We start from the raw sequence: 217,007 nt of genomic DNA on the forward strand, positions 1-217,007 counted from the left end.
CCGGCGTCGGTCAGGCTGACGCTGCGGCCGCTGCGATGGAACAGCGGCTGTTCCAGATAGCCTTCCAGGCTGCGGATCTGCTGGCTGATGGCCGACTGGGTGAGGTGCAGTTCTTCGGCGGCCTTGTGGAAGCTGCCCAGGCGGGCGGCGGCTTCGAAGCCGCGCAGGGCGTTCAGCGGCGGCCAGTGCTTGAGCATGTTTGATAAGTCCTGCTAATCATTTGTGGGCAAAATCCATCGTTTGTTCTGTGATTTTTAGAGGCCTAGCATGGGTGTCATGGCCGCTTTGGCGGTTTTCAGTGATAACAACTACTTAACTGAAAGGCACTCGTCATGCAACAGAACGACACGCAGCAGAACGCCTGGTACATGCCGGCCGAATGGGTTCGGCACGCCGCTACCTGGATGGTCTGGCCGCATAACCAGGCGCTCTGGGAGAACACCTGGGGGGTGACCCTGGCCCAGGTGCAGGCCGACTTCGCCCGGGTGGCCAACGCCATCGCCCGCTTCGAGCCGGTCAGGCTGGTGGTCGACCCCAGCGCCCTGGCGTCCGCCCGGACGCTGTGCGGGCCGGGCGTCGAACTGGTCGAGCTGGCGGTCAACGACAGCTGGTGCCGCGACAGCGGGCCGAGCTTCGTCTGCCACCCGCAGCTGGGCCTGGCCGGGGTCAGCTGGCGTTTCAATGCCTGGGGCGGCAAGTCGGCCCATGACCTGGACGAGAGCCTGGCCCGGCGCGTGCTCAACGGCCTGGGGCTGGAGTGCTTCGGCACGCCGCTGGCCAACGAGGGCGGCGCCATCCACGTGGACGGCGAGGGCACCCTGATCACCACCGAGTCGGTGCTGCTCAATCCCAACCGCAACCCGGGCCTGAGCAAGGCCGAGATGGAGGCCATCTTCGCCCGCCTGCTCGGGGTGAAGAAGACCATCTGGCTGCCGGGCGATCCCGACCATGTCACCGGCGACATGACCGACGGCCACGTCGACGGCGTCTGCGCCTTCGCCCGCCCCGGTGCGCTGTTGGTGGATGCCACCCATGACCAGTCCTCGACCTATGCCGAGGTGGTGCGCGAGAATCGCCGCGCCCTGGAGCTGGCCAGCGATGCCCGCGGTCGCCGGTTCGAGCTGCTCGAGCTGTTTGAGGCCAGCGATGCGGTGGACAGCGCGGCCGAGGTGTTCTGCGCCTCCTACACCAACTTCTACATCGCCAACGGCGCCGTGATCATGCCGGCCTACGGCATCGCCGCCGATCGGGTGGCCGCCGAGACGCTGGCCATGGCCTTCCCGGGCCGCGAAGTGGTGCCGGTGCGGATCGACCACCTGGCCCATGGCGGCGGCGGGGTGCACTGCATCACCCAGCAACAGCCGGCCTGGCCGCTGAAGGGGTGAGGGGCATGAGCAAGCTGTGCATCGCCACCACCCAGTTCGCCTGCAGCTGGGAGCTCGGGCGCAATCTCGACCAGGCCGAGCAGCTGGTGCGCCAGGCGGCCGCCCAGGGCGCCCAGGTGATCCTGCTGCAGGAGCTGTTCGCCACGCCCTATTTCTGCATCGAGCAGGACCACAAGCACCTGGCGCTGGCCGAGGAGTACGGCAACAGCCGGGTGCTCAAACGCTTCGCCGCCCTGGCCAGGGAGCTGGGCGTGGTCTTGCCGCTGTCCTGGTTCGAGAAGGCCGGCAATGCCTATTTCAATTCGCTGAGCGTGGCCGACGCCGACGGTCGCTTGCTCGGTGTCTACCGCAAGACCCACATTCCCAACGCCATCGGCTATCAGGAGAAGGAGTATTTCAGCCCCGGCGACACCGGTTTCCGGGTCTGGGACACCGCCTTCGGTTGCCTCGGGGTGGGCATCTGCTGGGACCAGTGGTTCCCCGAGACCGCCCGTTGCCTGGCCCTGCAGGGCGCCGAGGTGCTGCTGTTCCCCACCGCCATCGGCTCCGAACCGGGCGTCGCTACGTCGGGCGTCGGTACGCTGGACTCGCGCGATCACTGGCAGATGTGCATGCGCGGCCATGCCGCCGCCAACATCCTGCCGGTGGTCGCCGCCAACCGCGTCGGCCGCGAGGTGGCGAGCAACGACCCCGAGCTGGCGATGAGTTTCTACGGCTCGTCGTTCATCACCGATCACAAGGGCAAGAAGCTGGTCGAGGCCGACCGCGATTCGACCGGCGTGCTGGTGCAGACCCTGGATCTGCCGGCCATGCGCGAAGAGCGCCTGACCTGGGGCATCTACCGCGATCGCCGCCCGGAAATGTACGGGCCCCTGCTGGGCCTGGACGGTCGTCAAACCCATGTGCGCTGGACGGCGCGAGGAGTTCTGGATGAATAAGCACAGCACACCACTGGCCGCGTTGGCCTTGGGCCTGGGGCTGCTGACCCAGCCGCTGCTGGCCGAGGAGAAGGTGCTGCACCTGTACAACTGGGCGGACTACTTCGCCGAGGACACCCTGACCACGTTCACCGCCGAGACCGGTATTCGCGTGGTCTACGACGTGATGGACAGCAGCGAAACGCTGGAAGCCAAGATGATGTCCGGCGGCAGCGGCTACGACCTGATCTTCCCCGGCGACACAGTGGCCGAACGCCTGATGCGCGCCGGCGCCCTGCAGTCGCTGGACAAGGCCAAGCTGACCGAACTGGACGACATCGAGCCGGGCCTGCGGGCGCTGCACGCGCAGTACCCCAACTCCCGCGAGGCCACGGTGCCTTACACCTGGGGCACGGTCGGCCTGACCTACAACGCCGAGATGATCCGCCAGCGGGCGCCGGGCGCGCCGGTGAACAGTCTGGATATGTTGTTCAAGCCGGAGCTGGCGGCCAGGTTCGCCGACTGCGGGATCTCCCTGATCGACTCCCCCGACGAAGTGCTGGCGGTGGCGCTGCACTACCTGGGGCGCGACCCGCGCAGCGCCAAGCCTGAGGACCTGGAGGCGGCGCAAGCCCTGCTGATGCAGCTGCGCCCCTATGTGACCAAGCTGCAGTCGCAGCCGGTCACCGATCTGGTCAACGGCAACCTCTGTCTGTCGCTCGGCTACAGCGGCGACATGACCCAGGCCCAACGCACGGCAGACGCCGCCGGCAAGCAGGTGGACTTCCAGTACCGCATCCCCAGCGAGGGCTCCGCGGTATGGATGGACACCATGGCGATCCCCGTGGACGCCAAGCATCCGGAGTACGCCTACGCCTTCATCAACTTCGTCATGCGCCCGGAGAACATGGCGGCCATCTCCAACTTCACCGGCTACCCCACCTCCAACGCCAAGGCGCGTGCCGCCGTCGATCCGCAGATGCGCGACAACCCGGACATCTACCCGAGCGAGGCCAGTTACGCGCGGCTGTTCCCCGGCAAGGACATCCCGCAGCGCGACATGCGTGCGCGCATGCGCACCTGGACCAACTTCAAGACCGCCACCGGCACCACCGCGGCTGCCCAGTGACGCCCGGCCGGTCGCCCCGTGCTCATGCAGGCGCCGCGCTGGCCAGAAACGGGCCTGGGCCAGCGCGGGACAACCCACGTACTACTCGCGAGAGGGATAAACGCATGTCGACACGTCGTGACTTCATCAAGCAGTTTTCCGTCGTGGCCGGGCTCGGCGCGGTGACCAGCCTGGGCCTGGGGCTGAATGCCGCGCGGGCACGGGCGGCCCTGGACGGCAGCTGGTACATGCCGGACGAGAACGGCCCGCAGGCCCGGGCCTTCGTCGCCTTCGGCGCCCAGTCGGCGATCTACCAGGATTTCACCGGCGATGTGCAGAACTGCATCGGTCTGATCGCCAGGACCATCGCCCGCTATCAGCCGGTCACGGTGCTCTGCCGCGCCAACCAGCTGAGTCTGGCCCAGCGCAAGTGCGGTACCCATAACACCCGTTTCAAGGTCGTGCCGCTGGACGACATCTGGATGCGCGACACCGGCGGCTGCTTCGTGGTCGACGGCCAGGGCGGCCTGGGCCTGGTGGACTTCAACTTCAACGGCTGGGGCAACAAGCAGCGGCACGCCAACGATGCCTACGTCGCCAGCGAACTCAGCTACGAGGCCGGCGCCAGCTATATCCGCAGCCAGCTGACCGGGGAGGACGGCGGCATCGAGGTGGACGGCCGGGGCACCGGGATCATGACCGAGAGCAGCTGGATCAACGCCAACCGCAACCCGGGCATGAGCAAGGGCGAGGTCGAGGCCGAGCTCAAGGCCATGCTCGGCCTGCGCAAGATCATCTGGCTGCCGGGCATCAAGGGCAAGGACATCACCGATGGCCACGTCGACTTCTATGCACGCTTCGCCGAGCCGGGGGTGGTGGTCGCGCAGCTGGACAACGATCCGAGTTCCTACGAGTACCCGATAACCCGCCGGCACCTGGAAATCCTGCGCAGCGCCACCGATGCCGACGGCAACAAGCTGCAGGTCCATACCCTGCCGCCACCGCGGAAATGGCGGCGCAACAAGTTCACCCAGAACAACCCGAGCTTCGCCCCGGGCTATATCAACTACTTCCCCATCAACGGCGCGGTGCTGGTGCCGCAGTTCGGCGATGCCGCCGCCGACGCCTACGCCCGCGACTTGCTCGCGCGGCTCTACCCGCAGCGCGAGATCGTGCAGCTGAACATCGATGCGGTGGCGGCGGGCGGTGGCGGCATCCACTGCGTGACCGGGCATCAACCGGCGCTGTGAGGGGGGCACCATGAGGGTGACAGTCTGTCAGTGGGACAGCCGTCCCGAGGCCTTGGCCGCGCAGCTGCAGGCGCTGCTCGAGCATTGCCGCCTGGCCGGCAGCGAGCTGCTGTTGCTGCCGGAAATGCCCTTCGATGACTGGCTGGCGGCTGCGCCGCAGGTCGACGCCGAACGCTGGGCGCTGTCGGTGCGGCGGCATCTGGATGCGTTGCAGCGCCTGGCCGAGTTGCCAGGGTTGACGTTGTTCGCCACTCGCCCGTTCGTCGACAAGCAAGGTGCTCGGCTGAACCGCGCCTTTCACTGGAGTGCCGAGGCGGGGCTGGTGGATGACCGCGACAAGTTTCACCTGCCCGCCGAGGAGGGCTATTGGGAGTCCAGTTGGTACAGCCCCGGCAAGGGCGACTTCGCCTGCGTCGGGCCGGCGAGCTGCCGGGTCGGCAGCCTGATCTGTTCGGAGTTGTGGTTTCTCGAGCATGCCCGCGACTATGGCCGGCAGCAGGCCCATGTGCTCTGTATGCCCCGTGCCACGCCGGCCTTGGGTAACGATGCCTGGCTGGCGGCGGGGCGCACCGCGGCGATAGTCGCCGGCGCCTATTGCTTGTCGTCCAACCAGTATCGTCCCGAGGGGGCGACCCCGGGCATGGCGGGCATGGGCTGGGTGATCGACCCGGACGGCACGGTGCTGGCCACCACCAGCGCCAACACCCCCTTCGTCACCCTGGATGTCGACCTGGCCTATGCCGAGGCGGCCAAACACAGTTACCCACGTTACCTGGAGTAAGCGGCGGGGCCGGAGGTCCCGCTGGAATCGATAGATGAGGTTTATATGAGAGTTGCCCTGAGTCTTACCGGCCTGCTGATGCTGGCCAGTTCCGCCCTGCAGGCCGCCGCGCCGGCGGCCACGCTGTTGCACAACGGCAAGATCTACACGGTGAACGAGCAGCAGCCCTGGGCCAGCGCCCTGGCCATCGCCGAGGACGGGCGGATTCTCGCCGTGGGCGATGGCCAGGCGCTGCAGGCCTATGTCGACGCGCAGACCGAGCGGGTCGACCTGCAGGGACGCCTGGTGCTGCCGGGTTTCCAGGATACCCACGCTCATGTGCTGGATGCCTCCTCGGAGGCCCAGGGCGATTGCACCCTCAGCCCCGGGGATGGGGTGGAGCAGTGGCTGGAGCAGCTGGAGGGCTGCAATGCCGAGGACGAGGGCGACTGGCTGGTGGGTTGGGGCTTCGCCCTGCATACCCTGCTGGAGGAGGACGAAGCCCCGCGCGACCTGCTCGACGCCGTGGTGGCGGACCGTCCGGTGACTCTGATGGAGGAGACCTCGCACTCCTACTGGCTCAACTCCAAGGGCCTGGAGCTGGCCGGCATCGATGCCGACACCCCCGATCCGGTCGGCGGCGTGATCATGCGCGACGAGGACGGCCGGCCCACCGGGTTGGTGCTGGACAATGCCGGCGACCTGGCGCTGGACCAGGCCCTGCCGCCGTCCAGGGCGCTCGCAGAGGTCTATTACCAGGCGGTGCTGGCCGGCCAGGACGAACTGGCGAAGAACGGCATCACCTCGGTGGCCGATGCCCGGGTGTTCTGGCGCCGGGGCCATCTCGAGGCCTGGCAGAAGGCCGCCGAACGCGACGAACTGAAGGCGCGCACCGCCCTGGGCCTGTGGGCCTACCCGTCGCTGGACGACGAGCAGCAGCTGGCCGAACTCAAGTCCCTGTATCGACCCGGCGACGAGCACAGCCTGCTGCGGGTCAACCAGATCAAGTTCTATGTCGACGGCATCATCCACAACACCACCGCACGGCTGCAGCAGCCCTACCGCGAGAGCCTGCCGGGGGTCGACCGCAAGGGGCTGTACTACTTCGGTCCCGAGCGGCTGCGCCGCTATGTCGGCGAGCTGTCCGAGGCAGGCTTCGATATGCATATCCATGCCATCGGCGACCAGGCGGTGGGCGATGCCCTGGACGCCATCGAGGCCGGCGGCGGCCAGGGGCGGCACCGCCTGACCCACGTCGAGCTGGTGGATCAGGCCGACCTGCCGCGTTTCCGGCAGCTGAACGTCACCGCCGATTTCCAGCCGAGCCGTTACTTCGCGCCGTCTTTGCTCAAGGACAACGAGCCGCTGATCGGTCAGCGCGCCTATCGACTGCTGCCGCTGGGCCAGCTGCATGACAGCGGCGCGCGGGTCACCCTGAGCTCCGACTGGGACGTCAACCCGCTGTCGCCCCTGGGCATCATGCACAATGCCCTGAGCCTGGGCGAGCGCAGCCTGCCCAGCCTGGAGGCGGCTGTGCGCGCCTACACCCTGGATGCCGCCTACAGCCTGCGCCAGGAGCAGGACACCGGCTCTCTGGAGGTGGGCAAGCAGGCCGACCTGGTGGTGCTGGACCGTGACATCTTCCAGCTGCCGCTCGCGCAACTCGGCAAGACCCGGGTGCTCTGGACCCTGCTCGGTGGCGAGGAGGTGTATCGCGCCGACGACTTCTAGCTGACGGTTGCGCGCGGTGCTAGCGGCTGCGCGGCATCGGGCGCAAGCCCTGGGGAAATCTGCGACAATCCCCGCCTTTCGAATCTCGCCTCTATTGCCCGATGACCGACTCGCTACCCGCCTTCGACCAGCTGCTGCACAACCTCGATCAGACCCTGATCGTCGACCGCCACCGCCTGCGCCGCCAGCTGCACGAGCTGCGCAAGCAGGCGGGGGCGCCTCAGCCGGCGCCGGATGCGGCCAAGCTGGCGCAGTGGCTGGAGCGCTTCCAGGCCTCCGCCGCCAAGGTCGAGGCGCGCCGGCTCAGCGTGCCGGCCATGCGCTACGACGAGGCGCTGCCCATCGCCGCCAAACGCGAGGAGATCAAGGCCGCCATCAGCAAGCACCAGGTGGTGGTGATCGCCGGCGAGACCGGCTCGGGTAAGACCACCCAGCTGCCGAAGATCTGCCTGGAGCTGGGCCGCGGCCTGCACGGCCTGATCGGCCACACCCAGCCCCGGCGTCTGGCGGCGCGCAGCGTGGCCACCCGGGTGGCCGAGGAGATCGGCACGCCCCTGGGCGAACTGGTCGGCTACCAGGTGCGCTTCGAGGACCAGAGCAACGAGCGCAGCCTGATCAAGCTGATGACCGATGGCATCCTGCTGGCCGAGACCCAGCACGACCGCTTCCTCGACAAGTACGACACCCTGATCGTCGACGAGGCCCACGAGCGCAGCCTGAACATCGACTTCCTGCTGGGTTACCTGAAGACCCTGCTGGCCCGCCGGCCGGATCTGAAGCTGATCATCACCTCGGCCACCATCGACCTGGAGCGTTTCTCCCGGCATTTCGGCGGGGCGCCGGTGGTGGAGGTGTCGGGACGCACCTACCCGGTGGAGACCTGGTACCGGCCGCTGGCCGCCGAGCAGGACGAGGAGGGCAACCGGGTCGAGGAGGATCTCTCGGTCGACCAGGCGATACTCGCCAGCCTCGACGAGCTGGTCGCCTTCGAGCGCAGCGAGGGCAAGCGCCCCGGCGACGTGCTGGTGTTCCTGCCCGGCGAGCGGGAGATCCGCGACTGCGCCGAGGTGCTGCGCAAGGCCCAGCTCAAGCACACCGAGGTGTTGCCGCTGTACGCCCGCCTGACCCCGGCCGAGCAGCAGAAGATCTTCCAGCCCATGCCCGGGCGCAAGATCGTCCTGGCCACCAACGTCGCCGAGACCTCGCTGACCGTGCCGGGCATCCGCTACGTGATCGATTCCGGCACCGCGCGCATCAGCCGCTACAGCTACCGCGCCAAGGTCCAGCGCCTGCCCATCGAGGCCGTCAGCCAGGCCAGCGCCAACCAGCGCAAGGGCCGCTGCGGGCGGGTCGAGCCGGGTATCTGCATCCGCCTGTACAGCGAGGAGGATTTCCTCGGCCGGCCCGAGTTCACCGACCCGGAGATCCTGCGCACCAACCTGGCGGCGGTGATCCTGCAGATGCTGCACCTGCGCCTCGGCGAGATCGACGCCTTCCCCTTCATCGAGCCGCCGGACGGCAAGGCCATCAGCGACGGCTTCAACCTCTTGCAGGAACTCTCTGCGGTCAGCCGCGAGGGCCAGCTGACCCCCCTGGGGCGCCAGCTGGCACGCCTGCCGGTGGACCCGCGCCTGGGCCGCATGGTGCTCGAAGGCGCCAGGCAGGGCAGCCTGGACGAGGTGCTGATCATCGCCAGCGCGCTGTCGGTGCAGGACGTGCGCGAACGCCCGGCCGACCGCCAGCAGGCCGCCGACCAGGCCCACGCCCAGTGGAAGGACGTCGACTCGGACTTCGCCGCGCTGATCAATCTGTGGCGCGGCTTCGAGGAGCAGCGCCAGGCCCTGGGCTCCAACGCCCTGCGCAACTGGTGCCGGAAGAACTTCCTCAACTACCTGCGCCTGCGCGAGTGGCGCGACGCCCATCGCCAGCTGGTGCTGATCGCCCGCGAGCTGAACCTCGCCGACAGCCGCAGGGCGCAGGGTTCCGGCCAGCGTAGGGCGGAAGACGCGCGCAGCAAGGGCAGGGTGGACAACGCCGCAGGCTTGTCCACCAAGGCTGACGGCGCCAACCGTGCGCCCGCGCAGGCGGCCAAGGACGAGGCTCAACAGCGCGCGGCCGACTACGCCAAGGTGCACAAGGCCATCCTCAGCGGCCTGCTCAGCCAGATCGGCCAGAAGACCGAGGAGGGCGACTACCTCGGCGCGCGCCAGCGGCGCTTCTGGGTGCATCCCTCCTCGAGCCTGGGGCGCAAACGCCCGCAGTGGCTTATGGCCGCCGAGCTGGTGGAAACGACCAAGCTGTTCGCCCGCATGGTGGCCAGGATCGAGCCGGACTGGCTCGAGCCGCTGGCGCCGCACCTGGTCAAGAAGAACCATCTGGAGCCGCACTGGGAGAAGAAGCGCGGCCAGGTGGTGGCCTACGAGCAGATCAGCCTCTATGGCCTGATCGTGGTCGGCCGCCGCCCGGTGCACTACGGCCCGATCGATCCGCCGGTGTCGCGGGAGCTGTTCATCCGCGAGGGCCTGGTCGGCGGCGATATCCACAGCCGGGCCAAGTGCCTCTCCGCCAACCGCCAACTGCTCGAGCAGCTCGACGCGCTGGAGGCCAAGGCGCGCCGGCGCGACATCCTCGCCGACGAGGAAACCCTGTTCGCCTTCTACGAGGCACGCCTGCCGGCGGACATCTACCAGACCGCCAGCTTCGACAGCTGGTACAAGCGCGAGAGCGCCCAGGACCCGCAGCTGCTGATCATGCGCGAGGAGGATGTGCTCGCGCGCGACGCCAAGGAAGTCACCGCGGCGCAGTACCCCGACAACCTGCAGCTGGGCGAGCTGAGCCTGCCGCTGGCCTACCACTTCGAGCCCAACCACCCGCGCGACGGCGTCACCCTGCGGGTGCCGGCGCCGCTGTTGCCGCAACTGCCGGCCGAGCGCCTGCAGTGGCTGGTGCCCGGTCTGCTGGAGGCCAAGTGCGTGGCCCTGGTGCGCAACCTGCCCAAGGCCCTGCGCAAGAACTTCGTGCCGGTGCCGGACTTCGTCGGCGCGGCGCTGGCCAAGATCGCCTTCGCCCAGGGCTCGCTGCCCGAGGCCCTGGGCCGCGAGCTGCTGCGCATGACCGGCGTGCGCATCGGCGAGGAGGCCTGGAGCGAGGCCGAGGCGCAACTGGAGGATCACCTGCGGATGAACATCGAGGTGGTCGACAGCCGTGGCAAGTCGCTGGGCGAGGGCCGCCTGCTTGCCGAGCTGTGCGCGCGCTTCGCCGAGGCCAGCCAGGCCGCCCTGGCCATCCCCCGGGCCGACCAGGCGCCGAAGGCGGTGGAGGCCAAGGCCTTCGCCCAGGTCGCCGAGAAGACCCAGCAGAAGATCGCCGGTCTGTCGATGACCGTGTTCCCGGCCCTGGTGGAGGAGGGCGGGGTGGTCAAGGAGGGGCGCTTCCCGACCCAGGCCGAGGCCGACTACCAGCATCGCCGCGCCCTGCAGCGCCTGTTGCTGCAGCAGCTGGCCGAGCAGGGCAAGTTCCTGCGCGGCAAGCTGCCGGGGCTGACCGAACTGGGCCTGCTGCACCGCGAGCTGGGGCGTATCGAGGCGCTGGTCGAGGACATCCTCCTGGCCAGCCTGGACGCCTGCATCCTCGAGGGCGAGGCCAGCCTGCCGCGCGACGGCGCCGCCCTGGCGGCCCTGGCCGAGCGCAAGCGCGGTGACTGGACCGCCCACGCCGAGCGCCTGGCCAGGCTCGCCCTGGAGATCCTCAAGCTCTGGCACGGCCTGCAGAAGCGCTTCAAGGGCAAGATCGACCTGGCCCAGGCCATGACTCTGAACGACATCAAGCAGCAGCTGGCCAATCTGGTCTACCCGGGCTTCGTGCGCGAGACCCCGGGCGAATGGCTCAAGGAGCTGCCGCGCTACCTCAAGGCCATCGAACAGCGCCTGGACAAGGTCGGCAGCCAGGTGCAGCGCGACCGGGTGTGGACCGGCGAACTCACCGCCTGCTGGGAGCAATACCAGGCCCGTTTAGCCAAGCACGGCCAGGAGGGCAAGCGCGATCCGAACCTGCAGCTGTACCGCTGGATGCTCGAGGAGTACCGCGTCTCGCTGTTCGCCCAGCAGTTGGGCACCAGGATGGCGGTGTCGGACAAGCGCCTGAGCAAACAGTGGAGCGCGGTCGAAGCCTGACCGCGCCGGGAGTCCAACATGTTCGAAATCCAGCCCATGAACCCCGAGCACTACCGCCGGCAGACCCGCCGCAGCACCCTGCTGATCGCGGCGCTGTTCCTGCTGTTGGCGATGCTCTGCGCCACCGCCAGCACCCAGCTGCTGGGCACACCCGGCGGCGACAACTTCAGGTGGAACCTGGCCGGCGTGCTCGTCGGCTTGCTCCTGACCCTCGCCTTGGTGCGCCTGCACCTGTGGTCGCGGCCGTTTATGGCGGCGGCGGTGTATGGCTGGCATCTGAAGCGCAGCCTGATGCGCATCACCAACCAGATGCACCAGGTCAAGGCCGGGGTGGCGGCCGGCGATGAGCATGCGCTCAAGCTCTTGCGCTTCTACCACCTGGGCCTGATCCAGATGCACCAGCTGGACGGCAACAGCGGCGAGCTGAGCCAGATGGTGCGCGAGATCGACAGCCACCGCGAGGCCATGCAACAGCGCGGCCTGGAGCCGCAGCAGAGCCGACTCGATCCGGCCTGGCTGGAGGCGGTCAAGCGCTATTCATAAGCGGCGGACCTCCGCGATTGCAGTGAGCGGGCGCGCTCCCGTCGCGCTATAGGGCAGGCCGCGCCTCGATGCCATCAGTCGCAGCGGAAGGCCGGCAGCCGGTTGTGACAGGCGGCCAGCGACCCTTAGCATGCCTCATGCGACTGGCTCAAACCGGCCAGCCATCCCAATAAATCTATCCCCCTTTTCTTTGGGCCGACTGGAACTGGTGGCCCGTGAGCAGATTCCCTTAGGTATTCCGGCCTGCGCGACGCCACCACCCTGCCCAGCTCCGTCGTCATCTATGCGCCGGACGACTACAGCCAGTCACTCGCCTCGGCGCCGAAGCCAGACAACAGGACTGCCCCAGTCTGCGCTACCGCTCGGTACGCGCCCCCGGCAATCTATGCTGGGCATTGCTGACACCACGCGAGGTCACCTCGATCATGCAGACGGTGCACTTCGAAATGATCTGGAATGGGCGGGTTGTGGGGGGAATCAGGCGGAGAGTATTAGTAGTGTGTAGCTGGTAGACTGGTTAAATATAGGCGTAAGCAGAACTATTTGGGATTAGAAAAAACCCAAAGCTAGCATTAAACACCCTACGCATCACTAACGGGAAAGCTTTTAGAAAGAAAAACATCCATGATTGCGCACCTGGCATCCCATTAAATACAAGGACGAGAAGCTTGGCTTATGGCCTTCATTAAAGACATTCGAATAGAAGACAATGCAACCCCTGCTGCTGCCACTTCGAAAATTGTCGCCCAGCGACTGGGTAAAACACTTCGCGAACGTTTTCAGGACTACATACATAAACGTGAATGCACCCCAGAAATGTCCGACTACGAGGTTAAAATGGCTAGTAGAGCCATTGCAGCCTTTTCAATTTACAGTTTAGCATCCGTCGATGAAACTATTGCAGGTCAAAGTGTTTGCGATAGCTCAAAAGATGGCGGAATTGATGCGGTATGTGTAAACCATAACGAAAAAGTAGTTGTCATTGTACAGTCCAAGTTCAACCAGGCGGGCAATGGGACATGGACAAAAGACGATTTTGTTGCATTTAAATTTGCTTGCGAGAAGCTGCAACTTGAGGAGTACTACAGATTCGATGAAGTCCTTCAAGTAATGTCACCTGACATTGACATAGGTCTAAGCTCGCAGGATTACAAATTCCTCTTCGTCATGGCTCACACTGGGAAAAGAGGAGCTGCAGAAGCCATTCTTAGCGATATGCAACTCTGGCAGGATGAGCTTAACTCTGCAGCACTTGCATCCGATACACTCTCACAAGATGAACTGCCATTCCAAGTCCACTTAGTATCTGCCGAAGACCTAACTGAATGGCTGCAGGCAGGAACACATGTGAGTATCGACCTAGACGACGTTGAGATAGAGGACTATGGTCAAAAAAAAGAACCGTACCTGTCATTCTATGGGCAGGTTAGTGGTGACCAAATTCTTGAGTGGTGGGAATCTCATGGCACTCGACTGTTCTCAAAAAACATACGAAATCTACTAGGTGACACCGAAGTCAATGCTTCAATTAAGGAAACAGCCAACAGCGCCCCAGAGATGTTCTGGTATTACAATAACGGCATAACACTGCTAGTGTCCGACATACAGCCTCATCGCAGGAATGCTGGCAGAGACACGGCCAGGGGAACCTTTAAGTTTTCAAATGTCAGCATTATCAATGGCGCTCAAACGGTAAGTACCATTGGGCAAATATTCAAAGGAAGTGTCGAAGGGCGAGATGTCACTCTATCCCAAATAAGAGTCTCTGCGCGATTTATAAAAGTCAACGACACTGAAAATGCTGAAATTGCAACGGCAATCACAAAAGCCAACAATCACCAGAACAGAGTATTAGGTCGAGACTTCGCCTCTCAGCACCCAGAGCAGATAAGGCTATCAAAGGAGCTTGCCGTAGAAGGTTACCAATATCAACTACTTAGAACAACAGCCCAAACTGGGTCGCGTGAGCCAATTGTAATTGATCTTGATGAAGCCCTTGACGGACTTGCCTGTCTAACCAAGTCCTCATCCATACTTACCACGCTTAAAGGGAAGCGAGGACGTTTCTTCGAAAGCCTTGACGGAAATTTTTACAAGACCATATTCAATCCTACAGTATCCGGGATCAAAGTTATAAACTCCGTCACGCACTTACGCGTTATTGAGAGACTGATCTCCGAAAAACTTGAAGGAATTGACAGGGCCGCGAAAAGGAAACAACACTTAATCGTCACTCACGCAAATAGAGTGTTGACTTCTCTTCTGCTTAGAGAGGCATGTGGAATTTACAGCGCAACAGAAATTGTGCAACCAAAAGAACCGCAATTATCTGAAAGACTCGACTTCTTGTGCGAAGAGATTGAGCAGTACATAGAGTTTGGATATACAAATGCGTATCCTGCAAGATTCTTTGCAAACGCCGAAAAGGTTGACGAGATAATTGATTGTCTGACAACTAGACTCAGAGCCTACTCGTCTACCAACGGACCTATTTCACCCCAATGAAACGCCGCGTAACAATTGGGGAAAGATCACGATACTGATGCTGTCGGGGGAAACCTAGGGCTGACTCTGCTGGCAACAAGTGACAGCTTTTGCCCGGTTGTAGCCAGCCCAAAGCGGGGCGGAGTCGATCCTTGCGGTCAATCTCAGAATGGTCTGTCCCGGAACTGGTGGACAGGTAAAGGTTGTCCTCCCTACGCAAATCCCGACCGGCCAGCCGGTTGATATCCGCCAGGAGGCGTTCGTGCGGGTAGGGTCGTTCCAGACCGTGGAACAGGTCGATCTGCAACTCGTCGATCACGTTCGCCGGGCTGGTTGGGCATGATGGGTCCGTCAGGACGGAGAAACGAACAGGCCTCGTCCATTGCAGGCGGGGCCTGGATTGAGCAGCATGATACCCGGGCCAGGTGACGGGCATCGCTGCCTTCAAGCCCGGGCCGGCTCGAGCGGGTGGAGGGGGCTCGGGCGGTGCCGCTGTGCAGGTGGCGTTATGGCCTGACTGCCCCTGCCTGGATGGACTCGGCAGGCGGCGCGAGATTCTCGACCCTGCACTGCGCGGTTATCCGGCCAGCACGGCGCGCTCGTGATACCAGGGCTGCTGCGTGCGTTGCACCAGGCGGTCGATCTGCGGCACCAGCAGGTTGGCGGCCAGGACGGCGAAGCACAGGCCGTCGGCGTACAGGCCGAACTCGCGAATCAGTTCGGTCAGCACGCCGATGGTGGCGCCGAACAGGATGCGCCCGCCACGGGTGTCGGGGCTGGTGACCGGATCGGTGGCGATGAAGAAGGCGGTGAACAGGCAGCCGCCGAGGCTCAGGCTGTACAGGCTTTCCTGCAGGCTGTGGCCGGCGGCCAGGGCCAGCAGGGCCGTGCTGGCGAGCATCGCCAGGGGAATCTCGATGCGGATCACCCGCAGGGCCGCCAGGATCAAACCGCCCGCCACATAGCCGTATCCCGACAGGTTGGGGGTGATCGGGTTGTATTCCCCGAGGGCCAGCTGGGTGGCGCCGGCGAAGGCGTCCAGGCTCAGGCGCGGCGCCAGTTGCAACTGCTGCAGCAGCACCTCTCCGGCGTCCAGATCGAGGGTCCAGGGTGCCTGGTTGGCGGGCGCCGGGTAGAGTTGCTGGTAGAAGCAGATGGCGATGATCCCCAGGCCCACCATGGCGGGGTTGAGGCGATTGCGGCCCAGGCCGCCGCTGCCGTGCTTGCAGAGGGCGAGGGCGGCCAGGCTGGCCACCGCCATCATCCACAGCGGCACCAGCAGCGGCAGGGCGCGGGCCAGGATCAGGCCGAACACCAGCCAGCTCAGGTCGCTCAAGCCCTCGCGCACAGCCTGCCCGCGCAGGTGCAGCAGGCCGGCTTCGAAGCCCAGGGCCAGCAGCACGCACCAGAAGGTCTGCAGCCAGACCACGGGGCCGAACTGCCAGGCATAGAGGACGGTGCCCGGCAGCAGGCACAGGCTGACCAGCAGCATCAGGGTGCGGAGTCGGTGCGGGGTGGGGCGCTGGACCAGGCTCATCGGCGCATCTCCCTCTTGCTCTGGCGGAAGCTGTCGCGCAGCGGCAGGTTGCTCGGGCAGGTGCTGCTGCAGCTGCCGCATTCGATGCAGTCGTCCAGGCGCAGTGCCTGCAGGCCGGGCTGGTCCTGGTTCTGGGCGGCGCTGTAGAGATCCAGCGGTCGGAGCGACATCGGGCAGACATCCACGCAACGGTTGCAGCGAATGCAGCTGGCCGCGGGCTCGGCGGCCGGCAGGTAGCGCTCGGCGCCGAAGATCAGGCAGCTGCTGGTCTTGCTGATGGCGGCGGCGGGGTCCGGCAGGGGCTGGCCCATCATCGGGCCGCCGACCTGGATCATCTGGCCCTCGGCAAAGGCCCCGGCCACCGCGCGCAGGGCGCTGACCGGGTAGCCGATCGGCACCTCGACGTTACCGGGGTATTCGCAGCCCCCGGTCAGCGTCAGCACGCGGGAGATCAGCGGCTCGCCGTGGAACACCGCGCGGCCCAATGCATACAGCGTCGCGACATTGAGCGCCAGCACGCCGATATCGGCCGGCCGGGCGCCAGGCGCCAGGTTGCGGCCGCTCAGGCTCTTGATCATCAGCGGTTGGCCGCCGGCCGGGTAGCGGGTCGGCAGCGGACGGATCTCGACCGGGGTGCGCGCCTGGCGGGCGGCGCCGCGCAAGGCCGCCATCGCCTCGGGTTTGTTGGTTTCGACACCGAAGCGGGTCTGCGCAATGCCCAGCAGGGTGGCCAGGTAGTCGGCTGCCTCGATCAGCGTCGCGGCGCGCTCGCGCATGAGGCGGTCGTCGCAGGTCAGGAAGGGTTCGCACTCGGCGCCGTTGATCAACAGCAGGTCGGGTTGCTGGGCGCCGGACAGCTTGAGGGCCGTGGGGAAGCCGGCCCCGCCCAGGCCGACGATGCCCATCTGCAGCGCCCGTTCGACCAATGCCTCGGGGCTTTGCGGTGGCGCCGGCACGGGGCGCTCGATCCACTCGTCCAGGCCGTCGGCGCGCAGGGTGACGGCCAGCACCGGCTCGGCCGAGTCGGCCGCGAAGGCGGGCCCGACCTGTTGCACGGTGCCGGAGGTGCTGGCATGCACCCAGGGGGTGTTGCCATCGCCCTGGCCTATCACTTCGCCCTTGCGCACACGCTGACCCGGCTGCACGCAGGGCTGGGCGCAGCGGCGACCGCGCTCGAGGGGAATCGTCAGCAGCAGGTGCCCGGCCGGTAGCGGGACAATCGGCGTGGCGTTGGACAGCTGCTTGTAGCCCTTGAGCTTGATGCCGCCGCGCCAGCTGTGCGGCGCCGGCGCGGCGATGTCGAGCAGGCGACGCCACAAGGGCAGCTGTTGGGCCGGGCGCTGGGTGCGGAGGGCAGGCGGCATGCGCTCGACGCTCTGCAACGAATGGCTGGACATTTCCGTCCTCCAGTTTTTGGACACAGACCTCCCTGTGCGGCCTGCACATAAGAGAGTCTTGCTCCAGGGGCTTTGAGGGAAAAACGAGGCGGGACACTCGATCACTCACTAGGTGAGTCAGAGCGCCAAAAGGGCGACTTGTTCGTTTTTTGAACAATTATGCCGACAGGCGGTAGCGCAGCGGCCGGTCAGGATGAGCCGCAGCACAAGCAGCGAGGCGCCGGGAGCAACGCCTGAAAGAGCAAGAGGGGAACAGAGTTATCAGCCATGAACCGACCGCCCCCTCGACCCGGCGGCCCCCGACGGGAGCCCGGGTCTTTCCGGCCCCGAGCAGCGGTCCTGGGGTGACGGTCGCCGATATCCCCGTCGGGGCGAGCGGGCGGCTTGGATAGGCGCGCTCATTTCGCCGCTTCGGCCGCCCCACGCAGGCCGAGCCCCGGTGGACGGCGCTTGATCGGCTGGGATTTGACGATGGCCGTGCTGGTCTGCGCCTTGTCGGCGATGCGGTCGAGGATATGGTCGAGCTGGTCGATGGAGCGCAGGTACAGGCGCGCGATGAAGCAGTCGTCGCCGGTGACCTTGTCGCACTCGCAGAACTCGGCGGTGTCCTCGATCAGTTGCTGCACCCGGTGCAGCATGCCCGGCAGCGGCTTGATGCGGACGATGGCCTGCAACTGGTAACCCAGCGCCCTGGGGTCGATCTCGATGGTGAAACCGCGGATCACCCCGCGCTCTTCCAGGCGGCGCACTCGTTCCGAGGTGGCGGGGGAGGAGAGGCCGACCCGGGCGGCCAGTTCCTTGAGGGTAATGCGCGAGTCCTGCAGCAGCGCGTCGAGGATTTTCAGGTCGAGATCGTCCGGCATTTTTCTAGTCTCAGGTTAATGTTCAATCTACCTTAGATAATTAAGTTTATTTAGAAAATTGCCTTTCTTTGGTTATTTGGCTGGGCCTGGCTCCATACTATCGTAGTCCCCGTCAACTGACGGAGGTATTCCATGAACGGCAAGACGCGCGGCTCGGTCGAGATGACCGCGGCGATGATGATTTCCGGGACCATCGGCTGGTTCGTCCTGTACTCCGGGCAGCCGGCGATGGATGTGGTGTTCTGGCGCTGCGCCATCGGCGCGCCGGTGCTGCTGGCGGTGTGCGCGGCCCTGGGCCTGTTGCGCGGACACCTCACGCCGCGCCTGCTGGGCTTCGCCGCGCTGGGCGGGGTGGCCATCGTACTCAACTGGTTGCTGCTGTTCGCCGCCTACCCGCGGGCCTCCATTTCCATCGCCACGGCGGTGTACAACACCCAGCCGTTTATCCTGGTGGGGCTCGGCGCGCTGTTCCTCGGCGAGCGCCTGACCGCGACCAAGTTGGCCTGGCTGGGCCTGGCCTTCGCCGGCATGCTGCTGATCGTGCAGGCCAAGCCCGGCGCCGGCTATGTCGGCAGCGACTACCTCGGCGGCATCCTCCTGGCCCTGGGCGCGGCCTTCTTCTATGCCCTGGCCGCCCTGGTGGCGAAGAAGCTCAAGGGCACGCCGCCGCACCTGATCGCCCTGATCCAGGTGTGCGTCGGCACCCTGATGCTGGCGCCCTTCGCCAACCTGGCGCAGCTGCCGACGAGTGCGGCCAGCTGGGGCGCGCTGGTCACCCTCGGCGTGGTGCACACCGGGCTGATGTACATCCTGCTGTACGGCGCGATTCAGAAGCTGCCGACCCACCTGACCGGGGCGCTGTCGTTCATCTACCCGGTGGTGGCGATCCTGGTGGACTACCTGGCCTTCGGTCATCAGCTGCAGGCGCTGCAGCTGCTGGGCATCGGCGCCATCCTGCTGGCCGCCGCCGGCATGACCCTGGGCTGGTCGTTGTGGAAGAAGGCCGAGCTGCCGGCCAATGCCTGACGGCTAAGCGAGTGGGAGCTGACGCTGGCCCCGGCCCGGCCCGGCCCGGGGCTGGCGCCGCGCCGGGCTCGCATGCGCCGCAACCCCTCCGCTCAGGGCTCAATCGTCATCGTCGCACTCGACCTCCTTCTTGAAGCTGTCGTGCTTGGCTTCGATCTTGACCCGGCAGCCGCGCTCCCAGTATTCGTCCTTCCACTTGCCGGGCCGCCAGAAGGCGCCGTGGCCGTGGCGGCACTTGATCTCCTCCTTGTAGTCGCCGTCGTCGAACTCGCGCTTGACCCGGCAGGGCCCATCCCAGAACTCCTCTTCCCACTCGTCGTCCCCGTGCCGATGGTCGGCCAGCGCCGGGTTCAGCCAGGCGCCGGCCAATGCGCCCAGCAAGCAGAGGCCCAACAGGTTCTTCACGCTCATCTCATTCACTCCGCCTGAGCAGACTCCGTCAGCCTGTCTGCGATACGACAGCGCAGGACGCGGCTTTATCCATGCCAGGCACGGAATCGGCACGGGGCCAGGGGAGGGCTAGGGCTTGATGTCGGCGTGTCGCTGCTGCCTGCGCCACGCCCCCGGGGTCATGCCGAAGCGTTTGCGGAACTGGCGAATGAAGTGGGTCGTATCCTGCCAGCCCACCAGTTCGGCGACCTGGGCGACCGAGGCGTTGCTGTGCAGCAGGCGGGTACAGGCCTGATGCAGGCGGTTGCTGGTTATCCACTCGCCGACGCTCGCCCCGGTGGCGAGCTTGACCCTGTGGGTGACATAGGCCGGGCTCTTGTGCACGGCTGCGGCCACTTCCGCCAGGCTCAGGGGGCGGCAACAGTGGCGCTGGATATAGTCCAGGACGTTGCCGACCAGCGTGTCGCGGGTCGGCGAGGTCGGCGCCATGGCGTTGCCGACCTCGGCCAGGATCAGGCTCAGCAGGCTCTTGCACAGCGCGTCTGCGCCGGCTCCGCTCGATGCGCTCAGGCGCTGGAGTTCGGCGAAGTACTGCGCCAGCAAGGCTTGTCTGGCCGGGGCGACGCCCATGGCGGGAGCGGCCCCTAGCCGGACCTGGCGAAACGGCGCCATCTGCTGCTGGTTTTCATGCAGTCCCAGGCAGCCGGGGCAGAAGCCCAGCCACCAGATGTCCAGCCCATGCCCCGACAGCAGTTGGTGGGGCACGCCCGCCGGCACTATCACCACGCTTCCCGCCTCCACCTGCAAGGCTTCGCCGTGGCGCATGCGTAGCTGCCCTTCGACGATGAAGGACAGCACGTATTCGGCGTGATGGGTTTCGCGGTCGGCGGCCAGTTGCTCGATGCGAAAGCGCTCGACCTGAAGTGGGGCGACAGGGTGCATCGACGGCCTCCCGGTGGGAAAGGGCGCAGTATAGCGGCGCATGATCGAAAGATAAGCCGATTTTACCCGGGTATCTGCACTGCCCGCTCAGGGGCTCGCTCTCTAATCTGGCGTCATCAATTCACGACGAGGAGAGCGCCATGACGGCCCCTACGCAGCACGAGCAACCCTGGGATGAACGCACCGCCCACTGGTACGCCAGCCAGTATGGCGACTGGCCCACCACCTGGATGCCCATCGAGGCCGAACGCTGGCGGGCAGAGGAAAGCGTGCTCGACATCGGCTGTGGCACGGGCAGCAGCCTGCGTCATCTGCTGGCCCACTGCCCCGATGGCCGGTTGGTGGGCATCGAGCCCTCTGCCGCCATGCTGGCCATTGCCCGGCGGCAGACCCGGCAGGCCGGCCTGGCCGAGCGCATCGAGTTCCACTGCTCCCCGGTCGAGGTCCTGCCTTTGGCGGATGCCAGCATGGACAGCGTCCTGGCTTTCAGCAGCTATCACCACTGGCAGGATGTGGCGCTTGGGCTGGGCGAGGTCTATCGGGTCCTGAAGCCCGGCGGTCGCCTGCTGCTGAGCGAGGAGCCGGAAGTACTGGAACGTGCCGGACTGAATCTGGAGGGCATCCAGCAGCAACTGCTCGCCGCGGGGTTCGACCTGCAGAGCCTGCGGCGCCTGGCCCATGGTGAGGCCCTCTGCGCACTCATCCTGGCGCGCAAGCCTGCGCCGCGCATCTAGGACCAGCTCACGCGACACCCGGGAGTCCGAATATGAATATCACCCTGGCCCTGATGGGCTTGTCGATCTACCTGCTGCTCTGGGAAAAACTGCCGGAGTGGGGCACCTGGTTCAGCCGCATGGTCGAGCGTCTGCCGGCGCCACTGGCCTATCTCTACGAGGCCTGGCGCTGCCCCTATTGCTTCGGTTTCTGGGTTGCCCTGCTGCTGCATGCGCTGACCGGCATCCAGACCATTGCCGCCCTGGACCAGGCTCCCGCCAGGCTGGGCCTCCTCGGTGCACCCTTGTTCTGGGGGCTCGATGCCCTGGCCAGCGCCACCCTGATCATGCTCGGCAAGCTGGGCCTCAGTGCCCTCGCGGTGCCGGCGATCAAGGGCCACCGGATGACCCAGGCCTTCAAGCAGCAATTGCGCGACCCTCAGGCCGGCCAAGGCTGAACGCGCGGCGGAAGGGGTTCTGTCTGCGCGCCGGCGCCTCAGTTCAACCGGTAGCGCGCCAGTTCCTCGGCCGACAGCACGCGCATCCTGTGCGGTTCGATGCGCCGCATCTCCTCGGCCAGGCCGGTGGGGATATTCATCTCGCGGAAGTAGGCGGCCGGGCTGTAGCCTTGGTCGCCCTGGAGCCGCTGGGCCTGGACCGAGTCGCCGGCCGGGAAGGGCGGACGGTGCAGGCCGACATGGCCGCGCACGGTCTTCTTGTGCCCGGCGGCCAGCAGGTAGATGCAGCTGCCCTGGCAGACGCCGTTGCTCGGCACCAGGGCGTCGAAACGGGTCTCGCGCAGCAAGCGGCCCATGCGGATGGCCTCAGGGGCGCTGCCGCCGATGTTGTCCAGCAGCACGATCTTGCGGTCGAAGCGCCCGGGATTGGCCCGCAGGCCTCGTAGCAGGAGCTCGTAGTCGCCCGGGGCGATGTCCTCGGAGATCCGCGCGGCCAGCACCGAGCCGAGGCGCTTGTCGTGGGCGGCCTCGACTTCGACCCTGGCCTGGAGGGCGGCCGAGCACAGCGCCGAGAGGCAGAGCAGTGCGGCCTGGATAAGGGGTGTGCGCATGAGGTGACGGGTCCTGATAGCGGCGGTGCGCAGAAGATACCTGCAGCCGCCGGCCGGCGCATCTGCTGGCGCAGGGCCAGGGCCGGGCAGCGGCAGGGCTTTCCCGCGGCGGGGACAACCGGCTAAGGTGCGCGCTTCGACTCCCCGGTAAAGGAACACCCGATGAGCCTGCATGGTGACTACGATCCGCAGAACATCTTCGCCCAGATCATTCGCGGCGAGGCCCCCTGTTTCAAACTGTACGAGGACGACGAGGTGCTGGCCTTCCTCGACCTGTTCCCGCAGGCCCTCGGCCATACCCTGGTGATCCCCAAGCGGGTGGCGGCGCGCAACCTGCTGGAGGTCGACGCGGACAGCCTGGCCAAGCTGATGGCGGCGACCCAGCGCCTGGCCCGGGTGCTGGTCGAGGAGTTGCAGCCGGACGGCGTGCAGGTGGCGCAGTTCAACGGTGCGCCGGCCGGGCAGACGGTGTTTCACCTGCACATGCACATCATCCCGCGTTTCGCCGGCCAGGGCCTGGGCATCCACGCCGCCCACAAGGCCGACCCGGCCGAGCTGGCGGCGCTGCAGGCACGCCTGGTCGCGCGCATCGAAGGTTGAGATGGCGTTACTCAGCGGGCACGCAGGGCCCGCTGGTTGGACTGGTAGATGTTGTCGGCCTGCGGTATTTCGCCGGTTTCCAGGGCCTGCAGCCAGTCGCCGGTGCTGAGCACCGCGGCGAAGCCGGTGTGCATGACCACGCAGAACACCCGGTGAATCTCCTCGGCCGTGGCGCTGCCCAAGGCGTTGCGGTAGGGGGGTGAGCCGGCGGCATCGTGCAGCAGCTCGACCTGCCAGCCCTCATGGCGGGCTTGGCGCACGGTGGAGTCGTCGCAGTTGTGGGTCATGTAGCCGACCACGCTTAGGGTGTCGATCCGGTGCTGTCGCAGGTAGGCCGCCAGGTCGGTGCCGGCGAAGGCGCTGGCCATCCGCTTCTGGATGAAGTGGTCGCGCGGGCGGTTCGCCACCAGTGGATGCAACTCGGCGTTGTGGCTGCCGCTGGCGAAGATCGGCGCGCCTTCGGGCAGCAGGTGCTGCATGACGATCACCGGGATGCCGGCGGCGGTGGCGGCATCCATGGCGGTGGCGATATTGGCCATGGATTGCTCGATGGATGGGTATTCGATACGCAGATTGCCGGTGACGTATTCGTTCTGCACGTCGATGACGATCAGGGCGCGTTTCGGTTGCTGGTTCATGGCAGGCTCCTCGGGGTGTGGGATGGTGCTGATTGTTCCCCCGCCTCGTGGCTATCGGTGAGTGGCCCGAGTGCCGGCGTGCGTTAAGATCGGGCCAAATCGTCTGTTCCGGAACAACGCCATGCCTGCTCATCGAATTGCCGTGGTCGCCTTCGACGGCATCACGCCTTTTCATCTATCCGTGCCCTGCCTGGTGTTCGGCGAGCTAGGTCCGGGCAAGAATCTCTATGAGGTGCGGGTGTGTGCGGCGAAGGCGGGCACACTGGGCACCACGGCCGGTTTCGACCTGCAGGTGGCCCATGGCCTGGAGGCGCTGGAGTGGGCGCAGACGGTGATAGTGCCGAGCTGGCACGACCCGGCCGAGCGGCCGCCGCAGCAGTTGTTGGATGCGCTGGTGCGGGTCCATGAGCGCGGCGCACGCCTGGTCGGCCTGTGCCTGGGGGCCTATGTGCTAGCCGAGGCCGGCCTGCTCGACGGGCGCGCCGCCACGACTCATTGGGCCTGGGCCGAGGATTTTGCCGCGCGCTTCCCACGGGTGCGCCTGAACGCCGAGGTGCTGTATCTGGAGGACGGTCAATTGCTGACCTCGGCCGGCACGGCCGCGGCCATCGACTGCTGCCTGCATCTGTTGCGCCGCCAGCACGGCGCCGAGCTGGCCAACGGGGTGGCGCGGCGGCTGGTGGTCCCGCCGCATCGCCAGGGCGGCCAGGCACAGTTCATCGAGCAACCGCTGCCGGCCAGCCAGCGAGACGATCGCCTGGCGGGGCTGCTCGACTGGCTGCGCGCCAATTTGCACCAGCCCCATGGCCTGGACAGCCTGGCGCAGCGGACATTGTTGAGTCGGCGCAGCTTCACCCGGCACTTTCGCCAGCTCACCGGCTGCACCCTGGGCGACTGGTTGTTGGCCGAGCGTCTGGCCCTGAGCCAGCGCCTGCTGGAGGGCAGCGAGCATTCGATCGAGGCCATCGCCGGCCTGACCGGTTTCGGCTCGCCCGTGTCGCTGCGCCAGCATTTCGGCCGGGCGTTCGGCGTGTCGCCGAGCGGCTACCGGCAGAGTTTTCGCGGGCGCTAGTCGCATCCCGGCTTGTGCGTTGCCGCCACCCTGCCAATACTCAGGCGGTACTTCTCGTGCCCATGGAGGGCTCCATGCGATTGATCTGCGCCGTACTGCCGTTGCTGGCCTTGGCCGGTTGTTCATCCTTCCCCGCCGACCCGGAGCATGTCAGCCAGGTGCCCGGCGAGCGCCTGCTGGCCTATCAGCAGGCCGTCGCCGGCAGCGGTGAGCTGGTGGTCGAGCGCGACCTGGGCATGCTCGGCGGTGGCTGCTACGTGGCGGTGCTGGTCGACCGCAAGGTGGCGGCGCGCATCGGCATCGGCGAGCGGGCGCGCTTCCAGGTGCCGGCGGGCACCCGGGTGCTGGGCATCGGCATCGACGAGCAGGACGACACGCTGTGCGGCAAGGGCCGTCTGCGCCGGGAACTGGCGGTGCCGGTGAGCCCCGGGCAGCGCCAGCACTTCCGTATCGTCAGCGAGGCCAAGAGCGGTTTCGACATCCGCCCCGTCGCCCCCTGAGCCAGCGCAGCCGCCGGGGCGGTCACCTAAGCTTTGGGTATGACCGCCTCCCACAAGCCCAGGCGCAAGATCGGCGGCCGGGGCGCTATCGTCACCCTGACCCTGAGCCCCGCGCTAGACATCGCCACCCAGATTCCGCGCCTGCGCGCGGAGGCCAAGCTGCGCTGCACGCCCCCTATCTACACGCCCGGTGGCGGCGGCATCAACGTCGCTCGGGCGATCCATGCGTTGGGCGGCCGTGCCCTGGCCCTGTTTCCCGCCGGCGGGGCCAGTGGCCAGCAGTTGGTCGAGCTGCTCGCTGCCGAGGGGGTGGCCACTCAGCCCCTGGCCATCGCCGAGCGGACCCGCGAGTGCCTCAACGTGCTGGAGCAGGCCGGTGCCCAGCAGTACCGCTTCGTCCTGCCCGGGGCGTGCCTCAGCGCGGCCGAACAGACGCGGCTGCTGGAGGCCGTGGCGGCCCTGCCGACGCCGGAGTACCTGGTGATCAGTGGCAGCCTGCCGCCGGGGTTGGCGGCCGACTTCCTGCCGCGCCTGCTGCATGACGTCATCGGGCGCGGGATACGCTGCATCCTCGACAGCTCCGGCGAGGCGCTGCGCCAGGCCCTGGAGGCGGGCGGGGTGTTCATGATCAAGCCCAACCTCAACGAGCTGTGCAGCCTGGCCGGCGAGGCGATCGACGGGCCGGAGCGGCTCGCCGGGTTCGCCCGGGAACTGGTGGACGGCGGTGGCTGCGCGAACGTGCTGGTGTCGCTCGGCGCTCAGGGGGCGTTGCTGGTGGGGCAGGGCCGGCGCGAGTGGCTCGCCGCCCCCAGGGTGCAACGCTGTAGCACCGTGGGGGCGGGCGACAGCCTGGTGGCCGGGGTGACCCTGAAACTGGCGGCCGGTGCGCCCTGGCGCGAGGCGCTGTGCTACGGCGTGGCGGCCGGCAGTGCGGCGATCATCGGCGAGGGCGGTGCGCTGTGCCGGCTCGCGGATACCGAGCGCCTGTTCGCCTGGCTACAGGTCCACGGGCAGGGCTGAGCCTGTCGCGCAAGATGCCCGCCGCGAGCTCAGGCGGTTTTGCCGAAGCTGGCCAGCTGATCGATCAGCAGGTTGAGGACATGGCGGCGCGTGACGACGCCGAGCACCTTGCGGCTGCCGTCGATCACCGGGTAGCTCTTGGGCTTGTCGCCGAGCATCTGCTGGGCCAGTTCGAGCGGATCGTCGCCGAGCTTCACGCACAGCACGTCGGTGCGCATGATGTCGCGGACGGTGGCCACCCGCTGGTTGTGGTAGACCACCTGAAGGCTGATCTGCAGGCATTCCTGCTCGGAAATCCAGCCCAGCAGCAGGCCGTCGGCGTCGACCACCGGGCCGCCCAGCATGGCGTGCCTCATCAGCCTGGCGGACGCCGCGACCACCGGCATGTCGGGGTGGATCACGGCGAAGTCTTTGCTCATGCAGCGGGCGATAGAGGCAGTAATCACAGGGCTACTCCAGGTTGAGACGGACGCGCTTGACGTGGGTCGTCGGGGGAAGGCTGGGTCATGTCGCCCGGGCAGTCTGTTTGCGCAGCCGCGGCAAGGGCGGAGCTGGGCGGTGAGCCCGGGCACCTGGCCAAAGCAAGTTCCAGGCCGCAACACGCCAAGGGCGCTATGCCGGCTGCCGGCGCGGCTTCCGAGGTCGCGTGGCCGACAACTGATGCTGCACGATGGTGCAATAAAGTCGTTTTTGGTGCGCCGCATTGCTCCTGAGGCGTGCTCCTGCTGCATGGCCCATGGGCTGCCCGGTTCGTACAGGCGGGGAGAGAAATGGAACTGTGCACGGGCCAAGGCAGTCGGAGGAGCGGTTCGCCGCCACCGACAGCGTCCCCGTTTCGACCGGGGTGCCGGTCGCGGCGAGAACGCGCAGCGGGCGGATGCCAGGCGGCTACTGCTCTGGCTTCTCCCGGCGCATTTCATTATTGTGGCGCCCCGCCAAAAAGCCCGAGTAATCAATATGTTGGAAAATAATCTGAGTCAGCTGGAAGAGCTTGTCGGTAACCTCGTCCAGGAGAACAAGGCACTGCTGGAGAGCAACGCGCAGCTACGCGGCGAACTGGCTCAATTGAAGGAAGAGAACGACAGCCTGCAGCTCAGCGCACTGGAGCAAGAGGAGCTGCACAGCGCCACGGCGGCGCGCATTCAAGCCCTGGTTGCGCTGGCCGCAGGCAGCGCCGCCACCAGTGCGAGTCCTGCCCAAGCATGAGCCTCGAAGGGGAAACGGTCAGCGTCATTTCCATTCTCGGCAATGACTACAGCATCAAGGCGCCTGCCGGCAAACAGCAGGCCCTGAGCGCCTCGGCGCAATTGCTCAAGCGCCTCCTGGCCGAAACCAAGGCCGCCTCGCCATCGCTGGTGGGCGACAGGTTGCTGGTGCTGACGGCACTGAAGCTCTGTGCGCAGCAACTCGAACTGGAGCAGCGCCATCGCCAGGACATCCAGCAACTCGAGGAGCAGGTGAGCACTCGGGTCGCGGGCATCGCCGGCCTGATCCGCCAGTCATGAGCACCCGGCACTGGCGCGGCGAGCAGGGATTGCCTGGAGGCGAACACGGGCAACCCCTGACGATGCGCAACCCCTAGGGCCGGGCGGTTACATCTCGATAACTTCGGCGAGCTCTATGCTGCCGCCCGCCGCCAGGATCGGGCATTTGCGCGCATGCTCGATGACCGCGTCCAGCGACGCCGCCTCGATCAGGCTGTAGCCACTGGCCGGATTGCTCCCGCCGTTGTGGGTGATCGAGCCATCGCTGTTGACGGTGGTCGAAAGGCCGACAGGATTGCCGGGGTCGGCCACCGCAGCCCCCATGGACGCAAACCAGTCGCTCCAGGCCCGCATCACCCCGGAAACCTCATCGGGGGTTTGGGGGCTGCTACCACCGTGATACACAAACAGATACTTGGCCATCTCAGTCCTCCTGGGTCAGTCCACTGGTCACGGGCTCACGCCGCGCGCATGCCTTACACCCTAGTCGACTGGCCGAGGGGGAAATCGACACCTGTCGGGGAAATACCGCCATGGGCTGACGGCTGGCATAAAGGCGCATCACCCGGCGCGAAATGGGCGCGGTGGAGGTCGAGCAGTGCTTGTCTTATCTGGCCGTGTTGAGCCCGCTGGATCGCTGAAGGGCAGGGCTACAGTCGCCCTTCGCGGTGCAGGCGGCGCAGCACCCAGTGCCGGTAGCACCAGGACAGCGGCGGCGTGAGGCCGGGTAGGCCGAGCAGCCAGGCCAGCGGGCGTAACGCCCGGGTGCGTGACATGAGCAGGATGTAGGCGTCGAGTTCGCGGTGGATGCGCCCCTGTTCGTCCTGCACATGCAGTTCGGTGAGCGCCCGGTAGGGGTCGATGCCGAGGGCGCGCAGTTGCTCGTCCTGTCCGGTGATATCGACCCATTCGACGCTGTCGTCGTGCTGCGCGAGGCGTTCGTAGCGGCGGCGGTCGGCCACGCAGCGCGGGCAGGCGCCGTCGTAATAGACCTTGAGTCGGGCCATGGGCTTGGCCTGGTGGTGGGCGGTGTTGTCAGTCTAGCGGGGTGGGGCGGGAAGGCCCCTTCCCGCGCAGGGAGGGGGCGCGGCAGGTCAGAGCAGCTCGGCCCACATGTCGTATTCGTCGGCGTCGACGATGCGCACGCGCACCTTGTCGCCGGGGCTCAGGTCGGTGCTGGCGATGAACACGCTGCCATCGATCTCCGGGGCGTCGGCATAGCAGCGGGCGACGGCGCCCTGGTCGTCGACCTCGTCGATCAGCACCTCCATTTCCTTGCCGACCTTCAGCTGCAGGCGGGCGGCGCTGATGGCCTGCTGGTGGGCCATGAAGCGGTCCCAGCGTTCCTGCTTGACCTCGTCCGGCACCGGCGCGAGGTCGAGGTCGTTGGCCGGGGCGCCGTCCACCGGGGAGTACTGGAAGCAGCCGACGCGGTCGAGCTGGGCCTCGGTCAGCCAGTCGAGCAGGTACTGGAAGTCTTCCTCGGTTTCGCCGGGGAAGCCGACGATGAAGGTCGAGCGGATGGTCAGCTCCGGGCAGAGCTCGCGCCAGGCCTTGATGCGGGCCAGGGTCTTGTCCTCGAAGGCCGGGCGCTTCATGGCCTTGAGCACCTTGGGGCTGGCGTGCTGGAAGGGGATGTCGAGGTAGGGCAGCAGCTTGCCGGCGGCCATCAGCGGGATCAGCTCGTCGACGTGCGGGTAGGGGTAGACGTAGTGCAGGCGCACCCACACGCCCATGGAGGACAGCGCCTCGCACAGTTCGGTCATGCGCGTCTTCACCGGCCGGCCGTTCCAGAAGTCGGTCTTGTACTTCATGTCGACGCCGTAGGCGCTGGTGTCCTGGCTGATCACCAGCAGTTCCTTGACCCCGGCCTTGACCAGGCGTTCGGCTTCGCTGAGCACCTCGCCGACCGGACGGCTGACCAGCTTGCCGCGCATCGAGGGGATGATGCAGAAGCTGCAGCTGTGGTTGCAGCCTTCGGAAATCTTCAGGTAGGCGTAGTGGCGTGGGGTCAGCTTGACGCCCTGGGGCGGCACCAGGTCGATCAGCGGGTTGTGTTCGGTGGAGGGTGGCACCACTTCGTGCACGGCATTGAGCACCTGCTCGTACTGCTGCGGGCCGGTCACCGAGAGCACGGAGGGGTGTACCTCGCGGATCGCGCCTTCTTCCACGCCCATGCAGCCGGTGACGATGACCTTGCCGTTCTCGGCGATGGCCTCGCCAATGACTTCCAAAGACTCCGCCTTGGCGCTGTCGATGAAGCCGCAGGTGTTGACCACCACCACGTCGGCGTCCTCGTAGGTCGGTACGACCTCGTACCCCTCCATGCGCAGCTGGGTCAGGATGCGTTCGGAGTCCACCAGGGCCTTGGGGCAACCCAGTGAAACGAATCCGACTTTCGGCGTGGCGGGGGTGGACATGCGACTGACCTCGGGCTGGGGCGGGGCGCCGATGGCGCCATTGATCAAAAAGTGCGCAATTCTAGCGGTCGATTGCGAACTTGACCAGTCTCGCGCGCGACGGCGCGCGTGTGCCTTGTTGCGGGTGGACAGGCTGAGCGCTCCGAGTGGTTGTTCGCGGCTCGCCCGCTGGCTCCCGGGATGCTGCCCTGGTGGTGGGAATCGGCAACTAGGCTGCGGACTGGTTCGTGCAAGTAGAGAAGCTGAAACGAAAAAGGCCACTCGCTTGAGTGGCCTTTTTCGTGAATTGGTTGCGGGAGCAGGATTTGAACCTACGACCTTCGGGTTATGAGCCCGACGAGCTACCAGACTGCTCCATCCCGCGACGGCTATTCTATTCGTTTGAGCGCTGCTGTCAATCGATTCCTGCTTTTTAATCAATTAGTTAAATCAGAAAATCGAACGCAAACGAAAAAGGCCACTCGTTCGAGTGGCCTTTTTCGTGAATTGGTTGCGGGAGCAGGATTTGAACCTACGACCTTCGGGTTATGAGCCCGACGAGCTACCAGACTGCTCCATCCCGCGGCGGCCATTCTATAGTTTAGAGGCGCCCTGTCAACCATTAGTTCGGAAAAAATTGTTGTTCGTTCAGATGCTTAGCGTTTCGTGACGTTGCCGTTACGGCTGCCGGCCGCACCGTGCGGGCCGTTGCGGGCAGTCGGGTGCGTTCTGGCTCCTGGCCGGAAAGTCGACATTTATCGGTCTGGGCGCCGGCCGTAATAGCCGATGGCGATGCTCATGGGCTAGAGTCCGTGGCCATTCGGCGGGACAATTGCCGGGGCACTCGAAGGCCGGGGCTGTGGCTTACAGGTCCAGCCTTGTGCATCGAGGAGCCCGACATCCGACATGTAGCCGACAACCTGTACCAGGCCCATCATGACCGCCCGCAAGATCATTCACGTCGATTGCGACTGCTTCTATGCCGCCATAGAGATGCGCGACGACCCCAGCCTGGCGAGCAAGCCGCTGGCGGTGGGGGGCGCGGCGGATCGCCGGGGGGTGATCGCCACCTGCAATTACGAGGCGCGGGCCTACGGCGTGCGCTCGGCGATGGCGTCCGGGCATGCGCTCAAGCTGTGTCCGGAGCTGCTGATCGTCAAGCCGCGGATGGAGGCCTACAAGGCGGTCTCCCGGCAGATCCACGCCATCTTTCGCGACTACACCGAGGTCATCGAGCCGCTCTCGCTGGACGAGGCCTACCTGGATGTATCCGCCAGCCCGCATTTCTCCGGCAGCGCCACGCGCATCGCCCAGGATATCCGCCGGCGGGTGTCCCGGGAGCTGCACATCACGGTGTCGGCGGGCGTGGCGCCGAACAAGTTCCTGGCCAAGATCGCCAGCGACTGGCGCAAGCCCAACGGCCTGTTCGTGATCACGCCGGATCAGGTCGAGGCGTTCGTCGCCGAGTTGCCGGTGAGCAAGCTGCACGGGGTGGGCAAGGTGACCGCGGACAAGCTCGGGCGCCTGGGCATTCACAGCTGTGCGGACCTGCGCGAGTGGCACAAGTTGAGCCTGGTCAAGGAGTTCGGCCACTTCGGCGAGCGTCTCTGGAGCCTGGCTCGGGGGATCGACGAGCGCCCGGTGCAGACCGACAGTCGGCGGCAGACGGTGAGCGTGGAAAACACCTATGACCACGATCTGCCGGACCTGCCGGCCTGCCTGGCGCAACTGCCGTCGCTGCTGGAGGAGCTGGCCCGGCGCCTGGCGCGCCTGGACGCCAGCTACCGACCGGACAAGCCCTTCGTCAAGGTCAAGTTCCACGACTTCACCCAGACCACCCTGGAACAGGCCGGCGCCGGTCGCGACCTGGACAGCTACAGGGCGCTGCTGAGTGCGGCCTTCGCCCGCGGCGACAAGCCGGTGCGGCTGCTCGGGGTGGGGGTTCGACTGCACGATCTGCGTGGCCGGCACGAGCAGCTGGAGCTGTTCGCGCCGTAGGGCGAATGTGGACTTTCACATCCGCCGTGGCTCCCGGCGCCGGTGCGGCGGTTCGTCGCCGGGGGGCGTTTTCCCGTCAGCCTTCCTGCGGCAGCAGGCGCAACGGCTTGCCGGTCTCGGGCCACAGGCGCAGCTGGTCGAGGGGCGAGGCGTCCCAGCGCACGACCTTGTCGAGGCTGTCGAGAAAGCGCGCTTCCTGTTCCATCAGCGCCGGGGCGCACAGCTTGCGGGTGCTGCCAACGGGGCCGAAGCGCAGGGCCTGGCCTTCCAGCTCATAGGGGGCGAACCAGTGGTTGCAGCCGGCATTGCCGTAGGCGCGGCCGTCCTCGCCGAGGGTGATGCTCAGGTGGCTACGGTCCAGTACCGGACGTTCGCCTAGCCATTCGAGTCGGTAGCTGCGCTCGGTTTCCAGCTGCACGGGCGTGCTGGCGCAGCCGAGCAGGCTGGCGCCGAGCAGGGTGACGGCGAGGGGGCGTGACATCGTCGGGCGTCCTATTGGCAGGCGGGGCACAGATGGCGACCGTTCTGGCCGCGCCAGCCGAGTTCAGTGATCCGCGCTTCGGCCGCCGGTGCCTGGGCCTGCTTGCCGAGGGCGGCGTCGACGGCGAATTCGAAATCGAGCTGCTTGGCGCAGCCGTCGCATTTGACCTGCCAGTTGTGGATGGCCAGCTCGCCGAAGGCCGGGCCGTGGGCGACCGCAACCCACTGGCCGCGCGGGTTGATCAGGTGACGGACCTTGTCGACCTGCAGGCGCATGCTCAGATCGCGGCTGCCCTTGAGGGTAACCAGCAGGCCGTCGCCGCCATGGATCGAGCCGCCGTTGCCGGTGACCTGATAGCGGCCCGGCGCCAGGGCGCGGCATTCGATCAGGGTGTGCTCGGGGTTGAGCAGGTTGTAGCGGAAGTCGTGTTCGGCCATGGCTCCTCCAAAATAGGCGCGAATGCTATCACGGGCCGGGGGTTAGCCGATTGACCGGCGAGCCGGCCGCCCAGGCGGCGATATTGTCCCGGGTGGTGGTGGCGATGGCCGCCAGGGCCTCGTGGGTGAGAAAGGCCTGGTGGGCGGTGACGATGACATTGGGGAAGGTCAGCAGGCGTGCCAGCACGTCGTCCTGCAGCGGCCGGTCCGAGCAGTCCTCGAAGAACAGCTCGGCCTCCTCCTCGTAGACATCCAGGCCGAGGTAGCCGAGCTGGCCGCTCTTCAGCGCCGCGATCAGCGCCGGGGTGTCGACCAGCGCGCCGCGCCCGGTGTTGATCAGCATGACTCCGCGCTTCATCCGGGCCAGGCGTGCGGCGCCGATCAGGTGGCGGCTGGCCTCGTTCAGCGGGCAGTGCAGGCTGATGATGTCGCAGCTTTCGATCAGCCGGTCCAGGGCCACCTGCTGGGCCCCCAGCTGCGCCAGGTCGGCCACCGGACTGGGGTCGTAGACCTGCACGCGACAGCCGAAGCCGGCCATGATGCGGGCGAAGACGCGGCCTATGCTGCCGCAGCCGATGACCCCGACCTGTTTGCCGTGCAGGTCGAAGCCGGTCAGCCCATGCAGGGAAAAGTCGCCCTCGCGGGTGCGGTTGAAGGCGCGGTGGATGCGCCGGTTCAGGGCCAGGATCAAGGCTGCCGCGTGCTCGGCTACCGCATGGGGCGAATAGGCCGGTACCCGCACGACCTCGAGGCCGAGCTGCTGCGCGGCCTGCAGGTCGACGTGGTTGTAGCCGGCCGAGCGCAGGGCGATCAGCCGGGTGCCGCCGGCGGCCAGGCGCCGCAGTACCGGCGCCGACAGGTCGTCGTTGATGAAGGCGCAGACCACCTCGCAGTGCTGCGCCAGGGCGACCGACTGCAGCCCCAGGCGGGCCTCCTGGAACTGCAGCTGCCAGCCCTGCGGCAGGTCGGCGGCGAGAAAGCTGTCGCGCTCGTAGGGTCTGCTGCTGAACAGGATGATGCGAATGGGGACTCCTCGTTGCCCGTCCGCTAGGCGCTGGCCCGGGCTTCGCTGGCCAGTCGTTCGATCGCCGCGTCCAGCTCGTCCAGGGCCTCCTGGGCGGCCGGGTCGTTCTGTTTCAGCAGGGACTCGCTACGCTGGCAGGCGGCCCGCAATTGCGGTACGCCGCAATAACGGGTGGCGCCGTGCAGGCGATGGACCCGCTCGATCAGGGCGCCGTGCTCGCCGTTGGCACGGGCCTGGCGAATCGCCTGGCGGTCGCCGGGCAGGCCGGCCAGCAGCATGTTCAGCATGTCGGCGGCCAGGTCGGCCTTGCCGGCGGCCAGGCGCAGGCCTTCGGCGCTATCCAGCACGCTCGGCTGGCTGGCGCTGACGAGTGCCTCGGCGGAGCGCTCCGGGCCCTGGCGGCGCAGGGCCAGGCCGGTCCACTTGAGGACCACCTGGGCCAGTTGCCGCTCGCTGATGGGCTTGCTGCGATAGTCGTCGAGACCGCTCTGCAGCAGGGCGCGGCGTTCGTTGGCCAGGGCGTGGGCGGTCAGGGCGATGACCGGCACCGCCGTGCGCTGCTGTTCGGCTTCCCACTGGCGAATCGCCTCGGTGGTCTGGCGACCGTCCATGCCGGGCATCTGCACGTCCATGAAGATCAGGTCGAAGTCGTCCTGCTGGACCCGCTCCAGGGCGCGCTGGCCACTGTCGGCGCCGCTCACCACGGCGCCCATGTCCTCCAGCAGGGTCTGCACCAGCAGCAGGTTGGCCGGGTTGTCGTCGACGCAGAGGATGCGCGGTGCCCGGCCCGGTGGCGGGTCGGTCTCCCGGCGCAGCGGCAGCCGGGGGCTGATCAGCTCGGCCAGGGCGCGCTGCAGCTTGCGGGTGCAGGCGGGTTTGGCCTGCAGCTGGCTGTAGGCGTCGGGCAGGGCCTCGTGGTAGAGCGCCTGTTCGGTGGTGGGGCAGAGCACCACGGTCTTGCAGGCCAGGTGCTGCAGGTCCCAGATGCGCTGGCCGAGGCGCTCCGGCGGCAGGATCTGGGCGGTGACGCCGAGTACCGCCAGCTCGATCGGCTGGTCGCCGTGGCGGGCGTTTTCGACAGCGGCGAGCAGGCTGTCGAGTTCGGCGAAGGCGCTGACCTTCAGGCCGCAATCCTCCAGTTGGTGTTGCAGGGCCTGGCGTGCCAGCTCATGGCTCTCCAGGAGCGCCGCGCGGCGGCCGAGCAGGGGCGGGCGGGGCAGGTCCTCGGCGTCGTCGCGGGCCTTCGGCAGGCTCAGGCTGACCCAGAACTCGGAACCCTGGCCGGGCGTGCTGTCGACGCCGATCTCGCCGCCCATCTGTTCGATCAGGCGCTTGGAGATCACCAGGCCCAGGCCGCTGCCGCCGGCCTGGCGCGACAGCGAGTTGTCGGCCTGGCTGAAGGCCTGGAACAGCGCGCGCAGGTCTTCGTCGGACAGGCCGATGCCGGTGTCCTGCACGCTGATGCGCAGCTGGGCACGGTCGGCGCTCTCGTCCTCGAGCATGGCGCGCAGGACGATGCTGCCTTCGCGGGTGAACTTGATCGCGTTGCTCACCAGGTTGGTCAGCACCTGCTTGAGCCGCAGCGGGTCGCCGACCAGCGACAGCGGCGTGTCGCGATAGACCAGGCTGAGCAGCTCCAGCTGTTTCTCGTGGGCCGCCGGGGCGAGGATGGTCAGGGTGTCCTGGAGCAGGTCGCGCAGGTTGAAGGGGATGTTCTCCAGCACCAGCTTGCCGGCGTCGATCTTGGAGAAGTCGAGGATCTCGTTGATGATCCCCAGCAGGCTGTCGGCGGATTTCTCGATGGTGTCCAGGTAGTCCTGCTGGCGCGGGGTCAGCTCGCTCTTCTGCAGCAGGTTGGTGAAGCCGAGGATGCCGTTGAGCGGGGTGCGGATCTCGTGGCTCATGTTGGCGAGGAACTCGGACTTGATGCGGCTGGCTTCCAGGGCCTCCTTGCGCGCGAAGTCCAGCTCGATGTTCTGGATCTCGATGGTTTCCAGGTTTTGTCGCACGTCTTCGGTGGCCTGGTCGATGCTGTGCTGCAGTTCCTCCTGGGCATTCTGCAGGTTCTCGGCCATGCGGTTGATGCCCGAGGCCAGCTTGTCCAGTTCATGGCTGCCGAGCGACGGCAGGCGGGTCTCCAGGTGGCCGTCCTTGAGCAGGGCGACGCCGTGCTTGAGGCGCCGCAGCGGCTCGTTGATGCTGCGGCTCATGCGCAGGGCCAGCAGCGCGGTGACGCTCAGTCCGGCGACGATCAGCAGCAGGCTGGCGAACAGGCTGCGGTAGCCGCTGAGCAGGGTGCTGTGGTGCGACAGCTCCAGCTCCACCCAGCCGAGCAGGCGGCTGGCGGGCTCGCGGGGCGGCGCGCCGGTCAGGCTCAGGTGTTGCTCGAACACCGGCAGGAGGAAGCGCGTGGCGTCCTGGCCGGTGCGGCGTGCCGCCTGCAGTTCGCCACCGACCGGCGCGGCGTTGAGCATGCTGGGGCCGGCATGGGCCAGGTTCCGGCCATCGCCGGCACGGAACCCGACCGCACGGACGTCCGGCTGTTCCAGGGCCTGCTTGGCGATGCGCTGCAGCAGGGCGGCGTCGGCCCGCTGCAGCGCGGGCGCGGCCAGGGGGGCGAGCTGTTCGACGACCATCTCCCCGCGCTGCAGCAACTGGGCCTGCAGACCCGACAGCTGCACCCAGGTGAAATAGCCGCCGAGCACCAGTGCCAGCAGGCAGGTCGGCAGCAGGGTGAGCATCAGTACGCGACTCTTGATGCCTAGATCCTTGAACACTCGCTTCCTCCCGCCTGGCCTGGTCTCAGTCCACAAGCCGGCAGTTTAGCGGTTGGCCTCGGGCGAATGACAGGCCCGTGCGTGTCGACGTGGACGGGAGGCAGGTCATCGCTGCGTTAGGGTCGCCGCCGGTTTGCCGTTATCATGGGGGCCCCTTCTTGCCGTCCGGATTCGATCGACGCCATGACCCTGCAATTCCCCACCATTGCCGATTGCGTCGGCAACACCCCGCTGGTGCGTTTGCAGCGCCTGCCGGGTAGCACTTCCAACACCCTGCTGGTCAAGCTGGAGGGCAACAACCCGGCCGGATCGGTGAAGGACCGCCCGGCCATGTCGATGATCACCCGCGCCGAGTTGCGCGGCGATATCCGTCCCGGCGACACCCTTATCGAGGCCACCAGCGGCAACACCGGCATCGCCCTGGCCATGGCGGCGGCGATCAAGGGCTACGAGCTGATCCTGATCATGCCGGACAACATGAGCGCCGAGCGCAAGGCGGCGATGACCGCCTACGGCGCCGAGCTGGTGCTGGTGTCCCGCGAGGATGGCATGGAGGGCGCCCGCGACCTGGCCGAGAGCCTGCAGCGCGGCGGTCGCGGCAAGGTGCTCGACCAGTTCGCCAACGGCGACAACCCCGAGGCCCACTACAGCGGCACCGGCCCGGAGATCTGGCGCCAGACCCAGGGGCAGATCACCCACTTCATCAGCTCCATGGGCACCACCGGCACCATCATGGGCGTGTCGCGCTACCTCAAGGAGCAGAGCCCGCAGGTGCAGATCGTCGGCCTGCAGCCGATGGAAGGCGCGTCGATTCCCGGCATCCGTCGCTGGCCCCAGGAGTACCTGCCGAAGATCTACCAGGCCGAGCGGGTCGATCGCATCGTCGACATGCCCCAGCGCGAGGCCGAAGACTGCATGCGTCGCCTGGCGCGCGAAGAAGGCATCTTCTGCGGAGTGTCCTCCGGTGGCGCCGTGGCGGCCATGCTGCGCCTGTCCCAGGAGGTGGAGAACGCGGTGATGGTGGCGATCATCTGCGATCGTGGCGACCGTTACCTGTCCACCGGCGTGTACGACACGCCCCACGACTGATGGCCAAGAAGAACGGCGGGCTGCGCTTCCAGCCCAGCGGCGGCGCCCGTGCGCCGCTGGTGCCGGTGGGCAAGAAGCAGCGTCTGAAAATCGAACGCCTGGCCAACGATGGTCGCGGCATCGGCTTCGTCGAGGGGCGCACCTGGTTCGTCAGCGGCGCCTTGCCCGGCGAGGATGTCGAGGCGCGGGTGCTGGGGGGCCGCAGTCAGGTGGTGGAGGCGCGCGGCGAGCGCATTTTCGAGGCCAGCGCCCAGCGCCGCAGCGAACCCTGTGCCCATGCGCGTACCTGCGGCGGCTGCAGCGTGCAGCATATGCCCCATGCCGACCAACTTGCCCTGAAACAGCGCATGCTCGCCGAGCAGCTCGGCCGCCTGGCCGAGCTGCAGCCGGAGCAATGGGCGGCGCCCCTGGTCGGCCCCGAGTTCGCCTATCGCCGCCGTGCGCGCATCGCCGTGCGCTGGGACGCCAAGGCCGGGCGCCTGGACGTCGGCTTTCGTGCCGCGGCCAGCCAGGACATAGTCGCCATCGCCGACTGCCCGGTATTGGTACAGCCCTTGCAACCGATCCTGCATGCCTTGCCGGCCGTGCTGGCGAGCCTGGACAAGCCCCAGGCCATCGGCCATGTGGAGCTGTTCCAGGGCACCGCCAGCGCCGTTCTGGTGCGCCATACGGCGCCCCTGGGCGAGGACGACCTGGCGCGGCTGCAGGCGTTCTGCGTGGCCCGGGACGCGCAGCTGTGGCTGCAGGGTAGCGGCGCGCCGCAGCCGTGCGCCGCCGGTGTCGAGCTGGGCTATCGCCTGGAGGCCTGGGATCTGCAGCTGGCCTATCGGCCGGGGGATTTCGTCCAGGTCAATGCGCCGGTGAACGAGGCCATGGTCGCCCAGGCCCTGGAGTGGCTGGCGCCTCGGGCGGACGAGCGGGTGCTGGACCTGTTCTGCGGCCTGGGCAACTTCGCCCTGCCGCTGGCCCGCCGGGTGCGCGAGGTGGTGGCGGTGGAAGGGGTGCAGGCGATGGTCGAGCGCGCGGCGCAGAACGCCGCGAGCAACGGCCTGGACAACGTGCGGGTGGTGCGGGCCGACCTGGCCGAGCCGCTGGCCGATGCCGGCTGGGCCCGGGGCGGCTTCACCGCGGTGCTGCTCGATCCGCCGCGCGACGGCGCCCTGCAGGTGGTCAAGCAGGTCGGTGCCCTGGGCGCCGAGCGCCTGGTCTATGTGTCGTGCAATCCGGCGACCCTGGCCCGTGACAGCGTCGAGCTGGTGCGGCAAGGTTACCGGCTGAGACGGGCCGGCATCCTCGACATGTTCCCGCAGACCGCCCATGTCGAGGCGATGGCCTTGTTCGAGCGTCCCTAGGGCGCGGAGTCATGATTCAAGACGCCCTGGGCGGGGATGAATGGCAGGCTAAGCCCCTTGGCTTTGCCACCTTTTGTCCTTATCTAGGGAGTGCAGCGGGGGCGCAGGGACTGTGCCTTCAGTGGTTAAACCGACCGGCTCGAAGAAGGCGGCGACTGTTCGGCACGCCTGGCGCGGGCCGTGAGGGAAGGTAAGCAATATGGTTCAGGTAAGAGCGCACCAGCCGATCAACGACGACGGCAGCATCAACCTCGAGGCCTGGCTCGATCACGTGCTCAGTGTCGACCCGGCGTTGGAGCGCGGGGCCCTGCGCGAGGCCTGCGAGTTCGCCCGCGAGGCCGAGCAGCAGGCCAATGCCGCGCAGAACCTGTGGGCCGAGGGCGCGTCGAGCTTTCGCGCCGGCCTGGAGATCGCCGAGATCCTCGCCGACCTCAAGCTCGACCAGGATTCCCTGGTGGCCGCGGTGGTCTACCGCGGCGTGCGCGAGGGCAAGGTGACCCTGGCCGCGGTGCATCAGCGCTTCGGCCCGGTGGTGGCCAAGCTGATCGACGGCGTGCTGCGCATGGCGGCGATCAGCGCCAGCCTGAATCCGCGCGACTCCCTGGTGCTCGGCTCCCAGGCCCAGGTGGAGAACCTGCGCAAGATGCTGGTGGCCATGGTCGACGACGTGCGCGTGGCGCTGATCAAGCTGGCCGAGCGCACCTGCGCGATCCGCGCAGTCAAGCACGCCGACGACGAGAAGCGCCAGCGGGTGGCGCGCGAGGTATTCGACATCTATGCGCCGCTGGCCCATCGCCTGGGCATTGGCCATATCAAGTGGGAGCTGGAGGACCTGTCCTTCCGTTACCTGGAGCCCGAGCAGTACAAGCAGATCGCCACCCTGCTGCACGAGCGCCGCCTGGACCGCGAGCAGTACATCAACGACGTGATGAGCCACCTGCGCCAGGAGCTGGACGCCACCGGGATCGAGGCCGACATCAGCGGCCGGGCGAAGCACATCTACTCGATCTGGCGCAAGATGCAGCGCAAGGGCCTGCAGTTCAGCCAGATCTACGACGTGCGTGCGGTACGCGTGCTGGTGCCGCAAATGCGCGACTGCTACACGGCCCTCGGCATCGTCCACACCCTGTGGCGGCACATCCCCAAGGAGTTCGACGACTACATCGCCAACCCCAAGGAGAACGGCTACCGCTCGCTGCACACCGCGGTGCTCGGCCCGGAGGGCAAGGTGCTGGAGGTGCAGATCCGCACCCACGCCATGCACGAGGAGGCCGAGCTGGGCGTGTGTGCGCACTGGCGCTACAAGGGCACCGACGTCAAGTCCGGCTCCAACCACTACGAGGAGAAGATCTCCTGGCTGCGTCAGGTGCTCGAATGGCACGAGGAGCTGGGCGATATCGGCGGCCTGGCCGAACAGCTGCGCGTCGACATCGAGCCGGATCGGGTCTATGTGTTCACCCCGGACGGCCATGCCATCGACCTGCCCAAGGGCGCCACGCCGCTGGACTTCGCCTACCGGGTGCACACCGAGATCGGCCACAACTGCCGCGGCGCCAAGATCAACGGGCGCATCGTGCCGCTCAACTACAGTCTGCAGACCGGCGAGCAGGTGGAGATCATCACCAGCAAGCACGGCACGCCGAGCCGCGACTGGCTGAACTCCAACCTGGGCTATGTGACCACCTCGCGGGCGCGGGCGAAGATCGTCCACTGGTTCAAGCTGCAGGACCGCGACCAGAACGTCGCCGCCGGCAAGGCCATGCTCGAGCGCGAGCTGGGGCGCCTGGCGCTGCCCCACGTGGACTTCGACGTGCTGGCCGAGAAGGCCAACCTGAAGACCGCCGAGGACCTGTTCGCCGCCCTCGGCGCCGGCGACGTGCGCCTGGCCCACCTGGTCAACCTGGCCCAGCAGCTGGTCGAGCCGGAGCGCGGCAGCGAACAGCTCGAGCTGATCCCGCGCAAGGCCCAGGGCTTCCGCCCGGGCAAGCGCGGCGACATCCAGATCCAGGGCGTGGGCAACCTGCTGACGCAGATGGCCGGTTGCTGTCAGCCGCTGCCGGGCGACCCGATCGTCGGCTATATCACCCTCGGTCGCGGGGTCAGCATCCACCGCCAGGACTGCGCCTCGGTGTTGCAGCTGGCCGGCCGCGAGCCGGAGCGGATCATCCAGGTCAGCTGGGGGCCGGTGCCGGTGCAGACCTACCCGGTGGACATCATCATCCGCGCCTACGACCGTTCCGGCCTGCTGCGCGACGTGACCCAGCTGCTGCTCAACGAGAAGCTCAACGTGCTGGCGGTCAATACCCAGTCGAACAAGGAAGACAACACCGCCTCGATGTCCATCACCGTGGAGATTCCCGGTCTGGACGCCTTGGGTCGCCTGCTCGGGCGCATCTCGCAGCTGCCCAATATCATCGAGGCGCGCCGCCACCGGGCTAGCTGAGTGGCCGCGCGCCGAACCGGGAAATTGCCATGTACCAACTCGACGACCTGCTGCACCTGATGGCCCGTCTGCGCGACCCGCAACACGGCTGTCCCTGGGACCTGAAACAGTCCTACGCCAGCATCGTGCCGCACACGATAGAGGAGGCCTACGAGGTGGCCGACGCCATCGAGCGCGGCGACTTCGCGCACCTGCCCGGCGAGCTGGGCGACCTGCTGTTCCAGGTCGTCTACTACAGCCAGCTGGCCCGCGAGGAGGGGCGCTTCGCCTTCGCCGAGGTGGTCGACGGCATCACCCGCAAACTGATCCGCCGCCATCCCCATGTGTTCCCCGATGGCGACCTGTACGGCGCGCCGGATGCGGCCAAACTGGAAGAGGCGGCGGTCAAGCAGCGCTGGGAGGAGCTCAAGGCCGAGGAGCGGGCCGAGAAGGCCGCCGCGCCGGAGCAGCTGTCCCTGCTCGACGACGTGCCCCAGGCCCTGCCGGCCTTGAGCCGGGCGGCCAAGCTGCAGAAGCGCGCCGCCCGGGTCGGCTTCGACTGGCCCGAGGCCCTGCCGGTGGTGGACAAGGTGCGCGAGGAGCTGGACGAGGTGCTCGAGGCCATGAGCGAGAACGACCCCGAGGCGATCGCCGAGGAACTCGGCGACCTGCTGTTCGTGGTCACCAACCTGGCCCGCCATCTCAGGGTCGATCCGGAGGCGGCGTTGCGTGCCGCCAATGGCAAGTTCGAGCAGCGTTTTCGTTTTATCGAGCGGGCCTTGCGCGAAGCGGGGCGGGCCATCGAAGATTGCGCCCTGGAAGACCTGGATGCGCTCTGGGGTGAAGCCAAGAAAATGGAAAAGCGCGACAGGCCGTCGGCCTGCTAGGCAGGTTCGAGAACGGCCCGTCCCCAATTAAATGTTCGTCGGTTAAAGGTAGGTTATGGCTCTTTCACTACGCGACCAGTTGCTCAAAGCCGGGCTGGTCAACGAGAAGCAGGCCAAGCAGGTCAGCAAAGAGAAGCAGAAGCAGAAGCGCCTGGAGCACAAGGGCCAAGTCGAGAAGGACGAGTCGCAGCAGCTCGCCGCCCGACAGGCCATGGCCGAGAAGGCCGCCCGCGACCAGGAGCTCAATCGCCAGCAGCAGGAGAAGGCCGAACAGAAGGCCCGCGCCGCGCAGATCAAGCAGTTGATCGAGCACTCGCGCCTGCCCAAGCTGACCACCGAGGACTACTACAACTTCGTCGACGACAAGAAGGTCAAGCGCCTGTCGGTGAACAAGCTGATGCGCGACAAGCTCAGCTGCGGCTCCCTGGCCATCGTCCGTCACGGCGGCGGTTACGAGGTGATCCCGCGGGAGGCGGCGCTGAAGATCCAGGCCCGCGATGCCCAGCGCATCGTCCTGCTCAACACCCAGGCCGAAGCGCCGGATGCCGACGATCCCTACGCCGCCTACCAGGTACCGGACGACCTGATGTGGTGACGGTGGCGTGAAAAAAGCCGGGCGTGTCCCGGCTTTTTTCTGCGCGGCACTCTGTGTCTAAGCTGTTCCTGATGCTTCCTCGAATGAGGGTCGCCCATGGATGATCGCTACCAACCGCTGAACTGCGACCTCTACGACTATCTGGAGATCGCCTGTCTGCATCGCTACCTGCTGCGCATCGAGCTGGTCGGCGGCGAGTGTCTGGAGGCCGAGGCGCTGACCACGCAAACCACGGCGAGCAAGGAGGAGTTCCTGCTGGTGCGGGGCGCCGCGGGCGAGCGGCGCCTGCGTCTCGACCGCCTGTTGGCGATCACCCCGCTGACCCCGGGGGCCAGCTTTGCCCGCGTGCGGCTGAACGTGGGCGGCTGCTGAACGCATAAAAAAGCCGGGCGTTGCCCGGCTATCGAGTGCACTGGCCTGCTCAGTCGCGGCGGCCTTGCACCGGCTTGCCGTCGACCGTGCCCTCGTCGAGCATGATCTGGTACTCCTTGCCGTCCTTCTCCACCTGATGCAGGCGCACCAGCAGGTAGCTCCAGTCCTTGGCGAACCAGAGGATGGTCTTGCGCTTGCTCTGGGTCGGGTCGCGCACGCGCTCGACCTTGACCGCATCGATCAGCCCGGCCTTGGTGCGTACGGTTTCTTCGCCCAGCACGCGGAAGTCGTAGGTCTCGATCTCGTCCCCGTCGACCACCTGGTAGCTCATGCTCTGCTTACCGGCGGCGACGTCGTGCTGCAGGGCCAGCTGGTAGGTCGACTTGTCCTGCAGGCCGAGGTTGAGCGGGAAGCGTACCGGCGTGCCGCGGTCGCTGCCGATCACCTGCTTGGCGCTCCAATCGAAGTCCTGCTCGACCACCTTGCCCTTGCCCAGGCCGCTGCGCTCGAAGCGATAGGTCTGCGGCAGGAAGGCGTCGTTTTCCAGGCGGAAGGTGCTCTGCTCGCTGAGGCTGGCGACCAGCATGGAGGCCTCGAAGCTGAGCTGCCAGCGGCCGTCGCCCAGGGCCTGCAGGCCGCGTTCGGCCGAGCCGCTGACCGGCACCTGCTTCCAGTCGGCGGTGTAGCTGGCGGAGAACGGCTTGAGCTCGGTGGCGAAAGCCGGCAGGCAAAACAGCGCGAAGACGAACGGTAAGGCGCGACGCATGGTGTCTCCTAGGTTCGGAATGGGTGACCGCTGCTGGGCAGCTTCTGGTCATCGAGCATCGCCCCTTGCTCGCCGAGGCGCAAGCGGCCCTCGGCGAACCAGCGCACGGCCAGTGGGTAGATCAGGTGTTCCTGTTCATGCACCCGCTGCGCCAGGCTGTCCGGCGAGTCGTCCGGCTGTACCGGAACCGCTGCCTGTACGACCAGGGGGCCGCCATCGAGTTCCTCGGTGACGAAATGCACGCTGCAGCCGTGTTCGCTATCGCCGGCCTCCAGCGCCCGCTGGTGGGTGTGCAGGCCCTTGTACTTGGGCAGCAGCGAGGGGTGGATATTCAGCAGGCGTCCGGCGTAGTGGCGGACGAAGCCGGGCGTGAGGATGCGCATGAAGCCGGCCAGCACCACCAGCTGCGGGTCGAAGCCGTCGATGGCCTCGATCAGCGCCGCATCGAAGGCCTCGCGGCCGTCGAAGGCCTTGTGGTCGAGGAGCCGGGTGGCGATGCCGGCGGCCTTGGCCCGCTCCAGGCCGTAGGCATCGGCGCGGTTGGCGATCACCGCACAGATGCGGGCCGGCTGGTCGCCGGCCCGGGTGCTGTCGATCAGCGCCTGCAGGTTGCTGCCGGAGCCGGAGATCAGCACCACGACATTGCAGTCGGCCATCAGTGGGCTTTCAGGTTGTTCAGCTGGACCTGGGCGGCGCCTTCGCCGGCGGCGGCGATCCGGCCGATGACCCAGGGCGCCTCGCCGCTGGCGCGCAGGTTGGTCAGGGTCGCTTCGACCTGCTCCTGGGCCACGCAGATGACCATGCCGACGCCGCAGTTGAGCACGCGGTGCATCTCGTGCTCGTCGACGTTGCCTTTCTCCTGCAGCCAGTCGAACACCGCCGGGCGCTCCCAGCTGGCCACGTCGATCACCGCCTGGGCGCCTTGCGGCAGCACGCGCGGGATGTTGTCCAGCAGGCCGCCGCCGGTGATGTGGGCCATGGCCTTAACCGCGCCGGTGTCCTTGATGAGTTTCAGCAGCGGCTTGACGTAGATGCGCGTCGGCGCCATCAGCAGCTCGGTCAGCGGCTGGCCGCCCAGCTGGATGCTCTCGATGTCGGCGCCGGAGACCTCGATGATCTTGCGGATCAGCGAGTAGCCGTTGGAGTGCGGGCCGGAGGAGGGCAGGGCGATCAGGGCGTCACCGGTGGTTACCTTGGAGCCGTCGATGATCTCGGCCTTCTCCACCACGCCGACGCAGAAGCCGGCCAGGTCGTAGTCTTCGCCCTCGTACATGCCCGGCATCTCGGCGGTCTCGCCGCCGACCAGGGAGCAGCCGGCCAGCTCGCAGCCGGCGCCGATGCCGGTGACCACGGTGGCGGCCACGTCGACGTTGAGCTTGCCGGTGGCGTAGTAGTCGAGGAAGAACAGCGGTTCGGCGCCGCACACCACCAGGTCGTTGACGCACATGGCCACCAGATCCTGGCCGATGCTGTCGTGCTTGTTCAGGTTCAGCGCCAGGCGCAGCTTGGTGCCGACGCCGTCGGTGCCGGACACCAGCACCGGCTGCTTGTAGCCGGCCGGGATCTCGCAGAGGGCGCCGAAGCCGCCCAGGCCACCCATGACTTCCGGACGGGCGGTGCGCTTGGCCACGCCCTTGATGCGTTCGACCAGGGCTTCGCCCGCGTCGATGTCTACGCCTGCGTCCTTGTAGCTGATGGAGGGTTGCTTGCTCATAGATCCAGGCCTTTGAAGGGGAATGCGGATGGGCACCGGCGCTGCAGCGGCCGGCCTGCGAAGGCGCGCGATTTTATCAGGCTTGCCGGGCAGCGGCCAGCCGGCCGGCGCCGCGGTTGCCGGGGCGCCGGCGGCTGTTTAAGGTATAGGGCTACGCGCGCCGCCTGCCAGGCCGTTGCGCGCCGACTTCCGCCCGTCGAGAGCCTGTCCCATGCGCCTGATCGCCCGCCTGCTCGTCCTGTGTCTGCCGCTGTTGAGTCTACCCAGCCTTGCCGAGACCGTGAGCGACCTCTATCAGGTGCGCGAGCCGGTCGACAGCCAGCAACCGGAGGCGCGCGATGCGGCACTGGGGCGCGCCCTGGATACCCTGGTGCTACGCCTGACCGGCAGTCGCGACGCGGCGCAGAGCCCGGCGCTGGCCGAGCTGCGCAAGGACCCGCAACAGATCGTCGCGCAGTACGGCTACGAGGGCGACAACCTGCTGGTGGACTTCGACCCGCTCAGCACCGATCGCCACCTGCGCCAGGCCGGGTTGGCGCTGTGGGGCGCCAACCGCCCGGCGATTATCGCCTGGTGGCTGAATGAGGGCGTCGGGGGTGTCAGCCTGGTCGGCGATGGCCAGGACAGCGCCGCCACCCTGCGCCGCGCCGCGCAACACCGCGGCCTGCCGCTGCGCCTGCCGCTGGCCGACCTCAGCGAGCAGCTGCTGGCGACGCCCGACAGCCTCGGCGCCAATGATCCCGAGGCCCTGCGCTCGGCCTCCGAACGCTATGCCGCCGATGCCCTGCTGGCGGTGCAGGCCCGCGAAGCCGATGGTCAGTGGCAGGGGCAGTGGCGCCTGTGGCTGGGGGATGGTCGCGAGCAGGGCAAGGTCCAGGGCGCTAACCAGAATGAACTGGCCGATGCCGTGTTCCTGGCGGTCAGCGAGCGCCTGGCGCCGCGCTTCGTGGTGGCTCCAGGCTCTGCCTCCAGTCTGACCCTGGAGGTCCAAGGCGTCGACCTGGCCCGTTATGCCGAGCTGCAGCGCACCCTCGAGCCGCTCGGCGCGCAGCTGACCCAGGTGCAGGGCGACCGCGTCCTCTACCGGGTCAATGCCAGTGCCGAGCAGCTGCGGGCGCAATTGGGGCTGTTGCGCCTGCAGGAAGTAGCGGCCGAGGCCGCGCCTATCGATGCCGGTCCGTCTCCGGCGCCACAGGTGATTCCGCGCACCGAAATTCTGCGCTTTCGCTGGTAGACTGCCGCCCCCGTTAGGCTTAGGCCCGGTCACTCGCCGCACTTTGGCGGCGACTGTCGAGCGGGCGGCGGCAGAGTGAGGCCATGGGGCGCTCTGCGGTTCTTGTCATGCTCCGGGCATTACCTTTCGCCAACTGAGGGCCGAGGATGATCGATTCACGTCGCTGGCTATGGATAGCTGGGTTGCTGCTGCTCGGCTGGCTGCTCTATCTGTTGCACCCTATTCTCGCCCCCTTCCTGATCGGCGTGCTGCTGGCCTATCTGGGCGACCCCCTGGTCGACCGCCTGGAGCGCTGGAAACTGTCGCGCACCTGGGGCGTGATCCTGGTATTCGTGCTGTTCGGCCTGATCTTCGCGCTCATGCTGCTGGTGCTGGTGCCGATGCTCGGCAAGCAGCTGCTGCGGCTCTATGAACTGACCCCACAGATGCTCGACTGGGCACAACACCAAGCCTTGCCCTGGGTGCAGGCGCAGCTGGGCCTGGGCGACGGCTTCTGGCGTTTCGATCAACTCAAGGCCGCGTTGTCCGGGCACCTGGGCAAGACCACCGACATCCTCGGCCAGGTGCTGTCGCGTGCCACCGCCTCGGGCCTAGCCCTGGTGGCCTGGCTGGCCAATCTGCTGCTGATCCCGGTGGTGACCTTCTATCTGCTGCGCGACTGGGACCTGATGCTCGCCAAGCTGCGCGGGCTGTTGCCGCGCAGTCGGGAAGGTCTGGTGGTGACCCTGTTCGGCGAATGCCATGAAGTGCTCGGCGCCTTCCTGCGCGGGCAGTTGCTGGTGATGCTGGCGTTGGGCCTGGTGTATGCCGCCGGCTTGATGCTGGTCGGCCTGGAGCTGGGCCTGCTGATCGGCCTGCTGGCCGGTCTGGCCAGCATCGTGCCTTACCTGGGCGTGGTGGTCGGGGTGGCAGCGGCGTTGACCGCCGGGGTGTTCCAGTTCGGCGGGGAACTCTACCCGCTGCTGGCCATCGCCGCGGTATTCGTTGTCGGCCAGTTGCTCGAGGGCATGCTCCTGACCCCCTTGCTGGTGGGCGACCGCATCGGCCTGCATCCGGTGGCGGTGATCTTCGCCATCATGGCCGGAGGCCAGCTGTTCGGCTTCAGCGGCGTGCTGCTAGCCCTGCCGGTGGCCGCGGTGATTATGGTTTTGCTGCGCCATGCCCATGATTTCTATAAACTTTCCGCACTTTACGGAGAGTCCCCCAGCGGCTCCGACGAACCGCCGAGTCCCGCATGACGCCCATTCAATTGCCATTAGGTGTTCGCCTTCGCGACGACGCCACTTTCGCCAACTACTATCCCGGGGCCAATGCCGCCGCGCTGGGCTATGTCGAGCGCCTGTGCGAGGCCGAGGCCGGCTGGACGGAAAGCCTGATCTACCTCTGGGGGGGCGAAGGCGTCGGCTGCAGCCACCTGCTGCAGGCGGCTTGCCTGCGCTTCGAGCAGCGTGGCGAACCGGCGGTGTACCTGCCGCTGGCGGAGGTTGCGGCGTACGGCCCGGACCTGCTGGACAACCTCGAACAGTGCGAACTGGTGTGCCTCGATCAGCTGGATGCCGTGGCCGGCCGTAGCGACTGGGAGGAGGCGTTGTTCCATCTGTTCAATCGCCTGCGCGACAGCGGCCGACGCCTGCTGCTGGCCGCCGCCAGGTCGCCGCGCGAGTTGCCGGTGGCGCTGCCCGACCTGCAGTCGCGGCTGACCCTGGCGCTGGTCTTCCAGCTGCACGAACTGTCCGATGAGGACAAGCTTCGTGCCCTGCAGCTGCGCGCCTCGCGCCGCGGCCTGAATATGAGCGATGAGGTCGGCCGTTTCATCCTCACCCGCGGCGAGCGCAGCATGAGTGCGTTGTTCGAGTTGCTCGAGCGTCTCGATCAGGCCTCGTTGCAGGCTCAGCGCAAGCTGACCATCCCCTTCCTGAAGGAAACCCTGGGCTGGTGACGACTCGTTCGGGCGCCGCCGTGCTGGCGGCATCCAAGCCCGATTGAAACGTGACGGGCGAATGAGTCGGTCAGCTCTCCCCAGCCAGCCTACGCTGGTACTGGAAGCGCCAGCGGGTATACATCAGGGCCGCGCAGAACAGGCTGAGGCTCAGCAGGGTCTCCAGCCAGCCGAATAGCGCCTTGGACGGGTCGAAGGCGGCCAGTACGCCCTGGATGAAATACAGGTTGACCACGAAGCAGGTCCAGGCATGGGCGCGGGCGTTGCCCAGGATCAGGCCGGGCGCCAGCAGCAGCAGCGGCGTCAGCTGGAAGGCCAGGATCACCCAGAGCAGCTTGTCCGGCAATTCGGCGAACGCCAGGTTCCACACCAGCAACAGCACCGTCAGGGCGAGGAAGCTGAGCAGGCTGACGATGCGGCTGACGGCCAGGCGCGGTTTGAGCCAATCCAGGGCCGGCAGGGGTTTGGCAGATCTAGCCACGGGCGCTCTCCAGTTTCTTCGCGGTCTGCCCCAGACGCTGGCCGAGGCTTCGGCACAGGGCGATTTCGTGTTCGTCCAGGGGACGCTTGCCGTCGGCGCCGGCGTGGTGGCTGGGGCCGTAGGGGGTGCCGCCGCCGCGGGTTTCCAGCAGGGCGGATTCGCTGTAGGGCAGGCCGGTGACCAGCATGCCGTGGTGCATCAGGGGCAGAAGCATCGACAGCAGGGTGGTTTCCTGGCCGCCATGCAGGCTGGCGGTGGAGGTGAACACGCCGGCTGGTTTGCCGACCAGGCCGCCGCTGAGCCACAGGCTGCTGGTGCCGTCGAGGAAATACTTCAGCGGCGCGGCCATGTTGCCGAAGCGCGTCGGGCTGCCGAGGGCCAGGCCGGCGCAGTGCTTCAGGTCGTCGAGGCTGACGTAGAGCGCGCCTTCCTCGGGAATCTCCGGTGCGACTGCTTCGCACTCGGTGGATACCGGCGCAACGGTGCGCAGGCGCGCCTCCAGGCCGCTCATCTCGACGCCGCGGGCAATCTGCCGGGCCATCTCGGCCGTGGCGCCGTGGCGGCTGTAGTAGAGCACCAGAATGTAGGCCGAACTCAAGGCAGCAGCTCCAGAACCTTCTCCGGCGGGCGGCCGATCACAGCCTTGTCTCCGGCGATCAGTATCGGTCGTTCGATCAGCTTGGGATGGCTGGCCATGGCCTCGATCAGTTGGGCTTCACTCAGGCCGGCGTCGGCCAGGTTGAGGGTGCGGTACTCCTCCTCGCCGCTGCGCAGCAGCTGGCGGGCGCCGATGCCGAGCTTGTCCAGCAGCTCCTGCAGTTGCGCGGCGCTGGGCGGGGTCTCCAGGTAGCGCACGATGGTCGGGCTCAGGCCGCGTTCTTCCAGGAGTTGCAGGGCGCCGCGGGATTTCGAGCAGCGTGGGTTGTGGTACAGGGTCAGGTCGGTCATATGGGGTTCGCATCTCGGGTCGAGTGGCGGCTATTCTAACCGCGTAGCGGCTCGAGTCTGAACAGTACGACGCAGGGCTGGGCGGGTCGGCCAATCGCTAAGGAGAGGGCATGGGGCAGCGTTTTACCGATTGGCTGGAGTTCTGGCGCTTTCTGCTGCAGCGTTTTTTCGCCGATCGCGGCGCCAACACTGCCGCGGCCCTGACCTACACCACGCTGTTCGCCGTGGTGCCGATGATGACCGTGACCTTCTCCATGCTCTCGGCCGTGCCGGCCTTCCAGGGCACGGGCGAGCAGATCCAGAGTTTCATCTTCCATAACTTCGTGCCCTCGGCCGGCGAGACGGTGCAGGGCTATCTGCGCGATTTCACCGCGCAGGCCCGGCAGCTGACCTGGGTCGGCGTGGCGGTGCTGGCGGTCACCGCGTTCTGGATGCTGGTGACCATTGAGAAAGCCTTCAACACCATCTGGCGGGTGCGCCAGGCCAGGCGCGGGGTATCGAGTTTTCTCCTGTACTGGGCGATCCTCAGTCTGGGCCCCATTCTCCTGGGCGCCGGCTTCGCGATCAGTACCTATATCGCTTCGTTGTCGCTGATCTCCGGCCCTGACGCGCTGCTCGGTGCCGAGACGCTACTGGCGTTGATGCCGCTGGCCTTCAGTGTGGCGGCGTTCACCTTGCTCTATGCGTCTGTGCCGAATGCACGGGTGCCACTGTCACACGCCTTTATGGGGGGGTTGTTCACTGCTGTGCTGTTCGAGTTGGCCAAGGCGCTGTTCGGCCTATATGTGCAGTTGTTTCCGGGTTACCAGTTGATCTACGGCGCCTTTGCCACGGTGCCGTTGTTTCTCCTGTGGATCTACCTGTCCTGGCTGATCGTGCTATTCGGTGCCGAGCTGGTGTGCAATCTGGGTACCACCCATCAGTGGCGCCGTCGGGTTATGCCGCGTCTGCTGGTAGTGCTAGCGATCTTGCGGGTGTTCCACGAGCGCCAGCAATCCGGGCTGAAGGTGCGTCATCGCGATATGCGGCGGCAGGGTTGGCCCCTGCCGGAGCATGAGTGGGAGGAGGTGCTAGAGTTTCTCGAAAGCCAGCATTTGGTCGCCTCGACTGGGGCGGGGGCCTGGGTATTGAGCCGTGACCTGGCGCACTACAGCTTGCAACAATTGCTGAGCCACAGCCCCTGGCCGCTGCCGCGGCTCGGTCAACTGCCGGAACTCTTGGACGAACCCTGGTATCCGGGCCTGCGCAGCGCCTTGGAGCGTTTGCACGAGGAGCAGGCGACACTGTTCGGCGAGAGCCTGGCGGACTGGCTGCATCCTGTGCAGAGGTGACAAAAAACGTCAGTTTGCGGCGCTGCGATGGCGTGGGTTCACGCCTGGCGGTGGCGGTGGTGTCCGAATCAAGCGGCTGCGGGGCTGGCATGCTTCTGGCATTAAGCCCCTACAACATCGCAATCGGGCTGCAGGGCGGCCAGGGATTGTCAGAGAGGACGGGTGGGCTATGACGACGACCAAGGGCAGGGTAATTCATCTCTATCAGCGTGACCCGCAGGAAGCGCTGGAGCGGCTGAATCGTATTACCGGGCTGTGTTTCGTGCGCTGGCCGGAGTCGTTGGCTCAGCCCGCGCCGAACGATGCCTCGGCCGAACCGCAGCAGCCGGCCGAGCCCCTCATCGGGTGTGGTTTGGAGTCCGCTTAGCCCTGGCTGCTCGCCAGCACCTGATCGTTGTCCTTGCGTGCGGGCTCGACGGCCTGAACGAACAGCTCTTCGACCACCAGGCTTTGCGTCGGCACCGCCGAGCGCAGGCGCACCTGCATGTCCTCTATCTTCTGCTTGACCGGCAACCGGGCAATGCCGGAGAGCAGGATCTTGCTGTGAGCATTGACCTTGCCATGGTCCACCGCGACTTCGCGCCGTTTGCCGCCATCGCGGTAATTGATCAGCAGGGAAACGGGTAGGTTGGCTAGCCCCGGCAATTGCAGCCAGGTGGCGACGTTGTATTCGGCGACACGTCCTTCGTAGGGCGTGACTTGCAGGCGGGCAACTTCGACGATGCGCTCCGGTACCTGTCCGATCAACTTGTCGTGGGCTTGGGTCATGGTCGCTGTCTTCCAGGCTGATGGCGGATCGATTCAAGCATTAGGCCTGGAAATTATAAGCGGGGCGCGCGGGGGGAATCTGTGCGCTTGGCCGTCGTGGGGCGTGATCGCTCTCGCAGTTTATAAAGTGTCAGGGCATCTGCAGTGGGTGGCGTGCGACTGCCTGGGTGCTGAGGTTGGCGGCCGGCAGCGGTAGGGTCGTCTGGTTGTTCACGCTGGGCAGCTGCAGCCAGAGGTTCTCTCCTTCGCCGAACTGGCCGCTGGGCAGCCACAGGCCATGGTGCCAGCCGTTGCCTGGCGCCGGCGTGCTCTGCAGTACGCCCGGATGGGTTTGTGCGTTGGGTGCGCGGCGCAGCCAGACCGGGCGCGGCAGACCCTTCAGGTAGCGCAGGCCCAGGTGCAGGCCTTCCTCATTGATGTGGCGCCAGCGTACCAGTCCCAAGGTCGTCGTGTTGCTGCTGGCGAGCAGCAGCACGAGCTGGCCGACAGCCAGTTGTGCGGCCAGGTCTGGATGGCACAGCAGGCGCGCGCCCCCGGGGCTGGCATCGAGCATCTGGGCCGGGGCGCACGGGGGCAGGTGTTTCAGCAGGTGTGCGTGGATGGCCGGCAGGCCGACGACCAGGTCGCATTGGACAACGTGCTCGGCCCGCGGATGGCGACGTTGCTGGCGTCCCAGCCAATGGTGCTGGACCTGGTCTAGCAGCCGTCTTTCTTCGGCGCTTTGCAGGGGGGCGGGCTCATGCAGGGCGACCAGCAGCGCACCGAGCTCGAAGCGGCGAAGATAGGCGATGTCGCCATCGGGGCTGTGGCTGTAGCCCAGGCAAGCCTGTGATTCGGTGAGGTCGACTGTCAGGCCTCCGGTGTCATCTTCTTCGTCCCAGGGCAATAGGCGCGGCAATGCAGCCAGTTGGGCGAGGGCACCGAAGAGTTTGAGGCACTCGCCTTCGGCGAGATGAAAGGGGTTGCTCAATGCCACTAGCAGCATCTGTTGGTAGAGGCCGCGCAGGGTGTTGGCCGGTTGCGGTGCGAAGTTCGCCGCCACGGGTTCGTCCAGGCACTCCTGATGTTCGCCGATCCAATACAGCAGGTGGCTGTCGCGCCACAGGTGGGGGGGCGGCTCATGGTAGCGCTGGTAATGGCGCAGCAGGCTCTGGGCGAGAAAGTGTTGGGCCATGTACAGGCACCAGGCCAGGTGCGGCCGGGAGGGGTGCCGGCTTTGCACTATCTGCAGTAGCAGGCGCTTGAAGCCGATTGCTAATTCGCCGCACAGGTGCACGAAGAGTGTCGGCGGTGGCGTGTCGGCGCTATAGCCTGCGGCATAGTGGTGGAACTGGTCGCTGAAGCTTTGCAGCGCGCGTTGCCTTTCGAGTAAGGTCATGGCACTGCGGTTGAGTCGAAACAACAGACTGAGTATCAGCTGCAGCGCCGTCTCTTGCGGCTGCAGGCGGGCCTGGGCCAGTTGCTCGTTGAGACCGCTCAACGAGGCGGTGGCGTCTTCGAGGATGTCCGGCACCTCCAGACGCAAGGCATCAAGCGTCATACCAACCCTGGGCGGACGAGGATCGAATGCATGGGAATGCGACTCCAGACTGTCATGCGTGCTGTTGTGGGACTCTGCGCCTGCCTGATCCTGGCAAGCTGCTCTGAAGACGTTGGCGTCGATCAGCATGGACGAAAGGTAGCGGCTGAGCAGCTGGAAGGCCAGTGGTTGGTGATTAATTACTGGGCCGAATGGTGTGCGCCGTGCCGCAGTGAGATTCCCGAGCTGAACGCCCTGGCCCGGCAGTTGAAAGATCAGCCGGTGAGGGTGGTGGGGGTGAACTTCGATGGCCTGCAGGGGGCGGAGCTAAGCTCGGCCGCAGCGGCCCTGGGCATCGAGTTTACGGTGCTGGAGCGAGACCCCGCAGCGCGTTTCCAGTTGCCCCGCAGTGAGGCGCTGCCAGTCACCTATATCGTCGATGATAGTGGCCAGGTGCGTGAGCGCTTGCTGGGTGAGCAGACGGCCGCAGACTTGACGGCGAGCCTGAGCAGGCTGCGCGGAGGAGGCTAGGGCATGTCGCAGATATGTTTGCACGGATACGTCCGCGGTCGGGTGCAGGGCGTATATTTCCGCCAGAGCACGCTCGAGCAGGCCGAGCGCCTGGGCTTGGCTGGCTGGGTGCGCAATCTCGATGATGGTCGAGTCGAGGTGTTGGCCGAGGGTGACGAGGCTGCGGTGCGCACCTTGGCCGCCTGGTTGGAGCACGGTCCGAGCGCTGCCCAGGTGACTGCCGTAGAGCTGCAGGAGCAGCCGCTGCAAGGCATCGCCGGGTTCGTTCTGCGACGGTGAGGCGATGGCAGGTCAGGGCTTGACGTACCAGAAGTCATGCCAGAAGCCTATCACCTTGGCCGGGTAGCGTTGCTGGCCGAGACTGCCGTTGTAGCGGGCCAGGGCGCGGTTGAGATCGCCATTTTCCTTGCGCAGATAGAAGCTGAGAATGGTGCAGCCGTACCTCAGGTTGGTGGCGTTGTCGGTGAGGTTGTCCTGCGGCCTGCCGAGTTCGGCCTTCCAGAACGGCATGACCTGCATCATGCCCTGGGCGCCGGCAGCGGAAATGGCGAAACGATCGAAGTGACTCTCCGCGTGGATCAGCGCCAGCACCAGGTCGGGGCGTAGGTCGGCCCTGCTGGCCTCGCGGTGGACCAGGCGGAGCAGGGAAAGGCGCTCTTCCGCCTCGGGCACGTAGTGTTTCAGGCGGGTGGACATGTCCAGCAGCCAGACTTCGGCCTCGAAGCGATCCTGAAAGCTGTCGGCTTCGGCGACGGTGCGCTGCAGCAGGGCGCGCAGCTCGGGCTCCGGAGCCTGGCGCAGGCTGGCATGGCCGGGTGTGCACAGCCATGCCGTCAGCAGTGCCAGGCATAGGCGCAAGGCCATGCCCGCTTCAGTCGGCGCCAGGGTCGGCGACCAGACGACCGGCATCCCGTGTCAGGGCTTGCAGAAAGCTCTCCTGCAGCTCCGGGTCGTTGCGACTCAGTTCGATCAGGCTTTGCTCCAGTTCGCTGGCTTCCTCTTCCAGGCCCAGCTCGGACAGCCGCTTGACCCGGTGCACCCATTGCGACACGTCGTCGTCTTCCAGGTCGTCGTAGATCAGGCCGTGGGCTTCCTGCAGTTTGCCGCGCAGGGTGTGGCTGACCAGCAGGGTCGCCTGTGCCTGGGCGGCGTCTTGCGGGTCTTCCACCTGCAGCAACAAGGTGCCGATGCGGCTGGCATCCTGCTCGGCGAAGGGGCTGTCGAGCAGGTTGAGACGCAGGACGCCGTTGCGGTCGGTCAGCAGCTCTTGGCTGTGCTCGCCTGCCTTGACCAATACCGGGCGCTCGGCCCAGGGCAGGCTGGTGTATTCCATGCGTGCGTCCTGGCGCTTTTCTTCGAGGCTGGCGAGATTCTGCTGCGAGCGCCCATTGGATTCGGCGTTCATCAGCGGATTGAGGCCGGCGAAGCCATAGCTGATCCAGTCCTTGGTGGCGCTGTCCGGCAGGCTGCCGAGCAGGGGCACATTGAGCACGTTGGCGCCGATGCCGGCGACTACCGCCACTGCGCCCAGGGGCACTTCGTACAGCTCGCGCCAGGGCTGGTAGGGGGTATAACGGTCGTAGCGGCGGGTGACTTCGACAGTGGTGACCTCGAAGGTCTTCTGCTCGTTGATTCGCACGCGTCGCTGCGGCAGCTCCAGCGTGCGCGGTTCGCCGACGTCTATTTGCAGGCTGTGCGCCAGGAGTTTGCGCTCGACGCGCTCTTCATGCTCGCTGCGCTGTGGCAGCTGGTTGGCGCAGCCGCTGATAAAGACGGCGCCGCAGACTGCGGCGCCGACGAGGCGAGAGGTGCTTCGCTTGAACATGATGGCTCTTGATAAGGGCAGAAAGTCAGCGGCGGACGCGTGCCTGGATAAACGACAGGATATCAGCGGCGGGAACCACTTGCGCCTCGCTTTCCTGGCGGCTCTTGTACTCCAGATTGCCATCGGCCAAGCCGCGATCGCTGACCACGATGCGGTGTGGAATGCCGATCAGCTCCATATCGGCGAACTTGATGCCCGGGCTGGTCTTCTTGTCGCGATCGTCGAGCAACACCTCGTAGCCGGCCGCGCTGAGTTCGGCATACAGCTTGTCGGTGGCCTCGCGCACCGCCTCGGTCTCGTAGCGCAGTGGCACCAGAGCGATATGGAAGGGCGCCAGGGCGTCGTTCCAGAGAATGCCGCGCTCGTCGTTGTTCTGCTCGATAGCGGCCGCCACCACGCGCGATACGCCGATACCGTAGCAGCCCATGGCCAGGGTTACCGGCTTGCCGCTCTCGCCGAGCACCTGGCAGTTCAAGGCTTCGCTGTACTTGGTGCCGAGCTGGAAGATGTGCCCGACTTCGATACCGCGCTTGATCACCAGGCTGCCCTGGCCGTCGGGGCTGGGATCGCCGGTCACCACGTTGCGCAGGTCGGCGACCGCCGGCAGCGGTAGGTCGCGCTCCCAGTTGACGCCGAAGTAGTGCTTGTCGTCTATGTTGGCGCCGATGACGAAGTCGTTCATCAGGGCCACCGAGCGATCGACTATGCAGGGCAACGGCAGGTTCAGCGGGCCGAGGGAGCCGGCGCCGGCGCCGATGGCGGCGCGCAGCTCGGCTTCGGTCGCCATGGTCAGCGGGCTGGCGACCTGCTCCAGGTTGGCGGCCTTGATCTCGTTCAGCTCGTGATCGCCGCGGATGATCAGCGCAACCAGGGTGCCGGCCTCGGCGCCATGCACCACCAGGGTCTTGATGGTTTTCTCGATGGGCGCGCCGAACTTTTCCACCAGATCGTTGATGGTCTTGGTGTTCGGCGTATCGACCAGACGCAGCTCTTCGGTCGCCGCGCCGCGCTCGGTTTCCCGTGGAATGGCCTCGGCTTTCTCGATATTGGCGGCGTAGTCGGAGCTGTCGCTGAAGGCGATGTCGTCCTCGCCGGAGTCGGCCAGCACGTGGAACTCATGGGAACCGGTGCCGCCGATCGAGCCGGTGTCGGCCTGCACCGGGCGGAAGTTCAGGCCCAGGCGGCTGAAGACGTTGCAGTAGGCCTGGTGCATGCGGTCGTAGGTTTCCTGCAGCGAGGCCTGGTCCGCGTGGAAGGAGTAGGCGTCCTTCATGATGAACTCGCGCCCGCGCATCAGGCCGAAGCGCGGACGGATCTCGTCGCGGAACTTGGTCTGGATCTGATACAGGTTGATCGGCAGCTGCTTGTAGCTGTTGAGCTCGTTGCGGGCCAGGTCGGTGATCACTTCCTCGTGGGTCGGGCCGACGCAGAAGTCGCGGCCGTGTCGATCCTGCAGGCGCAGCAGCTCGGGGCCGTACTGTTCCCAGCGCCCGGACTCCTGCCATAGCTCCGCCGGTTGGATGGCCGGCATCAGCACTTCGAGGGCGCCGGCGGCATTCATCTCTTCGCGCACCACCTTTTCCACTTTGCGCAGCACGCGCAGGCCCATCGGCAGCCAGGTGTAGAGGCCCGAGGCGAGCTTGCGGATCATCCCGGCGCGGAGCATCAGTTGATGGCTGATGACCACGGCATCGGAAGGGGTTTCTTTGAGGGTCGAGAGCAGGAACTGACTGGTACGCATGTTTGGCCGTTCTGTCGGTTGCAAGGGCGTTTAACTGGCCGGCATTGTACGGTGCCTGTCCAGTGGCGTACAGGACGGGCGCGGCGGTAGCGAGCGAGGAGGCAGGTATGGTGATGACGGCGCAAGAAGTCCAGACGTTGATTCGGGCGGGGTTGCCGATGGCCGAGGATATGGGGCTGTGTATCGATCGGCTGGACGAGCAGGGGGCGCTGGCGCGGGTGCCGTTTCACGGCAAGCTGGTGCGTCCGGGTGGCACGATTTCCGGTCCGACCATCATGGCCTTGGGCGATGCGGCTATGTACGCGGTGGTGCTGGGGCGTTTGGGACGGGTTGAGATGGCGGTTACGTCGAACCTGAACATCAACTTCCTGGTCAAGCCCAGGCCGGTGGACCTGCTGGCGGAAGCGCGCATCCTGCGCTTGAGTCGGCGCCAGGCGGTGTGCGAGGTGTCGCTCTACTCGGCGGGTAGCGAGGGCGAACTGGTGGCCCACGTCACCGGGACCTATGCCTTGCCGCTTGCCTAGATGCCGGTGCCCGGATTCGCGTTGTCTATGGAGCAAGCATAAAAAAGCCCGGCCTAAGCCGGGCTTTTTTAATTGCTATCGAGCTAGTGCAGGTTTACAGCACGGACAGCGGGTACTCGACGATCAGGCGGAAGTCATTGACGTCGCCACCGTACGAGTTATCTGCACGATAGAAGGCTTGGCGGATGCGGAAGGACAGGTCCTTCGCGGCGCCTTCCTGGATCACGTACTTGGCTTCGATATCCAGCTCGCGCTCTTCAGCGTTGCCGTCAGTTACCAAGCCGTTGCTGTCACGAGCTGTGATGTCGTCACCCACGAGGTAACGAGTCATGAAGCTCAGGCCTGGCACGCCATAGGAAGCCATGTTCAGGTCGTAACGAACTTGCCAAGAGTTCTCGTCTTCGGCGTTGAAGTCGGAGAATTGTACCGAGTTCGACAGCCAGATGGTGCCGCCGCCATCGATGTCGCCGTAGCGGTAGCCGGTATCGCCAGTGGAGCGCTGGTGGGCCAGGGTGAACTTGTGCGCACCCATGGAGTAGGCGGCTGCCAGGCTCCAGATGTTGTTGTCCATCTCGCCGAGAAGCTCTTTGCCTTCGCCGCGAGTCCTGTAGCCGTTGAAGTCGAGGTTCAGGGCCTGCTCGTCTGCCAGGGGCAGGTTGTAGTTCAGGTTGACGTAGGTCTTCTTGAAGTTGTCATCGGCGTCGGAGTGGTGAATCGCACCGCTGAAATTGTCGGTGAAGCTGTAGCTGGCGCCGACGATGTTGATTTCTTCCAGGCCGAAGGTGTCGCGGTCGGTGCTGGTTTGGCTGCTCATGGCGGTGAAGCGACCGGCGGTCAGCTCCAGGCCTTCGATCTCGTTGCTGGTCAACAGGGTGCCGGTGGCAACCTCAGGCAGGATACGGCTGTCATCGGTGGAGAATACCGGGCTGCCGGTAAACATGTTGCCATGCTTCAGCACGGTGTCGGAGATGCGGAACTTGATGGCGCCGCCGACTTCAGTTTGGGTGTCGTCGCTGTGGCCGTTGTCAGTAACGTCGAACAAGCCGTTGCCTCTGTGGCCGCGGCCGCCGTCAAGCTTGAAGCTGCTCAGGCTGTGGGCGTCGACGCCAACACCAACGGTGCCTTGGGTGAAGCCGGATTCGCCCAGCAGGCGGATGCCCAGGCCAGTTTCTTCGCGGTAGCTTTGAGCGCTGCGCTGAGGAGGGCCGCTACGGAAGTCGCGGTTCATGTACAGCATGCGGTTGAAGATGTTGAACTTGGCATCTTCAACGAAGCCATTGGATTCGGACTGGCTCGAGGCGAAAGCCATTTGGGTGGTGCCCGCGGCGACTGCCAGGGCGATTACGCTCCACTTCATCACTTGCATCGTGACTGCTCCTTTGGTTTAGAAGAGTTGCGCTGCCCATGTAAGTTGTTGTATGGGCGGCTCTTTCTTTTTGTGTCGGCGCTAACTTATAGCACGCGGTTAAAGTTGGCGATAGTTGCAATCTATTCGTTGCGCTTTCATCACGGGGGTGTCGCAAATGCCTATGATGCATGTCGCAATTCTGTAGATTTTCGCTTGCGGCCCTTAGCGTCGACGGATTCTGGTGTATTCGGTTGCGAAAACCGGATCTTGCTGGCCTGCCTGCGGGCATTCCGAGCAATGGCGTAGCGTATAGCAAAAGTCATGCTCAAAGTGTGTGTTGCGGTCTTGTGTGTTGCGTTTCCGCCCTGGGGGCTGTCGCCGTGTCGGGCTATGAGGCCTTTATCGTGTTTGGCTGGGCCGATCTGGGCGGTTTGACGAGGTTTTTCTATATGTCGGGCAGGGATGCAGAAGGGCGAGGTTGTGGTGCTGGATCTGGCGGTTGCTGGCGTTAGGCGGTAACGCAGGTGGTGCATTCATTACGGGAAGAAACAGAAAGTGTGCCCGTCATGTGCGGCGGGTGACGCTCATGGAATGACTGATTGGGTGAAGTTGGCTTGTATCCGTCGTATCCTGCGCGGCGTTCGCTGGTTGCGTCCGGTGGTCGGCAGTGGCGCTAAGCTGTTGTTGTTGAATGGTCGAGCGGGAGGGGCGGTATGTTTGTCTTGGATCCACGTCTGCAGCAAGATGCGTTGCCATTGGGGGACTTCCCTCTGTGCCGCCTGTTGCTGATGAACGATGCGCATTATCCCTGGTTTATCTTGGTGCCGCGTCGGGAGGAGGTCAGTGAGTTGTTTCAGCTGGATGCCGAGGATCAGCGGATGCTCTGGCATGAAACCACGCTGTTGGCCGAGACGCTCAAGGACACCTTCGCCGCCGACAAGATGAATGTTGCGACCCTGGGGAATCTGGTCAGCCAGCTGCATATGCACGTTATCGTGCGTCGCCGTAGTGATGCGGCCTGGCCGGCCCCGGTATGGGGCCGGCATCCGGCGTTGCCGTATGGCGGGGATCAGGTGGCGCTGATAAAGGCTAAGTTACGCTTGGTATTGACCGATAACTTCCACTTCGAGGAGTGAGCGATGAGCCTAGAGGAGCGTATTACGGAACTGGAAAGTCGGTTGGCGTTTCAGGATGACACTATTCAGGCGCTCAATGACGAGATCGTGACGCAGCAACGCTTGCTCGAGCGTGTGCAGTTGCAGTTGGAGGCCCTGGCCAAGCGTCAGGAGGAGCTCAGCGGGCAGCTCGATGTTGCGGAGGACGAAGCGCCGCCACCCCACTATTAATCCTCATGTAGCCCAACGAAAAAGCCCGCTAACTGCGGGCTTTTTCGTTGGTGCGTGTTAGCGGCGGTGTGACGGCGCCGCTATCACATCTTCTGCCTGCAGGCCTTTGTCGCGCTGCATGACGGAGAACTCGACACGCTGGCCTTCGACCAGCACGCGGTGGCCTTCGCCGCGGATGGCGCGAAAGTGCACGAAGATGTCGTCCCCCGAATCGCGGGAAATGAAGCCGAAGCCTTTGGAGGTATTGAACCACTTGACCGTGCCGGTCTCTCGGTCCGCGTTGTTCGGTGCCGGGGCGCTATCGTCGCGGCTCTGAAGGCGCAGATTGGTGCCCAGATGCAGGAGCACGGCGGCGGCTGCGCCGAGTAGGCTGAAGAGGGTGGCCGGCTGATTGACGATCATCGGTAGAGGGGCAAGCAGTATCAGGGCTTGTAGCAAGGTTGCCAGGATCAGCAAGGCGGAAACCAGATTCTGCAGGTGGTGGCGCAGGCCGGCGTGCCAGATGGGCAGTTGTGGTGCCAAGAGTAGGTTCAGCAGGCCAAACAGGGCGAGGCAGAGGGCGTCGGGGTGTTGCAGAAATGGCAGCGCGGCGCTGCTCAGGCTGGCAGTCAAGGACAGCAGCATTGCGGCTGCGCCTGTCAGAAGGTGAACGATTTTCAACATGCTCGATGAACTCACTGTAAAAGATGCGCGAGGAAGAGCTGGCTTTGCATGCTTGGCCATGGAAGGGAGGGCGTTGAAGAAGCGTGCGGGGCCAGCCTATGCGCCGAGCCGAGGCTTCGGTTCGGCGCACGCGGCGTATTTAACCGCAAAGGACTGGGGTACTCAAATCAGGCGCTGAGCTCGGCCTGCGTAGGGCAGGGGCGGGCCTGGTTGCGGCCGTTGCGTTTGGCTTGGTAGAGCGCATCATCGGCGCGGGTAAGCAGGCTCTCTACGCTGTCTCCGGCTTCGGCGAGGGCGAAGCCGAAGGAGGCGGTGATGCTGTCGAGTACCTGGTCGGTGCGTCTGACCTTGATGCGCAGTGACTGGATCTTCATGCGCAGTTGTTCGGCGAAGGCGTGGACGCTGGCGAGGTCATTGCATTCCCGCAGGATGACGCAGAATTCTTCGCCGCCATAACGTGCGGCCATGGCCCGCGGTGGTAGCAGGTCGCGCAGAAGCTGGCCGACGTGCTGCAGCACCCGGTCGCCCAGCGGGTGGCCATATTGGTCGTTGAATTGCTTGAAGTGATCGATGTCGAGCATGACCAGGGCTATGCCTTCGTGGCCTTTGTTCAGGGCCTGTTCCAGTAGACGGGTAAAGGCATGGCGGTTGAATACGTGGGTCAGGCTGTCCAGGGTTGCGGCCAGGTGGGCGCGCTCGAGCTGGCTGCGCAGGTGTTGGATCTCGCTCTGCGCGGCGCGCAGGCGGTAGAGGAACTTCTCCTGCTGGTCCTGCATCTGCTGGGTACTGTGCTGCAGGTCGTTCAGAACGCTGGGCAAGTCGTCGATGAGGGGCTCCTGGAGGGCTGCCAGGCCTTGCTCCAGGCTGTTCTGGTAGTTGCGGCTGCCTTGCACGCTGAGCGAAACATCACCTTCGATATCGTCGACCAACTCGATGACCTGTTGCTGCCCGGCACGGGCCTCCTCGAGTTCGCCGCGGATGATGTAGTCGCGAAAGAGCTTGGCGGCAGTTTCCGCCGGGAAGCTGTCGAAGTCCTGGGTGATTTTCTCCAGGCGGCGATTGAGTTCGGGCTCCTGGCCCTTGCTGTAGGTGTACCAGAGCGCGTAATGCATGGGGTTGGGGGGGATGGCGTGACGCATCATCAGCGGCACGGCCTGTTTCAGAAGGGCGGCGGACTCGCGCGTGTCTTCCGGAAACATCTCGATAATGCTGGGAGCTTTGCTTGGCTGGTTCATGCACGTCACTGTGGCCAAATGCGAATCGCCCAAGCATAGAACAAGCGCCTGTCCTGCGCCTAGCAAAAGGGCCCGTGCGAGACGGGCCGCTGTTGCGGAGGGGTTAGGCGTCGAGCAGGCTGCGCAGCATCCAGGCGGTTTTCTCATGCACCTGCATGCGTTGCGTCAGCAGGTCGGCGGTGGGCTCGTCGCTGACTTTGTCGAGTAGCGGAAAGATGCCGCGGGCGGTGCGCACGACGGCTTCCTGGCCTTGCACCAGTTGCTTGATCATGTCCGGTGCGCTCGGCACGCCTTCTTCTTCCTTGATCGAGGACAGGCGGGCATAGGCGGCGTAGGTGCCGGGAGCGGGGAAGCCGAGGGCGCGGATGCGCTCGGCGATCTGGTCGACAGCCAGTGCCAGTTCGGTGTACTGACCCTCGAACATGAGGTGCAGGGTGTTGAACATCGGGCCGGTGACGTTCCAGTGAAAGTTGTGGGTCTTCAGATACAGGGTGTAGGTGTCGGCAAGCAGGCGGGACAGGCCTTCGGCAATGGCGGCGCGATCCTGCTCGGCGATTCCGATATTGATTTCCATGTCTTTTCTCCTCTGGCTGTACTCGGGGCCTCATGTGATTGGCGAAGCCTAGCATGGGTGCTGGCCCGGTCGGAGACGGTTCTATCAATGGCGGCGATGGTTGGAGGCTATTGGGAGGGGCGCCTGTGTTTGTGGTTGGGCGAGCGGGGTGTTCAGCGCTGAGCCAGCTGAGGGTGTTGACGCAGGCTGCGATTGAACACCTCGACCCAGTGTGCGCTGAACTGGCTGCCGGCCAGGCCATTGATTTCCAGGATGGCACGCAGTAGTGGGCGCTTGCTCAGGGTCTGATGGGCGCGTTCATGGGTGCGTGCGTCGAAGGTGTCGACGATGTTGAGAATGAGTGCGCCGGGGCGGGTGTCGCTTTCCTTCAGTCCTTCGGGGTAGCCACTGCCGTCGGCGTGTTCCTGGTGCTGCAGGACGATCTCTGCGGCATCGCTCCAGCAGGGCATATGCCCGAGCAGATTGCTCGCCACGCCGGGATGCGCCTGCATCTGCTCGACTTCTTCGGGGCTCAGCTGGGATTGCTTGTGCAGCATGGTCAGCGGCAGGAAGGCCATGCCCAGGTCGTGCAGGCCCACGGCGGCCGCCAGTTGCCGAGGGTCTTCGGGGCTGTCGCCGAGACTGTTGATAGTCAGTGCCAGGTCCAGCTGGCGCAGGCCGCGACCTTGCCAATAATGCGAGCGACGTTCGCTGGCCTGCATCAGTTCCAGGAAAAACAGCAGGTCAGCATCGGGCTCGAGGCCGTGGCGCTCGATCAGTTCGCGGGCCGGCGAGTCGCCTGTCGGCGTTGGGGCGATCAGGCGAGTGTCGGGCGCGAGTTGTCCCAGCAGGGTGCGGCGCATGGTCGCCTGGCGCTCGGCGGGGGCGCGGGATAGGGCGCGTAGCGCCTGGCTGAGGGTGTCGATCTGAGTGCCGTCGAGGCGGGCGGGGGTGCCGCTGAAGGCGTGTTCGAGCAATTCCTTCAGATGGTCCAGGCTGAGCAGCAGGATGTCGCCGAGCAGGCTGTCGAAGTCCAGCTGCATCTGGCGCAGGCGGTCGAGCACATCTTCCAGTGCCTGGGGCAGGGGGATCAATGCTCCCAGGCCGACAATGCCGAGGTTGCCCTTGAGGGTGTGCACCTGGCGGAACAGATCACGCAGGCGTTCGCCGTCGTCCGGTGTGTGTTCCAGTTCGATCAGCAGCTGTTCGCAGCGTTGGAACTGCTCGGCGGCTTCCTGGCGAAAGTCCGCCAGTTGGTCGGTGCTCAGCTCGGCGATACGGGGGGTGGCCATGTTCGATCTCCTGCGGGCAGGCACTGAGTATAAGAGAGGCATGGCGCGGCTGCGCGGGGAGGCGGCTGCACGTGGCGGCCTAACCATATATAATCCCGCGCTTTGCCGCGGCATTCCGGTTGATGGCTGCCTGCACAAGGGCGCCGGCGGTCCCGTCATGTCGCGTGGTTCTGCCGGCTCGGCCTGCCGCGAAGCCGGTTAAGCATGCCGCAAGCGTTGCGGCCCAACGAATTCAAGACTCAAGAGAAGCGACTACCACCATGATGCGCAGCCACTATTGCGGCCAACTGAACGAGAGCCTGGACGGCCAGGAAATCACCCTTTGCGGTTGGGTGCACCGCCGTCGCGACCATGGCGGGGTGATTTTCCTCGACATTCGCGACCGTGAAGGCCTGGCCCAGGTGGTGTTCGACCCGGACCGTGCCGAGACCTTCGCCACGGCCGACAAGGTGCGCAGCGAGTACGTGGTCAAGCTGACCGGCAAGGTACGTCTGCGCCCGGCCGGCGCGGTCAACCCGAACATGGCCTCCGGTGCCATCGAGGTGCTGGGTTACCAGCTGGAAGTGCTGAACGAGGCGGAGACCCCGCCGTTTCCGCTCAACGAATACACCGATGTCGGCGAGGAGACCCGCCTGCGCTACCGCTTCATCGACCTGCGTCGTCCGGAGATGGCCGAGAAGCTCAAGTTGCGCTCGCGCATCACCACCAGCATCCGTCGCTACCTGGACGACAACGGCTTCCTCGACGTCGAGACGCCGATTCTGACCCGCGCGACCCCGGAGGGTGCGCGCGACTACCTGGTGCCGAGCCGTACCCACGCCGGCAGCTTCTTCGCCCTGCCGCAGTCGCCGCAGCTGTTCAAGCAGTTGCTGATGGTGGCCGGCTTCGATCGCTACTACCAGATCGCCAAGTGCTTCCGCGACGAAGACCTGCGCGCCGACCGGCAGCCGGAGTTCACCCAGATCGACATCGAGACCAGCTTCCTCGATGAGCGCGACATCATGGGCATCACCGAGAAGATGGTCCGCCAGTTGTTCAAGGAAGTGCTGGACGTGGAGTTCGGCGACTTCCCGCACATGAGCTTCGCCGAGGCCATGCGCCGCTACGGTTCGGACAAGCCGGACCTGCGTATCCCGCTGGAGTTGGTGGACGTGGCCGACCAGCTCAAGGACGTCGAGTTCAAGGTCTTCAGCGGCCCGGCCAACGATCCGGCCTGCCGCGTCGCCGCGCTGCGCGTGCCGGGCGGGGCGAGCATGCCGCGCAAGCAGATCGACGACTACACCAAGTTCGTCGGCATCTACGGCGCCAAGGGTCTGGCCTATATCAAGGTCAACGAGCGCGCCAAGGGCGTCGAGGGCCTGCAGTCGCCGATCGTCAAGAACATCCCGGCGGAGAATCTCGAGGTCATCCTCGATCGCGTCGGCGCGGTCGATGGCGATATCGTGTTCTTCGGTGCCGACAAGGCCAAGATCGTCAGCGAGGCCCTGGGCGCGCTGCGCATCAAGCTGGGTCATGACCTGAACCTGCTGACCTGCGCGTGGGCGCCGCTGTGGGTGGTGGACTTCCCCATGTTCGAGGAAAACGACGACGGCAGCCTGACCTCGTTGCACCATCCCTTCACCTCGCCGAGCTGCAGTGCGGCCGAGCTGGAGGCGAGCCCGTCGACCGCGCTGTCGCGGGCTTACGATATGGTCCTGAACGGCACCGAGCTGGGGGGCGGTTCCATCCGTATCCATGACAAGGGCATGCAGCAGGCGGTGTTCCGCGTGCTGGGCATCGACGAGGCCGAGCAGCAGGAGAAATTCGGCTTCCTCCTCGATGCCCTGAAGTTCGGCGCGCCGCCCCATGGTGGCCTGGCCTTCGGCCTGGACCGTCTGGTGATGCTGATGACCGGCGCCCAGTCGATCCGCGAGGTTATCGCCTTCCCGAAGACCCAGAGCGCCGCCTGCGTCATGACCCAGGCCCCGGGCGAGGTGGACAACAAGGCCCTGCGCGAGCTGCATATCCGCCTGCGCGAGCAGCCCAAGGCCGAGTAAGCCCTGCCGACAGGAGCCTGGTGACGCCAGGCTCCTTGGTTTTGGGCGTTACAATTCTGATTCGAAGCAAAGATGGAGTGAGTTATGGCTGGTCATTCCAAATGGGCCAACATCAAGCACCGCAAGGGGCGTCAGGACGCCAAGCGCGGCAAGATCTTCACCAAGATCATTCGTGAGCTGACCGTGGCGGCCAAGAGCGGCGGGGTGCCGGCGGACAACCCGCGCCTGCGCCTGGCCGTGGACAAGGCGCTGACCGCCAACATGACGCGCGATGTGATCGACCGCGCCATCGCCCGCGGGGCCGGCACCAACGAAGCCGACAACATGATCGAGCTGAGCTACGAGGGCTATGCGCCGAGCGGCGTGGCCATCATCGTCGAGGCCATGACCGACAATCGCAACCGCACCGCCGCCGAAGTGCGCCACGCCTTCAGCAAGTGCGGCGGCAACCTCGGTACCGACGGCTCGGTGGCTTACATGTTCGAGCGCAAGGGGCACATCAGCTACGCCCCGGGCGTGGACGAGGACGCCCTGATGGAGGCGGCGCTGGAGGCCGGCGCCGACGACGTGGTCGCTGGCGAGGACGGGTCGGTCGAGGTCTACACGCCCTTCAGCGATTTCCATGCGGTCAACGAGGCGCTGGCCGAGGCCGGGTTCAAGGGCGACGACTCGGAGATCGCCATGATCCCCTCGATCGCCGCGCCCATCGAGGATCTGGAGACCGCGCAGAGGGTGATCAAGCTGATCGACATGCTCGAAGACCTCGACGACGTGCAGAACGTCTACCACAACGCCGAGATCTCCGACGAGATCATGGAGCAGATCGGCTGAGCGGCCCCGGATCGGGCGGCCGGAAGTTGTCGGGTGAGGGCTGCCCAGGCGCTTCCGGCTTTTTTATGGGCGCCCGTCGGGTGACTGAGTGTGACGTTGCCCCTATACTCGCAGCCTGGATAAATAGACAGTATTGCGGCCGGCGATGCGTATGAAGGGCGGAGCATGACACTGATACTCGGAATAGACCCCGGCTCGCGCATCACCGGCTATGGCGTGGTGCGCGATACCGGGCGCCGGTGCGAATACGTCGCCTCCGGCTGCATCCGCACCGGTGGCGGCGCCTTGCCCGAGCGCCTGCAGGCGGTGTTTCGCGGCGTGCGCGAGGTGATCGAGCGCTATGGGCCGGTGACCATGGGCATCGAACAGGTGTTCATGGCGCGCAACGCCGATTCTGCGCTGAAGCTCGGCCAGGCGCGGGGCGCGGCGATCCTCGCCGGCATCGAGGCGGGGCTGGAGGTGGCCGAGTACACCGCCACCCAGGTCAAGCAGGCGATCGCCGGAAGCGGCGGGGCGGACAAGGAGCAGGTGCAGATGATGGTCATGCACCTGCTCAAGTTGGTGCAGAAGCCGCAGATCGACGCCTCGGATGCCCTGGCCATCGCCCTCTGTCATGCCCACCACCGGCAGAGCCTGATCCCCCATGGCCTGTCCGGAGCCAAGCGGCGCAGCGGCCGCCTTCGTTTGTAACCTGACTCAAGGAAAAACTGCGGTGATCGGACGATTGCGCGGCACCCTGGCGGAGAAGCAGCCGCCCCATGTGATAGTGGATGTGAATGGCCTGGGCTACGAGCTGGAAGTGCCCATGACCACCCTGTACCGCTTGCCGTCGGTGGGCGAACCCTTGACCCTGCACACCCATCTGGTGGTGCGCGAGGATGCCCACCTGCTCTACGGCTTCTTCGAGAAGCGCGAGCGCGAGCTGTTTCGCGAACTGATTCGCCTCAGCGGCGTCGGGCCGAAACTGGCGTTGGCGCTGATGTCCGGCCTGGACGTCGACGAGCTGGTGCGCTGTGTGCAGGCCCAGGATACTTCGGCCCTGGTCAAGGTTCCGGGGGTCGGCAAGAAGACCGCCGAACGCCTGCTGCTGGAACTCAAGGGGCGCTTCAAGGCCTGGGAGGCCGTGCCGGGCATGACCGCCCTGGTGGTTGAACCTCGGGGCGCCGATGCAGTCTCAAGCGCGGAGAATGATGCGGTCAGCGCGCTGATCTCCCTGGGGTACAAGCCGCAGGAGGCCAGCCGCGCGGTCGCGGCCGTCAAGGCGGACGGCCTGAGTAGTGAGGATATGATCCGCCGTGCCCTCAAGGGCATGATTTGATGCGCAGCCACTCGCGTGCGGCCGCCAGTTGAAGCTCGTCGGCGGCCGAGTGCCGTGCCTTGCTTTGCCGCGCAATGGCGCCCAGTGTGGTCAGTTCCATGAGTTGGCGTGGCGGTCGCCGCCGCGCCCCAGCCTAACGCCCGAGACAGTTCCCTAGATGATAGAAGCAGATCGCCTGATCACCGCCAGCCCCCGTGACCGCGAGGAACAGGTCGATCGCGCCATTCGTCCGCTGAGGCTGGCCGAGTACATCGGCCAGCCGGGCGTGCGCGAGCAGATGGAGCTGTTTATCCAGGCCGCCAAGGGCAGGGCGGAGGCGCTCGATCACACCCTGATCTTCGGCCCGCCGGGGCTGGGCAAGACCACCCTGGCCAATATCATCGCCCAGGAAATGGGCGTGTCGATCAAGAGCACCTCCGGCCCGGTGCTCGAGCGGCCGGGCGATCTGGCGGCGCTGCTGACCAATCTGGAGCCGGGCGATGTGCTGTTCGTCGACGAGATTCATCGTCTGTCGCCCATAGTCGAAGAGGTGTTGTACCCGGCGATGGAGGACTTCCAGCTCGACATCATGATCGGCGAGGGGCCTGCGGCCCGTTCGATCAAGCTGGACCTGCCGCCCTTCACCCTGGTCGGCGCCACCACCCGCGCCGGCATGCTGACCAACCCGCTGCGCGACCGCTTCGGCATCGTCCAGCGCCTGGAGTTCTACGGCGTCGACGACCTGGCCACCATTGTCAGCCGTTCGGCGGGCATTCTCGGCCTGCCGACCGAGGCCCAGGGCGCCTTCGAGATCGCCCGTCGCGCCCGTGGCACGCCGCGCATCGCCAACCGTCTGCTGCGCCGCGTGCGCGATTTCGCCGAGGTGCGGGGCAGGGGGGAAATCTCCCGGCAGATCGCCGACCAGGCGCTGAACCTGCTGGATGTCGATGAGCGTGGTTTCGATCACCAGGACCGGCGCCTGCTGTTGACCATGATCGAGAAGTTCGATGGCGGCCCGGTGGGCGTCGACAACCTCGCAGCGGCGATAGGGGAGGAGCGACATACCATCGAGGATGTACTGGAGCCCTACCTGATCCAGCAGGGCTATATCATGCGCACGCCGCGGGGGCGGGTGGTGACTCGCCATGCTTACCTGCACTTCGGCCTCAATGCGCCCAAACGCATGGGGGAGGCGCCGGTGGCGGATTTATTCGAGGGTGACGGCGCATGAAAAAATACTTGCGGCACCCGATTGGCAAGAGCAGGAGCTGGCACTAGAGTATGCGCGCGCAAAACGGAGTTCAGCCGTTCGCCCATCGTTGTCGTGTTTACTACGAGGACACCGATGCCGGCGGCATCGTCTACTACGTCAATTACCTCAAGTTTATGGAACGGGCCCGCACCGAGCGGCTGCGCGACCTGGGCTTTGCCCAGTCGGCGCTGGCTGGTGAGGGCCTGTTGTTCGTCGTGCACTCGACCGAGGCGCGCTATCACGCGCCGGCGCGTCTGGATGACGAGCTGCTGGTGAGTGCCGACGTGATCGAGTTGAACCGTGCCAGCCTGCGTTTTCGTCAACGTGTCAGGCGGGCGGCGGACGATGTGCTGCTCTGCGAAGGGCAGTTTTTGGTGGCCTGTGTGCGTGCCGACAATTTGAAACCCCGGGCCATTCCCGAAAAGCTGCGAGCGGCCTTTGCCGAGTCGGGCGGCGCGGGTCCCTCTAGAGCAGGAGAGTAAGCGTGGAAGCCAATGCCGTTGACCACATGTCGATGTGGAGTCTGATCAGCAACGCCAGTCTGGTGGTGCAATTGGTGATGCTCACCCTGGTGGCCGCCTCGGTGACCTCATGGGTGATGATTTTCCAGCGCAGCACCCTGCTGCGTGCCGCCAAGGGCGCCCTGGACATGTTCGAGGAGCGCTTCTGGTCCGGCATCGACCTGTCCAAGCTGTATCGTCAGGCCGGCAGCAACCCGGACCCGGACTCGGGGCTGGAGCAGATCTTCCGTGCCGGCTTCAAGGAGTTCTCCCGCCTGCGCCAGCAACAGGGCGTCGATCCGGACGCAGTGATGGACGGCGTGTCGCGAGCCATGCGTGTGGCCATCTCGCGCGAGGAGGAGAAGCTCGAGCAGAGCCTGCCGTTCCTCGCCACCGTCGGCTCGACCAGCCCCTACATCGGCCTGTTCGGTACCGTGTGGGGCATCATGAATTCCTTCCGCGGCCTGGCCCAGGTGCAGCAGGCCACTCTGGCCACCGTCGCCCCGGGTATCGCCGAGGCGTTGATCGCCACGGCCATCGGCCTGTTCGCCGCGATTCCGGCGGTGATCGCCTACAACCGCTTCTCCGCCCGTGGCGAGATGCTGATCGGCCGCTACTACACCTTCGCCGACGAATTCCAGGCGATCCTGCACCGCAAGGTCCATGTCAACGACGACTAAGCCTTTGGCATTTACCGGATAGGTTTTTCAGTCATGGTCAGAATTCGCAACAGACGCAAGCCCGTCGCCGAGATGAATGTGGTGCCCTACATCGACGTGATGCTGGTGCTGCTGGTGATCTTCATGGTGACCGCGCCGATGCTCAACCAGGGGGTCAAGGTCGACCTGCCCAAGGTCAGCAGCGAGGTGCTGCCGCAGGACAACGATGCCCAGGTGCTGACCATCTCCATCAAGGCCGACAAGACCTACTACTGGAATATGGGTTCCGAGGTCGATGTCGACACCGTGCAGGAGCAGGCCTTGACCCTGGACGAGATGGTCCGGGCCGTGACCGCGATCCTCAATCAGAGTCGCAGTCAGGGCAAGCAGGTGCAGGTGTTGATGCGCGGCGACAAGGCCGTCGACTACGGTTCCGTGATGGCGGCGATGAGTGGCTTGCAGCAGGCCGACGTGGGTAACGTCGGGCTGATCACCGAGGCGCCCTGATGCAGCAGCGTGAGCGCTCTCCTTCGGAAAGTCTGTTCTGGCCGGTGGTGTGGGCCGTGGCGTTGCATGTGCTGATGTTCGCCATGCTGTTCGTCAGTTTCGCCTTCGCCCCGGACCTGCCGCCGGCCCGGCCGATCGTCCAGGCGACCCTGTACCAGCTGCAATCGCAGAGCCAGGCGACCACCCAGACCAACCAGAAAATCGCCGGCGAGGCGAAGAAGACGGCTGCGCCGCAATACGAAACCGAGCAGCTGGAGCAGAAGAAGGCCGAGCAGCAGAAGCAGGCGGCGGCCAAGGCGGCGGAACAAAAGAAGGCCGAGGAGGCTCGAAAGGCGGAAGCGGCGAAGAAGGCCGAGGCGGCCAAGGCGGCCGAGCAGAAGAAACTGGCCGATATCGCCAAGAAGAAGGCGGCCGAAGAAGCGGCGAAGAAGAAGGCCGCCGAGGACGCCAAGAAGAAGGCGGCGGAAGAGGCTAAGAAGAAAGCGGCCGAAGAGGCCAAGAAGAAAGCGGCAGCCGAGGCAGCGAAGAAGAAGGCCGCCGAGGACGCCAAGAAGAAGGCGGCCGAGCAGGCGCGCAAGGCGGTCGAGGACAAGAAGGCCGCGGCATTGGCCGAGTTGCTCTCCGATGACGTGCAGCACCAGCAGGCGCTGGCCGACACCCATGGCGACCAGGTCGCTGGTAGTCTCGACGACTTGATCGTCAGGCTGGTGAGCGAGCAATGGCGTCGTCCGCCATCGGCGCGTAACGGCATGAGCGTAGAAATACTGATCGAGATGCTGCCGGACGGCACCATCATCAACGCCAGCGTGACCCGCGCCAGTGGCGATGCGCCGTTCGACAGTTCGGCGGTGCAGGCGGTGCGTAACGTCGGCCGTATCAGCGAGATGCAACAACTCGATCGCGCGACCTTCGACCGGCTCTACCGGCAGCGGCGCGTGATCTTCAAACCGGAGGATTTAGGTCTGTGAACACCCTGATGCGTATCGTCCTGCTGGGCCTGGCCATGTTGGTCGGCGGCGTGCAGGCAGCTGACCCGCTGGTGATCACCAGCGGTACCGATCGGGCGACGCCGATCGCCGTGGTGCCCTTCGGCTGGCAGGGCGGCACCGTGCTGCCCGAGGACATCGCCGAGATCGTCGGCAACGACCTGCGTAATTCCGGCGTGTTCGAGCCGATTCCGCGGCAGAACATGATCAGCCTGCCGACCCAGGCCAGCGAGGTCATCTATCGCGACTGGAAGGCCCTCGGCGCGCAGTACGTGCTGGTCGGCAGCATGGTCCCCGCCGGCGGGCGTCTGCAGGTGCAGTTCGCCCTGTTCAACGTGGCCACCGAGCAGCAGGTGCTGACCGGCAGCGTCGGTGGCGGCACCGATCAGCTGCGCGACATGGCCCACCACATCGCCGACCTGGCGTTCGAGAAACTGACCGGGGTCAAGGGCGCGTTTTCCACGCGCATGCTCTATGTCACCGCCGAGCGTTTCGGGGTCAACAATACCCGCTACACCCTGCAGCGCTCGGACTACGACGGTGCCCGTGCGGTGACGCTGCTGCAATCGCGCGAGCCGATCCTCTCGCCGTCGTTCGCGCCGGATGGCCGCCGCATCGCCTACGTGTCCTTCGAGCAGAAGCGTCCGCGCATCTTCGTCCAGCACATCGATACCGGTCGTCGCGAGCAGATCACCAATTTCGAGGGGCTCAACGGCGCGCCTGCCTGGTCGCCGGACGGCAGCCGCCTGGCCTTCGTGCTGTCGCGCGACGGCAATCCGGAGATCTATGTCATGGACATGGGCTCGCGCCAGCTGCGCCGGGTGACCAACCACTATGCGATCGATACCGAGCCGTTCTGGGGCAAGGATGGGCAGACCGTCTACTTCACCTCGGATCGTGCCGGCAAACCACAGATATATAAAACCAACATCGCCAGCGGTGCGGTGGATCGGGTGACCTTCGTCGGCAACTACAACGCCAACCCGAAGCTCTCCGCCGACGAGAAGACCCTGGTGATGATCCATCGCCAGGATGGTTTTACCGTGTTCAAAGTAGCGGCCATGGATCTGGTTCGCGGTGGGGCTCCACGCATCCTTTCTGACACCAGTTTGGATGAGTCCCCCACTGTTGCGCCTAATGGCACCATGCTAATCTACGCCACCCGCCAGCAGGGTCGGGGAGTCTTGATGTTAGCGTCCATCAACGGGCGCGTGAGGCTCCCTCTTCCTACCGCTCAAGGCGAAGTTCGAGAGCCTTCCTGGTCCCCCTACCTGAACTGATGCGGTGTTGTTGTACCTTTAAACTTTTTGCTTAACACACTGGGGTTACATGATGGAAATGCTGAAATTCGGCAAGTTTGCTGCTCTGAGCCTGGCTCTCGCCGTGGCCGTTGGTTGTTCTTCCAAGGGCGGCGACGCTGCTGGCGAAGGTGCAGTAGACCCGAACGCGGGCTACGGTGCTAACACTGGCGCCGTAGATGGCAGCCTGAGCGAAGAAGCCGCTCTGCGCGCTATCACCACCTTCTACTTCGAGTACGACAGCTCCGACCTGAAGCCGGAAGCCATGCGCGCTCTGGACGTTCACGCCAAGGACCTGAAAGGCAACGGCGCTCGCGTCGTGCTGGAAGGCCATGCCGACGAGCGCGGTACCCGCGAATACAACATGGCTCTGGGCGAGCGTCGTGCCAAGGCCGTTCAGCGCTACATGGTGCTGCAGGGCGTTTCCCCGGCTCAGCTGGAGCTGGTTTCCTACGGCGAAGAGCGTGCCGTTGCCACCGGCAACGACGAGCAGTCCTGGGCCCAGAACCGTCGCGTCGAACTGCGTAAGTAATTCGCCATGCGTAGCTGCCGCCGTGCTGTAACCGTTTTGGCGCTCGCCCTGCCGCTCGCGGCCTGGGCCGAGGTTCCCGTGGTGGATAACGATGCCGCTTACGGCAGCAGTTATCCGCCGGCCGGTTACGGCACGTCCGGCGCCTACGTCGGGGGAGGGGCGGAAGCCCCTGCCTCGGCGCAGGGCATGATGTTCACCCAGCTGCAACAGATGCAGCAGGAGATCGCGCAACTGCGCGGGCTGCTCGAGGAGCAGCAGTATGAAATCCAGCGTTTGAAAAAGGAGAGCCTGGAGCGCTACCAGGACCTCGATCGACGCTTGAGTGGTGGTGCGGCCGGAGCTGCGCCTGCCCAGAATCCTTCACCCGACGGCGCACCAGCTGCCGGCGGTGTTTCTCAGTCCCCTATCGGTCAGGCGCCTGCCGCCAGTGGCCCGGCCGATCCGGAGAAGGAAAAGCTGTTCTATGACGCTGCCTTCGACCTGATCAAGGCCAAGGACTTCGACAAGGCCAGCCAGGCCTTCGGCGCCTTCCTGCGCAAGTACCCGAACAGCCAATACGCCGGCAACGCCCAGTATTGGTTGGGTGAGGTCAACCTGGCCAAGGGCGACCTGCAGGGCGCCGGCCAGGCCTTCGCCCGGGTCAGTCAGGCCTATCCTCAGCATGCCAAGGTGCCGGACTCCCTGTTCAAGCTCGCCGATGTCGAGCAGCGCCTGGGCAACACGGACAAGGCCAAGGGCATACTCCAGCAGATCATCGCCCGGTATCCGGGCAGCTCGGCCGCGCAGCTGGCCCAGCGGGATCTGCAGCGTCTGCCCTAGAAGTTGAATCGCCGTTCAAGAAAACCCGCGCCTGGCGCGGGTTTTTTCGTTAGAATCGGCGCCCCCTTTCCCGCAACGGAGGCGGATGGCCTGTCTAGCCGTCACGCCCGTGGCTGATATGCAAGAAACCCTGCGAATTACCGAGATTTTCTACTCGCTGCAGGGGGAGACGCGCACCGCCGGCTTGCCGACCGTGTTCGTACGCCTGACCGGCTGTCCCCTGCGCTGCCAGTACTGCGACACCGCCTATGCCTTCAGTGGCGGCGAAATCATGAGCCTCGAGGTCATCCTCGGGCAGATCGCCGGCTATAAGCCGCGCTACATCTGTGTGACCGGCGGCGAACCGCTGGCGCAACCCAACTGCATTCCTCTGCTCGAGCGCCTGTGTGACGCCGGCTACGAGGTGTCCCTGGAGACCAGCGGGGCGCTGGATGTGTCGGCGGTCGACCCGCGGGTCAGCAAGGTGCTCGATCTCAAGACCCCGGGGTCGGCGGAGGTGACGCGCAATCGCTACGAGAATATCGAGTGGCTGACGCGTAATGACCAGGTCAAGTTCGTCATCTGCAGTCGCGAAGACTACGACTGGGCGGTGTCCAAGCTGATCCAGTATCGCCTGCCCGAGCGCGCCGGCGAGGTACTGTTCTCGCCCAGTCATCATGAGCTGGATGCCCGTTCCTTGGCCGACTGGATAGTGGCCGACAACCTGCCGGTGCGCCTGCAGATGCAGCTGCACAAGATTCTCTGGAACGACGAGCCCGGCCACTGAGGGCGCGGTGCAGTCGCTATTCGCTGACAACGAGGAGTACTCCATGAGCGAGAAAAGAGCGGTCATCCTGCTGTCTGGCGGCCTGGATTCGGCCACCGTGGTGGCCCTGGCCAAGGCCCAGGGCTACGCCTGCTACAGCATGAGCTTCGATTATGGCCAGCGCCACCGTGCCGAGCTGCAGGCGGCCGAGCGGGTCGCCCGGCAGCTGGGTGTGGTCGAGCACAAGGTGATCGGCCTCAATCTCGACGGCATCGGCGGCTCGGCCCTGACCGACAGCCGCATCGAGGTGCCTGAGGCGCCTACCGAAGGCATCCCGGTCACCTATGTGCCGGCGCGCAATACGGTTTTCCTCTCCCTGGCCCTGGGCTGGGCCGAGGTGCTGGGCGCGCGGGACATCTTCATCGGCGTCAATGCAGTGGACTATTCCGGTTATCCGGATTGCCGTCCCGAGTTCGTCGAGGCCTTCGAGCGCATGGCCAATCTGGCGACCAAGGCCGGTGTCGAAGGGCAGGGCTTCCGCATCCAGGCGCCGCTGCAGAACATGAGCAAGGCCGAGATCGTCCAGGCGGGTCTGCGCCACGGCGTGGATTATGCCCTCACCGTGTCCTGCTATCAGGCCGACGAAGATGGCCGCGCCTGTGGCAAGTGCGACAGCTGCCGCCTGCGTGCGGCGGGCTTCGTCGGCGCCGGGGTCGCCGATCCGACCCGTTATTTCTAAAATAGTTTTCGTGGGGTGTTGTTTTTCTGAATTAAATCAGTATTATACGCCTCGCGTTGGGTCGTTAGCTCAGTTGGTAGAGCAGTTGGCTTTTAACCAATTGGTCGTAGGTTCGAATCCTACACGACCCACCAACCTCCTTCCTCGCTTCACCCGTTTTCCCTCTCGTGTCCCGTCCTGTCTGCACTCGCATCTTGCTTCGGCGGGTATACTGGAATTCCGCTCTGAATAGACTTGCACAGGGCCCGATGACATGACGCAGATTTCCGAACGCCTCCTGGTTCAAGCGCATCTCGACGCCAAGCAGCCCAAGCCGCTGACGGCCGAGCAGGAAGCCTTCTATCGCAGCGAGATCGCCGCCGAGCTGAAGAAGCAGAACGCCGTGCTGGTCGCGCATTACTACTGCGATCCGGTACTCCAGGCACTGGCCGAGGAGACCGGCGGTTGCGTCTCCGACTCCCTGGAGATGGCCCGTTTCGGCAATCAGCACTCGGCGCAGACCGTGCTGGTGGCCGGGGTCAAGTTCATGGGCGAGACGGCGAAGATCCTCAACCCGGAGAAGCGCGTGCTGATGCCGACGCTGGAGGCCACCTGCTCCCTGGACCTGGGCTGCCCGGTGGACGAGTTCGCCGCCTTCTGCGATCAACACCCGCAGCGCACCGTGGTGGTCTACGCCAATACCTCGGCGGCGGTGAAGGCGCGCGCGGACTGGGTGGTGACCTCGAGCTGTGCGGTGGAGATAGTCGAGCACCTGATGGACAACGGCGAAAGCATCATCTGGGCGCCGGACCAGCACCTGGGTCGCTACATCCAGAACAAGACCGGCGCCGACATGCTGCTGTGGGACGGTGCCTGCATCGTCCACGAGGAGTTCAAGGCCAAGCAGCTGGAAGACATGAAGGCGCTGTATCCGGATGCGGCGGTGCTGGTGCACCCCGAGTCGCCGACTGCGGTGATCGACCTGGCCGATGCGGTGGGCTCCACCAGCCAGCTGATCAAGGCGGCGCAGACCCTGCCGAACAAGACCTTCATCGTCGCCACCGACCGCGGCATCTTCTACAAGATGCAGCAGCTGTGTCCGGACAAGGCGTTCGTCGAGGCGCCCACTGCCGGCAACGGCGCGACCTGTCGCAGCTGCGCCCACTGCCCGTGGATGGCGATGAACACGCTGGAGCGCACCCTGGCCTGCCTGCGCGAGGGCAGCAACGAGATTCTCGTCGACCCGGCGCTGATTCCGCGGGCGATCAAGCCGCTCAAGCGCATGCTGGACTTCACCCAGGCGGCGCGCCTGAAGCTGGCCGGAAACGCCTGACGGCCATTCGCTGGTCATGAAAAAGCCCGGATTTTCCGGGCTTTTTGCTGTTTGCCGGGGGTAACGGCTAGCGCAGCATCTGTTCGATCATGCGCTGGTCTTCCATCAGCTCGCGTTGCCGCGCGTCGATGCGCGAGGCCAGCTGGAAGTTGTTGCTGGCGCGGCGTTTGGCGAAGTCGAGCTGTTCGATCGCCTGGTCGAAGTCGCCGACCAGGGCGAAGAACTCGGCGCGGGCCTGGTGCAGGCCGATGGTGTTGCCGCTGAGGCCGCGGACTTCGGCGACCAGGTACCAGATGTCCGGGTCCTTCGGGCGGCTCTTGAGTAGCTCGTCGAGGGCGTGTTCGGCATCCTGGACGCGGCCCTGTTTCATCAACAGGTCGACTCGCGCCTGCTGCAGGGGGTAGTTGTTCGGATACAGGGCGCGCAGCCGCTCGAGGCGGCTCTGGGCTTCGGCGAGTTGGCCCGAGGCCATGTCCAGCTCGATCTGGGCAAGGTTGTAGGTCGTGTCGTTCGGGGCCTTCTGCAGCAGCGGCTGCAGGCTCTCGCGGGCCTGTTTGTGCTGGCCGCTCTTGATCTGTGCCAGGGCCAGGCCGTAGCGCGCGGCGTCGAGCTTGGGGTTCTCCTCGAGCATGCCGCGAAAACGTTTGGCGGCCAGACCCGGGGTGTCCTCGTAGATCAGGCTCACCCGGGCGCGCATCAACTGGTAGCGCAGGCTATCCAGGTTGCCACCGGCGGCGTACTGCTCGGCGCGGTTGCGGGTGTCGGCGATGCGCGACTCGGAAACCGGGTGGGTCAGGAGGAATTCCGGTGGCTTGCGGTCGTAGCGGTACTGGCGCATCAGACGTTCGAACATGCTGGGCATGGCGCGGGGGTCGAACCCGGCCTTCTCCAGGTTGACCAGGCCGATGCGGTCGGCCTCCTGCTCGTTCTGCCGGGAGAAGCGCCGCTGTTCCTGGATCGCCGCCGCCTGGGTCGAGGCGATGGTGGCGATGCCGACGTCGCCGGCCCCGGCCGCAGCCGCGACTATGCCGGCGAGCATCGCCGCCAGCACCGGCACCTGCATGCGCTGTTGGGCCTCCAGGCCGCGGGCGAAGTGGCGTTGCGACAGGTGCGCCAGTTCGTGGGCCATGACCGAGGCGTACTCGGCCTCGGTCTGGGCATAGAGGAACAGTCCGCCGTTGACTCCGATGATGCCGCCGGGCGCGGCGAAGGCGTTGATCTGCGGGCTGTCGAGCAGGACGAACTCCAGGCGCCGGTCCTGTAGCTGGCTGGTCTCGCTCAGGCGGTAGACACTGCTCTCCACGAAGTCCTTGAGCTGCGGGTCGGACAGCTGGCTGACCTGGCCGCGCAGCAGGCCCAGCCAGGCCCTTCCGAGCTGATGTTCCTGCTGGGGGGAGACCAGGGCCGAGCTGGCATCGCCGAGCGACGGCAGGTCGCTGGCCGTGGCGGGCAGGGCGAGCAGGCAGGCGAGCGTCAACAGGGTGGGGCGCAGAAGATTCATGCACGGGGCTCTTGGCGGACAAAGCCGATACTGTAGCCGCGCAGGCGCTCGCCTGGCCAGGGTTGTGCGGCCTTGGGTATCCTAGGGGCTTATTTCGGAGGGTTGCATGAACGATACGCCAGAATGGCTCGAGGGTTACGATGCGCAACTGGATGCCAGCGGCCTGAGCTGCCCGTTGCCGCTGCTCAAGGCCAAGTTGGAGCTCAATCGTCTGGCCAGTGGCGCGGTGCTCAAGGTCATCGCCACGGATGCCGGTTCGCAGCGCGACTTCCGTGCCTTCGCCACGCTCGCCGGGCACAGCCTGTTGCGCGAGGAAGTGCAAGACGGCGTCTATCGCTACTGGTTGCGTAAAGCCTGACGCAACGTCTGTGCAGGTGCTTTCGATCTAAGGACACTCTGAAAAACACTTCCCGAATCTGGTGAAATACGTCGATCCCGCCCCGCGAGTTTTTCCATGAAACAGATGACCTTCGCCGACGCCGAGTATGCCGGTAAGCGCAAGCAGACCCGCAAGGAGCTGTTCCTGATCGAGATGGATCAGGTGGTGCCGTGGAAGGGGTTGATTGCCCTGATCGAGCCGCACTACCCCAAAGGCGAAGGTGGTCGCCCGGCGTACCCGCTGATGGCGATGCTGCGTGTGCACTTGATGCAGAACTGGTTTGGCTACAGCGATCCGGCGATGGAGGAAGCGCTGTACGAGACCACCATCCTGCGCCAGTTTGCCGGGCTGAACCTGGAGCGCATTCCCGACGAAACCACCATCCTCAACTTCCGCCGTCTGCTGGAGAAACACGAGTTGGCGGCAGGGATACTGGCGGTGATCAATGGCTACCTGGGTGACCGCGGCCTGTCGCTTCGTCAGGGCACCATCGTCGATGCGACGCTGATCCATGCGCCCAGTTCGACCAAGAACCAGGACGGTAAGCGTGACCCGGAGATGCACCAAACCAAGAAAGGCAACCAATACTACTTCGGCGCGAAAGCGCACATCGGCGCCGACGAAGAGTCGGGTCTGGTGCATAGCGTGGTGATGACCGCCGCCAATGTCGCGGATATCACCCAGGTCGACAAACTGCTGCACGGCGAAGAAAACGTGGTGTGCGCCGACGCCGGTTATACCGGAGTGGAAAAGCGCCCTGAGCATGAAGGTCGCCAAGTCATCTGGCAGATCGCGGCTCGGCGCAGCACCTACAAGAAGCATGGCAAGCGCAGTGCCTTGTACAAAGCGTTCCGCAAGATCGAGAAAGCCAAGGCCCAGGTGCGGGCGAAGGTCGAGCATCCATTCCGAGTGATCAAGCGGCAGTTCGGCTACACCAAGGTGCGCTTCCGCGGACTGGCCAAGAATGCCGCGCACATGGTGACGCTGTTTGCCCTGTCGAATCTGTGGATGGCCCGCCGACATTTGTTGGCCAGCGCAGGAGAGGTGCACCTGTAATGCGGAAAATGGCCGTCGCGAGCTGCTCACGACGGCTGAGAACACAGAAATGAGCGGGTGATCCGATCATTTTTGATCGGCTCGCCTCTTTCAAAATCGGCAGTGGCTGAAGTCAGCCAGAAATACTGGGCTACTTCAGACCATCCCTAAGGAATTCTGATGGTTAAGGTGTTACGCGACTGGCTGCACCGCTACTTCTCCGATGAGCAGGCCGTGGTGTTGGCGGTGCTGTTGATCCTCGGTTTCGCGGTGATTCTGACCCTGGGGGGGATGCTCGCACCGGTGCTCACCGGGCTGGTGTTGGCGTTCCTGATGCAGGGGCTGGTCAACGCCCTGGAGCGCTTGCGCCTGCCGCAGCTGGCGGCGGTGTGGCTGGTGTTCGCCCTGTTCATGAGTCTGCTCGGGCTGTTCCTGCTGGTGTTGATGCCGCTGCTGTGGCGGCAGCTGAGCAATCTGTTCAATGAGTTGCCGCGGATGCTGGGCGAGTGGCAGGCGCTGTTCCTGCTGCTGCCCGAGCGCTATCCCAACCTGATCAGCGATGCCCAGGTGCTGCAATTGATCGAGACGGTGCGTGGCGAGCTGGGCCAGTTCGGCCAGTGGGCGCTGTCGTTCTCCCTGGCCAGCCTGCCGCTGCTGATCGGTATCATGGTCTACGTGGTGCTGGTGCCTATCCTGGTGTTCTTCTTCCTCAAGGATCGCCAGGTGATCGGCGCCTGGTTGCGTGGTTACCTGCCGCGCGAGCGCGCGCTGATCACCCAGGTGGCGCAGGAGATGAACCAGCAGATCGCCAACTACATCCGCGGCAAGTTCATCGAGATCCTCATCTGCGGCGGGGTCACCTACGTCGCCTTCGCGGCGCTGGGACTCAACTATGCGGCGCTGCTGGCGTTGGCGGTGGGCCTGTCGGTGGTGGTGCCCTATATCGGCGCCGTGGTGGTGACCGTGCCGGTGGCGTTGATCGCCCTGTTCCAGTGGGGGCTTAGCGATCAGTTCCTCTACCTGATGGTGGTCTACGGGGTGATCCAGGCGCTGGACGGCAACGTGCTGGTGCCGCTGCTGTTCTCCGAGGCGGTCAACCTGCACCCGGTGGCGATCATCTGCGCGGTGCTGCTGTTCGGCGGCCTGTGGGGATTCTGGGGGGTGTTCTTCGCCATCCCCCTGGCTACCTTGTTCAAGGCGGTGCTCAGCGCCTGGCCGCGGCGCGAGCCGCAGGTCGCCGGCGAATAAATGAAAAAGGCCGCATCGAGCGGCCTTTTTCTGCGGTGGGCGACTACCCCTGATTCAGGGTCTGGGCCGCGGCGAGCACGGCATCGACATGGCCGGGCACCTTCACCCCGCGCCACTCCTGGCGCAGCACGCCATTGCGGTCGATCAGGAAGGTGCTGCGGTCGACGCCCAGGTACTCCTTGCCGTAGAGTTTCTTCAGCTTGATTACCTGGAACAGCTGGCAGAGGGTCTCGTCCTTGTCCGAGATCAGCTCGAACGGGAAGCCCTGCTTGGCCTTGAAGTTCTCGTGGGACTTCAGGCCGTCGCGGGATACGCCGAAGACCAGGGTGTTGGCCGCCTGGAAGGCCGGGTACTGATCGCGGAAGCCCTGGCCTTCGGTGGTGCAGCCGGGGGTGCTGTCCTTCGGGTAGAAGTAGAGCACCACCTGCTGGCCCTTGAGGGCGGACAGCTGGACCTGCTGGCCGCTGGTGGCCTGGGCCTGGAAGTCGGGAACGGCGTGGTCGAGGGTGACGGCCATGGTCGGGCTCCTTATGGATTCTGCGGGCGCCAGGGTTCGATCAGGGCGTCGAGGTTCAGGGCGTCGGCGAAGTCGAGGAACTGGTCGCGCAGCCAGCTGATCTGGGTGCCGGCCGGCAGGGTCACGGTCAGAGTGGCATTGAGCATGGTGCCGCCGGTCTGCGGTGCCTGGTAGGTGTCGCAGGTGAGGTTTTCCAGCTCGACGTGGTGATCGATGAAGAACTGGCACAGCTCGTTGAGGATGTCCGGACGGTACACCGAACTGACATAGGCCACATAGGGCAGGGCCTGGGGGCGATTGTCCGCGGCGCCGCTGCGGATCAGGTTGACCGAGAAGGCGTGCTTCTTGGCCAGCGCGGGCAGGCTCGACTCCAGGCGCGCGAGGGCGTCCCAGTTGCCGGAGACCTGCAGGACCAGGGCGCTGAACTCGCCGTGGCGGCTCAGGCGGGTGCTGACCACGGCGCAGCGGCTCTCATGGCTGGCGCGGCACAGCACGTTGGTCAGCTCCATGGCGTTGGGGCCGAGTGCACTGATGACGAGAAATTGTTCGCGAACTGGGGGGGTGGACATGCAGCCTTCCTAAAACGATGAGCGCTCGGCGCCGCAGACGCGGTGCCGGACAAAGCCGGAAGGGTAGCGAAAAGCGCCGCCCAGGGGAATGCTCGGGGCTTGGGCGAGGCATGGAATTTCCGTGGTCTGCGCCGAGCGGTCGCTTGCCGCCCGGCCTTGTCCTTCGCTTGTGCAAGGCAGGTGGCGCCAGTACCATTACGGCTCTCTTTTTCCAGCAGGAGCGGTTGCATGATTGCGGGCAGTATGGTGGCACTGGTCACGCCCATGGATGCACAGGGCAATCTCGATTGGGACAGCCTGAGCAAACTTGTGGATTTCCACCTGCAAGAAGGCACCAACGCCATCGTCGCGGTCGGCACCACGGGTGAGTCCGCGACGCTGGAAGTGACCGAGCATATCGAGGCGATCCGCCGTGTGGTGGACCAGGTCGCCGGGCGCATCCCGGTGATCGCCGGCACCGGCGGCAACTCCACCCGCGAGTCGGTCGAGCTGACCCGCGCGGCCAAGGACGTCGGCGCCGACGCCTGCCTGCTGGTGACCCCTTACTACAACAAGCCGACCCAGGAAGGCCTGTACCAGCATTTTCGTCACATCGCCGAGGCCGTGGCGATTCCGCAGATCCTCTACAACGTGCCGGGGCGCACCGCCTGCGACATGCTGCCGGAGACCGTCGAGCGCCTGGCGAAGATCGACAACATCATCGGCATCAAGGAAGCCACCGGCGATCTGCAGCGCGGCCAGGAAGTGCTGGACCGGGTGAGCAAGGACTTCCTGGTCTACTCCGGCGACGACGCCACCGCGGTCGAGCTGATGCTGATGGGCGGCAAGGGCAACATCTCGGTGACCGCCAACGTCGCGCCGCGCGCCATGAGCGACCTGTGCGCGGCGGCCATGCGCGGCGATGCGGCGCTGGCGCGCACCATCAACGACCGCCTGATGCCGCTGCACAAGGCCCTGTTCATCGAGTCCAACCCGATTCCGGTGAAGTGGGCCCTGCACGAGATGGGCATGATGCCGGAAGGCATCCGCCTGCCGCTGACCTGGCTCAGTCCGCGCTGTCATGAAACGCTGCGGCAGGCCCTGCGCCAGTCCGGCGTACTGGTTTAATCGAGGAAATACTACGCATGAAGCGACTGGCCGGACTCTCTGCACTTGCCCTGATCGTCTCCAGCACCAGCGGTTGTGGCTGGTTGTGGGGCGAAGATGGTTATTTCCGCGATCGTGGCAGCGACTACCTCGCGGCGCGGCAAACCGCGCCCATGCAGTTGCCGGCGAATGTCGAGGCCAAGCGCCTCGATCCTTTGTTGCCGGTGCCGCAGCAGGTGGCGAGCAGCACGGCGCAGGGCGAGTTCGAGGTGCCGCGGCCGCAGTCCCTGGCCGTGCGTGGCGAGATCAGCGAGTACAGCCTGCAGAAGAGCGGCGAGTCGCGCTGGCTGGTGGCTCAGCGCGTGCCGGCGGAAGTCTGGCCGGTGGCTCGCCAGTTCTTCGCCGACAACGGCTTTCGCATCGCCGAAGAGCGTCCGCAGACCGGTGAGTTCAGCACCGATTGGCAGCGCGTCGATGAGTTGAACGGTGCTCTGGCTCGCCGCCTGAGCAATCGCCTCTCCGGTTCGGCGGCAGGCGCCGAGACCCGTGTACGGGTCCGCATCGAGCCGGGCGTGCAGCGCAATACCAGTGAGATTTTCGTGGTCAGTGCCGAGCGCCCGGCAGGTAGCGGCGCCGACGTGGCCTTCACCAGTCGCAGCGCCAACCCGGGCCTGGATGGTGCGCTACTCGACGAAATGCTGGCGAGCCTGGCGCGCAGCGCCGAGCAGGGCGGTTCGGTATCGCTGCTGGCGGCGCGCGACTTCGATGCGCCGAGCCGAGTCAGCCTGTCGGAAGACGGCAACGGCAACCCGGTGCTGAACCTCGGCGCCGACTTCGATCGCGCCTGGTCCGGCGTCGGTCGCTCCCTGGAGCTGGCCGATGTGCGTATCGACGACCTCAATCGCAGCCTCGGCGTGTACTACATCAACCTGGCCGAGGGCGCGAAGAAGCCGGACGAAAAGCCAGGCTTCTTCGGTTCGCTGTTTGGTGGCGAGCCGGACAAGGAAGAAATCGAGGCCCGCGCCGAGCGCTATCAGGTACGCCTGAGCCCGGTCGGCGACAGTGTCCAGGTCACCGTGGAGAAGGACCTCAACACCCTGGCACCGGCCGATGTCGCGCGGCGGGTACTGGCGCTGATCCAGGAAAACCTCGGCTAGACCCCGAGCCACTGGGCCGGCCGCAGGTGCGGCGCGGCCGAAAGCCAATAGGCGAAACCCACGGGTTTCGCCTGTTTCGTTTGCTAAAGGCGGAAACTCCGATATGACCACTCCTGCGACCCTGAGCCTGAAGAAGATCTACTCGGGCAAAGTCCGCGATCTCTACGAAATCGATGACCAGCGCATGCTGATGGTGGCCACCGACCGGCTCTCGGCGTTCGACGTGATTCTCGCCGAGCCGATCCCGGACAAGGGCAAGATCCTCACCGCGATCTCCAACTTCTGGTTCGACAAGTTGGCCGACATGGTGCCCAATCACTTCACCGGCGACAGGGTCGAGGACGTGGTGCCGGCCGCCGAGTTGCCACTGGTGGAGGGGCGCGCAGTAGTCGCCAAGCGGCTCAAGCCGGTCGCGGTCGAAGCGATTGTGCGAGGCTACATCGTCGGTTCGGGTTGGAAGGAATACCAGCACAGCGGCACCGTCTGCGGCATCCAACTGCCGACCGGCCTGCGCGAGGCGGCCAAGCTGCCGCAGCCAATCTTCACGCCTTCGACCAAGGCCGCGGTCGGCGACCACGACGAGAACATCTCCTTCGAACAGTGCGAGGCGATCATCGGCGCCGATCTCGCCGCCCGGGTGCGTGACACCGCCATCGCCCTGTACAGCGCCGCCGTCGAGTATGCCGCGACCCGCGGCATCATCATCGCCGATACCAAGTTCGAGTTCGGCCTGGACCAGGACGGCACCCTGACCCTGATGGACGAGGTGCTGACCCCCGACTCCAGCCGCTTCTGGCCGGCCGACAGCTACGAGGAAGGACGGAATCCGCCGAGCTTCGACAAGCAGTTCGTGCGCGACTGGCTGGAGTCCACCGGCTGGAACAAGCAGCCGCCGGCACCGCCCGTACCGGCCGAGGTGGCCCAGAAGACCGCCGACAAGTACCGCGAGGCCTTGACCCGTCTGACCGCATGAGCGGCCGTGCTTCGCACATGAAAGAGGCGCCTGGGCGCCTCTTTTCTTTTGCCGGCCGGTTGCTTCCGCTTCCGTTCGCCGTGTTTTGCGCCAGTCAGGTCGACTAGACTTCGCAAGCATCTGAAACTGTGTGAAAAAATCGCTCAGTGGGCTTCGCCAAAGGCGCATGTGCTGTTATCATGCGCGCCGCCATGGGAAGATGCCGGAGTGGCCGAACGGGACGGATTCGAAATCCGTTGTATCAGCGATGGTACCTAGGGTTCAAATCCCTATCTTCCCGCCATATCGCAAGACGAAAGCCCCTGCATTTCCTAGAGAAATCAGGGGCTTTCGTGTTTCTGGGGCGTGGCGTTCTCGAGGGTGTATCCGGCAGACGGCTCATTCCAAGGCGTGCGCCGGCACAGGCTAGCTTGGGCTTCTGCGGAGAGCTTTCCATGCTCAGGGGGGCTATCGTCCTCTGTCGGCTCTGTCGGCTCTGTCGGCTCTGTTGGTGCAGTGGGCCGAGGTTCTGTTACGAGCCCTCCGCCGCTGCGTTGCCAGGTGGTGGACGGCTCCATGAGCGCCCAACGAGGGACAGCCTCAAGCCTTCTGAGGATCGGGCCCTGGGTGGACAGCGGTTATTTGCGTCGCCAGCTACCCTGCCATTGGATGTACTGACCAGGCGGGGTTTTCTCTATGGCCTTCTGGCCGGCTATGGCTTCTACGTCACTGAGCTTGATGCCGTTCTCGTTGGCCAGTTTCTGGTATTCGGCGCGTCGGGCCTGGTTGATCAGGCGGGCGATTTCCGCGGCCTGGCCGCCTGGTTGCACCACGCCGAGATAGCCGTTGGGCATCTCGCCGAGCTGGCCGCTGGCCTTGGCGGGGCCGAGGGCGGACATGGCTTCGTTGAGGTTAAGGGCCAGGGCCGGCAGGCTCAGGCTGAGCAGCAGTAGCAGGCTGGCGATGCGTCTAGGCAGGGTCATGGCAGTGCTCCTCAAAACAGTCCGCTGGACTCGCTGAACATGTCGTCCAGGGCCTTGTCCACCTTGATGTAGATTTCGTGTTCGATCTTCACGTTGAGGTTGATGTTGATTGGCTCGGTGGGCATCGCCAGCTGCACCGTCGGGGTACAGGCTGCGCTCAGCAGGCCCATGAACAGGACGGCAAAACAGCGCTGCAAGCGCATGGCGTGTTCTCCTTAAGGCTCTTTCGGAGCGTTTGCGGCGCGGCGTTCCAGCATGCGCTGCTGCACCCTCCGCCTGATTATTTCGTTCACCTTATCGGTCAATTGCAGGCTGGCCAAGAGGGTGGGGAGGTCTTCCTCCAGGTTGATGTTGAAGTGTATCGGCCGGCCTTGTTCGATCGCCGGGTTCTGCCCCTCCAGGCGCATGGTCAGGAGCAGTTTGCCTTGGGGATCATAGTCGACCCGGCTGTGTAGGGTGGTGAAGCGGAAATCCTCCAGGGACTGGGTGACCAGCTGCATGGCGGGGTTGCTGCGGCCCAGCGCCTGCATGCGCTCCGAGCGTAACTGCAGGTGACCGCCGGGCGCGCGCGCGGCCAATTGGCCCCGGGAGATCTGGATGCCGGACGGGCCGAGGCGCAGCGGCAGTTGGCCGTCGAGCACTCCGCTGCCGGCCAGGCCCTCGGCCGGGTAGAGGGTAAACAGTCGCTCCAGGCGCAGGCCGCGCAGTTCCAGAGGCAGCAGCAGGCTGTCCTGACTCAGGTTCCATTGTCCTGGCAGCAGTCGGACGTTGCCGCCGAGCAGGCCGCTCTCGGCCCGGCGCAGCTGCAGGGTGCCTTGCTTCACTTGGGTGATAGGCGCGCGGTAGTGGCCGCGCAGCAGCAGCGGGCCGAGGGGGATGCCTGGGTCCGCCTCGGCCAGGCGCAGTTCGGCCAGTTCCACGCTCAGCTCGCCGTGATCGAGCCGAACCTGGGCGTGAGCATCCAGGCCGCTGAGGGCGGTTCGGTCATAGAGGCCGGAGAGGCCCTTGCCGGTCAGCTCGAGCCGAACGAGGGGCGAGTCGTGGCCGGGGCGCTGAGTCAAGCTGGCCGTAGCGCTCAGTCGGCCCTTGTTCAACTCGAGTAGCGCCGGCCAGGCCTCCAGGGTCTTGGCCAGGGGATTGCCGGCGCGCAGGAACAGCTCCGGCAACCGGGCGTGGGCGTGCAGGCCGCGGGCATCGTCGTATCGCAGCTGGAGGGGCAGCCTGAGGCCGACATCCGCCGCTACCTGGCCGTCGAGTTCGAGTCGCTCCTCGGTCGCTTTCAGCCGGCCTTCCCAGCGCCAGCCCTGGGGGTGCAGTGCGGCATGGCTGAGGCGCCGGGCGGTCAGCGTACTGGTTCCCTCCAGGCGCCAGTCCCGTATGGCGTCGTCCGACAGTTGTGCATTCAGCTGCAGGTCGCTCAGGTCGGCGCTTAAGCGCTCCAGGCGCAGATCGGGGCCGCTCAGTGTAGCGACGCGTAGTAGGGACTCCGGCCCCAGGTCCAGGCTCAGCCGCTGCCTATCCAGATAGGCGGCGAAATGCAGCGTGGCCGCCACCTGGTGCGCCGTCCAGTCGCCCAGGGACAGGTTCGGGCTGCTGGTTGCGAATTGAGCCTCTGAGAGCTGCAGTGCCCAGGGCGGCGCGTTGGCCAGTGCCAGTCTGCCGCGCAGCTCGAATGGGGTCGGCCCCTTGCCGCGCAGGTCGATGGTCAGGGGCAGGGCACGCCCGGCGAGAGTGTCCGGCAGCTCGCCCGAGTCTGGGCTGGCGGCGATGCGCAGTTGAAGCGAGTCGCTGCGCAAGGCCTGGGGTAGATCGCGTTGCCAGTCGTTGAATGGTTGCTGCAGGGTCAGCTCGGCGGTCAGCTGCTCGGCGAGCCATTGGCCTTGGCGGCTGCGCAGCGCCAGGCTGAAGTCGCCCTGTAGCTGGCCGATGCCGGGGATGGGCCAGGGTTCGGGGAGTGTGCCGCTGGCCTCCAGGTGGCCGCTGGCCTGGCGCAGGTGTTTGAGGTTCGGCGCGCCGGGCGTCAGCTGCAGCTGCAGCTGCCAGCTTGCCGATAATGCTGCGTTGCGCGGCGTCTCGGGGGGCTGGGTGCCTGGAGTAAAGATCCAGTCGTCGAGCCAGTCGCGCAATGCGGCGGCTTCGCCGAGTGTTGGGGCCGACAGTTCTCCGCGCCAGAGCATGCCATCGGCATCGTCTTGTAGGCTGCTGCGCAGCTCCAGTTGGGGGCGGCTGTTTATTGCCAGTGCCAGCCGTGCCTCCAGGGCATCGGCTTCGCTGCGCAGCTGTGTGCGCCAGGCCAGGCGGTTGCCGGCATCGAGGAGGGTGAGCTGCAGGTTCAGCAGCGTCTGGGAGCGGCCGAGTTGCAACGCTTCGCCGCGCAGGGTGCAGCGGCCCTTGGCGCAGGGCAGTTCGGCGGTGAGCTGGTCGACCCGCAGGCTGTGCGGCACCAGGGGCAGGGCGTTGGCGAGCCGCTGCAGATCCAGCGACGGCTCGGCGGAGGCTGGGGGCTGGGGCCCGGGCCGCCAATCCAGGGCCAGCCGGCTGACCTCGATCTGCTGCCAGAAGGGGGCGGCGCTGCCGAACTCTTGCCAACCCAGGCGTATGTGCTCGGCTTGCATGCGCAGCTCGCCTGCCGGTCCCTGTTGATGCAGGTCGAGGTGGGCCAGGTGCAGACCGTCCTGACTCAGGCTGGGGCCTCGCCAGTCGAGTCGTTGGATGTGGTGGCGTTCGAGCAGCTGCATCCAGCTGGCATAGCCGTAGCCGCCGAGCAGCGCCAGGACTAGCGGCAGGCAGGTGAGTCGCAGCCAGAGGCGCCGGCTGGGCATTGGGCTGGGTCCGTGGCGGGAATGGTTCCCGGACGTTAACCCATGGGCTCCGGGCTGCCAATCCTGCCGTGGTCTCATTTGTGATTTTGCATCATATAGTAGTAGGATTGATGCAAACAGGCGATGAGGCGGTGGATCATGAGCGCACTAGTTCGACCGGTTGCCGACGCCGATGCGGTGTTGGCCAAGGCCCTGCTCAATACCCGTGAGCAGCTGGGGCTGACGCAGCAGGAATTGGCCGACATCGTCGGCGTGCACCGCACGGCGATCAGCCGTTGGGCAGACACGGGCCTGCGTCCGCAAAGCAAGAGCGGCGAGTTGGCGCTCTTGTTGATCCGCGTTTATCGCGCCCTGTTCGCCCTGTTTGGCGGCAATCTGCAGGATATGCGGCATTTCCTGCGTACCGACAACCGTCACCTGGCCGGCGTGCCGCTGGAGTTGATGGGGCGGGTGCAGGGGTTGGTGCACGTGGTGGAGTATCTGGACGCGATTCGCGGCAAAGTCTGACTCGAGGGTGGCGCCTCCCATACGGCCGGGCTTCGCTGCGGCAACGGACTCGCTGGGCCGCAGATAACCAAGAATAAGGAAGAGCCGCCATGGACATCTGGCATGAGTGCCGCGGGACCGAGCAGATCGCCCCCCTGAGGGGACGGCTGGTGCGATTGGTCGAGAGTCAGGAACAGGTCGCCACTGTGCAACTGGTGGATACCCTGGCCGAGCAGGCGCTGCTCGAGGCGCTGCTGGAAACCAGCAAGCCGCCGTTGCCGCAGGAGGTCGAGCCCCTGCATTACCTGCTGAAAACCCCCTTCCGCTATCCGCCCTTGCGCTGGGGCTCGCGCTTCGGCACGCGCCGGGAACCCAGTCTGTTCTATGCGGCGCTGCGCCTGGAAACGGCGATGGCGGAGGCGGCCTACTACCGCTTCGTGCTGTGGGACGGCATGGCCAGCGCTCCGCCCAGTGGGCGCGTGCTGTCCGAGCATTCCTCGTTCGAGGCGCGTTATCAGGCCGAGCGCGGCATACGCTTGCAGCGAACACCGTTCAGCCAGTTCCAGCCCGAGCTGTGTCATCCGAGCGACTATCGACACTGCCAGGCCTTGGGCGCGAGCATGCGCGCGGCCGGGGTCGCGGCTTTCGAGTACCGCTCGGCACGCTGCCCCCTCGGCGGCAGTAACGTCGCGCTGTACAGCCCTCAGGCGCTGGCGGAGAAGCGTCCGCGCAACCTGTTGCCCTGGCTGTGCGAAACCACGGCCGCCTATGTGGCCTTCAAGAGTGCTCAGGCGCCCGACACGCCGCGGCTGTTCCAGCTGACGGACTACCTGATCGACGGCCGCTTGCCCCTGCCGGCCTGAGGGCATGGCGTGCCGTGCACCGGCTTGGCGCAGGCCTGCGGCTATTTATCGCAGAGGCTGTCGTTCGTGCAGCTGAGCCCTCGTCTATTGCAGGGGCCATGGGGCCGTGGATCGGGCGCGACAGCGGCTCCAGGCCGTGGGTGAGCGCGCTCCTCCGGGCGCCTGCGCGCAGAGCAATCTTGCCCCGGAAACGCTCTGAAACGGGGCATCCACGGCCCTCGGCGCAAGACTTGTGCACAATGGCGCAGCCTCTTGTCAAGCCAGAATTAATGTTCGATGTAAACCCTTGATTCTTCGTAGTGATTTCATAAGTCAATGAAAAATATGATTTTTTTGGCTTGGTGAAAAAATCGTCAGTTTGACTCGAGGCCTTATGCCATAGGCGATAGGGGCGCTTGCGCCCATGTTGTCCACTGAGTTATCCACAGGTTCTGTGGATTGTCGGCGGCAGCGGCTCTAGAACGTCGGAGTGGGTGCTTGGCAAGACTTTACCTCGCGCTAAAAAAGAGTAGAGTGCGCGCCTTTCCCGCTGCCACCGCCGCTGTTCCCTTATGTCCCGCGCTCTGCCTCGCTTGCCCGTCGAAACCCCTTCCCCCCGTCCGCGCTTGCCGCTGCGTGTCGCCCTGTGGCTGCTGGACAACCCCCGTCTGGGCCATGCCCGCAGCGTCAAGCGTTTCGCCGGGCATCTGCTCAAGCAGCCGGCCCGCGAGGGCGTGGTGCAGGCGCAGAGCCGCCTGGGGCAGATGCTCTGTCGGGATTGCGGCAACACCCGCGACCGCCGCATCGGCCTGGAGCTGTTGCGCCAGGCGGCGCGTGCCGGAGATCGCCGGGCGCAACTGGAGCTGGGCCGGTTCTATAGTCTGCCGCGCAATCACGAGCCGCAGCAGGCCCGGCACTGGCTGGAGCTGGCCGCGACGCAGGGCTCCCATGAAGCCAGGCGCCTGTTGAACGGCCTCTGATCCGCGCCTGACCGCCCAAGGTACGGCTGGTTATACTGCCCGGCAGTCTTGCTCGGAGCCGTCTATGCCCATCGATCTGCCCTCAATGCTGCCGGCCCTGCTGCTCGGCATGGCGACTGCCGCCGTGCCCTTGCTGGCGCTGGCCTGGTCGCTGCAGCGCCGCGCCGGCGAGGCGCGCCTGACGAGCAGCCTGCTGCAGGAACGTCTCAATGGCGCACAGTTGGCCCAGGCTGGTTTGAGCGCCCAGCTCGATGCCTGCCGCCAGGAGAGCGCCGAGATCGGCGAGATCAAGGCCGATCAGCAGGCCGAGCTGGCCGCCTTGCGCCGTGAGGCCGAGCTGCTGCAGCACGAGCGGCAGGTCGCCCGCGAGGCGGCCCAGGCCTGGCAGGCGCAGCGCGAGGAGCAGGAGGCCGAACTGCGTCGCCTGGGTGCCGAGAAGGCCGCCTTGAGCGCCGAGCTGCGCGAACAGCAGGAGAGCCACCAGCAGCGCCTGGCGGATCTGCAAGGTTCGCGTGACGAGTTGCGGGCGCAGTTTGCCGAGCTGGCCGGAAAGATCTTCGACGAGCGCGAGCAGCGGTTTGCCGAGACCAGCCAGCAGCGCCTCGGCCAGCTGCTCGACCCGCTCAAGGAGCGCATCCAGGCCTTCGAAAAGCGTGTGGAAGAAAGCTACCAGCAGGAGGCGCGCGAGCGTTTCTCCCTGGGCAAGGAGCTGGAGCGTCTGCAGCAGCTCAACCAGCGCCTGGGCGACGAGGCGCTGAGCCTGAGCCGGGCCCTGAAGGGGCAGAAGACCCAGGGCAACTGGGGCGAGCTGGTGTTGGAGCGGGTGCTGGAGCATGCCGGCCTGGAGAAGGGCCGCGAATACCAGACCCAGGTCAGCCTGAAGAGCGTCGAGGGCGAGCGTTTCCAGCCGGACGTGCTGATCCAGCTGCCCGGCGACAAGCAGGTGGTGGTGGACGCCAAGGTCAGCCTGAGCGCCTACCAGCAGTTCGTCGCCGCCGAGGACGAGGCGGCCCGCCAGCAGGCCCTGAAGCTGCATGTGCAGTCGCTGCGCGGTCACCTCAAGGGGCTGTCGCGCAAGGATTACCAGCGCCTGGAGGGCCTGCACAGCCTGGACTTCGTCCTGCTCTTCGTGCCGATCGAGGCGGCCTTCGCCGCCGCCCTGCAGGCCGATCCCGGGCTGTTCCAGGAGGCTTTCGAGCAGCACATCGTGATCGTCAGCCCGACCACCCTGCTGGCCACCCTGCGGGTGATCGACAGCCTCTGGCGCCAGGAGCGGCAGAGCCAGAACGCCCGCGAGATCGCCGAGCGTGCCGGGGCCCTGTACGACAAGTTCGTTGCCTTCATCCAGGACCTGGACGAGATGGGCGGGCGCCTGCAGCAGCTGGACAAGGCCTACGCGGCGGCGCGCAACAAGCTGTGCGAAGGGCGCGGCAACATCATCAGCCGGGTGGAGAACCTCAAGCTGCTCGGTGCCAGGGCCAGCAAGAGCCTGCCGGCCGAGCTGCTCGAGCAGGCCGCCGCTGTGCCGCTGCTGGACGAGGCGGGCGAATAGGGCGCGCAGGTCGATTGCGCCCCGGATGCCGGCGGCGGGCGGCTCAAGCCAGCCACAACACCCCGAGCCCGGCGAGCAGGCCGGCCGCCATCACCGGCAGGGTCCGCAGGGCCAGCTCGCGCCCGCCGATCAGGGCGATCAGCAGGCCCTTGACCAGGCTGTTGCTCAGCACGGCGAGGAAGATGCCCTGCACCGCGATCTGCTCGTCCAGTTCGCTGTGGGCGCTACGTGCCAGGGACAGGGTAATGGCGTCGACATCGGCGAGGCCGGAGATCAACGCCACCAGGTACACGCCGACATCGCCGAGCCAACGCCTGGCCCCTTCGACGACGAACAGGATCAGTACCAGCAACGCGGCGAAGCGCAGGGCCGGGGCCAGTTCGAAGGGGTTCTGCAGGGGCGGGGCGGCCGGCTCCGTCGGCTGCTTGGTCGGGCGCAGGGCATAGGCCAGCGCGCCGCCGGCATAGACCAGCGCGGCTACGCTCAAGGGCCAGAGCAGCTGCGGCAGCAACCGGGCGTTGACCAGGCCGACTTCCAGCAGGACCCGGGGAAACATCAGCGCCGAGGTGATCAGCAGCCCGCAGGCCAGCAGGGACCTCAGCCCGGCGTCGCGGTCGAGGCGGGCCAGGGTGATGGTCATCGCCGTGGAGGAGACGACGCTGCCGAGCAGCGCGGTGATCAATAGCCCCTGGCGGGTGCCCATCAGGCGCATCGCCATGTAGGCGATGAAGCCCAGGCCGGCGATCAGCACCACCATCCACCAGGTGATGTAGGGATTGAACACCTGCCAGGGACCATAGGGTCGATTGGGCAGCGCCGGCAGCAGCACCAGGGAAATGAACAGCAGCTTGAGCGCGCCGGACAGCTCGATCTCCCTGAGCCGCTGCAGCGAACCGTGCAGCACCCGCTTGAGACTCAGCAACAGGGCCACCGCCACCGCGCCGGCGGCGGCCAGGGGCGGATGGCCGGCGACCGCCAGGCTGCCGAGCAGGAAGGTGATCAGCAGCGCCACCTCGCTGGTCATGCCCATGTCGCCTTGCAGCCTGAGCTCGCCGAAATAGGCGGCGATCACCAGGGCGGCGAAGCTGGCGAAGACCACCGCCCAGGCGATGACGCCGAGGTGCTCGCCCAGCAGCTGGGCGAAACCGCCGAGCAGGGCACTGAGCGCAAAGGTGCGGATGCCGGCGGCGAAGCGGCCGTCCTCGGCATCGCGCTGCTGCCAGCCACGTTCGGCGCCGATCAACAGGCCGGCTGCCAGAGCGCTGGCGAAATTCAGCAGGGTGTCGAGGGCTGGGGGCACGGGGCAGTCTCAGGCCGGAGCATATCGAGGCAGTCTAGCCAGATGGGCTCGTCCGGTATTGTCGGAGGTCAGGGTTGCGGCTCCTCGCACCTCGACCGGGCGGCAGCCGGCAGGCGGGGAGGCCGCGCTGCTCGCCTCAGCGCAGGCTCAGGTGGCGGCTGAGCAAGGCGCGCAAGGCCGCCGGCTTGACCGGTTTGGCCAGGTAGTCGAGGCCGGCGGCGTGCACGGCATCGATCAGCTCGGGACGGCCATCGGCGCTGATCACCACGCCTGGCAGCGGCTCGCCGAGGCGGGTGCGTAGCCAGGCCATCAGTTCGGTGCCGGTCTCGCCCTCGTCGAGGTGGTAGTCGACCAGCGCCACATGGGGGCGCAGGTCCTCGCTGAGCAGGTGCTCGCACTCCAGACGATTGCGCGCGGTCCATACCTGGCAGCCCCAACGCGACAGCAGGCTGTGCATGCCGGCGAGGATGCTGTCCTCGTTGTCGATGCACAGCACCTGACTGCCGGTGAGCAGTTGGCCGTTGAGCTCGGCGGCGGTCGGCTTGGGTTTGACCTCCGCAGACCGGGCCAGGGGCACGCTGACGCTGAACACGCTGCCCTTGCCGGGCCAGGACTGTACTTCCAGCCTGTGCTCGAGCACCCGGCACAGGCCGTCGGCGATCGCCAGGCCCAGGCCCAGGCCCTTCTCGGCGCGGGTCTGATGGCTGTCCAGGCGTTTGAACTCCTCGAAGATCACCTTGCGCTTGTCCTCCGGGATGCCCGGTCCGCGGTCCCAGACCTCCAGGCGCAGCTGCCCGCCCCGGCGGCGTACGCCGAGCAGCACGCGGCCCTTGGCGTAGCGGAAGGCGTTGGTGAGGAAGTTCTGCAGCACCCGGCGCAGCAGCTTGCAGTCGCTGTCCACGCGCAGGCGGCTGCCGCGCAGGCGGAAGTCGATGCCTTGCTCGGCGGCCAGTACCCTGAATTCGGCGCCCAGGGTGTCGAACAGGCTGTCGAGGACGAAGGCGTTGCGCTCCGGGCTGATGCGGCCGTTTTCCAGGCGCGAGATGTCCAGCAGGTCGCTGATCAGGTCTTCGGCCGAGCGCAGCGAGCTGTCCAGGTGGCGCACCAGTTCCCGGGTCTCGCGCGGCAGGGCCTCGTTTTGGTGGGAGAGGGCGGCGGAGAACAGGCGGGCGGCGTTGAGCGGCTGCATCAGGTCATGGCTGACGGCGGCGAGGAAGCGGGTCTTGGACTGGTTGGCGGCCTCGGCCACGGCCTTGGCTTCGCCGAGGGCCTGGTTCAGCTGCGACAGTTCGCGGGTGCGCTCGGCCACCCGCTGCTCCAGACCCTCGTTGGCTTCCGTGAGGGCCTGTTCGGCCTGGCGAAATTCGGTGATGTCGGTGAAGCTCATGACGAAGCCGCCGCCGGGCATCGGGTTGCCGATCAGTTCGATCACCCGGCCGTTGGGGAAGGTGCGTTCGTAGGTGTGCGGCGTGCCCTGGCGCATCCAGTGCAGGCGCCGGGCGACGCTCTGTTCGATATCTATGTCACCCGCGCCGAGCAGGCCGCGCCGGGCATTGAAACGGATCAGCTCGGCAATCGGCCGGCCGACGTAGACCTGGCCTTCGGGGTAGTCGAACAGCTCGAGGTAGCGGCGGTTCCAGGCCACCAGGCGCAGCGACTGGTCGACCACGCTGATGCCCTGGGTGATGTTCTCGATCGCCCCCTGCAGCAGGGCGCGGTTGAACTGCAGCACCTCGCTGGCTTCGTCGACGATGCGCACCACATCCTCGACTTGCATCTCCCGCCCCTCGATGGCCGCGCGCACCACGGCGCGGGTCGAGGAGGCGCCCAGCACCCCGGCGAGCAGGCGTTCGGTGTGGGCGATCCATTCGCTGTTGGCCGGCTGCTCGGCGGCGAAGTCCTGGCCTTGACGCGCGGCGAAGCGCTGGAAGCTCTGCCGTGCCCGCTCCTCGCCGACGAAGCGGCTGGCCAGCAGCAGCAGGTCCTCGACCTGCACCGCCAGCAGGCTGCGGCTGCTCGGCTTGGCGCCGAAGTCGTGACCGATGAAGCGCCCGGCCTGCCAGTGCTCGGAGACCCGGGTGCGGGAGAAGTAGGAGACTCCGGCGAACAGCAGGAAATTGCCGGCCAGCGACAGCACCACGCCGCGGGTCAGGGGGTCGACCTCGAAGCCGATGGGGGCGTGCAGCAGCGCCTGCAGGCCGGGCAGGCTGCTCAGCGGCCAGCCCAGGCTGCGTGCCACCAGCGGCATGATCAGGGTGTAGCACCACAGCAGCGAGCCGACCCCCAGGCCGGCGAACACCCCGCGGCGATTGGCCTGCTTCCACACCAGGGCGCCGAACATCGCCGGACCCAGCTGGCCGATGGCGGCGAAGGACACCTGGCCGATGGTCGCCAGGCTGGCGCCCTCGCCGAGCAGCCGGTAGCAGACGTAGGCCAGCAGCAGGATCAGCACGATGCTCACCCGGCGTGCCGTGAGCATCCAGTGGCGGAACGCCTCGAAGGGGCGTTCGGCGTTCTTTCTGTGCAGCAGCCAGGGCAGCAGCATGTCGTTGGAGATCATGGTCGACAGCGCCACCGAGGCGACGATGACCATGCCGGTGGCCGCCGAGGCGCCGCCGATGAAGGCCAGCAGGGCCAACGCCGGGTGGGCCTGGGCCAATGGCAGGCTGATCACGAAGGAGTCCGGTGTCACCCCCGCCGGCAACAGCATCTGCCCGGCCAGGGCGATGGGTACGACGAACAGTGCCGCCAGCACCAGATAGGCGGGGAACACCCAGCGCGCCAGGCGCAGGTCCTTGGGTTCGATGTTTTCCACCACGGTGACATGGAACTGCCGGGGCAGGCAGACGATGGCGATCATCGCCATGCCGGTCAGCGTCAGCATGGCCGGCCAGTTCATCGCCTCGGCCCAGAAACCGCTCAGCTCCGGGGCGCTGTGGGCCTGCTGGAACAGGTCGGCGAAGCCGTTGTACAGGCCGTAGGTGACGAAGGCGCCGACGGCGAGGAAGGCCAGCAGCTTGACCAGCGATTCGAAGGCGATCGCCAGCACCATGCCGCGGTGGTGTTCGGTGACATCCAGGTTGCGCGTGCCGAACAGGATGGTGAACAGCGCCAGGATCAGCGAGACCAGCAGCGCGGTGTCCTGGGCGCGAATGCCGTTGGCGTCGGCCCCGGCGCCGATCAACAGGTTGACGCCGAGGACGATGCCCTTGAGTTGCAGGGCGATATAGGGCAGCACGCCGACCAGGCAGATCAGCGCCACGACTATCGCCAGGGTCTGGGACTTGCCGTAGCGCGCGGCGATGAAGTCGGCGATCGAGGTGATGTTCTCCTCCTTGCTGATCATCACCATCTTCTGCAGCACCCAGGGCGCCAGCAGCATCAGCAGGATGGGGCCCAGGTAGATCGGCAGGAACGACCAGAGCTGCTCGGCGGCCTGGCCGACCGCGCCGAAGAAGGTCCAGCTGGTGCAGTACACCGCCAGCGACAGGCTGTAGACCCAGGCGCGCATCCGCGGCGGCAGGGGCGTGCGGCGGCGGTCGCCATAGAAGGCGATGGCGAACAGGATGGCCATGTAGATCAGGGCGACCGTGGCGATCAGCCCGCTGGACAGCGACATGCACGCTCCGGCGACGAAGGATGTGGGGACCAGGCCCAGAGTCAGACGATACTCTTTCTGGCCGCACAGTGTCGCAGCAAAGCCCGGCGCAGTCAGGCGCGACCAAGGTCGCACGCGCCGGGTTTGGAGGGCTATGGCGGCCGGCATTTGTGCCCGGGGCATCGCCCTGATAGCGTGATGCGTTTGGGTCAATGGCCAGGGAGGGGCGTCATGTCCGCGTTGCAATCTTTCATCCCGCAGGGGGCGGGCGTTTCGCGTAAGCATCGCGGCCTAGCCACTGAGCGCCTGGGCCGCACGCACTGTGTGGCAGCGGCGGCCGGCAACGGCCGCGCGTTGGGGGCTGAGCGATGGACTTGAGTGCGAGCGAGCAGACGCATTTCTGGCGCGCGCCCCAGTTGGGCGGGGTCGAGTTGCTGCATGCGCGCTACATCGAACACACCTTTTCCCCCCATGTACACGAGGGTTTCGTGCTCGGCGTGGTCGAGCAGGGCGCCCATCTGTTTCAGCATCGCGGCAGCGGTCACCTGGCGTCCGTGGGCAGCATGATAGTGATCAACCCCGATGAGCTGCACTCCTGTTCCAAGGCGGGCGATCAGGGGTGGCGCTATCGGGCCTGCTATCCGGATGCGCAGCAGATCCGGGGTGTGCTGCAAGAGCTGGAGCTGGATGCCGCTGGTCTGCCCGGATTCGCCAGCAGCGTGATACAGGACCTCGAACTGACTCGGGCTTTCGCCGAACTGCATTGCCTGCTGGACGGTCCAGCCACCGTCTTGCAGTGTCAGATCGCCTGGCGCGAGGCGATCCTGCTGCTGTTCCAGCGCCACGGACGGGTGCGTGAGGCGCGCGAGCCGGGGCGTGAGCCCTGGGCGGTGGCGCAGGCCAAGGCGCTGTTGGACAGTCGCCTGGCCGACCCGCCCTCGCTCGAGCAGTTGGCGGCGGCGGTCAGCCTGTCGCCGTTCCACTTCGCCCGGGTGTTCCGCCGCGCCACCGGCTTGCCGCCCCACGCCTGGCTGCGGCAGCGACGCCTGCAGCAGGCCAGGGCACAATTGCAGCGGGGCTCGACGCCGCTCGCCGTGGCCATGCAGCTGGGGTTCGCCGACCAGAGCCACCTCAGCCGCCAGTTCAAGCAGGCCTACGGTGTCACGCCCGGCGAATACCGCAAGGCCTGCGGCGCCTGAACGCAGGGGTGCAACTGCGCAATATTGTTCAATACAGCGCCCGGGAAGGTGGCATAGGCTGCAGCTCAAGGAGGAGAGTGCTATGACCCGCTCGCAAGAATTCACCCAGGGCGCCCGCGACATGCTGCCGATGCTGCTCGGCGCCATGCCCTTCGGCATCATCTTCGGCAGCCTGGCCGGCGCCGCCGGCCTCAGCCCCTGGCAGACCCTCGGCATGTCGCTGCTGGTGTTCGCCGGCTCGGCGCAGTTCATCGCCATCAGCCTGCTCGGCGTGGGCACCGGCCTGGCCGTGCTGCTGCTCACCACGCTGGTGGTCAACCTGCGCCACGCCCTGTACAGCGCCAGCCTGCAGCCGTACGTCCGCCACCTGCCCAAGCGTTGGCGGGTGCCGCTGGCCTTCTGGCTGACCGACGAGGCCTATGCCGTGGTGCAACACCGCTATCTGGACGCGGATGCCTCGCCGAACAAGCATTGGTACTTCCTCGGTGCGGCGCTGGCCATGTACCTGAACTGGCAGCTGTGCACCCTGGTCGGCGTGCTGTTCGGCCAGAGCGTGCCGAACCTCGCCGCCTGGGGCCTGGACTTCGCCATGCTGGCGACCTTTATCGGCATAGTCGTGCCCATGCTGCGCAACAGTCCGCAGGTGGCCGCGGCCCTGGTGGCCGGGGCGGTGGCCCTGGCCTTCCATGGCCTGCCATACAAGCTCGGCCTGCTGGCGGCCGCGTTCAGCGGCATTGTGGTCGGTGTGCTGCTCGAGCGCCGCCAGGCGCCCGTATGCGCGGAGGTGGCCTGATGGACAACTGGGTGCTGATCCTCGGCATGCTGGCGATCACCTTTTCCATTCGCTACAGCCTGTTTGCCTTCCCCAACCTGAGCTTCCCGCCGCTGGTGCGTCAGGGGTTGCACTACGTGCCGACTGCGGTGCTCACCGCCATCGTGGTGCCGGGCATGCTGTTGCCCGACGGCCAGCACTGGGCCCTGCGCCTGGACAACGCCTACCTGCTGGGCGGGCTGGCGGCCATCGCCATCGCCGCGCTGACCCGCCATCTGCTGGCGACCATCGGCGGCGGCCTGCTGGTGTTCTTCCTGTTGCGCTGGGCGCTGGGGCAACTGCCGATCTGAGCGGCGATTTTGCCGTGACGTCGGCAAAAGTCGACGATTGCTGTGGCTTGTCGGCGGGTTGTTGCAGTCCAATGCTGGACGGCCCGCTCGGTCATAGAAGACAGGTACACGGACGATGACCCCAGATTCGCAATTCACCTTGCTCGGTAAACGGCGTTTCCTGCCGTTCTTCCTTACCCAGTTGCTCGGCGCCTTCAACGACAACATCTTCAAGCAGTCGCTGATCCTCGCCATCCTCTACAAGCTCAGTTCCGGCGCCGACAAGAGCCTGCTGGTCAACCTCTGCGCGTTGCTGTTCATCCTGCCGTTCTTCCTGTTCTCGGCACTCGGCGGGCAGTTCGGCGAGAAGTTCGCCAAGGACAGCCTGATCCGCGCGATCAAGTTCGCCGAAATCCTGATCATGCTGGCCGGCGCCGCCGGGGTGCTGCTCGACAGCCTGCCGCTGATGCTCGCCGTGCTGTTCTGCATGGGCACCCAGTCGGCGCTGTTCGGTCCAGTGAAGTATTCGATCCTGCCGCAGCACCTGCGCGAGCAGGAACTGGTCGGTGGCAACGCCCTGGTGGAGATGGGCACCTTCCTGGCCATTCTCGCCGGTACCATAGGCGCCGGCATCATCATGGCCAGCAGCGCCTACGCGCAGATCGTCGCCGGTTCCGTGGTCGTGGTCGCCGTGCTCGGCTATCTGGCCAGCCGCGCCATCCCCCGCGCCCATGCGGCCTTGCCGGAGCTGGCACTGGACTGGAATATCCTGCGTCAGTCCTGGCGGATCATGCGCCTGGGCCTGAAGGAGCAGCCGGTCTCGGTGTCGCGCTCGCTGCTGGGCAACTCCTGGTTCTGGTTCCTCGGCGCGATCTACCTGACCCAGATCCCGGCCTATGCCAAGGACTGGCTGCACGGCGACGAGAGCGTGGTGACCCTGATCCTCACGGTGTTCTCCTTGGGGATAGGCCTGGGCTCGATGCTGTGCGAGCGCATGAGCGGGCACAAGGTGGAGATCGGCCTGGTGCCCTTCGGCTCCATCGGCCTGACCCTGTTCGGCGTGCTGCTGTGGTGGCACTCCGACGGTTTCGTCCAGGGCGCCATGCCCCATGACTGGCTGACGCTGCTGGGGCATGGCCAGGCCTGGTGGGTACTCGGTGCCATTCTCGGCATCGGCCTGTTCGGCGGCTTCTATATAGTGCCGCTGTATGCGCTGATCCAGTCGCGCACGGTGGAGCAGGAGCGGGCGCGGGTGATCGCCGCCAACAACATCCTCAACGCGCTGTTCATGGTGGTCTCGGCCATCGCCTCGATCCTCTTTCTCAGCGTCGCCGAGCTGTCGATCCCCCAGCTGTTCCTCGCGATTTCCTTGATGAACGTCGCGGTCAACAGCTACATCTTCAAGATCGTCCCCGAGTTCAGCATGCGCTTTTTGATCTGGCTGCTCGGCCACTCCATGTACCGGGTCGAGCACAGGGGGCTGGAGGCCATCCCCGAGGACGGCGCGGCGGTGCTGGTGTGCAACCACGTGTCCTTCGTCGATGCCCTGCTGATCGGCGGTGCGGTGCGCCGGCCGGTGCGTTTCGTCATGTACTACAAGATCTACAACCTGCCGCTGCTCAACTTCATCTTCCGCACCGCCGGCACCGTGCCGATCGCCGGGCGCACCGAGGACCTGCTGGTGTACGACGCGGCGTTCAAGAAGATCGCCGAATACCTGCGTAACGGCGAGCTGGTGTGCATCTTCCCGGAGGGCAAGTTGACCGGGGATGGCGAGATCAACGAGTTCAAGGGCGGCATCGAGCGCATCCTCGCGGAAAACCCGGTGCCGGTGATCCCGATGGCGCTCAAGGGGCTGTGGGGCAGCTTCTTCAGCCGTGACCCCGACAAGGGGGTGTTCAGGCGCCTGTGGTCGCGCATCCAGCTGGTGGCCGGCGCGCCGCTCGGTCCCGAGTGCGCCGACCGCCAGCGCTTGCAGGCGCAGGTCGCCGAGCTGCGCGGCGACCTGCGCTGAGCCAGCCGGAATGAAAAAGCCCGCCGGATGGCGGGCTTTCGGTTGTGGGCGCCTCAGTGGCTGAGTTTAAGCCCGAGCAAGCCGCAGAGAATCAGCGCCACGCTGGCCAGGCGGATCAAGGCCATGGATTCGCCGAACAGGATGATCCCAGCGATCACCGTGCCGACCGCGCCGACCCCGGTCCAGATGGCGTAGGCGGTGCCCAGGGGCAGCTCCTTCATGGCCAGGCCGAGCAGGCCCAGGCTGACGACCATCGCGGCGATGGTCAGCAGGCTGGGCAGGGGGCGGGTGAAGCCGTCGGTATATTTCAGGCCGACGGCCCAGCCGACCTCGAACAGGCCGGCGAAAAACAGGATGATCCAGGACATTTTGGCCTCCGGGGATAAGGGCTGGGGCCGTCCCCGGGTGGTCACTCATGGAGTGGTGAGGTCGTCCTCACGCTGCCGGTCATTGTGCACAGACCGGCTGCCGGGGCAAGCCGCTGGGGACCGGCGGAGGCTGGCTGCCGCCGGTCCCGGGCCGAGCGGCTCAGATGCCCTGGGGGATTTCCTCGCCGCCGAGGGCCTCGAACAGGGTGGGGAGGAACTGGACCAGGGTCAGCATCATCAGGGTGAAGCTGGCATCCAGCTGGCCGAGGTTGTCGTCGCCGCCGTCCTGCTCGGCCTGCTCCTGCAGCAGGTCCTCGAAGCGCAGGCGCTTGATCACCAGCTTGTCGTCGAGCACGAAGGACAGCTTGTCCTGCCAGCCCAGGGCCAGCTGGGTGACCTGCTTGCCGGCGCTCAGGTGCAGCTGAATCTCGTCGCTGGTCAGATCCTGGCGTTTGCAGCGCACCACGCCGCCATCCTCATGGGTATCGCGCAGCTCGCACTCGTCCAGTACGAAGAAGTCGGTGGCGGCCTTTTGTGCCTTGACCCAATCGGTGAGGGTGGCGCTCGGGGCGATCTTCACGGTCAGCGGCCGCACCGGCAGCGAACCGATGGCCTCGCGCAGCGTGGAGAGCAGGTCTTCGGCGCGCTTGGCGCTGGAGGCGTCGACCAGGATCAGGCCCTGGGCCGGGGCGATGGCGGCGAAGGTCGCCGACTTGCGGATGAAGGCGCGGGGCAGGAAGGCCTGCACGATCTCGTCCTTGAGCTGGTCGCGTTCCTTCTTGTAGACCTTGCGCATCTGCTCGTTTTCGATCTCGTCGACCTTCTCCTTCAGCGCGTCGCGCACCACGCTGCCGGGCAGGATGCGTTCCTCCTTGCGCGCGGCGATCAGCAGGAAGCCCTGGCTCTCGTGCACCAGGGGCGCATCGGCGCCCTTGCCGAAGGGGGCGATAAAGCCGTAGGTGGTCAGTTCCTGGCTGGCGCAGGGGCGTGCCGGCTTGGCGGCCAATGCGGCTTCGAGGGCCTCGGCATCGAAGGGGACGTTCTGGGTGAGGCGGTAGACCAGCAGGTTGCGAAACCACATGAGGGGGTGACTCTCCATTAACGCAAAGCGCGCATTATTCTCCCCTCGGGGGCGCAGGCCAACCCTGAGCTAAGCCTTTGCTGTGTCGATAAATTTTTTTTCGATCAGGGCTTGCCAAGGTGCCGATGGCTCTCTAGAATGCGCCCCACTTCGAGAGTGAAGGGTGATTAGCTCAGCCGGGAGAGCATCTGCCTTACAAGCAGAGGGTCGGCGGTTCGATCCCGTCATCACCCACCAATCTCGCTTTCGGGGTTACGCGCAGCGGTAGTTCAGTCGGTTAGAATACCGGCCTGTCACGCCGGGGGTCGCGGGTTCGAGTCCCGTCCGCTGCGCCATTTCCCTCCTCGCTTCGCCTCTGCTTTATCCCTCCGCAACATTCGCCGTACTCCTTCGAAAACCTGCTAAACACCTGAACTTATGCGCATTTTATGGTTCCTATCCCGGTAGCCAGTGATCGCGACGGCCTGCTAAGCTCGCGCCTTCACTCGATTGCCCTAGGGCGCACCGGAACAAGGATCAAGCATGAAGAAGCATCGTTTAGCGGCGGCGGTTGCGCTGGTTGGCCTGGTACTCGCGGGCTGCGATTCGCAGACCTCCGTCGAGCTGGAGACCCCGGCGCAGAAGGCCTCCTACGGCATCGGTCTGAACATGGGCAAGAGCCTGGCCCAGGAAGGCATGGATGACCTGGATTCCAAGGCCGTCGCCCAGGGCATCGAGGATGCCATCGGCAAGAAGGAGCAACGCCTGAAGGACGAAGAGCTGATCGAGGCCTTCGCCTTCCTGCAGAAGCGTGCCGAGGAGCGTATGGCGGCCATGAACGAGGAGTCGGCCAAGGCCGGCAAGAAGTTCCTCGAGGACAACGCCAAGCGTGAGGGCGTGGTGACCACCGAGTCCGGCCTGCAGTACGAAGTGCTGACCAAGGCCGAGGGGGCTCAACCGAAAGCCACCGACGTGGTGACCGTTCACTACGAAGGCAAGTTGACCGATGGCAGCGTGTTCGACAGCTCGATCGAGCGCGGCAGCCCGATCGATTTGCCGGTCAGCGGCGTGATCCCGGGTTGGGTCGAAGGCTTGCAGCTGATGCATGTCGGCGAGAAGTACAAGCTGTACATCCCCAGCGAGCTGGCCTATGGCGAGCAGAGCCCGACTCCGGCGATTCCGGCCAACTCGGTGCTGGTGTTCGAACTGGAGCTGTTGTCCATCAAGGACGCGGGCGCCAGCGCCGAACAGTAAGCTCGCCGTTTCATCGCAGCGCCCCGTCTCGACGGGGCGTTGTCGTTTCTGGGGTGTGCAGGGTGCCGGTAATCGACCGGTCGGTCTGTAAGGGGGCTGTTTCGGCCCGTTTGGTGTTACGGTTATGCACATTCGCGCAGGCGCTCTCGAGAGGGGCCGCCAACACTGGGACGAGTAACTGTTTGATTATTAACTATTTGATTTACATGGATTTTATACTTTGTGTAAAAAATGTCCGATCTGTCGCAAGGCCCGATAGCACGGGCCTTTGGCAGGCTCGTTCGGCTTATGTTCACAGGGTTATCCACAGCTTGCGTGGATAACCTCAAGGAGCCCAGCAGCCATGCGGGCTGGCGAGGAGCGACCATGAAAGCACCCTGGGGTTTCGCCCGATTTCTGCCATTGGCGCAGCAATTGTTGAGTCGGGCCCGACTACCCGGCCTGTTGCTGGCGGTGGCCCGCAAGAGTGGCCAGCAAGGTCGACGTCTCGCCGACCTGAAGGAGGATCTGCGCCTGCTGCAGAGCCTCTGTGCGGCCTGGTGGCGCGGCGAGTACCGGGCGATCGGTACCGAGGCGATGCTGGCGGTGGTCGCCGCCCTGCTGTATTTCGTCACCCCCCTGGATGCCTTGCCCGACTGGTTGATCGGTGTGGGCTTTATCGACGATCTGGCCGTGCTGGCCTGGGTGCTGCGGACCTGGAGCGCCGAGCTGGAGGCCTTTCGCGCCTGGCGCAAGGCCCAGGCGCCACAGGTGCTGGAGGCGATCGAGCGGCTGCCGACGGACGACGAAGCGGTACCGGACCGCCGGCTTTCCTGAGCGGTGCCACGCATCCCCTGTTCGTTTCTTCGGCGGCGTATCCAGGCGCGGTCCCGAGCGTGCGCACCGGTTAGCGCGCGCCTCTTATAGCCTCGGGCTGTTAACATAGGGCCCTGCAAGGAATGTACTGAAGCTCTCGGTACCGCTTTCCAAGGAGCGTCGAAGATGAACGTACAAGTGATCAAGAATGACGGCGAGCCGCAATACGCGGTGTTGCCGTGGGCGGAGTATCAGGCGTTGCTGCAGGCCGCCGGCCGAGTCGAGCCGGCGGATGCACCACCGGCCGAGGAAGTGCCAGGGTTGGACCAGCTCGCGCGCCTGCGTGAGGCCAAGGGGCTGTCGGTGGAGCAGCTGGCCCGGGCTGTGGGCATCAGCCCGCACTATTTGGGAATGATCGAAAGCGGCGAACGCCAGCCGGATGCCGCTATTCAACGTGCATTGGCTTGGACGCTCGGGGTCGCGGGCTGGGAGGCGAAGTCTTGACGGTCAGTATCAGTCGCCAGCACTGGCAGGCATTGCTCAGCGAGTTGGAAGAGGCGCGGCGTCAGCGTCATCTGTTGACCTATCGTGCATTGATCGAGCGCCTGGCCCTGCCAAGCCCGGCGATGCAGACCCTGACGGCGGCCCTGGAGCATCTGGCTGCCCTGGATGCGCAGGCCGAGCGGCCGTTGCGCAGCGCCCTGGTGATCAGCCAGGGGGCCAGCCGCCTGCCGCGGACCGGTTTCTTCGACTGCGTGACCCGCCTGGGCCGTTTCAACGGTGCCTCAGATGGCGTCGCCGCGGCGTCTTGGCACGCCGGGGAAGTGGCGCGGGTGTTCGAGTTCAGCTACCCGGACGACATCTGATGCTCCACCGGCTGCGCGCGCGTCTGGCCTACGCCTTGGCCAGGCGCCTGTTCCATTGGTCCTGGTGGGTCAGACAGCCGCGTGGTTGGCGCTGGCTGGAAGGCCGGTTCGCGCGCATGGCGAACCTGGGCGATGTCGGTGCACAAAGTTTCTACGGGCATATCCTGTTGTTTCGCGGCCAGGGCCTGGGTGCGCGGGAGGAGGGCCTTCGGCTATTGCGCCTGGCCGCCGCAGGCGGCGATGGCAAGGCCGCCTATCAGCTGGGATTGTCGAGTCTGGCCGGCGACGCGCGGAAGGCGCCCGACGCCCGCGAGGCGGTGCGCTGGTGGTCGCTGGCAAGCGCGGCGGGGCACCCCCTGGCCACGCGGCGCCTGGCCGAACTCTATCGGGATGGCGCCGAGGGGCTGCCGGCCGATGCCGAGCAGGCGGCGCGCCTGGCCGCGCGGGCGCAGGCACTCGGGCTCTAGGCGGACAACTTTCCCGTATCGATGATATGCAGGCTGTAGCCAGGCACCGCCTTGGCCTGCCGCTTGGCCTCCGAGGCCAGGCCGGCGAGCTGCGCGGCATCGAGCCGCGCACACTGTCCGGGGCGCAGGTGCACGACGCCGAGCGATAGCGAGAGCAGGGCGAATTCCTGGCGCTGTCCCTGGCGGTTGTAGGCGGTAAAGCAGCCGGCATGCAGGTGCTCTTCGCTGTAGAAGCGCCGGCATTGGCTCTGGAAGTCCTCCAGCAGGCGATTGAGGCGGGTGCGCCAGTCCTCGGAACCGAGCACCAGGAGGAAGTCGTCGCCGCCGATATGGCCGACGAAGTCGCGCGCCGGATCGACCCGCTCGCCCAGGCACTGGGCCAGGCACAGCAACACCTCGTCGCCCTTGGCATAGCCGTAGAGGTCGTTGAACGGCTTGAAGCTGTCGATATCCACATAGCACACCACGGCCTCCCGACCCTGCTGCAGCAGGCGGCTCAGGCACTGCTGGATCGGCACGTTGCCCGGTAGCAGGGTCAGGGGGTTGGCGTGGCGGGCCTGCTGGATCTTCAGTTCGGTGATCAGCTTGAGCACGTCGATGACCCGGCCCATGCCCAGGTAACGGCCGCCCTGGGTGATGATGAAGTCCTCCTCGATGCGCTGGCGGGCGCGGCTGGTGAGCAGGCGGCTGACCTGCTGCAGGGACTGGCCCAGTTCGACGGCGAGAAAGTCGTCGCTCATCAGGCGGCTGATTGGCTTGCGGGCGAACAGTTCGGTGGCGAAGGGCTTGAGCAAGGCATCGGCCAGCGAGTGACGATGGACGATGCCCACCGGCTGCCGAGCCTGGTCGAGCACGGCGAGGGAGTTGAGGTTGGCCTGGGCGCGGAAGGCCTCCAGGACCTCGGCCGTCGAGGTGTGCAGGGGCACCGCCGGCTGTTCGTTGAGCAGGGCGGACAGGTCGCTGCCTTCCTCGCCGAGGGCGTTGGGGGCCGTATCGAACCTGGGCAGCAGGCCGAGTGCCTCGCGGGGCGGTTGCTCCTGGGGGCGGCTGATCAGGTAGCCCTGGACCAGGTTGACGCCCATCTCGGAGAGGACGGCGAGCTCCTCCTCCAGCTCGATGCCCTCGGCGATCACCTCGGCGCGGGAGGCCTTGGCCATCTGCAGGATGGAGCCGACGAACTCGCGCTTGACCGCGTCCTGATGGATGCCGTCGATGAAATGGCGGTCGATCTTCACGTAATCCGGGCGCAGCTCCGACCACAGGCGCAGGCTGGAGTAACCGGCGCCGAGGTCGTCCAGGGCGATGGAGAAGCCCATGGCGCGGTAATGGTGCAGGGCGTTGTCGAGCAGGGAGAAGTCCTCGGTGGGGGACTGTTCGGTCAGCTCGATCACCACCCGGCTCGGCGGTATGCCCAGGGCCTGCAGCAGCTGCAGGGTGCGCCCGGGTTGGTGGCGGGGCTCCAGCAGGGAGTCGGGGGAGACGTTGAGGAACAGCTTGCCCTCCAGCGTCAGCTCGCTGAAGCGCCGGCAGGCGCTTTTCCGGCAGGCCAGCTCCAGCTCGCTCAACCGTCCGGCGTGACGGGCCACGGCGAAGAGGTTGATGGGCGAGTGCAGTGGGCTGTTGGAGGGGCCGCGGGTCAGGGCCTCGTAGCCGAGGATGCGTCGCTCGGATAGCGAGACGATGGGCTGGAACAGGCTGTGCAAGTCGCCGTGAGCGAGGATGTGGCTCAGTGCGCTCAACTGCTCGGTGACGGTCATCTGGGGGGCTCACTGTCCTGAAAATGCGAAGGGGCTGATATCCCTACCAACCCCTGCATTTCACGACAGATTAATGACCGTTTGATGACGCTCCGGCGTTACTGCTTGGCCAGGGAGGCGTTGAGGCCGAGGTAGTCCAGGAGGATGTGTCCGCTCTCGGCGAGAAAGGCATCGTCCTGCACCTCGGGCTTGTCCTCGTCGGGCAGGGCGTCCTCGTCTTCGGTTTTCAGCTCGGTCAGCGGTGCCTGGCCCTTGGCCTTGCGCCGGTTGTTCTCGATGACCAGCTGCTGGGCTTCGATGTCGTTCTGCTGGGCCCGGCGCTTGGCCTCGTTGAGGCTGACCGTGGTTTCCCCCATCAGCTTCTTGGCCAGCGCCAGGCGCTCGCGGGTGAAGGTGAAATCGGGATTCTTCGCCGTGCGGACGTCGTAGCGGGCCTGCAGTTCGGCGAGGAACGGCATGATCGGGTCCAGTTCGGGCTTGATCGCCGGGCGGATGCTGTCCCAGGGCAGGGCTTCGGGCAGGGCGCTCTCGCCGATCTCCTTGGTGTCCATCACGTCCGGGTACTGGATGTCGGGAATCACCCCCTGGTGCTGGGTGCTCTGCCCGGAGACGCGGTAGAACTTGGCCAGGGTCAGCTTCAGCTCGCCGTGGTTGAGCGGCTGGATGGTCTGTACCGTGCCCTTGCCGAAGGTCTGGCCGCCGAGGATCAGCGCGCGGTGGTAGTCCTGCATGGCGCCGGCGAAGATCTCCGAGGCCGAGGCGGACAGGCGGTTGACCAGCACGGCCATGGGACCGGTGTAGTAGGTGCCGCTGTTCTCGTCGGCCAGCACGTCGACCCGGCCGTCGCTGTTGCGCACCAGCACGGTGGGGCCCTGATCGATGAACAGCCCGGTCAGTTCGGTGGCTTCCTGCAGCGAGCCGCCGCCGTTGTTGCGCAGGTCGATGACCACGCCGTCGACCTTCTCCTGCTCCAGCTCGCTGAGCAGGCGTTTGACGTCGCGGGTGGTGCTCTTGTAGTTCGGGTCGCCGGCGCGGAAGGCCTTGAAGTCCAGGTAGAAGGCGGGAATCTCGATCACCCCCAGCTTGTAGTCGCGGCCCTCGTGGTTCAGCTGCAGCACCGACTTCTTCGCCGCCTGCTCCTCCAGCTTGACCGCCTCGCGGGTGATGTTGACCACCTTGCTGGTCTGGTCGTTCGGCGCGTTGCTGGCCGGAATCACCTCCAGGCGCACCTGCGAGCCCTTCGGGCCGCGGATCAGCTTGACCACCTCGTCCAGGCGCCAGCCGATCACGTCGACCATCTCGTCGTCGCCCTGGGCCACGCCGACGATCTTGTCCGCCGGGGCGATCTGCTTGCTCTTCTCGGCGGGCCCGGCCGGAACCAGGCGCACCACCTTGACGTACTCGTTGTCGGTCTGCAGCACCGCGCCTATGCCTTCCAGGGACAGGCTCATGTTGATGTCGAAGTTTTCCGCGTTGTCCGGCGACAGGTAGGTGGTGTGCGGGTCGTAGGAGCTGGCGAAGGCATTGATGTAGGCCTGGAAGATGTCTTCGCCGCGCGTCTGCTGCAGGCGCGCCAGCTGGTTCTGGTAGCGCTTGGTCAGCAGCTCCTGGATGGCCTTGGGCTCCTTGCCGGCGAGCTTCAGGCGCAGCACCTCGTCTTTCACCCGCTTGCGCCACAGGTCGTCCAGTTCGGCGACATCCTTGGCCCAGGGGGCGTTCTCGCGGTCGATCAGCAGGCTCTCGTCGAGGCCGAAGTCGAGTTTGTCGATGCCCCGGTCGAGCAGGTCGAGGGCAAACTGCAGGCGTCCCTGCAGGCGCTCCAGCTGGCGCTTGTAGATGACGAAACCGGGCTCCAGATTGCCGCTCTTGAGCAGGTCGTCGAACTGCTCGCGCCACCGGTCGAACTGGGCGATATCGCCGGCGGTGAAATAGCTGCGCGCCGGGTCGAGCATCTTCAGGTAGCCCTGGTAGATCTTCACCGAGCGTTCGTCATCCAGTGGCGGCTTGTTGTAGTGGTGGCGCTTCAACAGTTCCACGACGTTGAGGCTGGCGATGACCTGCTCACGGTCGGGTTGCAGGTATTCCCAGGGATCGGACTGGGTGGTCTTCGCCGCCAGGGGCAGCGCGCCCAAACCGAGGGCAAAGGCGAGGGTGGCGCAGAGCAGGGAGCGCTTCATGCTGATTCGACGTGGGGGTAATTGATAACGCATATTAGGCCGTCTTAGAGGGCGCCAGTTCCATCGGCGCAATGCAGAGGCCCGACGCTGAGCGCCGGGCCCGGTTTCGATTCACTATGGAGGCAGCGTGAAGGCATTGCAAGGCGTTGAAGGCCGCGCGGAATGGGCGGAGCAGCCCGCCCCGGCCTGCGATGTGGGGGAAATTCGCATTCGCGTGGCGGCGGCCGGCCTCAACCGTGCCGACCTGTTGCAGCGGGCGGGGCTCTACCCGCCGCCGCCGGGGGCCAGCACGGCGCTCGGCCTGGAGTGCGCCGGCATCGTCAGCGAAGTCGGCGCCGGTTGCGACTGGCAGGTGGGCGACCGGGTCTGCGCCCTGCTGGCCGGTGGCGGCATGGCCGAGGAGGTGGTGGTCGATGCCCGGCATGCGCTGCCGCTGCCCGAGGGGTTGTCCCTGGCCGAGGCGGCGGCCGTGCCGGAGGTCTATGCCACGGCCTGGCTCAATCTGTTCCAGTTGGGCGGCCTGAAGCCGGGGGAAAGGGTCCTGCTGCACGCCGGCGCCAGTGGCGTGGGCTCGGCGGCTATCCAGCTGTGCAAGGCCTTCGGCAACCCCTGCTGGGTCAGCGTCGGCTCGGCCGAGCGCCTGGCCTATTGCGAGGCCCTGGGCGCCCAGGGCGGCGTGCTGCGTGGCGATGACGGCCTGCAGGCGCTGCGCGATTTCGGGCCCTTCGATGTGATCCTCGATCCGGTGGGCGGCCAGTATGCCGCGCTCAACCTGGAGCTGCTGGCGCGCGACGGCCGTTGGCTGAACATCGGCCTGATGGGCGGGCGCCAGGCCGAGCTGGATCTGGCGTTGCTGCTGGGCAAGCGTATCCAGCTGATCGGCTCGACCCTGCGCAATCGCGACGAGCAGTTCAAGGCGGACCTGCTGCGCGACCTGCAGCACCAGGTGTGGCCGTTGTTCGCCGAGGGCCGGCTCAAGCCGCAACTGGTACGCGGCTATCCGGTCGAGGATGCCGAACTGGCCTTCGCCGAACTGGCCGGCAACCGGGTCGACGGCAAGCTGGTGCTGCTGGTCGACGAGAGCCTGGTCTGAGCCCGTGGCGCTGCCTGGATAGATTTTGCGATGAGGGCCAGGGGGTTCGATTGACTCAGGCAATCAATCCCATGGCCTCAATCAATAAGGTTTTTAGAACATCTCGCTCTAAGATTCGCCGGGTCAACTTTTCAACCCTCGAAGGAGTCAGAGATGAACCTCATCAACACCCAAGTCCAACCGTTCAAGGTCAACGCTTTCCACAACGGCAAGTTCATCGAGGTGACCGAGCAGTCCCTGAAGGGCCAGTGGTCGGTGCTGATCTTCATGCCGGCGGCCTTCACCTTCAACTGCCCCACCGAGATCGAAGACGCCGCCAACAACTACGCGGCGTTCCGCGATGCCGGCACCGAGGTGTATATCGTCACCACCGATACCCACTTCTCCCACAAGGTCTGGCACGAGACTTCCCCGGCGGTCGGCAAGGCCCAGTTCCCGCTGATCGGCGACCCGACCCACCAGCTGACCAACGCCTTCGGCGTGCACATCCCGGAAGAGGGCCTGGCCCTGCGCGGCACCTTCGTGATCAACCCGGAAGGCGTGATCAAGACCGTGGAGATCCACTCCAACGAAATCGCCCGCGACGTCTCCGAGACCCTGCGCAAGCTGCAGGCCGCCCAGTACACCGCCGCTCACCCGGGCGAAGTCTGCCCGGCCAAGTGGAAAGACGGCGAAGCCACCCTGGCGCCTTCCCTGGACCTGGTCGGCAAGATCTAAAAATGGGTGTAGAGCTGCTGCGCTAGGCATTGCTGCGTTGAAATCAGGCTCGGGCTGCTCATTTACAGCGCGTAAACTCCGCGCCCTCGCCTGATTTCGCCTTGCACTGCCGTCGCTCGCGACGCTCTCCATCCCATTTTCCGCCTCAAGAAGCCCAACTGCTTCCTAAGGCGCCCGATGCCCGGGCGCGACCCGCCCGGGCATTTTATTGCCCGAATTTCGTCATCGAGGAACATCCGCCATGTTGGACGCCAATCTGAAAACCCAGTTGCAGGCCTATCTGCAGAAGGTCACCCAGCCGTTCGAGATCGTTGCGACCCTCGATGACAGCGACAAATCCCGCGAGCTGCTCGGCCTGCTGCAGGAGATCGTCGGCCTGAGCGACAAGATCGCCCTGAAGACCGATGGCCGCGACAGTCGCGTGCCTTCGTTCTCGCTCAATCGTCCCGGAGCGGACATCGGCCTGCGCTTCGCCGGCATCCCCCTGGGCCACGAATTCACCTCCCTGGTGCTGGCCCTGCTGCAGGTCGGCGGTCACCCGTCCAGGCTGGCGCAGGAGGTGATCGAGCAGATTCAGGGGCTCGAAGGCGATCTCCACTTCGAGAGCTATTTCTCGCTGTCCTGCCAGAACTGCCCGGACGTGGTCCAGGCGCTGAACCTGATGGCCGTGCTCAACCCCAAGATCCGTCACGTGGCCATCGACGGCGCGCTGTTCCAGGACGAGGTCGAGGCGCGGCAGATCATGTCGGTGCCGAGCATCTACCTGAACGGCGAGCCGTTCGGCCAGGGCCGTATGGACGCCGAACAGATCCTCGCCAAGCTCGACACCGGCGCCAGCGCCCGCGAGGCCGAGAAGATGAGCGCCAAGACCGCGTTCGACGTGCTGGTGGTCGGCGGTGGCCCGGCCGGCGCCGCGGCGGCCATCTATGCCGCGCGCAAGGGCATCCGCACCGGGGTGGCGGCCGAGCGTTTCGGCGGCCAGGTGCTGGACACCATGGCCATCGAGAACTTCATCTCGGTGCAGGAGACCGAGGGACCGAAGCTGGCCCGCGCCCTGGAGGAGCACGTCAGGCAGTACGACGTCGACATCATGAACCTGCAGCGTGCCAGCGCGCTGATCCCGGCGAGCGGCGCCGGCGGCCTGCATGAAGTGAAATTCGACAGCGGCGCCAGCCTCAAGGCCAAGACCCTGATCCTCGCCACCGGCGCCCGCTGGCGCGAGATGAACGTCCCCGGCGAGCAGCAGTACCGCGGCCGCGGCGTGGCCTACTGCCCGCACTGCGACGGCCCGCTGTTCAAGGGCAAGCGGGTGGCGGTGATCGGCGGCGGCAACTCCGGCGTCGAGGCGGCCATCGACCTGGCCGGCATCGTCGCCCAGGTGACGTTGATCGAGTTCGACAGCCAGCTGCGCGCCGATGCGGTGCTGCAGAACAAGCTGGCCAGCCTGGCCAACGTCAGGGTGATCAAGAGCGCGCTGACCACCGAGGTCAAGGGCGACGGGCAGAAGGTCAACGCCCTGGTCTATCGGGACCGCAACAGCGACGAGCTGCATGATATCGAGCTGGAAGGCATCTTCGTGCAGATCGGCCTGCTGCCCAACAGCGACTGGCTCAAGGGCGTGGTGGAGCTGTCGCCGCGGGGCGAGATCATCGTCGATTCGCGCGGCGAGACCTCGGTGCCGGGCATCTTCGCCGCCGGCGACGTGACCACCGTGCCCTACAAGCAGATCGTCATCGCCGTGGGCGAGGGGGCCAAGGCCTCGCTCGGCGCCTTCGATCACCTGATCCGTTCGAGCTGACGGCCCCATCGGCCGCACAGAACACGGCTGACCTTCGGCTCGGCCGTTTTTCTTTGCCGTTCGCTGGGCGCGCCTAGATCACCAGGGTGCGCACCACCAGGCCGTTGCGGGTGGCGTGGGAGTAGGGGCAGACCACATGGGCCTGGCCCACTATGGCCTCGGCCTGGGCGTGATCGACGCCCGGCAGGCTGACTTCCAGGGCGACATCCAGGCCGAAGCCTTCGCCATCGTCACGGGCACCGATGCCGACGGTGGCGGTCACCGTACTGTCGTCGCCGACCTTGACCTTCTGCTTGCCGGCGACGAACTTGATCGCGCCGAGGAAGCAGGCGGCATAGCCGGCGGCGAACAGCTGTTCCGGGTTGTTGCCGTCGCCGCCCGGGCCGCCCAGTTCCTTGGGCGTGGTCAGGGTCACGCTCAGGGCGCCGTCGGCCGTGCTGGCCTGGCCGGTGCGGCCGCCGGTCGCGGTGGCCTGGGTCGAGTACAGAACATTCATCGCGTGTCTCCTGTGCGGTTGCGGGAACGGAGGCTGCATAGTCTCAGTAAATCAGCTTCTGCCCGATGCGCCCGGTCGAGTGCCGGGCGGCGCTAGACTCTTCTTGGCCAGTGCCCGGGATTTTCCACTGGGCCACACGCGCCAAGGTGGCTTGCCGATGCTCAGCATTCAGGGCCTGTACAAGAGTTACCCGACCCCTCAGGGGCCGCTGCCGGTGCTGCGCGGGGTCGAGCTGCAGCTGGCCGCCGGCGCCAGCCTGGCGCTGATGGGCGAGTCCGGCAGCGGCAAGAGCACCCTGTTGCACCTGATAGCCGGGCTCGACCGCGCCGATGCCGGCAGCATCCGGGCCGGCGACCGCGCGCTGGAGCGGCTCGACGAAGCCGGCCTGGCGGCCTGGCGGCGCAGTGGCATCGGCCTGGTGTTCCAGCAGTTCAACCTGATCGCCAGCCTGAACGTCGCCGACAACCTGGCCTTCCAGGCGCGTCTGGCCGGGCGCCACGATCCGCACTGGCAGGCCGAGCTGAGCGAGCGCCTGGGCCTGGCGGCCTTGCTGCAGCGTTATCCGGAGCAGCTTTCTGTCGGTCAGCAGCAGCGCGTGGCCCTGGGCCGGGCGCTGGCCGCGCGGCCGTCGCTGTTGCTGGCCGACGAGCCCACCGGCAGCCTGGACGAGCGCAGCGCCGACGAGGTGCTGGAGCTGTTGCTGGAACTGCTCGCCGGCAGCAGCACCAGCCTGCTGATGGTGACCCACAGTCCACGGGTGGCGGCGCGCCTGCAGCGCCGCCTGCGTCTGCAGGGCGGATGCCTGCTGGCAACCGAGGGCTGCTGAGGTGGCCGTGCTGGGGTGGACCCTGCTCGCCCTGGCCAGCCATTGGCGGCGTCACCCCGTGCAGCTGTTCGCCGTGCTGACCGGCCTGTGGCTGGCCTGCGGCCTGTGGGTCGGGGTGCAGGCGCTGAACGGCCAGGCCCGCGACAGCTATGCCCGGGCCAGCCAGCTGTTCGGGGGCGATCGCCACTACTCCCTCGTCGCACGGCACGGCGGGCTGTTCCCGCAGCGCCATTTCGTCGAGTTGCGCCGGGCCGGCTGGCCGGTCTCGCCGGTGCTGCAAGGCCCTCTGCGCCTGCGCGGGCTGGAAGAGCAGCGCCTGCAGCTGATCGGCATCGAGCCCCTGACCCTGCCCGCCGGCAGCGCTCTGGCCGGACGGGCGGCCGGACGCCAGCAGCTGAGCCGTTTCCTCGGCCCTCCCGGGCGTACCTGGATCGCCGTCGAAACCCTGGCACAACTGGGCCTGGCGCCCGGCGCTCGGCCGCTCAGCGTCACCGGCCAGGCCCTGCCGCCGCTGCAGGCCTGGCCCGGGCTGCCGCCGGGCGTGCTGCTGGTCGATATCGGCGTGGCCCAGCGCCTGCTCGACGCCCCCGGGCAGTTGTCGCGGTTGCTGCTGGATGGCGCGTTCGGCGAAGCCGAGCTGCCGCAGCAACTGGCCGGGCAGCTGGTGCTGCGCCGCGGCGAGGAGGCGGTCGGCCTGGCGCAGCTCACCGAGAGCTTTCACCTCAACCTCAGCGCCCTGGGCCTGCTGGCCTTCGTCGTCGGCCTGTTCATCGTGCATGCCGCCATCGGCCTGGCCCTGGAGCAGCGTCGCGCGCTGCTGCGCAGCCTGCGCGCCTGCGGGGTCAGCCTGGGCGGTCTGCTGCTGGCGCTCACTCTGGAGCTGCTCGCGTTGGGTCTGCTCGGCGGGCTGGCCGGATTGCTCAGCGGCTATGGCCTGGCGGCCTGGCTGCTGCCGGATGTGGCGGCCAGCCTGCGCGGCCTGTATGGCGCCGAAGTGGCCGGTCAGCTCGGCCTGGCGCCGAGCTGGTGGCTGGGCGCGCTGGCCATCTGCCTGCTCGGCGCCCTGCTGGCCGGCGCCGGCAGCCTGTTGCGCGCCGCCCGCCTGCCGGTGCTGGCGCTGGCCCAGCCGCAGGCCTGGCAGCAGGCCCAGGCGCGCGGTCTGCGTCGTCAGGCCTGGCTGGCCGCGGCCCTGGGCCTGTTGGCCGGGCTGACGCTGTGGCTGGGCGACAGCCTGCAGACCGGCTTCGTCGGCCTCGCCGCGCTGCTGCTGGGCGCTGCCCTGCTCCTGCCGGTGCTGCTGGATGGGCTGCTGCGGGCGGTGCTGCCCCGTTGCCGGTGGCCGCTCGCGCAGTGGTTCGTCGCCGACAGTCGCCAGCAGCTGCCGGGCCTGGCCCTGGCGCTGATGGCACTATTGTTGGCCCTGGCGGCGAATGTCGGGGTCGGCAGCATGACCGAGGGCTTTCGCCAGACCTTCGGCACCTGGCTCGACCAGCGCCTGGCCGCGGAGCTGTACCTGACCCCGACCGATGCAGAGCAGAGCGTGGCCATCGAGAGCTGGCTGCAACGGCGCCCCGAGGTCCGTGCCGTGCTGCCGAGCTGGCGGGTCGAGTTGCCGCTCGAGGGCTGGCCGGCCCAGCTGACCGGCATCCGCGATCACCCCCACTACCGCGCGCACTGGCCGCTGCTGCAGGCCTCGGCCGATGCCTGGGAGCGCCTGGCCGCCGGCCAGGGGCTGCTGCTCAGCGAGCAGCTGGCGCGGCGCCTGGGTCTGCAGTTGGGCGAGCGCCTCCGCCTGCCCAGCCCCCAGGGCGGTTGGACGCTGGAGGTGCTGGGCATCTACGCCGACTATGGCAATCCCAAGGGCCACCTGCTGGTCGAGGCGGCTGGCCTGCAGCGCCACTGGCCGGGGCTGGCACCGCGCAGCTTCGGCCTGCGCCTGGCCGAAGCGGACGTGCCCGGGCTGATCCAGGCGCTGCAGGCGCGCTTCGCCCTGGACGATAGCCGGCTGATCGACCAGACGACGCTCAAGGCCTGGTCGAGCCGGGTGTTCGAGCGCACCTTCGCCGCCACCACGGCGCTCAACAGCCTGACCCTGGGGGTGGCCGGGGTGGCCCTGTTCATCAGCCTGCTGACCCTCGGCCAGGGTCGTCTGAACCAGCTGGCGCCGCTCTGGGCACTGGGGGTGACACGGACGCGACTGGCCTGGCTGAGTCTCGGCCAGACCCTGCTGCTGGCCGCCCTGACCCTGCTGCTGGCGCTGCCATTGGGGCTGCTGCTGGCCTGGTGGCTGGTGGCGGTGATCAACGTGCAGGCCTTCGGCTGGCGCCTGCCGTTGCAGGTCTTCCCCGGGCAACTGCTGCAGTTGTCCGGCCTGGCGCTGCTGGCCAGTCTGCTGGCCGCCGCCGGGCCTTTGTGGCGACTCGGTCACTGCACCCCGGCCGCGCTACTGCGGAGTTTCGTCGATGAACGCTAGGGCCGCCGGACTGGCATTCGCGGGGCTGCTGCTGGTCGCCTGCGAGGACGAGACTCCGCAGGAGGGCTTCGCCGGGCTCGGCCGCGCCGCCGACGCCTTCGCCCGGGTCGAGCCGGGAAGGGCCATGACGTTCCCGGCCGACCACGGCGCCCACCCGGACTACCGCATCGAGTGGTGGTACCTCACCGCCAACCTCGAGGATGAACAAGGCCGCGCCTGGGGCCTGCAGTGGACGCTGTTTCGCAATGCCCTGCAGCCCGGCGCCAACGCCGCGGACTGGAGCAACCGCCAGCTGTGGATGGGCCACGCGGCCCTGACCGGCCCCGACGGCCATCGCTTCGCCGAGACCTTCGCCCGCGGCGGCATCGGCCAGGCCGGGGTCGAGGCGACGCCGCTGCACGCCTGGATCGACGCCTGGCAGCTGCGCAGCCTGTCGCCGGATCGGGGCGGCCTGGGCGAGATGGAGCTGCAGGCCAGGGGCCGCGATTTCGCCTATCGCCTGCACCTGGCCACCGGGCAAGCGCCGGTGTTGCACGGCGATAACGGTTACAGCCAGAAGTCCGGCCAGGGTCAGGCGTCCTACTACTACAGCCAGCCGTTTCTCCAGGCCGAGGGCCGGGTCGAACTGAACGGCCAGGGCTATGCGGTGACCGGGCAGGCCTGGCTCGACCGCGAATGGAGCAGCCAGCCGCTGGCGGCCGATCAGCAGGGCTGGGACTGGTTCTCCCTGCATCTGGACTCGGGCGAGAAGCTCATGCTGTTCCAGTTGCGTCATGCCGACGGCCAGCCCTACCGCGCCGGCACCTGGATCGCCGCCGACGGCAGCAGCCAGGCCCTCGCCGGGGGCGATATCCAGATGATCCCGCGCAACCACCGCCGGGTCGCCGGCCGCCGGCTGCCGACCGCCTGGACCCTGCGCGTCCCGGCCAAGGGCCTGGCCATCGCCACCGTGCCGCTGCAGGAGCAGGCCTGGATGGCCACGCGCTTTCCCTATTGGGAGGGGCCGATCCGCTTCGCCGGCAGCCATGCGGGGGTGGGCTATCTGGAGATGACCGGTTACCGCTGAGCCGCCAGGCGCCACAGGCTGAGCAGCAGCAGGCCGACGGCGGCCAGCATGGCGAGCAGCAGCAACAGCCGCCGCGGGTTGTGCCGATCGAAGCGTCCGCGCAGAGCGAGCGCCAGGCCGTAGCCGGCCAGCACGCCGGGAGCCAGCTTGAGCGAGTCGAGCAGGTGGTCGAGGGGCAGACGCCCCTGGTAGAGCAGCGCCAGCAACGAAACCGGGGTGGTCAGCAGGAAGAAGGCGGCCAGCTCGGCGCGGGTCTCGGCCGCGGCGCGGTCCTGGTAGACCAGGGCCATGGGCGGCCCGCCCACGGAGGTGGCGGTGCCCATCAGCCCCGAGCAGAAGCCGGCGATGGCCAGGTTACGCGGGCTGCAGCGCAGCGCCAGCCAGCGGTAGCTGGACAGCACCGCCAGCAGCACGCTGGCGCCTAGCAGCAGGCCGAGCCAGGCGCCGGGCAGCAGCCCCAGCAGCAGGCCGCCGCACCAGGCCCCGGGCAGCCGTGCGAGGATGGCCGGCAGCGGCCGACGCCAGGCCGGGGCCCGGCGCTCGCCGAGCAGCATGCAGCAGGCCAGGAGGAAGCCCAGCAGCAGGACCGACCCCGGCACATAGCCGGGGTCGAGCAGGTACAGCAGGGGGGCGGCCAGCAGGGCGAAACCGATGCCCAGTAGGGCCTGCACCAGGCAGCCGCCCAGCACGATCAGCAGCGCCAGGCACTCGAGGGCGCTGTAGCTCATGCGGGCGTGATCCGTCGCCCGCGGTCAGCGGCCGCCGGCGCCGCTGCGCGACTGCTCGGAGTTTTCCACCAGCACCGCCTCGGCCAGCTGGTTGAGCTGCTGCCACAGTTCGATGGAGATATCCATGCCGCCTTCCAGGGCACCCTGGCCGGCCCGGGCGAACTGCTCCGGGCCGACCTGGCGGTAGCCGCTGCGCTGGCTGGCGCTGCCGTGCAGCTGGCCGAGCAGGTCGATGCGGGTGCTCAGCAGCAGGGTCAGGGTCTGGGTGTCGGCCGTGGCGGGATCGACCAGCAGCGCCTCGCTGTAGCTCGGGTAGGCGGCGCCGGCGGTGATGCTGGCGACGTGCTCGCTGATCGGCTGCTTGCCGTTCTGCCAGTAGGCCAGGCCGCTGATGCCCTGGCGCGCGCAGTCGACCAGCAGCTTGAGGACGAACTTGCGGTTGTGGCAGTTGCGCACCTTGACGTTGACGCAGCCCTGTTCCAGGGCCTTGGTCTCGGCCAGCTCGACGATGCTCGGCAGGCAGTTCAGGGCGCTGCGCCCGTGGCAGTCGAACAGCAGCGCCTGGCTCTCCTCGGCCAGCAGCTGCAGCGCCGGGCGCTCGCGGTCGGCGACGAAGGGCAGCGCCCGCTGCAGCTCGCCGAAGCCCTGCTCGCCGTGCAGCTGCAACCACTTGACCAGGGCGGCGGCGTCCTCGTAGTAGCCGACCGGGTAGCCCATGCCCTCGAACACGCGCTTGAGCAGGGCGGTCAGTTCATTCGACGAAATCAGCATCGACGGGTCTCCAGGGTCGGGGCCAGGGGCAGGAACCAGTCGTCCTCGAACGGCTGGCCGATGTCCTCGAGCAGCGGCGCGCCCTGGAACATGGTGTTGCGCACCCACAGGCGCGAGCGCGGGTCGAACTTGCTCACCCCGAAGAAGGCCAGCTTGCAGCGCAGCAGGTGCATGGGCAGCACGTCGCGGTCCAGCAGGTTGGCCCGGATCTCGCCGTAGTGGGTCTTGGCCATGCTCTGCATGCGCCGCACGATGCCGCGTTGCTCGGGATGACGGAGGAGGAAGCCGGCGGTGCACTGCTCGGGGTGCTCGGCCAGGTAGGCGCCCAGCTGACGGTGGCATTGCTGGGCCAGGTAGCCGATGCCCAGGGGCATCTGCTTGTCGCGGCCGCTCTCCAGGCTGCAGTTGCCCAGGCGCGGCTCCTGCTTCTCCTCGGAGCGATACCAGAAGGTCTCGGTGGCGCCCTCGGCGTCGAAGTCGATGGCCAGGGCCCAGGCGTAGTGCCGCTCGATCAGGCCGCGCAGCTCGGCGGCCGGCATCTGCGGCTGCAGCTCCAGGCTCTCGACCAGGGTCAGGCGGTCTTCCAGGCTGTCGACCAGCTCGGGGTAGAGCTCCAGCAGGATGCAGTTGAGCAGCTCCTGGCCCTGCAGGCCGAGCTTGTGCGCCGACCAGTCCTGCAACTGCGCCCAGCTCTGCAGCGGCTGGCTGGCGAGCCAGTCCTGCAGCCTGGCCAGGTCCTCCAGCACCTGCCGGTTGTGTTCGGTCTGCCAGGCGTCTTCGGTGACGGTCTGCTCGATATGGCGGATGCCGCGTACGACCAGCGCCTGCAGGCGGGCCAGGCGCTCGGCCGTCACCTGGCCGAGGCCGCAGACCCGCGCCAGGGCCAGCTCGCGCATCTCGATCCAACGGCTGACCAGCTGCGGGTGGTTGATCAGGTAGGGCGCCATGCCCAGGCCCGTGGAGTTGCCGATGCCGAAGTAGCGCTTGAGCGCCGGCTGCAGCGCCACGGCCGTCTGCGGTGCGCGCTGGCGGGCGATGTGCTCGGCCTGCAGCAGGCTGAAGTTGCGCAGCATGTAGCAGACGAACATCTCGGCGGCGTAGGGCCGGGCGAAGTCCGGGTGCTTGCCGCTGACCTTCTCCCAGTCGGCCATGCCCAGCTTGCCGCTGCCATACACCGCGGTGGTGCGATAGAGGTAGCCGACCCGGGCGATCTGTTCGACCTCCGGCTGCTGGCCGGCACTCAGCGCCGCCACCACCGAGTCGAAATTGCGCACGCTGCGGTTGGCCCGCGACAGCACCATCACCCGCGAATCCAGGCGGCCGGCTTCCTGCAGCGGCACGTTGCGCCGCAGGAACTCGACATACTCGTCGTCCACCTCGCCCTCGCACAGGGCCATGGTCAGGTCCCACTCGGTGGCGATGACCCGGTCGTTGCGCTTTTCCGGCGCCAGGTACTGGGAGAACAGCACGAAGCTGAACAGATCGCCGCTGGTCTGCACCCGGTAGATCACCGTGCCGTAGCCCTCGGCGTCCAGCTCGAAGCGGCGCGGCTCGATGCGCCAGCCCTCGCGCATGACCTTGCGCACCAGGCTGCGCATGAAACTCAGGCGGCTCTGGTGCAGGCTGCCGAGACGCTCCAGGTCCATGACCACGGAGGCCGGACGCATGGGCAGCGCCTGCGCCCCCTGCTTGGCCGGATCGATACTGGAAGGAGTGCTCATGGGCTTGCCCTCGACTGGCGCAGTACACACTCGGTAATCGGGCCCATGACGGGCCGTGCGAGTGCGGCGGATTGTTGTTTTCTGCCGTCGATGGTGGTGCAAGGCCGCGGCCTGAGCAATTCAGATCGGTCTATCGCCTGATAAGGGAAACTTATCTAGATCGCCAATGCGATCAGCTAAGCGCAGTCAAAACGGCTCAGGGGCCAGCGCATTGTCACGCAGGATAAAGTCGAACAGCGCCTGGGCCGCCACCGGCAGCGAGCGGTTGGCCAGGCAGACGATGCCGATGTCGCGGCTGACCAGTGGATCGCTCAGGGGAATGAAGCGCAGGCGCTCATGTCCCGCCGCAAAGGCGAAGCGCGGCAGGGTGGTGATGCCCATGCCGGCCTCGAGCATGGCCAGTAGCGAGATCATGTTGGACATATAGAACTGGGAGTCGGCCACCAGCTCCTCGGCCTCGGTGCCGGCCAGCAGGCGCGAGGTGCCGTTGGCGATCAGTCGCTCGCCGCGCAGCTGCTGCCAGCTCAGCTGCGCCTCGCCGGCCAGGCGATGGTCGTCGCGGCAGACCACGCCGATGCTGTCTTCCCAGATCGGGGTGAAGCGGATGTCGCTGTCCGCCTCCCACAGGCTGGCGATGCCGAAGTCCACCTGCTGGTTCTCCACCATCGCCAGCACCGCCTCGGAGCTGTCGTCGAACAGGCTGACGTGCAGGTCGGTGGCCTCGCCGATGAAGCGGGCGAGGATGTCCGGCAGCAGGCGGCTGGCGATCGAGGGCACCGAGGCGATGCGCAGGTGCCCGGACTTGTGCTGGGCGATCAGGTTCATGTCGTTGACCACCCGGTCGTGGTGGGCGATCAGCTCCTTGGCGTAGACCATGAACTGCACGCCGAAGGGGGTCAGCTCCGGCCGCGCCGCGCGGGCGTTGCGCTTCTCGAACAGGGCCTGGCCGAGCTTGCCCTCCAGGTCGCGGATCGACAGGGAGATCGCCGGCTGGGTGCGGTGCGCCTTCTCCGCCGCGGCGTGGAAGCCCTGGAGCTCGGCGACCCAGACGAAATGCCGCAGTTGGGCGATCTTGAGCTCGGGCAGCATGGTAAGTTTTCCTTATCGAATAATATTTACTATTAATTTTAGTTTATTTCGGGGCGCGCCTACCATTCGGCTACAGCTTGAGAGGAGGCGCACATGTCCACTGATATCTTCCGCAACTACATCGACGGTGAGTGGGTCACCGGCAGCAGCAGCGTGGCCAACATCAGCCCGGCCAACGTTCAGGACGTGCTGGGTCATTACGCCCAGGCCGATGCCGGGCAGGTCGAGCAGGCCCTGGCCGCGGCCCGGGCCGGTCAGGCGCAGTGGCAGCAGAGCGGCCTCGAGCAGCGCTACCAGGTGCTGATGGCCATCGGCGACGAGCTGATCGCGCGCAAGGCCGAACTGGGCGAGCAGCTGGCCCGGGAGGAGGGCAAGACCCTCGCCGAGGGCATGGGTGAAGTCTACCGCTCCGGTCAGTTCTTCCATTACTACGCCGCCGAAGTGCTGCGCCAGATGGGCGAGACCGCCGACTCGGTGCGCCCCGGCGTGGAGATCGAGACCCGCCGCGAGCCGGTGGGCGTGGTCGCCATCATCACCCCCTGGAACTTCCCCATGGCCACCGCGGCCTGGAAGATCGCCCCGGCCCTGGCCTTCGGCAATGCCGTGGTGTTCAAGCCGGCCAACGCGGTGCCGGCCAGCGCCTGGTCGCTGACCGAGATCATCGCCCGCCAGGGCCTGCCGGCCGGCACCTTCAACCTGGTGATGGGCAGCGGCGTCACGGTCGGCGATGCGCTGATCCACTCGTCCAAGATCGACGCGCTGAGCTTCACCGGTTCGGTGGAGACCGGGCGCAAGGTGGCCGCCGCCACCGCCGCCAACTTCGTCCGCTGCCAGCTGGAGATGGGCAGCAAGAACGCCCTGATCGTGCTGGACGATGCCGACCTGGAACAGGCCGTGGACTGTGCCCTGAACGGCGCCTTCTTCGGCACCGGGCAGAAGTGCACCGCCTCCTCGCGGCTGATCGTCACCGCCGGGGTGCACGACCGCTTCGTCGCCCGGCTGGTCGAGCGCATGGGCGAGCTCAAGGTCGGCTACCCGCTGCGCGAAGGCATGCAGATCGGTGCGGTGATCGACGGCAAGCAGCTCGAACAGAACCTGCGCTACATCGAGCAGGCCAAGGCCGAGGGCGCCCGTCTGGTCTGCGGCGGCGAGCGCATCGAGGAGGAGTACGAGGGCTTCTACATGCGCCCGGCGCTGTTCGTCGACACCCGCAACGACATGCAGATCAACCGCGACGAGGTGTTCGGGCCGATCGCCTGCGTGATCAAGGTCGAGGACTACGAGCAGGCCCTGGCCACCCTCAACGACACCGACTTCGGCCTCACCGCCGGGATCATGACCCAGTCGCTGAAGCTCGCCAGCGACTTCAAGCGCCGCGCCAAGACCGGTTGCGTGATGGTCAACCTGCCGACCGCCGGCACCGACTACCACGTGCCGTTCGGCGGCCGCAAGAACTCCAGCTTCGGCCCGCGCGAGCAGGGCACCTACGCCCGCGAGTTCTACACCGTGGTCAAGACCACCTACATCCGTGCCTGAGGGCGTGCGCCATGCATGACGAACTGATAGTCATCGACGGGTTGCAGTACTCCAACTGGTCCCGCGAGATCTTCACCCAGTTGCGCGAAGGCGGCGTCAGCGCCGTGCACGCGACCCTGGTGTACCACGAGAATGCCCGCGAGACCCTGAGCCGCCTCGGCGAGTGGAACCGCCGCTTCGAGCAGCACGGCGACCTGATCATGCCGGTGGCCGGTGCCGCGGACATCCGTCGGGCCAAGGCGCTGGGCAAGGTCGGGGTGTTCTTCGGCGCGCAGAACTGCTCGCCGATCGAGGACGATATCGCCCTGATCGAGGTGTTCCGCCAGCTCAACCTGCTGATCATGCAGCTGACCTACAACAACCAGAGCCTGCTGGCCACCGGTTGCTACGAGGGCAGCGACAGCGGCATCACCCGCTTCGGCAAGCAGGCCATCGCCGAGATGAACCGGGTCGGCATGCTCATCGACATGTCCCACAGCGCCGAGCGCAGCACCCTGGAGGCGATCGAGCTGTCGAGCCGGCCGATCATCATCTCCCACGCCAACCCGGGGTTCTTCCACCCGGCCAAGCGCAACAAGTCGGAGACCGTGCTGCGCGAGCTGGGCAACTCCGGCGGCCTGCTCGGCTTCAGCCTGTATCCCTTCCACCTGCACAACGGCTCGGACTGCACCCTGGCGCAGTTCTGCGACATGGTCGCGCGCACCGCCGACCTGATGGGCATCGACCACATCGGCATCGGCACCGACCTGTGCCAGAACCAGCCGCAGTCGGTGCTGGAGTGGATGCGCAGCGGCCGCTGGTCCAAGCAGGTCGACTACGGCGAGGGCTCGGCGAGCAATGCCGACTGGCCCAAGCCGCTGTCCTGGTTCGGCGACAGCCGCGATTTCCCCACTATCACCCAGGGCCTGCTGCAGCGCGGTTTCACTGCAGAGGATACCGCCAAGGTGATGGGCCTCAACTGGCTACGCACCCTGGAACAGGGTCTCGAGCCTGCCCAGTAACTGTCCTGAACAACCAACAAGTACAAGATTCTTGTCAGGAGGCTGTAATGAATAGCACGCAATCGGCTACCCAAACGGGGGCTCCCGTGATGACCGACAAAGGCAAGCTGCTGCAGGGCGTGGATATCCCGGTGTTCCTCATCAGCGGAGGCTTCGTCCTGCTCTTCGCCATCCTCGCCCTGTGGGACATCGAACTGATGACCCAGTGGGTCAACACGGCCTTCGCCTGGTCGACCAAGTTGTTCGGCGCCTACTGGCAGGTGCTGCTGTTGCTGACCTTCGGCATCGGCCTGTACCTGGCGCTCGGCCGCACCGGCCGGGTGCGCCTCGGCGCCCTGGCGGCACCGGAGATGCCGACCTTCACCTGGGTCTGCGTGATCATGTGCACCCTGCTGGCCGGCGGCGGCGTGTTCTGGGCCGCGGCCGAGCCCATGGCCCACTTCCTCTCGCCGCCGCCGCTGCACGGCGGCGAGACCGGCACCCCGCAGGCCGCCTACAACGCGCTGGCGCAGAGCTTCATGCACTGGGGCTTCCTGGCCTGGGCGATCCTCGGCAGCCTGACCGGCGTGGTGCTGATGCACCTGCATTACGAGAAGGGCCTGCCGCTCAAGCCGCGCACGCTGCTCTACCCGGTATTCGGCGAGCGGGTCATGACCGGCTGGTTCGGTGCCCTGGTCGATGCCTGCTGCGTGCTGGCGGTGGTCGCCGGCACCATCGGCCCGATCGGCTTCCTCGGTCTGCAGGTCAGCTTCGGCCTGGAGAAGCTGTTCGGCATCGGCAACGACTATGGCACCCAGCTGACCATCATCGGTGTGCTGGTGGCGGTCTACACCCTCTCGGCGGTGTCCGGGGTGGCCCGCGGTATCCAGTGGCTGAGCCAGATCAATGTGGTGCTGGCGGTGGCGCTGATGCTGTTCATCCTGCTGTTCGGCCCGACCGGCTTCATCGTCGACGGCTACCTGCAGGCCATGGGCATCTACCTGGACAAGTTCATCCCCATGGCGACCTTCCGCGCCGACCCGGCCTGGCTGGACTGGTGGACGGTGTTCTTCTGGGGCTGGTTCCTCGGCTACGGCCCGCTGATGGCGATGTTCGTCGCCCGTATCTCCCGCGGTCGCAGCCTGCGCGAGCTGGTGCTGACCATCTCGGTGGTGGCGCCGCTGATCACCTGTTTCTGGTTCACCATAGTCGGCGGCAGCGGGCTGTCCTTCGAGTTGAGCAACCCCGGCTCGGTGTCCGAGGCCTTTGCCGGCTTCAACCTGCCCGGTGCCTTGCTGGCGATCACCGCGCAGCTGCCCCTGGGCTACCTGATGTCGGTGCTGTTTTTGATCCTCACGGTGATCTTCGTCACCACCACCGGCGACTCCATGACCTACACCATCTCCATGGTGATGACCGGCACCGACCATCCCCGTGCCGAGATCCGCGTGTTCTGGGGCGTGATGATGGGTGTGGTGGCGGCCCTGCTGATCTCCATCGGTTCGGGCGGCATCAGCGCGCTGCAGTCCTTCATCGTCATCACCGCGGTGCCGGTGTCGCTGATCCTGCTGCCGTCGCTGTGGAACGCCCCGCAGATCGCCAAGCGCATGGCCGACGCGCAAGGCCTCTGATCCCCGCAAGTTTTGGGGGAGTGCGGCAACCGCCGCCTCCCCCTTTTTTATTCCTCTCTCGAACCAGGAGTACGCCATGAAACAGGCCGTGAAAACCCAGCTGTTTCCGTCCAAGGCCCCGCTGGAGTGGGCGGTGATCGGCAACGGCACCCTGTACACCGCGCAGATCCCCATCGACGCCCAGGGCCAGGTGGTGCCCGGCGGCATCGAGGCGCAGACCCGGCAGACCCTGGACAACCTCAAGCACACCCTGGAGTGCGCGGGCCTGGGGATGGATGCCGTGACCCAGGTGCTGATCTACGTCACCGACCGCAGCTACCTGGCGACGGTCAATGCGGTGTATGCCGAATACTTCCAGGCGCCTTACCCCAACCGCGCCGCCATGGTCATCGCCGGGCTGGCGCGCGAGGAAATGCTGGTGGAACTGGTGGTCTACGCGACCGCCTGACTCGCCTTGCTGCCGCGCCGGCCGTGACCCACGGCGGCGCGGCGAGTGCCCCTGGGAACTCATCCCACCGGGCTGGCCATCACACCGTCCCGGCGGTCTTTCTCCATACCCCCTCCGCGCAAGCGCCCAGGCTCCACAAGAGCGGCGGCGCTTGTTGCACGCCGTCCGCGGCGCCGATTTTGCCGGCCTCCTGCAGCACGCTGCCCCCATGGCTTCGCCTGGCGGCGCGCGTGATGGCGGGCCGTCGGCTACCTTCAATGGGGTAGGCCGCCCCGGCGCAATGGCCTGCGCAGGGGGCGCCTGGCGGGCTCGCGGCGCACTGGCAGCTTGTGGTTCGAGCGATCTGCAGGCAGCATGCGGCCTGTCCCGGGGCCGACGCTAAGGTGCTCGCCCGCCAGGGGCGACTTCCAGTGCACCCTGCGTCATCTGAGTCGAAGGAGCGAGTGAGTGGGCCCAATCAGAGCCAATCCGTTACGCGCCCTCGATTGGCGGTGGGTGCTCGGTGCGCTGCTGCTGTGGGGAGGCTTGGCTACCCTGGTCACCGGCGTTGCCGGGCGCGCCGAACGGGAGCATATGCAGGCCCTGCTGAACTACGGGCTGCAGTCGTCGAGTCAGCAGCGCCTGGAGTCCCTGGCGCGCCAGGTCGACCGACGCCGCCAGCAGGTGCGCCTACTCGCCAAGCTGCCGCCCGTCTTAGGCCTGGCGCGGGCCAGTCGCAATCAGGGTTTCGATGCGCTCGAGCAGATCTCCCAGGAAGCCTGGCAGCGGCGTCTGGAAAGCATCTTCTCCGCCTTCGCCATCACCACCCCCAACGTGCTTCAGGTCAGCCTGATCGGCGTCGCCGATGGGGGGCGCGAGTTAGTACGGATCGTTCAGCGCGGCGGCCGGGTCCAGGTGCTGGACCCCTCCCAGCTGCAGCGCAGGGGCGATAGCGCCTATTTCCGGGAGGCCGTCAGGCTGCGCAACAACGAGGTGTTCGTCTCGGATATCGAGCAGGAGCCAGGGAGCGCCGAGCAACAGTCGTCGGCGATGCTGACGATGCGGGTGGCGGCCCCGGTCATCGGCGACGATGGCACGCTGTTCGCCATCGTGCTGGTCGAGTTGGATGCCCGCCGGCTGCTGGCCTCGCTACGAGCCACCCCGGACGAGCGGCAGTTGCGGGTCTACGTGAGCACTCGGGACGGCGACTTCCTGCTGCATCCGGGTGCCAGCAGCGGCATGGCGGGCAGCGCCCGAACCCGGCGTTGGCAGGACGAGTTCCGCGGAACCGATGCGCCCGGGGAGCGCATGCAGCCGGTCGTGTTGGCGCCAGGTACCGGCGCCTATGCCATCAGCCAACGATTGGCGCTCAATCCGGGCACGGGCGATGAGCGTGACCTGACTCTCACCCTGGCCATGGCGGACACTGTCGTCACGGCCGCGGTGACCAGGGCGCGCTGGACTGCCGGGCTGGCGCTGCTCGGCGGTGGGCTGCCCGTCGTCCTGCTGGCCATCGGCCTGCATTGGCAGCGTCGGGCGCTGCACCGTCGCCGGACCGAGCTGGCGGCGATAGTGGCGGGTTCCCGGGATGCGATCATCGGCAGTTCGCCGGACGGCTTGGTCACCAGTTGGAATCCGGCGGCCGAGCGGCTGTTCGGCTACCCAGCCGAAGAGGCGATCGGTCAGCGTCTGGCCGAGCTGATAGTGCCCCAGGCGCAGGTCGACGAGGACCGCATGCTTCACCAGCGCGTCTTGGGCGGCGAAGCGCTGCCCGGCGTCGAGCGCATGCGTCGGCGTCAGGACGGTAGCCTGCTGTCGGTAAGCCTGACGGTCAGCCCCCTGGTCGACCCGGCTGGCGACGTGGTCGGGCTGGCCGACACCATCCGCGATAGCGGCGCGCAGCCCCAGGCGCAGGCTCCTGCCCAGGCGCTGCAAACCGTGCATGGGCACCCGGCGCAGGAGCAGGTGGCGGGTTCCGCTGCCCTGGCCCAGGCGATCCTCGCCGAGGCCGGTCATGCCGTAGTCGCCACCGATCTGGAGGGCGTCGTCACCCTGTGCAACCCGGCCGCCGAGCGCTTGCTCGGCTACGCCGCCGAGGAGCTGATCGGCCGGCAGACGCCGCTGCTCTGGCACGACTCGCAGGAAGTCGCGCAGCGTGCCGAGGTCGTCTCGGGAGAACTGCGGCAGGCGTCGGCACCGGGCTTGGCGACCTTGCTCGGCAAGTCCCGGCGCAACCTGCCCAACCAGCAACAGTGGACCCTGATTCGCAAGGATGGCTCGCGTGTCCTGGTGTTGCTGACGATTACCGCGTTACGCGGCGAGGGGGGCGCCATCCAGGGCTTCGTCTTCACGGCCGTGGACATCCCGCGGCACGCGCAGGGCCGGCGCGAGCCGCCGGCAACCGAGGCCCAGCCGGCTAAGACCGCCGAGCCCGCCACTGTCGCGACAGCCCCGGCGGCGCAAGTGAGCGGGGCGACCAGGCCCAGCGTAAACGCCAGCCCAAGGTCGCGGGAACTGGCCGGGTTGCGCCTGCTGCTGGTCGAGGACAATCCCACCAATCAACTGGTGGCCCAGGCGCTGCTGGTCAGCGCCGGGGCCGAGGTGGCGGTCGCCAGCGACGGCCAGGCCGGGGTCGACGCGGTCGAACATGCCGAGACGCCCTTCGATGCGGTGCTGATGGATATTCAGATGCCGGGCATGGATGGCTACGAGGCCACCCGGGAGATTCGCCGCCAGCATGCTCACGAGCAGTTGCCGATCATCGCCATGACCGCCAACGCGATGCCGGACGACCGTGCCGCCGCGCTGGCGGCGGGGATGAACGAACATGTCGGCAAGCCGTTCGAGCTGGCGACTCTGGTCGCGGTGATCCAGGGGCTGACCGGCCGGGCCGCGGCGGTGGCGACGCCCACGCCCATGGCGCCGCTGCAGGCATCACGGGCCGTGCTCGACAGCGCCACTGCGTTGCGCCGCTTCGACGGCAACCGGGCGATCTACCGGCGGGCCCTGAGCAAGTTCTCCGCCGATACCCGGGCGCAGCTGAGCGAACTTCCGACTACGCTCGATGAAGGTTGCGCGCGACTCGCCGCCAGGTTGCACAACCTGAAGGGGCTCGCCGCCACCCTGGGTGCCGAGGTGTTCGCCTCACTGGCGGGTGAGGCCGGCCAGTTGCTCGCCGGCGACTGCACGCCCGAACGTTGGGCGGCGCTGCGCGCAGCGCTGGAGGAGGCCGGCCGCGAAGCGGTCGATGCGGCCGAGGCACTGCTCGCGCAGATGCAGGAGGAAGCGGCACCGACAGGTGCGGGCATGGGCGAAGTGCTACCGCGGGAGGAGCTGCTGGCGTTGAGGCAGCTGTTGGAGGCCAATAATATGGATGCAGTGTTCGCCTACGACCGGTTGAACGCGCATTATCAGGACGCCGCTTCGCCCCTGTTCGCCCAACTCGGAGAGGCGATAGGGCGACTCGATTTCTCCGCGGCGGCGGAGCAGTGCCAGGCTTTGTTGGAAGGCGGGGAGAGGGAATGACTGCAAACTACGGCATCGGGCCAGGCCCTTATGATCTTGGTGGTCGACGCGCACGCCTGTTGGTGGTCGATGACGAGCCGGTCTTCGTCCGGTTGATCCACCAGCTGTTTTCCGCCGAGCATGAGGTGTTCATGGCCACCAGCGGTGAGCAGGCCCTGGACATGTGCGCCAGTTCGGTACCGGACCTGATTCTGCTGGATGTCATGATGCCGGGCATGGACGGGCGGGAGCTGTGTCGGCGCCTGAAGAAGCTGCCGGAGGCCCAGGCGATCCCGGTGATCTTCGTCACCGCGCGTGAGTCCCTGGACGAGGAGACCGCCTGCTGGGCCGCCGGTGGAGTCGACTTCGTCAACAAGCCCTTCAACCCGCTGACCTTGCGCAATCGGGTCAATGTCCACCTGGCGCTGAAGTTTCAGACCGATCGCCTGCGCGAGATGGCCTTCGTCGACGGCCTGACCGGCATCGCCAATCGTCGCCAGTTCGAGGAGCGGCTGGAGCTGGAGTTCCGCCGTTGCCGCCGCAGCGGCAGCTCGCTGGCGCTGTTGATGATCGATGTCGACTTCTTCAAGCCTTACAACGATCGTTATGGCCATCAGGCCGGTGACGAGTGCCTGCGTCAGCTCGCGTCGTTGCTGAGGACGAGCATGAGCCGTCCCGGCGACCTGGTGGCGCGCTACGGCGGTGAGGAGTTTGTCTTCCTGCTGCCGGAAACGGACGAGGCGGGTGCACGCGTCATCGCGCAAAGGCTGGTGGATGCGGTGCGCCAGCTCAATCTGGAACACCTCGATTCCCATGTCGCCCCAGTGGTGACTATCAGCATCGGCGTGGCCGTGCTGGGGGCGGGCTCGAGCGACAGCTGCGAAGCGCTCATTGCCCTGGCCGATGCTCAGCTCTATCGGGCCAAGAAGCAGGGGCGCGGGCGCGTCTGCTGCGCCCTGAGCCCGGCGGATCGCGACGCCGCGGCGCAGCGCTGAGTCGCGGCGCCAGCGAGCCGCTTAGGCCCCGGTGACGGGGCATTCACACCAGCGAATATTCTTCGCCTATCACCGCAGGGTCGAAGGGTTTGCGGCTGAAGACGCGCTGGACCATAGGCCGGAAGTATTCCAGGTCCGGGGTCGGGTAGCTGGGGTCGAACGACGCCTGGTCCCACTTCTCGCAGAAATCCACACACAGCTGGTAGGCCGGGTGATCCTGGTACCTGTCGCGCTCGTGGCGATCGCCGCCGAAGTGGTGCGCGTAGTAGTAGTTCTGGAACAGGCCATGGTGATGCAGCACCCAGGTGACCTCGCCACGCACATAGGGCCGGATGACTGCCGCCGCCAGTTGCGAGTGGTTGTAGGGGGCCAGGTCATCGCCGATGTCATGGATCAGCGCGCCGACGATCATGTCCTCGTCGGCCCCGTCGGCCTCGGCCCGGGCCGCGCTCTGCAGCGAGTGCTGCAAGCGGCTCACCCGGTAGCCGCTGAGGCTGTGCTCCAGCTCGGCCAGGGCCTTGAGAATGCGCTCCGGCAGGTTCTGGTTGAACTCGTTTTCCAGGCGCTCGAGGAAGTGGTACTCCTCGCGCGTGCCGTCTTTCATCTGAGTGAAGTTCACGCTGTGCATCAGGCTGCGTCCTTTTCGGTTTCTGGCTGGAGGTGGAGGCTGGCGTAGCGCTCGCGCGGGCCATCTAGGTCGATGTAGCAGCCTTGCAGGTGGCGGCGGCCCTCGGAGTGATCGAAGCCGGTACGGCCGTGCAGAACCCGGCTGTTATCGAACAGCATCAGTTCGCCGGCTCGCAGGGGAAAGCGAATCTCGTAGGCCGGATCGCAGAACAGCTGACCGAGGCGCTGGCGTGCCCGGTGAAAGGCCTTCATGTGCTCGACAGGAAGCAGCGGCAGGCCATCGAGGCGCGGGCTGTAGTGCACGCCCAGCGTGCGGCCCTGCGCATCGGTCTTGATGATCGGCTTGTGGCTGACGAGCTCGGTGCCCCGGTCGATGAAGCGGAACTTGACCGCGGTGTCCTTGAGCAGGCGATAGCCCTCGGGGTCTGTCGCGGCCAGCTCACTGACCACGCGAACACTGTCCACCAGGGTCGACAGGCCGCCGGAGGTCTCATTGATCAGACAGTGCAGCAGCTGTATGCCCGGCACCGGATCGCGATAGGGGTTGTCGGTATGGGGGCCCAGGTGCACGCCGGTGTAGGCCAGATCGTTGGCGTCGGGCCGGGAGTAGACCTCGAAGTAGCGCCCGAAATTGGTTTCCTTGAGGTAACCGAATTTGCTGGCCACTTCGAGGATGCTTTCGGATGCGGTGGGGACTCCCGTCAGGATGATGAAGCCGTGCTTCAGGTAGGTCTCGAGGGCCGCGAGAAAGCCTGCAGGCGCGGCCATGTCAGGCCAGTGGAAGCGCATCGCGGCCTGGTCGAGCGAGCTGTCCCAGGCGATGGCGGTCGGTAAGGCGTCGTCCTGGGACAGCTCCGCACCCAGGCGCGAGCAGTCGTACAGGCTGCGATGGCCATCGCTGAACTCGAGCCAGGCTTGTGTCGCGGTGATGGGTTCGACCGAGCGCAGGACGATGTCCGGGGCGATCGCGTGGGAGTCGAACAGCCGCTGCTGGGTCTTGCCGTCGAGCTGCAGCGGGTCCTGGGTGCGTTCGCGCAGCCACAGCGCAGGCAGCTCGGTTAGCTCGCCGCGGAGGCGGACCTGTACCGCCGGGCGGGTCTGTTCGAAGATGAACTCGATCGTATTCACAGGCTCACTCCATGCTGCAGGACAGTGTGCGGACGGGGCTGGTCGCGGGTGGTGCGGCACCACGACTGGCCGGGCTATTGGCCCGGTCGGGAGGCTTGCCCGGTATGCGTTCCCTGGTGTCTTCGGTGCATGGTACTCACCCGGCCGGAATCCGGCACTGGGCCATAAGTTGATGCTCAGGCATGCAGAAAATTTATGCACTGACCCCTTGGACCCCGAGGCTGGCACGCTGCAGCCGGCCTCGCACGGGCGTGCTGGGCGCAGCTGCTGTGCGAGGCCCCAGCGCTGCGGGCATCGAGCGCTGAGGCATGGGCAGGGGGCGGAGAAGTCGCTCGGCGGTGGCGGCGGAGCGTGGTGCGAGCAGGCGTCCGAGAGGGGGCGTCGAAACGGCAGCGGCGCTCCGGATCGAGTCGTGCTGGGCATCGGCGGGCTGCCTTGCCGGGAGCCAGCCCTCGCTGCGGGGTGCGGGGCTCAGCGCCTCGGTCCTGGCCCCTGGCCGAGGCCCGGGGTGGTCGCTGCCGTCCCGCGCTGGCGCGCGATCTAGACCAGCGGCGGGGTCAGCCAGCGGTGGGCCGGGATTTCCCGCGACTGGCGGGCGGGAGCTGGGCCGGGCGTGGCCGTTCTGGCCATCGAGTCGAGTCGTGCCTTGGGGGCGGCGTGAGGTATGCGCCGGTTGCCCAGCGTCAGCTTGAAGAGTTTGGCTAATGCCATATATGGGTGACCCTTGTTCTTATTTTTGCCGTGCAGCTCGATCGGGCTGACGAGGCGTCGCTTGGATCGAGCCGCATGAGTGTGCCACGATCTGCCGGACGCGATGCTACGTGCGTCCGCAGCCGTTGCGCCGCCTAGGATAAGCATCTTTGCTGCGGGCTGCACAGACCTTTTCTCTTGTAGCCGAGGCAAGCAGAACTCTTATGGGAGCCGAGCGCAACCATCCCCCTTCGATGAAAGCCTTGGTCGCGTTCGAGGCGTCCTATCGCCTGGGCTCCATGACTGCCGCCGCTCAGGAGCAGGGCACCACGCAGCCGGTGATTTCACAGCGCATCCGCGTGCTGGAGGACAGCATCGGGCGGGTATTGTTCGACCGTTCCGGCAACAGGCTGACGCCCACCGAACAAGGCCGTTTCCTCTACGGCGAGCTGGCCGGCGCGCTGGCGAGCATCAATACGGCGGTGGCAAAACTGCGTGACGAGGCCCAGGCCGTCGAGCCGAGCCTGTCGATCGCCGCCAATTTCGGTTTTGCCCATGCCTGGCTGCTGCCCCGGATGGGCGCCTTGCAGCAGGCGTTTCCCCGTTACCGTTTCGAGATTGCCCCGGCGGACTCCGAGTCGGCCCTGGAAATGGCCGAGGCGGACATCGCCATCCGCTTCGGCCAATTGGGCAGTTGTCGGCACAACGAGGTGCAGCTCGCTCAGGAGGAGGTGTTCCCCATCTGCAGCCCGGCTTTCGCCCGGCGCCATGGCTTGGCCGGTCGCGTGGACGAGGCGGTGCTGGCGCGGGTGCCGCTGCTGCACATGGATCAGAACAACCCGCGCTGGCTCGACTGGGCCCGCTGGTGCAGCCTGGCGGGTCTGGCGCCCGTCACGGATGCGGCACGCTTCAAGTTCAACAACTACCCGTTGCTGCTGGGGGCGGCGCTGCAGGGCGAGGGCTTGGCGCTCGGCTGGTCGGAGCTGGTGCAGCAGCCGCTCGCCGAAGGCCGGCTGCTGGCGCTGCAACCCCGGGTGGTCCGGCGTGATCACGGTTACCTGCTGGCCAGCAAGCACCGCAACAGCAGCCTGCTCCAGCCGGTTATCGAGTGGTTCCAGGCCGAGTTCGCGCAGGCCGCGCTGAGCTGAGCGCGGCCTGCGCCGGCCCAGGTTCAGTCCAGCGACTCGTCGTCACGCTGCAGCACGTAGCGGCGTCCGTTCTCGTCGTCCACGCGGTCGTGCACATAGAACATCACCACCTCGCCCAATCCCGGCATGGTCGCCACGTAGTCGCCGATCTCGGCGGTGAAGTAGCCGGCCGATCCGGGCTTGGCTTCGCACTCGAGGACGGCGTTCATGAACAGCGCGGGGGCGCTGTCGCCGTAGAACTCGTCCCGCTGCGCGGCATCCCAGTCCGCCGGTGGCTGGAAAGTGCCGGCGAAGAGTACCTTGGCATCGCCCAGGTCGCGCTCCTCGGCATCGGGGTCGTTCTCGTCCGGGCGGTAGAGGGTGCAGTCCTGGGACTGCGGGTGGTCGAGGACGGCCTGGCGGGCCAGAGCCAGTTGGGGGTCGAGCTGGGGCATGGAGCGCTCCGCGGTCAGGGGATCGGCAAAGTGGGCGGGTAGGCCCGAGGGCGCCACGTTACAGATCCCCGTCTGTGTCGGGAAGCGCTAACGCCAGTTCAGTATCGGCCAGCCGGCGTGTTCGGCATGCATGCGCAGCAGCGGATCGGGGTTGACCGCGTGGGGGCGGCCGACCCGTTGCAGCAGCGGCAGGTCGTTGCGCGAGTCGGAGTAGAAGCAGGCGTCGTCCAGGGCGCCGCCATGCTGTTCCAGCCACGCCTGCAGGCGGCCGACCTTGCCCTCGCGGTAGGTCAGCACGCCCTGGGTGTGGCCGCTGTAGCAGCCGTGCCGCTGTTCCAGGTCGATGGCCAGCACCTCTTCGATGCCCAGCCGGGCGGCGACGGCGCTGACCAGAAAGTGCGCCGAGGCGGAGATCACCAGCAGGCGGTCGCCTGCCGTGCGGTGTCGGGCCAGGCAGGCGACGGCATCGCCGTACAGCAGCGGTTCGATCACAGCCTCGACGAAGGGTTCGACCACATGGGCCACTTCCGCCACGCTGCGCCCGACCAGGGGCGCGAGGCTGAAGGCCATGTAGTTCTCCATGGCCAGTCGGCCCTCGGCGTACAGCGCCATCAGCTCGTGGTCGCGGGCCAGGAAACGGGCGCCGTCGACCCAGCCGAGCCGGGCCATCTCCGCGCTCCACAGGCTGGCGCAGTCGCCGGCGATCAGGGTTTCGTCCAAATCGAAGATTGCCAGGGCCATCAGGCCACCTCGCGGATGGCGTGGGCGTCGATATTCAGGGCGACGGTCTGGCCGCTGGGATGCAGGTCGGCCGCCGAGCGATTGAGCACGTCCACCAGCAGCTCCACGCCGCGGGCCTCGACCCGGTAGCGGATGACGTTGCCGAGCAGGCTGTGGCCGCGCACCTGGGCCTCGATGCCGCCCTGGCCGCCGAGGACGATGGCCTCCGGGCGGATGGCGATGCGCCCGGCCACCGGCCGGCCGAGCAGGCGGCTGGCGCTGTTGGCGTCGAGCAGGTTGTAGTTGCCGATGAAGCCGGCGGCGAAGGCATCGACGGGGGCGGTGTAGAGGGTCTCGGCGTCGCCGCTCTGGATGATCCGGCCGGCGTTCATCAGGCAGATGCGGTCGCTCATCACCAGTGCCTCCTCCTGGTCGTGGGTGACGAAGAGGGTGGTCAGGCCCAGTTCCTGCTGGATGCCGCGGATCTGCTCGCGCAGGTGCTTGCGGATGCGCGCATCCAGCGCCGACAACGGCTCGTCGAGCAGCAGCAGGCGCGGACGGGTGACCAGCGAGCGGGCCAGGGCCACGCGCTGGCACTGGCCGCCGGAGAGCTGGTGCGGGTAGCGCTCGGCGAGCTCCCCCAGCTCGACCATCTCCAGGGCTTCGTCCACGCGGCGGCGGCTCTGCGCCTTGTCCACCTGCTGCATGCGCAGGCCGAAGGCGACGTTGCCCCGCACCGTCATGTTGGGAAACAGGGCGTAGCTCTGGAACACCATGCCGATGCCGCGCTTCTGCGGCGCCAGGGGCACCAGGTCCTCGCCGCCCAGGAGGATCTGCCCGCCGTCCACCTCGGTGAGGCCGGCGATGCAGCGCAGCAGGGTGGACTTGCCGCAGCCGGAGGGGCCGAGCAGGGTGACGAACTCGCCCTGGCCGATTTCGCAGTGGATGTCGCTGAAGATCGGGGTGGCACCGTAGCGCTTGTGCAGCCCGCGGATGGAGAGGTAACTCATGACTTGTCCTTGTTCAGGCGGTTGGCGACCCAGGTGAACAGCAGCACGAAGAAGAAGTAGGAGATCACCAGGGCGCTGTTGAAGTGGCCGCTGCTGTTGCGCATGTTGTTCAGGTACACCTGCAGGGTCTCGTAGCGGGTGCCGACCAGCAGGTTGGCGAACACGAACTCGCCGAACAGGAAGCTGAAGGACAAGAACAGCGAGACCATCAGGCCCTTGCGCAGGTTCGGCAGCACCACCAGCAAGGCCGCCTGCCAGGTGCTGGCGCCGAGCAGCTGGGCGGCGTCCATCAGGTCGCGCAGGTTGATCGCCTGCAGGTTGTTGGTGATGGCCCGGTACATGAAAGGCAGGGCGATGGTGAAGTAGCAGCCGATCAGGATCCAGGGCGTGCCGACCATGGCCAGCGGCCCGGAGCCGTAGACCTGCAGCAGGCCCACCGAGGACACCACCGGCGGTACGGCGAAGGGCAGCAGGATGAGGATGTTCATCAGCCCGTCCAGCTTGGGGAAGTGGTAGTGCACCACGAACAGCAGCGGCAGGATCAGCAGCACCGAAAGCAGCAGGGCGACGATGCACACCAGCAGCGACTGGCCGAAGGCGGCGAGGAAGCGCGCATCGCTCCACAGCGCCAGGTACCACTTGAAGGTCAGGCCGTCCGGCAGCACCGTGGCGCCCCAGCTGGTGGACAGCGAGTAGAGCAGGGTGGCGGCCAGCGGCAGCAGCAGGATCGCGAACAGCAGCCAGACCACGGTGCGATGGTAGAGGCCGGCGGGGATGGCATCAGCGCGGGACATGGTAGCTCCTCTTCAGCAGCAGCTGGTGCGCCAGGGTGATCAGCGCCATCAGGCCGACCAGCACCATGGCCAGGGCGCTGGCCAGGTCTGGATCGAGCGAGATGTCGCCGGAGACCAGGCCGGCGATGCGGATCGGCAGCACGTTGAAGTTGCCGGTGGTCAGGTAGTACACCGTGGCGTAGGCGCCCAGGGCGTTGGCCAGGAGGATGACGAAGGTGCCGAGCAGCGCCGGGGTCAGCACCGGCAGGCCGATGTGCCGCCAGTAGGCCCAGGTGCCGGCGCCGAGCAGCGCGGCCGACTCGCGCCAGTCCTCGCGCAGGGCGTCGAAGGCCGGGTACAGCAACAGCACCCCGAGGGGGATCTGGAAGTAGCTGTAGAGCACGATCAGGCCGGTCTTGGAGTAGAGATTGAAGTCCTCGATCACCCCGGTCTGCTTGAGCAGGATGGTCAGGGCGCCGTTGAAGCCGAGCAGGATGATGAAGGCGAAGGCCAGCGGCACCCCGGAGAAGTTGCTGGTCATGTTGGAGAAGGCGATGACGAAGTCGCGCAGCCTCGAGTCCACCTGGCGCAGCGAATAGCTGCCGAGGATGGCGATGGCGATGCCGATCAGGCTCGACCAGAAGGCGATCTGCAGGCTGTGCTTGATCGCCTGCAGGTAGAACCTGGAGGCGAAGATCTTCTCGAAGTGGTCCAGCCCCCAGCCGTCGCCGACGCTCAGGCTGTGCACCGCGACCCAGACCAGCGGGGCGACCTGGAAGGCGATGAAGAACAGCGCGAAGGGCAGCAGGCACAGCGCCGCCAGCCACCTGCTGCGCCTGTGGAAGGCGGCGCGAGGCTGCGGCGTCACGGCCGGCCGGGCGGCGGCGATTTCGCCGCTGGATTCGATTCGGCTAGTCATTTGAGCAGCTCCCGGCAGACGGGCTTGTCGTGCTCCACGCCGAGCAGTTCGCAGACGGTGCCGCACAGCTCGGTCTGCCTGGGCCGGACCGCGGCGTCCAGGCTGAAGGCGCTGCCCAGGACGAACAGCGGCACTTCCCGTTCCTCGGGCAGCAGGCCGTTGTGCGAGCGGTCGGTGTTCATGCCGTGGTCGGCGGTGACCAGCACCTGGTAGCCGGCTTCCAGCCAGGCTTGCAGGTAGTCGGCCAGGATGATGTCGGCGCGGCGGGCGCTGTTGCGGTACTGCGGGCTGTCGAGGCCGTGCTTGTGGCCGGCGTCGTCGATGTTCATCGGGTGCACCAGGAGGAAATTCGGCTTATGGCGCAGGCGCAGGTGCTCGGCGTCGGCGAACAGGTGCGAGTCCGGGTAGTGGTCGGCGTAGTAGAAGTGGCCGTACTGGATCGGCAGGTCGGCGTCGTCGGTATGGCGGTCGCGCACCGCCTCGAAGGGCGCGCGGTTGTACAGTTCGCTGACCCAGTGATAGGCCGCGGCGGCGGTGGTCAGGCCGGCGGCACGGGCATAGTGGAAGATGCTGCGCTGGTTGGACAGGCGCACCACATCGTTGTGCACCACGCCGCTGGCGATGGGCGGCACGCCGGTGAGGATGCACTCGTAGAGTGGACGCGACAGCGACGGCAGTTCGCAGTCGAGCCGGTACAGCGCGGCGCGGCCGGCGGCGCAATAGGCCTGCAGGTGACCCAGGGCATGCCGGGCCACCTGGTAATTCAGGCCATCCAGTACGACCAGGATGACGTTGTGTTTCATGGAGATGACTGTTCCCAAACCAGTTTCAAGCGCAATACCGGGGCGCCCGATGGGCGACCCCGGCCATTCGCCCCCTTGTCGGGGCGTCATTCCATATTGATGATCACATGCTCCTGCCACAGTTGCGGCAGGGCCTTGGAGGTGGCTTCCCAGGCGGCGGCGTCCATGATCGGTCGCACCTTGGCGTACTGGGCGTTGGGCAGCAGCTTGGCCTGCACCTCGGCCGGCAGGCTCAGGTGATCGGCGCGGATCGGCCGGGCATTGCCCTTGGCCAGGTTGATCTGCCCGGCATCGGAGAGGATGTATTCGCGGGCCAGCTTGGCGGCGCTGGGGTGCTTGGCGTACTTGTTGATGATGGTGCTGTAGCCGGAGATCACCGAGCCGTCGGAGGGGATCAGCACCTCGAAGCGGCTCGGGTCGATCTGATCGCGGTAGGACAGGCCATTGAAGTCCCACACCACGCCGACTTCCACCTCGCCCTTCTCCAGGGTCTGGATGGTCGGGTTGGACAGCGAGAGGCGGCCCTGTTCGGCCAGTTTGGCGAAGAAGTCCAGGCCCGGCTGGATGTTCTTCTCGTCGCCGCCGCCGGCGATGGCCGCGGCCAGCACGCCGTTGACCGCCTGGGCGGCGGCGCTGACGTCGCCGATGGCGACCTTGTACTGGCCCTGCTGGAGGTCGGCCCAGGAGGTGGGGATGTCCTTGACCAGGTTCTTGTTGACGATAAAGGCGATGGAGCCGGTATAGGCCAGCATCCAGTGGCCGTCGGCATCCTTGGCCCAGTCCGGGATCTGCTCCCAGGTGCTCGGCTTGAAGGGCTGGGTCACGCCCTGCTGCACGGCGATGGGGCCGAAGGCGGCGCCGACGTCGCCGATATCGGCGGTGGCATTGTCCTTCTCGGCGGCGAACTTGGCGATTTCCTGGGCCGAGCTCATGTCGGTGTCCAGGTGCTGGAGGCCATAGAGCTTGTTCAGGTCCGTCCAGGTGTCCTTCCAGTTGGCCCAGCTGTCCGGCATGCCCACGCTGTTCACCGCGCCTTCGGCGCGCGCGGCCTGTTCCAATGCCTGGAGGTCGGTGGTGGTGGCCATGGCCTGGGTGGCCAGGGCGATGGCCGAACCCATCAGTGAAGCCAGCAGCAGTTGTTTCATTGGAAACTCCTTTGCGATGAAGGTGTTGGTCTAGATCAGAAGGATCGAGGCCAATCTAATTAGCGGAGGTGACAGTTTTATGTCCGGCGCGCCTATGCTGTTTTTCCTGTTGTTTGCCCAGGCGGCGAAGAAGAAGCGTAGACCATGGCAAAGTGGCTGATTTCGCAGCCTGGACGCACATCTTGCGGATGTCCCGGGGAGACCTGGCTGGCTGCTGTCACCGCTCGGTCATCTGGATTGCCTAGACTTGTAACAGGTTTGCCGGGCTTCGACCCGGCGTCAGAGGGCCTGGAGCGGTCCTGGACTAGTCCATATTGAGGAATATTCGATGCGCGAAGCAGCGCCGCGTGCCGTCACCACCATCTGCCGTGCCTTGCAGGAACAGATCGAACACGGCCTGTTGGCCTGCGGCAGCAAGCTGCCGGCCGAGCGCAAGCTCAGCGAGCTGTTCGACACCACGCGCATTACCCTGCGCGAGGCCCTGGGGCAGCTGGAGGCCCAGGGGCTGGTCTATCGCGAGGAGCGCCGCGGCTGGTTCGTGTCGCCGCCGCGGCTGACCTACAACCCCTTGGTGCGTAGCCATTTCCACGCCATGGTCGGCGAACAGGGGCGGGTGCCGGCGACCGAGGTGCTCAGTGCGCGGCTGATGCCGGCCAATGCGGAGATCTGTCAGTTACTGGAGTTGCCGGCGCTGTCCAGCGTCTACCAGATCCGTCGGGCCCGGCGCATCGATGGGCGCCTGGTGCTCTATGTCGAGCACTACCTCAACCCGAGCTACTTCCCCGGCGTGTTGGATTTCGACCTGACTCGCTCGTTGACCGAGTTGTATGCCCGCGAATACGGCATTCACTATGGCCGGGTCCGGTTCGACATGATGCCCACCGCGCTGCATCACGAGGCCGCCACGGCCCTCAGGGTGGCGCTGGGCAGTCCGGCGCTGCGCATCGTGCGGGTCAATCGCGATCAGCACGGCCGGCTGATCGACTGCGATCTGGAGTTCTGGCGCCACGACGCCCTGCATGTGAGCGTCGAGGTGCCGGAGTGAGTCAGCGGCCCGGCTGCCACTCGGGGTAGCGGGGCAGCTCGTCGGTGGCCAGCCAGGGGCGGTCGTGGTCGGTCCAGATATGCTGGGCCGGCCGCGCGCCGGGGTCCTGGTCGAGGGTGGCGACGCGCACGATGACATGGGGCTGGCCGGCGCGCTCGGCGACCAGTTGCGAGCCGCAAACCGAACAGAAGCGCCGCAACTTGCCCGGCGAGGACTCGTAGCTGGCCAGCTTGTCCGTGCCGCGCAGCCAGCGGAAATGCTCGCGCAACACCCCGGCGGTGCTGGCAAAGGCCGCGGAGTGGGCCTTCTGGCAGGTCAGGCAGTGGCAATGGACGATCGGCTTGTCCAGCTGGTCGATGGCGTAGGCAACGGCGCCGCACAGGCAGCTGCCGGCGATCATCAGGGCAGCTCCGGGCTGGTGTAGAAGGCCGTCAGCACCTTGACCAGGTGCGCCAGGTCGTGGCTGCCGGCCAGCTCGCGGATCGAGTGCATGGCGAAGGTCGGCAGGCCGATGTCCACGGTGCGCACGCCCAGGTGGCCGGCGGTGAGCGGGCCGATGGTCGAGCCGCAGCCCATGTCGCTGCGGGTGACGAAGCTCTGCACCGGCACCTCGTTCTCCAGGCACAGGTGGCGGAAGAAACCGGCGGTCTCGCTGTTGGTGGCGTAACGCTGGTTGCTGTTGATCTTGATCACCGGGCCGGCGTTGAGCTTGGGGCCGTGGTTCTCGTCGTGCTTGTCCGGGTAGTTGGGGTGCAGCGCATGGGCGTTGTCGGCGGACACCAGCAGCGAACGCTGGATGCAACGCACGAAGGCGTCGCCCTCCGGCAGCACGCGGCGCAGCACCTGCTCGAGCATGGGGCCGTCGGCGCCGCAGGCCGAGGTGGAACCGACTTCCTCATGGTCGTTGCACACCAGCACGCAGCTCTCGGCGTCCGGGGCGGCCAGCAGTGCCTGCAGGCCGGCATAGCAGGACAGCAGGTTGTCCAGCCGTGCTCCGGCGATGAAGTCGCGATTGAGGCCGATCACCGCGGCGGCCTGGGTGTCGTAGAAGCTCAGCTCGTAATCCAGCACCGCATCGGCGCTCAGGCCGTGTTCGCTGGCCAACTGGTCGGCCAGCAGGGCGCGGAAGTCCGCCGCCTCGCTGCCGGTGAGCTGGGCCAGGATCGGCGGCAGTTCGGTCTGCGCGTTGATCGCCCAGCCCTGGTTGGCCTCGCGGTTGAGGTGGATGGCCAGGTTGGGGATCACCGCGATCGGCGTCTGGAAGTCGATCAGCTGGCTCTGCACCTTGCCGCTCTCGCGGAAGGTCACGCGGCCGGCCAGGGACAGGTCGCGGTCGAACCAGGGGGCGAACAGGGCGCCGCCGTAGACCTCCACGCCGAGCTGGAAGAAGCCCTGGCGCTGCAGCTCCGGGTGCGGCTTGACCCGCAGGCAGGGGCTGTCGGTGTGGGCGCCGACCAGGCGCAGGCCGCCCTCGACGGGCGAGCGCTGGCCGAGCTTGAAGGCGATGATCGAGGAATCGTTGCGGGTCACGTAGTAGCGGCCGCCGGCCTCGGTGTGCCAGGGCGCGCGCTCGTCCAGATGACGGAAGCCGGCGGCCTGCAGGCGCTGGGCGAGGGCGGCGGTGGCATGGAAGGGGGTCGGCGAGGCCTTGAGGAAGTCGATCAGGCCTTGGTTGAATTCTTCGCGCATGGGGCACTCCTGGCGGCAATGGCCGGAGTTTATCGGATTTGCCCGGCGCATTGGGGCGGGCATTGCCCGGCCGGCTCAGGCGGGGATGGCGACGAGGCTGAGCAGTTGTCCTTGGAACTCGCCGAACTGACCCTGCAGTTCGCGGCCGGCGGTCCATTCGCGATCCAGGTCGATCAGCAAGCGCAGCCGCGCCTGGCCGTCCTCGCCACAGCTCAGCAGTTCGGCATCCTGGAAGTAGAAGCGGCGCAGCACCTGGGGATAGAGCGCCTTGAACAGGCTTTCCTTGAGCGAGAAGGTCAGGCTGACGCGCCAGGCGCGCTGCGCGGCGGACAGCGGCTGCAGGCGGCGCAGCTCGTCCGGGGTGAGGATCTCCGCGGCCAGGCGCTCGGCGCGGGCGATTGCCAGGGGCTGTTCGACATCCAGGCCCAGGCCGCGCCAGGCGCTACGCCTGGCCACCAGGGCGGCGGCCCAGCCGTTGCCGTGGGTGATGGAACCGACCACGCCAGCCGGCCATTGCGGCGCCCGGTCGGCCCCTATCGCCGGCACCTGGGCCTGGCCGGTCAGGCGCAACAGGGCCTCGCGGGCACACAGGCGGCCGGCGAGAAACTCCGTCTGGCGCTTGGCGACTCCTGGCACCGGGGCGATGCCGCAGCGGCCGAAGTCCTCGGCCGCCAGCCGCTCGGCCGTGAAACGGGTGCTGAGCAGCTGCACGCCGGGCAGCGCCTGGGGCAGCGGCCAGTGGTCGTGGAGCGGGGAGCAACAGGAGGGCAGGTAGGTTTCGCTCATGCCGGCATTCTGCCGAGCCTAGGCCGGCCTGTCAGCCGGCAGTGGGCGTTTACATTTCTTTGCAAAGCGGCAACAAAGCTAAACGGATAGTCGGCCGCGTATTTGCCAGACTGGCGCCCGCGCTTCAATTGAGCGCAGGTGAGGTTGTAGTCGGTGCCGGTGTCTGCCGGTGTCGACCTTTTTCTCTGAATCGAGTACGGGAGCCCGTTTGGGCTCCCGTTTTTTTTTGATGCGGCTGACCGCCGGTATTGCCTGGTCGGGAACCCTAGTGGCAGTCGGCCACTCAAACCCCATACTGCCCGCCGGTTGAAGCGCCATTGCGCCGCGTGAGTCTGTTCCGGCCTGGCAGGCGTGGGCTGCATCGGGCTCTCGCGCCCTTGGCGGGCGGCTAAGTACGAGGGGAGGCGAGTGATGAGTTTGCCGTGCCTGGTGTGGGCCGACCTGCGCAGCGACCCCCTTGAGCCCAGCCCGGTTGACGCCATGCAGGCGTACTTCCGACTGCAGCACGTGGTTGGCCCGGCAAACACCGTGCGGGGCATCGAGCAGAGCGCGCCACTGCTGGCCTGCTTCGAGTACGACTACCCCAATCTGAGTGGCCTCAAGGCGCTGCGGGCGACCAAGCAGGCCCATCCCTCGCTGCCGATTCTGATGCTCACCGTCCATCATTCGGAGGCGTTGGCCGTGTGGGCGTTCCGCACCCGGGTCTGGGACTATCTGGTCAAGCCGTTCTCGGCCAAGGAGCTGTGGTGGCGTCTCGAGCGGCTGCTGGCCGTTTTGCCGGCGGGCCAGGAGGGTGGCCGAGCAATCGCCATGCCCGTGCCCCTGATTCCCCCGGAGGCCCGCATCGGCAGGCCAGACGCCGCCGAGCGGATGACTCAATACGCCCTGACCTATGTCCAGCGCCACTACGGCGAGATGCTGCGGCTGCAGGACGTCGCCCGCTGCTGCCACATGAGCGTCTACGCGTTCAGCCGCAGCTTCAAGCGCACCTATGGCCTGACCTTCCGCGAATACCTCTGCCGCTATCGACTGAAACGCGCCCTGGAGCTGCTGCAGCATTCGAACGCCAGCATCTCCGAGGTGGCCTGTGCCTCTGGTTTCCGCAACGCCTCCCACTTCTCCCGACTGTTCCACCAGCGCATCGGGGTCACGCCGTCCCAGTATCGGGGCGATCTGCCCAGCGCCCGGCCCTGGCCAGATAACGCATAGCGTTCTGCAACGGCAGCAAAATCAGACTTTAGTCTGAAGCCCATACTTGAAGCGGGCAGTCGGCGGTCGTAGACGGTCGCTGTCGGCAGAGCCTTTCCAGTGGAGAGAGGCGCGGCGGTTCTTCGGTTATGTCCAAGCGGGGAGGGCGCGAACGCGAAGTCTGGGGCCTTGTACAGAGAAGAGAAAGGAGGAAACCATGTTCACTCATTGGTTGAAAATCTACTCGGTGCCACTGGCAATCGGCATAGCCGGAGCGGGCCTCTACGCGGGACCGGCCAGCGCAGGCACCTGCGTACTGACGGACGGTAACCGGGACACCGGTTGGCTGCTGACCTTCGATGACGCCCAGGTGAGCAATTGCGTCTTCACCGGCAACGCCGGGACCGGCCGCAACAAGGGCACGCTCGATCTGACGCTGAACATCGCCAATGCCAAGCCCATCGACATAGGTTTCGTGCAGGCGGTAGCGGCCGCGGAGGACAGCTTCGGTCTGCGCATCACCTGGAACCTGAGCCTCAACAACAACTACCAGTTGCTGCGCGGCATCAGGGGGCGGGCGTTCGACAACACGGAGAAGCTCGACGATGACGAGAACGAGTTCGTCGAGAACGATCACCCGGGCTTTGCCCACTTCCACAACGATGGCACCTTCAACCCCGGGCCGTTTGTCGGAGCCGAGGATTGCGATTGCGAATCGGATCGCGACTTCAAGATCAAGGCCGAGGATGGCGGGACCTTCCCGCTCGGGGCGTCGGGTGCCGTCACGGGTATCGGTGTGCACCAGATCGAGGAGCAGGGCCGCGTGCGTAGCTTCTCGGTCAGCGTCGAACCTCTGGAGGCGGAGCTGCGGTAACACGCGTAGAGGTACAGGGCTCGACCTGCCTGCAGACCGAGGTGTTTGTCGGCGGGCCGAGTCGGGGACGCCGCCCGTTATCGACGGCAGAAGCCTTTAGGCCGCGGCTGCCCGTTCTGGCGTCGGCGGCGCTCAGGCCAGCTTCATCACCAGCACGCCGGCGAGGATCAGGCCGCAGGCGAGCAGGCGGATGGGGGGCAGGGCTTCCTTGAGCCACAGGCTGCCGATCAGCAGGGCGAACAGCACGCTGGACTCGCGCAACGCCGAGACCAGCGCCACCGGCGCCTGGGTCATGGCCCAGATGACGATGCTGTAGGCCGCCAGCGACAGGGCGCCGCCGGCCAGGCCGCCGCGCCAGTGCGGGCCCAGGCGCAGGAAGGCGTCGGGGCCGCGGGTCGTTGCGACCACGCCGAGCATGACCAGCCCGTTTACCGCGAACAGCCACATCGAGTAGGACAGCGCGTCCTGGTTGTTGCGCGCGCCGATGGCATCGGACAGCGTGTAGCCGGCGATGAAGCCGGCGGTCATCAGGGCGCTGAACAGCATCGGCGCACTGAGCCCAGCCGTAGGGTGGTGGCCGCGCAGGGCCATCAGCCAGATGCCCGCGACCAGCACCAGCAGGCCGAGCCATTGGCCCTGGGGCAGGCTGTCGGCCAAGAGCGGCAGCGACAGCAAGGCGACGATCAGCGGCGAACTGCCGCGGGACAGGGGGTAGACCTGGCCCAGGTCGCCGTACTGGTAGGCACGCGACAGGAACACGTTGTAGCCGACATGCAGCAGGGCCGACAGGGCGATCCAGGGCCAGGCCGCCGCCTGAGGCAAGGCCACGAAGGGCAGGGCGCAGAGTGCCACGGCACCGGCGGCGATCTGGATCAGGCAGACCGTGAGGAAACGGTCGAGGCCGATCTTGAGCAGGGCGTTCCAGCCGGCGTGCAGCGCGGCGGCGGCCATCACGGCGAGAAATACGGGGGTTTCCAAGCGGCTTCTTCCTTGTACCGGCGGCGCGTGGCGGGTCGGGGCACCGATACTGCCATATCCGCGCGCGGCGGGCTGGCGCCAGTTGGCCGCGCCGCTCGGGCCAGCGCCCATGCTAGGCTTGGCGGCGGCCTGCTGGAGGCCGGATCAGCGAGTCTTCCCATGTCGACCTCTCCTGTCAGCGCGCATCTGCAGCGCGGTACCGGCGCCTATCGGCGCGCCACCCTGGCGCTGTTCTGTGCCGGATTTGCCACCTTCGCCATGCTCTACTGCGTGCAGCCGTTGTTGCCGCAGCTGGCCGCCGAGTTCTCGGTGTCGGCCGCCGCCAGCAGCCTGGCCCTGTCCCTGGCGACCCTGAGCCTGGCGGTGTGTCTGCTGGTGTCCGGGGCCCTGGCCGAGAGCTGGGGGCGCAAGCAGGTGATGGCCGCCGCCCTGGCCCTGGCCAGCGTGCTGGGCATCGGCTGCGCCTTGGTCGAGAGCTGGGACTACCTGCTGCTGTTGCGGGCACTGCTGGGCCTGGCCCTGAGCGGTCTGCCGGCCCTGGCCATGGCCTATGTCGGCGAGGAGTTCGACCCCGAGGCGTTGCCGGCGGCGATGGGCCTGTATATCGGTGGCACGGCACTGGGCGGTCTGCTCGGGCGTCTGCTCGCCGGGGTGCTCAGCGACCTCGGCGGCTGGCAGCTGGCGCTGGGCGGTATCGCCGGGCTGGGGCTGCTGGCCCTGGCGTTGTTCCTCTGGCTGCTGCCGCCTTCCCGGCATTTCCAGGCCCATCCGTTGTCGCTGCGCGGGCTGCTGGGCAACTTCGCCCGGCACCTGGGCAACGCCGAGTTGCGTGGCCTGTTCCTGCTGGCGTTCCTGCTGATGGGCGGCTTCGTCGCGCTGTTCAACTACATGGGCTTCCGCCTGGCGGCGGCGCCGTTCAACCTGTCGCCGACCGCCATCGGCCTGCTGTTCGGCGTTTACCTGCTGGGCATCTTCAGCGCCGGCTGGGCCGGACGCCTGGTGCCGCGCTTCGGCGCCCGCCAGGTGCTGCAGGGGGGCATCGGCATCATGCTGGTCGGCGTGGCCCTGTGTGCCACGTCCTGGCTGGCGGCTGCCGTGGTCGGTTTGGCGCTGTTTACCCTGGGCTTCTTCGCCGCCCATGCGGTGGCCAGCGGTCAGGTCGGCCAGCGCGCCCGGGGCGCCAAGGCCCAGGCCTCGGCGCTGTACCTGGGGGCCTACTACCTGGGCTCCAGCCTGATCGGCTACGGCGCCGGCTTCGTCTGGGAGCATGCCGGCTGGCTGCCGTTGCTGGCGGTGTTGGCCGGCCTGTTCCTGTTGGCTGCCTGGCGCGCCCGGCGCTTGTAACGGCGCGGCGGCTAGTGCTCCTGGGCGCGGTAGGCGCCGGGGGTCAGCCCGGTCCACTTCTTGAATGCGCGGTGAAAGGCCGAGGGCTCGGAGAAGCCGAGCTGCTCGGCGATCTGCTGGATCGACAGTTCGTCGCGGCCCAGCTGGTAGATCGCCAGGTCACGGCGCAGCTGGTCCTTGAGCTGCTGGAAGCTGGAGCCCTCCTCGCGCAGGTGGCGGCGCAGGGTCTGCGGGCTCATGTGCAACTGCTGGGCGATGCCGTCCAGGTCGGCCCAGCGGGCGCAATCGCGGCCGAGCAGGCGGCGGATCTGCCCGCTCAGGCTGTCGCCGCCATCGGGGCGAGCCAGCAGATCAGCCGGCGAGTGCTCGAGGAACTGCTTGAGTGTGCGCTCGTCCTGCAGCAGCGGCATCGCCAGGTAGCGGGCATGGAACAGCAGGCCGCTGCTGGCGGCGCCGAAGCGTCGGCGGCCGGGAAACAGCAGCTGGTATTCGCCGGCGTGGGCCGGTTCGGCGTAGGCGAAGCTGGCTTCCTCCAGGCGGATGCGCTGGCCGATCAGCCAGCTGCCGAGGCGATGCCAGATCACCAGCAGGCTCTCGACCAGAAAATGTTCCGGGTCCCACAGGCGGGAGTCGTCCACGCTCAGGCGTACCCAATCGCCTTCGCGCTCGAGGCGGATGCCCGGGGCCTCGGGGAGCAGGCCGTAGAACAGCGCGCCACGCGCCAGGGCCTTGCCCAGGCTGCGGCAGTGGATGATCGCGTGGCACATCATGGCGAAGGTGCCGCGTCTGCTGCGCAGGCGGCCGAAGCCCAGGTATTCGTCGTCCAGCTGCTCCCAGAGCAGCTGCAGCAGCCGGGCGAACTGCTCGGGAGCGACGCGTGCCCGCGGCTCGTCGAGCAGCGCCGTCTGGATGCCGGCCTGGCGCAGCAGGGCGTGGCAGTCCTGGCCTTGACGTGCGGCGCCGCGCAGGGCGGCGCGGACGAAGTGGCAGGCGATGGTGCGTTCGCGCATGGCGGGGCTCCTGTTCCAGCCGCCGATGGTAGGCAGGTGCAGCCTGGCAGGACAAGCCGGCCGAGCGGATGGGTCAACCGGGGCTGAGCGCTCGTGTCATTGAGGCGCGCGGTGCCGACGCCTACCCTGGGCCTATTGAGTTTCGGCGCTGCCGCGCCTCGCCTGCGATACCAGGAGTTGAAATGAACGGCCCGTTGTCCTCCCTGAAGATTCTCGACTTCTCCACCCTGCTGCCGGGGCCCTTCGCCTCGCTGCTGCTGGCCGATCTGGGCGCGGAGGTGCTGCGCGTCGAGTCGCCCAGCCGCATGGACCTGGTGCGGCTGCTGCCGCCCCACGATGGCGGCGTCTCGGCCAGCCACGCCTACCTCAACCGCAACAAGCGCAGCATCGCCCTGGACCTCAAGCGAGCCGAGGCGGTGGCGCTGGTCAAGCAGCTGGTGAGCGAATACGACATCGTCCTGGAACAGTTTCGCCCCGGGGTCATGGACAAGCTGGGCGTCGGCTATGAGGCACTCAAGGCGGTCAACCCACGGCTGATCTATGTCTCCATCACCGGCTATGGCCAGAGCGGCCCCTACAAGGATCGCGCCGGCCACGACATCAACTACCTGGCGCTGTCTGGCATCGCCAGCTACACCGGCCGGCGCGACAGCGGGCCGCTGCCCCTGGGGGTGCAGCTGGCGGATATCGCCGGTGGCTCGTTGCACGGGGTGGTGGGCCTGCTGGCGGCGGTGGTCCAACGCCAGGTAACGGGGCAGGGGCAGCAGGTGGACGTGAGCATGACCGACTGCGCCTTCAGCCTGCACGGCATGGCCGGGGCCGGCTATCTGGCCGCCGGCATCGAGCCCGGCATGGAGCGCCAGGTGCTCAACGGCGGCAGCTTCTACGACTACTACCGCACCCGCGATGGGCGCTGGCTGTCGGTGGGCAGCCTGGAGCCGCAGTTCATGCAGCAATTCTGCGCCGCCATCGGCCGCCCCGAGCTGGCCGGGCGCGGGCTGTCGAACGACCCCGCCGAGCAGCAAGCGCTCAAGCGCGAGATCGCGATCGAGATCGAGAAGCGCGACCTGGCCGAGTGGAACCGCCTGTTCGCCGAGCTGGATGCCTGCGTCGAACCGGTGCTGAGTCTGCGCGAGGCCCTCGCGCATCCCCAGCTCGACGCCCGCGGCCTGGTGGCCGAGGTGCCGCGCGAAGGCGCCCCGGCGCAGCGGCAGATCGCCTGCCCGCTGAAGTTCTCGGCCGGCTTGCCCGCGCCCCGGCATATCGGCGCGGCCCTCGGTGCGCACACCGAGCAGGTGCTGAGCGAGCTGGGCTGTTCGCCCGAGCGGATCGCCGAGCTGCGGGCCAGCAGAGTCATCGCCTGAGCCGCCTGGCCTCATCGTCCTGGCGGCGTCCGCCGAGGCCGAGGGTGGCCGTTCTGGCCGTGCACTATACTTGCGCTGACCTTGCCGCCGGCCGTGCCGATGCCTGCCTGCGCCGTTGGGGGACGGACTGAGATTGATTGCGCGCCGCCGTTGATCTGGCCGCACTTGCGCCGCCAGGTGCCAACGAAGACAGGATGAAATGACCATGGCAATTGCAATTATCTTGCTGCTAATAGTCGTCGCATCGGTGCTCTTTCATCTGTTCAGCCCCTGGCATCTGACCCCGGCCGCTTCCAACTGGGGCTCGATCGATACCACGCTGCTGATCACCCTGGTCATCACCGGAGTCTTCTTCATCGCCGTCACCCTGTTCATGGCGGTGGCGGTCATACGTTTCCGTCATCGTGCAGGCCGGCGGGCGGCCTATGAGCCGGAGAACAAGAAGCTCGAATGGTGGCTGATCGGCGTCACCAGCGTCGGCATAGTCGGCATGCTGGCCCCGGGCCTGGTGGTCTACGACGATTTCGTGCGGGTGCCGGAGGAGGCCCACGAGCTGGAGGTGGTCGCCCAGCAGTGGCAGTGGGCCTTCCGCTTTCCCGGCGACGACGGCCGGCTGGGCAAGTCGGACGTCAGGTTCATCGACGCCGCCAACCCCCTGGGGATCGACCCCGATGACCCGGCCGGGCAGGACGATGTACTGATCAAGAGCAACGAGGTGCGCCTGCCCCTCGGCCGCCCGGTCAAGGTGCTGCTGCGTTCCAAGGATGTGCTGCACAACTTCTATGTCCCGCAGATCCGCAGCAAGATGGACATGGTGCCGGGCATGGTGTCGTACTTCTGGTTCACCCCGACCCAGACCGGCCGCTTCGAAGTGCTCTGCGCCGAGTTCTGCGGCGTCGGCCACTACAACATGCGCGGCTATCTGCACGTCGAAGAGCAGGCGGCGTTCGAGCAGTGGCTCGGCGCCCAGCCGACCTTCGCCCAGACCCTGGCCAGCGCGGCCAGGCCCAGCCGGGACAGCCTGCTGGAGCAGGGCCGCCTGCTCGCCGAGAGTCATGGCTGTCTGGCCTGTCACAGCCTGGACGGCAGCCCCAGCCTCGGGCCGAGCTGGCGGGGCCTGTACGGTCGCAGCGAACCCCTGGCCGATGGCAGCAGCGTGCAGGTCGACGAAGCCTATCTGAAGGAGTCGATCCTCGAGCCCAAGGCCAAGATGGTCCGGGGCTATCCGCCGGTGATGGTGGCCTACTCGTTCAAGGAGGACGAGCTGGACGCCCTGGTGGCCCTGATCAAGTCGCTGAGCGACGCGCCCGCCGCGGAGTCCGCGCGCGCAGAGGATCTGCCGGCGCAGGGCCTGAAGCTGGCCGAGTCCCTCGGCTGCCTGGCCTGCCACAGCCTCGACGGCAGCCCGCGGGTCGGTCCGGGCTGGCTGGGCCTGTACGGCAAGGCCGAGACCCTGGCCGACGGCAGCCAGGTGCGGGTCGATGAGGCCTACCTAAAAGAGTCTATTCTTAATCCCAACAGCCAGATCGTCAGGGGCTATGCCGCGATCATGCCGGCCTATGCTCCCAGCGACGACGAGTTGCAGGCGCTGATCGCGCTGATCAAGTCCAAGGCGAACGGCAATGCCGATGCCGGCAAGGCGGAGTCGGGCCCGTAGTCCCACGCAAGCGGAGGGCGCCCGGAACTTCGCCAGGAGGGTGATCCGATGGCCTATGCGGAGCAGGCGGAAAGCGCGCTGCTGCACGAGCCCCAAAGCTTCCTGACCCGCTACATCTGGAGCCAGGACCACAAGGTCATCGCCATTCAATATGCGCTGACGGCGATCTTCGTCGGCCTCATCGCCCTGGTGCTGTCCGGCCTGATGCGCATGCAGATCGGCTTCCCCGGCAGCCTGGAGTTCATGGACGCCAGCGCCTATTACCAGGCCATGACCATGCACGGCATGATCATGGTCATCTACCTGCTCACCGCGCTGTTTCTCGGCGGTTTCGGCAACTACCTGATCCCCCTGATGGTCGGCGCCCGGGACATGGTGTTCCCCTACGTCAACATGCTCAGCTACTGGTTCTACCTGCTGTCGGTCATCGTCCTGCTGGCCAGCTTCTTCGTCCCGGGCGGCCCTACTGGGGCGGGCTGGACCCTCTATCCGCCCCAGGCCATCACCGCCGGCTCGCCGGGCACCGAGTGGGGCATCGTGCTGATGCTGGTGTCCCTGGCGATCTTCATCGTCGCCGCCACCATGGGCGGCCTCAACTACGTGACCACGGTGCTGCAGGCCCGTACCCATGGCATGACTCTGCTGCGCATGCCGCTGTCGGTGTGGGGCATCTTCATGGCCTCGATCCTCGCCCTGCTGGCCTTCCCGGCGCTGTTCGTCAGTGCGGTGATGATGCTGTTCGACAAGCTGCTGGGCACCAGCTTCTTCATGCCGGCGATCATCTCCCTCGGCCAGCCGCTGGAGCACGAGGGCGGCAGCCCCATCCTGTTCCAGCACCTGTTCTGGTTCTTCGGCCATCCGGAGGTGTACATAGTGGCGCTGCCGGCCTTCGGCCTGGTCTCGGACCTGATCAGCACCCACGCGCGCAAGAACATCTTCGGCTACCGCATGATGGTCTGGGCGATCGTGGCGATCGGCGTGCTCAGTTTCGTGGTCTGGGCGCACCACATGTACGTCAGCGGCATGAACCCCTATTTCGGCTTCTTCTTCGCCACCACCACCCTGGTCATCGCCGTGCCCACCGCGCTCAAGGTCTACAACTGGGTGCTGACGCTGTGGCGTGGCGACATCCACCTGCGGGTGCCGATGCTGTTCGCCCTGGCCTTCATCCTCACCTTCGTGGTCGGCGGCCTGACCGGCCTGTTCCTCGGCAACGTGATAGTCGACATCCCGCTGTCGGACACCTATTTCGTGGTCGCCCACTTCCATATGGTCATGGGCGTGGCGCCCATCCTGGTGGTGTTCGGCGCCATCTATCACTGGTTCCCCAAGATCACCGGGCGCCTGCTCGACGACCGTCTGGGCAAGCTGCATTTCTGGATCACCTTCCTCGGCACCTACGCCATCTACTTCCCCATGCACTACCTGGGCTTTCTCGGCATGCCGCGGCGCTATTACGCCTACGAGAACTACGAGTTCATCCCGCAGTCGGCCCAGGATCTGAACGCCTTCATCACGGTGGCGGCCCTGACCGTCGGCGTGGCCCAGCTGCTGTTCCTGTTCAACCTGGCCTGGAGCCTGTTCAAGGGCAAGCCGGCCGGGGCCAACCCCTGGGGCGCCACCAGTCTGGAATGGTTGACGCCGGACACCCCGCCGGTGCACGGCAACTGGGGCGCCAAGTTGCCGGTGGTGCACCGCTGGGCCTATGACTACAGCGTGCCGGGCATCGAGCAGGACTTCGTGCCGCAGACGGTGTCGGACGAGGAACTGGCACGCTGGCGCCACCGCGCCGGCAGCAGCCAGCCAGTGGAGCCCAAACCATGAACAGGCTGCTGCTGCGCGACGCCGCCGGCGCCGACCCCGGCGGCAACTGGGGCCAGCCGTCGGATGGGGCTCCGCTCGCCGATGGTCACCGGGCACGCACCGCCCGGGTTGGCCTGCGCCTGTTGCTGGTAGTGGTCAGCTCGCTGTTCCTGCTGTTCCTGATCGCCTTTATCGCCCGCTCGCAGGTGGCCGACTGGCAGCCTTTGACCGAGCCGCTGGCGCCACTCTCCCAGCCCTGGCCGCTGTGGCTGAACACCGGCCTGCTGGTCGCCGCGAGCCTCGCCCTGCAATGGGCGCGGGTGGCGGCCAGGCGCGACTGGCCGGTGGCAACGAACCTTGGCTTCGGCCTCGCCGGGCTCTTCGCCCTGGCCTTCTTGCTGGGGCAGCTCTGGGTGTGGCGCCTGTTTACCGCCTGGGGCTATGGCGTCGCGGGCAACCCGGCCAACAGCTTCTTCTTCCTGCTGACCGGGTTGCACGGGCTGCACCTGCTCGGTGGGCTGGTCGCCTGGGGCAGGACCCTAGGCAAGCTGTTGCGCCACGCGTCCCCGCTGCAGCTGCGCAGCAGCGTGGAGCTCTGTGCCATCTACTGGCACTACCTGCTGGGGCTCTGGCTGCTGCTGTTCGCCTTGCTGACCAGCACGCCGGAAACCTATCGAGCCATCGCGGCGTTCTGCGGGTTGAGGTGACGCCATGGCCGCCGACACGCCCACCCCGGGCAAGCCCCGTTCCTCCACGCTGAGTCCGGCCGAAGACGCGGTGCCCGGCTGGCAGGGCGTTGCCCGGGACTGGGCCGCGGACAAGGAGGCGTTCCAGCGGGTGTCCTGGGGCAAGGCGATGATGTGGATCTTCCTGCTCAGCGATACCTTCATCTTCACCTGCTTCCTCACCGGCTACATGGCGGTCCGTATCACCACCACCGAGCCCTGGCCCCATGCCAGCGAGGTGTTCGCCCTGACCATAGGCGGGGCCGAGATTCCGCTGATCCTGATCGCCATCATGACCTTCGTGCTGATCAGCAGCAGCGGCACCATGGCCATGGCGGTCAACTTCGCCTATCGCCGGGACCGCGTCAGAACCGCGGCCCTGATGTTGACCACCGCCGCCTTCGGCCTGACCTTCGTCGGCATGCAGGCCTTCGAGTGGAGCAAGCTGATCAGCGAGGGCGTCAGACCCTGGGGCAACCCCATGGGTGCGGCGCAGTTCGGCGCGAGTTTCTTCATGATCACCGGCTTTCACGGCCTGCATGTGTCGATCGGGGTGCTCTACCTGAGCATCGTGGCGCTGAAGGTGTTGCGCGGTGACTACGAGCGTTCCGGGAACTATCAGATCGTCGAAATCGCCGGGCTCTACTGGCACTTCGTCGACCTGGTGTGGGTGTTCATCTTCGCGTTCTTCTATCTATGGTGAGGCGCTAGGGAGGCTTGGCGATGGCGCATGCACAGGGCCAGCAACATCCGATCGACCTGTACCTGAAAGTCTGGGGGCTGCTGTTCGTCCTCAGTACCCTGTCCTATATGGTCGACTACTTCCACTTCGCCGGCTATCTGCGCTGGTCGTTGATCATCGTCTTCATGCTGCTCAAGGCGGGGCTGATCGTCGCGATCTTCATGCACATGGCCTGGGAGCGTCTGGCGATGGTCTATGCCATCCTGGTGCCGCCGTTGTGCCTGCTGGTACTGGTCGGGTTGATGGCCGCCGAGGCGGATTACATCTTCATCAGTCGGGCCTTCTTCTTCGGCTCATAAGCCCCCGCCGGCTGACCGCTAAGGCCATCCGGGAGCAATTCGGGGGCGACTATCCGGCTATATGGTGCGCTTGAACTGATGCCATTTCTGCTGCCAGGCGACTATCCAGTGCGGCGAGGCCGCGCCGGTGCCGGCGTCCCTCAGGGAGGGGTGGTGCTGGATGATCCGGTCCAGTACCGACTCCTGTTCGGGTTCGACATCCACGAAGAACACGTGCTTGCCTTCCTTGAGCTTCTGCCGGAAGTTGCGGAAGTGCGCGTTCGGCACCTGAATGCCGAAGAAACCGCCTTCCCAGGTGCAGAAGCCGAACAGCACTATGGCCAGGAAGACGAAGGGCATCCACCCCGCAGCCGACGCGGTCCAGCCCAGCAGATAGGCGCCGCCCAGGACCACGGCGGCGAGCACCACGCCGATCAGCGCGCCGATTTCCCCGGAGTGCACGACATCCTGTTTCATGAAGGAGGGCACGTCATGCAGGTGATGATGCTCCACGTCGGCATCCTTCTCGCTGAGCACGTGGATTTGTTCGGTACTGATGCCGTTGGCTTCCAACTCGTTCTCAACGGTTTCAAGATCGTCGAGATCGTCACTGATGTAGTAGTGCCGATTCATGACACACCTCCCACCTCGTGTTTGCTTCAGACCCCTCCATCCAGAAGCCGATGAGTGAAAATTGCAGTTGGTAATTGCCCCCGTGAGACAGATTGCGCACTGACTGCAGTCGCAGAAAAGTATAGCACCCAGGATGTTCGGCTAGCAGATGCTTGTTCTGGCGTCAAGCAGTCGGCGCTCTGGTGCCAGGGGCGAGGCGATGTGCATGGGTGCCTACCGTTTGGTCTGCCGAACACGCTGCGGGCCGCTAAACTTGCTGAGGGGACGGCCTCGGGAGGTCATGCGGATCATGCCAGCCAAGCTCAGTGCCATGCGCGCGGATATCACCACCCTGCGGGTCGATGCCATAGTCAACGCGGCGAACAGCTCCCTGCTCGGTGGCGGCGGCGTGGACGGCGCCATTCATCGCGCCGCCGGCCCCGAGCTGCTGCAGGCCTGCAGATTACTCGGCGGGTGCCCGACAGGGGAGGCCAAGATCACCCAGGGCTACCGTCTGCCGGCCCGGCACGTCATCCATACGGTCGGCCCGGTCTGGAAGGGCGGGGAGCGCGGGGAGCCGCAGTTGCTGGCGTCCTGCTATCGGCGCTCGCTGGAGCTGGCGGCCGCCCATGGGGTGCGCAGGCTGGCGTTTCCCAGCATCGGCACGGGCGTCTACGGCTATCCGGTGGAATTGGCGGCTCGCACGGCCGTGGATACGGTGCGTGCAACCCTCAGGGATCTCACCATGATCGAGGAAGTGATTTTCTGCTGCTTTTCTGCCGGCGACCTGCAGGTCTATCAACGCCTGCTCGCCTAGAGTCCTGGTTGACCCGTGCAGCGGGGCCGCCACTGCTCGGCGGCGGCTATCGAACGGCCTCACTCCAGGCGCTGTTCGCCGGTGAAGCTCAGGGTCGCCTTGCAGCGCCGACAGTAGTAGCGCCGCCCCTTGGCAACCAGGTTGTGGCGCTGCGCGGAGAAGGGGAACTCGCCCTGGGGGCAGGTGCAGCGGTAGATGAAACGGTTGACCGGGCGACGCTGCACCTCATAGTTGTGGCAGCGTTGCGGCGGCAGTTCGTAGACGCCGCGCATGATCAGTTGCCATTCCTCGCCATGGGCCTGGATGCCCGCGCCGAACAGCTGGTGGGCGATCAGGTGGGCCACCTCGTGGGCCACCGTCTGCCTGAGAAAATCGTCCCGATTCTCCCGGTACAGCTGCGGGTTGAAGCGCAGTTTGTTCTCCGTCAGGTGTGCCACCCCGGCCTTCTGTCCGCGCAGCTCGAAGCTCACCTGCGGGCGGCTGAAAGGGCGCTTGAAGAAGGCTTCGGCCTGGCGGTAACAGGCCTCGACACGGGCATGGAGGCGTTCGGGCATGGCGGTGGTTCTCGGCTGGGCCAGCGATTATGCCCAAGCGGGGCGCCATCCACAGCCCTGAAACGACGAAACCACCCGCAGGTGGTTTCGCTTTGCCGTCCTCGCAGTCTTAGCTGGTGTACACCGGGCCGACGCCGAAGCCCCAGAGGATCACCGAGCAGGCGATCATCGCCACCAGCACCACCAGCCCCACCGCCAGTACCGAGCTGGAGAACATGAAGCCCTCGTCCTTGGGAATGTTCATGAAGGTCGGTATGCCCACGTACAGCAGGTAGACGGTGTAGCAGATGGCGACCGTGCCCACCGTCATGGCCAGCCACAGGTGCGGGTAGAGCGCCGCGAGGCCGCCGACGAACAGCGGGGTGGCGGTGTAGGCGGCGAACACCACGCACTGGGTCAGGTTGGGGCTGGCGTCGTAGGTACGCGCCATCCAGTGGATGAAGGCGCCCATCACCGCGACGCCGGCGAGCATCGCCAGGTAGGACATGATGGTCATTTGCAACGCGCTGGCTTCGGTCAGCATCACCGGCGCTCGATCGCCGATCGACCAGCCGACCTGGGTGGTGCCGATATACGCGGATATCGCGGGAATCGCCGCGAGGATCAGGATGTGAGTGAGATACATGTGGCTGATGGTTTCTTCCTCGCCACGGATTTCTTGCCATTCTTGGTCAGGATGGGTGAAGAGCCCCCAAACATGATGGATCATGCCAAACACCTCCTATTTTTATAGCGATCGCCCCCCAGCGGAGCGCCCGGCGCGCGTGAGCAGCGCCACCGGGTGCCAGGCCGAACCTATGCGACCGTATGTCGCAGTATAGGCAAGGGGTGTAGGCCGTGCGGGGTGTAGTGTTAGAGCAAATTGATCTCTAAGAATTAGTCGTAATAGCGCTCTAGAATTTCCATCGCCTTGTTGATCGATTGCAGGCGTTCCGTACTGCCGCCGCGATCGGGGTGGTGCTGGCTCACCAGTTGGCGGTAACGACGTTTGATGGTGGCGAGGTTGAGCGGTTGCAGGCTGTCGTGCAGCTCGAACAGTTCCAGGGCCGCCTGTTTTTCCTCGCCGCCCTGCATGCGGGTCCAGAAGCTGGTGAGCAGCTTCTGGACATCGTCCTCGCGGGTGTCGCGCAGGTTGTTCAGGTCCAGGTAATAGTCGCGCAGCGGATCGTGCTCGCTGAGCCCGGCGCCTCCGGCGCGATAGGGCTGCAGCTGGACGCATAGCGGGCTGATGGCCAGGTGCGCGCGTTGCTCGTCCCACAGGCGTTCGCGCAGCAGGTAGAGGGCGTTGAACACCAGGAAGTGGGTGCGAAACAGCACCAGGTTGTCGAGCAGGGGGAGATTGGGGATGTGGCTCGAATGGCCGCCTTTGAGCTGCCGAATCAGCTCGTATTCGCTGAGTCCGGCAGGTGCGGCCTGCAGCAGTTGCAACAGTTGATCGGCGAGCTCCAGCTCGGGGTCGATGGCGTCGTTCATGGGGGCAGCCTAACACTTCACCGGCAATGGGGTGGGGCGTGCCGCGCTTTCTGCGTAAAATGTCGCGCTCTAGCACTTCTATGCGGACTTCAGCGCACCATGGGCACCCTCTCGGTCAACCAGAACAAACTGCAAAAACGCCTGCGTCGCCAGGCCGGCGAAGCCATCGCCGACTTCAACATGATAGAAGACGGCGACAAGGTCATGGTCTGCCTGTCCGGCGGCAAGGACAGCTACACCATGCTCGATGTGCTGCTCTACCTGCAGAAGGTCGCGCCGATCAAGTTCGACCTGGTGGCGGTGAACATGGATCAGAAGCAGCCGGGTTTCCCCGAGCACGTGCTGCCGGCCTATCTGGAGTCCATCGGCGTCGAGTACCACATAGTCGAGAAGGACACCTACTCGGTGGTCAAGGAGAAGATCCCGGAAGGCAAGACCACCTGCTCGCTCTGTTCGCGCCTGCGCCGCGGCACGCTGTATACCTTCGCCGACGAGATCGGTGCGACCAAGATGGCCCTGGGGCATCACCGCGACGACATCCTCGAGACCTTCTTCCTCAACATGTTCCATGGCGGCACCCTCAAGGCCATGCCGCCGAAGCTGCGCGCCGACGACGGGCGCAACGTGGTGATCCGCCCCCTGGCCTATTGCAGCGAGGCCGACATCGAGGCCTACGCCAAGCTCAAGGAGTTCCCCATCATCCCCTGCAACCTGTGCGGCTCCCAGGAGAACCTGCAGCGCAAGGTGGTCAAGGAGATGCTCCAGGAGTGGGAGCGCAAGACGCCGGGGCGCACCGAGATCATGTTCCGCGCCCTGCAGAACGTGGTGCCGTCGCAGCTGGCCGACCGCAACCTGTTCGACTTCAAGAGCCTGAAGATCGACGACAGCGCCACGCCACGCTTCCTCGATGTGATGAATCTGTGATCGATGACCGGCTGCCATGGGCAGCCGGTTTTCTTTGTGGCCCGCAGGACTGTCCCCGGGCGTCGGTTGGGCTACGGCTTCTCCACCAGTCGTTCGACCAGCCCGCGGGCCAGCGGGGTGACCAGCAGCACGCTGGGGAAGGCGAACAACCAGGCGGCCAGCCAGGCGCCGAGCCACAGCGTGCCGAAGCCGGCTATCGGGCCAACGGCGCGGAAGGTGGAGATGCCGGAGACCAGTAGCGACATGAGCCCCGAGAGAACCAGGGCGAACAGCAGTGGGCTGTATTGGCGCGGGATCATCTGAGGGGCTCCGTGCTGTGCTGGCGTGTGCCGCTGCCCTGCAGGCGGTGCAGCGTCTCGGCGAAGTTCTGCCCGAACAGGCGCGCGGTCTTGATATCCCCCGGCGCAAACGCGTCGGCGGCCGAGGCCTTGTCGGCCTGGGCCATCAGTCCCGACCAGGAGCCGAGGCGATTCGCCGCCTCGTCGTACGGCACGCCCAGGTGCTGCTCCGGCAGGGTGGGATTGCCGACCCAGAGCATGCCGTGTTGCATGCAGAACACGAACATCGACAACAGGGTCGATTGCTTGTCGCCGGCCGGCAGCGCCGACACGGTGAAGCCCGCCGCGAGCCGCCCGCGCAGTTGTTGGTGGCGCCACAGCCCTCCCGTGGCATCCATGAAGGCCTTGACCGGTGCGCTGACCCCGCCCAGGTAGGTGGGCGAACCGAGGATGTAGCCGTCGAACGCGAGCAGCTCATCCGGCCGGGCGGCGAGCGCCTGGGCTTGCACCAGTTGAACCTCGGTGTCGGACACCAGTCCCGCCCCTTCGGCCACGTGACCGGCGATGTGTTCGGTGTGCCCGTGGGCACTGTGGTAGATGACCGCGACTTTCTTCATTGCAAGTGCTCCTGGATTAGGAAGAGGACGTTCGACAGGGGCTTATCGCCCCAGCCAGGCGAGCGGCACGGCGGCCAGGTACAGGCCCAGGCCGAACACGCTGTGGTTGACCAGGCTCTTGAAGCAGTTGCGCAGTGGCGTGGGCGTCTTGAGGGAGACGAAGCCGGCGCCCATCGCCGGTTGAATCACCAGCAAGGGAATGGCGACCGTGGCCATGCCGATGAGCAGTGCCGGCATCGGGGTCGGGCTGTGGGCCCAGGCCATGCCTTCGCTGGCCAGCAGCAGGCCGGCGAAGGCGATGCCGGTGGCGTAGTGCATCAGCCAGCCCAGGGCGAGCTCGCCTCTGACCGGCTCGGCCTGGGCGATGGCCGGGTGGGCCAGCCTGCCGCGCAGCAGGTGGGCGACCCAGCGGCCGACGAAGGCGAAGTTCAGCGTCGGTATTCCCAGGCGTTTCAACAGCAGCAGCCAGGCGTCCATGACCGCCGTCGCGCCGATGCCGATGCCTGCTGTCAGGGCGATGTCTTGCATGAGTGGCGTCATAAGGACCTCGTTCAGCTTGACTCGTGGAGGGTTTGGTTCGACTCTACAAGTTCAAGTGAACTTGAAGTCAAGAGGTGTCGCATGGATATTGCCGAAGTCGCCAAGCGCGCCGGTGTGCCGGCCTCGACCCTGCGTTTCTACGAGGAGAAGGGGCTGATCGCCTCCCTCGGTCGCCAGGGTGAGCGCCGCCGCTTTGCGCCGGGGGTGCTGGATCAGCTGGCGCTGATTGCCCTCGGTCAGTCGGCGGGCTTCACCCTGGATGAGATCCGCTCGATGTTCGCCGCCGACGGGGCGCCGGCAATCGATCGCCAGTTGCTTCTGGCCAAGGCCGAGGAGCTGGATGGGGCCATCAAGCAGCTGCGGGCCATGAGCAGGGGGCTGCGCCATGCGGCGGCCTGCCCGGCCCCGAGTCACGCCGAATGCCCCACCTTCCAGCGCCTGGTCAAGGCGGCGGCGTCGAGTGCGCACGCGCGCAAGTACAACAAGGCCGAGCCAGGGCGCCGGCGCCGCTAAACGGCGTAGATAAGTGCCGCCAGGGGGCTCGCCTCTTTGCGCGAGCCGTCGCCTTGGCGCAGGAATATTGCGCGCAGGCGCGAGTTGCAGGCACCCTGTGCGGTCACTGGAACTGGCAAGGGCGAGCGATGCGCGACTATCAATGGCTGAACGAATACTGCCTGAACCGCTTCGGCTCGGCGGCGGCACTGGAGGCCATGCTGCCGCAGCCGGCGAGTGCGGACCAGCTGCGCGCGCTGAGTGACGATCGCTACCTGTCGCTGCTCAGCCTGAGGATCTTCCGCGCCGGCCTCAAGCACAGCCTGGTGGACGCCAAATGGCCGGCTTTCGAGGAGGTGTTCTTCGGCTTCGACCCGGAAAAGGTCGTGCTGATGGGGGGCGAGCGCCTGGAGAACCTGATGCAGGACGCGCGGCTGATCCGTCACCTGGGCAAGCTCAAGAGCGTGCCGCGCAACGCCCAGTTCATCCTCGATGTGCGGCGGGAGCAGGGCGGCTTCGGCGCCTTGGTCGCCGACTGGCCGGTGACCGATATCGTCGGCCTGTGGCAGTACCTGGCCAAGCACGGCAGCCAGTTGGGGGGCTTGTCGGCGCCGCGCTTGCTGCGCATGGTCGGCAAGGACACCTTCATCCCCACCAACGACATGGTCGCCGCGCTCAAGGCCCAGGGCATAGTCGACAAGGCGCCCACCAGCCAGAAGGACCGGGCCGCGGTGCAGGCGGCGTTCAATCAGTGGCACGCCCAGAGCGGCCGGCCGCTGTGCCAGCTGTCGGTGATGCTGGCCCATACCGTCAATCATTGAGCGAGGAGGGGGGATGGAGGCGGACATCCAGCGGGTCGCCCTGGCTATCGCCCGGGCCGAGCGCATCCTGGTGATCACCGGCGCGGGGCTGTCCGCCGATTCCGGGCTGCCCACCTACCGCGGCCTCGGCGGCCTGTACAACGGCCACACGGACGAGGGGCTGCCGATCGAGGCGGCGCTGTCCGGGCCCATGCTGCGGCGCGATCCGGCGCTGTGCTGGAAGTACCTGGCCGAGCTGGGCAAGGCCTGCCTCGGCGCCAGGGCCAATGCCGGTCACTTCGCCCTCGCCGAGCTGCAGCGGCGCAAGCCCCTGTGCTGGCTGCTGACCCAAAACATCGACGGCTACCACCGCGCCGCCGGCAGCCCGGTCGAGCGCCTGATCGAGATCCATGGCGAACTGGCGCCGCTGTTCTGCCAGTCCTGCGGCGCCGAGGATGCCGAGTTGGCCGAGCACCTGGCGCGGCCCTTGCCCCCGCATTGCCGGTGCTGTGGCGGCATCCTGCGCCCGCCGGTGGTGCTGTTCGAGGAAATGCTCCCGGAGGCCGCCGTCGACAGCCTCTACACCGAGCTGGGCAAGGGCTTCGAGTTGGTGCTGAGCGTCGGCACCAGTGCCAGCTTCCCCTACATCATCGAGCCGGTGTTGCGCACCCGCCAGGCCGGCGGACTGACGGTGGAAGTCAATCCGGCCCGCACCGATCTGAGCGAGCTGGTCGATATCCACCTGCAGGGGCGGGCCTTAGATGTGCTGCCGAGACTGCTGGGTCACATCGTGCGCCCATAGAATTTGCAAATAGTCCGGATTGAGGGCATAGTCGCGGCCCTATCAGAATTCCCGACACGGTCGTGCCCATGCGCAAACGCTTCGCACCCCTCGTGCCCCTTGCACTGGTCTTGTTCCTCGCCGCCTGCGCCGGCCAGGCGCCCCAGAGCCAATCCGACGTATTCGGTCCGCTCAGCAAATCCAACACCTTCGCTTCCGGGGCTTCCCATGCCGAGCCCACAGAACAAGAGCTCGCCGACCTTACCGACGATCAGCCCTACGAGATGCCCCAGTTGGCCGACAGTATCCTGTCCCATGGCCTGTCGCTGGTCGGCACGCGCTACCGCTTCGGCGGCAGCTCGGTGAAGTCGGGCTTCGACTGCAGCGGCTTCATCGGCTACCTGTTCCGCGAAGAGGCGGGCCTGCAACTGCCGCGTTCCACACGCGAGATGATCAATATCGACGCGCCGCTGGTCGAACGCGACGAGCTGGAGCCGGGCGACCTGGTGTTCTTCAGCACCAACGGCCGCGGCCGCGTCAGCCACGCCGGCATCTACCTGGGCGATGACCAGTTCATCCATTCCGCCAGCCGCCGCAGCGGTGGCGTGCGTGTCGACAGCCTGGACGACCGCTACTGGAAACGCAGTTTCCTCGAGGCCAAGCGCGTGCTGGCCATGGCGCCGGACGAGGCGCAGGAGCGCCATCCCTGAAGTGCCCGCGCGGCCTCGAAGGTTGCGCGGTAAGCCTCGAGACGGCAGAGTAGGGCGCAACCAGGCCCAGGATTGCCTCGCACATGCCCGTCACGCTTCGTGTCGCCCTCTTCGTCCTCCTCGCGCTGCTCGGCGCCTGTGCCAGCCAGTCGCCCGCACCCACCAGTATCCAGATACCGACCGGTAGCCCCCACGGCGGCTCCGAAGACGTCCTGTTCCGTGCCCTCGGCCTGGTCGGCACGCCCTACCGCTACGGCGGCAACACCCCGGACGGCGGCTTCGACTGCAGCGGCCTGATCGGCTACGTCTATCGCGACGCCGCCGGCATCCGCCTGCCCCGTTCCACCCGCGAACTCAGTGCCCTGCGCGCGCCGACCATCGCCAGCCGCGAGGCCCTGCAGAGCGGCGACCTGGTGTTCTTCGCCACCAATGGCGGGCGCCAGGTCAGCCACGCCGGCATCTATGTCGGCGAGGGGCGCTTCGTCCATGCCCCGTCCAGCGGCGGCACCGTGCGCCTGGACAGCCTGAGCAACAGCTACTGGCAGCGCACCTACCTGGACGCCAAGCGCGTGTTTGGCGCCGAACTGGCGCGCAATCCCTGACGCGCAGAGGGTTTCGCCCATGACCAACCGCACCCTCAACCTTGACGACGACCTCTACCGCTACCTGCTGGATGTATCCCTGCGCGAGACGCCGCTGCAGGCGCGCCTGCGCGCCGAGACCGCCCAGCTGGCCAATGCCCGGTGGCAGATCGCCCCGGAACAGGGCCAGTTCATGGCCCTGCTGGTCAGGCTGACCGGTGCCAAGCGGCTCATCGAGGTCGGCACCTTCACCGGCTACAGCGCCCTGTGCATGGCCCAGGCCTTGCCGGAGGACGGCCGGCTGATCTGCTGCGACATCCCCGGCGACTACAACGCCGTGGCCGAGCGCTACTGGCGCGAGGCGGGTCTGGCCGGGCGTATCGAGCAGCGCCTGGCGCCGGCCCTGGAGACCCTCGCCGCGCTGGAGGCCGAGGGGCTGGCCGGCAGCATCGACCTGATCTTCATCGATGCCGACAAGGCCAACTACCCGGCCTACTTCGAACAGGCCCTGCGGCTGGTGCGCCAAGGGGGCCTGATCCTGTTCGACAACACCCTGTGGAGCGGCCGGGTGCTGGAGCAGAGCCCGGATAGCGCCGACACCCGGGCCATCCAGGCGCTCAACCTGGCGCTGCGCGACGACGCGCGCATCGACCTGTCCCTGCTGCCGCTGGGCGACGGACTGACCCTGTGCCGCAAGCGCTGACGGACCCATGGCCGAGCCGATTCGCCTGCCGCCCCAGCCTGAGGCCTGCGAGCTCTGTGCCCGCGCCACGCCGCTGACTCGCCACCACCTGATCCCCAAGGCCCTGCACGACAAACCCTACGTGCAGAAGCGCTATGCCAGGAACGAGCGCATCACCGCCACCCTGTGGGTCTGCCGTGCCTGTCACAACCAGATCCACCGGCTGTTCGGCGAGAAGGAACTGGCCCTGACCTACAACAGCCGCGAGGCGCTGCTGAGCGACGAGCGCCTGCGCAGCTTCGTCGCCTGGCTGGCGGCCAAGCCGGCGGGGTTCATGCCCCGGCACTGAGGTGGGTACCGCAGAGCGGACAATACGGCGCTGCTAACTGCTGTCAGCGCATTAGGCAATAATTGATCAGTTGTTCTTCGATGCTTTGGCGCTGCCGCAGAATGAGCGCGACTATCACCAACCCGGCCGCCTCGTCATACTGATAGAGAATGCGGTACTCATCCAGATTCAGTTCACGGTAATGAGTGATGCCCAGCAAGGCGGCCTGCTGGCATACCGGTGCGGCCAGGGGGTGGGTCTTGAGGCGCTGCTCCAAGGTTTTGATCAGCCCGACCAGTTTGGTCTGCGCGCGCTGTACTCCATGGTAGGGCGCCAGGTGATGGATCTGTGAAACCAGGCTTTCTTCGGCAGTGCTCGCATAGGCGATTCTAATCGTCTTGCTCATCGGCAGAGGCCCCTGTCGATCCCTCTGCAACTGGGCTGCGCTGCTGCAAACGTTCCAGCAGGGTGTCGCCGGAAATCAAACGGCCTTTGGCCTTATCGCGCTCGGCGAAGGACAACAGCTTGATCAGCGCTAGGGCTTCATCCCGGCGTTTACGTTCGGCATAGGACTCGACCACATAGGCCGGCACGCCATTCTGGGTGATCACCATCGGTTCGCTCAGATCCAGCGAGGCAGCGTGCTGCTTCAGGTAACTGATTGTCTGGACTTTCATGGTTGTCTCCTGGTGGTGAAAGGGAGCCGGTCCTGGAAGGGGATGGCTGCCTTCAAGAGAGCTGCGCGTTTGGCGTGCGGTGGGCTACATATAGTCCGAATTCAGACTGGTGACAACCAAAGACTGCCTAGTGGGAGCTTGGAGAGCTGGTGCAATCACTATTCATCGACGGCTACCGCTAAACAGGAGTTTTCGGCCAGTTTTGGAATACAGACGCACAAGTGATGGTGCCGACGGCGGCGTGGATATCCTGGCCAGCAACGGCTTGATGGGCTTCGGCGGGCAGAACCTGTGCGTGGAGGTGAAGTCCGGCACCGGCCTGATCGACCGCCCCACGGTGGACAAGCTGCTCGGCGCCATGAGCAAGTTCAACGCCGGCCAGGGCCTGTTCGTCGCCTGGGGCGGCTACCGCAGCAACGTGCAGAAGGAGCTGGCCTCCAGCTTCTTCCGTCTGCGCCTGTGGAACCAGGACGACCTGCTGGAGCAGCTGTTCCTGCACTACGACACGTTGGATGAAGGCATCAAGTCCGAGCTGCCGCTCAAGCGCATCTGGACCGCGGCCCTGCCCGAGGATCTGTGAGGGCGTCGGTGAATACGCGGCGGCAGTTGTCGGGTGCGGCGCAGGAGGCTAGATTCAACCCCATCAAGGGCCGATAGCTCAGCTGGGAGAGCGCCGCGTTCGCAATGCGGAGGTCGGGAGTTCGATCCTCCTTCGGTCCACCAAGTCGGAAAGCCAGGCCCCGGCGGCCTGGCTTTTTTGTCTCCGGTGCGACTGTGGCCGCTCTACAGCGCCCTGCCGTCGAACTGCTGAACCGGCACGGCGTCCAGGTCGATGCCTTCCAGGCAGCGGATATTGATCGCCGCCATGGCATTGCCCTTGGGGTCGGTGCCTTCGCCGAAGGGGTGGATGCCGCAGCGCGGGCAGAAGCGGTGCTGGATCACATGCTTGTTGAAGCTGTAGGTGGCGGCGTCGCTGTCCGGGGTCAGCAGGCTCAGCCGGTCCCGCGGGACGAACCACAGCAAGGCACCCTTGCGCTGGCAGATCGAACAGTTGCAGGCCATGGCCCCGGCGATCTCGCCCTCCACCTCGAACGCCACCTGGCCGCAGTGACAGCTTCCTCGGTATTTCATCGCAACGCTCCTGACGAGTAAGGGGAGGTAGAAGCTTAGCTCCCGTTGCGGCAGGCATCGGGCGCCCCCATGCATTGACGCCCCGCCGGCCTGTCTCTACCCTGCGCGCCTTGCAACAGGTGCCCCCAGCCGCGTGCTCGAGGGGTGAAACAGGGAAGTCGGTGCGTTCGGCGTATTCACGCCAACCATGCCGACGCTGCCCCCGCAACGGTAGACGAGTCAAACCCGCGCTTTTTACCACTGTGCCTCGGCACGGGAAGGTGCGCGGACCGGCGATCCTCCAGATGGATCGCCGCTCGTGAGCCCGGAGACCGGCCTGTCGCAGTCCACGGCATCGCGGAGGGCGTTGTCCGGCGGGTGGGCCGCGCCCTTGTCGTGGCCCATGCGTCGTCGTTCCTCCGTCTGCCTCTTGCGGTCTGGGCCGCGCGGGTGAGCGCGGCGGAGCTATTACGACATGAGCATGTCCCTTCCACGGCCTGCGTCCTTCCTGACGCGCGCCCTTTCCCTGAGCCGGCGCCTGGCCTTGGCCGCCTGCCTGGCGCTGAGCGCGCCGCTGGCCGGTGCGGCGCAGATCAACGCCATCGTCTCCGCCTACAGCGCCGCCGAGTTCGCCGCGGCGGTCGCCCAGTTCCAGCGCCAGTATCCCGGCCAGCGGGTCAGCGCGCGGACCCCCGAGCAGCTGGCCGAGCTGGACGATGCCGCCCTGGCGCAGTGGCTGGATGCGGGCCAGGTGCTGTTCGGCGCCGGCATCTTCGGCGCCGAGGTGGAGCGTCTGCGGCCCCTGCTGGGCCGGGCGGCAGCCGCCGAGCTGTTCGTCCTGCACAGCGACCATGGCCTGGTGCAGCTCAGCCGCGCCGCCGGCCGGCCGCTGTTCGCCTCCCGCGAAGAGGCCGAGCGCCTGGGCGCGGCCAAGCCGGGCGGGGCGCTGGCCCCCTGGCTGCAGGCGCAGCAGCGCGAACACCCGCGCCAGGCCGACTGGCTGAGCGCGCGCAGCTACTGGCTGGCCGGCGGCAGCGAGAACATCGCCGGTCTGCTCGCCTGGCTGGCGGCGCGGGTGGACGCCGAGGTGGCGGTGGCACCGGCCAGGGAGCGGGCGCCGCTGCGCTTCTACCAGGACGGCGAGCTGCGCAGCGCCGAGCAGCTGCGCTGGCGCGGCGACGCCCTGGTGGCGCTGGTCGACCACGGGCGCGCCGACCGCGCCGGCGACCAGGCGCTCAACGATGCGCTGTGCCGGACCCTGGGCGAGGCCGGTCTGGCCTGCGTCAGCCTGTTCGCCAACTGGGGCGCGGGCTCCCTGCAGGCGGTGCGCTGGCTCAAGGAGGGCGAGCACCCGCCGTTGGCGGCGGTGGTCGCCCTGCAGGACTTCGTCATCGGCGGCGGCGAGCACCGCGAGCAGGTCACCGAGCTGCTCGGCGAGCTGAACGTGCCGGTACTCAAGGGCCTGCGCCTGGAGGACCGCAGCGAGGCGGCCTGGCAGCTGTCCAGCGACGGCCTGGCGCGCGACAAGGTGCACTACCAGCTGGCCATGCCGGAGCTGCAAGGCACCAGCCAGGCCATGGTGCTGGCGGCCTGGCGCGAGCGCCAGCTCGACCCGCTGTCCGGCATCCGCTTCGCCATCGGCGAGCCGCTGCCGCACCAGGTCGCCGCGATGAGCGCGCGCATCCAGCGCTGGCGACACCTGCAGCGCACGGCCAACGCCGACAAGCGCCTGGCGATCGTCTACTACAACCACCCGCCGGGGCGGCACAACATCGGCGCGGACAACCTCGACGTGCCGCAGTCGCTGTGGCACATCCTCCAGCGCCTGCAGGCCGAGGGCTACGACACCGGGCCGCTGCCGGACAGCCCCGCGGCGCTGCTCGAACTGCTGCAGGAGCGCGGCGTCAACCTGCCGGAGCAGGGCGACGCCCTGGCCGAGATGGCCGGCAAGGTGCAGAGCCTGGGCGCTGAGGAATACCGCGACTGGTTCGCCACGCTGCCGGCCGCGCTGCAGGCGGAGATGGTCCAGGGCCCCCTGGGTTACTGGCACGCCCAGCTGCGCCGGGCCCTGGCGGCCTCCGAGCTGCAGATCGCCGCAGGTATCCTGGCCAGCGGCTCCAGCGAGCTGCACCACGTGCTCGATGGCGTCGAGCACCCGGCGCGGGCCCGCGCCCTGGACCTGCTGGCGCAGCTCGAGGCGCTGTACCGGGCGGCCGTGGCGCAGCCGACCCAGGCCGACTGGGCCCAGGCCGAGCGACTGATCGCGGCGCTGGCGGCGACCGGCATCGAGGGCCTGCGCGGCTGGGGCGAGGGCCCGGGGCGGGTGATGGTCCACGACGGCCGCCTGCTGCTGCCGGGGCTGCGCTTCGGCAAGGTGTTCGTCGGCCCGCAGCCGCCGCGCGGCTGGGAGGTGGACGAGGAGCTGCTGCACGCCAACCTGGTGTTTCCGCCGCCGCATCAGTACCTGGCCTTCTACCACTGGCTGCGCGAGGGTTTCCGTGCCGACGCGCTGATCCACCTCGGCCGCCACTCCACCTACGAGTTCCTGCCGCGGCGGCGGGCGGGCCTGAGCGACGAGGACTATCCGACGCAGATACTCGGCGACCTGCCGAGCATCTACCCCTACATAGTCGACGGGGTCGGCGAGGGCATCCAGGCCAAGCGCCGCGGCCTGGCGGTGATGATCGACCACCTGACTCCGCCGCTGGTGGCCACGCCGCTGTACGACGACCTGCTCAAGCTGCGCCAGCTGATCGAGAGTTTCGAGGCCGGTGCCGGCCAGGGCGAGGGGCCGGCACGGCGCGCCACCATCGCCGAGATCAAGCGCCTGATCGGCAGTGCCGGCCTGGAGCCGGAGCTGCGCGAATCCATGGCCGAGGTGCTGGTCACCCGCGGCATCGACTTCGAGCAGGTCGATGACGACCTGCTGGTGCACGAGGTCGGCCATTACCTGACCAACATCCAGGAACGCTTCATGCCCATGGGCCTGCACGTGTTCGGCAAGCCCTGGCGGCCCGAGGCGGTGCAGACCCTGCTGACCTCCATGGGCGCCGCCGGGGCGGGCCATCGCCAGGCCCTGGTCGACTCGCCGGCGGCCGAGATGGCGGCGCTGCTGCGCGCCCTGGACGGCGGCTTCGTCGCCCCCGGCAAGGGCAACGACCCGATCCGCACGCCGCAGGCGCTGCCCACCGGGCGCAACTTCCACGCCCTGGACAGCAGCCTGCTGCCCAGCCGCATCGGCTGGGGCATCGGCCGCGAGATGGCGCAGCAGGCGCGGCAGCGGCCGCTCGCCGCCGAGGGCCGCGAGGCGGTGATCCTCTGGGCCTCGGACACGGTGCGCGACGAAGGCGCGATGATCGCCTTCGGCCTCGACCTGCTCGGCGTCGAGCCACAGTGGAACGGTCGTGGCATCGTCCAGGGCATCCGGCGTCGGCCCCTGGCGGCGGGGGAGGAGCGCCGCGACCTGCTGTTCACCACCTCCGGGTTGTTCCGCGACCTCTACGCCGACCAGCTGGCGCTGCTCGAACGTGCGGTGCTGCTGGCCCTGGACGGCGCCGCCGCAACCATTCGCCGCGACTACCCGGCGCTGCGTCCGGCCCTGGCCGCGGCCCTGGAGCCCCTCGGTGCGGCGGCCGGCGGCGGCAGCGAGAGCCTGGCGGTCAACCGCGTCGCCGCCCATTGGGTGACGGACGCGGCGCGGCGCCTGGAGGCCGGTCTCGGTGCCGAGCAGGCCGGCAGTCTGGCGGCCCTGCGCCTGTTCGGCGTGGCCCCGGGGGCCTATGGCGCCGGCATCAATCGTCTGGTGGAGCGCTCCGGCAGCTGGCAGCAGCGCGGCGAGCTGGCCCAGGCCTATGTCAGCCGCCTCGGCCACGCCTACGGCCTGCGCCACCAGGGCGAGCCGGTGCAGGAGGTGTTCCGCGACAACCTCAAGACGGTGCGCCGCACCTACCTCGGCCGTTCCAGCAACCTCTACGGCCTGCTCGACAACAACGACTCCTTCGATTACCTGGGCGGCCTGAGCCTGGCGGTGGAGCAGGTCTCCGGCAGCACCCCGGAGAACTTCGTCAGCTGGCACAACGACCCGGCGCGGGTGCGCCTGGAGCCGCTGCAGCAGGCGCTGCTGGCCGAGCTGCGCGGGCGCTTCCTCAACCCGGCCTGGATCGAGGCGCTGATGCAGCACGACTACGCCGGCGCGCGGACCATGGGCAGCGAGTTCCTCGAATACCTCTGGGGTTGGCAGGTGACCAACCCGGAGATCATCAAGGGCAGCGCCTGGGAGGAGGTCAAGGCGGTGTATGTCGACGACCGCTACGACGTCGGCCTGGACGACTTCCTCGAGCAGGGCGCCAACGTGCACGTGAAGAGCAACATGCTGGCGATCATGTTGGTGGCCATCCACAAGGAGTTCTGGCAGGCCGACGCGGCCACCCGCCAGCAGCTCGGCGAACAGTTCGCCCGCCTGGTGGTCGCCCACGGCCTGCCCGGCAGCGGCCACACCCGGCCGGATCACCCGATGCTGCAGTGGCTGCTGCCGCAGCTGCCGGATGAGCTGCGCACAGCCCTGCAGCAGCGCCTGCAGGCGGCGCGCATCCAGTACGAGCCGGCGCCGGCGCCGAACACTCTCAGCGAGATCCAGGCGCCGCAGGCCGAGCCCGCCGCCGAATCGGGCGCCGCCCAAGGCGAGCCCCAAGCCCTGAGCCAGGCATTCTGGTTCGCCCTGGCGCTGCTGGCCGGCCTGCTCGCCCTGGGCGTCTGGCGCGGCCGCGGTCCACGTATTTCGGTAGGAGGTTAAGGATGTTCGACAGTCAAGTATTCACCTGGCTGCACCTGCTGGTCGGCTGGCTGCTGCAGCCGGTCACCCTCGGCCTGTTCGCCCTGCTGGCCGTGGCGGTGTGGGATTGCGGGGTGGCCGTCGGCGAGCGCTGCGGCGGCCTGGCCCGCTGGCGCGTCTTGCCGGTCGCGGAGATCGAGCGGCGCGCGCGCCGGCGCCTGGACCGCGCCGACCTGATCGCCCGCATCGGCCCCATGCTCGGCCTGATGGGCACCCTGATCCCCCTGGGGCCCGGGCTGGCGGCCCTGGGCGAGGGCAATGTGCAGATCCTCAGCGTGGCCATGCGAGTGGCCTTCGACACCACGGTGTTCGGCCTGCTCGCCGGGCTGCTCGGCTTCGGCCTGGGGCGCCTGCGCCGGCGCTGGTACGACGAGCTGCTGGACCGGTGCGAGGCCCGGGCGGGCGAGGAGCGGGCCGATGAGCCGGCGCTGGCGCTCTAGCCGTTTCGCCGCGGGCGACGACGACCCCCTCGGCCCGTTGGCCAATCTGGTCGACGTGGTGCTGGTGTTCGCCTGCGGCCTGATCGCCGCGCTGGTGGCGCAGACCGACCTGCTGACCCGGCTCGAGGCGCGCCGGCAGCCGCTGCCGGTTGAGCGCGGCCGCGAGCTGCCGGCCCTGCCCGACAGCCTCAAGGGCCAGGGCGGCGAGGGGTTGGAGAGCGTCGGTCAGGTCTATCGCGACCCGCAGACCGGCAAGCTGATCCTGATCGGCCAGTGAGGCGCAGGAGGGGCCGGCTCCAGGCGATGCGCCGTCGTTTGACGTTGCCGCGCCGAGCCACTACCCTGCGCGCCTTGCTTCAGGTGCCCCCGACGCTGCGCGTCCGGGGGTGAAACAGGGAAGTCGGTGCGCGCGGCGTGTTCACGCCCGCAATTCCGACGCTGCCCCCGCAACGGTAGACGAGCCAAACCAGCGCTTTTGCAACCACTGTGCCCCGGCATGGGAAGGTGCGCTGGCCGGCGATCCCCAGGTGGATCGCCGCTCGTGAGCCCGGAGACCGGCCTGTAGCAGTCCACGGCATCGCGGAGGGCGTTGTCTGGCGGGTGGGCTGCGTCGTTGGCGAGCCGCCCGTCCATTGCTCTCCGTATGCCCTTATCGGCCTAAGTCGCCCGGGTGGGTGCGACGGAGCATGCAGATACAATGAGTAAGTCCCTTCTGACCCCGGCAGCGGCCCTGCTGTGCGGCGTTTCCAGTATTTCCCAGGCCCAGGCGGGCGAGCCCAACCGTTTGCAGGACCAGGTGGTGACCGCCACCCGCACCGCGCAGACCGCCGAGCAGAGCCTGGCGGCGGTCACGGTATTCGATCGCGAGCAGATCGAGCGGAGCCAGGCGGCCTCGGTGCCCGAACTGCTCAAGCGCGTGCCGGGCCTGTCCTTCGCCAACAACGGCGGTCCGGGCAAGCACACCTCGCTGTTCATGCGCGGCACCGAGTCCGACCATGTACTGGTGCTGATCGACGGCATCAAGGTCGGCTCGGTGACCGCCGGCGCCACGGCCCTGCAGGACCTGCCGCTGGAGCTGATCGAGCGCATCGAGGTGGTACGCGGGCCGCGGTCCAGCCTGTACGGCTCCGAGGCCATAGGCGGGGTGATCCAGATCTTCACCCGCAAGGGCTCAGGCGCCGGCGCCAAGCCGTTCTTCTCCGCCGGTTACGGCACCCACGACAGCTACAGCGGCAGCGTCGGGGTCACCGGTGGCGATGGCCAGGGTTGGTACAGCCTGGGGGTGAGCGGTGCGGACACCGACGGCCTCAACGCCAAGCCGATGGACGCCAGCGGCTATGAGGACGATGCCGACGGCTACCGCAACCTGTCTGCCGCGCTCAGCGCCGGCTACCGCTTCGCCAACGGCCTGGAGCTGGACGCCAATCTGCTGCGGGCCAAGTCGCACAACGACTACGACCAGGTCAACCGCCGGCGCACCAGCGGTTTCCACGCCCATGCCGACGGCGAGTCGAATGTGCTGGGCACCCGCGCGCGCTTCGCCCCCCTGGAGCCCTGGCTGGTGACCCTGCAGGCCGGGCGCAGCGAAGACAAGTCCGATGCCTTCCAGGACGGCGCCTTCTACTCGCGTTTCGACAGCCGCCGCGACAGCGTCAGCTGGCAGAACGACCTGAGCCTGGCACCCGGCCATACCCTGACCCTGGGCGCCGACTACCAGCACGACGAGGTCAACGGCAGCACCGCCTACGCCGAGGACTCGCGGGACAACAAGGGCGCCTTCGCCCAGTACCTGGGCGAAGCGGGCCGGCACGACTGGCAGCTGGCGCTGCGTCGCGACGACAACCAGCAGTTCGGCCAGCACGACACCGGCAACCTCGGCTACGGCTACGCCCTGAGCGATGCCTTGCGGGCGACCCTGAGCTACGGCACCGCGTTCAAGGCGCCGACCTTCAACGAGTTGTATTTCCCGGGTTATGGCAACCCGGACCTGGACGCGGAAACCTCCAAGAGTCTGGAGGCCGGTCTGGCCGGCCAGCACGCCTGGGGCCACTGGTCTATCAATGCCTTTCGCACGGTCATCGACGACCTGATCGCCTACGATTCGAGCATCCGGGCGCCGGCCAACGTCGCCGAGGCGCGCATCCGCGGCGTCGAGCTGGTGCTGGCCAGCCAGCTGCTCGGTTGGGACTGGAGCGCCAACTACACGCTGCTGGAACCGGAGAACCGTTCTTCCGGGGCCAACGATGGCAACGAGCTGGCGCGCCGCGCCAAGCAGCTGTTCAACCTGGAGCTGGATCGCCGCCTCGGCGCCTTCAGTCTCGGTGCCAGCCTGCATGCCGAAGGCCAGCGCTACGACGACCTGGCCAACACCAGGGAGCTGTCCGGCTTCGCCACCCTGGATCTGCGCGGCGAATACCGCATCGACCCCGAATGGCGCCTGCAGGCTCGCGTGGCCAACCTGCTGGACGCCGACTACGAGACCGCCGAGGGCTTCAACCAGCCCGGCCAGGCGCTCTACCTGACGGTGCGCTACCAGGCGCTGTAATCCCCCCGGCGCCGACGGGCTGACCCGTCGGCGCCCTCACCAGGAGAACCCCCATGCCCAAGCTGTCACCCTCCCTGCAACTGCTGCTCGGCCTCGCCCTGGCGGCGTTGCTGGCCATGACCCGCGGCCATCACTTCGCCTCGGTCAACCTGCCCAGCGCCTCCTGGGCGGTGTTCTTCCTCGCCGGCGTGCTGCTGACGCCGCGCTGGGTGTTCCCGGCGCTGTTCGTCGAGGCCTCGCTGCTGGATTTCGCCGCCATGCAGTGGGCCGGGGTCAGCGACTGGTGCCTGTCGCCGGCCTACTGGTTGCTGGTGCCGGCCTACGGCTCGCTGTGGCTGGCTGGCCGCCTGTACGCCGGCTGGCACCGCGACAGCCTGCAGAGCCTGGCGCTGCTGGCGGCGACCGTGGCGCTGGGCGCCTTCGTCGCCTACCTGTTCTCCGGCGGCGGCTTCCTGTTCTTCTCCGGGCGTTATGCCGAGCCGAGCCTGGCCCTGCTGGCCGAGCGCATCGCCGTCTATTACCCGCGCTACCTGGGTAACCTGGCGCTCTATATCGGCCTGGCGGCGCTGCTCTACGTCGGAGCCCGCTCCTGGCAACTGACGCAGCGCCGCACGGAGGTGCAGGGATGAGCGAGTCGATGGAGCGCGACGCGCGGCACAAGGCGCGCATGGCGCGCAAGAAGGCGCTGATCGACGAGAAGATCGCCCAGGCCCAGGACGAATACGGCCTGCTGCTGGTGCACACGGGCAACGGCAAGGGCAAGAGCAGCTCGGCTTTCGGCATGGTCGCCCGGGCCCTGGGCCACGGGATGAAAGTGGGGGTCGTGCAATTTATCAAGGGCGCCGCCAGCACCGGCGAGGAGGCCTTCTTCCGCCGCTTCCCCGAGGAGGTCAGCTACCACGTGATGGGCGAGGGCTTCACCTGGGAAACCCAGGACCGCCAGCGCGACATCCGCAAGGCCCAGGAGGCCTGGGCGGTGGCGCGTCGGTTGCTCGGCGACCCGGCCATCGGCCTGGTGGTGCTGGACGAGCTGAACATCGCCCTCAAGTACGGCTACCTGGAGCTGGAGACGGTGCTGGCCGACATCGAGGCGCGGCCGCTGCTACAGCACGTGGTGGTGACCGGCCGCGGCGCCCCGCCGGGGATGATCGAGGCGGCCGACACCGTCACCGAGATGAGCCTGGTCAAGCACGCCTTCAAGGCCGGGGTGAAGGCGCAGAAGGGCGTGGAATTCTGATGCTCCCGCCCCCAATGCACCGGGCGCTTCGTCAGCGCCACTTGCCGTACCCTTTGTACTGTCTGCGCGGCGCTTCCTCGCGCGCAGCGCATTGGTCGACGGGAGGCCGCGGTGAGTGAGAGAAGCTGCCCGGCGCTGCTGGTCGCCGCGCCGGCCTCGGGCCAGGGCAAGACCACGGTCACCGCCGCCCTGGCGCGGCTGCATGCGCGTCAGGGCAAGCGGGTGCGGGTGTTCAAGTGCGGGCCGGATTTTCTCGACCCGATGATCCTCGCCCGCGCCAGCGGCGCGCCGGTGTACCAGCTGGACCTGTGGATGGTGGGCGAGGCCGAGAGCCGCCGGCTGCTGTGGCAGGCGGCGGGGGAGGCCGACCTGATCCTTATCGAGGGGGTGATGGGCCTGTTCGACGGCAGCCCCTCGGCCGCCGATCTGGCGCGGCGCTTCGGCGTGCCGGTGCTGGCGGTGATCGACGGCTCGGCCATGGCCCAGACCTTCGGCGCCCTGGCCCACGGCCTGGCCAGCTTCCAGCCGGACCTGCCGTTCTCCGGGGTGCTCGGCAACCGCGTCGGCAGCGCCCGCCATGGCGAGATACTGCGCGACGCCCTGCCCGAAGCGATCCGCTGGTACGGCGCCTTGCCGCGCAGCGCCGCGGTGGAACTGCCCAGCCGCCACCTGGGCCTGGTCCAGGCCGAGGAACTGGCCGATCTGGATGCGCGCCTGGACGCCGCCGCCGACGCCCTGGCCGCCAGCGCCGAGGTGGCCTTGCCGCCGCCGGTGGCGTTCGCCGCGCCCGAAGCGCGGCGGGTCGACGCGTTGCTGGCCGGGGTGCGCATCGGCGTGGCCTTGGATGCCGCCTTCGCCTTCCTCTACCAGGCCAACCTGGACCTGCTGCGGGCGCTGGGCGCCGAGCTGTGCTTCTTCTCGCCCCTGGCAGACAGCCGGTTGCCGCAGGTCGACAGCCTCTATCTGCCCGGCGGCTATCCCGAGCTGCACCTGGCGCACCTGGAAGCCAACCAGGCCATGGCCGAGGCGATCCGTGCCCACCATCAGGCCGGCAAGCCGATCCACGCCGAATGCGGCGGCATGCTCTACCTGCTCGACAGGCTCACCGACAAGCAGGGGCAGAGCGGGCGGATGCTCGGCCTGCTGCCCGGCGAGGCGACCCTGCAACCGCGCCTGACCGCCCTGGCCCTGCAGGAAGTCCAGCTGCCCGGCGGGCGCCTGCGTGGCCATACCTTCCATCACTCGGCGTTGAGCTGCGAGCTCACGCCCATCGCCCGGGGCGAGTGCCCGAACTACCGGCGCACCGCCGAGGCGGTGTACCGCCAGGGGCGGCTGACCGCCTCCTACATCCACTTCTACCTGCCGTCGGATCCCGCGGCCGCCGCCGAGCTGTTCCAGCCATGAGCGAGCTGGCCTTCAGCGCGGCGGAGCGGGCGGCGGTGTACCGGGCCATCGCCGAGCGCCGTGACATGCGTCACTTCTCCGGCGGGCGAGTCGAACCCGAGGTGCTGGCGCGGCTGTTGCAGGCGGCGCACCAGGCACCCAGCGTCGGCCTGATGCAGCCCTGGCGGTTCATCCGCATCACCCGCCCGGAACTGCGCCAGGCCATCCAGGCCCTGGTGGAGGCCGAGCGACAGCGCACCGCCGAGGCCCTGGGCGAGCGCGGCGACGCCTTCATGCGGCTCAAGGTCGAGGGCATCGGCGACTGCGCCGAGCTGCTGGTGGCGGCCCTGATGGACAAGCGCGAGGCCCATGTGTTCGGTCGTCGCACGATGCCGGAGATGGACCTGGCCTCGGTGGCCTGCGCCATTCAGAATCTCTGGCTGGCCGCCCGCGCCGAGGGCTTGGGGCTCGGCTGGGTGTCGCTGTTCGAGCCCCAGGCATTGGCCGAGTTGCTGGCCATGCCGCCCGGCAGCCAGCCGCTGGCGCTGCTGTGCCTGGGGCCGGTGACGGCCTTCTACGAGGCGCCGATGCTGGTGCAGCAGGGCTGGACCGAGCCGCGAGCGCTGAGCGAGCTGTTGTTCGAGGACCAATGGGGAGCGTCATGAAAGGCCCGCAACGCATCGCCTGCCTGTCCACCGAGACCTGCGAGACCCTCTACCTGCTCGGCGAGCAGCAGCGCATCGCCGGCATCTCCGGCTTCACCGTGCGCCCGCCCCAGGCGCGTCGGGACAAACCGAAGATCAGCGGCTTCAGCACCGCGCGGATCGACAAGATCCTCGCCGTGCAACCCGACCTGGTGCTGGGCTACTGCGACCTGCAGGCGGATATCCTCGCCGAGCTGGCGCGCGAGGGCCTGGAAGTACACCTGTTCAACCAGCGCGACATCGCCGGCATCCTGCACATGATCGAGACCCTCGGTGCCCTGGTGGATGCCCGCGAACGCGCCGCCCGCCTGGTCGCCGAACTGCAGGCCGGGCTGCAGGCGATCCGCACCAGCGCCGCGCAGCTGCCCCGGCGGCCCAGGGTGTATTTCGAGGAGTGGAACGAGCCCCTGATCAGCGGTATCGGCTGGGTCAGCGAGCTGATCGAGCTGGCCGGCGGCGAGGACTGTTTCGCCGAGCTGGGCCGCTTCAAGCGCGCCCGCGAGCGCATCATCGAGGACCCGCAGGAGGTGGTGCGGCGCGACCCGCAGCTGATCATCGGCTCCTGGTGCGGCAAGCGCTTCCGCCCCGAGCAACTCGCCGCCCGTCCCGGTTGGGACGCCATCGCCGCGGTGCGCAGCGGCCAGCTGCACGAGATCAAATCCGCCGACATCCTCCAGGCCGGCCCGGCCGCCCTGACCGATGGCGTGCGTCAGTTGCACGCCTTGATCCGCGGCTGCGTGGAGGCGGGCCCATGAGCCTGGTGTTCGGCGCGGTCGCCGGGGTGGCGCTGGACGCCGTATTCGGCGAGCCCAGGGGTTGGCATCCGCTGGTGGCCTTCGGCCGCCTGGCCGAACGCCTCGAACGGCGCCTCAATTCGGCCGGGCGCGGCTGGCGCAGCCACGGGGTCACGGCCTGGTGCCTGGCGGTGTTGCCCCTGACCCTGCTGGCCGCGCTGCTGGCCCAGCTGCCGGGCCTCGGTTGGGCGGTGGAGGTGCTCGCCCTGTATGCCGCCCTGGGTCTCAAGAGTCTCGGCGAGCATGCCCTGCCGGTGGCCCAGGCCCTGCGCCTGGGGGACCTGCCGCTGGCGCGCGCGCGGGTCGGCTATCTGGTCAGCCGCCACACCAGCGAACTGGACGCCGCCGGGGTGGCGCGCGCCGGCACCGAGTCGGTGCTGGAGAACGGCTCGGATGCGGTGTTCGCCGCGCTGTTCTGGTTCCTCGTCGCCGGCGCGCCGGGGGTGGTGCTCTATCGCCTGAGCAACACCCTGGACGCCATGTGGGGCTATCGCAACCCGCGCTTCGAGCGCTTCGGCTGGGCCGCGGCGAAGATCGACGACGCCCTCAACTACCTGCCGGCGCGCCTGGTGGCCCTGAGCTACGCGCTGCTCGGCCGCACCGCCCTGGCCCTGCGCTGCTGGCAGCGTCAGGCGCCAGAGTGGGACAGCCCCAACGCCGGCCCGGTGATGGCCGCCGGCGCCGGTGCCCTGGGCGTGCGCCTGGGCGGCGCGGCCATCTACCACGGCCGCGAGGAGTGGCGCCCGCCACTGGGCGAGGGCGCCGAGCCGCGGGCGCGGGATATCGAGCGGGCGCTGAACCTGGTGTACGGCGGCGTGGCCTTGTGGCTGGCGCTGCTGCTGGTGCTGGAGGTGCTCCTTGCTTGAGCACGGCGGCCGGCTGCGCGCGGCGGCGCAGCGCCAGGGCATCCCCCTGGGCGACTGGCTGGACCTGTCCACCGGCATCGCTCCCTATGGCTGGACCTTGCCGCCTGTGCCCGCGAGCGCCTGGACCCGCCTGCCCGAGGCGGACGACGGCCTGGAGGCGGCCGCCCGCGATTATTACGGTGCCGTCAGCCTGCTGCCGGTGGCCGGTTCCCAGACGGCGATCCAGGCCCTGCCGCGGCTGCGCGAGCGCTCGCGGGTCGGCCTGCTCGCGCCGGCCTACGCCGAGCATGCCGCGGCCTGGGCGCGCGAGGGCCACGAGTCGTTGCAACTGGACGGCGACGCCATCGACCGGCAGCTCGAAGCGCTCGACGTGCTGCTGCTGGTCAACCCGAACAATCCCACTGGACAGCGTTTCGCCCCCGAGCAGTTGCTGGCCTGGCACGGGCGTCTGGCCGCGCGGGGCGGCTGGCTGCTGGTGGACGAGGCCTTTATCGACTGCACCCCGCAGCACAGCCTGGCGGCCTACTGCGACCGGCCCGGGCTGATCGTGCTGCGCTCGTTCGGCAAGTTCTTCGGCCTGGCCGGTATCCGCCTGGGCTTCGTCCTGGCCGAACCGGCGCTGTTGGATCGACTCGACGAGCTGCTCGGCCCCTGGACTGTCAACGGCCCGGCGCGCGCCCTGGCCAGGGTGCTGCTGCAGGACCCGCTCGGCCAGCGTGAACAGCGCCGACGCCTGCGTGCCGATGGCCGGCACCTGGCCGAGCTGCTGAGCGCCCGGGGCTGGCCGCCCAGCGGTGGCTGCGCGCTGTTCCAGTGGTGCGCCGACCCGCGGGCGCCAGCACTGCATGAGTTTCTCGCCGCCCAGGGCATCCTCACCCGCCTGTTCCAGGCCCCCGCAAGCCTGCGCTTCGGCCTGCCGCCGGACGAAGCGGGCTGGACTCGGTTGGAGCGGGCATTACAGGCATTCAAGGAGCACTCGGCATGACGACATTGATGGTCCAGGGCACCACCTCCGATGCCGGCAAGAGCACCCTGGTGACCGCGCTGTGCCGCTGGCTCAGGCGCCAGGGCGTGGCGGTGGCGCCGTTCAAACCGCAGAATATGGCGCTCAATTCCGCTGTGACTGAAGACGGCGGCGAGATCGGCCGCGCCCAGGCGGTGCAGGCCCAGGCCGCCGGCCTGGCGCCGCACACCGACATGAACCCGGTGCTGCTCAAGCCCAACAGCGACATAGGCGCCCAGGTGATCATCCACGGCCGCGCCATCGACAGCATGGATGCCGCCGCCTACCACGACTACAAGCGGGTGGCCATGGACGCGGTGCTGCAGTCGCACCAGCGCCTGTCCGCCGCCTACCCGGTGGTGATGGTCGAGGGCGCCGGCTCGCCGGCGGAGATCAACCTGCGCGCCGGCGATATCGCCAATATGGGCTTCGCCGAGGCGGTGGACTGCCCGGTGATCCTCATCACCGACATCGACAAGGGCGGGGTGTTCGCCCACCTGGTCGGCACCCTCGCCTTGCTCTCCGAGAGCGAGCAGGCGCGCATCCAGGGCTTCGTGATCAACCGCTTTCGCGGCGACATCGCCCTGTTGCAGCCCGGTCTGGACTGGCTGGAACAGCGTACCGGCAAGCCGGTGCTCGGTGTGCTGCCCTACCTGATGGATTTTCATCTGGAAGCCGAGGACGCCATCGATCAGCGCCAGGCGACCAAGACCGGCGAGGTGCTCAAGGTGGTGGTGCCGGTGCTGCCGCGCATCAGCAACCACACCGACTTCGACCCGCTGCGCCTGCACCCCCAGGTCGAGCTGAGCTTCGTCGGCCCCGGCCAGGCGATCCCGGCCGCCGATCTGATCATCCTGCCCGGCTCCAAGAGCGTGCGCGCCGACCTGGCCTTCCTGCGCGCGCAGGGCTGGGAGGCGGCCATCCACAGGCACCTGCGCTACGGCGGCAAGCTGCTCGGCATCTGCGGCGGCCTGCAGATGCTCGGCACGCGCCTCGACGACCCCCATGGCCTGGAGGGCGCCGCGGGCGGCAGCGACGGCCTGGGCCTGCTGGATTTCGCCACCGTGCTGGAGCCCGAGAAGCAGCTGCGCAACGTCCGCGGCCGCCTGTGCCTGGAAGACGCGCCGGTGTCCGGCTACGAGATCCATGCCGGAGTCAGCCGCGGTGCCGGCCTGAACGGCGCCGTGCACCTGGACGACGGCCGCAGCGACGGCGCCCTGAGCGCCGACGGCCGGGTGCTCGGCACCTACCTGCACGGGCTGTTCGAGTCGGGCCCGGCCTGCAGCGCGCTGCTGCGCTGGGCCGGCCTGCGCGAGGTACAGCAGGTCGACTACCAGGCCCTGCGCGAACGCGACATCGAACGCCTGGCCGACCTGGTCGAGGCCCATCTGGATACCGCCAGGCTGCGCGAGCTGTGCGGCATGGCGCAGCCCAAGGAGAAGTCATGATCGACCTGATTCTCGGCGGCGCCCGTTCCGGCAAGAGCCGCCTGGCCGAGCGCTTGGCGGCCGAGTCCGGCCTGGCGGTGACCTACATCGCCACCAGCCAGGCGCTGGACGGCGAGATGAGCGCGCGCATCGCCCAGCACCGGGCGCGGCGTCCGGCCCACTGGACCCTGGTGGAGGAACCCCTGGCGCTGGCCCGGGTGCTGGGCGAGCAGGCCGGCGAGGGGCGCTGCCTGCTGGTCGACTGCCTGACCCTGTGGCTGAGCAACCTGCTGATGCTGGACGACCCGGCGCGCCTGGAGGCCGAGCGCGACGCCCTGCTCGAGTGCCTGACGGGACTGCCGGGACGGATCATCCTGGTCAGCAACGAGACCGGCCTGGGCGTGGTGCCCCTGGGCGAGCTGACCCGCCGCTACGTGGATGCCGCCGGCTGGCTGCACCAGGCCCTGGCCGAGCGCTGCGAGCGGGTGCTGTTCTGCGTGGCGGGTTTGCCGCTGGTGCTCAAGGGGGAGGCGCCATGAACTGGTGGCAGAACGCCTGCCGAGTGCCGGACCCGGCGGCCCGCGCCGCGGCGGAGGTGCGCCAGCTGCAACTGACCAAGCCGGCCGGCTCCCTCGGTCAGCTGGAGCGCCTGGCGGTGCAGCTGGCGGCGCTGCAGGGGCGCCAGCGGCCCGGCGTCGAGCGCGTGGCCATCGGCATCTTCGCCGGCGACCATGGCGTGGTCGCCGAGGGTGTATCGGCTTTTCCCCAGGCCGTCACCGGGCAGATGCTGGGCAACTTCGTCGCCGGCGGTGCGGCCATCAGCGTGCTGGCCCGCCAGCTGGGCGCGGCGCTGGAGGTGGTCGACCTGGGCACCGCCCAGCCGCTGGAGCTGCCCGGGGTGCGCCACCTGCGCCTGGGCGCCGGCACGGCGAACCTGGCCCGGGGCCCGGCGATGAGCGCCGAGCAGGCCCGCCTGGCCCTGCAGGCCGGTCGCGACGCCCTGCTGCGCGCGCAACAAGACGGCGCCGAGCTGTTTATCGGCGGCGAGATGGGCATCGGCAACACCACCGCGGCCACGGCCCTGGCCTGCTGGCTGCTGGACTGCCCGGCGGCCGCGCTGGTCGGCCCCGGCACCGGCCTGGACGGCGCCGGGGTGGCCCACAAGGCGGCGGTGGTCGAGGCGGCCCTGGCCCTGCACCGGCCGGCCATCGTCGAGCCCTTCGATGCCCTGCAACGCCTCGGCGGCTTCGAGATCCTCGCCCTGGTCGGCGCCTACCTGGCCTGCGCCCAGCAGGGCGTGGCGGCCCTGGTCGACGGCTTTATCTGCAGCGTCGCCGCCCTGGCGGCGGTGCGCCTCAATCCCGACTGCCGCCCCTGGCTGCTGTTCGCCCACCAGGGCGCCGAGCCGGGGCATGGGCGCGTGCTGCAGGCCATGGAGGCCGAGCCGCTGCTGCACCTGGGTTTGCGCCTGGGCGAGGGCAGCGGCGCGGCCCTGGCCGTGCCCCTGCTGCGCCTGGCCTGCCAGCTGCACAGCGAGATGGCCACCTTCGCCGAGGCGGCGGTGGCGGAGCGCGCGCCGTGACGCTTCAGCTGGAATTGCTGCGCCATGGCGAGACCGAGCGGGGTGGCGGACTGCGCGGGCGTATCGACGACGCCCTAACGGATGCCGGCTGGGCCCAGCTGCGTGGGGCGGTGCAGGGCGCCGGCCCCTGGGACCGCCTGATCAGCTCGCCGTTGCAGCGCTGCGCCCGCTTCGCCGCGGAGCTGGCCGCGCAGCGCGGCCTACCCCTGAGCCTGGAGCCGGACCTGCAGGAGCTGCACTTCGGCGCCTGGGAAGGGCGCAGTGCCGCCGAGCTGATGGCCACCGATGCCGAGGCCCTGGGCCGCTTCTGGACCGACCCCTACGGCTGCCCGCCCCCCGGCGGCGAGACCATGGCGGACTTCGAGGCGCGGGTGCTGGGCGCGCTGCGCCGCCTGCAGCAGCGCCATGCCGGCGAGCGCCTGCTGTTGGTCAGCCATGGCGGGGTGATGCGCCTGCTGCTGGCGCGGGCCCGCGGCCTGGCGCCGGCGGACCTGCTGCAGGTCGAGGTGGCCCACGGCCAGCGCGTGCGCCTGCAATTGGACGCTCACGGTCGACTGAGGGAGATGGCGTGACCGCGCTGCTGATCGCCCTGCAGTTCCTCACCCGCCTGCCGGTGCGCCTGGCCGCCATGCCGACGCCCGCGCAGCTGGGCCGCTCGCTGCTCTGGTATCCGGCGGTGGGCGTGCTGATCGGCCTGCTGCTGCTGGCCGCCCAGCGTTTGCTCGCGGATGTGCCGGTGCTGTTGCAGGCGGCGCTGCTGCTGGCGCTCTGGGTCGGCCTCAGCGGCGGCCTGCACCTGGATGGCCTGGCCGACAGCGCCGACGCCTGGGTCGGCGGCATGGGCGACCGCGAACGCACCCTGGCAATCATGCAGGACCCGCGCAGCGGGCCCATGGCGGTGCTGGTGCTGGTGCTGGTGCTGCTGCTCAAGTTCGCCGCCCTGGTGGCCCTGCTCGAGGCCGACCGGGCCCTGGCGCTGCTGCTGGTGCCCTGGCTGGCGCGGGCACTGCCGCCGCTGCTGCTGCTCTGCACCCCCTACGTGCGCCCCGGCGGCCTGGGCCAGGCCCTGGCCGACCACCTGCCGCGGCGTCATCTGCCCTGGCTGCTGGCCGCCCATGCCGTCGCCATCGCCCTGTTCGGCGCCATGGGCCTGCTGGCCCTGCTGGTGGCCGGGTTGCTGTTTCTCTGGCTACGCCGGCAGCTGCTGCAGCGCCTCGGCGGTACCACCGGCGATACGACCGGGGCCCTGCTGGAACTGGTGGAATGCGCGGTGCTGGTGGTGTTGGCGCTGTGACGGGGGCGATGGCCCGTCATATCCGCCGCTATTGCCGAAGGTGCTGGGTGCGGGCGAGCGGCGGTGGCGGCTGTCGAGCCTTCGCAGGCGTTCAGCCGCTATGTTTACCCGCACCGCTCATGGCCGTGGCGAGGCCGCGCCGGCGTGTCACTCGGGACGACCGGCCGTGCGCTAGCTGCCGATAAACCGCCGACCGGACTCTGGGAACGCTTCCAGAGTCCGGCCGTGAGCCGATGCAGCCTGCGCGGCTGGCTAGCGGAAGGCCAGGTCCCTGAGCAGCAGGGCAATACCGGGGCAGACCACCAGCGCGATCGCCACCAGTAGCAGGATCACCAGAAACACCGGTACGCCTCTGACCACATCGATAAAGGGGCGGCGGAATACCGCGACCGCGGTGAAGATATTGCAGCCGAAGGGCGGGGTTGCCGCGCCGATCGCCACCTGCAGGGTGATCAAGACCCCGACCAGAACGGGATCGAGCCCGGCCGCCTTGACCAGCGGGGCGAAGATCGGCACCAGGATCAGGATCACCACGATGGAGTCGACGAACATGCAGCCGACGAAGAACGCGAGGTTGATCGCCACCAGCGTCATGATCGGCCCCGCGCCATCCAGGCCGATGGCGGCGATGATCTGCTGGGGCAGCTGGGTGTAGGACAACACCCAGGCGAACGCCGCGCCGGCGGCGATCAGGACGAACACCACCGAGGTCACGGCACCGGTCGACAGGGCAATGTCGAAGATGTCGCGGGCCTTGATCGAGCGGAACACCACGACTTCCAGCGCCAGGGCGTAGAGCACGCAAACGGCTGCCGCTTCGGTGGGGCTGAAGACGCCGCCATAGATGCCGCCCACGACTATCGCCGGGAAGCCCATGGGCCATACGGCGCGGCGTATCGCGTTGAAGCGCTCGGCCCAGCTGGCCTTGGGCTCGACGGGAATATTGTGGCGTTTGGCGTACCACATGCAGTACAGCGAAAACAGCACGATGATCAGCAGCCCTGGGCCAAGGCCGGCGATGAACAGCTCGGAGATAGAAGTACCGGAAATCACCCCGTAGACGATCATGCCGATGGATGGCGGAATCAGGTAGGCCAGGTCGGCGGCATTGACGATCAGGCCAATCGAGAAGCTGTCGTTGTAGCCGGCCTTGAGCATTCGTGGGCGCATGGCGCCACCGACCGCCACCACCGTGGCCTGGGTGGAGCCGCACACCGAGCCGAACAGGGCGCAGGCGGCCGTCACCGAGACCGCCAGGCCCCCGCGGATATGCCCCATGAAGCGCATCACCACATCCACCAGGCGGTCGGCCGAGTGGCCGCGGGTGATGATATCGGCCGCCAGAATGAACATGGGCACGGCCACCAGTGCGGCGGGTTTGACCCCGCCGATCATCTGCTGGATCACCAGTTGCAGGCTGAGATCCGGCATGTAGAGCACAAAGGCCAGCAGGGTCGCCGCCAGCAGGGGCACCATCATCGGGAAGCCGGCCAGCAGCAATACGATCATCACGCTCAGCATCAACAGAGTCATGACCGACCCTCCGCGTCATTCTTGGCTTGTTCAGGCGATTTTTCGTCGAGCGGGTCGGCGCCCGGTTCGAGATGATCCTGCTTGTACAGGTGCAGGACTTCGGCGATCTCCGGATCGAGGTACTGATCGACCTCGCTGAACGAGATGTAAACGTCCTGATCCGCCAGGTTGAGGTTCTTGCAGGCGGTCAATACATACTGCACGCCTGCCACCAGGAAGCCTGCGATGACCCAGACATAGGTCAGGTACAGCGGGAACTGCAGGGCTGGCGTGACCCGGCCACGGGCGGCGACCTTGGCCACGTACTCCAGGGCGTACCACGCCAGGATGAACATCACCACTGCGGTCAAGCCGGCGATGAGCACCATCAGGAGTTTCTTGGCGCGCACCGGCAACAGGTCATACAGGGCCGACATGCGAATATGGCGGCCCTTGCGGGTCACATAGCCCAGGCCGATGAAGGTGATGATCACGATCAGGAACTGGTTGAACTCCTCGCTGAAATACAGGCTTTGCGAGAACAGATAGCGGCCCAGCACGTTGGCGATCGAGTTCGCGGCCATGAGGATGATTCCCCAGCCCAGCACTAAGGCTTCGGCTTTGCCGATGAGGGCATCGCAGGCAGCCAGGATTCGGGTTACGGAACAGCCTCGCGAGAACGTGGGCGTTCCCTCGGTCTGGCCTAGCGGCTCAACGGGTGTGAAATTTCTTCGATTCATTACATAGCTCTCCAGGCGCCTGACGAGGCGGCGCCTTGCAAATCAGCAGACCAGACTGACGACTGCAGCGAGTCCGGCGGCAAGAGAAACGCCGCGCGAGAACCTGCTTGGCCAGGTGCTCGGGCTGCCTCCATGCACGCCATACCGCGGCTCTCCACCCCCTGCCCGAAGCCCAGTCAGGGGCGCGAGACGTGATGGGGGGAGGCGTGTCGGTGCGCCGCACGCCGTGCCACGCACCCCCTCAGCCCCTACTGACTGACGGCGACCTCGGCCTGCAGTGCGTCCAGCAGTTCCTGGCCGCGTTCGCCGGCGATTTGGGTGTAGGCGGCGTGGGTCGCCTTGCTGCGCTCACGGAACACCGCGCGCTCCTCGTCGGTCAGCTTGACCAGCTTGATCTCGGGCTTAGACGCCTGGATCTTGGCCAGTTTTTCCTCATTGAAGCGAATGACCACATCGCGGATGAAGCCTTGCATGTCCGCCATGGTCTCGCTGATCAGCTGCTGGCGGGCCGGCGGCAGAGCGTCGTACCAGTCGGTGCCGGAGAGGATGGAGGTGACCAGTTCCTGTTCGCCGGCCCAGATCATGTAATCGGTGACCTCGTAGAACTTCATCTCCTCGATCGCCGCGACCGGGTTGATCTGGCCGTCCACCTGCTTCAACTGCAGGGCGCCATAGACCTCGCCGAATGGCAGCGGCGTAGGGCTGGCACCGAGGTCCTCATAGGCTTTCAGCAGAATGGGGGAAACCATGACGCGCATCTTGAAGTTCTCGAAGTCGTCCGGGGAGCGGATCTCGCGATTGGTCGTCCACACCTGCGGGCCTTCGGAGTACAGGGTATGCAGCTTCAGCCCGCGGTTCTCGAAGTCCTTGCCGAGCTCCTGGTTGACCAGCTTGCTGTCGCTGAGAAAGCTGGAGACCGCGGCCGGCTCGCTGGGCAGGGTATAGGTCAGCAGGAATATCTGTGACTCGGGCACTAGGGTGCCGAGGTTGCCGACCGATACGTTGGCGAATTGCACCACGCCATCGGCGACCTGCTCGACCAGTTCGGTGGGCGTCCCCAGGGAGCCGAGATGGTAGACATTGATGCTGACATCGCCGTTGGTCTTACTTTCGATGCGCTTTTTGAACTCCTGGGCGTAGGTGTCCATGATCGAGCCTGGGATCTCCTCGATCGCGAACTTCCATTCCTCGGCCATGACCAGAACCGGGGTCAGGGCGAGCGTGGTGGCGAGCGCCACCCCTTGCCAGATTTTCTGAAATTTCAACATCTGTCATACCCTCATTTGTTTTTGTTGGGAGTGCTGCTGACGCTCGGCGAGCCGCGGGGCAGACCGACTCGGTCTATCCCGCCGCCGATCACGCCGGTGAGCCGGGGCTAGTCCGGTTCACCGGCCCCTTCCAGCGGGGGTGGGCCAGTATAGGAACGCCTTGAAAAGCCCTAACATCCACAATGGCCGATGCCTATATCTGAGATCCCGAAGTAAGTAGCGGACGCTTGGCGAGAGTCTGGCGCCCTGATTCCAGAGGCCGGAAGGCGTGCGGGACCGATAAAAAAGGCGACCCGAAGGTCGCCTTTGCACTGTCGCGGCTGCTCAGCGGCGCTTGGCGCCAGGCACCTGCCGATCGGTGTGGGAGGGCGAGCACAGCAGGGTTGCCAGCTGCGCATTCGGCGACAGCGCCCGTATCTCACCCAGGCAGTCGGCGGGCTCGTCTGCACCGCGTCCAGATTGAGGGCGCGGGCACCGAGCAGCGCCGGGACTTCCTGGGTGATGCCGAGGCGGTCGGTGAAACGACGTGGATACGCATGACGGGCCCTAGGGCGAGTGTACGGTCGACTCATTGGGCATCGGCCATGGTGCGGGCGCACTGCATCAGCTCATCGAGGAAAGCGCGCTGAATCAGCGGCGCCGCCGCCCCTCGCCGGGTGATGATCTCGAAGGCCGAGAGCAGGCGCAGACGCCCCGGTTCCAGGTGCACGAGGTCGCCGCTCTCGACCCACGGCCGGGCGAAGTGCTCGGGCAGGAAGCCGGCATAGGCCCCCGACAGGATCAGCATGGCCTGGGCCTCGACGTTGTCGACGGTGGCCGCCGCCTTCCCCACCCCCAGGGATTGCAGGTCGCGCTGCTGCAGGTAGCCGCGCGCCACCACCCGACTGGTGGCGATGCGCTCCAGCAGATTGACCTTGGGGCCGTGACCACCGGCCAGCGGGTGATGACGCCCGCAATAAAAACCGTGGCTCTCCTGATACAGCGGCGAGTAGGAAAGCCCCGGCACGCGAAACGGGAAGTGGCCGACGGCCAGGTGCAGACGCCCATCCAGCACCTGCTCTTCAAGCTCTGCCGGGGTGCCTATGTGCACATGCAGATGGACCTCGTGACCTCGCATGACGAAGCGCTGGGTGGTCTGCTTCAGCGGACAGGCCGGGTCGGTGATGGTCGAGTCGATGACGCCTAGGTTCAGCGTGCCGCTGACCTCGCGCTTGAGTACGTCGGCATCGACGCAGAAGTCTTCCACAGCGCTGAGCAGGCGCTGGGTGGCGGCATGGATCGCTTCCCCTTGCTCGGTCAGGCGAAAGCCGCTGCGCCCGCGCTCGCAGAGCTTGACGCCAAGGCGCGTCTCCAAGTGTGCCATCTGCTCGCTGATGGTCGACTGGGCGACGTTGAGGGTGGCCTGGGCCGCCGAGAAACCGCCGCACTTGACGATGGTGTTGAAGACTTTGAGCAATTTCAGGTCGACATCGTGCAACTGGATCATCGCGTACCTCTGGTGGAGGGTTACATCGGAAATAACGATTTACGCATCGTATGATCGGCATTTTTTCAGCTAGGGGTAAAGCCCATAGTTCGAGCACGGACGCACACCTGAGCGTCGTCTTCCGTCACTCAACAGAACACTGGAGCCCCTGTCCATGTCCAAAAACAACTATGAGAATGGCCGCCTGAACCTCCCCTTCGTCGGACATTGCACTTTCGCCAAGTCCCCGGTATGCCTCGACTGGGACAGGCTGGATGCCGATGTGGCGGTGCTTGGCGCCCCCAACGACATGGGCACCCAGTGGCGTTCCGGGGCACGCTTCGGACCGCGCAGCATTCGCGAGGCGTCCACCCTGTTCTCCTTCGGTCACAGTGGCGCCTACGACTTCGAGGACGATGTGATGTACCTGCGCACGGAAGATGTGCGCATGGTGGACGTAGGCGATGCCGACATCGTTCATACCGATATGAACACCAGCAACGACAACATCGAGTACGCCGTACGCAAGCTGCTCGATGCCGGCGCCATGCCGGTGGTACTGGGCGGCGACCATTCGGTACACGCCCCGGTGATCAAGGCCTTCGAGGGCCGTGGACCGATCCATATCGTGCACTTCGATGCGCACCTGGACTTCGTCGACGAGCGCCACGGCGTGCGCTACGGCCACGGCAACCCGCTGCGCCGCGCCTCGGAGATGGACCACATCGTCGGCATGACCCAGATGGGCATCCGCAACGTGTCCTCGTCCAACCGCGACGACTACAACGCCGCCCGCGACGCCGGCTCCAAGGTCCTCTCGGTGCGCGACGTGCGCCAGCTGGGCGCCCAGGGCGTGCTCGATCTGATTCCCGAGTGCGAGTCCTACTACATCACCATCGACATCGACGGCTTCGACCCCTCCATCGCTCCCGGCACCGGCACCCCCAGCCATGGCGGATTCCAGTACTACGAGGTGCTGGAGATCATCCAGGCATTGGCCAAACGCAGCCAAGGCCGCATCGTCGGCATGGACCTGGTGGAGGTGGCGCCGGCCTACGATCTGAGCGGCATGACTGCGATCCTCGCCGCACAGTTGCTGATGAACAGCATAGGTTTCGTCTTCCACGAGCGCGCCCAAGCTCGCCGTTAGCAGCTAGTTGGCCCCTCTACCAGATCTGGAAGAGGGGCTGGACTAAGACCTACTCCAGTTGGCCAAGAACGGCCCGCTTGGGCACCGCAAACCTGCTCCTTGCTCCAGCAGTCGTCAGGCTTGACCTGTCGACCGGTTCGCGGCGAATGCCGCGCTCTTACCTAGCCTCGTTGGTTTCCTGCCATGCGTTCCAGCATCGCTCGCAGTATGGCTATCGCCGCACTCAGACTATTCCCAGTATTGGCTTGCTGTCCGTGGAGAGCGCGACGCAGGAGGCCGCCGGTACGCTGGTCGGCATGCTAAGGACTGAGTGATGGGCGGATTGCCTTATCCGCCTGCGAGGCTCAAGCTTGCGTTTTGCCGCTCGGCGGCAAGGGCTTTTCAGGGGTGAGCGATGAAGTCGGTGGGGCGGGCAAGTTTGTGGATCATGTTGGGTGGGTCGTTGATCCTGGCCCTGTCGTTGGGCATTCGCCATGGCTTCGGCCTGTTCCTGCCGCCGATGAGCGCCGAGTTCGGCTGGGGACGCGAGGTGTTCGCCTTCGCCATCGCCCTGCAGAACCTGATCTGGGGCCTGGCCCAGCCCTTCACCGGGGCGCTGGCCGACCGCATGGGCGCCAAGCGCACCATAGTTGTCGGCGGGGTGCTCTATGCCGTCGGCCTGGTGCTGATGGGCTTGGCCGATTCGTCCTGGTCGCTGTCGCTGAGCGCCGGCCTGCTGATCGGCCTGGGCCTGTCCGGCACCTCCTTCTCGGTGATCCTCGGCGCCATCGGCCGTGCCGTGCCGATGGAGAAGCGCAGCATGGCCATGGGCATCGCCAGTGCCGCCGGCTCCTTCGGCCAGTTCGCCATGCTGCCCGGGACCCTGGGCCTGATCGGCTGGCTCGGCTGGTCGGCGGCGCTGCTCGCCCTGGGCCTGCTGGTGGCGTTGATCGTGCCGCTGGCGGCGATGATCGAGGACCGGCCGCTGCCCAAGCAGGGCAACGAACAGACCCTGCTGGAGGCGCTGCGCGAGGCCGGCGGCCACTCCGGCTTCTGGCTGCTGGCGCTGGGCTTCTTCGTCTGCGGCTTCCAGGTGGTGTTCATCGGCGTGCATTTGCCGGCCTACCTGGTCGACCAGCACCTGCCGGCGGTGGTCGGCACCACGGTGCTGGCGCTGGTCGGCCTGTTCAACGTGTTCGGCACCTATGCGGCCGGCTGGCTCGGCGGGCGCATGGCCAAGCCGCGCCTGCTCAGCGCCCTGTACCTGGCGCGGGCGGTGGTGATCGCCGCCTTCGTCATGACGCCGCTGACGCAGTGGAGCGCCTATGCCTTCGGCATCGCCATGGGCCTGCTGTGGCTGTCCACTGTGCCCCTGACCAACGGCACGGTGGCGACCCTGTTCGGCGTGCGCAATCTGTCGATGCTCGGCGGCATCGTCTTCCTCTTCCACCAGCTCGGTTCCTTTCTCGGCGGCTGGCTGGGCGGCTACCTGTACGACCAGACCGGCAGCTACATGCTGGTGTGGCAGATCGCGATCGTCCTCAGCCTGATGGCCGCAGCGTTGAACTGGCCGGTGCGCGAGCAGCCGGTGGCGCGCCTGCAGGGCGCCGGAGCCGAGGCGTGAGCGCCAGGCTCTGGGCGGGGGCCGGCCTGGCCCTGGCCGGCGCCGCGTTGCTGGCGCTGAGCTGGTGGGGCTGGCAGCAGGGCGGCCTCGACCTGCTGCAGCTGGGCGTGGGCATCTGCTAGGACGGAGCGGTCACGGCCCTCACCCATCTGGGCGATGGGGCCGTCTGCTCGACCTCCTTAGACTCGTGGGACGCCGGACGCAGTTTCCCGGCGTGCCCACAAGAACCATAAGGAGGCACCCATGCGTCGCGTTTTCACTTCTGCTATGGCCGTTTTGGCCCTGGCTGGCGCCGTCGAGGCCCAAGCCGGCTACACCCAGACCAAGTACCCCATCGTGCTGGTGCACGGCATCTCCGGCTTCAGCAACCTAGGCGGCCTGGTCAACTACTTCCATACCATTCCCTGGAATCTCGAGCGCGACGGCGCCAAGGTCTATGTCGCCAGCGTCGCGGCGTTCAACGACAGCGAGCAGCGCGGTGCCGAGCTGGCCCGGCAGATCCAGCCCTGGGCCGCAGCCAACGGCGGCAAGGTCAACCTGATCGGCCACAGCCAGGGCTCGCCGACTTCGCGGGTGGCCGCTTCGCTGCGCCCCGACCTGGTGGCCTCGGTGACCTCGGTCAACGGCGTCAACAAAGGCTCGAAGGTGGCCGACGTGGTGCGCGGGGTGGTGCCGGCGGACAGCGCCATCGAGGGCGGTGCCGCCGCCATCGCCGCGGCACTGGGCGGCTTCATCAACCTGCTGTCCGGCAGCAACAACAGCCAGGACCCGCTGGCCTCCCTGGAGACCCTGACCACGCCGGGCACCGCGGCCCTCAACAGCCGCCACCCCTGGGGCGTGAACAACGCCAGTTACTGCGCCAAGTCCACCGAGCTGCACAACGTGCGCGGTCACAACATCCGTTACTTCTCCTGGACCGGCAACACCGCCTTCACCAATATATTCGATGCCACCGACCCGCTGCTGGCCACCACCGGCCTGGCCTTCGGCGGCGAGAAGAACGACGGCCTGGTCGGCGTCTGCTCGACCTACCTGGGCCAGGTGCTGGGCGACAGCTACCACCTCAACCATGCCGACGCGATCAATCACCTGTTCGGCATTCGCGGCTGGACCGACCCGGTCTCGCTGTATCGCCAGCACGCCAACCGGCTGAAGAACAAGGGCGTCTGATTCCTACCGTACGGGCGGGCGGCCCCGGGCCGTCCGCCACCTGGAGACCCCATGTCCTTGTCTGTGCGCTCCATCCTCCCGGCGCTCGCGCTGGTCGCCTGCGCAGCGGGCCTGACGCTCTACCGGCAATGGCCGGCTGCGCCGTTGCCGCCGTCTGATGCTTCTCCCGTGGTCGAGACGCCCATTGTCGCAGTCCCTGCACCGGTGTCGGCGCAGAGTGCGGCAGCAGAACGGCAGGGCCCGACGCCGCGGCCCCTGGTGCCGGCCATGGCCGACACCGAGGTCGACGGCCAGCTGCACACCGACAGGCGCGGTAACCTGCTGCTCGGCCTGGGCGTGCGCGACTATTTCGACTATTTCCTCAGCAGCGCCGACCAGCTGGGCCTGGAGCCGGCGGTAGAGGCGCTGCTGGCCGATGCCGGCGGCCGGTTGCAGGAGCCGGCGCTGGGCCAGCTGGTCGGCCTGCTGGGCGATTACCTGGACTACAAGCGCGCCAGCCTGGCGCTGCTGCAACAGCCGTTGAGCGCACAGCAGCAGACCGAGCCGCAGGTGCAACTGGCGACCCTGCGTCAGGCGTTCGACAGCCTGGCGCAGTTGCGTCGCGCGCATTTCTCCGCCGGTGCGGTGGAGGCATTGTTCGGCGCCGAGGAAGCCTATGCCCGCTACACCCTGGACAACCTGGCGCTGCTCGCCCGCGAGGACCTGAGCGAGCCGGCCAAGGCCATGGCGCAGGTGCGCTTGCGCGAGCAGTTGCCCGAGAACCTGCGCGCCAGCGAGGAACGCCAGCAGCAGGCGCTGGCCCAGCAGGCCGAGAGCGAGCGCTTGTGGCGCGAGGGGGCCAGCGAGGAAGAGGTGCGGCAGTCGCTCGCCATGACCTATGATCCGCCCACGGTCGAACGCCTGCTCGCCGAGCAACGCCGCGAACGCGCCTGGCAGCAACGCTACGGGGCCTACCGCGAGGAGCTGGCCGGCTTGCAAGGCCAGGGCCTGAGCGCGGCCGACCGCGAGCGTGAGCGCCAACGCCTGCGCCAGCGCCTGTTCGACGCCGAAGACCAGCACCGGGTGGACACCTATGACGCGATCGCCGCCAAGCAGCAGGAGGGCGCCAGCCCCACACCCTGAGTTCCAGGGCACTCGTCTATGAGCCTGCAGGCCGAGGAGCGTCTGCTGCTGGCGCAACAGCGCCGCGGCCACGGCCGCCTGCGTTTCGTCGAGGCCCTGGAGCGGGGGTTCGTCGAGCACCGGGTGCAGCGCATCCGCCGCCGCCTGTGGTTGATTGCCGGCATCGCCATCGCCTTCCAGGCGATCTACGCCGGCCTGGACCTGAGCCTGATGCCGCTGGACGTGGGCCTGTCGATACTGCCCCTGCGTCTGCTGGGGATCTGCACCGTGCTGGCGGCCTGCGCCTACTGTCGCCGTCCGCAGAGTGCCTTGGGCGGTACCCAGCTGGCCTACACCGGCGCCTATGCCTTCAACGGCGCTTGCGTGGTGGCGATGATCTACCTGAGCGCGGCCCAGGGCGAGGCCATGCCCTATGACGGCCTGTTCCTCATCCTGCTGTTCGGCTACGTGCTGCTCGGCGTGTCGTTCCGGGCCATCAGCCTGGCGGCCTGGGGCTTCTGCCTGCTGTACCTGCTGCTCGGCCTGCTGCTCACCGAGGCGGGGCCGGAGCTGGCGTACCAGGGGCTGTTTCTGGTCTGCGCCAATTTGATCGGCAGTGGCGGGGCCTATCTGCAGGAGCATGGTCAGCGTGGTGCCTGGTTGAACATGAGGCTGCTCGACCTGGCGCGCCAGCGCGCCGAGGCCGACGATGCGCGCAAGCTGCGCCTGCTCGCCGCCGCCAGCCACGACCTGCGCCAGCCGCTCAACGCCATGGGCCTGTATGCCCAGCATCTGCTGGAGCAGAGCCTTGAGTCGACCACTCGCCAGGTCTGCGAGCGCCTGGCGACCTCGGTCGAGCAGCTCAGCCGCCTGCTGCAATCCCTGCTGGACTACAGCCGCCTGACCCTGCCGGGGGGCGTGCCGGTCAAGCCGCAAGCCTTCGCCCTGCGCCCCCTGCTCGAGCGCCTGAGTGGCGAAACCGCGGATGAGGCCGGGGCCCAGGGCATCGAGCTGGAGCTGGACTGCAGCGAGCTCTGGGTGCGCAGCGATCCACTGTTGTTGGAGCGGGTGCTGCGCAACCTGCTGGTCAACGCCCTGCGTCATGCCCAGGCGCGGCGGGTGTGGCTGCGCGCCTGGGAGGAGGCGGGTGCCGTGCTGCTGGAGGTGGCCGACGATGGCCGTGGCCTGAGCCAGGCGGAACAGGCCCAGGTGTTCGAGGAGTTCCGTCAGCTGGACAATCCCGGGCGCAACGTCGAGCACGGCCTCGGCCTGGGCCTGGCCATCGTCCAGCAACTGGCGACGCTGCTGGAGCACCCGCTACGCCTGGATTCCGCGCCGGGGCAGGGCGCGCGTTTCAGCCTGCGCCTGCCCTTGGCTGAGTCCGGGCAAAGGCCGCTGGCCGTGGCGACCGGCGCGGCGCTGGGCGGGCGCATCCTGCTGCTGGAGGACGACGGCCCGGGGCGCGAGGCACTGGCCGGGCTGCTGCGGCGTTGGGGGTGTCAGGTCTGGGCCTGTGCGGAGCTGCCCCAGGCGCTGCATTGCCTGGACGAGGCCCGGCCGCAGTTGCTGATCAGCGACTACCGCTTGGGCGCGGCGGAAGATGGCCTGGTCGCCCTCGAACGGTTGCGCGAGGCGAGCGGATGGATGGTGCCGGCGCTGCTGATCAGCGCCGATGTCTGCCCGGAGCTGCAGGAACGCTGCATTCCGGCCCACGCCACTCTGCTCGGCAAACCGCTGTTGCCGGCTCGCCTGCGCCAGGTCCTGACGGTATTGCTGCCGGGCGCCGCGCCTGCCGCCGCTGCCCAGGCGTAGTCCGGCGGCCGGCGTCGCTTCAGAGCCAGCCGCGCTGGCGCGCCGCGCTGACGCAGGCGGTACGGGTGTGCACGCCCAGTTCCTGGAACAGTGCCTTGAGGTGGGTCTTGACCGTGTCCTCGGCCACTCCGAGGTGGCGGCTGATGGCCTTGTTCGGCAGGCCGTCGGCCAGCAGCAGAAGGATCTCCTGCTGCCGCGGGGTGAGCTGCGGCTTCTCGCCAACGCCGGGCGCTGGCAGCGTCTCGCCGAGTAGTACGCGGGTCACCGCTCGGCGCAGGTCGTCGCCGTCGGCGCTCTTGGGAATGAAGCCCAGGGCGCCGGCGGCCAGCGCGGCCTGGGCGTCCAGGCTGGAATCGCTGGCGCTGAGGATCGCCACCGGGGTCATGCGGCCCTGTCGTTGCCAGCGCTGCAGCAGCTCGAGGCCGGGCAGGTCGGGCAGGCGCAGGTCCAGCAGGATCAGGTCGAAGTCCTGCCGCCCCAGGCAGGTCTCGGCCTCGGCGGCATTGTGCGCGGTCTGTACCCGCAGGTCGGGGCACAGCGGGGCGAGGGCCAGGCTCAGGCCATCGAGGAAGATGCGGTGGTCGTCCACCAGCAGCAGGCGCAACTGGTCGGGCAGGGCGGTGCAGACTGTGGTCATGGGGTGTCCCACGCGGCTGTTCTTGTAGTTGTCGACGCCGCGCGAGTGTAGCGCAATCGCGCCGCGGAATAGGTAGCGTTGGGTCACTGACGGGCGAGGCGATGACGCGAGCCGTTGCGTCACCGGGCTAAGGTCGTGCGGCGAGCATCGCGGGTTCAGGCGACCCGGCTGACGTTGCCGACGCAGCGCTGCCATGCCTCGATGAAGGCCCCGGGCTGGCCGTTGGGTTGAAACACCCGGCGCCAGACCTGGGCCAGGCCGAGCAGGTCGTCCGCCGCGGGCAGGACGAGGTGCTCCACCTCGATCAACAGCCAGGCGATGGCGGTGGCATAGCGCAGGTTGACCGTCAGTTCCAGGTGCGGGGCGGCGAGAAAGGCATGCTGGCTGGCCAGACCGCGCACCTGGCTGGCCAGGTCCGGGTCTTGAGCCAGATGCAGATCCCACAAGCCCTGATGGCGGCGTTCGGTGATGCGGTACAGACCGTGGCCACGGCGGTCGTCGAGGGCGCTGCCGAGGCCCGATTGGCTGGCGGCGGCGCCCAGCAGCAGGGCTTCGGCGGAAACTGAGTGGCGCCCCAGGTAGACCAGGGTGGGGCGGATGACGTGCTGGCACAACTCGCAGGCGGCGATTCCCATAAAGCCCTCGCGAAAGATGGCCGGTGGGGCCGTGGCGCGTGGCAGCTTCTGCTTGTTCTCTAAAGACCCCACCGGAAGCGGTGGTTAGCCGCTCATCTTCAAGTCTAGTGCGACCTTTGAGCTGTAAAGGGCTGTTTTTAAATTGTTTTCAGCTTTCGGTTATTGCCCATATTCCGCTTGGTGCTTAGCCGGGGTTGCCAGTGGCATAGAGCGCCACGTCACCGCAGGTTCGCGTTGCGTGCCTGTTGCCTATCAGTCTCCGCTCGCCACGGGACGGCTCGGGTCGGTGATCCATTCGCTCCAGGAGCCGGCGTAGAGGCTTGCCAGCGGGTAGCCGGCGAGGCACAGGGCGAACAGGTTGTGGCAGGCGGTGACGCCGGAGCCGCAGTAGGCCACCAGCTCGTCGGCCGGGCGCGACCCCAGCTGCGCGGCGAAGCGCTGGCGCAGCTGCTCGGCGGGGAGGAAGTGGCCGTCGCTGTCCAGGTTGTCGGTAAAGGCCGCACAGCGGGCCCCGGGAATGTGTCCGGCCACCGGGTCCAGCGGTTCCACCTCGCCGCGAAAGCGCGGCAAGGCACGGGCGTCGAGCAGGGTCAGGTCGCTGCTGCCGAGGCGCTGTTGCAGCTGGGCGGCGCTGACCAGCAGGTTCTGGTCCGGCGCGCCGCTGAAGTCGCCGCGGGCCGGGCTCGGTTGCTCGTGACTCAGGCCCAGGCCGGCTTTGTGCCAGGCCTTGAGGCCGCCGTCGAGCAGGTAGACGCCGTCGCGCTTGCCCAGCCAGGCCAGCAGCCACCAGGCGCGGGCGGCGAAGGCGCCGGGACCGTCGTCGTACAGCACCACCTCGCTGCCCTGGTTCAGGCCCCATTGGCGCAGCCGTTCCAGCAGGACCTGGGGTTCCGGCAGCGGATGGCGGCCGGTGACGCCCTGGTGCACCGGACCGGAGAGATCCTGTTCCAGGTCGGCGAACTGGGCACCGGGGATATGCCCGGCGGCGTAGCTGCGCTGGCCATAGCTCGGGTCTTCGAGGGCGAAGCGGCAATCGAGGATCAGCAGATCGGGCTGTTCCAGGCGCAGGGCGAGTGCCGCGGGCGTGATCAACTGGGCGAGGGGCATGGCGGGCATCCTGTGGCCAATGGGGTCAGGGGCATGATAAACCCGGGGCCGAGGCACAGGAAAAGTACTTGGGCTAGGCTGGGGTTGGCCTGTCGCGCACATGTCGGCGCGGCCAGCAGAGGAGGCCATATGCACAGTCCGGCAGCCCTGTCCGATCCTGTTCGCCGGGGGGAGAGCGCCGATGGTTGAGGCCATCTCGGTCGCCGAATTGCAGGCCCGGTTGGCATCTTCCGAGCCGCCGTTGCTGTGCGACGTGCGCCGGCAGCCGGCGTTCATCGGCAGCCCGCAGGTCATTCCCGGCGCGTTGCGGCGCCTGCCCGAGGCCGTCGCGGCCTGGGCCGGAACCCTACCCGGCGGGCGGGATGTGGTGGTGTACTGCGTGCACGGCCATGAGGTCAGCCAGGGCGTCGCCGCGTACCTGGCCGACCAGGGGCTGCGCGCCTGCTACCTGCGCGGCGGCATCGAGCAGTGGAAGGCCGAGGGCGGGGCCACCGTGGCGCTCGCCGACTGAGCCGGGCCAGGCGCCTGCTGTGGCGTGGAGGCGGCTGCTGTATCGTGGCGGCCTTTCCTTCCCCGGGTTGCCGCGAGATCGTCATGAAACGCTTCGTACTGCTGGATACGGTTGAAATTCCCGACAACGCCGGCGCGCTGTGCCTGTTCGAGTACGGCGAGGACTTCGTGATCAAGATCGCCGGCGGCGATGGCGGTCAGTTGATGAACACGCGCATGCACGGCTCCGAGGATGCCCTGGCGGCGATTCCCTGCAAGCAGGTGGCGAGCCGCCCACAGGTGCGGGCGCTGATCGGCGGCCTGGGCATGGGCTTCACCCTGGCCGCGGCGCTGCAGCACCTGGGCGCCGATGCCGAGGTGACGGTGGCCGAGCTGGTGCCCGGGGTGGTGGCGTGGAACCGTGGGCCGCTGGGGGCCAAGGCCGGCTACCCGCTGTTGGACCCGCGCACCCGGGTGGTGCAGGAGGATGTCGCCAAGCTGCTCAAGACCGCCAACCAGGCCTTCGACGCGATCATGCTGGACGTCGACAACGGTCCCGAAGGGCTGACCCAGAAGGGCAACGGCTGGCTGTATTCGGCCGAGGGGTTGCGCCAGTGCCATCAGGCGCTGCGGCCCAAGGGCCGGCTGGCGGTGTGGTCGGCCAGCGCCGACCGCCCGTTCGGCGAGCGGGTGCGCCGGGCCGGCTTCAAGGTGGAGGAGGTGCAGGTGTATGCCCACGGCAACCGCGGCACCCGCCACACCCTGTGGATCGCCGAGAAGCTCGGCTAGGGGCGCGTTCGTCGCAGGCGGGCCCTGGCGCGGCGAGTCTCAGCGAATCCGCAGCTTGCCGATGCGGTCGTTGTCCAGGCTGCCGAGGTACAGGTAATCGCCCACCGGCTTGGCCGAGGTGATCATGCGCAGGTGGCTGCCGCTGGTGTCGTGCAGGCTGCGGACGATCTCGCCCTGTTCATCGATCGCGACGACCAGGCCATAGGGAATCGCCTTGGGCCACAGCACCCGGGGCAGCTTGGCCAGCTGCGCCTTGAACCAGGGGTGGCGGTGCAGCAGGTCGGCGTCGGCCTTGCGCGGCGTCGGCAGGGCGACCCAGAACAGCCCGGCGCCGTCGCCCTCCAGGTTGTCCGGCAGGCCCGGCAGGTTGTCGATGAAGGTGTCCGCGGTGCCGGCCTGGTCGCCCTCGAGCCAGTAGCGGGTGATGCGGTAGCGGTAGGTCTCGTTGACCAGCACGAAGTCCTCCTCCGCCGACAGCGCCACGCCGTTGGCGAAGTACAGGCCCTCGAGCAGCACCTCGGTCGTCTTGGTCCGCGGGTCGTAGCGCAGCAGGCGCCCGTGGGGGCGGGCCTCGAGCAGGTCGAGCAGGTAGTCCGGCTGCTCGAAGCGCGAGGAGGCGTCGCTGAAGTAGATGCGGCCGTCGCGGGCAATCGTCAGGTCGTTGGTGAACTTGAAGGGTACCCCGGCGGCCTCGATGCTCAGCACCTCGATGCGGCCCTGGGGATCGATGGCCAGCAGGCCCTGGTAGGCGTCGGCGACGATCAGATTGCCGGCCGCATCGAAGTCCATGCCCAGCGGGCGGCCGCCGGTCTCGGCGAAGGTCTCCAGCCTGCCGCTGGCGTCGATGCGCACGATGCGCCCGTCGTGCAGGCCGCTGTAGAGCCGGCCCTGGGCGTCCACGGCGCTGTCTTCCGGCCCCTGCAGCTGGCCCTTGGCGATCAGCTCGGCCTTCATCAGGGTATCGTTGGGCTCCAGCACGCCGGTCATGGCCGGGGCCGGCGGCGCCTGCCAGGCCAGCGGGTCGATGGGGCTGGGGGTGACGGCCAGGTAGAGGGCGGTCGCGGCTATCGCCAGCGCGAGCAGGCCGAGCAGTTTCTTCATCGTGGTCATTCCTTGTGCTGAAGAGGGCGGGTGGCGCGGGGGCGACAGATTACACAGATCGCGCAGCGCGCGTGCCCTCTTTGCCGGCCCCGATGCCCGGCAAAGGGCGAGGGCGATATATACTGCGCGACATTCTTGACGGGAGTGCCGCGTGGCTATCGATATTCACTGGATTCTTGACGACGCCAGCCTGGCCCGGCACTGCGCCGACTGGCGGGCATTGCCCTTCGTGGCCCTGGACACCGAGTTCATGCGGGTCGACACCTTCTACCCGATCGCCGGCCTGCTGCAGGTCGGCACGGGCGAGCGGGCCTACCTGATCGACCCGTTGCAGATCGCCGACTGGCGGCCCTTCGCCGCCCTGCTGGAGGACCCGGCCGTGGTCAAGGTGCTGCACGCCTGCAGCGAGGATCTGGAGGTCTTCCAGCGCCTGACCGGCAGTCTGCCGACGCCGCTGTTCGACACCCAGCTGGCCGCCGGCTACCTCAACCTGGGTTTCTCCATGGGTTATTCGCGCCTGGTGCAGGCGGTGCTGAACATCGAACTGCCCAAGGGCGAGACCCGCTCCGACTGGTTGCAGCGGCCGCTGTCGGACACCCAGATCAGCTATGCCGCCGAGGACGTGCTGCACCTGGCCGAGATCTATGCCGCGCTGCAACAGCGCCTGTCGCCGCAGAAGAACGCCTGGGTGCTGGAAGACGGCGCCGAGCTGGTGGCCAATCTGGGCCGCGAGATCGATCCGGACGAGCTCTACCGCGAGGCCAAGCTGGCCTGGAAACTGTCCCGCCAGCAGCTGGCGGTGCTGCGCGTGCTGTGCGCCTGGCGCGAGCGCCAGGCGCGGGCGCGCAACCAGCCGCGCAACCGCATCATCCGCGAGCATTCGCTGTGGCCGCTGGCCCGCACTCAGCCGGACAACCTGGTGGCCCTGGCGCGAATCGAGGACATGCACCCCAAGACCGTGCGCCAGGATGGCGAGACCCTGCTGCAGCTGATCGAGGAGGCCGCCGCCACGCCGCCGGCCGCCTGGCCCGAGGCGCTGCCCGAGCCCTTGCCGGTGGAGGCCTCGGGCCTGCTGAAGAAGTTGCGCGCCATCGGCCAGCGCCAGGCCGAGCGCCTGGACATCGCCCCGGAGCTGATGCTGCGCAAGAAGACCCTCGAGGCGCTGCTGAAAAGCGGCTACCCCGATGGCCCCTATGAACTGCCGGACGCCCTGCGCGGCTGGCGCCGCGAATTGATGGGCCAGGCGCTGCTCGACTGCCTGGTCGCCGAAGGAGACCCCGCGTGAAGCGCATCTGCTCGATCTACAAAAGTCCGCGCAAGAACGAGATGTACCTCTACGTCCTGAAAAGCGACGCCCTGGCGCGCGTGCCCGAGAGCCTGCTGGCGGCCTTCGGCCCGCCCGCCCATGCCTTCGACCTGGTGCTGAGCCCGGAGCGCCAGCTGGCCCGCGAGGACATCCACAAGGTGCTCGACAACCTCGAGCAGCAGGGTTTCCACCTGCAGATGCCGCCGGCCGAGGAGGAATACATCGAGCACCTGCCGGAAGAGTTGCTGCGTCGTAACGACCCGGTCTGAGCGCCACTGGCCGAGGAGCCCTTGCCATGCCCCTGCTGATCGCCGAAGCCGCCCACGCCACCTACGCCGAACTGCTGCGCCAGACCGCGCCGCAGCTGGAGGTTCGCGGCAGCGCCGACCCCGCCGAGCTGGAGCGCTGGGCGGGCGAGTGCCCGCTGTGGCTGGGGCAGCCCGACCTGCTCGCCGCCTTGCTGGCCCGGGGCCACAGGCCGCAGTGGCTGCAGTCGACCTGGGCCGGCATCACCCCCTTGCTGGCGCCTGAGTTGCCGCGGGACTACCGGCTGAGCCGCGCCGTGGGCATCTTCGGCCAGGTGATGGCCGAGTATGTGCTGGGCCACCTGCTGGCCCACGAGCGCCGGCTGTTCGCGCGCCTGGCCGCCCAGGTCGAACAGCGCTGGGACAACGGCCTGCCGCGCAGCCTGGCCGGCCGCCGGGTACTGATCGTCGGTTGCGGCGACATCGGCCAGAGCGTGGCGCAGTTCCTCGCCCCCTTCGGCGTCGAGCTGTTCGGCGTCGCCAGCCGGGCGCGGGCGCAGGCACCCTTCGTCGAAGTGGCCGGCATGGACGCGCTGCCGCACCTGGCCGCCGAGGCCGATTACCTGGTCAACCTGCTGCCGGATACCCCGGCGACCCGGGATATCTACGACGCGGCGCTGCTGGCCCGGCTCAAGCCCAGCGCCGTGCTGATCAACGCCGGGCGCGGGGTGGCGGTGGTCGATGCCGATCTGGTCGCGGCCCTGGAACAGGGGCGGCTGGCCGCCGCGGTGATCGACGTCTGTCGCCAGGAGCCGCTGCCGCCCGGCCACCCGTTCTGGACCGCGCCGCGCCTGCTGCTCACCGGCCACAGTTCGGCGCCGACCGAGCCGCCGTTGATGGCGCGGCTGTTTCTCGACAACCTGGCGCGCTGGCGCGGCGGCCAGGTGCTGCGCGGTCAGGTGGATTTCGCCCGCGGTTACTAGCGGGTGCCATTCGGCACCGCGTCCTTGGCCGCAGGCGGGGGCCACGCTAGACTGCCGCCCCCTTTTCTCCGCACCCCATTGCCCGCCATGGCCGCCAAAGTCGAACCCTTCTGGAAACGCAAGACCCTCGCCCAGCTCGATCAGGACGAGTGGGAGTCGTTGTGCGACGGCTGCGGCCTGTGCTGCCTGCAGAAGCTCGAGGACGAGGACGACGGCAGCGTCTATTACACGCGCATCGCCTGCAAGCTGCTCGACCTCGACAGCTGCCGCTGCACGGACTACGCCAATCGTGTGCGCTTCGTGCCCGACTGCATCCAGCTCACCCCGCCCCAGGCCGATCAGTTCCAGTGGCTGCCGCCGACCTGCGCCTACCGTCTGGTCAGCGAGGGCAAGGACCTGCCGCTGTGGCACCACCTGGTCTGTGGCGATCCGCAGGCGGTGCATGTCGAGCGCATCTCCCAGGCCGGCCGCATGCTCAGCGAGAACAGCGTGGCCGAGGACGATTGGGAAGAGCACCTGATCTTCCGCGCCGGCTAGGCCCACGGCGGCCGACGCCGTTGCAGTGCCGCCGGCTTTGTGCAAGCGTAGCGGTCGCCGACCCGGAAGTCGTTCGACCCAGACCCGGTCTGTGTATCGATCCGCCTCTCTTGCCAAGGAAATGTCCCCCATGACGATTCGTCGCACCCTGCTGTCCGTCGCCCTGTCGCTGCTCGCCGTCCCGCTGTGGGCGGCCCAACGGGTCGATCTGGACTACCGGGTGAAACTCCTGCCGGACAGCGACCAGGCCGAGGTCAGCCTGACCCTGGAGAAGGGCGAGCGGGTGCTCGGCCTGGATTTCGACCTGGGCGAGGAGGGCGCCTACTCGGACTTCGCCGCCGATGGCCAGTGGACCCAGGACAGCCCCGGGCGGGGGGTGTGGCAGCCGGCCAAGGGCCGGGCGAAGCTGAGCTACCGGGTGCGCGTCAGCCATCTGCGCAACGGCGAGCACTATGATGCGCGCATGACGCCCGACTGGGCACTGCTGCGCGGCGACGACCTGGTGCCCAGCGCCAGGCTGCGCCAGGAGGACAAGACCGAGCTGGTCGCGCGCCTGCAGTTCGACCTGCCCAAGGGCTGGCGCGGGGTGGAGACCGGCTGGCCGCGCATCGGCAAGCACAGGTTCCGCATCGACAACCCGCTGCGCAAGTTCGACCGGCCCACGGGCTGGATAGTCGCCGGCAAGATCGGCACGCGCCGGGCCAAGCTCGGCGAGACCGAGGTGACGGTGGCGGCGCCGGTCGGCGAGGGCATGCGGCGGATGGACATCCTCACCCTGCTGACCTTCGTCTGGCCGCAGATGCAGGCGGTGTTCCCGCGGGACCCGGCCAAGCTGCTGATCGTCGGCGCCGGCGACCCGATGTGGCGCGGCGGCCTGTCGGCGACCAATTCCTACTACATGCACGCCGATCGCCCGCTGGTGAGCGAGAACGGCACCAGTTCCCTGGTGCACGAGCTGGTTCACGTGTTCAGTCGCATCAGCCAGCGCGATCGCAGCGACTGGGTCGTCGAGGGCCTGGCCGAGTACTACGCCATCGAGATCATGCGCCGCGCCGGTGGCCTGAGCGAGGAGCGCTACCAGAAGATTCGCCAGCAACTGAGCAAGTGGAGCAAGCCGGTCAAGAGCCTGCGCGGCAAGCGCTCCACCGGCCCGGTGACCGCCCGGGCGGTGTTGCTGTTGCAGGAGCTGGATCGCGAGATACGCCAGGCCACCAAGGACAGCCAGCCGCGCTCGTTGGACGACGTGACCCGTGGCCTGATGCGCCTGGACAAGGTCAGCACCCAGGACCTGATCGACATCAGCGAGAGCGTCATGGGCGCGCCGTCCGAGGTGCTGGACACCCGGCTGCTGCGCTGACCGGCGGCGCGGCCTCATCCACCCTCGGAGCGTTTAAGGGAGTCGAACCATGCTGGGCATCGAGCATTTCGGTCTTTTTCTCGCCGCCACCCTGGCGCTGAACCTGACGCCGGGGCCGGACATGTTGTATATCGCCTCGCGCGCCAGTGCCCAGGGTACCCCGGCCGGGCTGGTGTCCAGCCTGGGCATAGGCGTCGGCTGCCTGGTGCATGCCCTGGCGGCCGCCTTCGGCCTGTCGGCCCTGCTGCTGATGTCGGCGCTGGCCTTCAGCCTGGTGAAGTGGGCCGGGGTGCTCTACCTGATCTGGTTGGGGGTACAGCTGGTGCGCGCGGCCTGGCGCGAGTCCCCCGGTCAGGCGTTGGCCCCGGCCAGCTTGTCTCGGGTGTTCTGCCAGGGCGTGCTGGTGAACCTGTTCAACCCCAAGGTGGCGCTGTTCTTCCTCGCCTTCCTGCCCCAGTTCGCTCGGCCCGACTCGCCGAATTTCGTCTGGCAGATGCTCCTGCTCGGTCTGTTCTTCAGCCTGTGCGGCACCCTGGTCAATGCCGGGGTGGCGCTGCTCTGCGGGCACTTCGGCAGTCGTCTGGGCAATCGCCCGGCCTGGCGCCGCTGGCAGCAGAGCGGCGCCGGGGTGTTGATCATGGCCATGGGCATCGGCCTGGCTCTGACCGAGCGGCGCGGCTGAAACCCTCTAGTACTGCGGCCCGGATCGGGTGTTGTTGCCCTTGGCCAGGCGATCGTAGAGCACCACGTTGACCGTGGCGGCGAGGTTCATGCAGCCGTTGGTCGGCACGTACACCACGTCTTCGCACCAGGCGCGGATGCGCTTGTCCAGCGAGCCGTCTTCCGGACCGAAGATATAGAACGCCCGATCCGGGTGGGTGTACTCGGGCAGCGGCCGGGCGCCCTCCACCAGTTCCACGGCGACAGGGGTGCAACCCAGGGGGATGATCTTCTGCAGGTCGTCGATGGCGATCAGCGGGATGTCCAGGTGGACCTGTTTGGTGTCGGTGACGAAGTCGCGGGCGCGCTCATAGCGTGTGCCGGTGTAGAACACCGAGCTGACCCCGTAACAGCCGGCGGCGCGCATCACCGCGCCGACGTTCTCCGGCGACTTGGGGTTGAACAGACCGATGCAGCTGTATCTCTTGTTCGCCACGTACTGACCCCTCGGGCAAAGGGCGCCAGTATAAAGGGGCGCAGGGCGGGCCGGCCTATTCTTTGTTCTTCAGCAGCGCGGCGAGGTCGGCGAAGGCCTTGTGGGTCGCCTTGGGGCCCTGGGGGCTGGCGGTGGAGCCTTCGCTGAAATACTGCTGGTCGGTGTAGCGCGAGTGTTCGTTGTCGTGGCAGTACAGGCACAGCAGCTCCCAGTTGGAGCCGTCCTGGGGGTTGTTGTCGTGGTTGTGGTCGCGGTGGTGCACCGTCAGCTCGCTCAGGCGCTTGCCGGAGAACTCGCGACCGCAACGCCCGCAGACGTGGGGATACATCTTCAGGGCCTTGTCCCGGTAGCCTTCCTCGCGACTGCGCTGGGCCTCGGCGAGGATGCGGTCGAGCTTGGCGGTGGGCGAAGGGGATTTTTCCGTGCTCATGGTCTGTTCCATCGTGGGGTTCGGGGCTTGCTTGCAGTTTAGTCCTGCCGGCTGTCGCCGAGAACCGGGCGCGGGGCACTTTTGCAGGCCGGCGCGGCCCAAAGATCGAGTCCCGCCGAAGGAGGCCGCCGATGCGTATGCTCATTCTGGCCTTGCCATGGCTGGTGGCGTCGTGGGCCACTGCGCTGGCGGCGCAGGGCTACCCGGTGCAGGCTCCCCAGCAGCGTCCCGCCGGCTCGCCCGGCACCGCCACGCCGCAACCCTTCAGTCAGCCGCAGCCGCGCAGTATTCCCGGCACGGCCCCGGACAACCTGCCGCTGCTCATCGACGGCACGGGCAACCGGGGTGGTCCGCTCAACCCACGGTCGGCTCCGCCGCCCCCCAGAGACGCCGAGTTGCCGCTGCTGGAGCAGCAACTGCGGCGCAACAGCCAGCGCCTGGGCGACTGATCAGAGCTGCTGCTCGACCATCTGCCCGTCGACCATGCGCAGGCGTTTGGACATGGCCACGGCGATGGCGCGGATGATCTTGGCGGCCGATTTGGGCGCCTCCTGCAGCATCTTTTCCAGCGAGTCCTTGGCCAGTACCAGCAGGGTACAGTCGCTGACGGCCACACAGCTGGCCGAGCGTCGCTCGCCATCCAGCACGGCCATCTCGCCGAAGGCGCGGCCCTTGCGCAGCTTGGCCAGCTCGACGGTTTCGCCGCTGGAGTTGGTCTTGCGGATCGACACCGCGCCGAAGTGGATGATGCACATGAAGGTGCCGGCATCGCCCTCGTTGCAGATGACGGCGTCCGGTTCGTACTGGCCGATGTTGAAGTAGCCGGCGGCGTTGAGCAGTTCGGTCGGCAGCAGGCTGTGGAACATGCCGCAGTCCAGCAGCATGTCGCGGATCTCATCGATCAGGTGGGAGTTGTCGGGCATGGGAACTCTGGGGCTGTCCGGCAAGAAAGAAAGGGCGGGTTCAGGCTCGACGTTAGCGGCCCGGCAACCGATTGCCAACGGCCGTCCGCCACAAGCTGTGACCGGGCGCGCATTCAGGCGCCGGTCACCCCGAGCACCTTGAACAGGAAAGCATACTCCAGGGCCACGTCGCGCAGCGCCTGGTAGCGCCCGCTCATGCCGCCATGGCCTGCGTCGAGGTCGGTTTTGAGCAGCAGCAGGTGCTCGTCGGTCTTGTTGGCGCGCAGTTTGGCCACCCATTTGGCCGCCTCCCAGTACTGCACGCGGCTGTCGTTGTAGCCGGCCACCGCGAGTATCGCCGGGTAGGCCTGGGCCCCGACGTTCTCATAGGGGGCGTAGCCCTTGATCCGCTCGAACACCTCGGGGGCATGGGGGTCGCCCCACTCGTCGTATTCGGTGACGGTCAGCGGCAGATCGGGGTTCTGCATGGTGTTGAGCACGTCGACGAAGGGCACCTCGGCGATGGCCGCGGCGAACAGCTCGGGACGCAGGTTGAGCACCGCGCCGATCAGCAGGCCGCCGGCGCTGCCGCCGCTGATGGCCAGCCGCTCGGGGCGGGTGTAGCCGCGGGCGATCAGGTGCTCGGCCACCGCGATGAAGTCGTCGAAGCTGTTGTGCTTGTGCTCCAGCTTGCCGGCGCGGTACCAGGCCTCGCCCAGCTCGCCGCCGCCGCGTACGTGGGCGATGGCGAAGACGAAGCCGCGCTCCAGCAGGCTCAGGCGGGAGTGGGAGAACCAGGGATCGAGGCTCTCGCCGTAGGCGCCATAGCCATAGAGGTAGAGCGGGGCGGGTTGGCCGGCCTGGAGCACCTCGCGGCGGGCCACCAGGCTGATGGGCACCGCCGTGCCGTCCGCCGCCGTGGCCCACAGGCGCTGGCTGACATAGGCATCGGCGTCGAACGGGCCCTCCACCGGGGTCTCCTTGAGCACCGTCTGCTCGCCGCTGGCCAGGGCCAGTTGGCGGATCTGCGCCGGGCGGTTGAGCGCCTCGTAGCGCAGGCGAATCGCCGGGCTGTCGAACTCCAGATGATCCTGCACGTGCAGGCTGTAGGCCGCATCCGGCAGTTGCACCCGGTAGGCGGGTTGGCCCTGGGGATGCACCTCGATGATCGGCAGGCCGCCCTCGCGCAGGCTGAGGATGAGTGCGCGGCGGTTCAGGCCGACGCCCTCGAGCATCACCTGCGGGTCGTGCGCGCGCAATTGATGCCAGTGTTCGCGGGTCGGCGCCCGCTCTGGGTCGATGGCGGCATGGGCGTAGTAGAGGGCGAAGTTGATGCCGGCCTGGTTGCTGCGGATCAGCCAGGTCCAGTGGCCGTCGAGCTGGCCATGGTCGGGGTAATACTCGTGGCCCTCTTCGCGCAGGGCCAGGCAGCGAAAGGCCCGCTCGGGGGTGTCGGCGTCCAGCACCCAGGCCTCGCTGGTGGTCTTGCTGCCCAGCAGCAGCACCAGCTGGCGCTCGGAGCTGCTGCGGTAGCAGGTCAGGAAGAAGCGCCCGTCGCGCTCGTGGAACACCAGCTCGGCGCCGGCGTCACCGAGGCGGTGGCGATACAGCTTGTGCGGCCGGTGGGTCTCGTCCAGCTCGCCGAAGAACAGGGTCTGGCTGTCGTTGGCCCAGGTCATGCTGCCGTCGCAGTCGGCGAACGGCAGCTCGCGCACGCTGCCGTCGTCCAGTTCCTTGACGAACAGTCGGTAGGTCTCGTCGCCGCTGGTGTCCAGGCTGTAGGCCAGGCGCCGGTGATCGGGGCTGACACTGAAGGCGCCGAGCGACAGGTAGCCGCCGCCCGCCAGCTCGTTGGGGTCCAGCAGCAGCTGTTCGGCACGCTCGTCGATCTGCAGCGAGTCGTCGCTCGGCCGCGGGCAGCGATAGTGCCGCGGGTATTCGTCGCCGGCGGTGGTGCGCTGGTAATAGAGGTAGGGCCCCCAGGGCGAAGGCAGCGACAGGTCGGTCTCGCGGATGCGCCCCTTGATCTCCTGGAACAGCGCCTCGCGCAGCTCGCTCTGCCCGGCCAGCTGGGCCTCCAGGTAGGCATTCTCGGCCTGGAGATGCGCGAGTACCTCGGCGGCATCGCGTTGCTCCAGCCAGCGGTAGGGGTCGGCGCCGGGTTCGGTGCGGGCGATGGGGGCGTGCGACATGCGGCTACTCCGGAATCAGCTGGGGGCCACGGCGGGGGCGCCGGGGCGGGTAAAAGCCGCTATCATAAGCCCCCCTTTGTAAGCCCCGCCATGCCAGGGACCCACGGTTTTATGATCGAGAACGACTATCTACTCGCCTGGAGCGCCTACGCCGTCGCGGCGCTCGGCTGCCTGCTGGTGTGGTTTCGGCTGACCCGCTGGATGTGGCGCTTTGTGCGCGAGCCGCTGCGTCTGCTGGTGGCGGTGCTGCTGCTGACCCCGACCATAGTCGACCCGGCCGAGGAGCTGTTCGCCCCGGCGATCGCCATTACCGCCCTGGACCTGCTGTTCAAGGTGGGCAACAACGCCTGGCGGGCGGTGGCCGACCTGGCCCTGTACGGCTTGATCGCCTTTGCCCTGTACCTGCTGTTCGTGGCCATTCGCTGGCCGATCGAGCGCTGGTGGCAGGGGCGGCGCGGCCCGGAACGGGAGGCGGCCGACGAGCAGGCGCCGACCCTGCGCGAGCTGATGCAGCGCGGTGGCGAGGAGACCGACGGCCTTCGCGATGTTCGAGGGGAGCGGCGTCTGCGGATCGAACCGCGACTCTGAGCCGGCCTGCGCGTGTCGGCTGGCGTCCGATGCGGCGGGCGCTCGGCATGGGGGTTATCCGCAGCTAGGAGGGCTAATGGACTGCGTGTTCTGTGGAATAGTGGCGAATCGATTGCCGGCCTACCGGCTGTACGAGGACGAGCATTTCATCGTCCTGCTGGACGTCTTCCCCTTGCGCCCGGCGCACCTGCTGGTGGTCAGCCGCGAACACGCGCCCCTGCTCCAGGACCTCGGCGCCGCCGCCGCTGAGCGTCTGTTCGCCGTTGCCCAGCGCATGGCCGGGGCGCTGCGCGCCGAGGGCTACGGGGTCGACGGCATCAACCTGCTGCTCAACGATGGCCCGGCGTCCAACCAGCACGTGCCCCACCTCCATCTGCACCTGATTCCCCGCCGCACCGGCGATCTGCCGGCGCTGCTCTGGCGCTCGCTGACACGCTTCCTGCCTCTGGGCCGCAAGCGTCTCGAGGGGCATTTTCAGCGCCAGGCGGCGCGCCTGCGCCACGCCCTGGCAGGAGACCTTTAGCCATGTGCGAACTGCTCGGCATGAGCGCCAATGTGCCCACCGACATCGTCTTCAGCTTCACCGGGCTGATGCAGCGCGGCGGCCGCACCGGCCCCCATCGCGATGGCTGGGGCATAGGATTCTACGAGGGACGCGGCCTGCGCCTGTTCCAGGACCCGCGGGCCAGCAGCGAGTCGGAGGTGGCGCAGCTGGTGCAGCGCTACCCGATCAAGAGCGAGGTGGTGATCGGCCACATCCGCCAGGCCAATGTCGGCCGCGTCTGCCTGGCCAACACCCACCCGTTCGTGCGCGAGATGTGGGGGCGCAACTGGTGCTTCGCCCATAACGGCCAGCTGCAAGACTTCCATCCTGCACCGGGCTTCTACCGGCCGGTGGGCGACACCGACAGCGAGGCGGCCTTCTGCGACCTGCTCAACCGCCTGCGCCTGGCGTTCCCCGAGCCGCCACCCTTCGAGCAGCTGCTGCCGGGCCTGGTCGAGGCCTGCGCAGCCTATCGCCGACAGGGGGTATTCAATTGCCTGCTCAGTGATGGCGACTGGCTGTTCAGCTTCTGTTCGAGCAAGCTGGCCCACATCACCCGGCGGGCGCCCTTCGGACCGGCGCAGTTGAAGGACGCCGATCTGCGG

Annotated in this window: 221 protein-coding genes, 7 tRNA genes, 3 pseudogenes and 2 riboswitches (2 of these 233 running past the window's edge); of the genes and pseudogenes, 142 read left to right on the forward strand and 89 right to left on the reverse strand. The window is 67.1% G+C overall.

What is annotated here, in order from left to right; translation table 11 throughout:
• Positions 1-197, reverse strand: partial view of a LysR family transcriptional regulator gene (locus ACSX1C_RS01335; RefSeq protein ID WP_439887907.1) — the 5' portion only. The gene continues 673 nt to the left of window position 1, outside the view; 197 of the gene's 870 nt are visible here — the first part of the coding sequence; its start codon is at positions 195-197; its stop codon lies beyond the left edge, outside the window.
• A 135-nt stretch (positions 198-332) separates the two neighbouring features.
• Between ACSX1C_RS01335 and ACSX1C_RS01340 the strand changes: the two genes are divergently transcribed.
• From ACSX1C_RS01340 to ACSX1C_RS01385, 10 genes are all read left to right on the forward strand, one after another.
• Positions 333-1,385 (forward strand): agmatine deiminase family protein, encoded by a 1,053-nt coding sequence (locus ACSX1C_RS01340; RefSeq protein WP_439887908.1) that lies wholly within the window; start codon positions 333-335, stop codon positions 1,383-1,385.
• Between the two features lie 5 nt (positions 1,386-1,390).
• Positions 1,391-2,323 carry an N-carbamoylputrescine amidase gene (aguB, locus tag ACSX1C_RS01345; protein WP_439887909.1) on the forward strand — a complete coding sequence of 311 codons (933 nt, stop codon included), beginning with the start codon at positions 1,391-1,393 and terminating at the stop codon, positions 2,321-2,323.
• Entirely contained in the window at positions 2,316-3,431 is a 1,116-nt protein-coding gene (locus tag ACSX1C_RS01350; protein WP_439887910.1) for an extracellular solute-binding protein, read from the forward strand. The genes aguB and ACSX1C_RS01350 overlap by 8 nt, the downstream gene beginning before the upstream one ends.
• A gap of 104 nt (positions 3,432-3,535) precedes the next feature.
• A complete protein-coding gene (locus ACSX1C_RS01355) occupies positions 3,536-4,660 on the forward strand; it encodes an agmatine deiminase family protein (protein WP_439887911.1) in 1,125 nt (374 codons plus the stop codon).
• A gap of 10 nt (positions 4,661-4,670) precedes the next feature.
• The gene (locus ACSX1C_RS01360; RefSeq protein WP_439887912.1) at positions 4,671-5,441 is read left to right on the forward strand and encodes a carbon-nitrogen hydrolase family protein; all 771 of its coding nucleotides are present in this window, start codon (positions 4,671-4,673) and stop codon (positions 5,439-5,441) included.
• Positions 5,442-5,486: 45 nt separating this feature from the next.
• Entirely contained in the window at positions 5,487-7,151 is a 1,665-nt protein-coding gene (locus ACSX1C_RS01365) for an amidohydrolase (RefSeq protein WP_439887913.1), read from the forward strand.
• Between the two features lie 101 nt (positions 7,152-7,252).
• The gene (hrpA, locus tag ACSX1C_RS01370) at positions 7,253-11,323 is read left to right on the forward strand and encodes an ATP-dependent RNA helicase HrpA (protein WP_439887914.1); all 4,071 of its coding nucleotides are present in this window, start codon (positions 7,253-7,255) and stop codon (positions 11,321-11,323) included.
• Positions 11,324-11,341: 18 nt separating this feature from the next.
• Entirely contained in the window at positions 11,342-11,866 is a 525-nt protein-coding gene (locus ACSX1C_RS01375) for a DUF3087 family protein (protein ID WP_439887915.1), read from the forward strand.
• Positions 11,867-12,216: 350 nt separating this feature from the next.
• Complete coding sequence (locus tag ACSX1C_RS01380) at positions 12,217-12,378, forward strand: hypothetical protein (protein ID WP_439889463.1); 162 nt, start codon at positions 12,217-12,219, stop codon at positions 12,376-12,378.
• A 163-nt stretch (positions 12,379-12,541) separates the two neighbouring features.
• Entirely contained in the window at positions 12,542-14,371 is a 1,830-nt protein-coding gene (locus ACSX1C_RS01385; RefSeq protein ID WP_439887916.1) for an AIPR family protein, read from the forward strand.
• Between the two features lie 556 nt (positions 14,372-14,927).
• Here ACSX1C_RS01385 and ACSX1C_RS01390 read toward each other — a convergent pair.
• The 3 genes from ACSX1C_RS01390 to ACSX1C_RS01400 all read right to left on the reverse strand — a co-directional run bounded on the left by ACSX1C_RS01390 (position 14,928) and on the right by ACSX1C_RS01400 (position 18,147).
• Positions 14,928-15,887: an RnfABCDGE type electron transport complex subunit D gene (locus ACSX1C_RS01390; protein WP_439887917.1), complete on the reverse strand. Its 960-nt coding sequence runs from the start codon at positions 15,885-15,887 to the stop codon at positions 14,928-14,930.
• Positions 15,884-17,284 carry an electron transport complex subunit RsxC gene (gene rsxC / locus ACSX1C_RS01395; RefSeq protein WP_439887918.1) on the reverse strand — a complete coding sequence of 467 codons (1,401 nt, stop codon included), beginning with the start codon at positions 17,282-17,284 and terminating at the stop codon, positions 15,884-15,886. The genes ACSX1C_RS01390 and rsxC overlap by 4 nt, the downstream gene beginning before the upstream one ends.
• Before the next feature lie 398 nt (positions 17,285-17,682).
• On the reverse strand, positions 17,683-18,147 hold the full coding sequence (locus ACSX1C_RS01400) for an Lrp/AsnC family transcriptional regulator (protein ID WP_318642759.1): 465 nt from the start codon (positions 18,145-18,147) through the stop codon (positions 17,683-17,685).
• Positions 18,148-18,279: 132 nt separating this feature from the next.
• Between ACSX1C_RS01400 and ACSX1C_RS01405 the strand changes: the two genes are divergently transcribed.
• Positions 18,280-19,173, forward strand: coding sequence for a DMT family transporter (locus tag ACSX1C_RS01405; protein WP_439887919.1), 894 nt, complete (start codon positions 18,280-18,282; stop codon positions 19,171-19,173).
• Positions 19,174-19,272: 99 nt separating this feature from the next.
• On the opposite strand, the gene ACSX1C_RS01410 is transcribed toward ACSX1C_RS01405, so the two are convergent.
• Both ACSX1C_RS01410 and ACSX1C_RS01415 read right to left on the reverse strand, forming a co-directional pair.
• Positions 19,273-19,584, reverse strand: a complete 312-nt coding sequence (locus ACSX1C_RS01410; RefSeq protein ID WP_439887920.1) for a hypothetical protein — start codon at positions 19,582-19,584, stop codon at positions 19,273-19,275.
• Between the two features lie 108 nt (positions 19,585-19,692).
• Entirely contained in the window at positions 19,693-20,505 is an 813-nt protein-coding gene (locus ACSX1C_RS01415) for an AraC family transcriptional regulator (RefSeq protein WP_439887921.1), read from the reverse strand.
• Positions 20,506-20,645: 140 nt separating this feature from the next.
• Between ACSX1C_RS01415 and ACSX1C_RS01420 the strand changes: the two genes are divergently transcribed.
• Both ACSX1C_RS01420 and ACSX1C_RS01425 read left to right on the forward strand, forming a co-directional pair.
• The gene (locus ACSX1C_RS01420; protein WP_439887922.1) at positions 20,646-21,239 is read left to right on the forward strand and encodes a class I SAM-dependent methyltransferase; all 594 of its coding nucleotides are present in this window, start codon (positions 20,646-20,648) and stop codon (positions 21,237-21,239) included.
• 32 nt (positions 21,240-21,271) lie between these two features.
• Positions 21,272-21,676: a hypothetical protein gene (locus ACSX1C_RS01425; RefSeq protein ID WP_439887923.1), complete on the forward strand. Its 405-nt coding sequence runs from the start codon at positions 21,272-21,274 to the stop codon at positions 21,674-21,676.
• 38 nt (positions 21,677-21,714) lie between these two features.
• Here the strand turns inward: ACSX1C_RS01425 and ACSX1C_RS01430 are convergent, their stop codons facing one another.
• Positions 21,715-22,287, reverse strand: a complete 573-nt coding sequence (locus tag ACSX1C_RS01430) for a hypothetical protein (RefSeq protein WP_439887924.1) — start codon at positions 22,285-22,287, stop codon at positions 21,715-21,717.
• 162 nt (positions 22,288-22,449) lie between these two features.
• Here ACSX1C_RS01430 and ACSX1C_RS01435 point away from each other — a divergent pair, with 162 nt between their 5' ends.
• On the forward strand, positions 22,450-22,887 hold the full coding sequence (locus ACSX1C_RS01435) for an HIT family protein (protein ID WP_439887925.1): 438 nt from the start codon (positions 22,450-22,452) through the stop codon (positions 22,885-22,887).
• 11 nt (positions 22,888-22,898) lie between these two features.
• On the opposite strand, the gene ACSX1C_RS01440 is transcribed toward ACSX1C_RS01435, so the two are convergent.
• Complete coding sequence (locus ACSX1C_RS01440; protein WP_439887926.1) at positions 22,899-23,525, reverse strand: cysteine hydrolase family protein; 627 nt, start codon at positions 23,523-23,525, stop codon at positions 22,899-22,901.
• A gap of 121 nt (positions 23,526-23,646) precedes the next feature.
• Here ACSX1C_RS01440 and ACSX1C_RS01445 point away from each other — a divergent pair, with 121 nt between their 5' ends.
• The 3 genes from ACSX1C_RS01445 (at position 23,647) to ACSX1C_RS01455 (ending at position 26,117) form a co-directional block, all read left to right on the forward strand.
• Positions 23,647-24,597 carry a GlxA family transcriptional regulator gene (locus tag ACSX1C_RS01445; RefSeq protein WP_439887927.1) on the forward strand — a complete coding sequence of 317 codons (951 nt, stop codon included), beginning with the start codon at positions 23,647-23,649 and terminating at the stop codon, positions 24,595-24,597.
• Between the two features lie 74 nt (positions 24,598-24,671).
• Entirely contained in the window at positions 24,672-25,097 is a 426-nt protein-coding gene (locus tag ACSX1C_RS01450; RefSeq protein ID WP_439887928.1) for a 3-isopropylmalate dehydratase, read from the forward strand.
• A 39-nt stretch (positions 25,098-25,136) separates the two neighbouring features.
• A complete protein-coding gene (locus ACSX1C_RS01455) occupies positions 25,137-26,117 on the forward strand; it encodes a 1-phosphofructokinase family hexose kinase (RefSeq protein ID WP_439887929.1) in 981 nt (326 codons plus the stop codon).
• A gap of 29 nt (positions 26,118-26,146) precedes the next feature.
• On the opposite strand, the gene ACSX1C_RS01460 is transcribed toward ACSX1C_RS01455, so the two are convergent.
• Complete coding sequence (locus tag ACSX1C_RS01460) at positions 26,147-26,563, reverse strand: CBS domain-containing protein (protein WP_439887930.1); 417 nt, start codon at positions 26,561-26,563, stop codon at positions 26,147-26,149.
• Between the two features lie 511 nt (positions 26,564-27,074).
• On the opposite strand from ACSX1C_RS01460, the gene ACSX1C_RS01465 reads away from it, so the two are divergent.
• Together ACSX1C_RS01465 and ACSX1C_RS01470 are read left to right on the forward strand one after the other, a co-directional pair.
• Positions 27,075-27,323 (forward strand): hypothetical protein, encoded by a 249-nt coding sequence (locus ACSX1C_RS01465; RefSeq protein ID WP_439887931.1) that lies wholly within the window; start codon positions 27,075-27,077, stop codon positions 27,321-27,323.
• Positions 27,320-27,622 (forward strand): cell division protein ZapA, encoded by a 303-nt coding sequence (locus ACSX1C_RS01470; RefSeq protein ID WP_439887932.1) that lies wholly within the window; start codon positions 27,320-27,322, stop codon positions 27,620-27,622. The genes ACSX1C_RS01465 and ACSX1C_RS01470 overlap by 4 nt, the downstream gene beginning before the upstream one ends.
• An 87-nt stretch (positions 27,623-27,709) precedes the next feature.
• On the opposite strand, the gene ACSX1C_RS01475 is transcribed toward ACSX1C_RS01470, so the two are convergent.
• The 5 genes from ACSX1C_RS01475 to ACSX1C_RS01495 form a co-directional block, all read right to left on the reverse strand.
• Positions 27,710-28,024, reverse strand: coding sequence for a hypothetical protein (locus tag ACSX1C_RS01475; RefSeq protein ID WP_318642733.1), 315 nt, complete (start codon positions 28,022-28,024; stop codon positions 27,710-27,712).
• A gap of 227 nt (positions 28,025-28,251) precedes the next feature.
• Positions 28,252-28,608, reverse strand: coding sequence for a thiol-disulfide oxidoreductase DCC family protein (locus tag ACSX1C_RS01480; RefSeq protein WP_439887933.1), 357 nt, complete (start codon positions 28,606-28,608; stop codon positions 28,252-28,254).
• Positions 28,609-28,695: 87 nt separating this feature from the next.
• Positions 28,696-30,021 carry a 30S ribosomal protein S12 methylthiotransferase RimO gene (gene rimO, locus ACSX1C_RS01485; RefSeq protein WP_439887934.1) on the reverse strand — a complete coding sequence of 442 codons (1,326 nt, stop codon included), beginning with the start codon at positions 30,019-30,021 and terminating at the stop codon, positions 28,696-28,698.
• Between the two features lie 287 nt (positions 30,022-30,308).
• Positions 30,309-30,385: transfer RNA gene (locus tag ACSX1C_RS01490), tRNA-Met, on the reverse strand.
• Positions 30,386-30,508: 123 nt separating this feature from the next.
• Positions 30,509-30,585: transfer RNA gene (locus tag ACSX1C_RS01495), tRNA-Met, on the reverse strand.
• A 351-nt stretch (positions 30,586-30,936) separates the two neighbouring features.
• Here ACSX1C_RS01495 and dinB point away from each other — a divergent pair.
• Entirely contained in the window at positions 30,937-31,998 is a 1,062-nt protein-coding gene (gene dinB, locus ACSX1C_RS01500) for a DNA polymerase IV (RefSeq protein WP_439887935.1), read from the forward strand.
• 76 nt (positions 31,999-32,074) lie between these two features.
• Here the strand turns inward: dinB and ACSX1C_RS01505 are convergent, their stop codons facing one another.
• The 4 genes from ACSX1C_RS01505 to ACSX1C_RS01520 are packed head-to-tail and all read right to left on the reverse strand — an operon-like array spanning position 32,075 to position 36,717.
• Positions 32,075-32,479 (reverse strand): META domain-containing protein, encoded by a 405-nt coding sequence (locus ACSX1C_RS01505; protein WP_439887936.1) that lies wholly within the window; start codon positions 32,477-32,479, stop codon positions 32,075-32,077.
• Between the two features lie 11 nt (positions 32,480-32,490).
• On the reverse strand, positions 32,491-32,916 hold the full coding sequence (locus ACSX1C_RS01510; RefSeq protein WP_439887937.1) for a hypothetical protein: 426 nt from the start codon (positions 32,914-32,916) through the stop codon (positions 32,491-32,493).
• A 28-nt stretch (positions 32,917-32,944) separates the two neighbouring features.
• Positions 32,945-33,940: a 2-hydroxyacid dehydrogenase gene (locus tag ACSX1C_RS01515; RefSeq protein ID WP_439889464.1), complete on the reverse strand. Its 996-nt coding sequence runs from the start codon at positions 33,938-33,940 to the stop codon at positions 32,945-32,947.
• Positions 33,941-33,963: 23 nt separating this feature from the next.
• Positions 33,964-36,717, reverse strand: a complete 2,754-nt coding sequence (locus tag ACSX1C_RS01520) for a response regulator (protein ID WP_439887938.1) — start codon at positions 36,715-36,717, stop codon at positions 33,964-33,966.
• A 183-nt stretch (positions 36,718-36,900) separates the two neighbouring features.
• On the opposite strand from ACSX1C_RS01520, the gene cysM reads away from it, so the two are divergent.
• From cysM to ACSX1C_RS01550, 6 genes are all read left to right on the forward strand, one after another.
• Complete coding sequence (gene cysM / locus ACSX1C_RS01525) at positions 36,901-37,806, forward strand: cysteine synthase CysM (RefSeq protein WP_439887939.1); 906 nt, start codon at positions 36,901-36,903, stop codon at positions 37,804-37,806.
• Positions 37,806-39,158, forward strand: a complete 1,353-nt coding sequence (rlmD, locus tag ACSX1C_RS01530) for a 23S rRNA (uracil(1939)-C(5))-methyltransferase RlmD (protein ID WP_439887940.1) — start codon at positions 37,806-37,808, stop codon at positions 39,156-39,158. The genes cysM and rlmD overlap by 1 nt, the downstream gene beginning before the upstream one ends.
• Positions 39,159-39,357: 199 nt before the next feature.
• Complete coding sequence (gene relA, locus ACSX1C_RS01535) at positions 39,358-41,601, forward strand: GTP diphosphokinase (protein ID WP_439887941.1); 2,244 nt, start codon at positions 39,358-39,360, stop codon at positions 41,599-41,601.
• Positions 41,602-41,630: 29 nt separating this feature from the next.
• Positions 41,631-42,467: a nucleoside triphosphate pyrophosphohydrolase gene (gene mazG / locus ACSX1C_RS01540; RefSeq protein WP_439887942.1), complete on the forward strand. Its 837-nt coding sequence runs from the start codon at positions 41,631-41,633 to the stop codon at positions 42,465-42,467.
• Positions 42,468-42,522: 55 nt separating this feature from the next.
• Positions 42,523-43,062 carry a DUF2058 domain-containing protein gene (locus tag ACSX1C_RS01545; RefSeq protein ID WP_318642707.1) on the forward strand — a complete coding sequence of 180 codons (540 nt, stop codon included), beginning with the start codon at positions 42,523-42,525 and terminating at the stop codon, positions 43,060-43,062.
• Positions 43,063-43,158: 96 nt separating this feature from the next.
• Positions 43,159-43,434, forward strand: coding sequence for a Rho-binding antiterminator (locus ACSX1C_RS01550; protein ID WP_439887943.1), 276 nt, complete (start codon positions 43,159-43,161; stop codon positions 43,432-43,434).
• Positions 43,435-43,483: 49 nt separating this feature from the next.
• Here ACSX1C_RS01550 and ACSX1C_RS01555 read toward each other — a convergent pair whose 3' ends face one another.
• The 3 genes from ACSX1C_RS01555 to purM are packed head-to-tail and all read right to left on the reverse strand — an operon-like array spanning position 43,484 to position 45,914.
• Complete coding sequence (locus ACSX1C_RS01555) at positions 43,484-44,200, reverse strand: DUF3108 domain-containing protein (RefSeq protein WP_439887944.1); 717 nt, start codon at positions 44,198-44,200, stop codon at positions 43,484-43,486.
• An 8-nt stretch (positions 44,201-44,208) separates the two neighbouring features.
• Positions 44,209-44,856, reverse strand: a complete 648-nt coding sequence (gene purN, locus ACSX1C_RS01560) for a phosphoribosylglycinamide formyltransferase (protein WP_439887945.1) — start codon at positions 44,854-44,856, stop codon at positions 44,209-44,211.
• On the reverse strand, positions 44,856-45,914 hold the full coding sequence (gene purM, locus ACSX1C_RS01565) for a phosphoribosylformylglycinamidine cyclo-ligase (protein WP_439887946.1): 1,059 nt from the start codon (positions 45,912-45,914) through the stop codon (positions 44,856-44,858). Before purM ends, purN begins: the two co-directional genes overlap by 1 nt.
• 211 nt (positions 45,915-46,125) lie before the next feature.
• On the opposite strand from purM, the gene ACSX1C_RS01570 reads away from it, so the two are divergent.
• From ACSX1C_RS01570 to hda, 3 genes are all read left to right on the forward strand, one after another.
• Positions 46,126-47,148: a DUF2066 domain-containing protein gene (locus ACSX1C_RS01570; RefSeq protein ID WP_439887947.1), complete on the forward strand. Its 1,023-nt coding sequence runs from the start codon at positions 46,126-46,128 to the stop codon at positions 47,146-47,148.
• A gap of 146 nt (positions 47,149-47,294) precedes the next feature.
• A complete protein-coding gene (locus ACSX1C_RS01575) occupies positions 47,295-48,386 on the forward strand; it encodes an AI-2E family transporter (RefSeq protein WP_439887948.1) in 1,092 nt (363 codons plus the stop codon).
• Entirely contained in the window at positions 48,383-49,087 is a 705-nt protein-coding gene (gene hda, locus ACSX1C_RS01580) for a DnaA regulatory inactivator Hda (RefSeq protein ID WP_318642693.1), read from the forward strand. Before ACSX1C_RS01575 ends, hda begins: the two co-directional genes overlap by 4 nt.
• Positions 49,088-49,157: 70 nt before the next feature.
• On the opposite strand, the gene ACSX1C_RS01585 is transcribed toward hda, so the two are convergent.
• The 3 genes from ACSX1C_RS01585 to arsC are packed head-to-tail and all read right to left on the reverse strand — an operon-like array spanning position 49,158 to position 50,516.
• Positions 49,158-49,568, reverse strand: coding sequence for a DUF2069 domain-containing protein (locus ACSX1C_RS01585; RefSeq protein ID WP_318642691.1), 411 nt, complete (start codon positions 49,566-49,568; stop codon positions 49,158-49,160).
• Positions 49,561-50,166, reverse strand: a complete 606-nt coding sequence (gene wrbA / locus ACSX1C_RS01590) for an NAD(P)H:quinone oxidoreductase (protein WP_439887949.1) — start codon at positions 50,164-50,166, stop codon at positions 49,561-49,563. Before wrbA ends, ACSX1C_RS01585 begins: the two co-directional genes overlap by 8 nt.
• The gene (gene arsC / locus ACSX1C_RS01595) at positions 50,163-50,516 is read right to left on the reverse strand and encodes an arsenate reductase (glutaredoxin) (protein ID WP_439887950.1); all 354 of its coding nucleotides are present in this window, start codon (positions 50,514-50,516) and stop codon (positions 50,163-50,165) included. The genes wrbA and arsC overlap by 4 nt, the downstream gene beginning before the upstream one ends.
• Positions 50,517-50,626: 110 nt before the next feature.
• On the opposite strand from arsC, the gene ACSX1C_RS01600 reads away from it, so the two are divergent.
• Complete coding sequence (locus tag ACSX1C_RS01600) at positions 50,627-51,847, forward strand: virulence factor BrkB family protein (protein WP_439887951.1); 1,221 nt, start codon at positions 50,627-50,629, stop codon at positions 51,845-51,847.
• Between the two features lie 169 nt (positions 51,848-52,016).
• Positions 52,017-52,214, forward strand: coding sequence for a hypothetical protein (locus tag ACSX1C_RS01605; RefSeq protein ID WP_439887952.1), 198 nt, complete (start codon positions 52,017-52,019; stop codon positions 52,212-52,214).
• On the opposite strand, the gene ACSX1C_RS01610 is transcribed toward ACSX1C_RS01605, so the two are convergent.
• Positions 52,211-52,615: a hypothetical protein gene (locus tag ACSX1C_RS01610; RefSeq protein ID WP_318642680.1), complete on the reverse strand. Its 405-nt coding sequence runs from the start codon at positions 52,613-52,615 to the stop codon at positions 52,211-52,213. The two genes, ACSX1C_RS01605 and ACSX1C_RS01610, sit on opposite strands and share 4 nt — an antisense overlap.
• 130 nt (positions 52,616-52,745) lie before the next feature.
• Positions 52,746-54,155 carry a PilZ domain-containing protein gene (locus tag ACSX1C_RS01615; RefSeq protein WP_439887953.1) on the reverse strand — a complete coding sequence of 470 codons (1,410 nt, stop codon included), beginning with the start codon at positions 54,153-54,155 and terminating at the stop codon, positions 52,746-52,748.
• 30 nt (positions 54,156-54,185) lie between these two features.
• Here ACSX1C_RS01615 and ACSX1C_RS01620 point away from each other — a divergent pair, with 30 nt between their 5' ends.
• Positions 54,186-54,665 carry a TlpA family protein disulfide reductase gene (locus ACSX1C_RS01620; RefSeq protein WP_439887954.1) on the forward strand — a complete coding sequence of 160 codons (480 nt, stop codon included), beginning with the start codon at positions 54,186-54,188 and terminating at the stop codon, positions 54,663-54,665.
• A gap of 3 nt (positions 54,666-54,668) precedes the next feature.
• Positions 54,669-54,944, forward strand: coding sequence for an acylphosphatase (locus ACSX1C_RS01625; RefSeq protein ID WP_318642676.1), 276 nt, complete (start codon positions 54,669-54,671; stop codon positions 54,942-54,944).
• 12 nt (positions 54,945-54,956) lie between these two features.
• On the opposite strand, the gene ACSX1C_RS01630 is transcribed toward ACSX1C_RS01625, so the two are convergent.
• The 3 genes from ACSX1C_RS01630 to ACSX1C_RS01640 are packed head-to-tail and all read right to left on the reverse strand — an operon-like array spanning position 54,957 to position 58,231.
• Complete coding sequence (locus tag ACSX1C_RS01630; RefSeq protein ID WP_439887955.1) at positions 54,957-55,529, reverse strand: lytic transglycosylase domain-containing protein; 573 nt, start codon at positions 55,527-55,529, stop codon at positions 54,957-54,959.
• Between the two features lie 7 nt (positions 55,530-55,536).
• A complete protein-coding gene (locus tag ACSX1C_RS01635; protein ID WP_439887956.1) occupies positions 55,537-56,490 on the reverse strand; it encodes a hypothetical protein in 954 nt (317 codons plus the stop codon).
• Between the two features lie 25 nt (positions 56,491-56,515).
• A complete protein-coding gene (locus tag ACSX1C_RS01640; protein ID WP_439887957.1) occupies positions 56,516-58,231 on the reverse strand; it encodes a proline--tRNA ligase in 1,716 nt (571 codons plus the stop codon).
• A 113-nt stretch (positions 58,232-58,344) separates the two neighbouring features.
• On the opposite strand from ACSX1C_RS01640, the gene ACSX1C_RS01645 reads away from it, so the two are divergent.
• Positions 58,345-58,755, forward strand: coding sequence for a PaaI family thioesterase (locus ACSX1C_RS01645; protein ID WP_439889465.1), 411 nt, complete (start codon positions 58,345-58,347; stop codon positions 58,753-58,755).
• Between the two features lie 94 nt (positions 58,756-58,849).
• Here the strand turns inward: ACSX1C_RS01645 and ACSX1C_RS01650 are convergent, their stop codons facing one another.
• Positions 58,850-60,121, reverse strand: a complete 1,272-nt coding sequence (locus tag ACSX1C_RS01650; protein WP_439887958.1) for an OprD family porin — start codon at positions 60,119-60,121, stop codon at positions 58,850-58,852.
• Between the two features lie 695 nt (positions 60,122-60,816).
• Here ACSX1C_RS01650 and ACSX1C_RS01655 point away from each other — a divergent pair.
• Together ACSX1C_RS01655 and ACSX1C_RS01660 are read left to right on the forward strand one after the other, a co-directional pair.
• The gene (locus ACSX1C_RS01655; protein WP_439887959.1) at positions 60,817-61,239 is read left to right on the forward strand and encodes an HIT domain-containing protein; all 423 of its coding nucleotides are present in this window, start codon (positions 60,817-60,819) and stop codon (positions 61,237-61,239) included.
• Between the two features lie 3 nt (positions 61,240-61,242).
• On the forward strand, positions 61,243-61,449 hold the full coding sequence (locus tag ACSX1C_RS01660) for a SlyX family protein (protein ID WP_318642662.1): 207 nt from the start codon (positions 61,243-61,245) through the stop codon (positions 61,447-61,449).
• A 57-nt stretch (positions 61,450-61,506) separates the two neighbouring features.
• Here the strand turns inward: ACSX1C_RS01660 and ACSX1C_RS01665 are convergent, their stop codons facing one another.
• The 5 genes and pseudogenes from ACSX1C_RS01665 to ACSX1C_RS01685 all read right to left on the reverse strand — a co-directional run bounded on the left by ACSX1C_RS01665 (position 61,507) and on the right by ACSX1C_RS01685 (position 65,192).
• The gene (locus tag ACSX1C_RS01665) at positions 61,507-61,773 is read right to left on the reverse strand and encodes a cold-shock protein (RefSeq protein WP_318646342.1); all 267 of its coding nucleotides are present in this window, start codon (positions 61,771-61,773) and stop codon (positions 61,507-61,509) included.
• Positions 61,774-61,791: 18 nt separating this feature from the next.
• Positions 61,792-62,172: pseudogene (locus ACSX1C_RS01670) on the reverse strand (cold shock domain-containing protein membrane protein); the annotation flags it as partial.
• Between the two features lie 107 nt (positions 62,173-62,279).
• Positions 62,280-63,347 (reverse strand): GGDEF domain-containing protein, encoded by a 1,068-nt coding sequence (locus ACSX1C_RS01675; protein WP_439887960.1) that lies wholly within the window; start codon positions 63,345-63,347, stop codon positions 62,280-62,282.
• 103 nt (positions 63,348-63,450) lie between these two features.
• Complete coding sequence (locus tag ACSX1C_RS01680) at positions 63,451-63,921, reverse strand: Dps family protein (RefSeq protein WP_208708920.1); 471 nt, start codon at positions 63,919-63,921, stop codon at positions 63,451-63,453.
• 152 nt (positions 63,922-64,073) lie between these two features.
• On the reverse strand, positions 64,074-65,192 hold the full coding sequence (locus tag ACSX1C_RS01685) for an HD domain-containing phosphohydrolase (protein WP_439887961.1): 1,119 nt from the start codon (positions 65,190-65,192) through the stop codon (positions 64,074-64,076).
• A gap of 260 nt (positions 65,193-65,452) precedes the next feature.
• On the opposite strand from ACSX1C_RS01685, the gene aspS reads away from it, so the two are divergent.
• From aspS to nadA, 16 genes and pseudogenes are all read left to right on the forward strand, one after another.
• Complete coding sequence (aspS, locus tag ACSX1C_RS01690) at positions 65,453-67,228, forward strand: aspartate--tRNA ligase (protein ID WP_439887962.1); 1,776 nt, start codon at positions 65,453-65,455, stop codon at positions 67,226-67,228.
• An 84-nt stretch (positions 67,229-67,312) separates the two neighbouring features.
• Positions 67,313-68,059, forward strand: coding sequence for a YebC/PmpR family DNA-binding transcriptional regulator (locus ACSX1C_RS01695; RefSeq protein ID WP_439887963.1), 747 nt, complete (start codon positions 67,313-67,315; stop codon positions 68,057-68,059).
• Between the two features lie 165 nt (positions 68,060-68,224).
• Positions 68,225-68,749 (forward strand): crossover junction endodeoxyribonuclease RuvC, encoded by a 525-nt coding sequence (ruvC, locus tag ACSX1C_RS01700; protein WP_439887964.1) that lies wholly within the window; start codon positions 68,225-68,227, stop codon positions 68,747-68,749.
• A gap of 22 nt (positions 68,750-68,771) precedes the next feature.
• Positions 68,772-69,377: a Holliday junction branch migration protein RuvA gene (ruvA, locus tag ACSX1C_RS01705; protein WP_439887965.1), complete on the forward strand. Its 606-nt coding sequence runs from the start codon at positions 68,772-68,774 to the stop codon at positions 69,375-69,377.
• Positions 69,378-69,534: 157 nt separating this feature from the next.
• Positions 69,535-70,587 carry a Holliday junction branch migration DNA helicase RuvB gene (ruvB, locus tag ACSX1C_RS01710; protein WP_439887966.1) on the forward strand — a complete coding sequence of 351 codons (1,053 nt, stop codon included), beginning with the start codon at positions 69,535-69,537 and terminating at the stop codon, positions 70,585-70,587.
• A 50-nt stretch (positions 70,588-70,637) separates the two neighbouring features.
• A pseudogene (gene ybgC / locus ACSX1C_RS01715) lies at positions 70,638-71,112 on the forward strand (tol-pal system-associated acyl-CoA thioesterase).
• Positions 71,093-71,788: a protein TolQ gene (gene tolQ, locus ACSX1C_RS01720; RefSeq protein ID WP_318642642.1), complete on the forward strand. Its 696-nt coding sequence runs from the start codon at positions 71,093-71,095 to the stop codon at positions 71,786-71,788. The pseudogene ybgC and the gene tolQ overlap by 20 nt, the downstream one beginning before the upstream one ends.
• A gap of 33 nt (positions 71,789-71,821) precedes the next feature.
• Positions 71,822-72,274 (forward strand): protein TolR, encoded by a 453-nt coding sequence (gene tolR, locus ACSX1C_RS01725; protein ID WP_318642639.1) that lies wholly within the window; start codon positions 71,822-71,824, stop codon positions 72,272-72,274.
• Complete coding sequence (gene tolA, locus ACSX1C_RS01730; RefSeq protein ID WP_439889466.1) at positions 72,271-73,242, forward strand: cell envelope integrity protein TolA; 972 nt, start codon at positions 72,271-72,273, stop codon at positions 73,240-73,242. The genes tolR and tolA overlap by 4 nt, the downstream gene beginning before the upstream one ends.
• Complete coding sequence (gene tolB / locus ACSX1C_RS01735; RefSeq protein WP_439887967.1) at positions 73,239-74,540, forward strand: Tol-Pal system beta propeller repeat protein TolB; 1,302 nt, start codon at positions 73,239-73,241, stop codon at positions 74,538-74,540. The genes tolA and tolB overlap by 4 nt, the downstream gene beginning before the upstream one ends.
• Before the next feature lie 52 nt (positions 74,541-74,592).
• Complete coding sequence (gene pal / locus ACSX1C_RS01740) at positions 74,593-75,090, forward strand: peptidoglycan-associated lipoprotein Pal (protein WP_213640704.1); 498 nt, start codon at positions 74,593-74,595, stop codon at positions 75,088-75,090.
• A gap of 6 nt (positions 75,091-75,096) precedes the next feature.
• Positions 75,097-75,909 carry a tol-pal system protein YbgF gene (gene ybgF, locus ACSX1C_RS01745; RefSeq protein ID WP_439887968.1) on the forward strand — a complete coding sequence of 271 codons (813 nt, stop codon included), beginning with the start codon at positions 75,097-75,099 and terminating at the stop codon, positions 75,907-75,909.
• Between the two features lie 118 nt (positions 75,910-76,027).
• Entirely contained in the window at positions 76,028-76,675 is a 648-nt protein-coding gene (gene queE, locus ACSX1C_RS01750; RefSeq protein ID WP_439887969.1) for a 7-carboxy-7-deazaguanine synthase QueE, read from the forward strand.
• 43 nt (positions 76,676-76,718) lie between these two features.
• Entirely contained in the window at positions 76,719-77,393 is a 675-nt protein-coding gene (gene queC, locus ACSX1C_RS01755) for a 7-cyano-7-deazaguanine synthase QueC (RefSeq protein ID WP_439887970.1), read from the forward strand.
• Between the two features lie 58 nt (positions 77,394-77,451).
• Positions 77,452-77,527 (forward strand) — tRNA-Lys (locus tag ACSX1C_RS01760).
• A 119-nt stretch (positions 77,528-77,646) separates the two neighbouring features.
• Positions 77,647-78,705, forward strand: a complete 1,059-nt coding sequence (gene nadA / locus ACSX1C_RS01765; RefSeq protein ID WP_439887971.1) for a quinolinate synthase NadA — start codon at positions 77,647-77,649, stop codon at positions 78,703-78,705.
• Between the two features lie 67 nt (positions 78,706-78,772).
• Here nadA and ACSX1C_RS01770 read toward each other — a convergent pair whose 3' ends face one another.
• Positions 78,773-80,206: a M48 family metalloprotease gene (locus ACSX1C_RS01770; RefSeq protein ID WP_439887972.1), complete on the reverse strand. Its 1,434-nt coding sequence runs from the start codon at positions 80,204-80,206 to the stop codon at positions 78,773-78,775.
• A gap of 106 nt (positions 80,207-80,312) precedes the next feature.
• Here ACSX1C_RS01770 and ACSX1C_RS01775 point away from each other — a divergent pair, with 106 nt between their 5' ends.
• From ACSX1C_RS01775 to ACSX1C_RS01785, 3 genes are all read left to right on the forward strand, one after another.
• Positions 80,313-80,564 carry a sulfurtransferase TusA family protein gene (locus tag ACSX1C_RS01775; RefSeq protein ID WP_318642622.1) on the forward strand — a complete coding sequence of 84 codons (252 nt, stop codon included), beginning with the start codon at positions 80,313-80,315 and terminating at the stop codon, positions 80,562-80,564.
• Between the two features lie 96 nt (positions 80,565-80,660).
• Positions 80,661-81,641 carry an IS5 family transposase gene (locus tag ACSX1C_RS01780; protein ID WP_439887973.1) on the forward strand — a complete coding sequence of 327 codons (981 nt, stop codon included), beginning with the start codon at positions 80,661-80,663 and terminating at the stop codon, positions 81,639-81,641.
• 159 nt (positions 81,642-81,800) lie between these two features.
• Positions 81,801-82,868 (forward strand): AI-2E family transporter, encoded by a 1,068-nt coding sequence (locus tag ACSX1C_RS01785; protein ID WP_439887974.1) that lies wholly within the window; start codon positions 81,801-81,803, stop codon positions 82,866-82,868.
• A 43-nt stretch (positions 82,869-82,911) separates the two neighbouring features.
• Here ACSX1C_RS01785 and ACSX1C_RS01790 read toward each other — a convergent pair whose 3' ends face one another.
• Together ACSX1C_RS01790 and ACSX1C_RS01795 are read right to left on the reverse strand one after the other, a co-directional pair.
• Positions 82,912-83,385: a peroxiredoxin gene (locus tag ACSX1C_RS01790; protein WP_439887975.1), complete on the reverse strand. Its 474-nt coding sequence runs from the start codon at positions 83,383-83,385 to the stop codon at positions 82,912-82,914.
• Positions 83,386-83,396: 11 nt separating this feature from the next.
• A complete protein-coding gene (locus tag ACSX1C_RS01795; RefSeq protein ID WP_439887976.1) occupies positions 83,397-83,954 on the reverse strand; it encodes a glycine cleavage system protein R in 558 nt (185 codons plus the stop codon).
• A gap of 228 nt (positions 83,955-84,182) precedes the next feature.
• Between ACSX1C_RS01795 and dapA the strand changes: the two genes are divergently transcribed.
• The 4 genes from dapA (at position 84,183) to ACSX1C_RS01815 (ending at position 87,453) form a co-directional block, all read left to right on the forward strand.
• Positions 84,183-85,061, forward strand: a complete 879-nt coding sequence (gene dapA, locus ACSX1C_RS01800) for a 4-hydroxy-tetrahydrodipicolinate synthase (protein ID WP_439887977.1) — start codon at positions 84,183-84,185, stop codon at positions 85,059-85,061.
• Between the two features lie 17 nt (positions 85,062-85,078).
• On the forward strand, positions 85,079-86,197 hold the full coding sequence (gene bamC, locus ACSX1C_RS01805; RefSeq protein ID WP_439887978.1) for an outer membrane protein assembly factor BamC: 1,119 nt from the start codon (positions 85,079-85,081) through the stop codon (positions 86,195-86,197).
• 103 nt (positions 86,198-86,300) lie between these two features.
• A complete protein-coding gene (locus tag ACSX1C_RS01810) occupies positions 86,301-87,170 on the forward strand; it encodes a phosphoribosylaminoimidazolesuccinocarboxamide synthase (RefSeq protein ID WP_439887979.1) in 870 nt (289 codons plus the stop codon).
• Between the two features lie 193 nt (positions 87,171-87,363).
• Positions 87,364-87,453: transfer RNA gene (locus ACSX1C_RS01815), tRNA-Ser, on the forward strand.
• Positions 87,454-87,787: 334 nt separating this feature from the next.
• Here ACSX1C_RS01815 and ACSX1C_RS01820 read toward each other — a convergent pair.
• Genes ACSX1C_RS01820 through ACSX1C_RS01830 form a run of 3 tightly spaced genes read right to left on the reverse strand, consistent with a single transcriptional unit; the run spans position 87,788 to position 90,954 of the window.
• Positions 87,788-88,132, reverse strand: a complete 345-nt coding sequence (locus tag ACSX1C_RS01820; protein WP_369958983.1) for a YdbL family protein — start codon at positions 88,130-88,132, stop codon at positions 87,788-87,790.
• Positions 88,133-88,143: 11 nt separating this feature from the next.
• Positions 88,144-88,335 carry a YnbE family lipoprotein gene (locus ACSX1C_RS01825; protein ID WP_318642514.1) on the reverse strand — a complete coding sequence of 64 codons (192 nt, stop codon included), beginning with the start codon at positions 88,333-88,335 and terminating at the stop codon, positions 88,144-88,146.
• A 12-nt stretch (positions 88,336-88,347) separates the two neighbouring features.
• Positions 88,348-90,954, reverse strand: a complete 2,607-nt coding sequence (locus tag ACSX1C_RS01830; protein ID WP_439887980.1) for an intermembrane phospholipid transport protein YdbH family protein — start codon at positions 90,952-90,954, stop codon at positions 88,348-88,350.
• 138 nt (positions 90,955-91,092) lie between these two features.
• Between ACSX1C_RS01830 and ACSX1C_RS01835 the strand changes: the two genes are divergently transcribed.
• The 4 genes from ACSX1C_RS01835 to rmuC all read left to right on the forward strand — a co-directional run bounded on the left by ACSX1C_RS01835 (position 91,093) and on the right by rmuC (position 94,814).
• The gene (locus ACSX1C_RS01835; RefSeq protein ID WP_318642509.1) at positions 91,093-91,461 is read left to right on the forward strand and encodes an antitoxin Xre/MbcA/ParS toxin-binding domain-containing protein; all 369 of its coding nucleotides are present in this window, start codon (positions 91,093-91,095) and stop codon (positions 91,459-91,461) included.
• Positions 91,462-91,550: 89 nt separating this feature from the next.
• A complete protein-coding gene (locus tag ACSX1C_RS01840) occupies positions 91,551-92,303 on the forward strand; it encodes an RES family NAD+ phosphorylase (protein WP_439887981.1) in 753 nt (250 codons plus the stop codon).
• A gap of 551 nt (positions 92,304-92,854) precedes the next feature.
• The gene (locus ACSX1C_RS01845; protein WP_439887982.1) at positions 92,855-93,262 is read left to right on the forward strand and encodes a tetratricopeptide repeat protein; all 408 of its coding nucleotides are present in this window, start codon (positions 92,855-92,857) and stop codon (positions 93,260-93,262) included.
• A 190-nt stretch (positions 93,263-93,452) separates the two neighbouring features.
• Complete coding sequence (rmuC, locus tag ACSX1C_RS01850; protein WP_439889467.1) at positions 93,453-94,814, forward strand: DNA recombination protein RmuC; 1,362 nt, start codon at positions 93,453-93,455, stop codon at positions 94,812-94,814.
• A 43-nt stretch (positions 94,815-94,857) separates the two neighbouring features.
• Here the strand turns inward: rmuC and ACSX1C_RS01855 are convergent, their stop codons facing one another.
• A complete protein-coding gene (locus ACSX1C_RS01855) occupies positions 94,858-96,114 on the reverse strand; it encodes an MgtC/SapB family protein (protein WP_439887983.1) in 1,257 nt (418 codons plus the stop codon).
• 136 nt (positions 96,115-96,250) lie between these two features.
• Positions 96,251-99,733, reverse strand: a complete 3,483-nt coding sequence (locus tag ACSX1C_RS01860; protein WP_439887984.1) for a hybrid sensor histidine kinase/response regulator — start codon at positions 99,731-99,733, stop codon at positions 96,251-96,253.
• 347 nt (positions 99,734-100,080) lie between these two features.
• Between ACSX1C_RS01860 and ACSX1C_RS01865 the strand changes: the two genes are divergently transcribed.
• From ACSX1C_RS01865 to ACSX1C_RS01880, 4 genes are all read left to right on the forward strand, one after another.
• A complete protein-coding gene (locus tag ACSX1C_RS01865) occupies positions 100,081-100,911 on the forward strand; it encodes an AraC family transcriptional regulator (RefSeq protein ID WP_439887985.1) in 831 nt (276 codons plus the stop codon).
• A gap of 82 nt (positions 100,912-100,993) precedes the next feature.
• Positions 100,994-101,704, forward strand: a complete 711-nt coding sequence (locus ACSX1C_RS01870; RefSeq protein ID WP_369958988.1) for an AzlC family ABC transporter permease — start codon at positions 100,994-100,996, stop codon at positions 101,702-101,704.
• Positions 101,704-102,033: an AzlD domain-containing protein gene (locus ACSX1C_RS01875; RefSeq protein WP_318642494.1), complete on the forward strand. Its 330-nt coding sequence runs from the start codon at positions 101,704-101,706 to the stop codon at positions 102,031-102,033. The genes ACSX1C_RS01870 and ACSX1C_RS01875 overlap by 1 nt, the downstream gene beginning before the upstream one ends.
• Positions 102,034-102,148: 115 nt before the next feature.
• A complete protein-coding gene (locus ACSX1C_RS01880; RefSeq protein WP_439887986.1) occupies positions 102,149-104,026 on the forward strand; it encodes an MFS transporter in 1,878 nt (625 codons plus the stop codon).
• A gap of 53 nt (positions 104,027-104,079) precedes the next feature.
• Here ACSX1C_RS01880 and sugE read toward each other — a convergent pair whose 3' ends face one another.
• Together sugE and rdgC are read right to left on the reverse strand one after the other, a co-directional pair.
• Positions 104,080-104,394, reverse strand: a complete 315-nt coding sequence (gene sugE, locus ACSX1C_RS01885) for a quaternary ammonium compound efflux SMR transporter SugE (RefSeq protein ID WP_318642490.1) — start codon at positions 104,392-104,394, stop codon at positions 104,080-104,082.
• A gap of 160 nt (positions 104,395-104,554) precedes the next feature.
• Positions 104,555-105,475, reverse strand: coding sequence for a recombination-associated protein RdgC (gene rdgC, locus ACSX1C_RS01890; protein ID WP_439887987.1), 921 nt, complete (start codon positions 105,473-105,475; stop codon positions 104,555-104,557).
• A 161-nt stretch (positions 105,476-105,636) separates the two neighbouring features.
• Here rdgC and ACSX1C_RS01895 point away from each other — a divergent pair.
• The 7 genes from ACSX1C_RS01895 to ACSX1C_RS01925 all read left to right on the forward strand — a co-directional run bounded on the left by ACSX1C_RS01895 (position 105,637) and on the right by ACSX1C_RS01925 (position 108,836).
• Positions 105,637-105,712: transfer RNA gene (locus ACSX1C_RS01895), tRNA-Val, on the forward strand.
• Between the two features lie 21 nt (positions 105,713-105,733).
• Positions 105,734-105,810 (forward strand) — tRNA-Asp (locus ACSX1C_RS01900).
• Positions 105,811-105,997: 187 nt separating this feature from the next.
• Complete coding sequence (locus ACSX1C_RS01905) at positions 105,998-106,708, forward strand: FKBP-type peptidyl-prolyl cis-trans isomerase (RefSeq protein ID WP_439887988.1); 711 nt, start codon at positions 105,998-106,000, stop codon at positions 106,706-106,708.
• Between the two features lie 366 nt (positions 106,709-107,074).
• Complete coding sequence (locus ACSX1C_RS01910; RefSeq protein WP_439887989.1) at positions 107,075-107,524, forward strand: YkvA family protein; 450 nt, start codon at positions 107,075-107,077, stop codon at positions 107,522-107,524.
• A gap of 165 nt (positions 107,525-107,689) precedes the next feature.
• Positions 107,690-108,007, forward strand: a complete 318-nt coding sequence (locus ACSX1C_RS01915; protein WP_318642482.1) for a helix-turn-helix transcriptional regulator — start codon at positions 107,690-107,692, stop codon at positions 108,005-108,007.
• Positions 108,004-108,369, forward strand: a complete 366-nt coding sequence (locus ACSX1C_RS01920) for a hypothetical protein (protein ID WP_318642480.1) — start codon at positions 108,004-108,006, stop codon at positions 108,367-108,369. The genes ACSX1C_RS01915 and ACSX1C_RS01920 overlap by 4 nt, the downstream gene beginning before the upstream one ends.
• Positions 108,369-108,836: a sel1 repeat family protein gene (locus ACSX1C_RS01925; protein WP_439887990.1), complete on the forward strand. Its 468-nt coding sequence runs from the start codon at positions 108,369-108,371 to the stop codon at positions 108,834-108,836. Before ACSX1C_RS01920 ends, ACSX1C_RS01925 begins: the two co-directional genes overlap by 1 nt.
• Here ACSX1C_RS01925 and ACSX1C_RS01930 read toward each other — a convergent pair.
• Positions 108,833-110,593 carry a GGDEF domain-containing protein gene (locus tag ACSX1C_RS01930; protein ID WP_439887991.1) on the reverse strand — a complete coding sequence of 587 codons (1,761 nt, stop codon included), beginning with the start codon at positions 110,591-110,593 and terminating at the stop codon, positions 108,833-108,835. The two genes, ACSX1C_RS01925 and ACSX1C_RS01930, sit on opposite strands and share 4 nt — an antisense overlap.
• A 98-nt stretch (positions 110,594-110,691) precedes the next feature.
• Positions 110,692-112,770, reverse strand: coding sequence for a carboxy terminal-processing peptidase (locus tag ACSX1C_RS01935; RefSeq protein WP_439887992.1), 2,079 nt, complete (start codon positions 112,768-112,770; stop codon positions 110,692-110,694).
• A gap of 127 nt (positions 112,771-112,897) precedes the next feature.
• On the opposite strand from ACSX1C_RS01935, the gene ACSX1C_RS01940 reads away from it, so the two are divergent.
• The 3 genes from ACSX1C_RS01940 to ahpF all read left to right on the forward strand — a co-directional run bounded on the left by ACSX1C_RS01940 (position 112,898) and on the right by ahpF (position 116,378).
• A complete protein-coding gene (locus ACSX1C_RS01940) occupies positions 112,898-113,863 on the forward strand; it encodes an NAD(P)H-quinone oxidoreductase (RefSeq protein ID WP_439887993.1) in 966 nt (321 codons plus the stop codon).
• A 153-nt stretch (positions 113,864-114,016) separates the two neighbouring features.
• Entirely contained in the window at positions 114,017-114,580 is a 564-nt protein-coding gene (ahpC, locus tag ACSX1C_RS01945; RefSeq protein ID WP_439887994.1) for an alkyl hydroperoxide reductase subunit C, read from the forward strand.
• A 241-nt stretch (positions 114,581-114,821) separates the two neighbouring features.
• Positions 114,822-116,378 (forward strand): alkyl hydroperoxide reductase subunit F, encoded by a 1,557-nt coding sequence (gene ahpF, locus ACSX1C_RS01950; protein WP_439887995.1) that lies wholly within the window; start codon positions 114,822-114,824, stop codon positions 116,376-116,378.
• 73 nt (positions 116,379-116,451) lie between these two features.
• Here ahpF and ACSX1C_RS01955 read toward each other — a convergent pair whose 3' ends face one another.
• Positions 116,452-116,874 carry an organic hydroperoxide resistance protein gene (locus ACSX1C_RS01955; RefSeq protein ID WP_439887996.1) on the reverse strand — a complete coding sequence of 141 codons (423 nt, stop codon included), beginning with the start codon at positions 116,872-116,874 and terminating at the stop codon, positions 116,452-116,454.
• 157 nt (positions 116,875-117,031) lie between these two features.
• On the opposite strand from ACSX1C_RS01955, the gene ACSX1C_RS01960 reads away from it, so the two are divergent.
• From ACSX1C_RS01960 to ACSX1C_RS01970, 3 genes are read left to right on the forward strand one after another with little or no spacing between them, the layout of a single operon-like run.
• Complete coding sequence (locus ACSX1C_RS01960) at positions 117,032-117,700, forward strand: ABC transporter ATP-binding protein (RefSeq protein ID WP_439887997.1); 669 nt, start codon at positions 117,032-117,034, stop codon at positions 117,698-117,700.
• Between the two features lies 1 nt (position 117,701).
• Positions 117,702-120,173: an FtsX-like permease family protein gene (locus ACSX1C_RS01965; protein WP_439887998.1), complete on the forward strand. Its 2,472-nt coding sequence runs from the start codon at positions 117,702-117,704 to the stop codon at positions 120,171-120,173.
• Complete coding sequence (locus tag ACSX1C_RS01970) at positions 120,163-121,239, forward strand: lipocalin-like domain-containing protein (protein WP_439887999.1); 1,077 nt, start codon at positions 120,163-120,165, stop codon at positions 121,237-121,239. Before ACSX1C_RS01965 ends, ACSX1C_RS01970 begins: the two co-directional genes overlap by 11 nt.
• Here ACSX1C_RS01970 and ACSX1C_RS01975 read toward each other — a convergent pair.
• The 4 genes from ACSX1C_RS01975 to ACSX1C_RS01990 form a co-directional block, all read right to left on the reverse strand.
• Positions 121,230-121,967, reverse strand: coding sequence for a TSUP family transporter (locus ACSX1C_RS01975; protein WP_439888000.1), 738 nt, complete (start codon positions 121,965-121,967; stop codon positions 121,230-121,232). The genes ACSX1C_RS01970 and ACSX1C_RS01975 overlap by 10 nt on opposite strands.
• Before the next feature lie 24 nt (positions 121,968-121,991).
• The gene (locus tag ACSX1C_RS01980; protein ID WP_439888001.1) at positions 121,992-122,738 is read right to left on the reverse strand and encodes a DUF3726 domain-containing protein; all 747 of its coding nucleotides are present in this window, start codon (positions 122,736-122,738) and stop codon (positions 121,992-121,994) included.
• Positions 122,732-124,459 carry a hypothetical protein gene (locus ACSX1C_RS01985; RefSeq protein ID WP_439888002.1) on the reverse strand — a complete coding sequence of 576 codons (1,728 nt, stop codon included), beginning with the start codon at positions 124,457-124,459 and terminating at the stop codon, positions 122,732-122,734. Before ACSX1C_RS01985 ends, ACSX1C_RS01980 begins: the two co-directional genes overlap by 7 nt.
• A 186-nt stretch (positions 124,460-124,645) precedes the next feature.
• Positions 124,646-125,548: a LysR substrate-binding domain-containing protein gene (locus ACSX1C_RS01990; RefSeq protein ID WP_439888003.1), complete on the reverse strand. Its 903-nt coding sequence runs from the start codon at positions 125,546-125,548 to the stop codon at positions 124,646-124,648.
• A 93-nt stretch (positions 125,549-125,641) separates the two neighbouring features.
• On the opposite strand from ACSX1C_RS01990, the gene ACSX1C_RS01995 reads away from it, so the two are divergent.
• From ACSX1C_RS01995 to ACSX1C_RS02020, 6 genes are all read left to right on the forward strand, one after another.
• Positions 125,642-127,084 carry an aldehyde dehydrogenase family protein gene (locus tag ACSX1C_RS01995; RefSeq protein WP_439888004.1) on the forward strand — a complete coding sequence of 481 codons (1,443 nt, stop codon included), beginning with the start codon at positions 125,642-125,644 and terminating at the stop codon, positions 127,082-127,084.
• Between the two features lie 11 nt (positions 127,085-127,095).
• A complete protein-coding gene (locus tag ACSX1C_RS02000) occupies positions 127,096-128,085 on the forward strand; it encodes a membrane dipeptidase (protein WP_439888005.1) in 990 nt (329 codons plus the stop codon).
• A gap of 89 nt (positions 128,086-128,174) precedes the next feature.
• Positions 128,175-129,695, forward strand: a complete 1,521-nt coding sequence (locus ACSX1C_RS02005) for a BCCT family transporter (RefSeq protein WP_439888006.1) — start codon at positions 128,175-128,177, stop codon at positions 129,693-129,695.
• Between the two features lie 76 nt (positions 129,696-129,771).
• Positions 129,772-130,143 (forward strand): RidA family protein, encoded by a 372-nt coding sequence (locus ACSX1C_RS02010; RefSeq protein ID WP_439888007.1) that lies wholly within the window; start codon positions 129,772-129,774, stop codon positions 130,141-130,143.
• A gap of 447 nt (positions 130,144-130,590) precedes the next feature.
• Positions 130,591-133,647 carry a PAS domain-containing protein gene (locus tag ACSX1C_RS02015; RefSeq protein WP_439888008.1) on the forward strand — a complete coding sequence of 1,019 codons (3,057 nt, stop codon included), beginning with the start codon at positions 130,591-130,593 and terminating at the stop codon, positions 133,645-133,647.
• Positions 133,644-134,621, forward strand: coding sequence for a diguanylate cyclase (locus ACSX1C_RS02020; RefSeq protein ID WP_439888009.1), 978 nt, complete (start codon positions 133,644-133,646; stop codon positions 134,619-134,621). The genes ACSX1C_RS02015 and ACSX1C_RS02020 overlap by 4 nt, the downstream gene beginning before the upstream one ends.
• Positions 134,622-134,664: 43 nt before the next feature.
• On the opposite strand, the gene ACSX1C_RS02025 is transcribed toward ACSX1C_RS02020, so the two are convergent.
• Together ACSX1C_RS02025 and ACSX1C_RS02030 are read right to left on the reverse strand one after the other, a co-directional pair.
• Positions 134,665-135,249 carry an HD domain-containing protein gene (locus tag ACSX1C_RS02025; protein WP_439888010.1) on the reverse strand — a complete coding sequence of 195 codons (585 nt, stop codon included), beginning with the start codon at positions 135,247-135,249 and terminating at the stop codon, positions 134,665-134,667.
• On the reverse strand, positions 135,249-136,376 hold the full coding sequence (locus tag ACSX1C_RS02030; protein WP_439888011.1) for a TauD/TfdA family dioxygenase: 1,128 nt from the start codon (positions 136,374-136,376) through the stop codon (positions 135,249-135,251). The genes ACSX1C_RS02025 and ACSX1C_RS02030 overlap by 1 nt, the downstream gene beginning before the upstream one ends.
• 944 nt (positions 136,377-137,320) lie before the next feature.
• Between ACSX1C_RS02030 and ACSX1C_RS02035 the strand changes: the two genes are divergently transcribed.
• Positions 137,321-138,214, forward strand: a complete 894-nt coding sequence (locus ACSX1C_RS02035) for a LysR substrate-binding domain-containing protein (RefSeq protein WP_439888012.1) — start codon at positions 137,321-137,323, stop codon at positions 138,212-138,214.
• A gap of 23 nt (positions 138,215-138,237) precedes the next feature.
• Here ACSX1C_RS02035 and ACSX1C_RS02040 read toward each other — a convergent pair whose 3' ends face one another.
• The 7 genes from ACSX1C_RS02040 to ACSX1C_RS02070 all read right to left on the reverse strand — a co-directional run bounded on the left by ACSX1C_RS02040 (position 138,238) and on the right by ACSX1C_RS02070 (position 144,018).
• Positions 138,238-138,648, reverse strand: a complete 411-nt coding sequence (locus ACSX1C_RS02040) for a hypothetical protein (protein ID WP_439888013.1) — start codon at positions 138,646-138,648, stop codon at positions 138,238-138,240.
• An 87-nt stretch (positions 138,649-138,735) separates the two neighbouring features.
• Positions 138,736-139,389 (reverse strand): HAD family hydrolase, encoded by a 654-nt coding sequence (locus tag ACSX1C_RS02045; RefSeq protein ID WP_439888014.1) that lies wholly within the window; start codon positions 139,387-139,389, stop codon positions 138,736-138,738.
• Positions 139,389-140,378: an ABC transporter ATP-binding protein gene (locus tag ACSX1C_RS02050; protein WP_439888015.1), complete on the reverse strand. Its 990-nt coding sequence runs from the start codon at positions 140,376-140,378 to the stop codon at positions 139,389-139,391. Before ACSX1C_RS02050 ends, ACSX1C_RS02045 begins: the two co-directional genes overlap by 1 nt.
• On the reverse strand, positions 140,375-141,172 hold the full coding sequence (locus tag ACSX1C_RS02055; protein WP_439888016.1) for an ABC transporter permease: 798 nt from the start codon (positions 141,170-141,172) through the stop codon (positions 140,375-140,377). Before ACSX1C_RS02055 ends, ACSX1C_RS02050 begins: the two co-directional genes overlap by 4 nt.
• On the reverse strand, positions 141,159-142,070 hold the full coding sequence (locus tag ACSX1C_RS02060; protein ID WP_439888017.1) for an ABC transporter permease: 912 nt from the start codon (positions 142,068-142,070) through the stop codon (positions 141,159-141,161). Before ACSX1C_RS02060 ends, ACSX1C_RS02055 begins: the two co-directional genes overlap by 14 nt.
• Positions 142,067-142,873, reverse strand: a complete 807-nt coding sequence (locus tag ACSX1C_RS02065) for an alkaline phosphatase family protein (protein WP_439888018.1) — start codon at positions 142,871-142,873, stop codon at positions 142,067-142,069. The genes ACSX1C_RS02060 and ACSX1C_RS02065 overlap by 4 nt, the downstream gene beginning before the upstream one ends.
• 86 nt (positions 142,874-142,959) lie before the next feature.
• Positions 142,960-144,018: an ABC transporter substrate-binding protein gene (locus ACSX1C_RS02070; protein WP_439888019.1), complete on the reverse strand. Its 1,059-nt coding sequence runs from the start codon at positions 144,016-144,018 to the stop codon at positions 142,960-142,962.
• A gap of 328 nt (positions 144,019-144,346) precedes the next feature.
• On the opposite strand from ACSX1C_RS02070, the gene ACSX1C_RS02075 reads away from it, so the two are divergent.
• On the forward strand, positions 144,347-145,063 hold the full coding sequence (locus ACSX1C_RS02075; RefSeq protein ID WP_439888020.1) for a UTRA domain-containing protein: 717 nt from the start codon (positions 144,347-144,349) through the stop codon (positions 145,061-145,063).
• A gap of 1 nt (position 145,064) precedes the next feature.
• On the opposite strand, the gene ACSX1C_RS02080 is transcribed toward ACSX1C_RS02075, so the two are convergent.
• From ACSX1C_RS02080 to ACSX1C_RS02090, 3 genes are all read right to left on the reverse strand, one after another.
• The gene (locus tag ACSX1C_RS02080; protein WP_439888021.1) at positions 145,065-145,463 is read right to left on the reverse strand and encodes a GFA family protein; all 399 of its coding nucleotides are present in this window, start codon (positions 145,461-145,463) and stop codon (positions 145,065-145,067) included.
• A complete protein-coding gene (locus tag ACSX1C_RS02085) occupies positions 145,463-146,752 on the reverse strand; it encodes a M18 family aminopeptidase (RefSeq protein ID WP_369959011.1) in 1,290 nt (429 codons plus the stop codon). The genes ACSX1C_RS02080 and ACSX1C_RS02085 overlap by 1 nt, the downstream gene beginning before the upstream one ends.
• 75 nt (positions 146,753-146,827) lie before the next feature.
• Positions 146,828-147,538: a 4'-phosphopantetheinyl transferase family protein gene (locus tag ACSX1C_RS02090; protein ID WP_439888022.1), complete on the reverse strand. Its 711-nt coding sequence runs from the start codon at positions 147,536-147,538 to the stop codon at positions 146,828-146,830.
• 411 nt (positions 147,539-147,949) lie between these two features.
• Here ACSX1C_RS02090 and ACSX1C_RS02095 point away from each other — a divergent pair, with 411 nt between their 5' ends.
• Both ACSX1C_RS02095 and ACSX1C_RS02100 read left to right on the forward strand, forming a co-directional pair.
• Complete coding sequence (locus ACSX1C_RS02095; protein WP_439888023.1) at positions 147,950-148,747, forward strand: response regulator transcription factor; 798 nt, start codon at positions 147,950-147,952, stop codon at positions 148,745-148,747.
• 196 nt (positions 148,748-148,943) lie between these two features.
• Positions 148,944-149,600: a hypothetical protein gene (locus ACSX1C_RS02100; RefSeq protein WP_439888024.1), complete on the forward strand. Its 657-nt coding sequence runs from the start codon at positions 148,944-148,946 to the stop codon at positions 149,598-149,600.
• Between the two features lie 132 nt (positions 149,601-149,732).
• On the opposite strand, the gene ACSX1C_RS02105 is transcribed toward ACSX1C_RS02100, so the two are convergent.
• Positions 149,733-150,578, reverse strand: a complete 846-nt coding sequence (locus ACSX1C_RS02105; protein ID WP_439888025.1) for an EamA family transporter — start codon at positions 150,576-150,578, stop codon at positions 149,733-149,735.
• Between the two features lie 159 nt (positions 150,579-150,737).
• On the opposite strand from ACSX1C_RS02105, the gene ACSX1C_RS02110 reads away from it, so the two are divergent.
• On the forward strand, positions 150,738-151,922 hold the full coding sequence (locus ACSX1C_RS02110) for an MFS transporter (protein WP_439888026.1): 1,185 nt from the start codon (positions 150,738-150,740) through the stop codon (positions 151,920-151,922).
• 11 nt (positions 151,923-151,933) lie between these two features.
• Here the strand turns inward: ACSX1C_RS02110 and ACSX1C_RS02115 are convergent, their stop codons facing one another.
• Positions 151,934-152,932: an AraC family transcriptional regulator gene (locus ACSX1C_RS02115; protein WP_439888027.1), complete on the reverse strand. Its 999-nt coding sequence runs from the start codon at positions 152,930-152,932 to the stop codon at positions 151,934-151,936.
• Between the two features lie 182 nt (positions 152,933-153,114).
• On the opposite strand from ACSX1C_RS02115, the gene ACSX1C_RS02120 reads away from it, so the two are divergent.
• The 6 genes from ACSX1C_RS02120 to ACSX1C_RS02145 all read left to right on the forward strand — a co-directional run bounded on the left by ACSX1C_RS02120 (position 153,115) and on the right by ACSX1C_RS02145 (position 159,522).
• On the forward strand, positions 153,115-154,296 hold the full coding sequence (locus tag ACSX1C_RS02120; RefSeq protein ID WP_439888028.1) for a CaiB/BaiF CoA transferase family protein: 1,182 nt from the start codon (positions 153,115-153,117) through the stop codon (positions 154,294-154,296).
• 205 nt (positions 154,297-154,501) lie between these two features.
• Positions 154,502-155,953: a c-type cytochrome gene (locus ACSX1C_RS02125; protein ID WP_439888029.1), complete on the forward strand. Its 1,452-nt coding sequence runs from the start codon at positions 154,502-154,504 to the stop codon at positions 155,951-155,953.
• 48 nt (positions 155,954-156,001) lie between these two features.
• A complete protein-coding gene (gene ctaD / locus ACSX1C_RS02130; protein ID WP_439888030.1) occupies positions 156,002-157,777 on the forward strand; it encodes a cytochrome c oxidase subunit I in 1,776 nt (591 codons plus the stop codon).
• On the forward strand, positions 157,774-158,463 hold the full coding sequence (locus ACSX1C_RS02135) for a cytochrome c oxidase subunit 3 (RefSeq protein WP_439888031.1): 690 nt from the start codon (positions 157,774-157,776) through the stop codon (positions 158,461-158,463). Before ctaD ends, ACSX1C_RS02135 begins: the two co-directional genes overlap by 4 nt.
• Positions 158,464-158,467: 4 nt before the next feature.
• Positions 158,468-159,184 (forward strand): heme-copper oxidase subunit III family protein, encoded by a 717-nt coding sequence (locus ACSX1C_RS02140; protein ID WP_439888032.1) that lies wholly within the window; start codon positions 158,468-158,470, stop codon positions 159,182-159,184.
• Between the two features lie 20 nt (positions 159,185-159,204).
• Positions 159,205-159,522, forward strand: a complete 318-nt coding sequence (locus tag ACSX1C_RS02145; RefSeq protein WP_439888033.1) for a cytochrome C oxidase subunit IV family protein — start codon at positions 159,205-159,207, stop codon at positions 159,520-159,522.
• A gap of 57 nt (positions 159,523-159,579) precedes the next feature.
• Here the strand turns inward: ACSX1C_RS02145 and ACSX1C_RS02150 are convergent, their stop codons facing one another.
• Positions 159,580-160,134 carry a magnesium transporter gene (locus ACSX1C_RS02150; RefSeq protein ID WP_439888034.1) on the reverse strand — a complete coding sequence of 185 codons (555 nt, stop codon included), beginning with the start codon at positions 160,132-160,134 and terminating at the stop codon, positions 159,580-159,582.
• Positions 160,135-160,423: 289 nt separating this feature from the next.
• Here ACSX1C_RS02150 and ACSX1C_RS02155 point away from each other — a divergent pair, with 289 nt between their 5' ends.
• Entirely contained in the window at positions 160,424-160,930 is a 507-nt protein-coding gene (locus ACSX1C_RS02155) for an O-acetyl-ADP-ribose deacetylase (protein WP_439888035.1), read from the forward strand.
• 59 nt (positions 160,931-160,989) lie between these two features.
• Here the strand turns inward: ACSX1C_RS02155 and ACSX1C_RS02160 are convergent, their stop codons facing one another.
• From ACSX1C_RS02160 to ACSX1C_RS02170, 3 genes are all read right to left on the reverse strand, one after another.
• Positions 160,990-161,484, reverse strand: a complete 495-nt coding sequence (locus ACSX1C_RS02160) for a SprT family zinc-dependent metalloprotease (protein WP_318642381.1) — start codon at positions 161,482-161,484, stop codon at positions 160,990-160,992.
• A 109-nt stretch (positions 161,485-161,593) separates the two neighbouring features.
• A complete protein-coding gene (locus ACSX1C_RS02165; RefSeq protein WP_213638695.1) occupies positions 161,594-162,193 on the reverse strand; it encodes a Yip1 family protein in 600 nt (199 codons plus the stop codon).
• Positions 162,194-162,360: 167 nt separating this feature from the next.
• Positions 162,361-162,957: a DNA-J related domain-containing protein gene (locus ACSX1C_RS02170; RefSeq protein WP_318642375.1), complete on the reverse strand. Its 597-nt coding sequence runs from the start codon at positions 162,955-162,957 to the stop codon at positions 162,361-162,363.
• Between the two features lie 99 nt (positions 162,958-163,056).
• Here ACSX1C_RS02170 and ttcA point away from each other — a divergent pair, with 99 nt between their 5' ends.
• A complete protein-coding gene (gene ttcA, locus ACSX1C_RS02175; RefSeq protein WP_439888036.1) occupies positions 163,057-163,881 on the forward strand; it encodes a tRNA 2-thiocytidine(32) synthetase TtcA in 825 nt (274 codons plus the stop codon).
• Positions 163,882-163,952: 71 nt separating this feature from the next.
• On the opposite strand, the gene ACSX1C_RS02180 is transcribed toward ttcA, so the two are convergent.
• The 3 genes from ACSX1C_RS02180 to ACSX1C_RS02190 are packed head-to-tail and all read right to left on the reverse strand — an operon-like array spanning position 163,953 to position 165,316.
• Positions 163,953-164,180 (reverse strand): DUF2798 domain-containing protein, encoded by a 228-nt coding sequence (locus ACSX1C_RS02180; RefSeq protein ID WP_439888037.1) that lies wholly within the window; start codon positions 164,178-164,180, stop codon positions 163,953-163,955.
• Positions 164,177-164,776, reverse strand: a complete 600-nt coding sequence (locus ACSX1C_RS02185) for a flavodoxin family protein (RefSeq protein ID WP_439888038.1) — start codon at positions 164,774-164,776, stop codon at positions 164,177-164,179. The genes ACSX1C_RS02180 and ACSX1C_RS02185 overlap by 4 nt, the downstream gene beginning before the upstream one ends.
• A 42-nt stretch (positions 164,777-164,818) precedes the next feature.
• Positions 164,819-165,316: a DUF2938 domain-containing protein gene (locus tag ACSX1C_RS02190; protein WP_439888039.1), complete on the reverse strand. Its 498-nt coding sequence runs from the start codon at positions 165,314-165,316 to the stop codon at positions 164,819-164,821.
• Between the two features lie 81 nt (positions 165,317-165,397).
• Between ACSX1C_RS02190 and ACSX1C_RS02195 the strand changes: the two genes are divergently transcribed.
• The 7 genes from ACSX1C_RS02195 (at position 165,398) to ACSX1C_RS02225 (ending at position 169,711) form a co-directional block, all read left to right on the forward strand.
• On the forward strand, positions 165,398-165,829 hold the full coding sequence (locus ACSX1C_RS02195; RefSeq protein WP_439888040.1) for a helix-turn-helix domain-containing protein: 432 nt from the start codon (positions 165,398-165,400) through the stop codon (positions 165,827-165,829).
• A 128-nt stretch (positions 165,830-165,957) separates the two neighbouring features.
• On the forward strand, positions 165,958-166,629 hold the full coding sequence (locus ACSX1C_RS02200) for a DNA-3-methyladenine glycosylase I (protein ID WP_439888041.1): 672 nt from the start codon (positions 165,958-165,960) through the stop codon (positions 166,627-166,629).
• A 13-nt stretch (positions 166,630-166,642) separates the two neighbouring features.
• Entirely contained in the window at positions 166,643-167,410 is a 768-nt protein-coding gene (locus ACSX1C_RS02205; protein WP_439888042.1) for an NAD-dependent deacylase, read from the forward strand.
• Between the two features lie 68 nt (positions 167,411-167,478).
• Positions 167,479-168,099: an NlpC/P60 family protein gene (locus ACSX1C_RS02210; protein WP_439888043.1), complete on the forward strand. Its 621-nt coding sequence runs from the start codon at positions 167,479-167,481 to the stop codon at positions 168,097-168,099.
• An 83-nt stretch (positions 168,100-168,182) separates the two neighbouring features.
• Positions 168,183-168,701, forward strand: coding sequence for a C40 family peptidase (locus tag ACSX1C_RS02215; RefSeq protein ID WP_439888044.1), 519 nt, complete (start codon positions 168,183-168,185; stop codon positions 168,699-168,701).
• Between the two features lie 19 nt (positions 168,702-168,720).
• Entirely contained in the window at positions 168,721-169,383 is a 663-nt protein-coding gene (locus tag ACSX1C_RS02220) for an O-methyltransferase (RefSeq protein ID WP_439888045.1), read from the forward strand.
• 7 nt (positions 169,384-169,390) lie between these two features.
• Entirely contained in the window at positions 169,391-169,711 is a 321-nt protein-coding gene (locus ACSX1C_RS02225; protein ID WP_439888046.1) for a hypothetical protein, read from the forward strand.
• Between the two features lie 43 nt (positions 169,712-169,754).
• Here the strand turns inward: ACSX1C_RS02225 and ACSX1C_RS02230 are convergent, their stop codons facing one another.
• Together ACSX1C_RS02230 and ACSX1C_RS02235 are read right to left on the reverse strand one after the other, a co-directional pair.
• Complete coding sequence (locus ACSX1C_RS02230; RefSeq protein ID WP_439888047.1) at positions 169,755-170,096, reverse strand: type II toxin-antitoxin system RelE/ParE family toxin; 342 nt, start codon at positions 170,094-170,096, stop codon at positions 169,755-169,757.
• The gene (locus ACSX1C_RS02235; RefSeq protein ID WP_439888048.1) at positions 170,080-170,367 is read right to left on the reverse strand and encodes a type II toxin-antitoxin system Phd/YefM family antitoxin; all 288 of its coding nucleotides are present in this window, start codon (positions 170,365-170,367) and stop codon (positions 170,080-170,082) included. The genes ACSX1C_RS02230 and ACSX1C_RS02235 overlap by 17 nt, the downstream gene beginning before the upstream one ends.
• Positions 170,368-170,569: 202 nt before the next feature.
• On the opposite strand from ACSX1C_RS02235, the gene ACSX1C_RS02240 reads away from it, so the two are divergent.
• Together ACSX1C_RS02240 and ACSX1C_RS02245 are read left to right on the forward strand one after the other, a co-directional pair.
• Positions 170,570-170,947, forward strand: coding sequence for a restriction endonuclease (locus tag ACSX1C_RS02240; protein ID WP_439888049.1), 378 nt, complete (start codon positions 170,570-170,572; stop codon positions 170,945-170,947).
• A gap of 67 nt (positions 170,948-171,014) precedes the next feature.
• A tRNA-Ala gene (locus ACSX1C_RS02245) sits at positions 171,015-171,090 on the forward strand.
• Between the two features lie 60 nt (positions 171,091-171,150).
• Here ACSX1C_RS02245 and ACSX1C_RS02250 read toward each other — a convergent pair.
• On the reverse strand, positions 171,151-171,498 hold the full coding sequence (locus ACSX1C_RS02250) for a GFA family protein (RefSeq protein WP_318642350.1): 348 nt from the start codon (positions 171,496-171,498) through the stop codon (positions 171,151-171,153).
• Between the two features lie 100 nt (positions 171,499-171,598).
• Positions 171,599-171,832, forward strand: a riboswitch (cobalamin riboswitch).
• Between the two features lie 120 nt (positions 171,833-171,952).
• On the opposite strand from ACSX1C_RS02250, the gene ACSX1C_RS02255 reads away from it, so the two are divergent.
• The 16 genes from ACSX1C_RS02255 to ACSX1C_RS02330 all read left to right on the forward strand — a co-directional run bounded on the left by ACSX1C_RS02255 (position 171,953) and on the right by ACSX1C_RS02330 (position 189,583).
• The gene (locus ACSX1C_RS02255) at positions 171,953-176,269 is read left to right on the forward strand and encodes a cobaltochelatase subunit CobN (protein WP_439888050.1); all 4,317 of its coding nucleotides are present in this window, start codon (positions 171,953-171,955) and stop codon (positions 176,267-176,269) included.
• A gap of 2 nt (positions 176,270-176,271) precedes the next feature.
• Positions 176,272-176,748 carry a MotA/TolQ/ExbB proton channel family protein gene (locus ACSX1C_RS02260; protein ID WP_439888051.1) on the forward strand — a complete coding sequence of 159 codons (477 nt, stop codon included), beginning with the start codon at positions 176,272-176,274 and terminating at the stop codon, positions 176,746-176,748.
• Positions 176,726-177,025 carry a DUF2149 domain-containing protein gene (locus ACSX1C_RS02265; protein ID WP_318642345.1) on the forward strand — a complete coding sequence of 100 codons (300 nt, stop codon included), beginning with the start codon at positions 176,726-176,728 and terminating at the stop codon, positions 177,023-177,025. Before ACSX1C_RS02260 ends, ACSX1C_RS02265 begins: the two co-directional genes overlap by 23 nt.
• Before the next feature lie 64 nt (positions 177,026-177,089).
• A riboswitch (cobalamin riboswitch) is annotated at positions 177,090-177,325 on the forward strand.
• Between the two features lie 120 nt (positions 177,326-177,445).
• On the forward strand, positions 177,446-179,293 hold the full coding sequence (gene btuB, locus ACSX1C_RS02270; RefSeq protein WP_439888052.1) for a TonB-dependent vitamin B12 receptor: 1,848 nt from the start codon (positions 177,446-177,448) through the stop codon (positions 179,291-179,293).
• A gap of 53 nt (positions 179,294-179,346) precedes the next feature.
• Complete coding sequence (locus ACSX1C_RS02275; protein WP_439888053.1) at positions 179,347-179,922, forward strand: hypothetical protein; 576 nt, start codon at positions 179,347-179,349, stop codon at positions 179,920-179,922.
• On the forward strand, positions 179,919-180,530 hold the full coding sequence (gene cobO / locus ACSX1C_RS02280) for a cob(I)yrinic acid a,c-diamide adenosyltransferase (protein WP_439888054.1): 612 nt from the start codon (positions 179,919-179,921) through the stop codon (positions 180,528-180,530). Before ACSX1C_RS02275 ends, cobO begins: the two co-directional genes overlap by 4 nt.
• Positions 180,531-180,641: 111 nt before the next feature.
• Positions 180,642-181,934, forward strand: coding sequence for a cobyrinate a,c-diamide synthase (locus ACSX1C_RS02285; RefSeq protein ID WP_439888055.1), 1,293 nt, complete (start codon positions 180,642-180,644; stop codon positions 181,932-181,934).
• Positions 181,931-182,578, forward strand: coding sequence for a 5,6-dimethylbenzimidazole synthase (gene bluB, locus ACSX1C_RS02290; protein WP_439888056.1), 648 nt, complete (start codon positions 181,931-181,933; stop codon positions 182,576-182,578). The genes ACSX1C_RS02285 and bluB overlap by 4 nt, the downstream gene beginning before the upstream one ends.
• The gene (locus tag ACSX1C_RS02295; RefSeq protein WP_439888057.1) at positions 182,575-183,372 is read left to right on the forward strand and encodes a cobalamin-binding protein; all 798 of its coding nucleotides are present in this window, start codon (positions 182,575-182,577) and stop codon (positions 183,370-183,372) included. The genes bluB and ACSX1C_RS02295 overlap by 4 nt, the downstream gene beginning before the upstream one ends.
• Positions 183,369-184,277 (forward strand): adenosylcobinamide-phosphate synthase CbiB, encoded by a 909-nt coding sequence (gene cbiB, locus ACSX1C_RS02300; protein WP_439888058.1) that lies wholly within the window; start codon positions 183,369-183,371, stop codon positions 184,275-184,277. The genes ACSX1C_RS02295 and cbiB overlap by 4 nt, the downstream gene beginning before the upstream one ends.
• Positions 184,270-185,262 carry a threonine-phosphate decarboxylase CobD gene (gene cobD / locus ACSX1C_RS02305; protein WP_439888059.1) on the forward strand — a complete coding sequence of 331 codons (993 nt, stop codon included), beginning with the start codon at positions 184,270-184,272 and terminating at the stop codon, positions 185,260-185,262. Before cbiB ends, cobD begins: the two co-directional genes overlap by 8 nt.
• Positions 185,259-186,728: a cobyric acid synthase gene (locus ACSX1C_RS02310; RefSeq protein ID WP_439888060.1), complete on the forward strand. Its 1,470-nt coding sequence runs from the start codon at positions 185,259-185,261 to the stop codon at positions 186,726-186,728. The genes cobD and ACSX1C_RS02310 overlap by 4 nt, the downstream gene beginning before the upstream one ends.
• Positions 186,725-187,246, forward strand: coding sequence for a bifunctional adenosylcobinamide kinase/adenosylcobinamide-phosphate guanylyltransferase (gene cobU, locus ACSX1C_RS02315; RefSeq protein WP_439888061.1), 522 nt, complete (start codon positions 186,725-186,727; stop codon positions 187,244-187,246). Before ACSX1C_RS02310 ends, cobU begins: the two co-directional genes overlap by 4 nt.
• On the forward strand, positions 187,243-188,289 hold the full coding sequence (cobT, locus tag ACSX1C_RS02320; RefSeq protein WP_439888062.1) for a nicotinate-nucleotide--dimethylbenzimidazole phosphoribosyltransferase: 1,047 nt from the start codon (positions 187,243-187,245) through the stop codon (positions 188,287-188,289). The genes cobU and cobT overlap by 4 nt, the downstream gene beginning before the upstream one ends.
• The gene (gene cobC, locus ACSX1C_RS02325) at positions 188,286-188,861 is read left to right on the forward strand and encodes an alpha-ribazole phosphatase family protein (RefSeq protein ID WP_439888063.1); all 576 of its coding nucleotides are present in this window, start codon (positions 188,286-188,288) and stop codon (positions 188,859-188,861) included. The genes cobT and cobC overlap by 4 nt, the downstream gene beginning before the upstream one ends.
• Positions 188,858-189,583 (forward strand): adenosylcobinamide-GDP ribazoletransferase, encoded by a 726-nt coding sequence (locus tag ACSX1C_RS02330; protein WP_439888064.1) that lies wholly within the window; start codon positions 188,858-188,860, stop codon positions 189,581-189,583. Before cobC ends, ACSX1C_RS02330 begins: the two co-directional genes overlap by 4 nt.
• A gap of 252 nt (positions 189,584-189,835) precedes the next feature.
• Here ACSX1C_RS02330 and ACSX1C_RS02335 read toward each other — a convergent pair whose 3' ends face one another.
• The 5 genes and pseudogenes from ACSX1C_RS02335 to ACSX1C_RS02355 form a co-directional block, all read right to left on the reverse strand.
• Positions 189,836-191,116 carry a TRAP transporter large permease gene (locus ACSX1C_RS02335; protein ID WP_439888065.1) on the reverse strand — a complete coding sequence of 427 codons (1,281 nt, stop codon included), beginning with the start codon at positions 191,114-191,116 and terminating at the stop codon, positions 189,836-189,838.
• Positions 191,113-191,835, reverse strand: a complete 723-nt coding sequence (locus tag ACSX1C_RS02340; RefSeq protein WP_439888066.1) for a TRAP transporter small permease — start codon at positions 191,833-191,835, stop codon at positions 191,113-191,115. Before ACSX1C_RS02340 ends, ACSX1C_RS02335 begins: the two co-directional genes overlap by 4 nt.
• A 248-nt stretch (positions 191,836-192,083) precedes the next feature.
• Complete coding sequence (locus ACSX1C_RS02345) at positions 192,084-193,103, reverse strand: TRAP transporter substrate-binding protein (RefSeq protein WP_439888067.1); 1,020 nt, start codon at positions 193,101-193,103, stop codon at positions 192,084-192,086.
• A 419-nt stretch (positions 193,104-193,522) separates the two neighbouring features.
• Positions 193,523-193,641, reverse strand: a pseudogene (locus tag ACSX1C_RS02350) (hypothetical protein); the annotation flags it as partial.
• Positions 193,642-193,671: 30 nt separating this feature from the next.
• Positions 193,672-194,589 carry a LysR family transcriptional regulator gene (locus ACSX1C_RS02355; protein WP_439888068.1) on the reverse strand — a complete coding sequence of 306 codons (918 nt, stop codon included), beginning with the start codon at positions 194,587-194,589 and terminating at the stop codon, positions 193,672-193,674.
• 154 nt (positions 194,590-194,743) lie between these two features.
• Here ACSX1C_RS02355 and speB point away from each other — a divergent pair, with 154 nt between their 5' ends.
• From speB to ACSX1C_RS02385, 6 genes are all read left to right on the forward strand, one after another.
• A complete protein-coding gene (gene speB / locus ACSX1C_RS02360) occupies positions 194,744-195,718 on the forward strand; it encodes an agmatinase (RefSeq protein ID WP_439888069.1) in 975 nt (324 codons plus the stop codon).
• A 403-nt stretch (positions 195,719-196,121) separates the two neighbouring features.
• A complete protein-coding gene (locus tag ACSX1C_RS02365; RefSeq protein ID WP_318642312.1) occupies positions 196,122-197,321 on the forward strand; it encodes an MFS transporter in 1,200 nt (399 codons plus the stop codon).
• Entirely contained in the window at positions 197,318-197,443 is a 126-nt protein-coding gene (locus ACSX1C_RS02370; protein WP_439888070.1) for a hypothetical protein, read from the forward strand. Before ACSX1C_RS02365 ends, ACSX1C_RS02370 begins: the two co-directional genes overlap by 4 nt.
• A 121-nt stretch (positions 197,444-197,564) precedes the next feature.
• Positions 197,565-198,491, forward strand: a complete 927-nt coding sequence (locus tag ACSX1C_RS02375; protein WP_439888071.1) for an esterase/lipase family protein — start codon at positions 197,565-197,567, stop codon at positions 198,489-198,491.
• A gap of 51 nt (positions 198,492-198,542) precedes the next feature.
• Positions 198,543-199,613: a lipase secretion chaperone gene (locus ACSX1C_RS02380; RefSeq protein WP_439888072.1), complete on the forward strand. Its 1,071-nt coding sequence runs from the start codon at positions 198,543-198,545 to the stop codon at positions 199,611-199,613.
• A gap of 18 nt (positions 199,614-199,631) precedes the next feature.
• Positions 199,632-201,404, forward strand: coding sequence for a hybrid sensor histidine kinase/response regulator (locus tag ACSX1C_RS02385; RefSeq protein WP_439888073.1), 1,773 nt, complete (start codon positions 199,632-199,634; stop codon positions 201,402-201,404).
• A gap of 19 nt (positions 201,405-201,423) precedes the next feature.
• Here the strand turns inward: ACSX1C_RS02385 and ACSX1C_RS02390 are convergent, their stop codons facing one another.
• From ACSX1C_RS02390 to ACSX1C_RS02400, 3 genes are all read right to left on the reverse strand, one after another.
• On the reverse strand, positions 201,424-202,041 hold the full coding sequence (locus tag ACSX1C_RS02390; protein WP_439888074.1) for a response regulator transcription factor: 618 nt from the start codon (positions 202,039-202,041) through the stop codon (positions 201,424-201,426).
• 155 nt (positions 202,042-202,196) lie between these two features.
• Positions 202,197-202,676, reverse strand: a complete 480-nt coding sequence (locus ACSX1C_RS02395) for a hypothetical protein (protein WP_439888075.1) — start codon at positions 202,674-202,676, stop codon at positions 202,197-202,199.
• A 252-nt stretch (positions 202,677-202,928) separates the two neighbouring features.
• Entirely contained in the window at positions 202,929-203,783 is an 855-nt protein-coding gene (locus tag ACSX1C_RS02400) for a sulfurtransferase (protein WP_439888076.1), read from the reverse strand.
• A 181-nt stretch (positions 203,784-203,964) separates the two neighbouring features.
• On the opposite strand from ACSX1C_RS02400, the gene ACSX1C_RS02405 reads away from it, so the two are divergent.
• Together ACSX1C_RS02405 and ACSX1C_RS02410 are read left to right on the forward strand one after the other, a co-directional pair.
• The gene (locus tag ACSX1C_RS02405; protein ID WP_439888077.1) at positions 203,965-204,294 is read left to right on the forward strand and encodes a rhodanese-like domain-containing protein; all 330 of its coding nucleotides are present in this window, start codon (positions 203,965-203,967) and stop codon (positions 204,292-204,294) included.
• 83 nt (positions 204,295-204,377) lie between these two features.
• Positions 204,378-205,061: a spermidine synthase gene (locus ACSX1C_RS02410; protein WP_439888078.1), complete on the forward strand. Its 684-nt coding sequence runs from the start codon at positions 204,378-204,380 to the stop codon at positions 205,059-205,061.
• A 39-nt stretch (positions 205,062-205,100) separates the two neighbouring features.
• Here the strand turns inward: ACSX1C_RS02410 and ACSX1C_RS02415 are convergent, their stop codons facing one another.
• Positions 205,101-206,162, reverse strand: coding sequence for an SMP-30/gluconolactonase/LRE family protein (locus ACSX1C_RS02415; RefSeq protein ID WP_439888079.1), 1,062 nt, complete (start codon positions 206,160-206,162; stop codon positions 205,101-205,103).
• Between the two features lie 151 nt (positions 206,163-206,313).
• On the opposite strand from ACSX1C_RS02415, the gene rnd reads away from it, so the two are divergent.
• The 6 genes from rnd to ACSX1C_RS02445 all read left to right on the forward strand — a co-directional run bounded on the left by rnd (position 206,314) and on the right by ACSX1C_RS02445 (position 211,272).
• On the forward strand, positions 206,314-207,447 hold the full coding sequence (gene rnd / locus ACSX1C_RS02420) for a ribonuclease D (RefSeq protein ID WP_439888080.1): 1,134 nt from the start codon (positions 206,314-206,316) through the stop codon (positions 207,445-207,447).
• Positions 207,444-207,737 carry a YcgL domain-containing protein gene (locus tag ACSX1C_RS02425; protein ID WP_439888081.1) on the forward strand — a complete coding sequence of 98 codons (294 nt, stop codon included), beginning with the start codon at positions 207,444-207,446 and terminating at the stop codon, positions 207,735-207,737. The genes rnd and ACSX1C_RS02425 overlap by 4 nt, the downstream gene beginning before the upstream one ends.
• A 26-nt stretch (positions 207,738-207,763) precedes the next feature.
• Positions 207,764-208,696, forward strand: coding sequence for a D-2-hydroxyacid dehydrogenase (locus ACSX1C_RS02430; RefSeq protein WP_439888082.1), 933 nt, complete (start codon positions 207,764-207,766; stop codon positions 208,694-208,696).
• Positions 208,697-208,783: 87 nt separating this feature from the next.
• Entirely contained in the window at positions 208,784-209,233 is a 450-nt protein-coding gene (locus ACSX1C_RS02435) for a YcgN family cysteine cluster protein (RefSeq protein WP_439888083.1), read from the forward strand.
• Between the two features lie 130 nt (positions 209,234-209,363).
• Positions 209,364-210,590 (forward strand): hypothetical protein, encoded by a 1,227-nt coding sequence (locus ACSX1C_RS02440; protein WP_439888084.1) that lies wholly within the window; start codon positions 209,364-209,366, stop codon positions 210,588-210,590.
• A gap of 49 nt (positions 210,591-210,639) precedes the next feature.
• Entirely contained in the window at positions 210,640-211,272 is a 633-nt protein-coding gene (locus ACSX1C_RS02445) for a LysE family translocator (RefSeq protein WP_439888085.1), read from the forward strand.
• A 6-nt stretch (positions 211,273-211,278) separates the two neighbouring features.
• Here ACSX1C_RS02445 and ACSX1C_RS02450 read toward each other — a convergent pair whose 3' ends face one another.
• A complete protein-coding gene (locus ACSX1C_RS02450; RefSeq protein WP_318642270.1) occupies positions 211,279-211,746 on the reverse strand; it encodes an RNA methyltransferase in 468 nt (155 codons plus the stop codon).
• 55 nt (positions 211,747-211,801) lie between these two features.
• Positions 211,802-212,176, reverse strand: a complete 375-nt coding sequence (locus tag ACSX1C_RS02455; protein WP_318642268.1) for a YajD family HNH nuclease — start codon at positions 212,174-212,176, stop codon at positions 211,802-211,804.
• Between the two features lie 131 nt (positions 212,177-212,307).
• Here ACSX1C_RS02455 and ACSX1C_RS02460 point away from each other — a divergent pair, with 131 nt between their 5' ends.
• Positions 212,308-212,625 carry a hypothetical protein gene (locus tag ACSX1C_RS02460; protein WP_439888086.1) on the forward strand — a complete coding sequence of 106 codons (318 nt, stop codon included), beginning with the start codon at positions 212,308-212,310 and terminating at the stop codon, positions 212,623-212,625.
• Here the strand turns inward: ACSX1C_RS02460 and ACSX1C_RS02465 are convergent, their stop codons facing one another.
• Positions 212,626-213,099: a cyclic nucleotide-binding domain-containing protein gene (locus tag ACSX1C_RS02465; RefSeq protein ID WP_439888087.1), complete on the reverse strand. Its 474-nt coding sequence runs from the start codon at positions 213,097-213,099 to the stop codon at positions 212,626-212,628.
• A gap of 113 nt (positions 213,100-213,212) precedes the next feature.
• On the reverse strand, positions 213,213-215,270 hold the full coding sequence (locus ACSX1C_RS02470) for a S9 family peptidase (protein WP_439888088.1): 2,058 nt from the start codon (positions 215,268-215,270) through the stop codon (positions 213,213-213,215).
• A 111-nt stretch (positions 215,271-215,381) separates the two neighbouring features.
• On the opposite strand from ACSX1C_RS02470, the gene ACSX1C_RS02475 reads away from it, so the two are divergent.
• The 3 genes from ACSX1C_RS02475 to ACSX1C_RS02485 all read left to right on the forward strand — a co-directional run.
• Entirely contained in the window at positions 215,382-215,858 is a 477-nt protein-coding gene (locus ACSX1C_RS02475; RefSeq protein ID WP_318642261.1) for an MFS transporter, read from the forward strand.
• A 76-nt stretch (positions 215,859-215,934) separates the two neighbouring features.
• Complete coding sequence (locus ACSX1C_RS02480; RefSeq protein WP_439888089.1) at positions 215,935-216,381, forward strand: HIT family protein; 447 nt, start codon at positions 215,935-215,937, stop codon at positions 216,379-216,381.
• 2 nt (positions 216,382-216,383) lie between these two features.
• A protein-coding gene (locus ACSX1C_RS02485) for a class II glutamine amidotransferase (protein WP_318642257.1) crosses the window boundary here: on the forward strand, positions 216,384-217,007 show its 5' portion. Its footprint extends 150 nt past the window's final position; only the first 624 of its 774 coding nucleotides appear in the window; it begins with the start codon at positions 216,384-216,386; its stop codon lies off the right edge, out of view.

Source organism: Pseudomonas sp. MBLB4123 (assembly GCF_051904775.1).
Lineage (GTDB): Bacteria > Pseudomonadota > Gammaproteobacteria > Pseudomonadales > Pseudomonadaceae > Aquipseudomonas > Aquipseudomonas benzenivorans_B.

What these genes read in the sequence shown, in the direction of transcription:
- ACSX1C_RS01770 (WP_439887972.1), bottom strand. Translation starts at nt 80,206, where the DNA reads ATGAATCTTCTGCGCCCCACCCTGTTGACGCTCGCCTGCCTGCTCGCC.
- ACSX1C_RS01995 (WP_439888004.1), top strand. Translation starts at nt 125,642, where the DNA reads ATGTCCACTGATATCTTCCGCAACTACATCGACGGTGAGTGGGTCACC.
- ACSX1C_RS01820 (WP_369958983.1), bottom strand. Translation starts at nt 88,132, where the DNA reads ATGACCCTGCCTAGACGCATCGCCAGCCTGCTACTGCTGCTCAGCCTG.
- dapA (WP_439887977.1), top strand. Translation starts at nt 84,183, where the DNA reads ATGATTGCGGGCAGTATGGTGGCACTGGTCACGCCCATGGATGCACAG.
- ACSX1C_RS01970 (WP_439887999.1), top strand. Translation starts at nt 120,163, where the DNA reads ATGAACGCTAGGGCCGCCGGACTGGCATTCGCGGGGCTGCTGCTGGTC.
- ACSX1C_RS02185 (WP_439888038.1), bottom strand. Translation starts at nt 164,776, where the DNA reads ATGAAGAAAGTCGCGGTCATCTACCACAGTGCCCACGGGCACACCGAA.
- ACSX1C_RS02035 (WP_439888012.1), top strand. Translation starts at nt 137,321, where the DNA reads ATGAAAGCCTTGGTCGCGTTCGAGGCGTCCTATCGCCTGGGCTCCATG.
- ACSX1C_RS01625 (WP_318642676.1), top strand. Translation starts at nt 54,669, where the DNA reads ATGTCGCAGATATGTTTGCACGGATACGTCCGCGGTCGGGTGCAGGGC.
- aspS (WP_439887962.1), top strand. Translation starts at nt 65,453, where the DNA reads ATGATGCGCAGCCACTATTGCGGCCAACTGAACGAGAGCCTGGACGGC.
- ttcA (WP_439888036.1), top strand. Translation starts at nt 163,057, where the DNA reads ATGGGCACCCTCTCGGTCAACCAGAACAAACTGCAAAAACGCCTGCGT.
- ACSX1C_RS02430 (WP_439888082.1), top strand. Translation starts at nt 207,764, where the DNA reads ATGCCCCTGCTGATCGCCGAAGCCGCCCACGCCACCTACGCCGAACTG.
- ACSX1C_RS01990 (WP_439888003.1), bottom strand. Translation starts at nt 125,548, where the DNA reads ATGCTGCCCGAGCTCAAGATCGCCCAACTGCGGCATTTCGTCTGGGTC.
- ACSX1C_RS02255 (WP_439888050.1), top strand. Translation starts at nt 171,953, where the DNA reads ATGAGCATGTCCCTTCCACGGCCTGCGTCCTTCCTGACGCGCGCCCTT.
- dinB (WP_439887935.1), top strand. Translation starts at nt 30,937, where the DNA reads ATGACCGCCCGCAAGATCATTCACGTCGATTGCGACTGCTTCTATGCC.
- ACSX1C_RS02225 (WP_439888046.1), top strand. Translation starts at nt 169,391, where the DNA reads ATGGCCGAGCCGATTCGCCTGCCGCCCCAGCCTGAGGCCTGCGAGCTC.
- ACSX1C_RS01685 (WP_439887961.1), bottom strand. Translation starts at nt 65,192, where the DNA reads ATGGCCACCCCCCGTATCGCCGAGCTGAGCACCGACCAACTGGCGGAC.
- ACSX1C_RS01360 (WP_439887912.1), top strand. Translation starts at nt 4,671, where the DNA reads ATGAGGGTGACAGTCTGTCAGTGGGACAGCCGTCCCGAGGCCTTGGCC.
- ACSX1C_RS02125 (WP_439888029.1), top strand. Translation starts at nt 154,502, where the DNA reads ATGGCAATTGCAATTATCTTGCTGCTAATAGTCGTCGCATCGGTGCTC.
- relA (WP_439887941.1), top strand. Translation starts at nt 39,358, where the DNA reads ATGGTTCAGGTAAGAGCGCACCAGCCGATCAACGACGACGGCAGCATC.
- ACSX1C_RS02150 (WP_439888034.1), bottom strand. Translation starts at nt 160,134, where the DNA reads ATGAATCGGCACTACTACATCAGTGACGATCTCGACGATCTTGAAACC.
- ACSX1C_RS01575 (WP_439887948.1), top strand. Translation starts at nt 47,295, where the DNA reads ATGATCGATTCACGTCGCTGGCTATGGATAGCTGGGTTGCTGCTGCTC.
- ACSX1C_RS02055 (WP_439888016.1), bottom strand. Translation starts at nt 141,172, where the DNA reads ATGTCCCGCGCTGATGCCATCCCCGCCGGCCTCTACCATCGCACCGTG.
- ACSX1C_RS01410 (WP_439887920.1), bottom strand. Translation starts at nt 19,584, where the DNA reads ATGAGCGTGAAGAACCTGTTGGGCCTCTGCTTGCTGGGCGCATTGGCC.
- rlmD (WP_439887940.1), top strand. Translation starts at nt 37,806, where the DNA reads ATGGCCAAGAAGAACGGCGGGCTGCGCTTCCAGCCCAGCGGCGGCGCC.
- ACSX1C_RS02195 (WP_439888040.1), top strand. Translation starts at nt 165,398, where the DNA reads ATGGATATTGCCGAAGTCGCCAAGCGCGCCGGTGTGCCGGCCTCGACC.
- ACSX1C_RS01615 (WP_439887953.1), bottom strand. Translation starts at nt 54,155, where the DNA reads ATGACGCTTGATGCCTTGCGTCTGGAGGTGCCGGACATCCTCGAAGAC.
- rimO (WP_439887934.1), bottom strand. Translation starts at nt 30,021, where the DNA reads ATGTCCACCCCCGCCACGCCGAAAGTCGGATTCGTTTCACTGGGTTGC.
- ACSX1C_RS02050 (WP_439888015.1), bottom strand. Translation starts at nt 140,378, where the DNA reads ATGAGTTACCTCTCCATCCGCGGGCTGCACAAGCGCTACGGTGCCACC.
- hda (WP_318642693.1), top strand. Translation starts at nt 48,383, where the DNA reads ATGACGCCCATTCAATTGCCATTAGGTGTTCGCCTTCGCGACGACGCC.
- ACSX1C_RS01450 (WP_439887928.1), top strand. Translation starts at nt 24,672, where the DNA reads ATGCGATTGATCTGCGCCGTACTGCCGTTGCTGGCCTTGGCCGGTTGT.
- ruvC (WP_439887964.1), top strand. Translation starts at nt 68,225, where the DNA reads ATGACACTGATACTCGGAATAGACCCCGGCTCGCGCATCACCGGCTAT.
- ACSX1C_RS02230 (WP_439888047.1), bottom strand. Translation starts at nt 170,096, where the DNA reads ATGAGCAAGACGATTAGAATCGCCTATGCGAGCACTGCCGAAGAAAGC.
- ACSX1C_RS02460 (WP_439888086.1), top strand. Translation starts at nt 212,308, where the DNA reads ATGCGTATGCTCATTCTGGCCTTGCCATGGCTGGTGGCGTCGTGGGCC.
- cbiB (WP_439888058.1), top strand. Translation starts at nt 183,369, where the DNA reads ATGAGCCTGGTGTTCGGCGCGGTCGCCGGGGTGGCGCTGGACGCCGTA.
- ACSX1C_RS01635 (WP_439887956.1), bottom strand. Translation starts at nt 56,490, where the DNA reads ATGTTCAAGCGAAGCACCTCTCGCCTCGTCGGCGCCGCAGTCTGCGGC.
- ACSX1C_RS01340 (WP_439887908.1), top strand. Translation starts at nt 333, where the DNA reads ATGCAACAGAACGACACGCAGCAGAACGCCTGGTACATGCCGGCCGAA.
- ACSX1C_RS02480 (WP_439888089.1), top strand. Translation starts at nt 215,935, where the DNA reads ATGGACTGCGTGTTCTGTGGAATAGTGGCGAATCGATTGCCGGCCTAC.
- ACSX1C_RS01695 (WP_439887963.1), top strand. Translation starts at nt 67,313, where the DNA reads ATGGCTGGTCATTCCAAATGGGCCAACATCAAGCACCGCAAGGGGCGT.
- ACSX1C_RS02025 (WP_439888010.1), bottom strand. Translation starts at nt 135,249, where the DNA reads ATGCACAGCGTGAACTTCACTCAGATGAAAGACGGCACGCGCGAGGAG.
- ACSX1C_RS01465 (WP_439887931.1), top strand. Translation starts at nt 27,075, where the DNA reads ATGTTGGAAAATAATCTGAGTCAGCTGGAAGAGCTTGTCGGTAACCTC.
- ACSX1C_RS01630 (WP_439887955.1), bottom strand. Translation starts at nt 55,529, where the DNA reads ATGGCCTTGCGCCTATGCCTGGCACTGCTGACGGCATGGCTGTGCACA.
- ACSX1C_RS01400 (WP_318642759.1), bottom strand. Translation starts at nt 18,147, where the DNA reads ATGCCGGACGATCTCGACCTGAAAATCCTCGACGCGCTGCTGCAGGAC.
- ACSX1C_RS01655 (WP_439887959.1), top strand. Translation starts at nt 60,817, where the DNA reads ATGTTTGTCTTGGATCCACGTCTGCAGCAAGATGCGTTGCCATTGGGG.
- ACSX1C_RS01620 (WP_439887954.1), top strand. Translation starts at nt 54,186, where the DNA reads ATGGGAATGCGACTCCAGACTGTCATGCGTGCTGTTGTGGGACTCTGC.
- ACSX1C_RS02470 (WP_439888088.1), bottom strand. Translation starts at nt 215,270, where the DNA reads ATGTCGCACGCCCCCATCGCCCGCACCGAACCCGGCGCCGACCCCTAC.
- ACSX1C_RS01910 (WP_439887989.1), top strand. Translation starts at nt 107,075, where the DNA reads ATGAAAGCACCCTGGGGTTTCGCCCGATTTCTGCCATTGGCGCAGCAA.
- ACSX1C_RS01840 (WP_439887981.1), top strand. Translation starts at nt 91,551, where the DNA reads ATGGACATCTGGCATGAGTGCCGCGGGACCGAGCAGATCGCCCCCCTG.
- aguB (WP_439887909.1), top strand. Translation starts at nt 1,391, where the DNA reads ATGAGCAAGCTGTGCATCGCCACCACCCAGTTCGCCTGCAGCTGGGAG.
- bamC (WP_439887978.1), top strand. Translation starts at nt 85,079, where the DNA reads ATGAAGCGACTGGCCGGACTCTCTGCACTTGCCCTGATCGTCTCCAGC.
- ACSX1C_RS02250 (WP_318642350.1), bottom strand. Translation starts at nt 171,498, where the DNA reads ATGAAATACCGAGGAAGCTGTCACTGCGGCCAGGTGGCGTTCGAGGTG.
- ACSX1C_RS02405 (WP_439888077.1), top strand. Translation starts at nt 203,965, where the DNA reads ATGGTTGAGGCCATCTCGGTCGCCGAATTGCAGGCCCGGTTGGCATCT.
- ACSX1C_RS02390 (WP_439888074.1), bottom strand. Translation starts at nt 202,041, where the DNA reads ATGACCACAGTCTGCACCGCCCTGCCCGACCAGTTGCGCCTGCTGCTG.
- ACSX1C_RS02120 (WP_439888028.1), top strand. Translation starts at nt 153,115, where the DNA reads ATGAACGGCCCGTTGTCCTCCCTGAAGATTCTCGACTTCTCCACCCTG.
- purM (WP_439887946.1), bottom strand. Translation starts at nt 45,914, where the DNA reads ATGAGCAAGCAACCCTCCATCAGCTACAAGGACGCAGGCGTAGACATC.
- ACSX1C_RS01545 (WP_318642707.1), top strand. Translation starts at nt 42,523, where the DNA reads ATGGCTCTTTCACTACGCGACCAGTTGCTCAAAGCCGGGCTGGTCAAC.
- cobT (WP_439888062.1), top strand. Translation starts at nt 187,243, where the DNA reads ATGAACTGGTGGCAGAACGCCTGCCGAGTGCCGGACCCGGCGGCCCGC.
- ACSX1C_RS01790 (WP_439887975.1), bottom strand. Translation starts at nt 83,385, where the DNA reads ATGGCCGTCACCCTCGACCACGCCGTTCCCGACTTCCAGGCCCAGGCC.
- ACSX1C_RS02115 (WP_439888027.1), bottom strand. Translation starts at nt 152,932, where the DNA reads ATGCGCGAACGCACCATCGCCTGCCACTTCGTCCGCGCCGCCCTGCGC.
- ACSX1C_RS01385 (WP_439887916.1), top strand. Translation starts at nt 12,542, where the DNA reads ATGGCCTTCATTAAAGACATTCGAATAGAAGACAATGCAACCCCTGCT.
- ACSX1C_RS02205 (WP_439888042.1), top strand. Translation starts at nt 166,643, where the DNA reads ATGGAGGCGGACATCCAGCGGGTCGCCCTGGCTATCGCCCGGGCCGAG.
- ACSX1C_RS01570 (WP_439887947.1), top strand. Translation starts at nt 46,126, where the DNA reads ATGCGCCTGATCGCCCGCCTGCTCGTCCTGTGTCTGCCGCTGTTGAGT.
- ACSX1C_RS01645 (WP_439889465.1), top strand. Translation starts at nt 58,345, where the DNA reads ATGACGGCGCAAGAAGTCCAGACGTTGATTCGGGCGGGGTTGCCGATG.
- ACSX1C_RS01415 (WP_439887921.1), bottom strand. Translation starts at nt 20,505, where the DNA reads ATGCACCCTGTCGCCCCACTTCAGGTCGAGCGCTTTCGCATCGAGCAA.
- ACSX1C_RS01830 (WP_439887980.1), bottom strand. Translation starts at nt 90,954, where the DNA reads ATGCCCAGCCGGCGCCTCTGGCTGCGACTCACCTGCCTGCCGCTAGTC.
- ACSX1C_RS01350 (WP_439887910.1), top strand. Translation starts at nt 2,316, where the DNA reads ATGAATAAGCACAGCACACCACTGGCCGCGTTGGCCTTGGGCCTGGGG.
- ACSX1C_RS02180 (WP_439888037.1), bottom strand. Translation starts at nt 164,180, where the DNA reads ATGATCCCGCGCCAATACAGCCCACTGCTGTTCGCCCTGGTTCTCTCG.
- cobO (WP_439888054.1), top strand. Translation starts at nt 179,919, where the DNA reads ATGAGCGAGTCGATGGAGCGCGACGCGCGGCACAAGGCGCGCATGGCG.
- ACSX1C_RS01600 (WP_439887951.1), top strand. Translation starts at nt 50,627, where the DNA reads ATGGGGCAGCGTTTTACCGATTGGCTGGAGTTCTGGCGCTTTCTGCTG.
- ACSX1C_RS01610 (WP_318642680.1), bottom strand. Translation starts at nt 52,615, where the DNA reads ATGACCCAAGCCCACGACAAGTTGATCGGACAGGTACCGGAGCGCATC.
- ahpF (WP_439887995.1), top strand. Translation starts at nt 114,822, where the DNA reads ATGTTGGACGCCAATCTGAAAACCCAGTTGCAGGCCTATCTGCAGAAG.
- ACSX1C_RS02190 (WP_439888039.1), bottom strand. Translation starts at nt 165,316, where the DNA reads ATGACGCCACTCATGCAAGACATCGCCCTGACAGCAGGCATCGGCATC.
- ACSX1C_RS02295 (WP_439888057.1), top strand. Translation starts at nt 182,575, where the DNA reads ATGAAAGGCCCGCAACGCATCGCCTGCCTGTCCACCGAGACCTGCGAG.
- ACSX1C_RS01960 (WP_439887997.1), top strand. Translation starts at nt 117,032, where the DNA reads ATGCTCAGCATTCAGGGCCTGTACAAGAGTTACCCGACCCCTCAGGGG.
- ACSX1C_RS02385 (WP_439888073.1), top strand. Translation starts at nt 199,632, where the DNA reads ATGAGCCTGCAGGCCGAGGAGCGTCTGCTGCTGGCGCAACAGCGCCGC.
- ACSX1C_RS01455 (WP_439887929.1), top strand. Translation starts at nt 25,137, where the DNA reads ATGACCGCCTCCCACAAGCCCAGGCGCAAGATCGGCGGCCGGGGCGCT.
- ACSX1C_RS01835 (WP_318642509.1), top strand. Translation starts at nt 91,093, where the DNA reads ATGAGCGCACTAGTTCGACCGGTTGCCGACGCCGATGCGGTGTTGGCC.
- ACSX1C_RS02445 (WP_439888085.1), top strand. Translation starts at nt 210,640, where the DNA reads ATGCTGGGCATCGAGCATTTCGGTCTTTTTCTCGCCGCCACCCTGGCG.
- ACSX1C_RS01375 (WP_439887915.1), top strand. Translation starts at nt 11,342, where the DNA reads ATGTTCGAAATCCAGCCCATGAACCCCGAGCACTACCGCCGGCAGACC.
- ACSX1C_RS01905 (WP_439887988.1), top strand. Translation starts at nt 105,998, where the DNA reads ATGAAGAAGCATCGTTTAGCGGCGGCGGTTGCGCTGGTTGGCCTGGTA.
- arsC (WP_439887950.1), bottom strand. Translation starts at nt 50,516, where the DNA reads ATGACCGACCTGACCCTGTACCACAACCCACGCTGCTCGAAATCCCGC.
- ACSX1C_RS01355 (WP_439887911.1), top strand. Translation starts at nt 3,536, where the DNA reads ATGTCGACACGTCGTGACTTCATCAAGCAGTTTTCCGTCGTGGCCGGG.
- ACSX1C_RS01420 (WP_439887922.1), top strand. Translation starts at nt 20,646, where the DNA reads ATGACGGCCCCTACGCAGCACGAGCAACCCTGGGATGAACGCACCGCC.
- ACSX1C_RS02455 (WP_318642268.1), bottom strand. Translation starts at nt 212,176, where the DNA reads ATGAGCACGGAAAAATCCCCTTCGCCCACCGCCAAGCTCGACCGCATC.
- ACSX1C_RS02335 (WP_439888065.1), bottom strand. Translation starts at nt 191,116, where the DNA reads ATGACTCTGTTGATGCTGAGCGTGATGATCGTATTGCTGCTGGCCGGC.
- ACSX1C_RS01660 (WP_318642662.1), top strand. Translation starts at nt 61,243, where the DNA reads ATGAGCCTAGAGGAGCGTATTACGGAACTGGAAAGTCGGTTGGCGTTT.
- bluB (WP_439888056.1), top strand. Translation starts at nt 181,931, where the DNA reads ATGAGCGAGCTGGCCTTCAGCGCGGCGGAGCGGGCGGCGGTGTACCGG.
- ACSX1C_RS02260 (WP_439888051.1), top strand. Translation starts at nt 176,272, where the DNA reads ATGTTCGACAGTCAAGTATTCACCTGGCTGCACCTGCTGGTCGGCTGG.
- ACSX1C_RS02075 (WP_439888020.1), top strand. Translation starts at nt 144,347, where the DNA reads ATGCGCGAAGCAGCGCCGCGTGCCGTCACCACCATCTGCCGTGCCTTG.
- ACSX1C_RS01605 (WP_439887952.1), top strand. Translation starts at nt 52,017, where the DNA reads ATGACGACGACCAAGGGCAGGGTAATTCATCTCTATCAGCGTGACCCG.
- ACSX1C_RS02310 (WP_439888060.1), top strand. Translation starts at nt 185,259, where the DNA reads ATGACGACATTGATGGTCCAGGGCACCACCTCCGATGCCGGCAAGAGC.
- btuB (WP_439888052.1), top strand. Translation starts at nt 177,446, where the DNA reads ATGAGTAAGTCCCTTCTGACCCCGGCAGCGGCCCTGCTGTGCGGCGTT.
- ACSX1C_RS02090 (WP_439888022.1), bottom strand. Translation starts at nt 147,538, where the DNA reads ATGAGCGAAACCTACCTGCCCTCCTGTTGCTCCCCGCTCCACGACCAC.
- ACSX1C_RS01440 (WP_439887926.1), bottom strand. Translation starts at nt 23,525, where the DNA reads ATGAACCAGCAACCGAAACGCGCCCTGATCGTCATCGACGTGCAGAAC.
- ACSX1C_RS01550 (WP_439887943.1), top strand. Translation starts at nt 43,159, where the DNA reads ATGGATGATCGCTACCAACCGCTGAACTGCGACCTCTACGACTATCTG.
- ACSX1C_RS02060 (WP_439888017.1), bottom strand. Translation starts at nt 142,070, where the DNA reads ATGACTAGCCGAATCGAATCCAGCGGCGAAATCGCCGCCGCCCGGCCG.
- ACSX1C_RS01870 (WP_369958988.1), top strand. Translation starts at nt 100,994, where the DNA reads ATGACCCGCTCGCAAGAATTCACCCAGGGCGCCCGCGACATGCTGCCG.
- ACSX1C_RS02095 (WP_439888023.1), top strand. Translation starts at nt 147,950, where the DNA reads ATGAGTTTGCCGTGCCTGGTGTGGGCCGACCTGCGCAGCGACCCCCTT.
- ACSX1C_RS02265 (WP_318642345.1), top strand. Translation starts at nt 176,726, where the DNA reads ATGAGCCGGCGCTGGCGCTCTAGCCGTTTCGCCGCGGGCGACGACGAC.
- ACSX1C_RS02020 (WP_439888009.1), top strand. Translation starts at nt 133,644, where the DNA reads ATGACTGCAAACTACGGCATCGGGCCAGGCCCTTATGATCTTGGTGGT.
- ACSX1C_RS01435 (WP_439887925.1), top strand. Translation starts at nt 22,450, where the DNA reads ATGAGCCTGCATGGTGACTACGATCCGCAGAACATCTTCGCCCAGATC.
- ACSX1C_RS02005 (WP_439888006.1), top strand. Translation starts at nt 128,175, where the DNA reads ATGACCGACAAAGGCAAGCTGCTGCAGGGCGTGGATATCCCGGTGTTC.
- ACSX1C_RS02170 (WP_318642375.1), bottom strand. Translation starts at nt 162,957, where the DNA reads ATGAACGACGCCATCGACCCCGAGCTGGAGCTCGCCGATCAACTGTTG.
- ACSX1C_RS01505 (WP_439887936.1), bottom strand. Translation starts at nt 32,479, where the DNA reads ATGTCACGCCCCCTCGCCGTCACCCTGCTCGGCGCCAGCCTGCTCGGC.
- ACSX1C_RS02210 (WP_439888043.1), top strand. Translation starts at nt 167,479, where the DNA reads ATGCGCAAACGCTTCGCACCCCTCGTGCCCCTTGCACTGGTCTTGTTC.
- ACSX1C_RS02220 (WP_439888045.1), top strand. Translation starts at nt 168,721, where the DNA reads ATGACCAACCGCACCCTCAACCTTGACGACGACCTCTACCGCTACCTG.
- ACSX1C_RS02380 (WP_439888072.1), top strand. Translation starts at nt 198,543, where the DNA reads ATGTCCTTGTCTGTGCGCTCCATCCTCCCGGCGCTCGCGCTGGTCGCC.
- ACSX1C_RS01975 (WP_439888000.1), bottom strand. Translation starts at nt 121,967, where the DNA reads ATGAGCTACAGCGCCCTCGAGTGCCTGGCGCTGCTGATCGTGCTGGGC.
- ruvB (WP_439887966.1), top strand. Translation starts at nt 69,535, where the DNA reads ATGATAGAAGCAGATCGCCTGATCACCGCCAGCCCCCGTGACCGCGAG.
- ACSX1C_RS01930 (WP_439887991.1), bottom strand. Translation starts at nt 110,593, where the DNA reads ATGACCGTCACCGAGCAGTTGAGCGCACTGAGCCACATCCTCGCTCAC.
- ACSX1C_RS01785 (WP_439887974.1), top strand. Translation starts at nt 81,801, where the DNA reads ATGGTTAAGGTGTTACGCGACTGGCTGCACCGCTACTTCTCCGATGAG.
- ACSX1C_RS01405 (WP_439887919.1), top strand. Translation starts at nt 18,280, where the DNA reads ATGAACGGCAAGACGCGCGGCTCGGTCGAGATGACCGCGGCGATGATG.
- ACSX1C_RS01980 (WP_439888001.1), bottom strand. Translation starts at nt 122,738, where the DNA reads ATGCTGATTTCGTCGAATGAACTGACCGCCCTGCTCAAGCGCGTGTTC.
- ACSX1C_RS01430 (WP_439887924.1), bottom strand. Translation starts at nt 22,287, where the DNA reads ATGCGCACACCCCTTATCCAGGCCGCACTGCTCTGCCTCTCGGCGCTG.
- ACSX1C_RS02355 (WP_439888068.1), bottom strand. Translation starts at nt 194,589, where the DNA reads ATGATCCAGTTGCACGATGTCGACCTGAAATTGCTCAAAGTCTTCAAC.
- ACSX1C_RS02070 (WP_439888019.1), bottom strand. Translation starts at nt 144,018, where the DNA reads ATGAAACAACTGCTGCTGGCTTCACTGATGGGTTCGGCCATCGCCCTG.
- ACSX1C_RS01775 (WP_318642622.1), top strand. Translation starts at nt 80,313, where the DNA reads ATGAACGATACGCCAGAATGGCTCGAGGGTTACGATGCGCAACTGGAT.
- ACSX1C_RS01365 (WP_439887913.1), top strand. Translation starts at nt 5,487, where the DNA reads ATGAGAGTTGCCCTGAGTCTTACCGGCCTGCTGATGCTGGCCAGTTCC.
- ACSX1C_RS02140 (WP_439888032.1), top strand. Translation starts at nt 158,468, where the DNA reads ATGGCCGCCGACACGCCCACCCCGGGCAAGCCCCGTTCCTCCACGCTG.
- ACSX1C_RS02010 (WP_439888007.1), top strand. Translation starts at nt 129,772, where the DNA reads ATGAAACAGGCCGTGAAAACCCAGCTGTTTCCGTCCAAGGCCCCGCTG.
- ACSX1C_RS02340 (WP_439888066.1), bottom strand. Translation starts at nt 191,835, where the DNA reads ATGAATCGAAGAAATTTCACACCCGTTGAGCCGCTAGGCCAGACCGAG.
- ACSX1C_RS01865 (WP_439887985.1), top strand. Translation starts at nt 100,081, where the DNA reads ATGGACTTGAGTGCGAGCGAGCAGACGCATTTCTGGCGCGCGCCCCAG.
- ACSX1C_RS02065 (WP_439888018.1), bottom strand. Translation starts at nt 142,873, where the DNA reads ATGAAACACAACGTCATCCTGGTCGTACTGGATGGCCTGAATTACCAG.
- ACSX1C_RS02410 (WP_439888078.1), top strand. Translation starts at nt 204,378, where the DNA reads ATGAAACGCTTCGTACTGCTGGATACGGTTGAAATTCCCGACAACGCC.
- ACSX1C_RS01675 (WP_439887960.1), bottom strand. Translation starts at nt 63,347, where the DNA reads ATGAACCAGCCAAGCAAAGCTCCCAGCATTATCGAGATGTTTCCGGAA.
- cysM (WP_439887939.1), top strand. Translation starts at nt 36,901, where the DNA reads ATGACCCTGCAATTCCCCACCATTGCCGATTGCGTCGGCAACACCCCG.
- ybgF (WP_439887968.1), top strand. Translation starts at nt 75,097, where the DNA reads ATGCGTAGCTGCCGCCGTGCTGTAACCGTTTTGGCGCTCGCCCTGCCG.
- ACSX1C_RS01935 (WP_439887992.1), bottom strand. Translation starts at nt 112,770, where the DNA reads ATGAAGCGCTCCCTGCTCTGCGCCACCCTCGCCTTTGCCCTCGGTTTG.
- ACSX1C_RS02475 (WP_318642261.1), top strand. Translation starts at nt 215,382, where the DNA reads ATGATCGAGAACGACTATCTACTCGCCTGGAGCGCCTACGCCGTCGCG.
- ACSX1C_RS02155 (WP_439888035.1), top strand. Translation starts at nt 160,424, where the DNA reads ATGCCAGCCAAGCTCAGTGCCATGCGCGCGGATATCACCACCCTGCGG.
- ACSX1C_RS02200 (WP_439888041.1), top strand. Translation starts at nt 165,958, where the DNA reads ATGCGCGACTATCAATGGCTGAACGAATACTGCCTGAACCGCTTCGGC.
- ACSX1C_RS02435 (WP_439888083.1), top strand. Translation starts at nt 208,784, where the DNA reads ATGGCCGCCAAAGTCGAACCCTTCTGGAAACGCAAGACCCTCGCCCAG.
- tolR (WP_318642639.1), top strand. Translation starts at nt 71,822, where the DNA reads ATGGTCAGAATTCGCAACAGACGCAAGCCCGTCGCCGAGATGAATGTG.
- ACSX1C_RS01915 (WP_318642482.1), top strand. Translation starts at nt 107,690, where the DNA reads ATGAACGTACAAGTGATCAAGAATGACGGCGAGCCGCAATACGCGGTG.
- ACSX1C_RS01390 (WP_439887917.1), bottom strand. Translation starts at nt 15,887, where the DNA reads ATGAGCCTGGTCCAGCGCCCCACCCCGCACCGACTCCGCACCCTGATG.
- ACSX1C_RS02235 (WP_439888048.1), bottom strand. Translation starts at nt 170,367, where the DNA reads ATGAAAGTCCAGACAATCAGTTACCTGAAGCAGCACGCTGCCTCGCTG.
- mazG (WP_439887942.1), top strand. Translation starts at nt 41,631, where the DNA reads ATGTACCAACTCGACGACCTGCTGCACCTGATGGCCCGTCTGCGCGAC.
- ACSX1C_RS01640 (WP_439887957.1), bottom strand. Translation starts at nt 58,231, where the DNA reads ATGCGTACCAGTCAGTTCCTGCTCTCGACCCTCAAAGAAACCCCTTCC.
- ACSX1C_RS01480 (WP_439887933.1), bottom strand. Translation starts at nt 28,608, where the DNA reads ATGGCCCGACTCAAGGTCTATTACGACGGCGCCTGCCCGCGCTGCGTG.
- ACSX1C_RS02415 (WP_439888079.1), bottom strand. Translation starts at nt 206,162, where the DNA reads ATGAAGAAACTGCTCGGCCTGCTCGCGCTGGCGATAGCCGCGACCGCC.
- ACSX1C_RS02145 (WP_439888033.1), top strand. Translation starts at nt 159,205, where the DNA reads ATGGCGCATGCACAGGGCCAGCAACATCCGATCGACCTGTACCTGAAA.
- ACSX1C_RS02045 (WP_439888014.1), bottom strand. Translation starts at nt 139,389, where the DNA reads ATGGCCCTGGCAATCTTCGATTTGGACGAAACCCTGATCGCCGGCGAC.
- ahpC (WP_439887994.1), top strand. Translation starts at nt 114,017, where the DNA reads ATGAACCTCATCAACACCCAAGTCCAACCGTTCAAGGTCAACGCTTTC.
- ACSX1C_RS01845 (WP_439887982.1), top strand. Translation starts at nt 92,855, where the DNA reads ATGTCCCGCGCTCTGCCTCGCTTGCCCGTCGAAACCCCTTCCCCCCGT.
- ACSX1C_RS01475 (WP_318642733.1), bottom strand. Translation starts at nt 28,024, where the DNA reads ATGGCCAAGTATCTGTTTGTGTATCACGGTGGTAGCAGCCCCCAAACC.
- purN (WP_439887945.1), bottom strand. Translation starts at nt 44,856, where the DNA reads ATGGCCGACTGCAATGTCGTGGTGCTGATCTCCGGCTCCGGCAGCAAC.
- sugE (WP_318642490.1), bottom strand. Translation starts at nt 104,394, where the DNA reads ATGTCCTGGATCATCCTGTTTTTCGCCGGCCTGTTCGAGGTCGGCTGG.
- ACSX1C_RS02160 (WP_318642381.1), bottom strand. Translation starts at nt 161,484, where the DNA reads ATGCCCGAACGCCTCCATGCCCGTGTCGAGGCCTGTTACCGCCAGGCC.
- rsxC (WP_439887918.1), bottom strand. Translation starts at nt 17,284, where the DNA reads ATGTCCAGCCATTCGTTGCAGAGCGTCGAGCGCATGCCGCCTGCCCTC.
- ACSX1C_RS02440 (WP_439888084.1), top strand. Translation starts at nt 209,364, where the DNA reads ATGACGATTCGTCGCACCCTGCTGTCCGTCGCCCTGTCGCTGCTCGCC.
- ACSX1C_RS02100 (WP_439888024.1), top strand. Translation starts at nt 148,944, where the DNA reads ATGTTCACTCATTGGTTGAAAATCTACTCGGTGCCACTGGCAATCGGC.
- ACSX1C_RS01680 (WP_208708920.1), bottom strand. Translation starts at nt 63,921, where the DNA reads ATGGAAATCAATATCGGAATCGCCGAGCAGGATCGCGCCGCCATTGCC.
- ACSX1C_RS01985 (WP_439888002.1), bottom strand. Translation starts at nt 124,459, where the DNA reads ATGAGCACTCCTTCCAGTATCGATCCGGCCAAGCAGGGGGCGCAGGCG.
- ACSX1C_RS01510 (WP_439887937.1), bottom strand. Translation starts at nt 32,916, where the DNA reads ATGGCCGAACACGACTTCCGCTACAACCTGCTCAACCCCGAGCACACC.
- ctaD (WP_439888030.1), top strand. Translation starts at nt 156,002, where the DNA reads ATGGCCTATGCGGAGCAGGCGGAAAGCGCGCTGCTGCACGAGCCCCAA.
- ACSX1C_RS01955 (WP_439887996.1), bottom strand. Translation starts at nt 116,874, where the DNA reads ATGAATGTTCTGTACTCGACCCAGGCCACCGCGACCGGCGGCCGCACC.
- ACSX1C_RS02165 (WP_213638695.1), bottom strand. Translation starts at nt 162,193, where the DNA reads ATGATCCATCATGTTTGGGGGCTCTTCACCCATCCTGACCAAGAATGG.
- ACSX1C_RS01795 (WP_439887976.1), bottom strand. Translation starts at nt 83,954, where the DNA reads ATGTCCACCCCCCCAGTTCGCGAACAATTTCTCGTCATCAGTGCACTC.
- ACSX1C_RS01860 (WP_439887984.1), bottom strand. Translation starts at nt 99,733, where the DNA reads ATGTCGCTGTCCAGCGGGCTGATCGCCACGGTCGCCCTGATCTACATG.
- ACSX1C_RS01425 (WP_439887923.1), top strand. Translation starts at nt 21,272, where the DNA reads ATGAATATCACCCTGGCCCTGATGGGCTTGTCGATCTACCTGCTGCTC.
- pal (WP_213640704.1), top strand. Translation starts at nt 74,593, where the DNA reads ATGGAAATGCTGAAATTCGGCAAGTTTGCTGCTCTGAGCCTGGCTCTC.
- ACSX1C_RS01875 (WP_318642494.1), top strand. Translation starts at nt 101,704, where the DNA reads ATGGACAACTGGGTGCTGATCCTCGGCATGCTGGCGATCACCTTTTCC.
- ACSX1C_RS02395 (WP_439888075.1), bottom strand. Translation starts at nt 202,676, where the DNA reads ATGGGAATCGCCGCCTGCGAGTTGTGCCAGCACGTCATCCGCCCCACC.
- ACSX1C_RS01445 (WP_439887927.1), top strand. Translation starts at nt 23,647, where the DNA reads ATGCCTGCTCATCGAATTGCCGTGGTCGCCTTCGACGGCATCACGCCT.
- ACSX1C_RS02000 (WP_439888005.1), top strand. Translation starts at nt 127,096, where the DNA reads ATGCATGACGAACTGATAGTCATCGACGGGTTGCAGTACTCCAACTGG.
- ACSX1C_RS01825 (WP_318642514.1), bottom strand. Translation starts at nt 88,335, where the DNA reads ATGCGCTTGCAGCGCTGTTTTGCCGTCCTGTTCATGGGCCTGCTGAGC.
- ACSX1C_RS01880 (WP_439887986.1), top strand. Translation starts at nt 102,149, where the DNA reads ATGACCCCAGATTCGCAATTCACCTTGCTCGGTAAACGGCGTTTCCTG.
- ACSX1C_RS02215 (WP_439888044.1), top strand. Translation starts at nt 168,183, where the DNA reads ATGCCCGTCACGCTTCGTGTCGCCCTCTTCGTCCTCCTCGCGCTGCTC.
- ACSX1C_RS02110 (WP_439888026.1), top strand. Translation starts at nt 150,738, where the DNA reads ATGTCGACCTCTCCTGTCAGCGCGCATCTGCAGCGCGGTACCGGCGCC.
- ACSX1C_RS01470 (WP_439887932.1), top strand. Translation starts at nt 27,320, where the DNA reads ATGAGCCTCGAAGGGGAAACGGTCAGCGTCATTTCCATTCTCGGCAAT.
- ACSX1C_RS01780 (WP_439887973.1), top strand. Translation starts at nt 80,661, where the DNA reads ATGAAACAGATGACCTTCGCCGACGCCGAGTATGCCGGTAAGCGCAAG.
- ACSX1C_RS01810 (WP_439887979.1), top strand. Translation starts at nt 86,301, where the DNA reads ATGACCACTCCTGCGACCCTGAGCCTGAAGAAGATCTACTCGGGCAAA.
- cobU (WP_439888061.1), top strand. Translation starts at nt 186,725, where the DNA reads ATGATCGACCTGATTCTCGGCGGCGCCCGTTCCGGCAAGAGCCGCCTG.
- ACSX1C_RS02345 (WP_439888067.1), bottom strand. Translation starts at nt 193,103, where the DNA reads ATGTTGAAATTTCAGAAAATCTGGCAAGGGGTGGCGCTCGCCACCACG.
- ACSX1C_RS02275 (WP_439888053.1), top strand. Translation starts at nt 179,347, where the DNA reads ATGCCCAAGCTGTCACCCTCCCTGCAACTGCTGCTCGGCCTCGCCCTG.
- ACSX1C_RS02135 (WP_439888031.1), top strand. Translation starts at nt 157,774, where the DNA reads ATGAACAGGCTGCTGCTGCGCGACGCCGCCGGCGCCGACCCCGGCGGC.
- ACSX1C_RS01925 (WP_439887990.1), top strand. Translation starts at nt 108,369, where the DNA reads ATGCTCCACCGGCTGCGCGCGCGTCTGGCCTACGCCTTGGCCAGGCGC.
- rdgC (WP_439887987.1), bottom strand. Translation starts at nt 105,475, where the DNA reads ATGTGGTTTCGCAACCTGCTGGTCTACCGCCTCACCCAGAACGTCCCC.
- speB (WP_439888069.1), top strand. Translation starts at nt 194,744, where the DNA reads ATGTCCAAAAACAACTATGAGAATGGCCGCCTGAACCTCCCCTTCGTC.
- ACSX1C_RS02080 (WP_439888021.1), bottom strand. Translation starts at nt 145,463, where the DNA reads ATGATCGCCGGCAGCTGCCTGTGCGGCGCCGTTGCCTACGCCATCGAC.
- ACSX1C_RS02400 (WP_439888076.1), bottom strand. Translation starts at nt 203,783, where the DNA reads ATGCCCCTCGCCCAGTTGATCACGCCCGCGGCACTCGCCCTGCGCCTG.
- queC (WP_439887970.1), top strand. Translation starts at nt 76,719, where the DNA reads ATGAGCGAGAAAAGAGCGGTCATCCTGCTGTCTGGCGGCCTGGATTCG.
- ACSX1C_RS01555 (WP_439887944.1), bottom strand. Translation starts at nt 44,200, where the DNA reads ATGCGTCGCGCCTTACCGTTCGTCTTCGCGCTGTTTTGCCTGCCGGCT.
- queE (WP_439887969.1), top strand. Translation starts at nt 76,028, where the DNA reads ATGCAAGAAACCCTGCGAATTACCGAGATTTTCTACTCGCTGCAGGGG.
- ACSX1C_RS02375 (WP_439888071.1), top strand. Translation starts at nt 197,565, where the DNA reads ATGCGTCGCGTTTTCACTTCTGCTATGGCCGTTTTGGCCCTGGCTGGC.
- nadA (WP_439887971.1), top strand. Translation starts at nt 77,647, where the DNA reads ATGACGCAGATTTCCGAACGCCTCCTGGTTCAAGCGCATCTCGACGCC.
- ACSX1C_RS02085 (WP_369959011.1), bottom strand. Translation starts at nt 146,752, where the DNA reads ATGCGCGAAGAATTCAACCAAGGCCTGATCGACTTCCTCAAGGCCTCG.
- hrpA (WP_439887914.1), top strand. Translation starts at nt 7,253, where the DNA reads ATGACCGACTCGCTACCCGCCTTCGACCAGCTGCTGCACAACCTCGAT.
- ACSX1C_RS02465 (WP_439888087.1), bottom strand. Translation starts at nt 213,099, where the DNA reads ATGCCCGACAACTCCCACCTGATCGATGAGATCCGCGACATGCTGCTG.
- ACSX1C_RS01650 (WP_439887958.1), bottom strand. Translation starts at nt 60,121, where the DNA reads ATGCAAGTGATGAAGTGGAGCGTAATCGCCCTGGCAGTCGCCGCGGGC.
- ACSX1C_RS02040 (WP_439888013.1), bottom strand. Translation starts at nt 138,648, where the DNA reads ATGCCCCAGCTCGACCCCCAACTGGCTCTGGCCCGCCAGGCCGTCCTC.